The sequence below is a fragment of the Stutzerimonas azotifigens genome, from assembly GCF_013522725.1.
GTDB lineage: Bacteria > Pseudomonadota > Gammaproteobacteria > Pseudomonadales > Pseudomonadaceae > Stutzerimonas > Stutzerimonas azotifigens_A.
In genome coordinates this window covers 1-230,686 of sequence record NZ_JAAMRF010000005.1, presented here as the reverse complement: position 1 = coordinate 230,686, position 230,686 = coordinate 1, and the positions used below count along the sequence as shown (strand labels likewise).

Here is a 230,686-nt window from a genome sequence, read left to right as displayed (position 1 = left end):
GCCGACGTCTGGACGCTGCGAACCCTGCTGCCGCGCCTGGAAGAGCTGGGTGGGGATGATCCCTGGGCCGGGCTCGCCGAGGTGGACCAAGTGATCACCGACGACATGCGCGACCGGCTCGGCATGCGTCGCTGAGCACGTCAAGCGCAGCGGCCAGGCGTGCCTGCGGTTGGTGCCGGTGATATGCTCGCACACCCACATCCCGACGATGTGGCCCTCTGCCCGGTGAGCAGCAATCGTGTCCATCCGTTCCCGTCTGATTCTGCTTGTCCTGTCGGTTCTCGCACCGACGCTGCTGTTCTGCCTTGCGGTGATCTATTCGGTTTATAACGCGCAGCACGCCCATATCCAGCGGACCATGAGCGAAGCCATCCGGGCAGTCGCACTGGCGGTCGACAGGGATATTGCCAGGCGCGACGCGATCGTCTCGACCCTGGCTCATTCGCCATCGCTGGTTCGTGGCGACTTTCCGGTCTTTCGTTCGTATCTGATGAGCCTCCTGGAGTCGGACGAGAACGTCTTCGTCGTTGGCGACGAGGACGGCCACCAGTTGCTCAACACCCGGGTGCCCGAGGGCGAACCGCTGCCGGAAAACACCGCTGCCGCGTCCTATCCGCTCGGCGAGGGCATGAACGTGTCGGGCCTGTACATGTCGCGAATCGGCAAGCAGTACAGCTTCGCCGTCACCAGGCCGGTCTATCGCGACGGTGAATTGGTCTACCACATCTCAATGGGCTCGTTCGCCAGCCAGATCGACGACGTACTGGCCGAGCAGCGGCTGCCGGAAGGCTGGCTGGGGACCGTGGTGGATCGGGACATGACGATCGTATCGCGCTCGCGCAACCCGGAGAGCTACATCGGGCTGAAGCCCAGCGGCTACATGCAGGACGTATTACGCCAGTCGAATCGTGGCTCTACCGAGTCGGTCACCCTCGATGGTACGCCAGTGTATTCGTTCTTCAGCCGTGCACCGGTTTCGGGCTGGACGGTGGTCCTGGCACTTCCCAAGGCGGAGCTGCGCGGTAGTGCGCTGCGCGCGGTGACGGCGGTGTCCATCGGCAGCCTGCTGTTGCTCGGCGTCTCGCTGATCCTTGCGTTCTGGGTCTGCCGCAAGATTACCCATCCGCTCGACGTGCTGGACGATGCCGCCCAGGCGATGGGACGTGGCGAGCCGATCGAGGCACCGGTGACCGGCCTGGACGAGACGGACCGCACCGGCCGGGTGCTGGCCGGAGCCAGTCGGCGGATTCTCAACGGCAACGCGCTGATGCGCGATCAGGTGGCCGAGGCGGTGCGCCAGGCCGAGCAGTCGCAGCAGGCCATGCTCCAGGGTCAGAAGCTCGAAGCGCTCGGCCGGCTCACTGGCGGTATCGCCCATGACTTCAACAACCTCCTGCAGACCATGACCGTGGGCCTGCAACTGGCCGAGCGCATGACCGTCGACCCACGCGCGAAGATGGCGCTGGAAGCCTGCAGCCGCTCGGTCCAGCGCGGCACCAAATTGACCCGACAGCTGATGATCTTTGGCCGTCAGCGTGCGCACGAGTCGCAGGTCATCGACGTACGCGAGCTGCTCATCGGGATGGCTGATCTGCTCGAGGGCGCCTTGCCCAGCCGGATCAAGCTGCGAGTCGATCTGCCAGAGCGCCCCTGGCTGACGTGTGCCGATCCGCTGCAATGCGAACTGGCCATCCTCAACATGACGTTCAACGCCCGCGATGCAATGCCGGATGGCGGCGAGGTGCAGATCAGCCTCGACGAAATCCAGCTGCCGAGCGACAACCACCATGGCCTTCCGGGCGGGCCCTATATCAGCCTGAAGCTGCATGACAACGGGCAGGGCATGAGCGAGGAGGTGCTCGCCAAGGTGTTCGAGCCGTTCTTCACGACCAAGGCGGTGGGCGCCGGAACCGGCCTCGGTCTGGCTCAGGTTTATGGCTTCGCCACCCAGTCGGGGGGTACGGTCGGCATTCGCAGCCAGCTCGGAGAGGGCACCGAGGTCACCGTGCTGCTGCCGATGAGCCAGGCGAGCGAGGTCACGCCCGAGGCGGCCGCGCCAGGGGCGATCGACAGCCAGTTCAATGCCCGGGTGCTCCTGGTCGATGACAATGATCAGGTGCGCGACGTGGTCGCCTCGATGCTGCGCGAGCTGGGGTGCGAGGTCGAAGAAGCGGCCGACGCCGCCCAGGCTCTGGAGCGATTCGACGACCCCAGCAAGCCTGTCTTCGACGTCGTCTTCTCCGACATCGTGATGCCGGGCGAACTCGACGGTATCGGCCTGGCCCTGGCCCTGCGCGCCCGCTCGCCGGAGCTGCCGATCCTGCTGGCGACCGGCTACACCGAGCGGACACCGGCGGACTACGGCTTCCGCGTGCTGGCCAAGCCCTACGATATGCACGTGTTGGTCGATGCACTGCGGAGCGAGATCAGGCGCGACAGCGAGGAGGCCTGAAGGCCTCCTTCTTCACGGCCGGTTCAGCGCCGGCTCAAGCAGCCACTCGGCGCTGTCGTTCCAGACATCCATGCGTACGATCTTGCCGTCACGCACCTCGAACCGATCCATATAACGGTTGCCGCTGAAGCTGCTGCCGTCCGGCCACTCCCCGTAAAGCGTACCGTTGGAATACACCACCGTGTGATCGCCACGGTCCATCCAGTCGAACTGCCCCAGCTGTTTCTTCACCCAGGCATAGCGACCACCGTTGAAGGCGGTGATGGTCTGCGGGTCGGGCATTAGGCGCCCGCCGGTGAAGGTGATGCGCACATCGGGCGACATGAAGGTCGCGGCCTTTACCGGATCTGGCGTCATCGAGGCCGCCAGAAAATTGCTAACAATCTCTACCGCGCTGTTTTCATGATTCATATGCCATTTCCTTTTCTGATTCGTGTAGGCGAGCTTCTCGAGTGCCAGCAGCTGGTGCGCCATGCCCGATAGTTGTGCACCGAACGAGGCCAAGAGAGAGGCGAAGGCCCCAGGTCGGCGGTTCCAGCGACTGGCACCACACTTGCTAGCAAGTATTGTGCGAATGCTAGCAATCAGGAGAAAACAACTATGTTCGGTCTGCTCTCACCTCTGCGACGTCTGTTTCCCCGTTCCGCCGTTGCCCTTGCGTTCGGCTCCCTTCTGATCGGAGCGGCCCAGGCCGAAGAGCCGATCAAGGTTGGCCTGGTGGCCGCGCTATCGGGGCAATCGGCGAAATCCGGCGAGGCGCTCACCCGTGGTCTTACCGTCGCTATCGAAGAAATAAACGCCCAGGGCGGCGTGCTGGGTCGTCCACTGCAACTGATACGCCGGGACGATGAAAGCAATCCGTCCAAGGGCATGCTGGCGGCGCGCGAGCTGATCCAGCGGGAGAAGGTCAGCGTGCTCTTCGGCGGGCTCGATACGCCGGTCTCGCTGGCCATCGTCCCGCTGGCCAACCAGATGAAGGTGCCCTTCATGGGGGTGTGGGCCGCGGGTACCAAGATCACCGAGAACGGCGCGGCCGATAACTACGTGTTCCGAGTTTCGGCCGTCGACGAGCTGGTCGACGAGGCGCTGGTGGAATACGGCATCACCCGCATGGACATGAAGAAGCCCGGGATGATTCTGATCAACAACCCCTGGGGCGAATCCAACGAGGCAGGCTTCAAGCGCGCCCTGGAGAAGCGCGGCATGGCGTACGCCGGCGTCGAGCGCATCGAGGACAGCGATCTGGACGTGGTGCCTCAGCTGACGCGTCTGAAGAATGCCGGCACCGACACCCTGCTGATGGTGGGCAACGTCGGCCCCTCGGCCCAGGTGGTCAAGTCGCTCGACCGCATGGGCTGGGACGTGCCCGTCGTGTCCCATTGGGGACCGGCCGGTGGGCGTTTCGGCGAGTTGGCCGGGCCGAACGCCGAGCGCGTGCATTTCGTCCAGACCTACGTCTTCACCGATGACAGCGACGCGAAGGGCACCGCTTTGCTCGAAGCGCTCAAAAAGCGCTATCCAGAGATCAAATCCCTCGCCGACGTGACGCCCGCGGTGGGCATCGCCAACGCCTACGACGCGCTGCACCTCACGGCGCTGGCGATCGAGAAGGCGGGCAGCACCGAGGGCACCAAGGTGCGCGACGGGTTCTACGCCATCGAGAGCTACGACGGGCTGATCAAGCAGTACAGCCAGCCGTTCACCACCGACAAGCACGACGCCCTCGGCCCGGACGATTACCTGTTCACTCACTTCGTCGGTAACCAGATCGTACCGGTCAAGCCCTGAAGCAAGAGGCGATGCGCGCCCTGCGCGTCGCCCGAGGATCTTATCGATGTTCACCGCCGCGATCGTCACCGGGCTTGGCCTGGGAAGCATGTACGCGCTACTCGCGCTCGGGTTCCACATCACCTATGTGGTCTCGCGCACCGTCAACTTCGCCCAGGGCAGCGCCATGATGGTCGGCGCGGTGCTGGGCTATACGCTGCATGTTCGCTGGGGGCTGGCGTTCTGGCTGGCCGTGCCGCTGACCCTGGCCGCGGCGGCGCTGTACGGGCTGATCATCGAGCGCTTCCTGGTGCGGCCGTTCCACAGCCGGGGCTCGGAAGCCTGGCTGATGGCGACGGTGGCCGGCGGCATCCTGGTCGATAACCTGGTGCTGTTCACCTTCGGCAAGGAGCCACGCCAGTTCACCTCCGAACTGGGCAACCAGAACATCGAGCTGTTCGGCAGCAGCGTCGGCGTGTTGCAGCTGCTGATCCCGCTGGTGGGCGGCGCGATCGCGCTGGCGTTGTTTCTGGTGCGTCGCTACACCCGCCTGGGCAAGGTACTCGAAGCCAGCGTGCAGAACCCCAAGGCCGCGATGCTGATGGGCATCCGCGTCAGCCGGGTGGTGGCGGTGGCCTTCGCGGTCTCGACCGTTTTCGCCGCAATCGCCGGGCTGCTGATCGCACCGCTGTTCAGCGTCAACGCCGGGATGGGCACGCTGTTCGGACTCAAGGCATTTGCGGTCGCCATTCTCGGCGGCATCGGCAGCGCCGGCGGGGTGTTCGCCGCCGGCTTGTTGTTCGGCCTGGCCGAAGCACTGATCACGTTGAATTTCGGTTCGGCGTTCACCCAGATCTTCACCTTCGCGCTGGTCATCGTCGCGTTGGCGATTCGTCCCAACGGCCTGTTCGGCAGCAAGGCAATGGTGAAAGTATGAATGCCTGGATTTCCCGCGCTCCGCTCCTGGCCCTGGCGATCCTCGCCATCGGCGGGGTGGCGCTGGCCTTCACCCTCGATAGCTATTCGCTGCTGGTCTTCACACTGTGCGCGCTGGCGGCGGTGGTGGGCGTGGGCCTCAATATCCTAATCGGCCTGAGCGGACAGATTTCTTTCGGTCACATCGCGTTCTATGCGATCGGCGCCTATCTCTCGGCACTGCTGACCCTGGCGGGCGTGCCGCTGGTGGTCGCGATGCTCGTCGCCGGGCTTGTCTCGGGAGCGGTCGGTGGCTTGCTGGCGATCCCCGCATTGCGGGTCAGCGGGCCGTATCTCGCGATGATCACCATCGCGTTTTCCTTCGTCGTGCATCACAGCCTGATCGAATGGCGTCAGGTCACCGGCGGCTCCAACGGGCTGATGGGAATCCCGATGCCCGAGACCGGCTCGCTGGACCCCTCGATAGGCCTCGCGCTGATCGCCACCGCGCTGATGGTGGCGGCGTTCGCGCTGTTCCATCGGCTGCGTGACAGCGGCTGGGGCAAGGCGATGCGCGCGGTCAAATCCGCCGAGATCGCGGCGCGCTCGCTGGGCTTCAACCCGGTCCAGACCAAGACACTGGCGTTCGCCCTGTCGGCGGCGCTGACCGGGCTGGCCGGCTCGCTGGTGTCGCCCCTGCTGATGTTCATCAACCCCGAGTCGTTTCCCTTCTCGCAGTCGATCCTGTTCGTCCTGGCGGTGATCGTCGGCGGTGCCGGTACGCTGTTCGGCCCGCTGCTCGGCGCGCTGCTGATCGTGCTGCTGCCGGAAATGCTCTCGGATTTCGCCGAGTACCGTCTGCTGGTGTTCTCGGTGCTACTGCTCGCCGTGCTCTGGGCTGCACCCAGCGGTTTGCTCGGCGCGCTGGGCCGTCGCTGGATGCGCCCGGCGGTGGAAACCGCGCCACAGCAATACAATCGGCAGCGCCTGGCCGACTACCTGGGCGCAAGGGGGCAGCGCAGTGGGTTGCAGGTGAACGAAATCGGTATCCGCTTCGGCGGCGTGCAGGCGGCCCAGGGCGTAAGCCTCGATGCGCCTCCCGGCAGCATCACCAGCATCATCGGCCCCAACGGTGCCGGCAAGACCACGGTGCTCAACATGATCAGCGGGTTCTATGCGCCGGACAGCGGCAGCATCCTGCTGGACGGCCCGCTGCAGGGCTTGCCCGCCTGGCGGATCTCCCGCGCCGGCATCGCCCGTACCTACCAGACCACCCAGCTGTTCGGCGAGCTGTCGGTGCTGGAAAACCTGCTGGTCGCGATGCAGCAAGGCCGCCTCGGCCAACCGTTCCGGCTGCCCACGGACGAACAGCGCGAGCTGGCCCTGCAGCTGTTGGCCCTGGTCGGTTATCGCGGATCGGTGAACACGCCTGCCGAGGACCTGCCCCACGTCGACCGCCGCCTGGTGGAAATCGCCCGGGCATTGGCGAGTCAGCCAGCCGTGTTGCTGCTCGACGAGCCGGCCGCCGGCCTCGGTCGCCAGGACACCGATCAGCTTGCATCGCTGCTTCGCGTGCTGGCGGATTTCGGTATCGCAGTGATTCTGGTCGAGCACGACATGGCGCTGGTGATGGCGGTATCCGAACGGCTGCTGGTGCTCGACGCTGGCAAGCCGATCGCCTGGGGCGCGCCGGAGCAGGTGCGCCACGATCCGAAGGTGATCGCAGCCTACCTGGGCGGTACCCGTTACCAGGCGCCACCACGCGCCGAACCCTGGGCGGGCACTCGCGATGCGAGGCTGTACATCAAGGATCTGGTGATCGACTACGGCGCCGCGCCGGTGGTCGACAAGGTCAACCTGGTGGTCAATCCGGGCGAGCTGATCGCGATCCTCGGCGCCAACGGTGCCGGCAAGTCCAGCATCTTGCAGTGCCTGGCCGGGCTCCACCGTGCCTCGTCCGGCTCGGTGCTGCTCGATGACCAGAACATCGAACACGCGTCGGCCAGCGACATCGCCGCACGTGGCCTGGCGCTGGTACCCGAGGGACGGCAAATGTTTCCCCAGCTGAGCGTGCGCGACAACCTGCTGCTGGGCAGCTATTCGCGCACCGACCGCTTCGACTCCGAGGCCGAGATCGACGCCATCCTGCAGCGCTTCCCACGGCTGCGCGATCGCATCGACAGCCCGGCCGGGCTGCTCTCCGGCGGCGAACAGCAGATGGTCGCGGTGGGTCGCGGGCTGATGGCCAAGCCCAGCATCCTGCTGCTCGACGAGCCTTCGCTCGGCCTGTCACCGGCCATGATCGGCGAACTCTACGATGCGCTGGCGGCGCTGCGCGACGAAGGCGTGACGCTGTTGCTGGTGGATCAGATGGCCAACCTCGCGCTGCAGGTGGCCGACCGCGCCTACGTGTTGGAGACCGGGCGCATCGTCAAGAGCGCCACAGCGGCCGAGCTGCGGGACGATCCGGACCTGGCGGCGGCCTACCTCGGCGAAGGAGCGGTGGCATGAGCGATCTGCACATCCTCAATGCCAGACTGGGGCAGGGCGCCGAACTGTCCGAACTGTGGGTGGAAGCGGGGCGCTTCGTCAGCGAGCCCGGCAGGGCTGTCAGCCACCAGACCCTCGACCTGGCAGGCCGGCTGCTGCTGCCGGGGTTGATCGAAACCCATATCCATTTGGACAAGGCTTGCATCATGGAGCGCTGCCGCCTCGAGGCCGGCACCCTGGCCGAGGCGATCGAGCAGACCCGCGCGGCCAAGGCCGGCTTCACCGAAGATGACGTCTACCAGCGTGGCGCTCGGGTGCTGGAGATGGCCATCGTCCAGGGCACCACGCACATGCGCACCCATGTGGAACTCGACCCGCAGATTGGTCTCACTGGCTTCGCGGCCGTGCGGCGGCTGCAGGCCGATTACGCCTGGGCGCTGACCCTCGAGCTCTGCGTGTTTCCGCAGGAAGGGCTGCTCGACAACCCCGGTACCGAGGCTCTGCTGTGCCAGGCGCTGGAGCAGGGCGCCGAGGTGCTCGGCGGTTGCCCCTACATGGACGCCGACCCGGCAGCGCAGATCCGCCGCCTCTTCGAGCTGGCTGTGGAATACGACCGCGACCTGGATTTCCACCTGGATTTCGACCTCGACCCGGCCGGGATGACCGTGCACGAGGTGATCCGCTGCACCGAGACGCACGGTTGGGGCGGGCGGGTGACCATCGGCCACGTCACCAAGCTCTCGGCCATCGCGCTGCCGCAGTTGCAGGAGATCGGCCGCGCACTGGCGCATGCGGGTGTGCAGGTGACCTGCCTGCCCAGCACCGATCTGTTCCTGACCGGTCGCGAGCAGTTCCACAACAAACCGCGCGGGTTGGCGCCTTTGGCACAGCTGCATCGCTGCGGCGTCACCTGTTCGGTGTCGACCAACAACATCGGCAATCCCTTCACGCCCTATGGCGATGCCTCGCTGGTCCGGCAGGCGAACCTGTTCGCCAATGCGAGCCAACTGGGCACCGAAGCCGAACTGTTGCTGTGCCTGGGTTGGATATCGGCCGAGTCGGCACGTCTGCTGCGCCTGCCCGACTATGGCCTAACGCCGGGCTGTCGGGCTGATTTCGTCGTCTTCGATGCACCGTCGCCGGCTGCGGTGGTGGCACAGATCAGCCCGCCGTTGATGGGCTTCAAGGGCGGGCGGCAGACCTTCGAGCGCTCGCAGCCACGGCTGCTGTCTCCGGTCTGATTCAGAGGTCGGCGAGCGCCTGCTTGAGGTTGACCTCGGGCGGTGCGGGTTCTTCGAGGGCCAGCTGGCCCTCGAGCTCGTCCAGGTGCTCGATCATCACTGCGACCGCGCGGCCTTGGTCGCCTTCTTCGAGCGCCGTGACGATGTCCTGGTGCTCGTCCGAGGCGCAGGGCGGATGGTCGTTGCGCTGGTAGAGGGCGACGATCAGCGAGCTGCGTACCATAAGGTTGGCCAGCAGATCGGCGAGCACCGAGTTGCCGCAGATTTCACCGAGCATCAGGTGAAAGTCGCTCAGCTCACGGACGATGGCACGGCGATCGGTGGATCCGGTGGCCTTGCGCTCGCTCTCCATGTGCTGGGCGATGCGCTGGCGATGCTTGCGCATCGTTTGCGGCGTGATGGACTCGACGATGGCGCGCTCGATGGCGCGCCGCGCGGTGAAGATCTCCCGCGCTTCGCGGGCGCTGGGTTGGGCCACCATGGCGCCGCGGTTGGGTTCGATGCTGACGATCTTCTGCATCGCCAGGCGCTGCAACGCGACCTGCACATGGTTGCGGTTAGCCTGCAGCGCATCGACGATCTGCGCTTCGATCAGGCGCATGCCCGGCGGCAGGCGGTGCTGCGCGATGGCCTTGGACAGCGCATCGACGATGCGCTGGACTTCGATCTGTTTGGCGGTGACGGTCTTGACGCCCATCCGATCCTCTAGTGCGGCCTGAGTAGCTAGCAATCGGCCGGGATTATCCGCTAGCACCGCCTGGGCAGGCAACGCGCGCTCATCGTCGGCGTTCACTCGGATTGTCCCAGGCTGACACCCTGGCCGCGCGGGTCGTGCATGGCGCTGCGCTTGCCGTCCCGCTCGATGCTGATGGCCCCGGCATGACCGGTGAACGGGCTGAGCGGTTCGATGACCTCGACGTCATGGCCAAGCGCCGCCAGGCCGCCGATCACATCCTCGCCTATGTCGGCCTCGAGCTTGAGGTTGTCGGTGCTGTCGAAAAAGCTGCGTCCCAGCAGAAAGCGGGGCGTGCGCAAGGCCTCGTCGATGGGCCGGCCGAAGTCGATCAGCTGGGTCGCCAGGACCATCTGCGTCTGCGGCTGACCGTCGCCACCCTGGGTGCCGAAGAACAGCCGGCTGCCGTCGTCGCCCAGGTAGCAGGAAGGATTGAGGGTATGCGCGGGACGCTTGCCCGGTGCCCAGGCGTTGGGGTGGGCAGCGTCGGGGCTGAAGCCCGCCGCGCGGTTCTGCCAGAGCACGCCGGTGTCGCCGAGAATGCAGCCGGAGCCGAAATCATGGAACAGGCTCTGGATCAGGCAGGCGGTGCGGCCTTGCGCATCGGTGGCGGCCATCCAGATGGTGTCGGCCGGTTTGCCGGGCTCGGACCAGGGCGCCGCGCGTCCTTCATCGATGCGCTGGGCGCTGCGTTGCGCCTGCTCGAGCCCCAGGGTCGACGCGAAATTCCAACCGCTGTTGGCTGGGTCGTGGAGTTCGGCATTGCGCCGCAGCAGCCCTTGTTTTATCGCTTCGACCAGATAGTGGTAGTACAGCGCGCTGCCATTGCCGGCAGAGGCGACCGGCTTGTGCTGCAGCGCGGCCATCGCCTGCAGCGTATAGAGGCCCTGGCAGGGTGGCGCGACGTTGAACAGGGTGCCCTCGCGGTAGCGTACCGAGATCGGCTCGACCTCCGGTGCCCGCGTGGCGGCGAGATCCTCCGCGTCCAGGCCGCAGCCGAGCCGCTCGAATTCGGCGGCGAATGCCTGCGCCAGTTCGCCCTGGTAGAAGTCCTCGATACCACGCAGCGCCAGGTGATCGAGCGTATTGGCCAGACGCGGCTGTTGCAGCAGATCGCCCGGCTGGAGCCACCGCCCATCGCGTTTGCACAGGCTGTGAAGATCCGGCAGCGTTTCGATCAGGACCTTGCGCTGGCCTTGCCAGAACAGCTGGGAATCGGACACCGCTATTCCGGTGCGGGCCATGGTTGCCGCGTCGCCGAGCAGGTCCTGCCAGCCCATACGCGAGTCCCATTGATTGCGGCTAATGGCCTGGGCCGTCTGCCAGCTCGCCAACGCGCCGGCCGTGGTGGCGACCGCTGTCGGGCCACGCAATCCGATGCGACCGCCCTCGGGCAGGCGCTGGCCGGCCTGGCCGATCCCCATGATGGTGCGTACTTTGCCGTCGTGGATCATCCAGAGGGCATCGCCACCGATACCGGTCATGTGCGGAAACACGGCCGCGAGCATGGCGCTGGCGGCGAGCATCGCATCGATGGCGGTGCCGCCTGCGTCGAGTATCCGCATGCCGGCTGCGCTGGCGTCGGGGTGCGGCGTGCAGATCACGCCGCGGCGGGAATGGGCTTTCATGGTTAAGGCTCCGGTTGCTTAAATTGCTAGCAAATCTGCTAACCATCGAAGCAATAACCGTACCTTCGCCGCTCGGTGCTACAGGGAATAGTCGGCGAGCTGGCGGGCGATCAGCAGCCGCTGCACTTCGCTGGAGCCTTCGTAGATCTGGGTGATGCGTGCGTCGCGGTAATAGCGCTCCACCGGATAGTCTTCGAGAAAGCCGTAGCCGCCATGGATCTGGATGGCTTGCGAGCACACCTTTTCCGCCATTTCCGAGGCGAACAGTTTGGCCTGGGAAGCTTCGGAAAGGCAGGGAAGGCCGGCTGTCTTGAGCCTGGCGGCGTGCAGCACCATCAGCCGGGTGGCGTTGATCCGGGTGTGCATGTCGGCCAGCATGTTGGCGATGCTCTGGTGGCCGATGATCGGCGTGCCGAACTGCACCCGTTCGCGGGCATAGCCGAGCGCCGCCTCGAAGGCCGCCCGGGCGATACCCAGGGCCTGGGCGGCGATGCCGATGCGTCCATTCTCCAGGTTCGACAGGGCGATGGCCAAGCCTTTGCCCCGCGCGCCGAGCAGGTTCTGCTCTGCGATGCGGCAGTCGTTCAGGGTGATGGCGCAGGTGTCCGAAGCGCGGATGCCCATCTTGTGTTCGCTGCGCTCGACGTTGAAGCCCGCCGTGTCGGTCGGCACCAGAAATGCGGAAAGGCCTTTCTTGCCCAGCTCCGGATCGGTCACGGCGAACACGATGGCGAGCTTGGCGCGCTTGCCGTTGGTGACGAACTGCTTGGCGCCGTTGAGCACCCACTGGCCGTCTCGCAGCTCGGCACGGGTGCGCAGGTTGTGGGCTTCGGAACCGGCCTGCGGCTCGGTCAGGCAAAAGCAACCAATGGCGCGCCCGCTGGCGAGGTCCGGCAGCCAGGCCTGCTGTTGCTCGTCGCTGCCGTATTGCAGCAAGGGGCCGCAGCCCACCGAGTTGTGCACGCTCATCATCGTTCCGGTGGCGCCATCGGCCGCCGAGATTTCCTCCACCGCCAGGGCATAGGCGACGTAATCGGTGTAGCTGCCGCCCAGGTGGTCAGGCACCACCATGCCCAGCAGGCCGAGCTCGCCCATTTGCGCGATCAGCCGGTCGTCGATCCAGCCGGCTTTTTCCCAGGCCTGGGCATTGGGTGCGATCTCGCGGCGGGCGAAGTCGCGCGCCATGTCGCGGATCATGATTTGCTCTTCGGTCAGTTCCAGATCATGCATAGGGCTGTTCCTTGTTCTTGTAGGGCGCATGCCGGCGGCCACCTGGGCGGGGCCCCTAGGCGGCCCCACCGTCCACCTTCAGACATGCGAAGGCACGCAACCGTCAGAGGCCATCGAAAAAATGCTCGACCTGTTCGGCGGTGACCTGCTCGAGGCGTTGGTAACGCCAGCGTGGTTTCTGGTCCTTGTCCACCAGCATCGCACGCACGCCTTCGGCAATGTCGCCATGCTCGAACCAGAGTGCGCCGACGTGCTGTTCCATCTCGAAACAGGCTGCCAGGTCGAGTTCGGCGCCGCGCCGTTGCAGCTCGTGGGTCACTACCAGGGCCATCGGCGAGCGGCTGTGTAGCAGCTCGAGGGTTTCCCGAGCCCAGTCGTGGTATTCCGGGTGTTGCTCACCTTCCAGCGATTGCAGGATCGAGGCAACGTCCGGCCCGGCGAAATGCTCGTCGATGGCCGGTTGCAGGGTCGCCAAAGGCGGATTGGGCAATTCGCGCTGCAGGTGCTGCTCGAACAGCCGGACCATGCCGTCGGTTTCGTGCAGATGGAGCAGGGCGGAGTCCAGCGATGCGAGCGCGTCGCTGGTCACATAGCCGTCGGCCAGCCCGCAATGGAGTGCATCGGCCGCGCCGATACGGTTGCCCGTCAACGCCAGGTACAGCCCGAGGCAACCGGGCAGGCGCGGCAGGAAATAGCTCGCGCCGACATCGGGGAAGAAGCCGATGGCCGTCTCCGGCATGCCCAGCTGGCTGCGCTCGGTAACAAGACGCAGCCTGGCGCCCTGAGCCAGGCCCATGCCGCCGCCGAGGGTGAAGCCGTCCATGAACGCGACGATGGGCTTGGGGTAGCGGTGGATGTACTGGTCCAGGGCGTATTCGTCGCGGAAGAAGTGCTCGTGCATGTCGCTGCCGCTGCGGTGGCTCTCGTAAAGGGAGCGCACGTCTCCGCCGGCACAGAAGGCCTTGTCGCCGGTACCACGCAATACGATCACCCGCACCGAGGGGTCTGCCTCCCAGGCCTGCAGATGGGCGTGTAGCTGACATACCATGCCCAGCGTCAACGCGTTGAGCCCCTCCGGTCTGTCGAGGATCAGGTGTGCGACACCGTCGCGAACCTCGCTGCGTACCGGCGCTTCGGCTGTGTTCATGGCTGCTGCCTTAGGTAGGTCTGGATGATGGCGGAGAAGTCCAGACCGCCATGGCCATCGGCACTGAAACGCTGATAGAGCTGCTGGGCGAGAGCGCCGAGAATCACCGGCTGGCGAATCTGCTTGGCTGCCTCGGTTGCCAGGCCCAGGTCCTTGAGCATCAGGTCGGTGCCGAAGCCGCCGCTGTAGCCGCGCGAGGCCGGCGCGTTTTCCAGCACGCCGGGGTAGGGGTTGTAGGTGTCCGAACTCCAGCAGCGTCCGCTGGAGGTGTTGATCACACCCGCCAGCACGCTGGGGTCCATGCCCAGGGAAACGCCCAGGGACATCGCCTCGGCGACGCCGATCATCGAGATGCCCAACAGCATGTTGTTGGCCACCTTGGCGACCTGTCCGTTGCCCGAGTCTCCGCAGTGCACGATGTTCTTGCCCATCGTCGCGAGGATCGGCTGGGCGCGGTCGAAGTCGGCCGCCGAGCCGCCGACCATGAAGGTCAGGGTGCCGGCCGCCGCACCACCGGTGCCGCCGGACACCGGCGCATCGAGCATTGGATTGCCATGCTCCTGCGCGGCCTTGGCAACTTCCCGTGCGCTCATCGGGTCGATGGTCGACGAGTCGATGAGCATCACACCCGGCCTGACATGGTTGAGCAGGCCCTGGCTGCCCAGATAGACCTGACGCACGTGGATAGCGGCGGGCAGCATGGTGATGATGAGCTCGACCGGCGCACGCGCCACCGCGACCGGCGAGTCCGCTGCCGAGGCGCCCGCTTCGACGGCACGGGCCATCGCATCGGCCGACAGATCGAAAACAATGAGCTGATGGCCCGCCTTGAGCAGGTTGAGCGCCATCGGGCCACCCATGTTGCCCAGTCCCAGAAAGCCGATAAACATGGTCATTTTCTCCGTTTCGAACCGCCGGCAGCCAAGCCGCGAGCGGTCGGTAGTGGGGTTCAGCGGTGGCCGAACTGTGCGGCGCGCTTGTCGATGAAGGCCTGCATGCCCTCCTTCTGATCGGCCGTGGCGAACAGCGAATGGAACAGACGTCGCTCGAATCGAATCCCCTCGGCGAGGCCGATTTCCAGGGCGCGATTCACGCTTTCCTTGATCATCAGAACCGACTGGCGGGACCGGCCGGCGATCGCCCGCGCGACCTGCAGGGTTTCTTCCAGCAAGGCGTCGGCCGGTATGACGCGCGCCACCAGGCCCGCGCGTTCGGCTTCGAGGGCATCCATCTGGCGACCTGTCAGGCACATTTCCATGGCCTTGGATTTACCCAGCGCCCAGGTCAGGCGCTGGGTGCCGCCGATGCCGGGCATCACCCCGAGGGTGACTTCCGGCAGACCGAAACGGGCGGTGTCGGCGGCATAGATGAAGTCGCACATCAGGGCCAGCTCGCAACCGCCACCCAGGGCGTACCCGGCGACCGCGGCGATCAGTGGCTTGCGCCGCTGGGCGATGCGGTCGGCGGCGGCGAAAAAGTCACCGAGGTAGCTCTGCGGATAGCTCAGATCGACCATTTCCTTGATGTCCGCGCCCGCCGCGAACGCCCTCGCCGAACCGGTGATGACGATGCAGCCGACCGCAGGGTCCGCCTCCAGGCGGTCGAGCGCCTGATTCAGCTCGCCGATCAATTGGCTGTTCAGCGCATTGAGCGCCTTTGGCCGGTCGAGGGTGAGCAGGCCGACGCCGTCGCTTACTTCGACGCGCAGGGTACTGTCGTTCATGGTCGTCTCCGGCTCACTTGAGGGTGATGGTGGTGTTGACCGAGGTGCCGACGTCGTTTTCGTCGAACCAGCGCTGGGTCACGGTCTTGGTCTGGGTGTAGAACTGCACCACCTGCTTGCCGTAGGGGCCGAGGTCGCCGAGCTTCGAGCCCCGCGAGCCGGTGAAGGAGAACATCGGGACCGGCACCGGGATCGGCACGTTGATGCCCACCTGGCCGACGTCGATTTCCTCCTGAAAATGCCGCGCCGCCGCGCCAGAGCGGGTAAAGATCGCGGTGCCGTTACCGTTGGAGTTGGCATTGATCAGGGCGATGGCGTCATCCAGCGTTGCCGCGTGCATCACGCACAGCACCGGGCCGAAAATTTCCTCACGGTAGATGCTCATCTCGGTCGTTACGCCGGAGAAGATGGTCGGGCCGATGAAGTTGCCGCTCTCGTAACCAGCCACGCTCGGGTTGCGGCCATCCAGCTCCAGCGTCGCGCCTTCCTGCTGGCCACGCTCGATCAGACTGCTGACGCGGTCCAGCGCCGCGCAGGAGACCAGCGGGCCGACATCGGTGCCGGCCTCGACGCCTGCGTTGACCTTCAGCGTGCGCGCCTTGGCCACCAGATCGCCGATCCACTCCTGCGCCTGGCCCACCAGTACCACCACCGAAAGCGCCATGCAGCGCTGGCCGGCGGCGCCGAACGCGGCACCGGCGAGGTTGTTGAGCGTCTGTTCCTTGTGGGCATCGGGCAGCACGATGGCGTGGTTCTTCGCACCCATCATGCATTGCACGCGTTTACCAGCCGCGCTGGCACGGTTGTAGACGTGGGTGCCGACATGAGTCGAACCGACAAAGGACACCGCCTTGATGTGGGGGTGATCGCAGATGGCATTGACCACGTCGGCGCCACCGTGGACGACGTTGAGCACGCCCGCTGGGATACCGGCTTCGAGCGCGAGCTCGGCCAGGCGCATGGTCACCATCGGGTCCTGTTCGGAAGGCTTGAGCACGAAGGTGTTGCCGGTGGCGATGGCCATCGGGAACATCCACAGAGGGATCATCGCCGGAAAGTTGAACGGCGTGATGCCGGCGCACACGCCGATCGGTTGCAGCAGGGTGTAGGTGTCGACGCCGCTGGCGACGTTGTTGGCGAGTTCGCCCAGCTGCAGGTTGCCGATGCCCGCGGCGTGCTCGACCACCTCCAGCCCGCGGAACACATCGCCCTCGGCGTCGGCCAGGGTCTTGCCCTGTTCGGCGGTGAGGATCGCCGCGAGCTCCTTCATGTGCTCGCGGATCAGTTGCTGATACTTGAGGAAGATCCGCGAGCGCGCCCCTATCGGCGTCTTGCGCCAGGTCTGGAAGGCTCGCTTGGCGCTGCTCACCGCCGCTTCGATCTCATCGGCGGTGGCGAATGGGACCCGGGCCAGCACCTGCTGAGTTGCCGGGTTGACGATGTCGCGCCATTGCTCGGTGGTGGATTCGACGAACTCTCCGTCGATGAGGAGTTTGACGCGGGGTACCGCCTGGCTGTCGTTCATGGGTGAAGTCCTCGGGTATGTAGGGGGCTCGATTAGCGGGCGGCTCAGCAGGCCACGCCGACCTTGAGCGATGGGAAGTCCTCTTCGAAGTACTCGTGCGGCTGGCGCGTTTCGCCCTTGCGCCGCCGTGCTTCGAGCTGGCGCAGCTCGACCCGGCGGATCTTCCCCGACAGGGTCTTGGGCAGCTCGCTGACGAACTCCAGGCGCCGCACCCGCTTGTAGGGCGCCAGGTGCTCGCGGGCGAAAGTGAGAATGTCGGCCGCCAGCTCGGGGCAGGGCGCGTGGCCCTGGGCCAGGATCAGGAACGCCTTGGGCACGCACAGTCGAACGGGGTCGGGGCTGGGCACGATGGCCACTTCCATCACCGCGTCGTGCTCGATCAGGGCGCTTTCAAGCTCGAAGGGGCTGATGCGGTAGTCGGATGCCTTGAACACGTCGTCGGCGCGACCGACGAAGGTGATGTAGCCGTCGCTGTCGCGCACCGCGGTATCGCCGGTGCGGTAGTAACCGTTGCGCATCACCTCGGCGGTCTTTTCGGGGCTGTCCTCGTAGCTCGTCATCAGCCCGAGCGGGCGCGGATCGATCCGCAGCGCCACTTCGCCTTCGTCGCCCGGCTTGCCGTCGGCATCGAGCAGTACCACCTGGTAACCGGGCAGGGGCCGGCCCATGGAGCCCGGTTTGACCGGTTGGCCCGGCGTATTGCCGACCAGCGTGGTGGTTTCCGACTGGCCGTAGCCGTCGCGCAGGGTCAGGCCCCAGCTGTCCTGGATCTGCTCGATGATCTCCGGGTTGAGCGGCTCACCGGCGCCGATCACCTCGCGCAACTTGAGGCGGCCGCGGTAGGTGGCGAGGTCTTCCTGGATCAGCATGCGCCAGACCGTCGGCGGCGCGCACAGGCTCGTCACGCCGTAACGTTCGAGGGCGGCGAGCAGGCCCGGCGCGCTGAAACGCGCCACGTTATGGATGAACACGCAGGCGCCGGCGTTCCAGGGTGCGAAAAAGCAGCTCCAGGCATGCTTGGCCCAGCCCGGCGAGGAGATGTTCAGGTGCAGGTCGCCGGGCTGCAGGCCGATCCAGTACAGGGTGGACAGGTGCCCGACCGGGTAGCTCTGGTGGCTGTGCAACACCAGCTTGGGCTTGGAGGTGGTGCCGGAGGTGAAGTAGAGCAGCAGCGGGTCGCTGGCGAGCGTCGGCCCGTCCGGCTCGAACGTTTCGGGCATTTCATCCGCGGCGCGGTAGCCGGCCCAGCCCGCCGTCGATTGACCGATGCACAACCGCGTGTAGTCGCCGTCGAGCGCCTCGAACTTGGCGCAGTGATCGCTGCCCACCATGACATGGCGAACCTTGCCGCGCTCGAGCCGGTCGCGCAGATCCTCGCCGGTCAGCAGGCCGGTGGCGGGGATAACCACGGCGCCGAGCTTGAACGCGGCGAGCATGGTTTCCCACAGCGCCACTTCGTTGCCGAGCATCAGCAGGATCCGGTCACCGCGATTCACTCCCAGGCTGCGCAGGTGATTGGCGACCTGATTGGAGCGACGCGACAGCCGATCGAAGCTGTAGACCTCTTCGCTGCCTTGCTCGCAGACGATGCGCAGCGCCGGCGCACGGTTGTCGCGCGCCATCTCGTCGAAGTAGTCCAGCGCCCAGTTGAAATGGGAAAGCTCAGGCCAACGGAAGCCCTCGACGGCGCGGGCATAGTCGGTGCGATGGGCGAGCAGGAAGTCACGCGCAGCGACGAAGGAGCGGCTGTTCGGGTTCATCGGTGTTCTCCGTGAGGAGCCTTCCGTGGCGTTCTGGTCGGGGCGGCAAGCGGCCGCGCCCACGCGGCAACTTGGCAATCGTGGTGGTAGCCGATGATCAGACGGGAGGTGTTCGCCCCAGATCGGGGGCACGGAGGAGCATGGCGGGCAGGTGGCGCGGCACCCGGAGCGGGGCGCGGGCAGGGCTGTGGTTCATGGGTGGCCGTCTCGTTCTTGTTGTTGTGGTGGCAGGCAACACGCCCAACGGCGCATGGCCTTGCCCGGTTGGATCGAGTATAGGTGGGTGAACTTCACCTTAAAAATCACAAAAAAACCGAAGCCATATGCAAAAACATCACATGAGCCCCAACGAGCTGAACTGGGACGACCTCAAGTTCTTCCTCGAAGTGGCGCGCAGCCGCAAGGCCAACGCCGCAGCCAGACGCCTGGGGGTGGACTACACCACGGTTTCACGGCGCATCCGCACCCTGGAACAGGCCCTCGGCGCGCTGCTGTTCGAGAAGTCGCGCGGCAGCGGCTTCGTGGTGACGCCCGAAGGACAGCGCCTGCTCGGTTACGCCGAAGTGCTGGAAAGCACCCTGCAGACCGCCTGCGAGCAGGTCGCCGGCACCGGTTTGTCGCTGTCGGGCAACGTGCGAATCGGCTCGACCGAGGGCTTCGGCACCTACTTCGTCACGCCGCAGATCTGCGAATTCCAGCGTTTCTATCCGGCGATCACCTTCGATGTGCTGCCGGTGCCGCACTTCGTGAGTTTGTCCAAGCGCGAAGCGGACATCGCCATCGCCCTGGAGCGGCCCGAGCGCGGCCCCTACATCTGCTCGAAGCTGTGCGACTACCGACTCAAGCTCTACGCCACACCGGAGTACCTGGCCCGCCATGCGCCGATCCAGGGCCTCGCGGATCTGGCCGGGCATTGCTTCAACACCTATGTCGACGATCTGGCCTTCAGCTCCGAGCTGCTCTATCTGGAGCGGGTGGTGCCCGGTGCGATCAGCACGCTGCGCAGTACCAGCGTGATCGCTCAGTATCAGGCCACGCTACAGGGGCGGGCATTGGCGATCCTGCCGTGCTTCATGGCGGCCCTGGACCCCAGACTCGTGGAGGTACTGCCCGATGAGTTGGCCATCACCCGGCATTTCTGGATGTTCTATCGGGAAGACCTGGCCAGGCTCAAGCGCGTCACCCTGGTGGCGCGCTACCTGCGCGCCTGCGCCGAGCAGAATCGAGGCCTGTTGATGGGCGAAACCAATCGCATGATCTTCTGCGAGTCCGTGCCTGACTAGCGTTAGCCGCTCCCACAAGAGCCCCGTCGCTATCGGTGAGACCAGTGTGGGTGCTCACTCTGCCGTCTCGTGCGATCCGTGGGAGAGGTTGGGGACGGCTAGTCTTGACCGCGAGCCTTTCTCCGAAACCCGCCCCGACACGCCGTCTACGGCAGCCCATTACCGCCGGTGGCAGCGAACACCTGCCCGGTCACGTAACTCGCTTCGGTGGAGGCGAGGGTGACGAACAGCGGCGCGATTTCGGCGGGCTGTCCGGGGCGTTTGTAGGGCGTATCGCCGCCGAAGGTTTCCAGGTTTTCCTGGGTCTGGCCGCCGGACACCTGCAACGGCGTCCAGAACGGGCCGGGCGCCACCACGTTGACGCGGATGCCTTTTTCGATCAGCTGCTTGGCCAGGCTCTTGCTGAAGGTGGTGATGCCGGCCTTGGTCATCGAGTAGTCGAGCAGGTTGTCCGGCGCGCTGTAGGTGACTACCGACGAGGTATTGATGATCGCGGCGCCCTGGGGAAGATGCGGCAGGGCCGCCTTGGTGATCCAGAACATCGCATAAAGGTTGGTCTTCACCGTCCAGTCGAACTGTTCGGTGCTGATATCCATGATCGAGGCGTGGCTCTGCTGGCGCGCGGCGTTGTTGACCAGAATGTCCAGGCCGCCGAGCTCCTTCACCGTGTTTTCGACCATCTGCCGGCAGAACGCCTCGTCGCGAATGTCGCCCGGCACGGCGACGGCCTTGCGGCCCTCGGCGCGGATCAGTTCGAGCACTTCCTGGGCATCGGGCTCCTCGTCGGGCAGGTAGCCGATGGCGACGTCCGCACCTTCACGCGCATAAGCGATGGCCGCGGCACGTCCGATACCCGAATCGCCACCGGTGATCAGCGCCTTGCGCCCGGCGAGGCGGCCACTTCCGCGATAGCTCTGCTCGCCATGGTCGGGCTGCGGCTCCATCTTGCCGGCCAGACCCGGCCAGGGTTGCGACTGCTTCTGGAACGGCGGCTGCGGATAGAGCTTCTTGGGATCGGCCAGCGGTGCGGCGGTAGCCGTCCCGGCGGTGTTCGAGCCCGACGCGCTCTGGGCAAACACCGGCGCGGCGGCGGCAGCGGCGACGGTTACGGCTGCCCCTTGGAGCAGTTTTCGGCGGGACGAGGAGATATCGTTCGAGTTCATTGGCAGGCTCCTGCGTGGAGTGGGTCGGGCGCAACGGCGCTTGGAGGGCACCTTGCGACGCGGTGCCAGGTGGTAGACGGGCGCCGCGTTCCCTTCGTTCGGCGCGTTCATCCGAATCCCACGCCACGCTGATGCCGGCCGGGCGCGAGGCAACTTCCCGCAATCACGGGAGGTTCTGTCGCGCTGGCGCGGTACAGCAAATCACGAGGCTGGGCGCTGCCTTTCGCTTGTGTGGGAGCGGTCCGGACCGCCAGATCGACCGATTCGTGAGGGCGTGCCGGACCCTGGCGACAGGCACCTGCAACCAGCACCTGGCGTGGGTGTCGACTCATAGAGGCGCGTTTGGCGCTGTATGAGGCAGGAGCACCGCAATGACCCGTCCGTATCGTTCTTCCTTCGCCTGGCTCTGCACGCTGCTCGTCGCCGCGCTTTTGCTGACGGGCTGTGTCATCTCACCCCGGCTGAAACCGGGGGACACGGCTGTGGTGGCGGGCAAGACCTTCGTTGTCACCGGCGCGTCGAGCGGCTTTGGTCGAGGCGTAGCGCTCAGGCTCGCGTCGATGCAGGCGAATGTGGTGCTGGCCGCGCGGCGTACCGAAGTGCTCGAAGAGGTCGCGGCACAGGTCCGCTCCGCAGGCGGCAAGGCATTGGTGGTCACCACGGATGTCAGCGATCCTGAGCAGGTGCAACGTCTCGGGCAGCAGGCGCTGGACGCTTTTGGGGGCATCGACGTCTGGATCAACAACGCCGCCGTCGGCGCTCTGGGCCGGTTCGAGGAGATTCCCCTGCAGGACCATGCCCGCGTGGTTGACGTCAACCTGAAGGGAGTGATCTACGGCAGCCATGTGGCGATGCGCCAATTCCGCCAGCAGGGCTACGGAACGCTGGTGAATGTCGGCTCGGTGGAAAGCGAAGTGCCGCTGGCCTATCACGCGTCTTACGCGGCGACCAAGGGCGGCGTGATGAACCTCGGTGTTGCGCTGGCCGAGGAAATCCGCCTCAGTGGCAGCGATACCATCAGCGTCGCCACCGTGATGCCCTGGGCGGTCGATACACCGTTCTGGGAGCACGCCGCCAATTACACCGGTGGAACGGCGCGGATGGCGGCGATGGACGGTCCGGAACAGGTGGTCGAGGCGATCGCCTGGGTTTCGATCCATCCGAGAAAACGTCTGCCGGTGGGCTGGAAAGCACGTGGCGCGGTGATCTCCCATTCGCTGATGCCCGGACTCAGCGAACGGATCTCGGGAAACATCGCGCACCGCTGGCAGATCGAGAATGCGCCGTCGGCGCCTGCCACCACCGGCGCCCTCTATCAACCGATGCCCTCCGGCTCGGGCGTCGACGGCGGCGCCAGGCAGCGGATCGAACGGGAGGAGGCCGCCCGCAAGCAAGCGCGTTAGCGCTGCGGGCGGCGTCCGGGTCAGTCCAGCGACTGGTCGTCGCGCTGCAGCACGTAGATTCGGCTGCCGGCGTCGTCGCTGTAGTCCACGACGAAGTACATGACCACCTGCACACCCGGGATCGTCGCGACGAAATCGCCGACCTGGGTGACGAAAGCCTGCTTGGTGCCGGGCGCCGCCTCTGGCTCGATATAGGCGGTGAAGAACGAAGCGGGGTCGGCATCGCCATAGAACTCGTCGCGCTCCAGCGCATCCCAGTCGGCAGGCGGCTCGAAGGCCCCGCGGAACAGGATGCGTGCGTCGCCCAGATCGGTTTCGTCCGCATCGGGATCGCGTTCGTCGGGGCGGTAAAGGGTGCAATCAAGCGCGTCGGGATGTTCGAGAATGGCGTTACGGGACGGGTGCTGCGCGAAATCGACCAAGGAAACCTCCCAATGATGACGGTGCCGTCGTGCTTGACGGTGCGCGCAGTGTGGGAGAAGTCGCCGCGCCGCGGCAACCGGTTTGCAGCGGCAAGCCGTTGCCTGGGTATCCGCTCCCATGAGCTGACAACCGGCACCCGTTGCCTCGAACGTCGCGAGAAGAGGTGCCTCAAATGAGATGAGGCGTCCCACACCAACGACATGAGGTGAACCATGGGTGAAGAAATCAAAACCACGCACGAAGCAGAAGATCACGATCTGGCCAACAGTGCCGACGAGGTGGAAATCGGGACCACCGCTCACACCGATCATGTTCAACCGGTCGAGCACGATCTTCGGCCGACCGACACCAACATGAACGGGAGCGATGAGGACGACCCGAAGAACCACAGCAGTTGAGCCCAAGGCCCCGCCCCGAGCGGGGCTTTCTTCGCTTCGATCCGAACGGGCGCCAACGAATGTGGGCTGCCTCCGGAGGATTAGCGAACCGATCCATGCGCTTTGGGACTAAAGGGGTTTGCACCCGGAGGTAACGATCCATGCGCCTGGATAGCGAAACACGAAACATCGTGGTGATCGGTGCTTCCGCCGGTGGGGTCGAGGCTTTGACCGCTTTGTTCAAAGCCCTGCCCAGGGATCTGCCTGCCGCGTTTCTGGTGGTACTTCATGTGCCGTCCCATACCCCTAGCGTGTTGCACCGAGTGCTGGGTCTGGCGAGCTCGATGCCAGTGCTGCCTGCGAAGGATGGCCAACTGCTCGAGGCGGCCACCGTCTATGTGGCCAACGCTGACCGCCACCTGATGCTTGACGGGAACGGCATTCGCGTGACGCGCGGCCCGAAGGAGTGCCGTGTTCGCCCGGCGGTGGATGTGCTGTTTCGATCAGCCGCATTGACCCATGGCGCACGAACCATCGGGGTCCTGCTCACCGGAGCGCTGGACGACGGCACCGCCGGCTCATGGGTGATCAAGGATCGCGGCGGACTGCTCCTGGTTCAGGATCCATCCGACGCGATGCAGGGATCCATGCCACAGAGCGCCATCGAGCATGTCGAGGTGGATTTCGTCGGCACCATCGGGGCGCTTGCCCGTCGGCTGGGCGAGCTGATCGGTACGCCCGTCGCGATTCAACCGGAGCGTTCTGATTCGGGACGGCATGAAATCGAAAACGTCATTGCCATCAAGGGGAACGGCATCGAGGCCGGCGTGATGGGCCTGGGCAAGGTCTCGAAGTACACCTGCCCTGACTGCCATGGTGTGCTGGTGCAGATCGACGAAGGGCCCATTGTGCGGTTTCGCTGCCACACAGGCCATGCGTTCTCGATGAAGAGCCTGATCGCCGAGGTCAATGCGGCTATCGACAATGGGCTTTGGGACACCTTGCGGGCAGTGGAGGAGCGCGTTCTGCTGCTTCGGCAAATGGCCGATCTGGCGCAGCGTTCGGGGTTTCCCGAAGACGCAGCCAACTGCCGCGTTCAGGCTGCCGATGCGCAGAAGCGCCTCGAACCGTTGCGCGAGCTGGTGCTCGACTCGAATTTCTTCGGGCACGATCAGGCGCGTTGATTGCGCACGAACGGCAGGCGCTGCGGCCAGATGGATCTCCGCCTGCTCACCAGACGCCACGCTGCGGCGATATCGCCTCTACCTGACGGAATGTAATCGGAGCGGAGGAAACCTCCGGGTTCGATCGAGTCGTACGTATGGGCACGGTAACAGCCGAGGCTCGACCATTCGACTCCGAACGGAGCCCGATTGACCCGACACAGGAGACCCCCGATGACGACCGCTCAATACGACAGCTGTATCCAGGCGTGCAGCAACTGCGCCGTGGTGTGCGATACCTGCGCCGCCGCCTGTCTGCGTGAGGACGACGTGAAGATGATGGCCCGCTGCGTTCAACTGGACATGGACTGCGCCGACATGTGCCGAATGGCGGCCGCGCTGATGGCCAGGGAAAGCGACTTCGCCAAACAGTTCTGCAAGCTCTGCGCGCAGGTCTGCCGTGCCTGCGGAGAGGAATGCCAGAAGCACGACGCCGATCACTGCCAGAAATGCGCCCAGGCATGCATGGCCTGCGCCGAGGAGTGCGAGCGCATGGCGGCCTGATCCGCACCCGGAGCCCGCCTGATGCCTGTGGGCATCGGCGGGATTCTCAGCGCGTCAGCGATTCGCCTGCTTCACGCTCGATCGGGTCAGGAATGGACGGACCAGGAAACGGCGCCTACCGGCAGGTAGGCATCGTCCATCGCGTGGATAAGCCCGGTCGCCAGCGCTTCCTCCGGGTTGAGAATTCGCGGGGCCGCCATCAGGTACTTGGCGATGTCCAGCGACTGCTCGGCACCGCTGGTCCGCTCCTTGACGATATCGGCATAGAGCTGCAGGTCGTAATCGAGGCTCATGGCGTATTCGGACATGCGCGAATGATCGACCGAGCCATGGATACTCCAGTGGAACGGGTGAAAGAGAAACTTGCTGTGGCGACAGGCCGTTCTCTTGCGCCCGGCCAGGAATATGATGTTGCCCATCGACTCTACCGTGCCCAGGTTGTGGGTATGTACCGGAACGGGAAGAGACATCAGGAAGTTGTAGATGGAAAATCCGTAACTGCATTCACCGCCCATCGTTGCGATCTTCAGAATGATTTCTGATGCATCCTGCTGAACCGCTTGGGAGCATTTCTCGATAAGTTGCCCGCAAGTTGCAGAGTTTATAGGGCCGGTGAAGTTGACAATATGTGTGGTCATAATTACTACCTGACGATTATGCCGTTGGATATCTGGCTGTCGAGCCACGTTAAACACGTCGGCCTATCGCTACGTATCTTGAGCGTGCGATGGGCTTCTCCGGATTTGGGCGACGAGCGGTGAGCTACGAGCCGGGAGAGGGTGCATAGAGCGGGTTACGAAGATCCGTAGGGCCTTCGCACCGCGGGGGCGCACCGCGATGCGCACTGGGTCAGTGCAGCGACGGCTGGCCGACGTCGGCTGGCCATGAATGGCTCCGACTAGAGGTCTAGCTGGCGCTTCGAAAGTGTTCAACTCTCTAACCGCCTCGCGCATTATAGCGAACAGATAGCGGTATTAGTTCCCTATGGTCGTCCAATGTCCGACGAATGGAGTACGCGCCGTATCGCTTGTAGCGCATTGGCAATATGGTTGGGCGGTGCTTTTGGGCTCTGGAACAAGTGGCGATAGTGTTTGCTTCGCTATTGCCGTTGCGCTTAAAAGAGTATCGTTCGGATTCCATTGTCGACCTGGCCGCTTCGCTGCAGACCGATGCGTGATTTCCCAAGCCATTGATTGCCAAGTGGGCGATGTGCTCCACGGTTATGGGAAGAACATCAGGCCGTGCCTGCAACTGAACAGGCTGGCCGGGGAGGAGTCTTGCAAGTGACCGATCCCTTCGGCAATCGTTTGCGTATCCGTGATTTGTCCGGTCGAGGCTGACGGACACAGGCACTCGTTGGCCGGCGCCAATGTCCTGCGATGACAGGGCCAGGCGCCGGCTCCCGATCACTTTCTGCAAGGCGCTTCGATGAGTTCTGCCAGACCCGCGTCCAACGACACCTCGTTGATCCTCTCGCTCGTGCTTTTCAATTTCATCTCGTTCATTTCCATTGGCATCCCGCTGGCGTCTTTGCCGGGCTATATCCACCACGATCTGGCATTCAGCACGACCATCGCCGGCGTGGTGATCGGTGTGCAGTACCTCGCGACGCTGCTGTGCCGGCCAATGGCCGGGCGTCTGGTCGACGAACTGGGTGCGAAGAAGACGGTGATCCTGGGCATGGCCGTCAGCTTGGCCAGCGGCCTGCTGCTGACGGTCGCGGTGTGGCTGGACCACTGGCCCCTGGCGAGCCTTGGATTGATGATCGCCAGCCGATTGCTGTTGGGCCTGACCCAGAGTCTGGTCGGTATTTCCGGCATCAGCTGGGGCATCGCCCGGCTAGGCCCGGACAGTGCCGCGCGGATCATTTCCTGGAATGGCGTTGCCGCCTATGGCGGCGTCGGCATCGGTGCGCCGCTGGGCGTTCTGCTGAGCGACCAGCTCGGTGTATGGAGCCTCGGCGTGCTGACCATGGTGCTCGCGGCCCTTGGCCTGGCCCTCGCCTGGCGTAGGGAACCAGCACCGGTCAGCCGAGGCTCGCGCCTGCCGTTTGGCAAGGTGCTGGGGCGTGTGGCACCGCATGGCATGGGGCTTGCGCTCGCCACCATTGGCTATGGCGCCATTAGTTCGTTCATCGCCTTGTATTACTCCGCTCGCGGATGGGAAGGCGCGGCCTGGTGCCTGACGGCCTATGCGGCGACCTTCATCGGCACGCGCCTGTTGTTTCCCAACGCGATCAACCGTTTCGGCGGATATCCGGTGGCGGTCGCCTGCCTGGTGGTGGAGATTCTCGGCCTGCTGACGCTGTGGACCGCCAACTCGCCGGCTGCAGCGCTGGGCGGTGCGGCGTTGACCGGCTGCGGCCTGTCGCTCCTTTATCCCGCCATCGGGGTAGGCGTGATCGCCCGTGTCGGCAGTGCGAGCCGCAGCTCGGCGCTCAGCGTATTCGCCATGTTCTTCGATCTTGCGCTGGGCCTGGCCGGCGCGATCATGGGCATGCTCGCCGCCTGGACCGGACTACGCAGTATTTTCATGGCCTCGGCACTGGCGGGGCTTGCGGCGTTACTGATCGTCATCGTGCTGATGCGCCAGGAGCAGCGTAGGGCGGACACCGAGGAGGATACCGATGGCTGACGCTGCGACAGTCAAAGCAAGGTGATTTCCTGGGCCCGAACGACCATTTCCTCTTGGCGAAATCGGCGCTCCAGTGCCGCTCGATAATCAGCCCACCAGCCATGCTCCAGAGCAGGCGCCATGACTTCGTAGATGACCGACTCGTCATGTACGGGATGCTCGTCATCCTCGAGCCAGACGCCTGAAGCCGGAGCCTGCGTGTAGGCGGTCAGCCCTCCAAAGCGTTCGACGAGTTCATCACGCACCTCGGCGAACAGCGCCTTGGGCAGGGCTTGTCCGTCGTTGTCATAAAGTGGCAAAAGCAACTGGATCATGTACATGGCAGCCTCGATTGCAGCGGCAGAGCACATCTAGACCTCTGGAAAGACGCTTCCGCTGTTGCAAGCGCACGCTGAATCAGGCATGCGATAACGCGGCGCAATACGTCCGCAACCGGGGCGTGCCCATCCCCAGTCGCCGTCCATCCACCGAGTTCAGGGCTTCGGGAACGCTCTACCCGTAGAATGAATCAAGATATTGCCGGCGCGTTCTGCGTTGGCACCCTCTGTCCACTGAGCGAGACCCACGCCTTGGCTACCAGCCTGCTTGCCCTGATCGACGATATCGCGACCGTACTGGATGACGTGTCCCTCATGACCAAGGTCGCCGCGAAGAAAACCGCCGGCGTGCTCGGCGATGATCTGGCGCTCAATGCGCACCAGGTCACCGGCGTCAGCGCCGACCGCGAGCTACCGGTGGTCTGGGCGGTGGCCAAGGGTTCATTGCGCAACAAAGCGATTCTGGTGCCCGCGGCGTTGTTGATCAGTGCATTCCTTCCGTGGCTGATCACGCCGCTGCTGATGCTCGGCGGCGCGTTTCTCTGCTTCGAAGGGTTCGAAAAGCTCGCGCACCGCTTCTTTCCCCATGGCGACGACGGCCATGCCGAGCGGGTCGCGGCGCTCACCGATCCCTCGGTCGATCTGGTTGCCCTGGAAAAGCAGAAGATCGGCGGGGCAGTGCGGACCGACTTCATTCTCTCAGCGGAGATCATCGCCATCACCCTGGGTACGGTCTCCGGGGCCGCGTTCACCCAGCAGGTGGTGGTACTTGTCGGTATCGCCGTGATCATGACGATCGGGGTGTACGGCGTGGTCGCGGGCATCGTCAAACTCGACGACCTGGGCCTGGCGCTGAGCAAGACCGGCAGTGCGATGATGCAGTCGATCGGGCACGGCATCCTCACGGCCGCGCCCTGGTTGATGAAAACGCTGTCGGTGGTCGGCACGGCCGCCATGTTCATGGTGGGCGGCGGCATCCTCACCCACGGCTTGCGCATCATTCACCACCTGATCGAGAGCAGTGCGGACCAGGCCGAACACCTGCCCTATATCGGCGCCGTGCTCGGTGGTGTCCTACCGACACTGCTCGACGCCGCCTTTGGCATTTTCGCCGGCGGCGTCGTCTTCGCGGTGGTGACCCTGGTCAGCCGCCTGCGGCGCAAAGGCGATACGGCGGCGTCTTGATCCCCTCGAGCGGCAGGCTCAGCGGATCAGGTGTTTGGCAAGGCCTTGGTAGCAGGTCGCCAGGTGGTAGGGGCTGGTGGAGGGCATGTCCCGACGGCTGAGCTGGCCCTGGTCGTCCAGGCACTCGTTCCAGCCCTGCGGATGCAGGAAACGTTCGGCGAAAAGGCTCAGCCTTGCCTCGAGCATCTGGGGTTCGGCTCCGTGCAGGGCGAGGGCGCGCAGGTATTCGGCTTGGGCCCAGATGCGCTGGGTGCCGTCGATCAAGCTACCGTCCGCAGCGAGCATCGCACTGACGGCGCCGCTGTTCTCGTCGACTCCGTGGACGAAGGCGAACTCGAATGCGCGTTCGAGCGAATCGTGCAACGCCGTGGCGGCCAGCAGCGGCGAGCCGTGCAGCAGGTAGAACCATTCGAATTGATGGCCGGGTTCGAACCAGTTGTCCGCCGAACCGCGCGGCTTCTCCAGCACCACGCCGGTGGCCGGATCGACGAAGCGCGCCTGCATGGCATCCACCAGCGCGAGCAGGGCGTCACGGGTGAGGGCGTCGTCGCGAAGTGCCAGCGTGGCGAGAAAGGCCTCGGTCAGATGCATCAGGGGGTTCTGCAAAGGGCCGCTGCCGAGCGGCGACCAGTCTTCGCCCAGCTGGGCTTCGTACAGGCCCTGGCCATCGGTGAAGCGCTCGCGCACCAGGGTCAGCGCCGTCTTCAGCACGCTGTCCGCCTGCGGGTCCTCGACCCTGGCCCGGTAATGGGCACAGGCGAAGATCACGAACGCGTGGGTGTAAAGATCCTTGCGCCGGTCTAGCGGAGCCCCCTCCGCATCGATGCTGTAGAACCAGCCGCCGTTGCGCTCGTCGTGGAAATGCCGCTGCAGCGAGGCGAACAGGCGCGCCGCACGTTCACGTGCCTGGGGCACGCCCGGTTGGTCGATCAGGCTGGCGAACAGGAACAGCTGCCGCGCGCAGGCCATGGCGCGATAACGCTGCGCCGGCAGAGGTCGTTGCTCGGCATCCAGCGCTTCGTAGGGCAGGTCCAGCTGGGCGTTCCAGCCGGGGCCGAGCCACAGCGGCACGATGACCTGCTGGAAATGCCGCAGCAGAGCGTCGAGCGGGGAAGAGGGCGTTGCGTCAGAGGCGGAGCGGGGCAAGTCGGACATCGGCAGGCATCGCGGATTGAAGGTAGCGCGCATGGTAGCAAGCCGCGGCGCGGCCGGATAACCAGGCCGTCTCCGTTCTGCGCGGCTGCATTCGTCCGCTGCGCGGCGCGTTTCTGTGGGAGCGGTCAGGGACGCCTAGTCTTGACCGCGAAAAGGCCGGCATGGGTTTCATGCGGCAACCGCTGGCGATAGCGGTCAGTCCGCGTCACCCCTGACCACCGCTTCGGCCGCATCGATCAGGGCATCGAAGGAAACCGGCTTGCCCAGGTGGCGAGCGAAGCCTGCGCCGGTGGCGCGCTTGACGTCTTCCTGGCTGGCGAAACCAGTCAGGGCGATGCCGGGCGGCGGGTCGTCGAGACGCTTGCGTACCGCCTCGATCAGCTGGTGGCCGTCCATGCCCGGCATGCCGATATCGGAGATCAGGAGATCGAACGGCCCCTGGCCCAGGCACTCCAACGCCGCCTGGCCGCTGTTGGCGGTGAGCACGCTGGCGCCTTCGATCTCCAGCAGCAGCTGCAGCGTCTCCAGGACATCTGGCGAGTCGTCAACGAGCAAAATGCGGACGCCACTGAGCCGCCCATCCCGAGCATCGTCGACCTGAGGTGGTTCCTGTTCCGAAGTCTGCTTGAGCAAAGGCAGCCAGACACTGAAGCGTGAGCCCTTGCCACGCCCCTCCGAGGCCGCTTCGACCCGCCCGCCATGGGCCTCCGTCAGCTCCTTGACCAAGGCCAGACCGATCCCGAGCCCCTCTTTTGTACGTGCGGCAGGCCTGCCTTCGGCCTGATCGAACACATCGAAGATATAGGGCAGGCTTGCAGGGTCGATGCCACAGCCAGTGTCGGTCACGTCGACTCTGGCCATCTCCTCGTCGCGCTGCAGCTTCAACGCTATCTGCCCGCCACGTGGGGTGAATTTCAGCGCATTGCTGACCAGATTCCAGATGATCTGCTCGACGCGGGTATGGTCAGCCTCCAGGATGAACGGCTCGGTGCGGGGTTCGTAATCGAGTTCCAGCTTCGACTCGAGCAGTTCGTTGTGGATGCTGTTGATGATCTCGCCGATGAGCTGATTGAGATCGACAGGGGTCAGGGTCAGCTTGAGCTTTCCGGTATGGGCGCGGCTCAGCTCGAGCAGGTCGTCGATGATCAGCGCTTGGCTGCGCACGGCCTGGAGGATCGCTTTGCAGGATTTGCTCATCATCGTCGAGCGGCTGATAACCGGCAGCCGAGCGAGCAGTTCGGCGTTGAGCTGAACCAGGTTGAGCGGATGCTTGAGCTCGTGGGAAATCATCGCGAAGAACTGGTCCTTGCGCTGGCTGAGGCTCTGGCTGCGCTCGAGCTCGGTTTCCTGGGCCAGTTCCTGCTGCTTGCGGACGGTCAAGTCGCGGCAGATCTTCACGAAGCCTCGGGGTTCGTCTACTCCGAGCGGGGTCATGATGCCGCTGCAATAGAACCTGCCGCCGTCCTTGCGCTGGTGCCAGCGCTCGTCTTCGGCGCGGCCGCCTTGCAGAGCACGGTCGCGCTCGCCCTGGGCGGCACCAGCCTCCAGATCCTCCGGCAGAAAAATAATGTCGGCGGACCGCCCGAGCATTTCCGCCTGGCTGTAACCAAAGGTGAGCTCCGCCCCACGGTTCCAGCTCGTCACGGTTCCATCCAGGTCCATGGTGATGATCGCGTAATCGCAGGTACTCTCCGCGACCAGTCGCATCAGTTGCTCTTCCTCGTGCAGCTTGCGCTCGGCCTCGCGGCGTGCGGTGATGTCGATGAAGGTGAGCACGGCGCCATCGATACGGTCTTCGAGCGTGCGATAGGGCAGCAGGCGAGCGATGTAGCAGCGTCCTTCGTGGCCGGGCACCTCGCGCTCGACCGGGCTGAGCGACTCGAACACCTGGCCGATGTCGGCCGCCAGCTGCTCATAGTCGAGCCTGTGAGACACATCGAGGATCGGACGGCCGGCGTCGGTGGGAATCAGCTTGAACACCTCGGTGGCCCGTGGGGTGTACCACTTGATGCGCATGCCGCGGTCGATGAATACCGTGGCGACGGCAGCCGAGGCGATCAGGTTGCTCAAATCGTCGTTGGTCTTGGCGCTCTGCTCGATTTCGGCGCGCAAATCCTGGTTGACCATCTGCAGCTCTTCGTTGAGCCGTTGCAGGTCTTCGCGACTGGCTTCGAGCTCCTCGGTTGCCGAGCGCAGCTCCTCGTTGACGGCTTGCAGTTCCTCGTTGGACGCCATGAACTCCTCGGATGAGACCGAGGCGTGCTCGGCGCTGCTCTGCAACTCGTCGCGTGTCCCCTGCAGCTCACGTTCCAACTCGAGTGCCCGCTCGCCTTCGATACGAAGCCTTGCGGCCGTGGCTTCATCGTCGCCGGCCGCCTGGAACAGGATCGCCGCCAGCCCACGACCGTTCTCCTTGAAAGGTCGCACCAGAAGGCTGAGATCCAGCGGGCGATCGTCGAGCGTGACCTGCAGGGTATGGCTGATGCTGGTATCCGTTTCGAATGCCTGGAACAGGGCGTTGCGCAAGATGGTCTTGAGCGAGGGGTGGATGACCTTCAGCAGATCGTGGGAGGGCTCGCCTGGGACGTGGCGTAGATAAACGCCTGCGCCTTCGGACAGGTGCAGGATCGCGCCATCACGACTGACGATGATGCTCGGTGGCGCGAAGCGCTCGAGTAACCAGCGATGGATTTCACCGTAGACCGGCGATTCGCTCTGCCGGCGCGGCGCAGCGGCGGTCGACTCTTCACGGTGCGTTGGAGCGGTCCGGACCTCACGCCGCAGACCCGAATTTGCGCGGTAGATACGGTTCTTCTTGTCGACCACGCTGAACAGCTCGGGGCAGGCTTCTGCCGTTTCCGAGCCACCGAGGAACAGAAAGCCACCGGGGCGCAGCGCGAAGTGGAACATCTGCAGCACGACACGCTGGATATCCCGGTCCAGGTAGATCAGCAGGTTTCGGCAAACGATCAGGTCCAGACGCGAAAATGGCGGGTCGCGCAGCAGGTTGTGCTGGGCGAACAGGACTTTATCGCGAACCTCGGGGCGGATCTGATAATACTCGCGCTCCTTGCTGAAAAACTGGCGAAGCCGGGTAGGACTGACGTCTGCCACGATCGCCTCGGGATACAGGCCCCGGCGAGCACGGACGATGGCATCCCCGTCGATGTCGCTGGCGAACACCTGCAACCTTGCCGGTCGGCTTTCGACCGCCGCCTGGTCGCAGAGCAGCATTGCCAGGGAATAAGCCTCTTCGCCCGTGGAACAGGCCGCCGACCATACCCGGATTTCATCGCAGGATTTGTCCTCGAACAGCTGTGGAATGACGTCGCGCTCCAGCGCTTCGAACGCCTGCCGGTCGCGGAAGAAATTGGTGACCCCGATCAGCAGGTCGCTCAGCAACAGCCGAGCTTCGTCCGGCTCCTGAAGCAGATAGTCACCGTAAGCGCACAGGTCTGACTTCATGACTACCTGCATCCGCCGCTCGATGCGGCGCAGCACGGTTGCTTGTTTGTAGTGACGAAAATCGTGGCCGGTACGCAGATGCAACTCGGCGATGATCCGGCGCAGCGTCTGCTGGTCCGCCTCGACATCGTCGCGACTCGGTTCAGGCTCTGCGGTGATCTGTTCGCCCGCGGGCTGCGGCAGGTGGATGACGCGCGCGTTGGACCAGATATCCAGCAGTTTTCGCGGCATGTCGACGACCGGCAGCACGAGATCGACCTTGCCGGTATCGATGGCGCAGCGAGGCATGAACTCGTATTCCGCATCATTCGGACTTTGCGCCAGGGTGACGCCGCCCTGTTCCTTGATTCGCGCCAGACCGACCGAGCCGTCGGCACCGCTGCCCGAAAGGATGATGCCAAAGGCCCGATTCTGGTGTGCATCGGCCAGGGTGCGGAAAAAGGTGTCGATCTGTGCGCGGCGGCCGACGCTTCGCTCCAGATCGCTCAGGCGCAGATGGCCGTCGGACATGGTGATGTGCTTGCCGGGCGGGATGACGAAAACCTTGTCGGCTTCCAGCCGCGTGGTGCCGGTGACCTGGTTTACCGGCATCCGCGTGGCACGCTGCAGAATGCTCGAGGCGTGACTCTGGTGGTCGGGCGACAGGTGTATCACCACCACGAACGCCATCCCGCTGTTGGCAGGCATATGCTCGAGAAACCGAGATACCGCCTGCAGGCCGCCCGCTGAAGCACCGACGCCCACGACCGGGAAGCTCAGCGTGCTACGGGCGACCGCCTTCTGGTTTTTGGGAACCGAAGCAACCTTTTGCTGCACTTGTTCTTTCATCTGTGCTCACACATCCCCGGGCGCTTGGCTGCCTCTGCTAGGACTCATAGGCGATCGATGCCGTATGTCACTTCGGTTGACCACCGCGCAACCGGCATTACACCGCTATGTACGGGGTTGAGACTCCACAGCAATTGATGGAGCAGTCCTCGCAACGCTCACCACGCTGCAGCCAGTCATTGAATGCGCGCTCCAGCGCACCCAGGGCCTGTTCCCAGAGCCCACCGACTTCGGCCTAATGCAGCGTAATGGCTCGTGCCTGCTCCAGCGTGAGCGAGCCAGGAGGGTTCATCGCCGAATCTCCGCGCATATTTCCGATAACCATCGGACTCTGCCACGCACGGCAGAATTCGCGCCCACTGGTCAGCTAACCGCAGCTGCAGCCCTCGCGACGGCGGCCGCTGCCCGTCGCTTCGGTTGCTTGAGCGTGTTATTGGTGATCGCCCAAACCGCTCGTAGGCCTGCGATGCTCCCGACACTGACCACTCCGAGACTCAGCCTGCGACCCTTCACCGTAGCCGATGCAAACGCGCTGCAACAGTTGGCCAACGACCCGTTGGTCACCGACACCACCGCGACGCTGCCATATCCCTATGGCCTGCATCACGCCGAATCCTGGATCGCGATCCACGACGATCTCTACGCCTCGGGCCGTGCGATGCCGCTGGCGGTCACCACCCGGGAGGGCGAGCTGCTGGGGACCATGGGCTTCGCCGCGCTGTCATGGATGCACCAACGCGCGGCACTGGCCTACTGGATCGGTAGCGCGCATTGGGGCCGTGGCTATGCCACCGAAGCGGCTGGCGCGCTGGTCGCCTACGGTTTTGCAGACTTGAAGCTGCAGCGGATATGGGCGGAGTGCTTCACGCGTAACCCTGCATCGGCTCGGGTGTTGGAGAAAGTAGGCATGCGCTACGAAGGCTGCCTACGCAACGAGTTCCTGAAGCACGGCGTGTTCGAGGACATGCTGCGCTACGGGTTGCTGGCCGATGAATGGTACGCGCAGTTCGATGCCTGAAATGCCCGCATCAGGGCGTCCAGCCACCTCCGAGGGCTTGGTAGAGGTTGATCAGGGTGTTGAGCTGCGCTTCGCGCGCCTGCACCGCCGCCAGTTCGGTATTGAACAGGTTGCGCTGGGCGTCCAGCGCCGCCAGGTACGAGGAATAGCCTGAGCGATAGCGATCCTCGGCGATGGCCAGGGAGTGAGCCAGCGTCTCGCGCCGAGCAGTCAGCCGGCGAATCTGCTCCGCCGAGTTCTGGACACCGGAAAGGGCGTTTTCCACCTCTGCAAATGCGTTCAGTGCCGAGGCCCGGTAGGCGTAGGCCGCCTGGTCGCGCTGGGCGGTCGCGACCGCAACGCCTGCCTCCAGCCGACCACCGCTGAACAAGGGCGCCAGAACACTCGCACCAATGTCCCAGACCCGTACCGGGTCGAAATCCAGCGCATTGACATAGAGCCGGCCGACACTCGCCGACAGTTGAACCTGCGGCAGAAAGCGATCGCGTTGAGCATCGAGGTTCAGATCGCTCGCGGCCAGTACGAGCTCGGCCTGCCTGATGTCTGGCCGCCTGCGCAGCAGCTCTGAGGGCAGGGCGCCGGGCAGCGGGGGCAGGGAGATGGTGAGAAAGTCACCGCCACGCTCGATGGCGCCGGGAATTTGGCCCGTGAGCAGTCGCAGGGCATTTTCCTGCTCGGCTATCGCCTGCTCCATCTGCGGCAACAGTTGCGCGGCTGCCTCGTATTCGGATTGTGCCTGGGTCAGCTCCAGCTCGGAGCTGTAGCCCATCTCGGCGAGGTCCTCGGCCAGGCGCAACGATTGCAGTCGCGACTCGATGGTTTCCTGGGTGACGTAGCGCTGCATGTCCAGTGACAAAAGGGAGATATAGGCCCGCGCCGTGGTGCTGGCCACCGCCAGACGAACCGTATCGCGCTCGGCCTGGCTGGCCTGGTATTGCACATCGGCTGCCTCGCGTAGCCTTCGCAGGCGCCCCCACACGTCGACCTCATAGGACACCTGCAGCCCGGGCTGCACGGCGGTGCTGCGACTGATGCCGAGCACGCCGAGCTCCTGGGAGCGTCCCACGCCAAGCACGGCGTCCAGGCTCGGCAACAGCGAGGCCCTGGAGAGATTGATCTGCTCCCGAGCGATGTCCACGCGTGAGCTTGCCAGCAGCACGTCGGTGTTGTGCTGCAACGCGGCCTCGACCAGCCGGGTCAGTTGGGGGTCGTTGAACTGCTGCCACCAGTGCTCGGCGACAGGCGCGACGGCGCCGCTCTGCGCGCGCCAATTCGTAGGCGCCTCGACGTTCGCCTCCGGCGGAAGCGGGCGCTTGTCCGGCACACAGCCCGCCTGCAGGAACAGGGCGCCGACGATCCCCAGCGGGACGATGCGCGAGGGCCTCACCGTGTTTCACCCTCACGGTCCGTTGCGTCTGTATCGACATGGGTGACGACCGAGAGCCCGGGGCGCAAGCGCTCGGCCAAGGGCTGGTCAGGGTCGATGGCGATTCGCACCGGCAGGCGCTGCACCACCTTGGTGAAGTTGCCGGTGGCATTGTCCGGGCGCAGGACGCTGAATTCCGAGCCGGTGGCCGGCGCCAGCCGTTCGACCCGCCCTGTCAGACGCGCACCGTCGAGCGCATCGACCTGGAAACTCACCGGCTGTCCGGGACGCATTCGGTAGGTCTGCGTCTCCTTGTAGTTGGCGACGATCCACAGCTGGTCGGGCACCAGGTACAGCAGTTGCGTGCCGGCCACCACGTACTGACCCAGGCGCACCGAGACCTCGCTCACCTGACCTGCGCGTGGCGCCACGATCACGGTGTTGTCCAGGTCGATCTGCGCCTGGTGCAGTGTCGCCAGGGCCACCTCTACCTGCGCCTGCAGCCCGCCGCGGGACACCTCGGTCGCCTTGAGCGTCTGCTCGGCGATGCTGATCGCCGCGGCGGCCTGCTTGACGTTGGCGGCCGCAGCACGGGCGGTGGCACGGATCTGATCACGTTCACGAATGGAAACCGAGCCGCGCGCGGCCAGCTCGTTGACCCTGAGTTCGTCGGCCCGGGCGCGATCGCGTTCGGCCTCGGCAGCGAAATGCTCGGCCCGGCGCGACTCCAGCGTCGCCCGGTTCGACGCCAGGGTCTGTCCGACGTTCTCCAGTTCGAAGCGCCGCGCGGCGAGTTCTGCTCGGCGCTGTTCGACCCGTTGCCGATAGATGCGATCGTCGATGCGCAGCAGGGGACGGCCTTGCTCGACCTGCTCGAAATCCTTCACCAGCACCTCGGTGACATAGCCGTTCACCTGGGGCGACAGCACCGTGATCTGCCCGCGTACGTAGGCGTTCTCGGTAGTCATCACGCCGCTTGTGAATGGCCAGAGCCGCCATGCGTAGAGAATCGCCAGTACGCCGGCCAGCGCCACGAGCACCATCAGGATCACCGAGCGTCGGCTCGGCTTGATGGTTTTCGGTGGCGCGTCGGGCGTTGCACCGGCATCGGTGGTGGAAGCCGACATTTCTGCGGGCTCGGTCGCAGGCAAATCGCTCTGCTGCTCGTTCTTCTCGTCGGTCATGACGTTGGAGCCTTATTGCTGAGTCGCGCCAGGCGCACCGTATGGAACAGTGACCAGCCCAGGAGGCCGATCGATAGAAAGCCTATGAGCCGGAACACATCGTTGAAGGCGAGCACGTTGGCCTCGCGCGTGATCGTCTGGCTGAGCATTGCGGCGCCCTGCGCCTGGCGCAGCACCGGATCGGTCTGGGTCGCGGCGTAGCGCTGGCCCTGCAGCTGCAGCCGGGCGGCGACCTGCGGGTTGCTCGGATCGATCTGTTCGGTCAGGTGGCTCGAGTGATATTTCTCCCGCACGGTCTGATACGTCCCGAACACCGCCGGCCCGGCCAGCCCGCCAAGGCTCTGGGTGATGGAGAACAGCACGACGAAGCTGACCAGGTAGCTGGGGCCGGCGCTCAGCGCCCGGCCAATGCCGGTAATCATCAGCGGGCCCAGGAACATCCCACCGGCAAACGACAGCAGCGCCTGGCTCAGGTACATGTTCTGCGGTCGAGTCAGGTTGGTCGCGCCAATGTCGAGAAAACTGCCCACGCCGATCAGCAAAATGGAGACCACGACCTGGGGCAAGGCCGTTTTCGGGGAAAAGGTCATGGCACTGACCAGCACGCCAAGGGCGAGACCGAGCAGCATCACCGCATAGAGAGGCTGCAACTGGTCGGCGCCCATGCCCAGCGTCTGCAAGAGCCCAACCGCGCCATAAGTCTGCTCGGAGAGAATGAAGCGCAGGGCCAGGGCGCCAAAGGCGAAGCGCAACATCCCGGCGGTCCCCAGCCAACGGGTATGCAGCAGCGGATTGCGCCGATGGTGCTCGATCATCAGCGCCACGCAGATCAACAGCAGCGCGATCACCAGTGCGTACGCGATCCAGGGCTGCTCGAACCACCATTGCACGCGCCCCTGGGCGAGCACTGCGGCGAGCAAAGCCAACGCCGGAGCCAGCAAGGCGAAGGTCAGAAAGTCCAGCGGCTCGAAGACCTTGATGCGTTCTCCCAACGGCAACTTGAGAATCACCACGGCGGCCAGTGAACACAGCGCGAGTCCGCTCTCGAACACGTACAGCCGATGCCACTCATCCAGATCCAGCAAGGCGGGCGAAAGCAGCCAGGCAATCGGGGTGGCGAATTGCGTCAGGCCGAAACCGATGATCACCCCCTTGGGCAGATCGGCGCGGCGAAAGGCCTGCAGCATGTACAGCAGCGCCAGGCTGGTCGTGGTTCCGGCGGCGAGTCCGCTGGCGGCACGCACGAAAACGGCCATGGCGAAGCCTTCGACGAACACATGGGCGATCGTCAAGGCTGCGTAGATCGCCAGTCCGATCTCGGCGAAACGGCGCAAGCCGTACTGCTGGCGAAACTTGATCAGCAGCAGGTTCGTCGACACGTTGACCATGAAATAGGACGCCGGCAGCCAGGCGGCCTCCGACGGCGTAAGGCCAAGATCCCCCTGGATGTTCGGCAGGTTGGCGATGAACAGGGCGTTGCCGAGGCCGCCGGTCAGACCGACAAGGATCGAAACGCAGGCATAGGCCACGCGTACCGGATTGCTGTGCAGCAGAATCGCCGGAGAGCCCGGCATGGAGGGACGTTCATGGGGCTCCCAGTTAGGGACCGGTTTCAGGTATTGCGGCATCGTCAGAAAGACTCGATGAAGCGGGCGATGTGGTGGAACAGCAGCGCATGGCGCACCTGCGGCCTATCGTTTTCGAACATGCCAGGCGCCAGTGGTGCCGCGAAGAAGCTGAGAATCGATCGGTTGCACCGCAGCTGACCGGCTGATGCGAAGTCTGGCGGCGCGAATGGCAGCGCTACCAGGGCGCTGCCTTTGCAGTGCGAGGGAAATCCGGGACCCGCGTTGCGCGAGCCCGGCGAGTGTTAACGCGACAAACCGGCGTTGGAAAAGTCGACCCGCCCGAAGGGGCTCACTCGATAGCCCTGCACGTCGGCGCGCAACAGGGTGCTGGCGGTGGGGTGTGCCAGCGGCACCCAGAGGGCCTGCTCCTGGATGATCTGTTGCGCCTGATGGTAAAGCTCACTGCGTTTGGCCTGGTCGCTCGTGGCCTTGCCGCCGAGGATCAGGTTGTCGAGGCGCTCGTCGCAAAAGCGCGCGAAGTTCAGCCCGGACGTTTTCGACGCGCAAGCGAATTGCGGCGTCAGGAAGTTGTCCGGGTCACCGTTGTCGCCCGCCCAGCCCATGAACAGCAGGTCGTGCTCGCCGGCTTTCGCGCGGCGGATCAGCTCGCCCCATTCGATCACCTGGATCTCGCCCTGGATGCCGACCTTGGCGAGGTCCGCCTGCAGCAACTGCGCGCCGAGGCTGGGATTGGGGTTGAGCACGCTGCCGCTGGGTCGTGTCCAGATGCGCGTCTTGAAGCCTTCGGCAAACCCCGCTTCGGCCAGCAGCGCGCGGGCTTTTTCCGGGTCGTACGGATAGCCAGGCAACGCTTCGGCGTAGCTCCAGGTGTTGGGCGGGTACGGGCCGTTGGCCTCCGTCGCGCTGCCCTCGAACACCGCCTTTAGGTAGCTGGCCTTGTCGAACGCCAGGTTGATCGCCTGGCGCACCTTGGGCTGATCCAGCGGGGCGTGGTCGCTGTTGAGGGCGACGAAGGCGGTCATGAACGCCGGCGTCTGTTCGACCTTGAGTGTCTTGTCTTGCAGGGCGGCCTGAACATCCTGCGGCTTGGGGGAGAGCGCGACCTGGCACTCGCCACGGCGCAGCTTCTGCAGCCGGACGTTGGCGTCGGGGGTGATCGCATAGATCAGCGCATCGACCTTGGGCGCACCGGCGAAATAGTCGGCGTTGGCCGTATAGCGCACCACCGCGTCACGCTGAAAGCGGCGCAGCACGAAGGGCCCGGTGCCGATCGGCTCGCTGTTGAGCTTCTCCGGCGTGCCGGCACTCATCAGGCGCTCGGCGTATTCGGCCGAATAGATCGAGGCGAAGCCCATGCTCAGCGTCGCCAGGAAGGTCGCATCCGGTTTCGTCAGGGTGATCGTCAAGGTATGCGGATCGCTGGCTTCGACGCTTGCGATCAGCTCTGGCCACTGCATTGACTGCGCGTGGGGATAGCCGCTGGCCGCGGTGCCATGCCAGGGGTGGTCGGGATCGAGCATGCGGCGGAAGCTGAACACCACATCCTCGGCCTGGAGCGGCCGGCTGGGCGTGAAATAGTCGGTGCGGTGGAACTGAACATCGTCCCGCAGCGTGAAGCGATAGATCAGCCCGTCTTCCGATACGTCCCATCGCTGGGCCAGGCTGGGCTGCAGCTCGCCGCGCTCGGCATCGAACTCCACCAGACGATTCATCAGCACGTCGGCCGACGCGTTGGTGGTGGTCAGCGAGTTGTACTGCACCACGTCGAACCCGTCCGGACTGGCTTCGGTACAGACCGCAAGGCTCGCGGCCTGGGCGCAGAAGGGGGCAAACAGGAGGGCGAGGGCGGCTAGACGCATGGCGTGACACTCATTTGAAAGCGGAAGGATCCCCGCCGGCGAGAGTGGGCGGGGCGCAAGAGCTGGGCTTCAACCCTAAACCAGCGGGTCGAGCATCACAATCCAGCGCGGCGGGCTATCGCGCCGCGATCAGCCCGGCTGGTCCTCGATAAGCCGCTTACCGAGGCTGAACACATCATCGGCTCCATAGCCAAGCGAACGGTAGAACGCCAGCGTTCGCTCGTTGGACGTGCGCACCAGCAGGTTGAGCTTGGGGCAGCCCAGGGCGAGCAGGCGCTGCTCGACGGCCTCGAGCATCTGCCGACCGCGGCCTTGCGCCTGGTAAGCCGGCGCGACGGCGAGGTAATGGACCGAACCCCGATGTCCGTCGTATCCGGCCATGGCGCTGGCCATCAGCTCGCCGGCGCACTCGCCGACCAGGAACAGCTCTGGCTGCTGGGTCAGCTTGCGGGCGATGTCCTTGTGCGGACCGTTCCAGGGGCGCGTCAGGCCGCAGTCCTCCCAGAGCTGCACGACCGCGTCTTCGTCGGCCGGTTGGTACGGGCGAATGTTCATGGCGACTTCCAATGGCTGCAGATGCGGCTCAACGAACCAGCGCGGCGGATTTGATCTGCGCATACACGTCGAGGCCGGGCCTCAACTCTAACTGGTCGGCGGACCGGCGGGTAATGCGCGCGAGGATCGACGTACTGCCCAGATCCAGCCGCACCAGCAGGCGGCCTGGGTCGCGGTCGGGCGTCAGGTCCTGGATTCGCGCCGGCAGGCTGTTGAGGATGCTGCTCCGATGCGGTGGCGCCAGAGCGAGGCTTACGTCCCGGGCCAGTATGCGCAGGCGGGTCCGGGTGCCGAGGGGCAAGCCCGACAGCGCGACGGTGAGCGTACCGCCCGGCACGTTCAGCGTGCTCAGGTGGTAATGAGCATCATGTTCGGCGAGGGTCGCGGTAATCACGGCGGCCGCTTCGTCCAGCTGGGCGAGCGGAAGCCCAGGGTCGGTCAGCAGTTCGTTCAACGACCCGCAGGCACGCACCTGACCGGCGTCGAGCAAGACCAGGTGATCGGCAAGCCGGGTGACCTCATCGGGCGAATGGGTGACGTACACCACCGGTATCGAGAGTTCGGTATGCAAGCGCTCCAGGTACGGCAGGATCTCCGCCTTGCTGTCCAGATCCAGGCTGGCGAGCGGCTCGTCCATCAATAGCAACCTGGGGCTGGTCAATAGCGCTCGGGCGATGGCGACCCGCTGGCGTTGCCCTCCGGACAGCTGGTTGGCTCGCCGAGCCAGCAGCGGCTCCAGGCCGAGGAGAGCAGTCGCCTCGTCGAGGTCAATGTGGCGCTCGGCCCTCGTCACGCGCCGGTAGCCAAAGGTCAGGTTGTCGCGAACGTCCAGATGATCGAACAGGCTGGCTTCCTGAAACACATAGCCGAGCGGCCGGCGGTGGGTGGGCAGGCAATAAGTGCCGTCGAGCCAGCGCTCGCCGCAAAAACTGAGCTGGCCCTGGGCCCGATCGAGCCCGGCGATGGCGCGCAGCAAGGTCGTCTTGCCACAGCCGGAACGGCCGAACAGCACGCTGATCCCGGTGGAGGGCAGCTGCAACCGGGCGTCGAGACGAAAGTCGTCCCGCTGTACCTGCAGGTGCGCATCGATTCCCACGTCAGACATGAACGGCCTCCCTCCGCAAGCGCCCCAGTATCAGCAGCACCACAAAGCTGAATACCACCAGGCATGCCGACAGTATGTGGGCATTGCTGTACTGCATCGCCTCGACATGGTCATAGATCTGTACCGAGACGACACGGGTGCGGTCCGGAATGTTGCCGCCGATCATCAGCACCACGCCGAACTCGCCCACGGTATGGGCGAACCCCATCACCGCCGCGCTGATGAAGCCCGGACGTGCCAAGGGCAGTACGACGTGCCGAAAGCTGTCCCACGGCGAGGCGCGTAGCGTTGCGGCGACCTCCAGCGGGCGAGGCCCGATGGCAGCGAAAGCGTTGTGCAACGGCTGCACAACGAACGGCAGCGAGTAGACCATCGACGCGATGACCAGGCCCGCGAAGGTAAAGGGCAGCAGGCCGATGCCCGTCGCTTCGGTCAGGCGTCCGACAGGCCCTTGCGGCCCCATCAACAGGAGCAGGTAAAAGCCCATGACCGTCGGCGGCAGGATCAGCGGCATCGCGACCAGCGCGGAAACCGCCCCCTTGAGCCGGGAACGGGTACGCGCCAGCCACCAGGCCAGTGGGGTGCCAAATAGCAACAACAATATGGTGACCAGTGTCGCCAACTTGAGCGTGAGCCAGATCGCACCCCAGTCTTCTGGACTCATGGTTCGACGCCATACCCATAACGGGCCATCACCGCTCTGGCCTGTTCGGTATGCATGAAATCGAGCAACGCGTGAGCAGCCGGATTATCACGGCCTCGCTCGAGCACCACGGCGTCCTGGCGAATCGGCGAATAGCGCTCGGCTGGCACGGTCCAGGCCGAACCGCGGCTTATCTCGCCATCCAGATACACCTGCGACAGTGCGACGAAACCGACCTCGGCATTGCCCGTGGCAACGAACTGGAACGCCTGGGTGATGTTTTCACCCTGGACAAGTTTGCCTTTGAGGTCGGCTTCCAGCCCCATCCCGCGGATCACTTCCAGTGCAGCGGCGCCATAAGGCGCTGCCGTCGGGGTGGCAATGGCCAGATGGCGGAAGTCACCGCGCTCGAGCAGCGCCTCGCCATCGGTTGCATAGCCCTCACGCGCCGACCAGAGCACCAACTGCCCGAGCGCGTAGGTGAACTGGCTATCGCCCAAGGCCTTGCCTTCCTTGGCCAGGCGCGTCGGCGTAGCGCTATCGGCACTGAACAGCACCTCGAATGGCGCGCCATTGCTTATCTGTGCGTAGAACTTGCCTGTCGAGCCGTAGGCGAGCCGTGCCCGATGCCCTGTCGAGGCCTCGAACGCCTCGGCCAGCTCGCGCATCGGCGCGGTGAAATTCGCGGCCACGGCGACCTGCACTTCATCGGCAATGGCAAGGGCCGGAAACAGAATGCAGAAGGCAAGGGCAGAAAGGCGGGAGAAGAGGGCGCGCATAGGGTTCTCGCTCAGTCGACGGCAATGATGATGTGGGAGGCCTTTATCAGGGCGGTACAGGGGTGGCCGACCTGGATGCCCAGCTCGTCCACGCTGTGATTGGTGACCACCGCGACCAGTGTGCGGTGCTCGGTCAGTTGCAGTTTCACTTCGCTGTTGATGGCGCCCTGGGTAATGGAAAGCACCACACCGTGCAGGCGATTCTGAGTGCTGATGCGCACGTCGGGGTCCGGCGAGAGCAGCACGAAGCTCGATTTGATAAGGGCGATAGCAGGCACTTCTGGGGCCAGCTGCAACGCCTCTATGCTGTCGCGTGTGATGTTGGCCACCAGCGCCAGCCCGCCGCCCAAATCCAGCGTGACGCTGCCATTCACCGATCCCGGCCGGATTTCGGTGACTCGCCCCCTGAACTGGTTACGCGCACTGGTTTTCATCGCAATGGCCCTTAGGAGGTTGCCGGCTTCTTCGTGGCGCTCGGCGCCTGCCGCCAGCTGGGCCAGAAAACGTTCATACTCGCTCTGCATGCGCCGCCAGGTATGGATCATCTGCCTACCGAAGTCGGTCAGGCGTGTTCCGCCACCTCCGGAACCACCTGCTTCACGGACAACCAGCGGACGCTCCGAGAGGTTGTTCATCGCTTCGACAGCATCCCAGGCGCCTTTGTAGCTAAGCTGGACAGCCTTGGCTGCCTGGCTGATGGAGCCGGTTCGCTCGATCTGCTCCAGCAGCTCGACTCGCTTACCACCCAGATAGGCCTTGTCGTTGCGGTTGAACCAGAGGTGGCCATCAATCTTGAGCGCGTTTTCGGAGGGCTTGGCTGCGGTCATGAGAATCTCGAAGGGAGAGTAAGGGTGCCAGGCACCGCTGTATATAAAACTATATAACGGTCGCCCCGCCGTTGGAATGCAAAGGGCATGGCGAGGCGCCCGCAAGCGATGCATCGCCTCGAGGCTGCCTTGGGCCATAAGCAACAGGAATAAGCGCCCCGGCTGGTTCCAGAACAGCCGTGCGGCCGATAAAATCGAGGCACGTCAACTTATTGTCGACAACCGATGCCGTACGTGCTTCCCTGCGCAGAACCCACCAAACACAGCCATAATGCAGCCGTAACGGTAACCCGAGCGGTGCATAGCGCTACGATGCGGTCTAACTTCAGGTCTGCACGGCCAGTCGCCTGGCATCACGAGAGTCGATGAAATACCTAATGTCAAAGCGGGCGCGAGCATTGAGGCCTTGGAAGATCTCGAAAATGTTTTCCTTCAGCAACCTAACAGGTATGTCGTTTAGCCAGGGGCGATAAAGGATAACTAATGTCAAAGATACAAGATCTCCAAGAGCCGCTGAGCGAATATGACAGCTTGGTTTCTTCGAATTCACGCGCGCTTGATGCAATTCCTGCCGCTGTATACATCTGCGATTGCGAAGGCTGGATAGTCAGCTACAACGCCGAAGCCACGCGGCTATGGGGAAGGGCGCCGGTAATCGGAAAGGACGGTGATCGCTTTTGCGGCTCGCATCGGCTTCTTTCAACGGACGGTACGCCGCTTGGCTTCAAGGACTACCCGACAGCCGTGACCCTCAGTACGTGCGTCTCGCAAAGTAATGCCGAGATGATCATGCAACGTATGGATGGCACCCAGTTCGTAGCCCTTGTTAATACCCGGATTTTAAAGGACGGACGGGGAGTCACGCAGGGGGCGATAACCTGCTTTCATGACGTCTCGTCGTATCACGCTGTGGCACAGGAGTTCCGGCGAAAAACTGCTGACCTGGAAGACTTTTTCGAAAACAGCGCAGTGGGTCTTCATATTGTCAGTGCCGAGGGGCTCATTCTTCGCGCCAACAAAACTGAATTGGCTCTTTTGGGATATGCCCCTGACGAGTATATCGGGCGCCATATCGCGGAATTTCATGTGGATGCGCCCGTCATCAACGATATTCTTTACAAGCTGTCCAGCGGCAACAGTTTGCAAGAATATCCGGCGCGACTACGTGCCAAGGACGGCGCTATCAAGCATGTAGTCATTACCTCCAACGGCCGGTTCGAAGACGGCAAGCTCTTCAATACTCGCTGTTTCACAATCGACGTGACCGACGTCCACACGGCGGAGACAGCCCGCCGAGAAAGCGAAGACAGACTCTCGGCAACCTACGAGGCGGCCACGGTAGGAATTGCCGAGACCGACGCAGATGGACAGCTGCTCCGTGTGAACGACGCCATTTGCAACATTCTCGGTAGAACCCGCGAACAGCTATTGGCGATGACGTTTTCAGACTACACGCACCCCGACGACATCGAGGCGGATGCCACTTTGTACGCACGTCAAGTTGCCGGTGAGGTTGATAACTATGTGCTTCGAAAGCGCGCGTTCAACGCTGATGGAGAAGTCGTTTATCTTGATATCAATAGTTCGTCGGTACGGTCGGCTTCCGGCATGTTTCGCTATGGAGTGCGAGTAATTCAGGACGTCACGATCGCACAGCAAATGGAAACCAAAATCCGAGAAAGTGAACGGCACTTGCGGGATCTTCTCGAGGCATTGCCAGCTGCTGTTTATACAACCGATGCAGACGGCCGCATTACATTCTTCAATCACGCCGCTGTCGAACTCTCTGGTCGAACGCCTCAGTTAGGGGACATGTGGTGCGTCTCCTGGCGGCTATATAACGTCGACGAAACTCCACTTGCACATGATCAATGCCCGATGGCGATTGCATTGAAGGAAGACCGCCCAATACGGGGGGTCGAAGCTATTGCAGAGCGACCCGACGGCACTCGCGTGCCATTTATTCCTTATCCGACACCCTTGCATGACGCTGATGGGAAGTTGATTGGCGCGATCAACATGCTTGTAGACATAACCGAACGAAAGCAGGCGGAAAATCGACAGAAGATACTGATCGACGAACTCAACCATCGGGTCAAGAACACGCTTGCCACCGTTCAATCCCTGGCTAGCCAAACGGCTCGAAATGCAGGGTGCGCAAAAGAAGGGCATAAGCGCTTCGAAGCAAGGCTACTCGCATTGTCTCGGGCGCACGACCTGCTAACGAAGCGGCATTGGGGGAACACACCTTTGGATTCCCTTGCACGAGAGGTGCTCACCCCGGTAGTGGGGCATGAGCCCAGCCGTCTCGTAATCGATGGCGCTTATATCGAAGTCAGTTCGAGAGTAGCGCTCAATCTCACGATGACGCTCAATGAGCTTGCCATCAATGCGCTGAAATACGGGGCGATGTCAGCCGAGAGGGGTGCTGTGTCCGTTACCTGGAGCGTGCAACCAGAATCGACTGGCGCATTGCTCACTTTGGAATGGCGCGAGCAAGGAGGTCCGTCGGTGTATCGGCCCGAAACACGAGGCCTTGGTTTTCGTTTGATAGAGCGATGCATCGAGCGCGACCTGGGCGGAAAACTCGATATCACCTTTGCCCCTGAGGGAGTCGTCTGCCGCTTCTCGATCCTCATCGGAGCAGATAGGCCGTGACCGAGTTCGCAGGGATTAGAGTGCTCGTCGTAGAGGACGAGGGCGCGATCGCCATGATGATAGAGGACATGCTGGAGGAGCTCGGATGCGATGTCGTGGCTTCGGTCGCGCGTCTCGCTGCAGCATGCGATATGGCGAGGACAGTGGAGATCGATCTGGCGATGCTGGACGTGAACCTGGCCGGCCAGCTCGTTTTCCCTGTCGCCGAAATTCTTCGCGACCGCAATATTCCGTTTCTCTTCAGTACCGGTTACGGCGCTAGCGGAATACCGAGCGAGTTCGATGGGGGCCAGATTCTACGTAAGCCGTTTTCGGAGAGCGATTTGCGAGAAGGGATTGCTCTTACATTAAAGCGATGCAGCCGAGCGCCTGAAACGACCTAACGCTGGGATTGAAGCGCTTAGGGAGCAGGCTGATCGTTACCGGCATTCAGCAGTGATCGAATCCGGCGAAGCGGCAGCCCATCGGCTAGTCCATCAACGATGCATGTGACTTCGCATAATGTATATTATGTTAAATCATGTATTGGGTTCCCCAAGGCGAACCAGACACCGACCGAGCTAGCCGCCCTTTTTTCTCTCCATCCACCCTCTCCAGGCTGGTTATAAACATCATCCCTGTGCAGTGTGCCAGACGTTCACCCACTGCCAGCTGAGCGCAAAGCGACCCCCGACCTGGCTGAATGTGCGGCCGCCTCGGTACCGAACGTCACTCCCTTGCTGCAGCGGCGTAGATTCTGTTGTCACAGGCATATCCCGCACCGGACGTAGCGTTTGGTGACGCGGTATTCCATGACTGCCCGTTATCCGAGGTGCGCACGTTGCAATAGCCGCCGCTCACGCAGCGGCCCTGCGCCGCTGCCGCGAGACGCCCTCATCAACTACCGCTTCAGCCGGAGAGCTAACGATGAGTGATTCTGACGACAATGGCCTCTCGCGCCGACAGGTACTTGCCCTGGGCGGCGGCCTCGTGGTGCTGGGTTCGGCGCCTGTCTCGACGTTGGCTGCGCCCCATGACAAGGGTGCAGACGAATCCCCCGTACGCCGGACCGTAACGTCCACCGTTGCGTTCGTGGTCAACGGTCGGCGTCGGGAACTCGAATTGGATAACCGCACTTCACTGCTCGACGCGATGCGCGAGCACCTTCACCTAACCGGTAGCAAGAAAGGTTGTGACCAAGGCCAATGCGGCGCTTGCACCATGATCGTCGACGGTCAGCGGATCAATAGTTGCCTGACGCTCGCCATCATGCATCAGGACGCCGAAATCACGACCATCGAGGGGCTAGGCACAACAGAAAGCCTTCACCCGCTGCAGGCCGCATTCGTCAAGCACGACGGCTACCAGTGCGGCTATTGCACGCCAGGACAGATCTGCTCGGCGGTGTCGGTGCTCGACGAGATCAAGCGTGGCATTCCCAGCCACGTCAGTGGTGACATCACCGCCCCACCCCAGCTGACCAGCAACGAGTTGCGCGAACGCATGAGCGGCAATATCTGCCGCTGCGGCGCCTACTCCAACATCATCGAGGCCATCACCGAGGTGGCTGGGGAACGTGCATGAAATCCTTCACCTACGAGCGCGCTGAAACTCCGGTCGAAGCCGCGGCAAGCGCAGCCCGGTCGCCGGGCGCGAGATTCATCGCGGGCGGCACCAACCTGCTCGACCTGATGAAGCTCGAGATCGAAACGCCAATGCACCTGATCGATGTGAACGGCTTGAAGCTGGACAAGATCGAGGCGACACCGGACGGTGGCTTGCGCATCGGCGCGCTGGTCAGCAATACCGATCTGGCCGCCGACGCCAGGGTTCGGCAAGACTATGGCGTGCTGTCCCGCGCCCTACTCGCGGGTGCGTCCGGGCAGCTACGCAACAAGGCGAGCACCGCCGGCAATCTGCTTCAGCGGACCCGCTGCCCTTACTTCTATGACACCAACCAGCCGTGCAACAAGCGCATGCCTGGCAGTGGCTGCGGCGCGCTGGAAGGCTTCAGCCGCCAGCTCGCGGTGGTCGGTGTCAGCGATGCCTGCATCGCCACTCATCCTAGCGACATGGCGGTGGCCATGAGGGCGCTCGATGCGACCGTGGAAACGGTACGGCCCGATGGTGAAACTCGCCGCATTCCCATCGCCGACTTCCATCGCCTGCCTGGCGACACTCCGCACATCGAAAGCGCGCTCATGCCCGGCGAGCTCATCACGGCGGTGACGTTGCCAAAGCCGATCGGCGGAACGCACATCTATCACAAGGTTCGCGACCGGGCCTCGTACGCCTTTGCGCTGGTATCGGTCGCCGCCATAGTGCAGCCGGACGGCACCGGCCGGGTCGCTCTGGGCGGCGTTGCGCACAAGCCCTGGCGAGTGGAGTCGGCCGAAGCACAACTGCCTGACGGTGCACGCGCCGTCAGCGAAAGGCTGTTGGCCGACGCCCGGCCCACTCATCACAACGAATTCAAACTCACATTGGTCCAGCGCACGCTTGCCGCCGTGCTGGCGCAAGCGAGGGGCTAACCGATGAAATTCGAAACAGCCGCGGGAGAGAACCCGATCGATCGCCAACAGGTGGTCGGCAAAGGCGTCGATCGGATCGACGGTCCACTCAAGACTACCGGCACGGCGACCTACGCCTACGAGTGGCACGAGCCGGTCGCCAATGTTGCCTATGGTCATGTGATCGGTTCTGCAATCGCCAAAGGCCGCATCACCTCCATCGACCTGACTCTCGCACGGCGTGCCCCGGGTGTGCTCACTGTCGTCACTGCGGACAATGCAGGGCCGCTCGGCAAGGGCGAACGCAATAACGCGACGCTGCTCGGTGGGCCCGATATAGAGCATTACCACCAGGCGGTGGCGCTGGTGGTTGCCGAAAGCTTCGAGCAGGCTCGCGCCGCAGCGGAGCTGGTGCGCATCACCTACGAGCGCGTCCCTGGCAGCTTCGACTTGGCCGCCGCCAAAGACACTGCCAAAAACCCCGGCAAGATTACTGGCGGTGAAGCAGACACCGCCGTCGGCGACTTCGCTTCCGCCTTTGCTGACGCGCCATTACAGCTCGACGCCATCTACACAACCCCTGACCAGTCTCACGCCATGATGGAGCCACATGCGTCTATCGCGGCCTGGGAGGGTAATCGCCTGACCCTCTGGACCTCCAACCAGATGATCGAATGGGGCAAGCAGGACCTGGCGAAAACATTGAACATACCGGCCGAGAACGTCCGTCTCATCTCGCCGTACATCGGTGGCGGCTTCGGCGGCAAGCTGTTCTTGCGAGCCGATGCGCTATTGACCGCCCTCGCCGCACGCGCCATCGGCCGGCCGGTCAAGACCGCCCTGCCCCGCGCATTGATGATCAACAACACCACTCACCGCGCCGCCACCATCCAGCGCATCCGCATCGGTGCCGACCGGGACGGGAAGATCGTCGCCATTGGCCATGAGAACTGGTCCGGTGACCTGAACGGGGACAGTCCGGAGTCCGGGGTGCGCTATTCCCGGCCGCTGTACGCGGGAGCCAACCGTATGTCCGCCACGCGGCTGGCCAGCATCGATCTACCCGAAGCCAACGCTATGCGCGCGCCCAGCGACATGCCAGGTTCCATGACCGTGGAGGTCGCCATGGACGAGATGGCGGAAAAGCTCGGCATGGACCCGGTGGAATTTCGCATCATCAACGACACCCAGGTCCTTCCCGAGCAGCCGGAGCGCTCGTATTCTCAACGCCAGTTGAATGAATGCCTCATCCAAGGCGCCCAGCGCTTCGGCTGGAACCGGCGCGCCGCCACGCCCGCTACCCGGCGCGAAGGGGTATGGCTGATCGGCCTAGGCGTCGCCGGCGGGTTCAGGGACAGCCCGGTGACGACGTCGGCCGCGAGAGTACGGCTGGACGGCAACGGCATGGTCACGGTCGAAACCGACATGACCGACATCGGCACAGGCAGCTACACCATTATCGCCCAGACTGCTGCCGAGATGATGGGCGTGCCGCTGGAGCAGGTGGAGGTCCGTCTCGGCGACTCGAGCTTCCCGGTCTCGACCGGCTCGGGTGGCCAATGGGGGGCGAACAGCTCCACTTCCGGCGTCTATGCGGCCTGCGTGAAATTACGGCGAAGCGTGGCGCAGAAATTGGGCTTCGACGCCCAGCAGGCCGTGTTCGAAAACGGTGAAGTTCACCAAAGCGGCAGGCGCATCGCTCTGCGTGAAGCCGCTGCCGACGGTGATATTGTCGAAGAAGACACCATCGAGTTCGGCGACTTGGATGATCGTTACAAGCTCTCGACTTTCGCTTCCCATTTCGTCGAGGTCGCGGTCCACTCGGCTACGGCAGAGGTGCGCATCCGCAGAATGCTCGCGGTTTGTGCCGCCGGGCGCATCCTCAACCCCAAGACCGCCCGCAGTCAGGTGATCGGCGCCATGACCATGGGTGCCGGCGCCGCGCTGATGGAGGAACTGGCGGTGGACACGCGCTATGGGTTCTTCGTCAACCATGACCTGGCTACCTATGAGGTGCCGGTGCACGCGGACATCCCACATCAAGAAGTCGTCTTTCTCGACGAGACCGATCCGCTGTCGTCACCAATGAAGGCCAAGGGCGTCGGTGAGTTGGGTATCTGCGGCGTCAGCGCCGCGGTCGCCAACGCAATCTACAATGCCACCGGCGTACGCGTTCGCGATTACCCGATAACGCTGGACAAGCTGCTCGGAGGCATGCCGCAGGCTGTGTAGCCTATGCGCTCACCGTCGATGAATCGTAAAGTGCATCAGCCCCGCCTGCCCGAGCTTCTCGATACGACGATGGGATGGAGCCAAGCGCGCAGGCGCAGCTCAGCCTGACGAGAAGGTAGCGGAGTTTGGAGTAATAGGCGGTCACAGCCCGGCTCGATTGTTCGCCGGCATCCCTGCCGGCACTTCTTACGCGATGGCTTAACGCTGAGTCACGGTCGCCATGTTGCCGCTGTTGGACTGACTGATGTACGCGCTGTTGTTCATTCCGCTCTGGTTGATGATCGCTTCGTTGGCGGTGCCTGCCTGAGTGATATCGGCGAGGTTGCCGTTGCCGGTCTGCAGAACCGTCGCAAGGTTGTCGGCGCCGCTGAGCTGATTGACCGCTGCGGTGTTCAACTCGCCGTTCTGGATCACGTCTACGGTGTTATAGCTGCCGTTGCTCTGGCCGGTGATCAGGTTGTCGTTGCCGATCTGGTCGGCCAGCAACAGATTGTCGTTGCCCGACTGGTCGAAATACAGCTCGTTGAAGTTGCCCGACTGGGTCACGTAACCATCGTTGGTATCGCCGCTCTGGGCGAGTTCGGCGACCTGCCCGATACCGTTCTGGTCGATGAAGGCTGCGTTGTACTCACCGGTCTGCTCGGTCAGGGTGCGGTTGTCGGTGCCGTCCTGATAGGTGGTGACACGGTTTGCTGTGCCGTCCTGGAACACGACGGCCTGCTGGCCGATACCGCTCTGCTGGGTGTAGAGACGGTTGTCGCTGCCCGTCGTGGAGCTGTAGGCGTCATGGCCTTCGCCGTCCTGGGCGACCAGCGCGGTGTTGTAGTCGCCTTCCTGGATGATCCGCGCCGAGGAATCAGAGCTGTTGCTCTGGAAGATACTGGCCATGTTCAGGTCGCCGACCTGCTCGATCAAAGCGACATCGCCGTCGCTGTTTTCCTGGGTGACGACCGAGGTGTTTTCTGCCCCCTCCTGATACTGCGCGGCGCTGCTCCAACGCGAGTTGGTCTGCACCGACTCCGCGTAGTTGTATACACCGTTCTGCGAAATCACCGAGTCGGTATTCTCGGAGGCGGTCTGTTCGGTTTCGGCGGTATTCAGCGTACCGGCCTGAATCTGCTCGGCCATGTTTTCTTCGCCGCCGGTCTGCAGTACGTTCGCCTGGTTGTCGATACCGTCCTGGTCCTGGATCGAGGTATTTCCCGCTGCATAAGTCTGGACCGACACCACGGTCAGGATGGCTGCCACGAGGGGTTTGATCTTGAACATGCCTTTCTCCTTTCTTCTTCGAGTTCGCTGTGGGTAGCGCTTCCTTACCGCATCGGCAGTGGGGAACGCGCCAGACACCAGCCGGCCTACTGCATGCTGGCTCACCAGGTCCATCTCCAAGCTAGGACGGCTGTATGACGAACTTGCGAAAGCGCAGCGCTGCCCGACCGACGGCGCAGCTCTTCCCTGCTGCGTACCTACCGGCCTCACGTGCTAATGTTTTGGACTTTCGTCGAAAGGTGCCCATTTCCATGCTGAAAAGACTCTTTGCAGTGGTCTCGCTGACTCTTGCCTGCCAGCTGGCGTACGCCCATGATCACGCGCACGAGGCGGCCGGAAGCGGTCAGCCCGGGCACGAGACCATGAAGATCGAGCAGGTCTGGTCGCGGGCGGTGCCTCCGACGCCTCCGACCGGAGCGGTCTATTTCACGCTCCACAGCCATGCCGCAGAAGCGGACCGGCTGGTCGGCGCCCATACGCCGCGCGCGGAGAAGGCCGAGCTGCATACCCATGTGCATCAGGGCGACGTGATGCGCATGGAACGGGTCGAAGCGGTAGACATCCCGGCAGACGGGCACGTGGAGTTCAAGCCAGGCGGCAACCACGTGATGCTGTTCGGGGTGACCGAACCACTGGTGGCCGGTGAACACTTTCCGATCACCCTGGAGTTCGAAAAGGCCGGTGAGATCACGCTGGAGGTGACGATCACCGACCAGGCGCCGGCGTCGCACCAGCACTGATGCAACGCGCCCGGCCCGAAACCCGTACCCGGTTCGATGCCAGTTGCCTGTCCGTTCGAGGGTATGAATACGAATTACTGTTCTAGCCAGTGTGGGGGTGGGCAAAAGAATGGCGAGCCGGTGGGCGGCTCGCCGCAAGGATAGGTTCTATTTGGCGGGATGCGCCTTGAGCCACGCGCGGAGCTGATCGATTTCCTTTTCTTGCAGCGCAATCACCGCTTCGGCCAGCGCTCGCATCTCGGGATCCTTGCCGTACTGAAGCTGGATCCGCGCCATCTCGATAGCACCTTCGTGGTGAGCGAGCATTCCGAACGCGAACGCCACGTCAGGATCCTTCGCCATGATGCCGTCGTGCATATCGTCGTGCATTGTCTGCATCGACTTCATGTAAGCCTCGTTGGCAGGGCCGGTCGGGTGGCTGCCCGGAGCATGGTCTTGCGCGCGGGGCGTCTCGTTCGCCAGCGCAGCCGAGCACATGAGGCATGCCAGGGTACCCACCATGAACATCTTCATCATCAAAACCTTCATCCAAAGTTGTAGGTCGTCGACGCTAAGGCTTACCCCGGTGGCAAGGTCAATTCAGCGGCGGAGGCCGAATGTAACTGTCTGTGAGAACTCAGCCCTCGACCGATAATCACCGAGGGTGGTCATGAAATGGCCACGCTGATCCAATTCGACCCCGGGCTCGATTACCGCTTCGAGAAACCGCGCTTCGCCGGCTACAGGAGCGCCGGCGCTTGTCGGAAGCCGCCCGGAGCGCGGCGTCCCTAGCCAGGCCAGCGTCAGATGCCGGTGGGCGTACGCATGGTGACGAACTCTTCGGCCGCCGTCGGGTGGATGCCTATGGTTTCGTCGAACAGCTGCTTGGTGGCACCCGCCTTCAGCGCCACCGCCAGCCCTTGCATGATTTCTCCAGCATCCGGTCCGGCCATGTGGCAACCCAGCACGCGATCAGTTTTAGCGCAGACCACCAGCTTCATCAGGCTGCGCTCGAGGCTGTCGGTCATGGTCAGCTTCATCGGCCTGAACCGGCTTTCGTAGACTCTGACCTGCCCGACTTCCCTCCTCGCTTCCTCCTCGGTCAGGCCGACCGTGGCGAGGTTGGGCAGGCTGAACACGGCGGTCGGGATCAACCGGTAGTCCACGGGGCGATATTCCTCGGGCTTGAACAGGCGGCGCGCAACGGCCATCCCTTCGGCCAATGCGACCGGCGTGAGCTGAACGCCGCCAGTGACGTCGCCTATCGCCAGAATCGACGGTTCGGAGGTCTGGTAGCGGTCATCGACCTTCACGTAGCCCTTATCGTCGAGCTCGACCGTCACGGCGTCGAGCCCGAGGCCGTCCAACATGGGCCTTCGCCCGGTTGCATAGAGGATGCAGTCGGCTTCCATCGTACGGCCGTCTTCCAGAGTCGCGCGCAAGCTGCCATCGGGCAATTTATCGATGCGGGCGATATCGGCGTTGAACTGCAAGTCAATGCCCTTCTTGATCATCTCGTCCTTCAGATGATCGCGCAGCGAGCCGTCGAAGCCGCGCATGAACAGCTCACCGCGATAAAGCTGAGTGGTTTGCGCGCCGCAACCATTGAAAATGGAGGCGAACTCGACGGCGATATAGCCACCGCCCACGACGATTACCCGCCGCGGCAAGCGCTCCAGGTAAAACACTTCATTGGATGAGATGGCATGTTCGCGGCCCGGAATCTCCGGCACGAACGGCCAGCCACCGGTTGCGATGAGAATGTGCTTCGCGGTGTAGCGTTTGCCGTCGACTTCGACGCTATGCGCGTCGAAGATGCGGGCGTGCGCCTGCAGCAACGTTACGCCGCTGTCGACCAGCAGGTTCTGGTAGATGACGTTGAGACGCTTGATTTCCTTGTCCTTGTTGGCGATCAGAGTCGCCCAATCGAAGGTCGCCCCGTCCAGCGTCCAGCCGTAGCCCTGCGCCTGTCCGAAGTCTTCGGCATAGTGAGCGCCGTACACCAGCAGCTTTTTCGGCACACAACCGACGTTCACACAGGTCCCACCCAGATAACGGCTCTCGGCGATGGCAACCCGCGCACCGTAGCTGGCGGCGAAACGTGCGGCCCGCACGCCGCCTGAACCGGCGCCGATCACGAACAGGTCGAAGTCATAGGTCATGGGGTGTTGTCTCCTTCTAGAACCACGAAGCATAACCCAGGCCTTCGCCTGAGATCATTCCAGGAGTATCGCATGCGCCCTGCCCTGACCCACTTGGCCCTCCATGTTCCGGACCTGGAGGCATGCATCGAATTCTATGAACGCTTCTGCGGCATGCACGTATTCCACCAGCGCCCAGGCAAGGGTTCGCGCATCGTCTGGATGGCGGAACCCGGCAAGGAGCGTGAGTTCATCTTCGTGATCATGCCGGGCGGACAGGCACGCGCGCTTGCCGAGACCGACTACAGCCATTTCGGCTTCGCCCTGGGTAGTCGCGAAGCCGTGGACGAAATCGCAGCACGCGCCCGGGCGGCAGGCTGCCTCATCTGGGAGCCGCGCGAAGACGAGTATCCGGTCGGCTATTACTGCGGACTGCGCGACCCGGCCGGCAACTATGTCGAGTTCAGCTACGGCCAACCGCTGGGACCCGGAGCCGAGGCGTTGCCGATCCCCTGATGCGACAAAGCCGCCCGAAGGCGGCTTTGCCGTTGCAGCCGAAGCGCTTAGAACGCCTTGCCGGTCTGGTAGAAGTGCTCGTAGCAGAAGTTGGTGGCGGCGATATAACCCTCTGCACTGCCGCAGTCGAAGCGCTGGCCCTTGAACTTGTAGGCCAGCACGCAACCGTCCTTGGCCTGGCGCATCAGTGCATCGGTGATCTGGATTTCCCCGCCCTTGCCCGGCTCGGTCTGCTCGATCAGCTCGAAGATGTCCGGCGTCAGGATGTAGCGGCCGATGATCGCCATGTTCGACGGTGCGTCTTCAGGCTTGGGTTTTTCGACCATGTGGCTGACGCGGAAGATGTCGTCGCGGATCATCTCGCCGGCGATCACGCCGTACTTGCTGGTCTCTTCCGGTGGCACTTCCTGGATGGCGACGATGGAGCAGCGGAACTGGTTGTACAGTTTGACCATCTGCGCCAGGACGCTGTCACCCTCGAGATTGATGCAGAGGTCGTCAGCCAGCACCACGGCGAACGGCTCGTCGCCGATCAGCGGACGACCGCTGAGAATGGCATGCCCCAGACCTTTCATTTCAACTTGGCGGGTATAGGAGAAGCTGCATTCATCGATGAGCTTGCGGATACCGACCAGGTATTTTTCCTTGTCGGTATTGCGGATCTGGTGTTCCAGCTCGTAGCTGATGTCGAAGTGATCTTCCAGCGAACGCTTGCCCCGCCCGGTAACGATCGCGATCTGGTTCAGCCCTGCCTCCAGCGCTTCCTCGACCCCATATTGAATCAGGGGCTTGTTGACCACCGGCAGCATTTCCTTGGGCATTGCCTTGGTGGCTGGCAGGAAGCGGGTACCGTATCCGGCCGCGGGAAAAAGGCATTTCTTGATCATACTGAGTCCTTGATGGATATGGTTCCAATCGATGTGCCGCTTGAACGACAGGTACAGCTGCCTTGCGGTGACCGGCCGACGCCTTTCGAGATGAGCAAATCTGCGCAGGAGGCCGAATCTAGAGGCTACGACCACCGAACGCCCGGGGGGTTCGCAGCGCGCTAATAAACGGTACGCATCAGCTCGGATCTGTCGACCGCCACCTGGATCGGAGCCGGGTCTTCGCGGGCGCCATAGAGTGATCCGGGCGATGCCATCTGTCTACCGCGGCGACGCTGGCAGCACGTCGGCGCTGACCGGCTAACTGTCCGCTGGCGTTCGTGTTGCGAGTCGCCTCACCTTTACGTTTTCGGACGAACACGTGAAAGAGGCAGAGCCTTCGATCAAGACCGCTCAAGGGTCGGGGCTACGCCAGACGGGACCGGCCTTGACCGCCCTCGGCCCGGCAATGGCCCAGACGATCAGACCAATGATGGGAAACAGCGAGATACCGATGGCCCAAAGCGCCTTCGGACCAACGCCTCGGTCGCTGCGGAACACGCTGACGATGGCCCATAGATCCAGCAGGATGATGACGACGGCGGTGATGATGGCCACGTAGGAAAACGCATCGCTCATGAAACCAGCCTCCAAAGCGCACTCGTTATATCTGCTCTGGCCGCGTCTACAGGGATGCAGTTCCTTCCTATATGAATGCCAACGCTTGGCGTAACGATGGCTGGCACAGGCAGCCGCTCAGTCTATTCTCGCCAGTCTAAGCCAGTCCGCACCTCCGCTTCTGCCTAAACAAAACGGGCCTCACGGCCCGTTTTCTATGCCCATACAACGGAAAAAGCCGCCTCTGCTTGGACAGAGGCGGCTTCGATGTTGGTGCCCGAGGCCGGAATCGAACCGGCACGACGGTTAAGTCGGGGGATTTTCTTACCACTTCGGCTTTCGCCGCCAGCGTGGACGCTGTTCGTGGTCTGGAGCACGCCTTCACCTTAGCCTGACGCCTTAGGTGCCCGCCGTCTGCTCTCTACACCTTCCCAACGCTTTCGCATTCGGGCTTGGCTCGGCGTTGGCTCGGACGCGTTGAGCATCCAGGGCGTTCGCCGAATTTGACGGGCTTCACCTCTGGAGTTTCCTCCGGAGGGCTCAAATTGATTCAAGTCCCCTGTGTCTACCAGTTTCACCACTCGGGCATGCCGCGTCAGCAGCTCGCGGCGCGCAGGACTATAACCACCCTCTCCCACCCATGCAACCGCGTAGCGGTTTGGATACAACCCGGGACGGGAACAAAAAAGCCCTGAAGATCAATGATCTACAGGGCTTTAATGATGGAGGCCGATGTCGGAATCGAACCGGCGTACACGGATTTGCAATCCGCTGCATAACCACTCTGCCAACCGGCCTCAAAACGAAGACGCCGCATACTGCGGCGTCAGCGTCAACAAACTGGAGCGGGAAACGAGACTAGAGCCTAGCCCACAACCTTTTGATTTAAAAGGATTTTCCGCAACTGCTGCCTAAGCAACGGACACAATTATGGACTTGTTCGAACAGGCAGGCAAGCCCCCCGCCAATTTTCTTTCGAGATAGTCCTTCGCCTGGTTAACAACCCAGCCACCTGCAGCGGCTGTAGGGCGCTTCTCCGCTGAGCGTCACCTGCCTCCGCCGAGCACCTCATAATGGCCTTCATGTGAGACGCAGCACTCAATCCCGCCAGATAGCACGATCATTTAATGCTGAGCGTCGCAAATTCCCATTGCTTCGATGTCTGGTCTTTAGATCACAAAACGCGAAGCGGAATCCCCGACGAAAACCCGATCACGAATCGTCACGAGATGGTTTCCCGCCTCTACTGCGCCGGTTCATTGGTGAGAACCGCAACACCGTAAGGAGAAAACCAACATGAGGATGCGCCATCTTCATTACTTCTTGGTCGTCGCGGAGGAACTGAGCTATTCGCGTGCAGCTGCCAGAGTCCATATCGAACCCTCCCCTCTATCCCGGGCCATCAAGGAACTGGAAACGGACTTGGGGGTTCGCTTGTTCCAGCGCGCCAGAGGGCGCATTTGTTTGACGTGGGCGGGTGAGGTTTTCCGAGAGGAAGCCCGGAGAATGCTTACTTTCATGGAGGGCGCGCGGACTCGCGTGAGTGCGGCAGCGCGAGGCTACCGGGGCCGACTGCGCATAGGCCTGGCCGACGGGCTCGCCCAACCTCGATTGACACGATTGTTGGCCCGCTGCCGTGAGGAAGAACCTCTTACTGAGGTGAGAATCATCGAAATGACGGTCAAGGAGATGAACAATGCGCTAGGGCACGACCAGATTGACGCTGGATTCACTGTGCACACCGAACTCAACAATGGATACGTTAAAGAAGTCGTCTGGACAGACCGCCCTGCGATCGCAATTCCCAGGAACCATCCGCTCCTTGCTCTTGAAAAAATTCCTCTCCAAGAGGTTGCTCGACACGCGCTGGTTCTTTGCCATCCCGAGCTTTGCTCAGGCGGGCACGATGTCATTCGCCGCTGGTTCCACGAGTACACATTGCCTTTTCCTGCGGTGGCCGAATATGTCTCGGGGCATGAACCAATGATGATGCTCGTGGCTTCGGGTTACGGCATTGGCGTCGGATTGGCGTCGCAAATAACCTTGTATAGTCACCCAGACGTTATCGTTCGCCCCGTCACTGATGATGTTCCATGCACACCAACATTCATTACCATGCTTGATCAGCCGCCATCTGAAGAGCTGAGCAGGTTCATCAAACGTGCCCAGCAAATTGGTGAGCTGATTGCTATCTAAATAACTTCCGCAATTGAGACAGTCTGGCTACAGCGGTCATTGCTTGGGCCATGTTGTTTTCGTCACTTGCTTGACCACAAAAGTCACGCTATCGCGGAATAACTACCTGGACCACAAGGGGCCGACCGGACAATTTTCCTCCATGGACCTTTCCAGGGATGGTCTGAGAAGTTGTTCTCCGAGAAAGCAGCTCAGTAAGCATGCGCCTTACAAGCCTGTCACTTCGTAAAAACCGGCCTTTTCTCAGCTCTCTCAGCAGCATGTGAAAATCGGTCTTTCTTCGCATGACGTTTTCCGTCAGCTGAATAGCAACAGATATCAATCTATTAATCCGCTAACTCCGCCGAGCGGGTCCGCTAATTTTTTAATCTTGATTGGCACGGTCACGCTACCAATAGTGCATCGCCTGCGGGTTGCCTTGGTGGTGTTCACCATCACGTAGTAGGAAATCGGAACAGCCAAGCGCCATTTCGATGAATCCGGTGGTCAGCACAAACCGATTGTTTGATGCCCTAACGGGGTCACGCTCGCTTACTACGAGCCACGCCTTACGAGTGCTGCCAAGCATAAAGGAGTGACCACAATGTCTACTGAACACACAGCAGTTGCGGACCGCCGCATCCTCCGCCGCGCCGAAGTTGAAGCCAAAACCGGATTCAAGCGCGCGCATATCTATAACTTGATGAAGGAAGGCAAATTCCCCAAGGCCTTGCGCCTGGGAATTCGAGCTGTCGGCTGGGACTCTGCCGAAATCGACAGCTGGATCACCGAACGCATCAAAGAGCGCGTTTGACGCCACTCCACTACGGTCAAGGAGCGAGCCATGCAAGTGATAGCCATCATTTCGACGAAGGGCGGAGTAGGTAAAACGACCGTCGCGGCCAACCTGGGAGGCTTCATCGCTGACGCTGGTATGCGGGTGCTGCTGATCGACCTCGACATGCAGCCCACCTTATCGTCCTACTACGAACTCACCCACCGCGCCGCTGGCGGCATCTACGAACTGCTGGCATTTAATGAACAAGCACTACCGCAGTTGGTATCGCACACGACCATCAAAGGTCTGGATGTGGTGCTGTCCAATGACGAGCACCAACAGCTGGGAACGCTATTGCTGCACGCAGCGGATGGGCGCCTGCGCCTGCGCAACTTGCTGCAGCTATTCAGACAACACTACGACCTGGTGGTGATCGATACACAGGGCGCGCGCAGCATCATGCTAGAGATGGCCATGCTCGCGGCTGATCTAGCTGTCTCCCCTATCACCCCCGAAACTCTGGCAGCCCGGGAGCTGCAGCGAGGAACACTGCAGCTTGTCGATGCAATCGCACCCTACCGCCGCTTGGGTATCCAGCCTCCGCCACTGCGTTTGCTGCTCAACCGCGTACCGACCATCTCGTCGAACGCAAAGTTAGTTCAGCAGACTCTACGGCTGATTTTTCGCGAGAGTGACGAGGTACAGATACTGCACACCGAGATACCCGCCATCGAGGCGTTCCCCCGTGCCGCAACGTCGAGTCAACCCGTACACACGATCGAACACCGACGCCCGACCGGGCGCCAAGCACCGGCGGCCCTGGAGACCATGCGTGCGCTCGCACGCGAACTTTGCCCGCAGTGGCAAGAGCAGCTTGCCTGCGTGAGCGGCCGACTTAACAGGAGGCGTTCACATGTCGAGCGCTAATGAACTCTGCCACGGTCATAAGCGGTTACTGCTGCTGATTGAGTTCGCTTTGAGTGAGGGCTGGGAAGTCCACCGAACGCCGGAAGGACTGCTGAAGTTCGTGAAGCCGAGCTTACCGCCGATCTTCACCAGCTCAACAACAAGCGATATTCGAGCACGCCAAACGCTTAGAGGCGCCAGCGCCGGTCGCCACCAGCAGGGAGGCCGGAATGACTAATGTCTCTTTGCAAGAAATGGCCGGCAAACTGATGGCCGACGGGTTTTCCCACTCAGGTCCAGCAGCACGGGCATTGAGTGATCCTATCGCCGAGACGCCAATGGTTGTCACACTCGACGACCTGCATCCCTATGAACTTGATCCACGCCTGACACGCAACCCGCTCTACGACGAAATAAAAGCGTCCATCCGTGAGCGGGGCCTCGATGCCCCACCCCCGATAACCCGACGCCCCGGTGCCGACCACTTCATCATTCGTAACGGCGGCAATACCCGGCTCGCCGTCCTACGCGAACTATGGTCCGAGACCAAGAGTGAAAGTTTCTTCCGTATTCTGTGCCTGTTTCGTCCGTGGCCAGAGCGCGGCGAGATCATCGCGCTGACTGGGCACCTAGCGGAAAACGAGCTGCACGGCAGACTGACATTCATCGAGCGCGCGCTCGGTGTTGAAAAAGCCCGCGAGCTCTACGAGCAGGAAAGCGGCAAGTCGCTGTCCCAGTCGGAACTCGCCCGCCGCCTCAGCGCCGATGGATTCCCAGTTCCGCAGTCCCACATCAGCCGCATGCAAGACACCGTGCGCTACCTTCTGCCCTCCATTCCCAGCGTGCTTTACAACGGGCTCGGACGGCATCAAGTCGAACGGTTGGCCGTGCTGCGTAAAGCCTCCGAACTCACCTGGGAAAAATATGCGGGCGGGCAGTCGTTAAACATTGAATTCGAGACGCTATTCCATGATGTCCTGGCACCGTTCGACGAACAGCCAGGCACCTTTTCGGGCGACCGGGTCCAAGACGAACTTATCGGCCACATGTCGGAGCTGCTTGGTATCGACTACAACGTGCTCGAGCTTGACGTCGACAGCATCGAACATCGCCAGCGTGCGGTGAATAGCCCACCCCTGCTGCCAGTCGAAGCCACGACCGTCGACACCGTAATCAAAACCGACACTACGCCCATTCACCCGCCGACTTCGACTCGAAACGATAGCGCTGCAGCAGACGCTCCAGTTGCAACATCCAATGACACTATTGCCCAACCCTCGCCGATGCAGATAGCGGAGACAAATGCCGTCATTAATGAAGGGGATACCGAAGCGCGTCTACAGAGCCACATCATCTCCCCCGCCGACAGCACGGAGCGGCTACAGACCATCCAGCAGCTGGTTGCCAACCACACCGGCGAGCCTCTGCCGACCTTCACGGACAACGTGCTGCAGGCAATTCCCGTTCAAGCCGGTGGACTGTTCCCTATCAGCGACGTCTGGTACATCGAGCCTGGACTGGAGTCACCAGATCGGCTGCGCATCCACATTGCGCAATTCGCCCAAGAGATCGCTGAGGAAGCTGAGCTGGCCAATTACATCGAAGCGGACAAGGCTGGCATAGGTTTCACCTGCACTCCGCACGAACAGAGCGTTTCGCCGCCCTTGTTCGCCCGCATGGTGTTGGCGTTGTTGCATGCATTGAGTACCCCACACTCGGCCGAACCCGGTAAGGCTGTTCTGCACTTGGACGACAGCTTGGGAGCGCTTTTTCTGGGAACCGATGCCAGGGACACAAAAGTCCTCCCCCGCCTGAGCGACGACGGCTTGGTAAAGTTTTTCCGTCTGGTCCGGCTGGCACGCCGGCTTCTGGATCTGGAGGCCAATCCAGATAAGCCCGACCACTGAAACAGGCCGGAGAGAACCATGTCGACACCTCATCCGCTCAATCAAGCTGTCGTCGCTCAGGCTCTGCATGATCTGCGTAACGGCCAACTTCGCCGTTGCCTGTCGATGGGCTTCAGCGAGCGGGAACTGGACGTACTGAAACACCCCGCCCTGGTGAGTTTGTTGGCTAATGCCCAGGTGCCTTGGTGTTCTGTGACGGTGAATACGGACGTTCTCTGGCGCTTGGTCGGCCAGATGAACGACATAGAGCGTGAGATCGCCACGGTAGATCGTATGTTGCGCTTGGGGGCCAGCACCGAGATGGTCAGCAAATTCTACGGGCTGACCCACCAGGAAGTCGCCCTGCGCCGCGACATCATCGGGCTGCCCAAACGCCGAGGGCGACATCCGGTTCTGAATGAAGATCAGGAGATAATTCTATGGAAGCAGTGGAAGGCTGGTATTACAGAGCGCAACTTCGAGCTGAGTGACGACAGCACGATGCTGGAGCTGACGATGGATCTGGCCGAAGCCCTATCTTTGCCCATGTCCGTGATCTGGGCGGCAATAGGAAGCTGGATCGATCAAGGCCTGGTGTAAGGCCATGATCTCGCCGGCAGGCCCTGCCGCTCTTTCAACGCTGCTCGACGACGCCCTGCAGCACCTAGCTCCCACCAAGAACAGCAATCCAGCCAGCGATGGATTCATATACAGCGGCAATCGCCATGAAAGCGTACCCCGTAGACTGTTTCTCGACCGCCGTTTGACGCCGCTGGAACGCAACGCCTGGCAGGTATTTCGACTCCTGCTCAACGAAGATGGGGTCACGGCGTTCCCGACTTACGATCAGCTCCGCCCCTATCTGGCATCAACGCCCTGCTCCGAGCAGGCATCTCACGAAACAGTGGCACGCGCACTTACACTCCTGCGTCTTACACGCTGGCTCAGTCTCGTGCGCCGACGGCGCGATCCCAAGACCGGCCGCATAAAGGGCAACCTTTACGTCCTGCACGATGAGCCACTCACACCTTACGAGGCCATGCAGCTTGATCCCGAATACCTCGGGCTGTTGAGTCACGCACTCAACCACGCCAGCAAGGCGATCCAACGGGTTGGCTACCACACCATCCAGGAACTCACCGAAGACCCGATGCTCAGCGACCGTGTCCTACCGACGCGCCTGCAGGTGCTTGCGCAACGCATGGCCCAGGGCAACATGTCCGGACGAGAAAGTTACCCACAAGAGCAGACCTCCGTCGAATCCGAAGAAGGCTGCGATGTCCTTCTTCGGAATGAAAAACCGCCGTCTTCGGATTCCGCAGCAGGCTCGCATGTCAGCAAAACCGGCCCTCTTCGGCATCCGAAGCAAGACCGTACTGAAGTACTCAGTAATCGTATAAATCGTACTGTACCGCGCACACGCGAGCTCCAGGGCCTGCAACTGCCTGAGAGTTTCCTTGCGTTGAAGGATGAACAGCAGGCCGGCGCGCTGGTGGCGTTGCAGCAAGTGGAAGCCGAAATGCGGCAAGCCGTGCTCGACGAGTGGGCCGCGCGCTGCCGCAGTAGCGAGGTGCGCAAACCTGCGGGCTATCTGTTCGGCATTATCCAGGCCGCAATCCGCGGCGAATTCAAAGCGTGGGCAGGACAAGGTCAGAGCATTGCCGTTGCCACCGTCCCGCCCCCAGCGCCACTTGCTCAACCGGCGAACCCCGAAGTCGTCCAGGCACACCTCGCCCATCTGCACGCCCTGCTAAACAAAAAATAGCGGCTGGGTAACGTGCTTGGACCCCCTTGGCATTATCCCCAGGGGATAGTTGCAACAGGCAGCCTTCCGCTCGAATAACCCGCCTGCATCAGGTGCCGTTTGTTGACTGACCGCCTTCCGTGCGCAGCTCAAGCTGGCGACTCGTTCCTCTACCGCGAGTCGTCCTCATGTCCACCGACAAAACCTTGCAACTAAATCTGGGCTCGCTGCGCAGTGCAATGTCGCTGACGCTGCACACCCATCACGCCTCGCGCATCTGGCACGGTCGAGCGCCCAGCGAAGGAAAACCAGGCATCGTTGGTCTGAACGGTTTCATCGCCATCGCCAACAAGATCAAGCGCGGCTCCGAGCAGGACGACCCCTATTCGGACTGGTGGATGCTGAGGGTTGAGGAAAAGCTGACGCAGACAAAGGAGACGTTGCAGACGTTACGTGAACAGGTGGACCGGGCCTTGGCCGACGTGCCGCCATCACTATCGCTGGGCGAGAACATGAACGTGCAGCCGGTGAAGCTGCCGCTGTTCGTAAGCGCGCAGCTCGGCTTCCTCGCGGTCTACTTGCTGGCCGATTACGACGACCTGGCGCGCAAGCTGATCCTGGCCCACCACACCGCCCTGATTGATCGCAGCACGCTTGAGCGCTGGCTCAACGAAGGGGCTCACGCACTGCGTAGCCTGTTCTCGCTGGCACAGCAGCACCGCTACTCGGGTTGCACCAGGGATGACTTCGCTGCCAAGAATGCCGCAGCCAGAGCAGCCATTGAGAAACTTGGCGAACTGCCGCAGAACGTGCTCGAAGGCACTCTGCGTTCCCGCTACGCACCACCGATTATCCGTCGCTCGGCACTGGCCGCCTCCGCACACCAGGGAACAGAGGACGCCAGCGCCGACGACTTCCCGGTAGCGGACGCCGATCGCCCGACAGCTGCGGTAGATGAAAACGAGGACAACCCAGCATGACGACCTCCTCGACCTCTGCGGCCGCTCGTCGCTTTCACCCTTTGGAACAGGCGGACTTCCAGAAACTGGAACAGGCAGCCTCTCTAAAAGGCCTTTTACAGCCTTTTAAGGGTAAGGGGAGTATGGAGACCTGGGCCAGCCACTGCCACACGCTGCGCGACGACTTGATCGAGTTGGCACAGCGGCGTGTTCTTGCTCAGGCGAACGCGTACCCCTTCCGCTTGCTTCCCGTTGAACTGGCCCAGCAGACCACTGGCGCAGGCACCACATTTCTACGCTGGCGCAGGCCCGATCGCTCCGCCATGGGCGTGGCGCTATGGCAGGCGCTGATCACCAGCGTCGCCACACCCGGCCCTCTGATTGATGACCTCTACGCCATGGAGGTACAGCGCATCGTGTTGAACATGCAGATCAGCCTCCTACACACGCTCGGCCGACAGGCTCACGAGTGCGCCAGCAAGGTGGCCCAAGCCGAATCGATTTACCTGCAGCGTATCCCTGGAAGCGCTGCGTCCATCCGCACCACTTTCTCCAAGGAGTCACTATGAGCACGCACTTTGTCGGCGAAGGCAACATTGGTTCAGCGTCGGAGTTCAGGGAGTTTCCAAGCGGCAACGACGAGCCGCGACGGTTGTTGCGCTTGAACGTGTATTTCGACAATCCGGTTCCAACCAAGGATGGCTATGAAGATCGCGGTGGGTACTGGGCTCCCGTGGAACTGTGGCACCGCGATGCTGAGCACTGGAAAACGCTGTATCAGAAAGGCATGCGCGTACTGGTGGAAGGTCGCACGGTGCGCGATGAATGGGAGGACGCCGACGAGAACGAGCGCGTGACGTTCAAGATCGAAGCCCGTCGCATAGGCATCCTGCCGTACCGGCTTGAGGCGGTAACGCTGATCCAGAAACAGGCCAGCGATCCGTCCCACCCTGCGGAATAATGCCCGCAGCACACCTCGGTGGAACTATCCCCAGGGGATAGTTCCACCGAGTTCCACTGAGCTCCAGCGCGCCCGTGAACGAAGCTTCTGGCAATCAAACTCTCGACACTACAAGCGCGCTACTCCCCAACTGTTAAGTAACGCAGCTACAACCTGTGTTCCGTCCTTTCCGTGTTGTTTGCTGCCGCATGTGCGCCTGTCAGGAATGCTGAGGATCATTCGATGACCACGCTTGGAGGCTGCATGCGCGTGTTCTTGTGCGAAAAACCTTCCCAAGGCAAAGACATCGCCCGTGTGTTGAACGCTAGCCAACGCGGCAGCGGCTGCTACAGCGGAGCGGGCATCGTCGTGACCTGGTGCATTGGTCACCTGATCGAAGCGGCACCACCGGAAGCCTACGGTGAGCAGTACAAGAGCTGGTCTATTGAACAGCTGCCTATCATTCCCGAGCACTGGCGCGTCGAGCCGAAGGCCGCAACCGCAGCGCAACTCAAGATCGTCAAGCAGCTCGTCGGCCAGGCCAGCGAGCTGGTGATCGCAACCGATGCGGACCGCGAAGGCGAGATGATCGCCCGCGAGATCCTCGACCTGTGCGTCTACCGGGGACCGATCCGGCGGCTATGGCTGTCGGCGCTCAATGAGGCGAGCATTCGCAAGGCGCTGAGTGCGCTGAAACCATCGAACGAGACGCTGCCGCTGTACTACGCGGCACTCGCCCGGTCGAGGGCAGACTGGCTTATCGGCATGAACCTGAGCCGCCTGTTCACACTTCTCGGACGTCAGGCCGGCTACGACGGTGTACTGTCGGTCGGGCGGGTGCAGACACCGACACTGGCACTGGTGGTAACCCGCGACCGCGAGATTGCCTGCTTCGTCTCGGTGCCGTTCTGGACCGTCGAGGTCGCACTATCGGCTGGCGGGCACTGCTTCCTTGCCAACTGGATCGCGCCGGATGGCTGCACCGATGCCGCAGGCCGCTGCCTGCAGCAGGCGGCGGCACAACAAGCTGCCAATCGCATGCGCGCTGCTGGCAGCGCGGACGTGGTCTCGGCTGAAACAGAGCGTGTGCGCGAATGTCCACCGCTGCCGTTCGACCTCGGCACTCTGCAGGAAGTGTGTTCACGCCAGCTGGGCCTCGACGTGCAGGAGACGCTGGACATTGCCCAGGCTCTTTACGAAACGCACAAAGCGACGACCTATCCGCGTTCAGATTCTGGTTACCTGCCCGAAAGCATGTTCGCTGAGGTACCGACCGTGCTCGATGCGGTGCTCACCACCGATCCCACCCTTTGCCCTTTGCTCGACCAGCTTGACCCTACTCAACGCTCACGCGCTTGGAACGACAGCAAGGTATCGGCCCACCACGGCATCATTCCCACCCTGGAGCCGGCGAACCTGTCAGCAATGAGCGACAAGGAGATCGCGGTCTACAAGCTGATCCGCGCACACTACCTAGCGCAATTCCTGCCGCATCACGAGTTCGACCGCACGACCGCCCAGTTGCTGTGCGGCGATCAATATCTGCAAGCCATCGGCAAGCAGGTAATCATTCCCGGCTGGCACCAAGTGCTAGCCGTACCGGAAGCGGACGATACCGATCGTGAGTCGACACCGCGCAGCCAGGTATTGCCAGCCATGCACGAAGGGCTGCCCTGCCAGATTGGCCACATCGATCTGAAGTCACTCAAGACGCAGCCGCCAAAACCTTACACCCAGGGTGATTTGGTCAAGGCCATGAAAGGCGTCGCCAAGCTGGTCACCGACCCGCGGTTGAAGCAGAAGCTCAAAGAGACCACCCGCATCGGCACCGAGGCCACGCGTGCCAGCATTATCAAAGGTCTGCTCGACCGCGGTTACCTGATCAAGAAAGGCCGTGCCGTGCGCGCCTCCGAGGCGGCTTGCACACTCATCAATACGGTGCCCGCAGCTATTACAGACCCCGGCACCACCGCCGTCTGGGAACAGGCTCTGGACATGATCGAAGCCGGCAGCATGACGCTGGATACCTTCGTCGAAAAGCAATCGATGTGGATTACCCTGCTTGTTCAGCAGTATCGCGGTACCACACTGGCTATCAAGCTACCCGAGGGGCCTGTTTGCCCGCTGTGCGGCAGTCCGACCCGTCAACGCACAGGAAAGGCCGGCCCTTTCTGGTCCTGCCGCAACTATCCCGATTGCAAGGGCACCCTGCCCATCCAGAAAGCCAGCGCGACACGCAAGCCTCAACGGATCTAAAAATAGGTCGCGGCCCTTGTCCCCCACCGTATCGGCCATGGCCGATACGCATACCTCGCTCACGCGAGGAACCCAGCACGCACTATCCTTCTGCAACGTGTGCGCGTCGCCGGCGATTAGCTGGTTTGACGAGAAGGCGGATTCATTCGCAGCCCGTACCACATGGACTTTATGATCTGCTAGCTTTCACTTCGAAGGGTCCCCTGGCGCCTTGTCTCAACAGCAGGTCGAGCCCCCAGGAGACCCTTCGGGTCAAACGGTATTCAGCGCCGGAACCCACCGGCGAAACAACGGGTTCCTTTTGTACGCAGATGCGTGCCAAAGGATTTCGACCCCAGCCACGACAAGGGTCGAGTGTAATCGCTGCAACAGCGGATGGCTTTGACGACGGCCACTCCCTGCAGCAGCTCACAGGTGGTTTCTTCCTCAACAGCCGAAGGCCCAGGCCTTCGGCCCCTTTCTCCTGGCCACCCGAAACAGCCGAAGCTGGCCCGGGCATTCATGCAGTTGATCTTCGAGAGCAACGGCGAACTGCAGGTGGTCACAGCCTGACCTGTCCCATGAACGCCCGAACGCCTGCAAGGCGTCGGTGCCTTGTTCCATTCCAGCCAGGAGACATCTTCCATGTCCCATGCACCTCAGTCACGCTGCACTGAACCAATCGGTTATCTGGCCCTGACCTAAGCAGGTAAACGCCTGCCTCTGGAGGTACGCCGCAGTACCGCCGGCTACTTCATCGGCACTGCCGACGACAGCGGTCCGGCTTCGCGCGAGTCCTTCGAGTATTTTTGTTCGCACCAGGCTGCAAGCCACGCCCTAACAACAGGACGCCAGCACTAGCGTCTCTATCCCTAACCCATCGTAAAAGTGCTTGGAGACGTCAATACGGCGGCCACCGGTTTCGATTTGCCACGCGCAAGCCCGCCGACTGCGCACTATCGTTGCAGCATGTTCGCTGGCGTCGCCGGCAACATCCCAGGCAGTCGAAACCTTAAAGGCTGGGGTGCGGTTCACCGCACTGGTTGTTTTGTTATCCGGCGCATGTCGCGCCATCCACCCCTCAAGGGACACCCCCCTTGCGGGCAGGAGTCCCTTTTTCATTAAGGAGTCTCCAATGGATACCCAAGCCATCCGCGCCCAAATGCCCGTTCTGGTCGCCGGTCATGTCCCTCGTAATGTCCGTACGTTCAAGTTCAATATCTTCGACGGACAACCCAAGGTCTCAGCGTGGGGTTTCCACATCGACCCCAAACCCTTCGAGGGCAAGGTGATCGCCGACACCGGTGACGCCATCGTCGTCAAGATCGGCCGTGCCGAGTTCGCCGTGCTTGATCGCGCACTGCTGACCCAGGTGCCTGACGAGGGCACCAAGGTACAGGTCCAACCGTATGCCCGACGCCGTTTCGACGGTCTGCGAGCGGACACACCGGAAGAGCGCACTGAGCACACCGCAGACGGCACGCCTTATACGGTGCAAACGCACATTCTCGGCTCGGCACCGGCCAAGCTACCGCTCCCACAGCCACGCTGTCCGGAGTTGCAGGAACTCATCAATCAGCTTGAACAGCTACCTGCTCCCGATGGCTTTCGCCGCGTCACCCACTTACTAGTGGATGCCGGTGCACGGGATTTCTCCCTCGTCGATCCGCTGCCCGACGACATCATCAGGACGCCTCCGGCGATCAACTTCACCGTTGCTACAGCAAAGTTCCAGGGGCGGGTTACCGTGCTGTACGAACGTGCCGACGACCTCTACGCAATCGAGCTGAAACGCGACGGGGAACTGGTCAAACGCATCGATCAAGTGTTCTTCGACTCGCTCGGCGAAACGCTGGAGCAACTGATCGACGATGGCAGTTGGCGGCGCATCCTCGTGCAGTGCCTGCCGGGAAGCAAGCCCACCCGGCACTGACCGCACCGCTTCTCGCCTTGCGGCGAGAAGCTCTTCGTCCGCAAGGCAGAACGTCGTGCAGACGGGCCCTGCTACGCCGACCTGGCGCGCTTTATCGCGAACCAAGGTATTACGGTAAGTGAGTATGTTGGCAGGCAGCTGTTAGCTCACTTGGCCTTGGAAGAAACCTGGCTGATTGGCGAAGAACAATCCGAAACTGCCATTGTGGCAGGCAGCAACCGGCCCAGAGTGTGTAAAAACACTTTCTTATCTTGCGTGCTTCAGCCCATTGCTCCTGGGCGTGGCGATTTCCCGATTATTTACCACGATCAGCGCCGGTAACGCTTCAGAGCGCGTATGAAGCGCTTTGGCACCTCTTGGGGCAGTAAAAGCTGGGCTTTTACGCCGCCATCGCCTTCAACAAGCCTTCGGTGCCGATGATTTTCATCACCCGCTTCAAGTTGTAGGCGAGCACATTCAAGCTCATTTCTGCGCTCACCCCATTCAGTTTTCGAGTCAGGAAGTGCGTTGCTCCCATCCATTGTTTGAGCGTCCCGAAGGGATGCTCAACAGTCCGTTTTCGAACCCGCATCATCTCCGGTGCTTGGTTCAGCCGGCGTTGCATTTCCTCCAGCACCGCTTCATGTTCCCAGCGCCTTACTCGACGATTTGTGCTTGGCGTGCACTGGGTTTTCAGCGCGCAACTCTGGCACTTTGAACTCCAGTAACAGTGCATATTCATGCCTTTCTCAACGCTGGAGAATCGCCAAATCAGTGCCTCGCCAGCCGGGCATGTATATTTGTTTTTCGTCGCGTCATAAACGAAGGCATCTTTGTTGAACCGGCCATCAGCCTTGGCGCTTGAAGTCATCGGCTTTGGCACATAAGCGGTGATGTTTGCATCGTGACAGGCGAGGATTTCTTCACCCTTGAAGTAGCCTCGGTCGGCGACTACCGACAATGTTTCTGCGCCAATGGCTTCCCTAGCTTGCTTGGCCATCGAGCTGAGTTGGTCGCGGTCAGAACCTCTGTTGGTGACCTCATGAGCAACAATCAAATGGTGCTGCGTATCGACCGCCGTCTGCACGTTGTAGCCGACGATACCGCTGCCGCGCGTCATCATCGAACGGGCATCCGGGTCGGTCAGCGAAACCTGTTTGTCAGGGGAATCGTTGAGCTGAGTTTCGATCCCTTGAAGCTCTTTCATCTGCGATTTGAGCTTGGCGATTTTATCTTCCAGGCTGGCAATGTCTGGCGCGGAGGCGCTAGGAATCTGTCGATCAGCCGCATCGAGCGCAGCCAAATAACGGCCGATGCTCGCCTCGATTTCTTCCATGCGCCGCTTCAGTTTGGCGCTGGTGAAATTGCGGTCACGGTTGTTCACTGCCTTGAATTTGCTGCCGTCGATGGCAACCAGGTTTTCGTCAAACAACCCCAACTGCTGGCAGAGCAAAACGAACTGGCGGCAGACGCCGCGAATGGCCTTGCTGTTGTCTTTTCGGAAGTTGGCGATGGTCTTGAAATCGGGCATCAAACGCCCGGTTAGCCACATGAGTTCGACGTTGCGCTGGGCTTCTCGCTCCAGACGTCGGCTCGATTGAATTCGGTTTAGGTAACCGTAGATGTAGATCTTCAGCAGGATCGCCGGGTGGTAGGCAGGTCTGCCGGTTTCGGCTGGAATGACGCCATCAAAACCTAGATTGGCCAAATCGAGTTCATCGACGAAAACGTCAACCACCCGAACCGGATTGGTATCGCTGACGTAGTCGTCGAGGCTTTCGGGAAGTAAGGTGCTTTGACCTCGGTGTTCACCCTGGATAAACCGTTTCATGGGTTTCCCTTGCGATGAAGTTCTCAGAAATCATAGCAAAGGTTTGTACGGACGTTTTTACACACTCTGGGCCACAAGCGGACTGTCAACGCAATGTGAGGAAACTAGCGGCTGCCTGCTTCTCAGATCCCCTTCCCTAGCATCTTGCCGTTTACGATTTCCCCGTAAAGGTTCACGCCGTCATTGGCGTGGTACTTATCTCGGGTTTTCTCGACTGAGCCATCAATCAAGCGTGGGTCTTGCGGTCGCTCGTGACTGTTCATGAAGGCCGCCACGTTCCAGGCGTCTTCATCTGGCAGGGTGCCGCCTTTGCCCAGTGGCATGTTTTCCTTGATGAACGCCGCAGCCGTGTTGATTCGATGCATGCCTGCACCCCAGTTGAACGAGTCCGCGCCCCAGAGTGGCGGGAATACATAAAGGTCACCAGACTTCTGCCCTTCCCCGTTCGGCCCATGACAGACGGCGCACTGTGCGTCGTAGACCTGTTCTCCCTTCGCCAGGTCGTATCCGCCTTCGGGTTGTGGCACTTCCGGATAGGCCCGACCTGACAGCTCTTGACCTGTGGGTGCTCCGGTTGCAAGCCAGTAGGAATAGGCTGAAAGCGCGGCGATAACGGGGCCGTCAGCCTCGGGCGCCTTGCCGTTCATACTGAATTGGAAACAGCCCTGAAGGCGCTCGGCATAGCTGTTCACCTTGTCGTTTTTCTTCCGGTACGCCGGATACATGGTGTAGGCAGCCCAGAGCGGTGCAGAGTTGGCTTTCCGGCCTTGTTCGAGGTGGCAGTTCGCACAGGCCAGGCCGTTGCCGACATAGTCGGGCGCATGCGTCTTGGTATCGACGAATATGGCGCGCCCCTGCTGTACCAACTGCCCGTAGGTGTTGTCAGGCAGTTCGCTTTCCTTTGGCGGTTGGAAGTACTTGCTGCTGGCGGGATCACCTGCTCCGGTCAGGATCTGCGACTGATCTTCCATCGCGATGTCGTCCGCGAGCACCGGGAAGCCCAATGACATCAACAGCAGCGCGGTTGTATGGGTCTTCATTTGGCTGCTCCTTTGTCAGTCAGGCCTGCGAAGTACGTCGAGACCGCCGTTACCTCGTCCTCGGTCAAGCTACGTGCGATTTGGCCCATCAGGTCGTTGGGGTCGTTCTTGCGGGTGCCCTGACGCCACGCGGTCAACTGAGACGACAGATACTGTGCCGACTGCCCGGCCAGCGGTGGGAAGGCGTCGCCTACTCCCGTTCCGCTGGGGCCGTGGCAGGCGACGCACTCGGGGATGTTGCGATCCCAGGCGCCGCGCAGCGCAAGGCTTTCGCCAGGCCCGTCGACCAACGCGGTGCGGTCGATTCGCTCGACCTGCGGTTGCGGCTTGTCAGCCAGCATCGTCGAGACGGCGTCGGCTTCCTCATGGCTCAAGGCCGCGGCAATGGGCTGCATGATTGGATTCGCCCGCGCACCGGACGCGAAATCAGCCAGTTGCTTGCGCATGTAATTCGCCGACAAGCCGGCCAGGCGGGGGAATCCTGCAGCAGCCATGCCTTCACCCTCGGCGCCGTGGCAGGTAGCGCACGCCATCGCGGCGGGGTTGGTCCCGCCTTTGCTGTACACCGCAGCGGCATCCGCGGCGTGCGCGGACACGGAGATCGCAAGGAAGAGCCCGGCCAAGGGCCAGAGGGGGACGTTCATGTAGCCTCCAGATCGTTCTTGTTATAGGTGCCGGTGCTGACTGACCGTGTGGTGTTGCTAGCGTTTTGACAACGGCCCCATGATGCCATTCAACGCCTCGGGACGAGGCGCGCCCTGATGCTGCTGCAGACGCCCTTGCTCATCCAGGTAATAGATAGCCGGGGTCGCCGAGGCGCCCATTTCGCCCATCAGGATGAGGTTCGCCTCAAGCTGTTCATTCAACTCGGGCGCGATACGCTCGATGGGTTTGAGCGCGCTGGCCTTGCCCGCGGCCTCGTGCTCATTGAGAGCCGCTTCAGGGTCTTTCGCGGCCAACAGCGCAGCGGATTTGCCTGCGCTGTCCGGGCGCAACATGCCGACCATGACGTGACGGAGCTGAACGTCGCCTGCTTCGACCCAGGGCCGTGCCTGTTTCCAGAACATGTTGCAGAACGGGCAGTTCGGGTCGGAAAACATGTAGATCACCCGTGGCGCCTCAGCCGCGCCGTCAGCAATCCAGGTGCTGCTTTCGAGCCGCTGCCACATCTCGCTGCTCATCGGCTCATACACCAGCTTTTCCAGCGGTGCCTTGGTCAGGTCTTCGCCAGCGGCGTCCAGCAAACTGCCGATCACGACATGATCACCGTCCGGTGTCAGATACAGCGCAATGCCTTGTCCGTTGTAACGCGCCGCGTAGCCCTTTAATCCGCCCGGCGCGTCGAAACTGCCGACCACTTTGGCTCCGCGCGCTTCAATGGCCTGAACCGCGGGAGGCAGCGCTTCGGCCAGCGCCCAGGGCGTCGGCAGTAAGGCGAGCGTTGAGATAAAAAACGAAAGTGAACGTACCGGTTTCATGGCTGGGTTTTAACCTCTAGTTGCTCAAGGGCGCGCGCCAGGCTGGCACGGGACAGCTCGCCGAGGTGGCTGCCAACCTGGCGTCCCTCGGCGTCATAAAAAAGCGTGGTGGGCAGCGACGCAGACCCTACGTGCTGGCCCAGACGACCGCCGGTATCGAGCAGGACGTTTTCCAGGCCGAGCCCTTCGCCGTCGAGGAAGTCGGCAATCAATCGCTCGCCCTCGCCCTGGTTGACGAACAGAAAGGTCACGTCGGTGTTGTCTTGTTGCGCCTGCGCAAGGACTGGCATTTCTCGTCTGCAAGGAGGGCACCAGGTGGCCCACAGGTTGACTACTAGGGGCTTGCCAACGTAATCCTGCAAGGCGACGGGTTTACCCTGGTTGTCCCGCAGGCCCATCTCAGGCAGTCGCGTGCCCTGCTCGAACGCGTGCAACGCAAAGGTCCCGAACCCCCAGCTGAGCACACCCACCAGCACCGCTGCGCCCAGCGGTCGGCGCAGCCCGCTGTCGCGCCAGGCCAGCAAGGAACCCAACAGAACGGCCACCACCAAGCCCGGCCAGGCAATGAAACCGCCGTCACGTATGTCGATCACGCGCCAGGGCTCATCTCGGAAATGCTCGACGTACACCAGCACGAAGGCCAGCCGCGCGACCAGTAGCGCCACCAGCAGCAGCCTGAAGAGCTGTTGTTCCGGATTCCGCTCGCTGCGCCGCCCAACCCACCAGCCGGTCAGCATCGCTATAAACAGGCTCACCAGCATCAGCACATGTGGGACGGCAAGTGCCAGTGGCCCCAGGTTGATCGTCAGCATCAGCCACGCTCCATAGTCTGGTTCCATCTGTTCAGAAATTGATTCGCATCGACCTCGCCAGTGATGCGCTGGGTACGTCGCTCTTCCCCGTCCGGGCCGATGAAGAGCAGCGTCGGCGGCCCCATGACCTGATAGCGGTTCAGCAGCTCACGACTGGCGGGATCGGTCTGCGTCACGTCCGGCCGCAGAATCCGCACGCCAGTTAGCGCCGCCTGCACCTGCGCGTCGCCGAACACCTCCTTTTCCATGACCTTGCAGGACACGCACCAGTCGGCGTAGTAGTCCACCAGCACCCACTGGCCCGCGGCCCTGGCGGCAGCCAGCTCACGATCAAGGTCGGCCGGCTCGCTGAAGCCGACAAATCCGTGTGCAGGCTCTGCACCTTGCGAGGACGCAACGCTGCCCGTGAATACACCGAGCGGCCGCAAGACGTCCTGTGCGCCGCCAGCCGCTCCGAGCAGCAACGCTACGCCCCATATACCAGCCAGCGACGCCACCGCGCGGCTGAGCGCCTGATGCCGCACCAGTTCCCGCGACAGGTGCAACAGCCCGCTGGCGCCCACGACCAGAAGCGCGCCCCACAGCCCTACCCAGAGTGGGTCGGACAACAGCGGACGCAGCACGTAGAGGGCGGCGACCAGAAACAGGAAACCGAAGGACACCTTGACGCGATCCATCCACGGCCCAGGCTTGGGCAGGAAGCGATTGCCCACTGTCACCAGCAGCACCAACGGCGTACCGATCCCCAGGCCCAGCGCGAACAACACCAGGCCACCGTTCAGGGCGTCGCCGCTTTGGGCGATGTACAGCAGCGCCGCGGCCAGCGGTGCGGTCATGCAAGGGCCCACCAGCAGCCCGGACAACACACCCAACGCGCTGGCCCCGGCGAGGCTGCCGCCCCGGCGCTGGCGGCCGGCCTGCTCCAGCCGATCACGCAGGCCGGCCGGCAGTTGCAGCTCGAAGAAGCCGAACATGGGCAGCGACAGGAGCACGAACAGGCCAGCGAAGCTTGCGATCAGCCACGGCTGCATCAGCCATCCCTGCAGATTCGCACCCAGTAGCGCCGCCACCACCCCAAGGGCGGCGTAGACCAGCGCCATGCTGAATACATAGGCGCCAGCCAGGGCCATGCCGCGGCGAGGCCCGGCCTGGCTACCCACCACGATGCCGGCCAGGATAGGCAGCATCGGCAGCGAACAGGGCGCAAAGGCAAGCAGCAGGCCGAGTCCGAAGAAGATCAGCAGGCTCCAGCCCAGCGACTGCTGCTGTAGCCCGCTGGCCAAGGCCTGGTCGTCGGCCTGAACCGGCGTGGACGGAGGCGTGCTGCTGCCGCCCAGGTCTACCGTGCGGGTTTGCGGCGGATAGCACAGGCCGGCATCGGCGCAGCCTTGCCAGCCGAGTTCAAGCGACGCGATATTCGCATCGGGGAGCTGCACTTCCAGGCTGTCGCGATAGATTCGCGAATCACCAAAATACTCGTCATGGTAGGGCTCGCCAGGCGGCAACTGGGGCTCGGTCCCCGGTGCCAGCCCTGCGAATCGTAGGCGCTCCTGGTAGAGGTAATAGCCGGGCGCAATGTCCCAGCGCAGCACGACTCCGCCAGCGTCAGGCTGCTCGACGTGCAGCGTGAACGCTTCGTCCACGGGCAGAAAGTCCTGCTGCTTCTGACCGAAGGTGAACGGCGAAGCGTTCGCCAGCTGCACGGACCATAGGCAGCAGGCCAGAAAGATAAAAAGCGCTCGCATGCACAACACCCGATTACCCGATTCGACGGCGAGCTTGCCGACTCGGGATTAAGAGGCGATTAACGAGGCTTGCCCGGACACAACCTGTAAGGCTGAGCGGCGTTGAGGCACGAGCAACTCGGCGTACCATCTGCTAACGCGCCGTTAATCCAGGCGGACGATACTGACTGCTGCCTATCAAGCGATTCCCACATGCACGTACTGCTGACAGAAGACAACGCACTGATCGCCAGTGGCATCGTCGCCGGGCTCGAAGCCCAGGGCTTCAGCGTGGCCCATGCCGCTACGGCCGGGCAGGCCGACTCGCTGCTGCGCACAGCCAGCTTCGACCTGATGATTCTCGATCTGGGTCTGCCTGACGAAGACGGCCTGCGCTTTCTGCAGCGCCTGCGCCGCCGCGGCCTCGAGCTGCCTGTGCTGATCCTGACCGCCCGGGATGCGGTAACCGAGCGGGTCTCCGGGCTTCAGGCGGGCGCTGACGACTACCTCGTCAAACCCTTCGACCTGCGTGAGCTCGCCGCCCGCCTGCATGCCCTGCTGCGCCGCGCTGCCGGTCGGGCGACACAGATGATCGAACACGGCCCGCTGAGCTACGATCCCGCCGCCTGTGCGGCGTTCATGGCAGGCGAACCCGTGGACCTGTCGCGCCGTGAACAGGCGCTGCTCCAGGCGCTACTGCAGAATCCCGGCCGCGTGCTATCGGCCGAGCAGCTCAAGGACGCCGTGTACGGACTGGGCGATGACGTTGAAAGCAACGCCCTGAATGTCCATATCCACCATCTCAGGCGCAAGCTGGGTAACGGCATCGTCGAAACCGTCAGGGGGATCGGTTATCGCCTGGGCCCTGCCGGCCATGCGTCGGCTCCCACCGAGGCACCCGACCCATGAGCTTGCGCCTGCGCCTGACCCTCACCCTTGGCTCGGCCTTCGTGCTGCTTTGGGCGCTGGCCGCGACCTGGATGCTCTTCGATGTTCGCAATCAATTGATGCAGTCCCTCGATCAGCGCCTTGCTGCGTCGGCGCGGATGGTCGCGGGTCTGCTGGTGCAATTGCCGCAACCGCAACTGGGCGAAGGCACCCGTCTGAGCGCCGAACAACTGGGCATCGAGAACGGCCTGGCCTGCCAGATCAGCTCTCTACGGGGTGAAATCCTGGCGCGCAGCCATGCGACGCCAGACAGTGCCCTCGACGCTCAGCGCACCGGATTTCACGACCAGATGATCGGCGATACCGCCTGGCGTAGCTTCACCTTCATCCAGAACGGCATGCGCATCACCACGGCCGATCGCCTTGACGAGCGCAGCGCACTCCAGCGTTCGGTGCTCCTGGCCGCGGCGCTGCCGGTTTTCGTCGCGTTGCTGGGCAGCCTGATCGTGTTGTGGATCGGAATCGGCAACGGCCTAGCGCCGCTCAGACGAATCCGCACGGCCCTGGCGCAACGCAGCGCCGACTCGGTGGAGCCGTTGCACATCGAGCGGCTGCCGCGAGAGCTGACGCCCCTGGTCGAAACCCAGAACCAGCTGTTCGCGCGGATCGCGCACATGCTCGAACGCGAACGCCGGCTGACCGATGACGCCGCCCATGAACTGCGCAGCCCGCTGACCGCCATCAAGACCCACCTGCAGGTGGCGGCCATGACCGAGGGCGATACCGCGAAACGGGCATTGGCCCAGGCCGAGGTCGGCACGGATCGTCTGCACCGGATCCTCGAACAGCTGCTCATGCTGGCGCGAGTGGAAGGCCGCGTGTCCTTTGATGACGGGCTCAGTTGCACGGCGCTCGAAGTCGCGCAACTGGCGATCGCTGACGCCAGCCAGCAGCCTGGGCCGCACATCGAGCTGTGCGGGGCGCAAGAGGTCTCCCTTCGCCCACTGGCGATGCCGCCCACCCTGGCGGTCGCGGCATTGCGCAACCTGCTCGACAATGCCCGCCGCCATACCCAGGACGGCACGACCATCCGCTTGACGATCTCCCAGCTGGATGAAAGCCGGGTTCGCTTCAGCGTGCAGGATCACGGCTCGGCCATCCCGCCGGAAATGCTCGAGCGTCTGACGGAGCGCTTCTGGCGCAGCGGCGAAGGTGAAGGCAGTGGTCTGGGCCTGTCCATTGTCAAGGCGATCGCCGAGCGCTGTGCCTGCGATCTGCGTTTCGTACCGCAGGCGGATGGTCTCGTCGTCGAGCTGGTGGTCAGCCTGCAGGCTCCCGCTCCCTGATGACGGCATCTCGATAGCCTGAACGTCCAGCCACGCACACCGTCCGAATAGTTGACTGAGCAATCCGTTAACCATCGTCGGAGGTGGCAATGCTTGTTTTCGAACCTTTTTATACAGACGGCCTGGCGCAGATTTCCTATCTGATCGGCGACAGCAAGGCCGCGGTAGCCGCGGTCATCGACCCCCGCCGCGACATCGATATCTACCTGCAAATGGCCAAGGCGCGAGGCCTGCGAATCGCCTACGCCATCGAAACACATATCCATGCCGACTTCGTGTCCGGCGCCCAGGCGCTGGCGAAGCGCACCGGGGCACAGATCATCGGCGGTCGCGCGGATAACTACGAGTTCGAGCTTCGCCAGGTCAGCGGTGGCGAGACCATAGAGCTCGGGCAGGCCACGTTGCAAGTCATGCACACGCCCGGGCATACGCCAGAACACATCTCCCTGCAGCTGTTCGACGCCCAGCAGGGCGACCAGCCGATCGCGCTGTTTACCGGCGACACCCTGTTCAACCTGGACGTCGGGCGCCCCGACCTGCTGGGCGAAGGCAGTGAACGAAAACTCGCCGGCGCGCTGTACCACACACTTTTCGATCACTACCTGCCCCTTGGCGACCGGATCGAAATCTACCCCTGCCACGGCGCCGGCTCGGCCTGCGGCAAATCCATCGGCGACCGACGCCACTCCACGCTCGGCAGCGAGCGTCTCTTCAACCCCGCGTTGCGCGAGCAGCGGAGCGAGGACGAGTTTATCGATTGGCTACTGGCGGACATGCCGGAACCACCCCGTCACTACGCGCGCCTGAAACAGCTGAACGTGCGTTCGGCCGTACAGATGGAGGGCGCTTCCCTACCACCGCCACTCGCGCCGTCCGAGTTCGAGACACTGGCGGCGCGCGGCATGCAGGTCGTGGACGTCCGCTCGATCCTCGCGTTTGGCGGCGGGCACGTGCCCGGGGCGATCAACATTGCCCTGCGCAACGAGTTCGTGAACTGGGCTGGCTGGATGCTCGACGACGCTCGCCCGATCCTGCTGGTGGGCGAATCGGCCGACGATGTTCACCAGGCTGTCACCCAGCTCTACCGGATAGGCCTTGACGATATTCGCGGCTATCTACGCAACGGCATGACGGACTGGCAGAACGCGGCGCTACCGCTGAACAGGCTTCAGGAATGGACGGTTCATGAACTGAATGCACGTCGTGAAGCGCCCGATGTGCAGGTGCTGGATGTACGCAGCCCTCAAGAGGTCGCGGCGGGCCGGGTGCCTGGCGCTAGGCACATCTTCGTCGCGCACCTTGCTGACCGGCTCAACGAGCTGGATCCGGACAAGACCACCGCCACCTACTGCGGCTCCGGCTATCGCGCCTCCATCGCCGCCAGCATCCTCAAGAAGGCCGGCTTTCGTGATGTGGCCAATGTTCCGGGCTCCTGGATGGCCTGGAAGGCGGCAAACCTGCCGGTCCAGGAAGGCTAACGTCTTATCCGGTCGCGCGGCGCAGGTGTCTGGCTTGCTACCTGCGGGCGCGCGATCAGAAGGCGACTTGAAGCAACAAAGCCGACGCGGCAACAGCCGCTACCAACCCGAAGCCTCGCTGCAGCACGCGCCCGTCCAGGCGAGATGAAACCGTGCGGCCGGCAAACATCCCCAGCACCGCACCGGCCGAAAACGGCAGCGCCACTGCCCACTGAATGCCACCCGTCAGCGCGGCGGACAACACGCCGCTGACCGACACCAGGCCGATGACCGCTAACGACGTGGCGGCAATCGAACGCATCGGCAGATCACTGAAGCGACTGAGCGCCGGAACCAGCACGAACCCGCCGCCGACCCCCAGCAAGCCGGAGAGAAAACCCGCCAGGGTACCGGACGCGGCGACGGTCGCTGCACAGCGTGAGGTCCAGTGAAAACGGCCCGTCTGCGGGTTCAGCCGACAGGGCACGGCTCTCGGGTTCGAGTCATCGTTCGGCGGGCGCCTGAATGCCCTGAAGGCAACCCAGAACATCACCAGCGCAAACACCACGGCAAGCACATCGTGCTCTACCCGCGCGGCCAGCCAGACGCCGACGGGCGCGAGCAGCACACCGCAGCAGGCCATCAGGGCCGCCGCCTTGTACCGGACAATGCCGTCCCTCAAACCAATCACCGCCCCGACCCAGGCCGCGAGCCCGACCGCCATCAACCCGATGGGCGCGGCCTGATGCAGCTCGAGCCCGACCACGAAGATCAGCAACGGTACGGTGAGAATGCCGCCGCCGGCACCGGTCAGCGCCAGGACGAGGCCGACCAATAGCCCGAGCCCGACCTCAACCATCGTTGCGCTCCGGAAGCCTTAGATCTTTCGATTTACAGCGACCGCAACCTTTCACTGCGGCTTCCCTGAAAAGCGTGTCTGCATCTCGTAGAGCGCCATACCCGCCAACATGGCGAGGACAAAGATCAGCGGTTCGCTCCGACCACTCAAAAGCGTCGCGACCGCCGGACCCGGACAGTAGCCGGCCAGCCCCCATCCCGCTCCGAATGCCAGGCTGCCCAGCACAAGAGGGCGATCGATCCGGGTGGCGGTGGGCATTCGCATGACATCTCCCAGCACCGCCCGGGACCGTTTGGAGGCGAAATAGAACCCGACACTGCCGACCGCAATCGCACCGCCCATAACGAACGCGAGCGAGGGGTCCCACGGACCGGCCAGATCGAGAAAGGCGATCACTTTGGACGGATTGGCCATCCCTGACAGGATCAGGCCGAGGCCGAAAATCAGCCCCGCTACAAAGGCGCTCAGCAATTTCATGGCAACTCCTCAGCCCAGCAGGTGGCGGATGACGAACACGGTCAGAAAGCCGCTGGCCATGAAGGCGGCCGTCGCGACCAGCGAGCGCGGCGACCGTCGCGACAACCCGCAGACGCCATGCCCGCTCGTACAACCGGAGCCATACCGCGTGCCGATCCCGACCAACACACCAGCCGCGATTAGCGTCAAGGTGCTCGCCTCTACGTCGATGTCTGGTTGCTCGAACGCGGCCTGAAACAGCACCGGCGCGATCACCAGCCCGGTAATGAAGGCAACACGCCAGAGCACATCGCCTTTGCCTGGCCGCATCAAGCCGCCGATCACGCCGCTAATGCCCGCGATTCTTCCGCTCAACAGAATAAACAAGGTCGCAGCAAGACCGATCAGCGCGCCCCCGGCGAGCGAGGACCACGGTGTGAAATGTACCCAGTCAATCGTCATGTCGAGGGTTCCTCGCGTTCGGGATGCTGACAGTAAAGCCGGTAGAGCACCTGCATAACCTCCATCGCTTGTTGGCTGGCGATGCTGTAATGCACTTGCTTGCCCTCGCGTCGGGTGCTGACCAAGCCGTTATGGCGCAGCACCGTGAGCTGCTGCGACAGGGTCGGCTGCACAATGCCCGTCGCATTGGCGAGGTCACCCACGCAGTGCTCACCCTGGGTCAGCTGGCAGAGCAACAGCAGGCGGTCAGGGTTGCCGAGCACTTTCAGCAAGCCGCAGGCGTCCGCAGCACTGCGACGAAGCGTTTCGATATCGAGATCTGCCATGTGGGCCATTTTGTTCAGGTGGGTCAGGTGGATTTGACAATACGATTTATCAATATATATTTCAATAGATCGTATAGACGCTACAGCGGACGCCCGGTCGGAACTCGACGTCCCGCACTCGTCCTAAAAATATGCGGCATCGCTGTGACTTTTCACCTCGCCGCGCCCACCCCGCCGGCGCGAACCAGGAGATCAACATGTCATCGATACAGCAAAACAGTACCAATCATGACCAGGCGGACCGGGTTCGCCGCTCAACGTCCCAACCTGTGAATCAGGAAATCGATCGGCAAACGGACGAGAACATTCGTCGATTCAGCGGGATGGGACGAAGCGCAATCCTTCAGCGTATCGACGCCCTGGATCGCGAGTGGGACGTGGAGCGCGTGCTTGAGGTCAATGCCTCCTCGCTCGCGCTGTCTGGCTTGCTACTTGGCCTGACAGCAAACCGAAAGTGGTTTCTGCTGCCTGGCGTCGTGCTGCCGTTTCTTCTGCAACACGGCTTGCAGGGCTGGTGCCCGCCGCTGGCGATCTTGCGCCGGCTGGGTATCCGCACGCGGGGCGAGATCGATCAGGAAAAGTATGCACTGCTCAGTGCGCTGGAACAGGCACCGCTGAACACTCACCACTAGCCGAGACCATCATGATATTTCGCCAGCTGTTCGAGCCCGTGTCGTCCACTTATACCTACGTACTCGGGTGCGAGGACACCGGCCAGGCCGTGCTCATCGACCCGGTCATTTCCGCAACGGACCGCGACCTGGCCGAGCTGGCCAGGCTGGACCTGCAGCTGGCGTTCACCTTGGATACCCACATACATGCCGACCACATCACCGCCGCGCTGGAGCTGAAGAAGCAGACCGGCTGCCGTATCGCGGGGCCGGCTATCGACAAGTTGCCCTGCACGGATGTGGGCATCGAAGAAGGTGTCCCTTTCATCGTCGGCAGCCTGCAGTTCACACCCTTGCATACCCCCGGGCACACAGACGGGCACTTTGCCTATCTCCTCGCTGATCGCCTGTTCAGCGGTGATGCATTGCTCATCGACGGCTGCGGTAGGACTGACTTTCAGAACGGCAGCGCCGACGACCTGTTTCACAGCGTTAGAAACAAGCTGTTCACGCTGCCAGACGACACCCTGGTCTATCCCAGCCATGACTACAGCGGTCGACGAGTCTCGACCATCGCCCAGGAAAAGCAGCGCAATCCCCGACTCGGTGAAGCGATAACGTTGGAGCGCTTCCGCGACATCATGGCGGAACTGAACTTGCCCTATCCCGCGTTCATCGATCACGCCGTGCCGGGGAATCGCCAGTGCGGCGTATGCCCACCCGACCTGACGGATAATTTCCGTCGCTATTGCGAACAGGTTGAGCACAGTCCTGAGGGTTGAGCACGTCATGCCAGCCCCCTTGAGGCCCGGGGAATCCATCACCGTTCGCAGCCTCCAGGCGACGTTACCAAGCATCCATTTCGCTACGTGAGGGATTGAATATGAAGACCCCTGATCGACCCCGTTTCCGCGTGAGCGCAAACCGGCAATCGGGAAGCCGCCGCGTTCGCTATGTCGAAACTAATCATCCAGATAGCCAGAACTGCACGATTTGCCAGCTGGATGAGGAAAACCCATCGTCTATCGAGGCGTCTTCCAGCGCGCAAAACTCCGACGAGCAAAAACCTGGTGCCAAACCGGAGCTATCCGGATAGATCGTTCAAACCACCAAACCCTCGGTATCTGATGGGCGGGGCTTGGCGCTCATACCCTGCGATATGAGTTTCGGTCTCGCCGATTCGCCCATCTACCACTTCGTCAGGACAAAAAAACGAGCTCCGCTAACGCGCCCTTATCTACTTTTAGCTGAAACCTGCCCTTCGCGACAGGCCGCTTTTGGCCCAGAGTGTGTAAAAACACTTTCTTATCTTGCGTGCTTCAGCCCATTGCTCCTGGGCGTGGCGATTTCCCGATTATTTACCACGATCAGCGCCGGTAACGCTTCAGAGCGCGTATGAAGCGCTTTGGCACCTCTTGGGGCAGTAAAAGCTGGGCTTTTACGCCGCCATCGCCTTCAACAAGCCTTCGGTGCCGATGATTTTCATCACCCGCTTCAAGTTGTAGGCGAGCACATTCAAGCTCATTTCTGCGCTCACCCCATTCAGTTTTCGAGTCAGGAAGTGCGTTGCTCCCATCCATTGTTTGAGCGTCCCGAAGGGATGCTCAACAGTCCGTTTTCGAACCCGCATCATCTCCGGTGCTTGGTTCAGCCGGCGTTGCATTTCCTCCAGCACCGCTTCATGTTCCCAGCGCCTTACTCGACGATTTGTGCTTGGCGTGCACTGGGTTTTCAGCGCGCAACTCTGGCACTTTGAACTCCAGTAACAGTGCATATTCATGCCTTTCTCAACGCTGGAGAATCGCCAAATCAGTGCCTCGCCAGCCGGGCATGTATATTTGTTTTTCGTCGCGTCATAAACGAAGGCATCTTTGTTGAACCGGCCATCAGCCTTGGCGCTTGAAGTCATCGGCTTTGGCACATAAGCGGTGATGTTTGCATCGTGACAGGCGAGGATTTCTTCACCCTTGAAGTAGCCTCGGTCGGCGACTACCGACAATGTTTCTGCGCCAATGGCTTCCCTAGCTTGCTTGGCCATCGAGCTGAGTTGGTCGCGGTCAGAACCTCTGTTGGTGACCTCATGAGCAACAATCAAATGGTGCTGCGTATCGACCGCCGTCTGCACGTTGTAGCCGACGATACCGCTGCCGCGCGTCATCATCGAACGGGCATCCGGGTCGGTCAGCGAAACCTGTTTGTCAGGGGAATCGTTGAGCTGAGTTTCGATCCCTTGAAGCTCTTTCATCTGCGATTTGAGCTTGGCGATTTTATCTTCCAGGCTGGCAATGTCTGGCGCGGAGGCGCTAGGAATCTGTCGATCAGCCGCATCGAGCGCAGCCAAATAACGGCCGATGCTCGCCTCGATTTCTTCCATGCGCCGCTTCAGTTTGGCGCTGGTGAAATTGCGGTCACGGTTGTTCACTGCCTTGAATTTGCTGCCGTCGATGGCAACCAGGTTTTCGTCAAACAACCCCAACTGCTGGCAGAGCAAAACGAACTGGCGGCAGACGCCGCGAATGGCCTTGCTGTTGTCTTTTCGGAAGTTGGCGATGGTCTTGAAATCGGGCATCAAACGCCCGGTTAGCCACATGAGTTCGACGTTGCGCTGGGCTTCTCGCTCCAGACGTCGGCTCGATTGAATTCGGTTTAGGTAACCGTAGATGTAGATCTTCAGCAGGATCGCCGGGTGGTAGGCAGGTCTGCCGGTTTCGGCTGGAATGACGCCATCAAAACCTAGATTGGCCAAATCGAGTTCATCGACGAAAACGTCAACCACCCGAACCGGATTGGTATCGCTGACGTAGTCGTCGAGGCTTTCGGGAAGTAAGGTGCTTTGACCTCGGTGTTCACCCTGGATAAACCGTTTCATGGGTTTCCCTTGCGATGAAGTTCTCAGAAATCATAGCAAAGGTTTGTACGGACGTTTTTACACACTCTGGGCCGGTTAGCGACCACTGCTCTGGCTAGCCATCCTTGTCCTCCTACACGTGGAGAACTTGCCATGAACATCATCGCTACCTGCAGCCGTCAGCCCTGGAACAAAGGAAGCATGACCAGTACGATCACGAGCAACCAAACAGTAAGCGGGGCTTTTGAGGCGAGCGCTGGCACAAACATGTCTATTCGGCCGATGGCACGCATAAAGTCGTACAACGTAAGCATGCTCAGCGTCGTGCTCATAGACGCCAGCGCTACGGTGATCGCCGTCCAGTGACGAAATACCTGCTTTAAGAGTTGCTTGAAAACGACTTCAAACGTCGGTGTCGGCACGCTGGTTGGTCATGGGAAAGCTAGTCCTTGTCCGCTCGAGGCCTATGGCGATCATGAAATGTAGGCGCCCCACTCCAGGCCTTGAAGCTGCCACGGTGGGTGAATGGCACGAATCGCTATCGTTCGCGGTTACTCGCCCTCAGCCTCAATAAACTGTCCCGAGAGGCAGGCCGGTAGCACGCGGAGGTAGGTTTCGGCATCTTGGGCAATCTGTTCCTGGGTCTCAGGGCGCTCAACGAGGCGCATCGCCCACTCTCTTCCCGGGTGCAAAACGTCCCAGCGCGGACGCATGCCGGCGTGTCGGCCCTTGCCAGGGTTGTGGTTTCCGAACCCATCTATCAGCGAGTTCCAAACCGGAGTGAAGCGGGCGATGATCAGCGACTCCCCAAGAGGAATCCAGATATCGTCGACCACCAGAAAGCGGCAATAGAAGTCCTCGATATTCAAGTTCTCGGCCGCCCTGATGCTATCGGCGTGTTCCTTTAATCGCCTTGAAAGCACCTTGCCAGCCGGCACTTCCAGGTTGGCTCCCATCCGAGCTCCCGGGGGAACGGCCTTGCCCACGTAAAGCGGGAGCATAAATCTCCCGTCACGGTTGAGCCTGGCCACTTGTCCATAAGGCGCAAAATCACCCGTGTAATAGATCGCGTAGATGCCCGCGCCTTCGAACGCGGGCAGAGCGCCCAAGGGGTGGACTTCCTTCGTTAACAACGCCTCGGCAACGCTCGCGCCTAAATTCTTCTTATCCAGCGGATTGAATGGAATTACCTTTCCCATTACGCGATCGCCCTTCCCTTGCTCATGCTTGATTTTTTCAGTTTGTTCAGTTCTGCCATGGCCAGTTTTTCAGCCACGCTGGACGCGACCCGCTGAGCCAGCAGCACCGGCACGGCGTTGCCCAGCTGGCGCATCGTTTCGGTCCAACTGCCGTGAAATCTGTAGCCATCCGGAAAGGTCTGAATGCGCGCACTCTCACGAACGGTGAAATAGCGGACGCTGCCATCCCGGCGAACCAACATGTTTTCACCACCCGGAACGCCATGATCACCGGCTTTTAGTGTCTTAGCGGGGAGGTCCAGCGGGCTGCCTGTGTGACCGGGATAAACGCGGGCGCCGTCTTGGAACTGGTGATTGGGCACAGCCGCTGCCGCTGGCGATCTTGGGTCTGGCAAGTCGTGAATTGCGTCCCTGACGGTGCGCCAGGGCAGCGTCGTCAAAGGGGTTTTCGCGCGCCTAAGCTTTTCGATCCGGGCGGCGAGTTTGGTTGGCACTTTTGGCATGGATAATCCATGGCGCTCCCAATAAGTGCCCGTCACCCACTGATCATAAAGCAAGGCCTCGTAGCTGTGCGTGGGCTCTGGGAACGACCATTCCACGCCAAGGTCGTCCCTGAATCCTACCAGGAACACGCGCTCGCGCTTTTGCGGGACACCGTAGTTAGCGGCGTTGGCCAGGGTGGGTACGACGTTGTACGTCAGCCCCACTCCCTTGCTCTTGCCTGAGGTACGCTCTTCCTGCAGGCGTTTGAGGTGCGCGCTCCAGTCCTCGTCGCCGATGGGCGGCAGCTCCGGAAACTCAAGCTGAAGCTGGATGTAGTGGAAGTAATTGGCAAAGGTCGCGCGAGTAAGTCCCTTCACGTTCTCGACGATGAACGCCTTTGGCCTCAGTTGGCGTATCACCTCAACGGTGGCAGGAAACATATCCCGCTTGTCCGCCTGGGCGCTGTGCTTACCGCCGATCGAGAATGGCTGGCACGGGGGGCCGCCCGAGAGGAGCTCGATGCCCTTGGGAATGGAGCTCCAATCAAAATTGCGGACATCACCTTCGTGAAGATTCCAGCTCGCCAACAGCGGGTACCCTCGCCGCTTGTTTTCCCTCACGGTATCGCAGGCCCATTTGTCCCATTCCACCACAGCAAGGTGTTCGAAGCCCGCGATCTCGCAACCCATTGCCAGGCCACCCGCACCGGCGAACAGTTCAACTGATCTCATCGCTCCGCCCTCAAAATTTGACCCGCAAATGCGCTTGATCTTATCAAAGCGGGGCGTATTGGGCACGGCAGAATCTGGGCTCTGCTCAAAGCGAGGACGGGACGTGAACAGCCCATCCCTGCCCAATAAGGTACAAGGACGATAAAGCTGACGTGCTGCGCCTTAAGTTGGCGGGCCGTCTCGCTCCAAAAGCTTTCACTTGACTTTGATCGACTGGAAAGACCGCGTCCGGCCAAAGGTAGCCCATCAAAAGTGTCAACGAAACCAGGGACAATCAATGCAGTCGGGTGAAGCCAGCACCCCTGACGACCTGCTCGCTGACCTGAAAACCACCTTGAAAGCCATTCACACCTGATGCACTAGCTGGACACTAAATCACGCAGATTGCTGATGATCTGCGCGGTTGCTTGCTCTAGTGATTGCTCTCGAAGCATTGCCAAGGCTTGTACAGTTTTCGGAATATCTGTAGCAGGCCTGGCTGGCCTCCCTTCGCTCTGCACGAACGGGCCATCGGTCTCTGTGAGGATTCGATCAGGAGGCAGTGAGACAATTAGATTGCGATGTTTAGCTGAGGTCAGCATCTGCGAATTGATCGAAAAATAGCACCCAAGCTCTACAGCCCTCCTGGCTTCGCTGGGGGAGCCAGTGAACCAGTGGAGCACCACCGTTCCCCGGTCAGTCGGAAGCAGGCGCTCGATATAGGACAGCACCTTTCCCACACTGCGTACGCTGTGGACAGTGAGGATCTTCCCGCCCTGCTCCGAGCAAGCCTCGAGCACCCTTTTGAACACCCGCTCCTGGGCCTCAAAGCTTCGATAGAACTGGGGCCCGGCATCTAGCCCCACCTCTCCAACGTATCGAGTCTCCTCAAGCAGGTGCTCCAGAAGCGGCAGCTCCGATTCACGCTCTGCCACCAGTTGGGGATGTAACCCCAATGCCACCCGGACATGTCGAGAGGATGCCGCAAGTTCACGATTGCGCCGCCATGCTTTCGGTGTCGTGGTCACGGCCAAGGTGGCAACCTCTGCCTGATCGCACTCCAAGATAAGGTGCTCATGATCGGGATAAAGGTCGAGATGGCAGTGAAAATCCACCCACTTCGGAATCGGGCTTTTTTGCGGTTTCATAGAGGTACGGCTGTGACACCCTCGAGATAGTCGTCGACCTCCAGCAGCCCATTTCGATAGACCTGTTCGAAGTCACCTAAACGGTCAGGATGGTCGATCAACGGCCCCGGCTCATGAATTGCGAACTTGGCTCGGTGAGGCGCACGCTTGAGACGAGCGATGGCGAGCTGGAAGGAACGTACATGTTCGCCGTCAGACTTGTTAGTGTCCAGCGCTTGCGCATGCAGATCTGGGATGACATATCGGGTCTGATCGGGGCCACACCCACGGAGAATCGCTGCCCGCCTGATGATGCAGGGGACGCAGAACCCACAGTGCTTGGGTGATCGATTAGAGGGATCGGGATGGTACCTGGCCTTTCCAGGCGAGGAGCATGACATCGTCAGATGCACATAATCCGCGAGGAATACAGGGTCAGAGCACTGCTCTGCCATTTGACCTTTTGTGAGATGGCTGAACATGTTGAACAGCCTCGTGCTCAGGCCCAAACGCTCAAAGAGCTCATTCACCCGCGCCATGTAGTATGGATGCGTCGTGCGCGTGCTACATGCACCCAGGCGGCGTGGGTCTAAGGGGACGTTCAGAGAGATCAGGCCATTTTCAGGCACATGGATGGTGACCGAGTCGCCGATCGCTTCCGCAGCCATGGTCGCCAGCGCGAAGAACAAGAATGAGCGCGCTCGAAGTGTATCTTCACTACCTCCACACTCCACGAGATCGTGTGGGAACCCCACGCGGGCCTGGACGTGGTTGATCGACGTCTCGGAAAACCTCTCCTGCAGCGCTGCCCGGCAGTCGTTCTGGTAGGTGCTGGTGCTGTTGGTGTCCCAGTAATGGCTCACAAGCAATGGCTTGCCGCCGCCACTGAGTAGATCGATCGCCCCAATGAAGCTGTCCATCCCCCCTGAGAACAGGCAGACGCTGTCCGACTCATCTGTTCTCAAGCTCTCCGGAGCGGGAGATAGCTCATCGATATCTGTGGGCCGCTCGCGGAAGACCAGACGCCAGCGATCACCAGTGAGGAATTTCAATGTCGAGGCCAACATGTCGGACGTTGCTGTCCACAGTGCGGGATCTGCGACGGGGACGTAGAGGTCGATCTCTCTCGTCCAGGCGTTTTCCGACTCGGTGTCCCGTGAGATTCTGGTATCCGCCGCTGTAAGGGTCGCTGCCAAAAGTGCTAGGTCGACGGCAGTTTCTCCTGGGCTCAGACCCAGATCAGCCAGCTGCCCAATGGCTTGACCAATCCCAAACTGCAGTCGCCCAAGTCTGTTCAGAAACTGGATTTCGGTGATAACACTGCCTGGCTCCAGCAGAGCCAGATCCTGGTCATCCGTCTGGCCAAGCCGGCAAATAATGCTGTGGTGCCTCATTCCATCCCCTCCGCTGCAGTGGCGATAAGATCGAACGCCGCTTCATAGATCGCAGAGGTGACCTGATTGACCTCCTGGTCTGTGGGCGCCGGCCATTGCTCCAGCCGATTGGCGAGCTGGCCCCGTGTACAGCCCGTGATGAAGGAACTCAGCTGAGATTGGATGCGCTCAACTGCGTCCACATCATCCGGCATGGTGATTCCCCGGCCGCCCAAGTCCGCCATGATCATGCTCTCAATCGAGTTCGCTACGAAGTCGAGGAAGAAGTTCTGCCGATCAGCTTGAGTCATGTCCTCGAAGCTACCGCTGCCTGCCTCGTCCAGTTCGGCGATCGTATTCAGCGCAGCCTGGCGAGCAACACCTTCGTCAATCGCGCCGCCAGGCGGGCAAATGAACTCAAGCAGCGTGAGCAGCACCTGGGAGGCCGGTTGCCCTGGCGCCACGGTGAGCTGCAACCGCCGCAGTATTTCTGCGGCCCCGTTGCGCTGAACATCTCCGAAGATACTGAGCAACTTTGCTGCGGTAGCGCGGGATGTCCCCATGCGGCGTGCGCCTCTCGACGATCCCCCTACGCCTTTACGCACATATGAAGACAGGGCTTTCCCCAAATCGCTGGGGCTTCCAGTGCGGGCGAACCGGGTGAAGCTGCTGCGAGCCCCCCGAAGTGAGCCAGTGCCGTTATTGTTTACCGGCCCTGACGGAGCTGAGCCAGGCTGAGATGGCGTAGAGCCGGGCTGAGATGGATTAGCTTGGCCTGGCCCGTTCGGTTGGGCAGCCGGAGCGGCTGGCTGCGCCACATCATCAATCCAGGAGGGCACCAAGCCGGAGCTCGGGCCTCCATATCCTTTGGAGGTACCCATATCAATCCTTATGATTTCCCGCTGAGCGCAAGTACGCGCTTGGCTGCCTTCTGAAGATTCTCGTTCTCGATCTGCTGACTCCAACCTCTCAGAATTGCATCGAGACCCTGGATAGCATTTGTATCCTTGAGGCACTCATGCCATGGGGCCGGAGCCCACATCCCGAGTTTTGACGTGGGCAGAGATCGGATAAATTCGATCAGGCGCTTTTGCAGCGCGGGGCGTTGTTTGACAAGCTCAATCAACCCCGCGACACCTTTGGGTTGATCCGAAAAACCGTCCGCCTGGATTATCTGATCGCGGAGTGCGTCAAAAACATTCTCGGCATCAACCTCAGCCAATCCCACAATTTCTTTCATCGTGGTCGCTTGCCGGATCTGTAATGGTGGGCCCATGAGCTTGTCGACAAGCGCCTCGAGATGACTCACCGCGACCTGCCCCATCAAGGAGCTGCGTTTGTCGCGAGTCACGAAGATGTAGGGGCGCAGATCAACGCTGGTCAGCGCGGGATCGATCGCCGCCCATTTGCTGATCCAATCGCTCTTCTCCCAATCGTTCACATCGCCAGAGTTGGCCACTGCCTTGAGCTTCCCTGAGCCCTTCCCCTCATTCAGCTCTGAATCGGTTCCCCTGGACTTCTTGGCCCGTTTTTCCAGTTCGGCGATGGCAGGCACCATACCGCCCGCATCTAGGCTCGCGATCCGGGCCAACTGCTCGTAAAAGTCAGGGTGAAAACGCTCCGCCAGCATGATTTTCGCAAGTATTGGACGCCGGATGTCCTCAGCAAATCCACGAGCTTCAGCGATGGCGTAACGCAGCATCATGGAGTTCAGGAAGCGTTTGATCTGCCGGGGGTTGCCCCGGGTACCCTCGCTCAAGACTCGGGCCAACAAGGCACTGGTATCCAATGCTTCCTGGGCATAGTCGGGAAGCGGGTTGCCGAAAGCGCCAGCTACGGCTTTGCGGTCGAGGCCGGCGCTCTTCCAGGGACGGAGCATGTCCTGCTGGGCGGTATTCAAGAGCGCTTTGAATCGATCGTCATCCGTTTTGACGAAGCTCTCCAACTGCAGCAGCGTGATGTAACTACGGGTTTCCGCCAGCCCCAGGGCCGGGATGCGGAACGGTACCTGAATGAGCTTTTCGAGGTAGTTACGCGCATACGTCACAGGCCCCGCGCCTTGAGGGAGGTCTGGAAAGTGCTCGCGTACCGCGTACTCGATCATGGCCTCATCAGCACCGACTACGAATGCTGTTCGATTTACGAAGAGGAAAAGGCGAATGGCCTCAAGCGTGGCGATTGCTGTCTTCGGCAAGCATCGATCAAGGTCATCAACGATGACCACCAACTGGTCAATGTCGGCAGCCGTTAAGAGCTCTTCGAACTCGGCCCTGAACTCATGCATGTGCTCGGGAAGCTGCTCAGACTCGGTATCAGCATCTTTGATGAAACCTCCAACCTCCTTAGCAAGGTTATTGAGCCTTTCAAGGCTCAGATGGTCACCGGGGTTCTGCACGAACGCAGAAATCGATTCCACAGCTCCTCTTAACTGATCGAGGCTGGGGATGCCTGTGAACGCGGTAAGGCCTAATCCACCTGCTTGCTTGGCCAACTTGAACCAATCAACTCGACGTAAGACCTTCTTCGCAGCCTCAGCAACCTTCGCTGAGCCAGGGCGCGCACGCCTTAATTCATCGACAATCGTCTGGATGACGACAGTTTTCGCGTCCTCAAAACCTTCGAATGCCCATCCGTTGAACCAGATGCAGCAGACGCGATCATCAGACTTGAGGATCTGCTGTGTCATCTTCAGAACGCTGGATTTACCGGCACCCCAGTCGCCGTGAACGCCAATGGTGACCGGTGCCCCCCGTGATTCGCGAAGTAGACGCTCAACTGTTTTAGCGATGGGAGTGTAATACAGCAGGTCAGTAGCCGTTTCCTGGTCGTTCAGGAACATGCAAAGAACTCCTTTCCTAGCATTTGAGATCTACCCATTGAAGTGAATTCAACGCTAGAAGACGGCTGTTTTCACGTCATGCACAGATGTCACGAGTAGGCCAAAGCCGGCACGCTGATGTCAATGCGCCATTCTGATGAATCCGCGCTCGCTGTCTCTCGTACTGTGAGGCCAGCTGAATGCCTCCTGCTTTTATAGACACTCAATGACTTCTTTGGCCGACTGCAGCCGGTCACGACTGCCGATTGACTGAAAAGACACAATCAACAAGCACCAAGCCCACCACCTGCTGCTGCGGCGACTGACTAATAAGGTCACCGGCAGTAGCCGATTCCTCCTGGCCGCGAGATCCGCATAGCGCCAGGCTCACCCCATGTTCCGCTGACGTTGTCAGCGACATGCCAGGCCGCTTCGGTCTTCAAGGCTGCCCACGATTTTCCCGTGTGACCGACCCTGTTCGCACCGCATCCCTCGCGCGAACAACTACCGGATCTCCGGTGATGGATGCAGATGCTCCTCAACCCACTGCGGGGTTACGCACCTCCCGCATTGGGTCGGTGTGTCTTCGCTTTCTTGTTCCCAAGTCAATGGAGATTCACCATGGCCAGCACTACTTCCAACCCAAAGTCGTACTTCGACATCCACACCTCGGGTATCGGCTACATCCATCGTGTCCGCGAAGTACCGGTAAAGGGCGGCCGCAAGGCTATGCCATTTCTCGCATGCACTGTGGCGGCGCTCGTCGGGCCTGCCACTAACCCAACCCGGCGTTACTTTGATGTGCGGGTTTCTGGCGCTGAAGCCAAGCAACTCGTCCAGTCCTACATCGGTATTGATGATCCCCAGCAGCGGCCGCTGGTCAGCTTTCGTCTAGGAGATCTATGGATCGATCCATTCCGTCGGCTTTCGGGCGATCCAGCAGCCAGCATGAAGGCCCGGCTACTCAAGGCCGAGTTACTGGAGCGCAACGCCTTGGACAAAATGAAGTATTACGAGCTGCATACCCGCGGTATCGGATACTTGAACAATCCCAGGATGATTCCAAACGGCGGTGCTCCATTCATCTCGTGCTCAATCGCAGCCTTGGCCGGCCCGGTTGGCGATCCTGAGTATCGCTATATCGAGACCACCGTCGCCGACGACAGCGCCCAGCACCTGGTGCAGCGCTGCATTCAGGCCGTTGAATCGAAGAAGAAGGTGCTGCTTGCCTTCACGCTCAACGACATGAAGGCCGAGGCCTACGTCCGTACCAAAGGCGAGCGCGCCGGTGAAGTGGGCGGCAGTCTGAAGTCGAAGCTGGTTCGGGTCAGCCTGATCAAAATCGACGGCGAAAAGGTCTATCCGCTGGAACTCGAAGCCCCCGCTCCCGAAGACGTTCAAACGTCCGAAAAGACGGTTCTTGCCGAGGACGACAGCGGTGCCCCACTACCCACTGCCGCCATTCAGGCCTCTGTCGAGGAGCCCGCGCGGGTGGCTTCGTTCTGAACCGCTGGGCCTAACTCACCCTGCCTTCGTCCCTCACCTCCATAGCCCCGACACCTCGGCGTCGGCGGCATGCGCAACTCACCTCCCGTTATCGCCCAGCCTCTTGGGGCTTTCTTTAATCCCATGCAATCAAACGTGCCGGCCTTCCAGCCCCGCACGTAACTGCCGCATTTCTCAAGGAGAACGGCCATGCAACTCGCCTCTCGTTTCGCTTCACGCTCGCCAATACTGCGATCTGACCATCCGCTGTCCGATGACCAGATTCGCGCAGTGGTACCGTCGATCTTCGCGGAAAACCCGCATGAAAGCCGGTCCGAGCGATACAGCTATATTCCCACCGCCTCGGTGCTCGCCGAACTGCGCGGAGAAGGATTCCAACCTTTCATGGTGTGCCAGACCCGCGTGCGTAACGAGGACCGCCGCGAATTCACCAAGCATATGATCCGCCTTCGTCACGCCAGCCAGATTAACGGCAACGAAGCGAATGAAATCATCCTCCTAAACTCACACGACGGCACCAGCAGTTACCAGATGCTGGCCGGTATGTTCAGGTTCGTCTGCCACAACGGCTTGGTCTGCGGCAACACCCTCGCCGATGTCCGTGTGCATCACAAAGGCAATGTCGCCGAGCACGTAATCGAAGGTGCCTATGAGGTCTTACACAGCTTCGAACAAGTGCAGGAGTCTCGCGACGCGATGCGCCTCATCACCCTGGACGAGGGCGAGCAGGAACTACTGGCCCGCTCTGCACTGGCGCTCAAGTACGACGGGCCGCAGAAGGTGACACCGGTCACCGAGACTCAGGTACTGATGCCCCGCCGCTTCGGCGACGGTGGCAGTGACCTGTGGTCCACGTTTAATCGCATTCAGGAAAACCTCCTCAAAGGGGGTTTGAATGGACGCAGCGCACATGGACGACGCCAGAGCACCCGACCAGTCCAAGGCATCGACCAGAACCTGCGGCTCAACCGCGCACTGTGGATGTTGGCCGAATGCATGCAACAGCTGAAGGCCTGAGTGCCGCACGGACCTCGCCCCTTGTGGGCGTGGTCCGCTCTTCTCTTCATAAGGCCTTGAGGCCTCCCTCGTTCGCTCAGGCGATATAGCGGGTCAAGCTCTCAACCGTTGCGGTGGAGCCGCCACACACGATTACGAGTACGTTGTCGAGCTTACTGAGCGACAGCTTTCTACCGTACAGAAGCGCAAGCGAGGCTCCGCAAGCCGGCTCAACTAGCGTTCTATGATCGTCCAGGTAGGCAAGGCAGGCTTCGACCGCCTCGCGATCGGTGACCTGCATAGGCACAACGGGCCGCTCCCTCGCCAGTTCGAAGGCGCGCTGGCAGACTTGCGGTGCTCCCAGCGAGGTTGCCACGCCAGAGAGCTTGGGCAATTGGACCAAGCGACCGGCCTTGATCGAGGCGTTGAGCGACGCCATCCCCTCGGTTTCAGCTGCATAGATCGGAACGTCATTAAGACCGTTCCGCTGCATGCCTTCGGCTACTCCAGCGAGCAAGCCGCCGCCTCCGACAGAAACGATAACGGCGTCGGGGCAAAGCCCGTCGGTTACGACCTCGTCGATCATCGAGGCATGGCCATACCACAGCAGCGGATCATCGAATGGGTGCAGATAGGCATCGTCGGACGTCTTGAGCGAAAGCGCGAGCTCGTTGGCCTCGAACCATGATTTGCCATGAACGATAACCTCTGCCCCCTCCTGGCCTAGCAGATGTCGGGCCCGCTCGGACGTCGTTTCGGGCACGATCACGACCACAGGTACGTCCAGCCGCCTTCCGGCATACGCCACAGCCAGCCCGGCGTTCCCACCGGACGACGAAATGAAGCGTTTCGCCCCGCGCGAAACATGATGTTCACAGGCGTGGCCTATCCCGCGGATTTTGAATGATCCTGAGGGCTGCATGGCTTCCACTTTCAACCACACCTTGGTGCCGTTGATCCAGCTCAGGGGGGTGGACTCAAGAAGCGGGGTCTTGATACTCAGCGACATGTTTTCAACTCCGTGAATGCACAACCCGCCGAGACTAGGGCCGGTATTGCACATAAAATCCAGACCAAAGCCAATGGGCCAAAGAGCCGGACAAAATTGTTATCCGGCCGGTACGACTGATCCGCCTGTCTTACTGATCGGTCGGCCGGAAAATCACGCTGACTGATCGTCCTTCAGGCTCTTCGGCCGTTCCATGTGGCGATATATTTCCCCAACAGGCCGCGACGCCGCTGATCAAAGCAACTGCAAATGGCGGCCCTATCCTTTGTTCGTATGCCTTTCGTCCGGTCTTAGGGTGAGGACCTGTACCCCGCTGCCTGTGACCGCAACGGTATGCTCGAATTGAGCCGACAACGTGCTGTCACGAGTAACGACAGTCCATCCATCCGCCAGCGTTTTCACTGCAGCCCGGCCTGCGTTCAGCATAGGTTCAATGGTAAAGACCATCCCTTCCCTGAGTGCCAGACCGGTTCGGGGCCTGCCGAAATGCAGTACCTGAGGCGGTTCATGCATCTCCCTGCCTATCCCATGCCCGCAATAATCTCGAACCACGGAATAGCCGTTCTTCTTGGCATGTTTTTCGATCGCATGTCCTATATCGCCGAGAGACGCACTAGGCTTTACCGCTCGGATCCCTTTCCACATGGCCTCGTAAGTAACCTGAACAAGACGTTGGGCGGCCGGCGCGACATTGCCGACCATGTAGGTCTTGCTCGAATCAGCGATATAGCCATTCTTCTCAAGAGTAACGTCGAAGTTGACGATATCCCCGCCATCGAGCCGCTCCGATGCAGAAGGCACCCCATGGCATACCACCTGGTTCCTTGAGGCGTTAAGCGCATAGGCGAAACCGTACTGACCTTTGCTGGCAGGCCTGGCGCCTAGCTCGAGCACAATGAACTGCTCGACCCGATCATTCACCTCAAGCGTTGTCATCCCTTCCAAGGTCAGCGAATCGATTAGCTCGAAGACGCGGGCCAGCAGCCTGCCCGACTCGGCCATAAGCGCAACTTCCCCTGGACTTTTGATCACTTTGCCGCTCCCGCAGAAGGGTATTTCACCCCAGCCTCCTGGAGCTCTCGCCCGATTAGTTCGTTGTAGCTTAGGGTTGGGTTGAGTTCGCAAAGCATCCCAATCCTTATCCAAAAGGCTGCCTGCGCATTGATCGAGCGGCAGGTCACGGAACTCGCGCGCCTTAGCTGATCGTGTATCTCATCTTCCAGGTTGATTATTCCCATCTCGACACCCATACGTAATATAACAAAACATATATGTACCGTATTCCCCGATCTCGGCCAACGCAACTAAATCGTCCGTAGCCGACGCGATCAGCATTTCCAGGTAAGCCGGTGCCCTGCTCGATGGAGCTAGCGAGACGGTGCGCGTCGGCAACGGCTTCGTTTGTGTTGCGTGCATGTGGCGAATGCACGGATTGTGCACCCTGCTCGCGACACTGGGTTTGGGCAATCCCGCCCGAGCAACCGCAGCACCGACAGGTCGATTCACTCTTTTTCCATGGGCCCTACTCGGGCTGGCTCATGATGGGACAAGACGCAGCGTTCTGGCACGGTTTACTAGATTCGCGTGTTCAAGGTAGGGAATTATTTAATGAGCGATCGCTCCGAAATTCCATCGTCTACTGAACGCGCCAATCGACGCTGGCGCATTACCCAAAACCCACTTTCATCAAATATTGTTGCTGGTTGTCACCCTTCTCTGCGAAGGGCGCTATATACAATGATTTTAAGAATCGACCTTCAAATGCTGCCGTAGCCAGCCCTCAGTATCGACGGTATCTATACCCTTTTTATAATTGTAGGTATCGGACTTATCCCACCACATGCCAGTACCATTGGCAAAACCAACCCGATATCGGAGCATCAGGTTTTCAGGATCTCGGGCGAGGCTCGCTTTCAGTTCTTCCAAGGTCCACTCAACGCGCTTAACACTCTTTCTCGTAACAGCCTCAACAATATCTGCCAGTTTTCCATAGGAAATGGTGTCCCCCGCCACGAATACGACTTCATTCGCGATGCACGGCTCTTCTAGCAAAATCTCTGTCGTCAAACGCCCAATGTCTTCCGGCGTAGTAACAGTTACGCATGTATCCCAACTTCCAAGCGCGTGAACGGTACGAGTTTGCAAGTTAACAACATCAAAATCTGGCTCGAACAGGAAGCTGGTGAACATCCCAGTGGAAACAATGACCCATTCAGTTTTGCCTTGGGAGCGTAACAGCGTCCTAACGTCATACTGCTCATCAAAAACGGGCTGGCCGCTGCCTTTTCCAACAACGTCGTAATCAACACCGAACTGCCAAGGAAAATACCTCGGCACCCCAGCCTGCAATATCGCCCTGGTCACCCTCAATTGAGTGCCAGGCCCGACGACGAAGCCGGTACAATTGATAACGGTGCGGAACCTACCAAACAGTTCAGCGAGATCGGCCTCCCCAGCAGCTGCTAGATCTAAGGGTATGAATTGAACGCCTAGGGCTTCGAGCTCCGTATAGTGTTGTCGCCCGGAGTCGCGTGGACTTTCGAGGAACTTTGGCGATACGAGAACGCTCACCGGAGTGGTCGCCGATTTCACTCGTGGCACCAAGGCTCGAAGCACCGCCATGCCAAGCTGACCTGCTCCTATAATCAGCATCTTTTCAATATCGACACGATTGCTTGTAGCCATATCCTCACCTACTTATGTTTGAATGAGTTTCATCGATCGGTACAAATATTGGCATACCTCGAGATGAAGATAATCGGCGAATTCTGGTATAGAATATTCGCGCATGTGGAATAGTCTCCGGCTGTTCGCTAGCACCTTCACTCAAGAATCGACCCTCCATATTGCTTTTTCGGCCAACCGCATTTCCTTGCATTAGGAAATCAAAGGAGATTTCATGGATAGGCTTCAAGCAATGCATATTTTCGCGAGAATAGTTGAAGTCCAGAGTTTCAGGAAGGCGGCCGAAAGCCTGGCGCTCCCGGCTTCGACGATCACCCGAACGATAAAAGATCTTGAAGCCCATCTTGGTGTGCAGTTGTTGCAGCGAACCACCAGACGACTCAGCCTAACCCCGCAAGGCAGCCATTACTTCGAGCATTGCCGGCAAATACTTTCGGAAATCGAAGCTGTCGAATCCGAAATCAAGGGAACGGAGAAAGTAAAAGGAAAGTTACGGGTCGATATCATCCCGTCGCTGGCTCGCCTTTACGTTTTGCCAAACATCGAAGACTTTCAAAACAAGTACCCTGGCATCGATCTGACCCTGACGCTCAGTGATCGAACAGTTGACCTCATCAAGGAGGGGGTGGATTGTGTAATACGGGCCGGCGTCCCACAGGATTCGACCAGTTTGGTCGCCGTCAAGGTTGCCAGTTTCGACTGGACAATGTGCGCCTCACCCTCCTACCTCTTGAAGCATGGTGAACCGAGGACGATAGAAGGCCTTAAGGACCATCAGGCAGTCGGTTACCTCTTGAGCCGAACGGGTCGAACCATGGAGTGGGACTTCCTCGTCCAAGGCCAACGACATGCCATTCGCATCCCTGAACAGATTGTCGTAGACGACACCGATGCCTACGTCATGTGCGGCCTGAAGGGCCTGGGGCTGATTAGGGCAGCGAGCTACCTGGTATCGCCACATATTCGCGCAGGTAACCTGCAGCGAATATTGCCCGGTTCAAGCGGACCCAGTGTTCCGCTTTCGGTCATGTATCCCCAATCACGGCATCTGTCACAAACCGTGAGGGCGTTCGTGGAATGGACGAAGTCTATTTTCCCGGTCATCAGCACCGAATGGACAGTATTGGAATCGTAGTCAACCGGCCTCGCAATAATCAGGACACGGTACGGGTCTCGTGCGCCTCAAGGTAGTTGGCGATATCGTCATACCCATAGAGCAGCGCCAGCTGCCGTGGTGTCTGGCCGGCGTGCGTCTCGATATCCAGCCGCGCACCTGCATCGACCAACACCTTCGCCGCTTCGACATGACCGTGCCAGACGGCATCGTGCAGTGCCGAGAGACCGTTATAGGGCCCTTGCGCATCGAGCTCTGGCTCGGACTGGCCGGGACGTGCACGAGCTCCCACGAGCATCCTGAGAATGGCGGCATGGCCGAAGTAACTGGCCTCGTGGACCGGGGTTCCCCGCATCAGGCCGATAGTGCGACGGATATCGGCTCCGGCGTCGAGCAGCACTCGAACAACTTCCTCATGGCCCTCTCGGACGCTGATGCCAAGTGGCGTGTAATCGTCATCCAAACTCCCGATGACAGGGCTGCGTTGATTAACCGAAGCGCCTTCCTGGATGAGGCGCCTGACTTCGTCAACATTACCAGCCTTGGCCGCTGCGATAAGAGTTAGCGCACGGACACGCTCAGCGTCGGCCTGGTTTCGCGTCTCGATCAAACGCACTATCGGCGGAAGGCCTACTTGGTTGGCAAGCTCTAGCGCCGACTGCTGCCAGTGATTCCTGATCGTGGTTCGCGCCCCACGCTCTAACAGCTCGCGAACAGCCTCCTCGTGCTTATGCAGCACGGCGTCCATCAGAGCCGTGTTGCCGAGAATGGGAGATTGTTGATCAACAAAGGCACCGTGCTTGATCAGCAACTCGATGACATCCGCGTTGCCGGATTGCGCAGCCTTGTGAAGTGCGGTGGCGCCCATTCGGGGCTCAATCGCGAGCACATTCGCACCAGCGGTGAGCAACAGCTCCACCATCTGGGACTGCCCGAGAGCCGATGCAATCATCAGGGGCGTCAGGCCATCTGGACCGGGACGGCTCGGATCTGCACCGAAGCGCAAAAGACCGGCGGTGGCCGCGAGATCGCCTGCTCGAACTGATGCTTCAAGTCTCATGTCTTTTCCTTCACGTTGAGTAAACCGGCCAGATCAGCGGACTTGCAAGTCCAGGCTTCCGAGGAATTTGATCAGCTCAGCATTTACAAGGCTTGCAGCCTCGTGCTGTATCCAATGGCCTGCGTTTTCCATTCGGATAACGTCGACCAGCCCCGGTGCAAGACGCCGAAGCTCCGCAACCGTAGGTGGCGTCGGATGGAAAAACTGGCAAAGCCCGTCTTCAGCACCCCAGATGTAGAGTGAAGGTTGATCAATGGTCGCGTTCTTGAACGCTGGCATGAGATCAAAGGTCTCCTGCGCAGCACGGTAATAATTAAGGCCGGTTTGGAATCCGGACTTGGTGAACGAACGGATGGTGTGTGTGACGTAAGCCGGATCGGCCCACGCAGTTATGCCCACCGGCGCGGGCCTTAGCATATGGCGCGCAGGGTCGACAGGGTCCCATCCGGTTCCGGAGGGCGGGCTACCCGACAGCCAGTAGAGAATGCTGGGTATCGTTTTTTCGGCGGGCTCGAAATCCCGATCAGCCTCCGGCTTCATCATTGCGAAGGCATAGTAGCGTTCGCCAAAGCCTTGCCCTCTGAGCTGGTCCCATGTGCTGACCTCACCCCGAGGCAGGAACGGAATGCTCAAGCTAACCATCGCGCGAAAGCGGTCCGGCCGCATTACCATCGCGCGCTGGGCGACATCCGCGCCCCAATCGTGCCCCACCACAACGACCGATGAGATCTGCAGTGCGTCCAGCAGCCCTACCAGATCGCCTACGGTATGTATCGCGCTGTATAGGCTTGCATCGGCCGGCGCGTAACTCTCGCCGAAGCCGCGCATATCAAGGGCAACTGCCCGGTACCCCGCTTGTGCTAGCGCGAGCATCTGGCTGCGCCAGGTTTGGGCCGTGTCCGGGAAACCATGGCAAAAGAGGACCACCGGCCCCTTGCCCTGCTCGATGACGTGAAACGTTTCACCGTTCACTTGCACGCGTTTTTCCTGCAGCGCAAATGCGTCCGTCTGCGTCGTGCCGGTAGGACCACGATGAACATGCATTACGCTACCTCCAGCGCAAGGATCTCTCCGCCCGCTTGTTTCAGCCGGGCGACGTAGGTGGCGGGATCAAGCAGTTGCAGGGGGAAGTAGAGACCTGCCTGCACCGCAGCGCTGCCGTCCAGCCCGGTAACTCGTTCAAGCAACAGGGCTACCCCAAGCCCCGTCAGCGGCATCTGCCCCTCAGGGTGTACAACCGCATGACGAGTCCTCAACGGTCGGCCCGCATGATCCGAGCCCCGAAGCTCAATCAGTATTTCGGTCGACATGGACTCGCCATTGCGTCGAGTGGAGCTCTCGCCAAGTGCCAGATTGAACTGGACGTTCTGAGCACCAAGCGCAGTCGCCAGCCCCACGACGTCATATGGCGAAAAGGCCATTGCCACCATCCTGGTTCCGTCCACAGCGGCAAAAGAGGTCTTCGCATCGTCGCCAGCAAGCCAGGTGTAAACACCGTCACGGCGAACAAGCGCTGCGGGCATGGTCTTGGTCTGTCGTTCCAGGTCGGCAAGTGCCGCCGGGCCGAAAGCGTCCTGTTCATCCAGTAAGGCGCCGATTGCTATCGTGTCGACACGACCGAACGCTTTGGCGAATCCGAGCGTCATCATGCTCGTAGCCCCCACCAACCATTCGGTACCCAGGATCACTGGCGCAGCGCTTGGGTTGTGGATATAAGCCGCGACCTCGGGGGCCATCTCGTTTATTCCTGGCGAAATGCTGATATGCGGCACGCCGCGAGCCTGGGCGAAACGCAAGCCGGCAATCCGTTCGTCCATAAATAGAACGGCGACGGCACTGACCGGAACATCGCCGAGCCCCAGGTCATCGGCTCTTAGGTCGATCGCAACGCCTGTCGCATTGGTAATCTCAGCAGCCGCCTGCTCTGCCTTGGCAAGGTTGCGGCCACCAACCAGTATCGGTATCTCCGGATGGGCGGCGCGCAGATACTGCGCAGCCCAACGACCGACAACGCCTGCTCCGCCCATGAGTAGAATAGGACCTATCAAGCAATCACTCCCCTATATATAAGAAGGAATAACCTGCAAACCACTACAAGTTACTTAAGCCGGCGGTCGCCAATATACTATTGCACACAATAATCATGACAATGAAGCTAGCTGATCTTGCTCATCAACAGCATCGATAGCTGCATCAGGCTTGCTTTTAATAACTGCTTAAACAGCTGAGGCGCAGATTTAGCGAGACGCAGATAATCACCCTTGATAGGGTGAGTAATCGATATAGCCTTGCGCCCCACCCGCGTAGAAAGTTTCGCGTTTCGCCTCCGCCAAGGGCAGTTTATGCTTCAGACGCTCCACCAGATCAGGGTTGCTGATATACGGAGTGCCAAATGCCGCAAGATCGATAACACCGTCATTTATCAGTTGTTCTGCACGCGCACGGTTCATGCCGCCGGCCAAGATGACTGCTGTGTCAGGTAATTCTGACTTCATGCGTGACAGCAAATTGATGAATGCCGCTTTTTGATCATTGCCACCGACTTCAGCACCCGGCGGAGGGAATCCGGATTGATCCATTATATGGATATACGCCAGTTGACGACGTCTTATCTCAGCGGCCAGCACGGAGTAGGTTTCATCGACTTCTTCATACAGCGGCATATCAAAAAGCTGCCCATATGGCGAAAGGCGTATACCAACACGGTGTGCCCCGACCCTTGAAACTACGGCGTCAATGACTTCCAAAGTGAATCGAAGGCGATCTTCCATTAAGCCCGCGGAATACTGGTCATTGCGGTCATTGACCAAGGGGTTCATGAACTGCTCGAACAGATAGCCGTTGGCTCCATGAATCTCCACGCCATCAAAGCCCGCTTGGATCGCATTTTCAGCCGCCTGTGCGAACTCCCCAACGATTCGGGCGACCTCCTCGGTTGTCAGCTGACGGGGAGCCGGGGGCTCCAACAGTGCCGGGGTGCCATTGGCGTCGTATCCGAACGCCGTCGCACCTACAGCCTGCTTGGTCGTAGCGCTAACAGGCAGTTTTCCTTCCGACTGGATGGAGGGATGAGAAACCCGACCAACGTGCCATATCTGGGCAAACATCTTTCCGCCCACGGCGTGCACCGAATCGGTGGTCAGCCGCCACCCGGCGATTTGCTCGGCATTGAAGAGATACCCTTGCCCTTCACGGGAGATTGGCGTGCCTTCACTAATAATCAAACCTGCGGTGGCACGCTGTGTGTAGTACAAAGCAATACGCTCATCAGCGACGTCGTTAGGCGCTCGAGAACGAGTCAATGGCGCCATGACCACACGGTTTTTGAGCGTGAGGCCGCTCAAGTTGAATGTTTCAAAGAGTATAGGCATTTTAGTATTAAGACCTTCTGGGTAATGGTTATATGCAAGGCGTGGCGCCTTGATGTTCTGCGTTTCCGGTTTTTATAGTCAGGCTGAAAGTGCTTCACTTTTTGCCGCGCGTCTCCGCTCATCGATGGCGGGCCAGCAGGCCCGCACTCACTGGCATGCTGCCGTCGCCGCAACGACTCTGGATCGCCAGGCGAAAGCCAACACCATCAACAGCCCCACACCTGCTATTGCCGCTCCGGCCAGGGAGACCGCCGGATAGCCCAGCCCGGCCTTGATCACCGCACCACCCACCGCCGCGCCGATTGCGTTGCCCAGGTTAAAGGCGCCGATGTTCACCGCCGAAGCCAAGTTAGGCGCGTCCTTGGCGGCCTCCATTACGCGCATTTGCAGCGGCGGAACCAGAGCGAAGCTGGCGATACCCCAGATCAGGATGGCCACGGCAGCCGGCAGCGGCCAGCGCATCAGCACGGTAAACGCCAGTAGCACCACAATCAGCACGCTTAACGAAACGATCAGGGTACGATCGATCGAGCGATCCGCAGCCTTTCCGCCCCACATATTGCCCAGGGTCAGGCCCACGCCGAATAGCACCAGCATGGCGGTAATGAAGGTGGCGGAGGCATGAGTCTCGCTGCTGAGGATTGGCACGATGTAAGTGAACACCGTAAACATCGCACCGGATCCCACCACGGTCAGGGCCAGCGCCCCCAGCACCGGGCCACGGCCCAATACTCGGATTTCATTCAGTACGCCCACGCTTTTCGGCAACGGTACGTTGGGCAAGGCGAACCACAGCGCGACCATGGTAATCACGCCAAGGCCGGTAATGCCCCAGAACGCGGTGCGCCAGCCGAGCAGTTCGGCAAACCACGCAGCTAATGGAACGCCGCCAATGGTCGCCAGCGTCAGCCCCATAAACATGGCCGCGACTGCTCCTGCACGTTTGTCCGGGGCCACCACACTGGCGGCGACGATGGAGCCTACGCCGAAGAAGGCGCCGTGGTTCAGCGAGGTCACCACTCGGGCGATCAGCAGACTGTAGTAATCCGTCGCCAACGCCGACATGAGGTTCCCCAGGGTGAAAATGGCCATAAGTCCAATCAGTAGATAGCGCCGAGGAATCTTGCCGGTGGTCAGCGTCATCAGTGGAGCGCCGAGCAGCACGCCCAGGGCGTAGGCACTGACCAACAGGCCGGCGGCAGGAATGGAAACGCCGAGGTCGGCAGCAATGCCTGGCAACATGCCCATGGGGGCGAACTCGGTAACGCCAATACCGAACGCACCGATGGCGAGTGCAATTAGGGGTGGATTGATACGCATGGAAGGCTCCTCATTTATGCTGAGAATGCTACGATCCAGCCCTTACCGGCGGTAGATCGCATTTCGGGCAAGCACCTTTGCTTACGGAGCACAGATGAACGTCAGCGGAAGATCAGGTGAAATGGTTGTATTCGCCACGGTGGCTGAGGAAGGCAGCCTCTCGGCCGCTGCACGTGCGTTGGGGCTGACGCCCTCCGCCGTCAGCCGGATCATCTCGCGGACCGAGCAGCGCCTCGGCACCCGGCTGCTGCTACGAACCACCCGAGCAATCACTTTCACTGCCGAGGGTGATGCTTATCTGCGAGGCGCCCGACGCATCTGGCCGACATGTCCGAAGTCGAAGAAGCCATCGCCGATCAGGGCGTACCCAGAGGCCGTCTGCGGGTCAGCGCTGCCCTGGGCCATGGACGGCTGGCCATCGTGCCGCTGGTGGCGGCATTCAGCGCCCGATACCCGAACATCACTGTCGACCTCACACTGGGCGACGAAGTGGTCGACATCCTTGGCGGCCAAGCTGACGTGGCAGTACGCTTCGGCCACCTGCCCGACAGCCCGCTGACCGCCCGCCGGATCGGCGAAACCGGCCAGGTCGTGGTGGCGTCCCCTGACTACCTGCAACGCCATGGCACGCCCCAGAGGCCCGAAGACCTGCTCCAACACAACTGCCTACGCTTCAACTTCCGACGCGCAGAGCCCAACTGGCCGTTTATCCACGATGGAAACGAGTTCTCTCTGAAGATCAGCGGCAATATCGAATGCAGCAGCGGCGAAGCGCTGGCACAACTGGCGCGGGTAGGCGCAGGCATTGCGCGCATCGGCGAATTCAGCGTGACCGAGGATCTGCAGCGCGGCGATCTGGTGCCGCTGCTGCAAGCCTGGAACCCCGGCGACCGGGAACCGATCCATGCCGTGTTCGTTGGCGGCTCGGCAATGCCGGCGCGGGTGCGGGTGTTTGTTGATTTCCTGTTGGAACACCACCGAATATAAAAGACCGGTTGCCTTGGGAGATGTGGGACGGGTATCGGTCCAGAGTGTATAAAAACACTTTCGTAGCTTGGGTGCCGCAGCCCAGCGCTGCTGGACGAGTCGATTACCTAGGCATTTCCACGATCAACACCGATAACGTTCCAGTGCGCTTATAAAGCGCTGTAGCGCCTCTTGGAGCAGCGAAAGGCGGGGCCTTTTACGCGCCATCGCCGCTACTGGTCGATTTCTGCCAAGTGCGATCCCGCTGCCAGTATCGACCTCAAGACTGTCCAGGCTCTTGCAAAACTCCGACTGCATCGATCCTCAATGCTCGACGCCCAACCCCGCAAAGCCCGCTTCGAGTTATCCACAAAACCTGTGAATAACCCTTTCGATAAGCTCTGTGACGCTCGTAACCAAGGGCGCCTCATTCATCTGACGTTTTTTTGATCACCCCCGAGATTGATTCGGCTTAGGCGCCCATAGAAATCGGCTACACAGCAGTTCCCTTTGTTTGCTGACCCGGTTCCGCAGAATGGCGATGGTCTCGCCTCGACCTTGCCGAGAGCTGAGCCATGCACGCCGCCCTTCCCTACTGCAGTTGCCTGCTGCTGGCTGTTCTGGCAACCGGCTGCGCAACGCCTCCACCACTCTCTACGCTGCCCGATGAGGCGGCGGCTCCGGCACCGGAGTACATCCCGGTCGTCCGCTACGGCCGATACACCCTTGTCGAGATAACCCCGACGGTCGCCCAGCAGGATCTGCTGTCGCAGGTAGTCGACGTGTCCATTCCGGACACCCTCAACGCCAACGTCGCTGACGCGCTACGCCATGTGTTGCAACGCTCTGGCTACCAGCTCTGCAGTGGACGTGAAACCGCTGCGTTGGGCAGCCTCCCGCTGCCGGCGGCGCACTACCAACTCGGCCCGCTGCAACTGCGAGACGCCCTGCTGACCCTGGCCGGGCCAGCGCGGACGCTGCACGTCGAACACACCGCACGCCGCGTCTGCTTCACTCAGCCCGTCAACACGCCTGCCGAAGCCCCGTCCACCCCTGCTAATACCGCTCCCGATTCCGCGACGGAGCCACAGTCATGATGACGATGCCAGGCAGTGGGCAACCACGACACGTCGCACTTATGCGCGTCGCCACCATCACCTGGCTGTTGCTCATCAGCGCCGCTGTTGTGATCGATCACGTCGCGCTGTCGGGCCTGACGGCACAGGTCGAAACCAGCGCACCCGGCCAGCAGGTCGCTATGCTGGAAAAGCGTTTGGCCGAACTGGTCCAGCAGGTTGAGCAAGCCCAGCAGCAACCCGACGCACTGCCCCGAGCGCACTACAAAACCGAGCGCCAGGCGCTGGAGCAGCGGCTGAACGCCATCGAGCAAGCGCTCGCCAGCCGCCCAAGCGCAGAGAATCTGCCGCTGCTGTCTCGCATCGAGCAGCTGGAATCACGATTCAACGCACCCCGTCCAGCACCACCGACGGTGCCGCGCCCGCGAGCTGCCATCCCTGCAAAACCAAAGGCCATCGAGCCACCATTTCGGGTGATCGGCGCCGAGCTACGTGCCGGGGAGCGATTCCTTTCGATTCTGCCAGCCGTCTCCGGCACGCTTTCGCAGGTTCGCCTGCTGCGCGCCGGCGAGGCGGAAGCCGGTTGGCATCTCGAAACAATCGAAGGGAGCGATGCCGTGTTCCGACACGGCGACGGCACTCGTCGCCTGCGCATTCCTGCGCAGTAGGAGGGGCAGATGAAGCAGCGCCATATCGTCCCCGCACTGATCGCAGTGCTGACCAGCAGCGTTGCCCAAGGAGCGGAAACCCTCGCCGCCGACAACATGCCCAGCCGCGAGCAGCCGTTAGCCACCGTACGCGCCGACGAACAGCACGCGCACGACTGGGGGCTGAGCACCGAGGAATGGGCGCGCTACCAGACGCTGATGCAGGGGCCGCTGGGCATCTATTCGCCAAACCTTGATCCGCTCACCGCGCTGGGTATCGAGGCACGCTCCGACCAGGAGCGGTACCGCTACGCAGAACTTCAGGTCGAGGCAGAAGCCCAGCGCGTCGAGAAGCTGCTCGCCTACCAACGAGCTTACGACTACGTCTGGCAACGGCTCCACGCTGATATACCGCGCGTCATGCTCCCCGATGCCGGCCCGGCATTCTCACCGGTTGCGCCAGCGGCGAGCGGACGGCTCGCCGTGTTTGTCCAGTACGCCTGCCCAGCATGCGATCAAGCCGCGCTGCAGCTGCAGGCCGCCGGTATGGAGTTCGACATTTACGTCGTCGACACCCGCGTCGACGACGCGCGTATCCGCGCCTGGGCACAACGCATTGGCATTGATCCGGCCAAGGTGCGCAGCGGCCAGATCACACTCAATCACGACTCGGGCCGCAGGCTTTCGTGGGGCTTGCAAGGCGAACTGCCGGCAGTCGTGCGCCAGGTTGGCGGCCAATGGCAGCGACAGCCGTAATGGCGCGCCGCACCGCGTTTCTGCTGCTGGTCGGTGCGATGGCAGGGGGCGCCCAAGCACGGGAAATTCCGCCGCCGGCCTACCAGGTCGCCGCACAGCGCGCCGGCATTCCCTCAACCGTCCTGTACGCCGTGGCCCTGCAAGAAAGCGGCTTCCGCCTACGCGGACGTCTGGTGCCCTGGCCGTGGACGCTCAACGTTGCGGGAAAGCCGCAGCGCTACGCCACCCGCACCGAGGCCTGCGCAGGGCTGCGCCAGGCACTCAATCGTACACCGGCCAAACGTATTGATGCGGGGCTCGGCCAGATCAATCTCGGCTATCACCCGCAGCGTTACGCACAGCCCTGCGATCTGCTCGATCCGTACCGCAACCTCGCTATCGCCGCCGAAATACTGCGCGAGCAACACACCCCAGGCGATGACTGGCTGCTCGCCATCGGTCGTTACCACCGCCCCGCCGGCGGGGCGCCGGCCGCGCGCTACCGTCTCAGCGTCGGCCAGCACCTGGCCCGCCTGCAGAGCGACCTCAGACTGGAAATCACCTCCGGGAGGAGCCTGCCATGAAAGCCATGCCCATCATTGCCGTCTGTTTCTGTCTGCCGTGGCTGTCGCTGAGCGCCCAGGCCGACGCGCTGATCATCGTGGCAGACCATGGCGGCACGTCTGCATTGCCTTACTACGAAGCCCTGAACCTCCAACAGCACGCCGGTATGACATCGCCACGCATCGAGCTTCCGCGTCCGCCAGCCAAGCCGTTCAATGAAGCTGACATGCTGCCAGTGCGCTCGATGCGGCTATCACCGGGCGATGTAGCGCGTCGAGTGATCGAAGCGCCAGGGCTGCCGTCATTCTTTCTGGTCGGCGACGACGAGCGCTCGCGTGCCTGGCTGCGTCAGCATGCACTGCGGCTACACGAGCTCAATGCCGTGGGCCTGGTGGTTAACGTCGCATCGGCTGAGGCCCTCGCTGCGCTGCGTGCACTAGTGCCGCAACTGCCGTTATCACCGGTTACCGGCGACGACCTCGCCGAGCGTCTTGGCTTGCGTCACTACCCCGTGCTGATCACGGCAACCGGCATCGAGCAGTGAAGCGCCGGCCATGGCCCAAAGCCACGCGATCGAGGTGCTTTTGCGGCCAGCCGTGGAGCTGTACACCGTGGCGGTCTGCGCCGCCGCCGCGTTTCTGTCCCTGGTGGCACCGTGGTCACTCGCGCTGAGCCCAACGATTGGCCTGGGCAGCGCCCTGGCCTTCCTCGCGTTCGGCACGATCCGCCTGCGTGATGCGCTGGTCATCCTGCGCTATCGCCGCAACATCCGGCGCCTGCCGCGCTATGTGATGACCAGCCGTGATGTGCCTGTCAGCCAGCAACGGCTGTTCATTGGCAGAGGCTTTCGCTGGGAGCAACGACACACGCACCGCCTGACGCAGACATTCAGACCCGAGTTCCGCCACTACGTCGAACCAACGCCCGCTTACCAGTTGGCACGCCGCCTGGAAGAGCGGCTGGAGTTCGCCCCGTTTCCACTGTCACAGCTGGCCAGGCTCACCGCCTGGGACGCTCCTATCAATCCGGTACGCCCGTTGCCACCGGTCGGCGGCCTACCGCGGCTGCACGGCATCGAGCCAAACGAAGTCGATGTAAGCCTGCCGCTCGGCGAACGAGTCGGACACTCCCTTGTGCTGGGCGCGACACGAGTCGGTAAGACCAGACTGGCCGAGCTGTTCGTGACTCAGGACATTCGGCGGCGCAACGCCGCCGGAGAGCATGAGGTGGTGATCGTGTTCGATCCTAAAGGGGATGCGGACCTGCTCAAGCGGATGTACGTGGAAGCCAAACGCGCCGGGCGCGAACGCGAGTTCTATGTGTTCCACCTGGGCTGGCATGATTTCAGCGCACGCTATAACGCCGTGGGCCGATTCGGGCGGATCAGCGAGGTAGCCACGCGCATTGCCGGACAACTGTCAGGTGAAGGCAATAGCGCAGCTTTCAGGGAGTTTGCCTGGCGGTTCGTCAACATCATCGCCCGTGCCCTAGTCGAGCTGGGCCAGCGACCTGACTACCTTCTGATTCAGCGGCATGTCGTAAACATCGATGCGCTCTTTATCGAGTACGCGCAGCACTATTTTGCACAGCACGAACCCAAGGCTTGGGAAATCATCGTCCAGCTCGAAAGCCGGCTGAACGACAAAAACATCCCGCGCAATATGATCGGGCGCGAAAAACGGGTCGTAGCCTTGGAGCAATACCTTTCACAGGTACGCACCTATGACCCGGTGCTCGACGGCCTGCGCAGTGCCGTGCGCTATGACCGGACGTATTTCGACAAGATCGTTGCCAGCCTTTTGCCGTTGCTGGAGAAACTCACCACCGGCAAAACCGCGCAACTACTCGCACCTAACTACTCCGACCTGAACGACCCCAGGCCAATCTTCGACTGGATGCAGGTCGTCCGCAAACGCGCGGTAGTCTATGTCGGCCTCGATGCCCTGTCGGATGCGGAAGTTGCGGCCGCTGTCGGCAACTCGATGTTCGCTGACCTGGTATCGGTCGCCGGCCATATTTACAAATTTGGCATCGACGACGGGCTACCCGATGCGACACCTGGAGCACGAGTCCCTATCAACGTCCATGCGGACGAGTTCAATGAGCTGATGGGCGATGAGTTCGTGCCACTCGTCAACAAGGGCGGCGGTGCGGGATTACAGATCACCGCCTACACGCAGACGCTTTCTGATATTGAAGCCCGTCTCGGCAACCGCGCGAAAGCGGGCCAGGTCATCGGCAACTTCAACAATCTGTTCATGCTGAGGGTGCGCGAAACCGCAACCGCCGAGCTGCTCACCCGGCAGCTTCCAAAAGTGGACGTCTACACGACGACGCTGGTCAGCGGCGCCACTGACAGCTCCGATGTTCGAGGGCCAACAGATTTCACCTCCAACGCGCAGGATCGCATCAGCACTGCCAGCGTGCCGATGATCGAACCCGCACACGTGGTGGGCTTGCCAAAAGGTCAGGCCTTTGCCCTATTGCAAGGCGGCCAGCTCTGGAAAATCCGCATGCCGCTGCCGTTACCCGACCCTGACGAAATCATGCCCGAGGACCTCCAGCAGCTTGCGGGCCACATGCGCCAGCACTATGCCGAGGCCAGCGACTGGTGGGAAAACCAAGGCATTCCCGGCTTACAGGATCAACCACTGCCCGACGACCTGCTCGATGGCTTCCGCCACCTCGCCACCACCGAGACAAGCAACGTCAAGGCAAGGCCATGAAGGACCCAGCCAACACTACACAACGCCAACAAGCCCACCAGCAAGGTTTGCTCACCAGCATCGTCAGCCTGCCGCTACGTATGCTCGGCGTGCTGATCGGCTCGCTGCTGCTGTCGATCATTATCGAGTGCGTCGGCATGCATCTGTTCTGGCCTGACTTGGGCTGGCGTCACGCCCAAGCCATGCTCGACTACGAGCTGAACCACCTTTCCAGCCACTTCACCCGTAGCGCGGTAGTACAGGAGCCCGGCCGCACTGCACACCAGCTTGTCGAGGGTGCTTACGAATGGATCTTCGAGAAGACCGGCCTGCTCGACTGGATGAGCCAGGCATCGGCGCGCTCCCGTGCACCCAGCCAAGCAGATGCCCGAGACCTTCGTTTCTACATCAGCCAGGTCTATGTCTGGTCGGAGAGATACCTGATCGCCGCCGCATTCACGACATTGACGTTCATGGTTCGCCTATTGGTCCTAGTACTGACGCTGCCGCTATTTCTGCTGGCTGCCTTCGTCGGCATGGTTGATGGTCTGGTGCGGCGCGACATCCGCAAATTCGGCGCGGGCCGAGAGTCGGGTTTCATCTACCACCGCGCCAAGGCGAGCCTGATGCCACTGGCGGTCCTGCCCTGGATCATCTACCTCACCCTACCCGTCAGCGTACATCCGCTACTGGTGCTGCTGCCGAGCGCAGCACTGCTCGGCCTGGCGGTGAACATCACCGCAGCCAGCTTCAAGAAATACTTGTGAGTCGCTAACCATTGGGTGGTGGCGCTTGCCCCTGCAATAGGGGTACACCCAGGTTCCCATTGTTTAAGGCATCGCCCCAGGCATACCGAGAGCATTTCGGCATTCCTCGCAAATCGCGGACTGGCCGATGTCGATGCAACTTCTCCCACCAGCCGACAGGCATCACGCGCACGGTCTGATCCTGGCGCTGCTGCTCGGTCTGTGTTCTTCCGGCCACGCCAGCGCCGACGATGCCACGCCCGAGTACGCTCGCCTCGCGGCCGCGCTGCGCCAACTCGACAACATCGAACGGCTCGTCGCACAACAAGCCGCGCAGCAATGGGACGAACGCGCCCGCTACCACTTCGACTACGCCCGTCTTACCGCTGACCTTGAGCGCGTGCGCGCCGGCATCCAGGACTACCTCACCCCAACACGTGCGCAACCGCGCGACCCCGCCCTGCTGCTGGGGGATTACCGCCAGCCCACTGCGGACTTCGAATCGAAGGTTGCGCCATGAATGCCGCTCAAACCGCCGCATTCCAGGCCAACAGCGGCATTACAGCTCCTGACATGGCAACCGTGCTGCTAGGTGCGGTGTTCGCCACCCTGCTCGTGTGGGGTGCCTGGGCAATGCGCAGCGCCTACGTCGGCTGGGCAGAAGAACAGCTTTCCCAGCGTCAGTTCCTGGTCGTCGTGGTGCGCTTCGCCGTGCTGTACCTGGTACTGACTTTTTTCCTGCTCTCGTAAGAGGTCGCCATGATGAAGCCGCCCACCCGCATTTTCCGCCCCATGCACTTCGCTAGCTTGGCTGCACTGCCGATGTTCAGCGTGCTGCCCCCTCTCGCCCACGCCGATCTACCCACCCTGGAAAATCCTTCGCGCGGCACAGGCGGCGGCATCATGGAAACGCTACAGAATTACGGCTACGACATCGTGATGCTGATTGCACTGCTCGTGGTCGCCTCAATGTTCGTAGGCGTCTGCTATCACGCCTACACCCGCTATGCGGAAATCCACATTGGCCGCTCAACCTGGGGCCAGTTCGGTCTGACCGTGGCGGTCGGTGCGATCCTGCTCGTGGTTGGCATCTGGCTGCTGACCGAAGCCATCGGCGTTCTCTGACCAAGGAATGCCAACATGGCTGAAGACATTCATCCGGACGGGACGGTGGCGTTCCTACCCCACCGTCTTAATCGTCACCCCGTGGTGGTGCGAGGGCTGACGGCGAATGAGCTGTGGGTCTGCGCTGGGTCATCAGGCGTGATCGGTCTTGCGAGTGGCATCCCACTGGCCTTCATGTTCGCGACGATTGCCATCGTCCCCACAGCCATGCTGCTGGCGGTCACCGCTGGTATTTTCATCGGTGGCGGTATGCTGCGCCGGCTCAAGCGCGGCCGCCCCGAAACCTGGTTGTACCGGCAGTTGCAGTGGTGGATCGCGGTCAATCTGCCGCAGCTCACGCCATTCACCGACGGTCACGCACTGGTAATACGCTCCGGTTACTGGACGACACGCCGGAGCAAGGCGCTGTGAGCCGGTTCAAGAACGAAGTGCTGCGGCTCGAAGCCCACATCAAGACCCTGCGTATCGGGGCCAGCGCACTGGTCGTGCTCGCGCTGGTCATGGGCTTTGGCTGGTGGAGCGCGCCACGCGACCTGACCATCCATGTGCCGCCAGACCTGCGTTCAGGCAGTACGCGCCAATGGTGGGACGTGCCGCCTGAGAGCGTTTACGCCTTCACCTTTTACGTCTGGCAGCAACTCCAGCGCTGGCCCACCAATGGCGACGAGGACTACCCGCGCAACCTGCACGCACTTTCGCCCTACCTCACGCCCGCCTGCCAGGCGTTTCTGCAACAGGACTACGAGTACCGCCGCAATGCCGGTGAGCTGCGGCGGCGCGTACGCGGCATCTACGAGATTCCAGGCCGCGGCTACGGCGACAACCCAACGCTGCGCGTGCGCACAATCTCCACCCGCGAGTGGGTCGTGAACCTCGACGTCACGGCAGATGAATACTACGCCTCGGAGCAAGTAAAACGCGCCCTGGTGCGGTACCCGCTCAAAGTCCTGCGGATCGACGTAGACCCTCAGCGCAACCCATTCGGGCTTGCCATCGACTGCTACGAGGGTGCGCCGCAGCGCATTGCCGCTCCTGTCGATCCGGCGGCAGCGCCCGCCCCTTCCCCGGAAAAAATGCCATGAAACGCTTATTGCCACTGGCTCTTGCGGCGCTCGCACTGCTCCTGTTCAGCGCCGCCCATGCCACCGAACTCATGCGTTGGGAACGGCTGCCGCTGGCCGTACCGCTCGTGGTCGGCCAGGAGCGCATCGTCTTTGTCGAGCGCAATGTCCGCGTCGGGCTACCCGCATCGATCGGCAGCCGCCTGCGGGTACAGAGCGCCGCCGGGGCCATCTATCTGCTGGCGAGCGAGCCCATCGAACCGACCAGGCTGCAACTGCAGGACGCCGATACCGGTACCGTCATTCTACTCGACATCGCCGCCGAACCCGAGCGGGAGGGCCAGCCACCCTTGGAGCCAGTGCGCATCATCGAGACCGCACCATCCGCTGCTCAGACGGATGCAGATGACAGGGCTACAGCTGCCCCACCCGTGCGAGCGACACCGCAGCCCGTCATCCTTACCCGTTACGCGGCACAAAACCTCTACGCACCGCTGCGAACCATCGAACCCGCGCCGGGCGTTACACGCGCAGCCCTGCGCCGCGACCTGGCGCTGGACAGCCTGCTACCGACGTTGCCCATACATGCCCAGGCGCTCGCAGCGTGGCGTTTGGACAACCTGTGGGTGAGTGCTGTGCGCCTGCGCAACAGCGCCTCGCACTGGCTTGATTTGGATCCGCGCGCGCTGCAGGGCCACTTCCTCACCGCGACCTTCCAGCATTCGACGCTGGGGCCTAGCGGCACGCCGGACGACACCACTGTCGTTTACCTGATCACCCGTGGACATGGGCTGGCGCAGGCCCTGCTGCCAACCATCGCGCCTGTCGATGCCTCCCTCAACCTGCCTGTTCGGCAAGATGAAGGAGGCCGCTGATGCACAGCAATGGCCTGCTCAAATGGCTGATGATTCCCCTGGCGCTGCTGCTAGTGTTCGTCGGCATCAAGCTGTTCTCCAGCGACAACGACATTCCCGGCACACTGGAAGAAGCTACCCGGCTCACGCCCGATGAAGCCAAAGCGCTCGGTATTGAGGGCGACACCCCACGTGACACCGTTGCAACGTTAGTCGCCCAGGTTCGTCAACTACGCACCGAGCTGCAGACCGCACTGGGCGACAACAAGGTTCAGCGCGAAGAGAACCTACGGCTGCGGCAACGCGAAAGTACCGTCGACCGTCGCATCCAAAGCGCGCTCGACAGCGAACGCAATCAGCTGCATCAGGACCGGCAGCAGGTCAGCAGCGAACGGCAGAAAACCCAGGGCCTGCTGCAACAACTGCAGCAGCGGCTCGATGGCATTGGTAAGGATAACCGCACCGATCTACCGGTCGGCCTAGGCCTTGAGCCAGACGACGACCTGGCTGGCGATACCCTGCTCTGGATCGAACCAGAGGACCGGCGCGACGATGGCAAGCAGCGCAACACCGGCAATGCCAGTGACCATGGTTTCCCGACCCGCTTCGGGCCGGCGCAGAAGACGCTGGAAACCGCTGCCAGCTCCGCCGTTGACGCTGGACGCCGCGCGGCGGGAGTGCCCGAGACGACAGCCGTCTACACCGTGCCTACCAATTCGACCCTGATGGGATCGATCTCCATGACAGCACTGATCGGTCGCGTACCGATCGACGGCACAGTCAGCGACCCGTATCCATTCAAAGTCCTGATCGGACGGGACAACCTCACCGCGAACGGTATTGATATTCCGGATGTTGCCGGCGCCGTGGTCAGCGGCACCGCCTCAGGCGACTGGACCCTCTCCTGCGTGCGCGGGCAGGTCCGCTCGGTCACGTTTGTCTTCGAGGACGGCACAATCCGCACCCTCCCGAAAGACGACGAGCGCGGCGGCAACCGCCAACAAAGCAACAACGGTAACGACACACAGGATGGCATGGGCTGGATCAGCGACCCGCACGGCATTCCCTGCGTCAGTGGCCAACGCCGCAGCAACGCGCAGCAGTACTTGGGCACGCAAGCCCTGATAACCGCGGCCGGTGCGGGCGTCGCCTCGCTGATCGACTCTGACAGCGGTCAGGCCTCCTACATGAGCAGCGACGGTTCCATCGGCACCGTAGGCATCGGCGCGAACGAGGCCATGGGTCGCATCCTCGCCGGCGGCGTGCAGGACATGTCTGCCTGGGTCAACAAGCTCTACGGCCAGGCGTTCGCAGCGGTCTACGTCAAGCCCGGCGCACGCGTCGCGGTGCATCTCGAAGAACCCCTGACCATCGACTACGACCCTAAAGGTCGCCGCGTCGATCACCGTCTTGGAGGAAGCTCACATGCGCAAGATCTGGACTAACAGCCTGACGCTGTTGGCCGTCGTGCTCACACTAGGCGGCTGCGCGACAAGCAAGGACGAACTACTGCCGCACGACGACAGCACCATGCTCGATATCTGGAACGTCGAGACTGGCGGCGGAACCGCCCGGCAGTTGTTCGATGCACGCCAGGCCCTGCGCCGGCCTTTGACCGAGGCCGATGTACACGCTGTACCCATCGTGCAGGCCCGCTATACACGCACGGCCGCCAACGAAATTTACCGTCAGTTCCATCGGCTGCCGAACCCCGACCTGCTGATGTACGTGTTCCCGCACCTGGCTGGCAGCGACCCGGTACCGGTGCCCGGCTACACTACGCTGTTCCCTCTGTACCAGCGCGTGCAGTACGCACTGCCTGGCGAACGGGTCGAGGACTACTGATGGTCTGGTCCCTGCTCAAGCACCGGCGCCAGGCCGAGAAACCCGCACCACCTTCGGACGCCTGGGCTCGCCACGTCGCCGAGTTACGCACCCACGGCATTGCCGAACCTGGCACCGCACACGTCTCGCGTCAGCCGGCCACTCAGGCCGACGAGAAAGCACTCTACGGTGTTGCGCCCTCGTTCACCGACCTGCTGCCCTGGGCCGAGTACCTGCACCAGTCACAGTGCATGCTGCTTGATGACGGCACCTCGGTGGCGGCCTTCTACGAGCTGCTCCCGGTCGGCACGGAGGGGCGCGAACCCGCCTGGCTGCTGCAGGTCCGCGACACGCTGGAAAACGTGCTGCAGGATGCTTTCGACGAATTAGAGGACAACCCCTGGGTCGTGCAGCTCTACGCCCAAGACGACCCCAACTGGGATCGTTATCTCGACGAGTTGCGCGCATACATCCAGCCCCGCGCGCAAGGCACCGCCTTCACCGAGTTCTACCTGCGGTTCTTTGGCCACCATCTGCAGTCCATCGCCAAGCCCGGCGGTCTGTTCAAGGACAACACCGTCACGCGCCTGCCTTGGCGCGGGCAGACCCGGCGCACGCGCATGATCGTCTATCGCCGTGTCGGCAACGCGCCGCAGCGCCGTGGGCAAACGCCCGAGCAGGCCCTCAACCGAGTCTGCGACCGCCTTGTCGGCGGCTTGGCCCATGCTGGTGTACGCGCCAGACGTCTAGGCGCGGCGGACATCCACGCCTGGTTGTTACGCTGGTTCAATCCCCATCCAACCCAGGTAGGTAACACCGCAGAAGACCGGGAGCAGTTCTATGCCCTGACCGGCTACCCGGACGAACAGGAGCCCGGCGAGATCGAGCTGGCCAGCGGCACGGATTTCAGCCAGCGGCTTTTCTTCAGTCAGCCACGCTCGGATGTCGCTCAGGGCCAATGGCACTTCGATGGAATGCCACACCGCGCCATCGCCGTCGACCGTCTCCGCACACCGCCATCGCCTGGGCACGTCACCGGCGAAACCCGTAAGGGCGACGCGATAAATGCGCTGTTCGACCAGTTGCCGGAAGACACGATCCAATGTCTGACGCTCGTCATCACGCCGCAGGATGTGCTTGAAGCGCACCTCAACCACCTTGGTCGCAAATCCGTGGGCGACACCCTGGCCTCGGAACAGGCACGTGCCGATGTACAACTGGCCCGCAGCCTGATCGGCAGCGCTCACAAGCTGTACCGGAGCGCACTCACCTTTTACCTGCGAGGTCGCGACCAGTCCGAGCTGGACGCACGCGGCCTGCAACTCGGCAACGTGCTGCTCGGTGCCGGGCTGCAACCGGTACGCGAAGAAGATGAGGTCGCACCGCTCAATACCTATCTGCGTTGGCTGCCCTGCGTCTACAACCCTGCGCTGGACAAGCGCCAGTGGTACACCCAGCTGATGTTCGCCCAGCACGCCGCCAACCTAGCCCCGCTGTGGGGCCGCAGCCAGGGCACCGGTCACCCCGGTCTCACACTGTTCAACCGCGGCGGCGGCACCATCACCTTTGATCCGCTCAATCGCCTCGACCGGCAAATGAATGCGCACCTATTCCTTGCGGGCCCTACCGGCTCCGGCAAGTCGGCGACGCTCAACAATCTGCTCAACCAAGTTACCGCGATCTACCGACCACGGCTGTTCATCGTCGAAGCCGGCAACTCCTTTGGCCTGTACGGCGATTTCGCCGCGCGACTGGGCCTCACCGTACATCGTGTAAAGCTCGCGCCTGGCGCGGGCGTCAGCCTCGCCCCGTTCGCCGATGCGCACCGGCTGGTGGAAACGCCCAGCCAGGTGCAGACGCTCGACACTGATGCGCTGGACGAAGACGACGCGGCTGCCGATGGCGATGGCGATGAACAGCGCGACGTGCTGGGCGAGCTGGAGATCACCGCCCGCCTGATGATCACCGGAGGAGAAGAACGCGAGGAAGCGCGCATGACGCGTGCGGATCGAAGCCTAATTCGCCAATGCATCCTCGACGCGGCAGAGCGCTGTGTCGCCGAGCAACGTACGGTGCTCACGCGGGACGTTCGCGATGCCCTGCGCGAGCGCGGCCGCGACACAACCCTGCCCGAGGTCCGCCGTGCCCGGCTGCTGGAAATGGCCGATGCCATGGACATGTTCACCCAGGGCAGCGATGGCGAGATGTTCGACCGCCCCGGCACACCGTGGCCGGAGGCCGACATCACCATCGTCGACCTGGCTACCTATGCCAAGGAGGGCTACAACGCTCAGCTTTCTATCGCGTATATCTCGCTGATCAACACCGTCAACAACATTGCCGAGCGCGACCAGTTCCTGGGCCGTCCGATCATCAACGTCACCGACGAGGGGCATATCATCACCAAGAACCCTTTGCTCGCGCCCTATATCGTCAAGATCACCAAGATGTGGCGCAAACTTGGGGCCTGGTTCTGGCTGGCGACGCAGAACCTGGACGACCTGCCCAAAGCCGCCGAGCCAATGTTGAACATGATGGAATGGTGGCTGTGCATGGGCATGCCACCAGACGAGGTAGAGAAGATTGCCAAGTTCCGCGAACTCACTCCGGCGCAGAAAGCTCTGATGCTCTCTGCCAGAAAGGAGACCGGCAAGTTCTCGGAAGGCGTAATTCTGTCGCGCAGCATGGAGCTATTGTTCCGCGCGGTGCCCCCCAGCCTCTATCTCGCACTCGCCCAAACCGAGCCGGAGGAAAAGGCCGAGCGCTACCAGCTCATGCAGCAGCATGCCATCAGCGAACTCGACGCCGCGCTCAAGATCGCTGAGAGCATTGATCAGGAACGTGGCATCACCCCGCTTCCGCTGGACTGGACCAGGCAGTAACGGAGCTGCACATTGACCTCACGTTCAACACCACACCGCCATCTATAATTTACGCACTCAAGCCGGCCCGAACCAGCCGGATAATACCGGTCGCTCACCTCTATATTTGCGCTCCAATGTGTTCGCTGTGGTCAGCTTATGGCGGGCTGCAACCACAAAATTGCACCCATGCGGGCGCACAAAAGAAAGGCCGCCCGAAGGCGGCCTTGGTAAAAATTACGGGTATCCGGATTTTTTGGTTGATTGGCTCATATCATGATGACGGAACCAACCATCAGCTCAGCGGATTACCTGGTTGATGACGACTCTTCTTCACGGCCCCTGCAAGTTTGCAGCAACGCCCAGGTTCGCATGCCGAGATACGCAGTGAGGCTTCGCGATCAACACACCATGCATTCACAATGTCACTGCAAGGTCCGGCATGTCTCTGCTCAGTCCTTACGGCCTGAGCTAGCCCTATACAGCTGTTGTTTGCTCTCCTCGCTGATCCCCGTCAGGATGCCGCAGGCATTGATCTCCCGACCCTCGTTGCAACTCGCCCTCAGTGAAACGAGTTGTTGCTCAAGCGCTTGCAGAGCAGTTATCTGCGACCGCACATGAGAGATGTGGTCATCGAGCATGGCGTTGACGGCGGTACAGGGCTGGCGAGGGTCGTCCTGATAGCTCTGTAGCTCGCGAATCTCTGTCAGTGACAGGTCCAGAATTCGGCAGCGGCGGATAAAGGCAAGCCACTCGCCATGCTTCTCGGTATAGACACGGTAACCATTCTCCTGCCGTTCTGGCGGCGGCAACAGGCCCTGCTGCTCATAGAAGCGGATCGTCTGCGTGTCGATACCCGCTATCTGGGCTAACTGACCAATGCGCATCAGGCTTACTCCTCAACGGATCATCTGTCCCATTGACCTTATAGTAGCTATATAGTTTTTAATACTAGCAATCTATGTTGGTTAACTGGAGCCGTATCGTGAGTAAAGCCTGTGGTGGCCCATGTAGCTGCGATGCAACGCCTGCAGCGGATACCGATATGCCGGTCTCCTCCGAAGCGTCAGGGGAATGGGTCAGCGTGTATGCTGTGCCGAAGATGGATTGTCCCTCAGAAGAACGGATGATCCGCTTGGCGCTGAACGGCTTTGATGAGATTCGAACGCTGTCCTTCGACTTGTCGAACCGCCGATTGGAGGTCGTGCATGACGGCGAGGCTGAGCCCATTACCGCGAAACTGGCGACCTTGGGGCTAGGCGCCTCTCTTCAGGAAACCGTCATTGCCGACCCAGAGACGATCAAGGCCGCTGAGAGCTCGGCAGTCTCTGCTACGCAGGAGTCAGGCACTCTGCGCGTGTTGCTCGGTATCAATGCGATCATGTTCGTGGTGGAAATGACTGCTGGCCTGATCGCCCAGTCTACCGGCCTGATCGCTGATTCCCTGGATATGTTTGCCGATGCAGCCGTCTATGGCCTGGCTCTCTATGCCGTAGGGCGCAGTGCGAAAATGCAGGTACGTGCCGCGCATCTGGCAGGGGTACTGCAACTGATTTTGGCTATCGGCGTACTCGTCGAGGTGGTGCGACGCTTTGTTTTCGGTAGTGAGCCTGAATCGCTGATGATGATGGCGATCGCCTTCGTCGCGTTGATCGCCAATACCGGTTGCCTGCTGTTGATATCCAAGCACCGCGAAGGCGGCGCGCATATGAAGGCAAGCTGGATATTCTCGGCCAATGATGTGGTGATCAACATGGGCGTCATCGCCGCCGGTGCCTTGGTCGCCTGGACGGGGTCCAGCTACCCTGACCTGATTATCGGTACCATCGTGGGCCTGATCGTCCTCAACGGCGCTCGGCGCATCCTGGCGCTCAAGGGGTGAGGCTGCACGGTACGCAGCTATCGATGCCTGGGACACTTGATCGAAGTGGCTGTACAAGCGCGCTAGGCCTGAACGACAGCATATAGCGCGAAGGCTCGGAGCCAGCAAGGTAGCGTATCTAGGAATCAACCAAGGAAGGAAGATGATGGATAGTATCTGGCTGGTACTCGGCCTGGCGCTGTTGCCCGCCTTAGGCAATTTTAGTGGTGGGCTCGCTGCGGAGGCCTCCCGAACTACCGGGCGCCGTCTCAATTACGCCCTTCACGGCGCTGCCGGCCTCGTCATTGCGGTGGTGGCGGTTGAAATCATGCCGCGCGTGCTAGAGAACCTCTCAGCCTGGGTAATCGCCCTCGCTTTCGCGCTGGGCGGCATTGCTTACGTAGGTATCGAGAAGCTCGTTGAGAGTCTCCAGAAGCGACAAGGCCAGCAGGGAGAAGGCGGTCAGACGAGTGTCTGGATGATCTATATCGCCGTATCCATCGACCTGTTCAGCGATGGCCTCCTGATCGGGGCGGGGTCGGCGGTCTCACCGTCGGTCGCGATAATCCTGGCGGCGGGTCAGGTTCTCGCCGATGTTCCTGAGGGCTTTGCGACGATCGCCACCATGAAAGATAAAGGAATCCCTCGTAGCAAGCGGATACTGCTCTCTGCTTCCTTCGCGATTCCTGTGCTCTCGGCAGCCGTCTTTGCTTACTTCGTACTCAGGAACCAGCCGGAGGCATTTAAGCTAGCGGCACTGACGTTCACGGCAGGCCTTCTCACGGTCGCTGCCATCGAAGATATGGTCTCCGAGGCTCACGAGAGCGGTGACGATACGCACATCTCACCGCTGGCTTTCATAGGCGGCTTCGTCCTGTTCGTTCTGGTATCAGCGGGCTTGGAAGGGGTGGTATCGCAAAGCTAACGTACTGCTCCCCAACACAGCCACTGTCGTGCTGGCCGAATACGAAGCAGCTCCCAGCTTACGGCGCACCTAGTCGAGTCCAGAAACATTCACTTTGCCACCCTGGCCAGCCGGCCGAATGAATTGACGCAGCTTGATTAAGCGGAGCAAGAAAGCATGAGCCACAGGGTTGATCCTGGATTCGGAGGCGAGAGAGCATTGGGTGATAAGTGCGCGCTACCCTCTAGCCTATACACGGGCGTGCGCTATAAGCCGCTTCTGACAGGGGGGATGGCTCTACTTGCTGGAGGCGCCATGCCGCTTGCCTTTGCCCCTGTGGGCTGGGCATGGCTTGCGGTGATCGCTCTGGCAACATTTTTTGTCCTGACCGCGCAGTCTTCAAGGCGTCAGGCGCTGTGGTCGGCCTACCTCTTTGGCCTTGGCTACTTCGGCGTGGGTGTCTCCTGGGTCTTTATCAGCATTAGCCAGTACGGCAATGGCCCCGTGGTGGCGGTGTTAGTCACGGCGGCCTTTGTCTCGCTGCTCGCCCTCTTTCCATGGGGCGTCGCGTACCTCGTGCGCTGCCTGCGCCCTGAGATGGATGCAATGGCACTCTGGCTAGGGCTACCTGCGGCATGGGTGCTGAGTGAATGGATGCGCACCTGGTTCTTGACCGGCTTTCCCTGGCTCTTCATTGGCTACAGCCAGACCGACACCACACTTGCCACTATCGCTCCCGTCTTTGGCGTGCTTGGCGTGAGTTTACTGGTGGCACTTCTCGCTGGCGGGCTTGCCTGGGTTGTCCAGGGGCCAAGCCTGCGCCGTGCTGCGGTAGTCGGTGCCGTGTTAGTCGCTACCCTCGCCGGCTTGCAACTGCTGGATCGTGAATGGACGCAGCCAGCCGCTGACCCGATCGATGTCGTCCTCTTGCAAGGAAACATCGCGCAAGACAAGAAATGGGACCCGAGATACCGGGACATCACACTTGAGCGCTATCAGGCGCTTACCGCGCAGCATCTCGGAGCCGATATCGTGATCTGGCCAGAAGCGGCAATCCCGATGTGGCATGACCAGGCCAAAGCATATCTTGCTGAGCTTGAGGCGTTAGCCGATCAGGCAGGCACATCGTTAATGATTGGCGTCCCGGTACGCGAGGCGGAGGGCCGTACCTACAACGCCGTGGTAAGCCTCTCCGATCCCTCAGGCTTCTACTACAAACGCCACCTGGTGCCCTTCGGTGAATATGTTCCGTTTCGGGATCTTTTGGGGTCGGCCCTCGACGTGCTCGGGGCGCCCATGTCCGACTTCACACCGGGACGGGAAGCGCACGTCCTGAATGCAGCAGGGGTGCCCGTAGGGGCACTCATCTGCTACGAGGCGGTCTTTGGTGCCGAAGTCACTGAGCTTCTGCCCGAAGCGCAGTTACTGGTGAATGTCAGCAACGATGCCTGGTTCGGCAGCTCGCTCGGCCCCCTCCAGCATTTCCAGATGGCACGCATGCGTGCCATCGAAACCGGACGTGACCTTCTTCGAGCCACGAACACCGGTATCACAGCAGCCATCAATCATGAGGGCAAAGTGCTCAAGCGTGCTCCGCAGTTCGAAGTGGCCACCCTCAGCGCCGAAGTGACACCGCGAACTGGCGCGCCCCCTTATGTGCGCTGGCGGGATTGGCCTGTCCTTGGCCTGACCGCACTCGGACTCGGCCTGCTCCTGCTCCGTCGAATTCGTCGGCATCATCGGTTGGGTACATGACGCTTGTTATTTAGCAGCGAGCAAATTCTAGATTGGGTCAGGAGGAAGGGGATATGTCTACTTATGGCAGTCGGCTCGCAGAGAAAGCCCACGAGCCGGGAAAGGCGATGCGCTGGCTGTGGCTCTCGCTCCTGTTACTGTTTGTCGATCAGGCGAGCAAGTACCTTGCCAGCACCATGCTAGCGCATGGTGAAAGCGTGCCTGCCGCACCCTTCTTCAATTGGGTCCACCGCCACAATACGGGGGCGGCCTTCAGCTTTCTCGCGGATGTCGGCGGTTGGCAGCAGCCGCTTTTCATCGGACTGGCCCTGGTTATCTCGATATTACTGGTGTACTGGCTTTGGCGTTCACCACGCGTACTGAGTTATCGGCTCGCCCTCAGTGCGATCCTCGGCGGCGCGTTGGGCAATGTCGCAGATCGCTTGCGGTTAGGCTACGTAGAGGATTTTCTCGATTTTCACTATGCCCAGTGGCACTGGCCATCGTTCAACCTAGCGGACGTATGGATCTTCCTCGGTGTCGCCCTCTTTATTTGGGCGGAAATACGACATCAACCAGGCAGCCGCCGCCGCTGAATCGCCTAGCGTCTTCGCTATCGCATGCTTGACTTCCGGAATAGGCGCGTCCTGGGCCTTGATAAGGCGGCACGCCTTCATGAGCCAGCTGTACGTTCCTGATGCACGACTGCTGCCAAGGGCTCTGCTGCATCCTAACCAATCTGGAAGAGCACCCTGCTGGACCTGCTACCCGGTCGTCAGCAAGAGAGGGTGACAAGACGCCTCATGAGCATGGCCAACCGCCACCAGGTCGAGATCGTCAGCATGGACATGTGGAAGCCCTACCGCCGCGCCTTCCAGACGGTGCTGCCACAGGCCCGTATCGTGGTCGATAAGTTCCACGTCGTGCGCATGGCCAACGAGGCCTTAGAGAAGATCCGCAAAGGCCTAAGGAAGGAGTTGAAGCCCAATCAGCGCCGGACCCTCAAAGGTGACCGGAAAATCCTGCTGAAGCGCGCTCACGACGTTTCAGACCGCGAACGGCTCATCATGGAGACCTGGACAGGAGCATTCCCCCCAGCTCTTGGCGGCTTACGAGCACAAGGAGCGCTTCTACCATATCTGGGACTGTACCAATCGGCGTGGTGCCGAACAGGCTCTCGCCACCTGGATTGACAACATCCCTCAGGGGCAGAAGGAGGTTTGGAAGGATCTCGTCAGCGCCGTCAGTGGCTGGCGTGAAGAGATGCTGACCTACTTTGAGACCGACTCCCGATCACCAACGCTTTCACGTAGTCGATAAACCGCCTAGCCAAGGACAAAAACCGTGATGGCCGGGGCTATTCGTTCGAGGTAATGCGAGCCCGGATGCTCTATACCACCAAGCACAAGAAGAAGGCGCCACAAGTCAAGGAATCCCCGTTTCTGGGCAGAGCCACCATGACCTACAACATGGGACTCCCCGAGCCTGAGAAGAACTTCGGTGTCGATCTATCAACCTTCTGGAAGGACTAAGGGTTGGATGGGGCTGGAAGGCCCATCAACCACTTAATCCGGATACCCAAAATTACTTCTTCAGCGTTTCCAAGTAGGCCTTGAGACTCTTCTCATCGGCCGCCTTGACGGTCATGCCGTTAGGGCCGGTGCCGATGTCGGTGAACTGCTTGGCCGGCTCACCGGTGGCTTCGAAGTCCTTCAGCTCCTGGGAGCCCTCGCGGAACACCCACAGTCGGCCGTCTTCGACTTCGGTGACGAAACCAGGTTTGTCGAACTCACCGGCTACGGCGGTGCCGGCGAATAGGGAGGCCAGCATTAGCGCGGACAGGGTCAGTTTTTTCATCGTAGATTCCTGCATTGGGTTGAGGTGGGACGCAACCTAAATCCGTACCGATGACGCTTTCATTACAAAATTCATATATGCGAATTTACAGATGTAATAAAACGTTTCAGAGGTTAGCGAGAACGTGAACCGGCTAAAGCGAGCTGCTATACGACGGGTTGACAGCACCAATGGTGATTGAGGCAAGCGTAGGTTTACCTTTTATGTGAAAAACCATATATTCGGTTTTCCGAATTTGTCAGAGACATTTCCCATGGCTCACAAGTCTCGCGTGCTCTTTGTTTGCGTTGCCAATGCCGCCCGTTCACAGCTGGCCGAAGCACTCCTGCGGCACACCGACGCCAAACACTTCGAAGCATTCAGTGCTGGTACTGCCCCGACAGGCGTTGATCAGCGTACCGTCGCCGCGCTCCAGAACTTGGGGGTAAATGCCGATGGCTTGCGCAGCAAATCCATTGATGAGTTCGCCGGTCAGCAATTCGATTACGTCATAACCCTGTGCGATAAATCGGCATTGGAATGCCAGGCGCTGCCGGGCTCCGCTGAGGCTCTCGCATGGAATTTTGAAGACCCAGTCAGCAGCGACCAGCCCGACGCCTTCCGTCATGCTCTTCACGAGATTCATGAAAGGATCAAAATGTTCGTTCTAGTAAAAACCAAGCGCTAATACTTCCATGGCCGACCACCTGACTCCTACCACCGTATTCAAATGCCTGGCTGACGAAACCCGCGCCCGCGCGATGTTACTGATCGCCGAAGAAAGCGAGCTGTGCGTGTGCGAACTCACCTTTGCTCTCAACGAGAGCCAGCCAAAGATCTCCCGCCATCTGGCGCAACTGCGCACCTGTGGACTACTGGAAGATCGCCGGCAGGGGCAATGGGTGTACTACCGGTTGCACCCGAACCTGCCGGATTGGGTGGCTCGCATCATCGAACTCACCCTTTCTTCAAACCGCCACTGGCTCAGTCCAGATGCGAAGCGCTTGAGCCAGATGGGTGACCGCCCTGCGCGTACCGCCTCCTGCTGCTGAAGCTCACCTGGGCTCATCCAACCCAAGGGATACCTGATTGATGAAGATTCTGTTCCTCTGCACCGCCAACAGCTGCCGAAGCATCCTTTCAGAGGCCGCGTTCAACGCGATGGCGCCGGCCGGCATGAAAGCCTATAGCGCCGGAAGCCACCCCAAGGGAATTGTTCACCCGCTCAGCCTGAAGGCGCTGCAAAAGGAGGGTATTTCGACCGAAGGGCTGTCGAGCAAGTCGATCGACTCGCATGAATCGCTGAATCCTGACTTCGTAATCACCGTATGCGACAAGGCGGCGGGCGACGCTTGCCCGGTGTTCTTTGGGCCGGCGGTGAAGGCTCACTGGGGGTTGGCTGATCCTTCAGAGCTGCAAGGCACTGAGGCGGAAGTCGACGCCGCTTTTGATCGTACGCTCGCAATCATTCGCGCTCGGGTGCAAGCCTTTCTCGATTTGCCGCTGCAACAACTCAGCCCCGACCAGCTGAAAGCCGAGCTAGCGCGCATAGCTGCACTTGAGGTAGCCGCATGAGCAAGAGTCGTCTCTCCTTTCTGGATCGTTACCTGACGTTCTGGATTTTCCTTGCGATGGCACTGGGCGTAGGCCTGGGAAGCGTGTTCGAGGGTCTGCCAGCCTGGTTGAACAGCCTGTCCGTAGGCTCCACCAATATCCCGATTGCCATCGGCTTGATCGTGATGATGTATCCGCCCCTGGCCAAGGTGAAATACGAAGAGTTGCCTGAGGTGTTCAAGGACAAGCGCATCCTGGTGCTCTCGCTTGTTCAGAACTGGGTCATCGGGCCGGTGCTGATGTTTGCCCTGGCTGTCATCTTTCTGCGCGACTATCCGGAGTACATGACAGGTCTGATCCTGATTGGCCTCGCTCGCTGTATAGCCATGGTGTTGGTGTGGAACCAGATCGCCGGTGGCAACAACCAGTACGTGGCGGGCCTGGTGGCCTTCAACAGCATCTTCCAGATCCTGTTCTTCAGCGTGTACGCGTGGATTTTTCTGGGGCTGCTGCCGCCGCTGTTTGGCCTGCAGGGTAGCGTCATCGAGACCAACTTCTTTGACATAGCCGAATCGGTGCTGATCTACCTCGGCATCCCGTTTCTGGCCGGATTTCTGACCCGCAAAGTGCTGATCGGGCAGAAGGGAGAAGCGTGGTACGCCGAGCATTTCATTCCACGAATCAGCCCTCTGACACTGGTGGCCCTGCTGCTCACCATCGTCGCGATGTTCAGTCTCAAAGGCGACATGGTGCTGCAGCTACCGCTCGACGTGGTTCGAATCGCCATCCCGCTGACCATTTACTTCATCGTGATGTTTTTTGTCAGCTTCTGGATGGGCAAGGTGCTGAAGGCCGATTACCCCCGTACTACTGCTCTGGCGTTTACCTCAGCGAGCAATAACTTCGAGCTGGCCATCGCGGTAGCCATTGCCACCTTTGGTCTGGCGTCTCCGGTGGCCTTCGCCACGGTGATCGGTCCGCTGGTCGAGGTGCCGGTCTTGATTTCGCTAGTTGGCGTTGCCCTGTGGCTCAAGCGTCGCTGGTTCGATAACGCTGCCACCCCCGTACAACAGGAGTGACCATGAAAGACGATCTGCTCCCGAATCTCGATTTCGGTCTGGCCAACCCTCCGAGCCTGGAGAAGCTCGGCATCGCGGGCACGCCAACTCACCCGCCACGCATCCTGCTGCTCTACGGTTCGAATCGGGAGCGCTCGTTCAGTCGATTGATGGTCGAGGAAGCTGCACGGCTGCTCCAACGATTCGGCGCTGAAACCCGCATCTTCGACCCGTCCGGCCTGCCCTTGCCGGATGACGTTCCCGACACCCATCCCAAGGTGCATGAACTTCGCGAGCTGATGAAATGGTCCGAAGGCCAGGTCTGGTGCTCGCCTGAGCGTCACGGCTCGATGAGCGCGGTGTTTAAGGCGCAGATCGACTTGGTGCCGTTAGCCATGGGCGCTGTTCGTCCGACTCAGGGTAAGACACTTGCGGTTATGCAGGTCTGCGGAGGGTCGCAGTCGTTCAACGTGGTCAACCAACTGCGGGTACTCGGTCGCTGGATGCGCATGTTCACCATCCCCAACCAGTCCTCGGTGCCGAAGGCCTTTATGGAGTTCGATGCGGACGGTCGTATGAAACCCTCGGCGTTCTACGACCGGCTGGTCGACGTGATGGAAGAGCTGGTGAAGTTCACCCTGCTGCTACGCGACCGGTCTGACTACCTGGTCGATCGCTATTCCGAACGCAAGGAGTCGGCCGAGGAGCTCTCCCGCCGAGTCAATCAGCGCGCTATCTGACTAAGGAAACACCACAGATGAGTCACCCTTACGATGTGCTCAGCATTTCCGAAATACCGGGAAAGCTGATTTTCACCCCGTGCCCCGGCACAAAAGGAACGTCACTGGCCGACGCGTTGACTGCGCTCAAGCTAGCCGGCGCCGCCGGGGTGATCAGTCTGATGCCGCAGACCGAGCTGGACGCTAACGATGCGGGCCAGATATCCAAGCAATGTGAGGCGCTGGGTCTCGCCTGGTATCACCTGCCGGTTGCGGACGAGCAGGTCCCGCTCGAAGACTTCGGTCGCCAGTGGAAGCAGGCCAGACAGCCCATTCTCACCCAATTGAAGGCTGGCGACTCTTTAGCCATTCACTGTAAAGGCGGCTCTGGGCGTACAGGCCTGATCGCAGCTCGCATTCTGATCGAAGCCGGCATTGCCCGAGAGGCTGCTGTCGCTCAGGTACAGGCGCTGCGACCAAAAGCCATCCAGCATCCCGCCCACGTTAACTGGATCAATCAGTTCGGTTGATCCCCGCTCTTCATCTTCTGCGAGATACCACCATGACAATCAAAGTTGGCATCAATGGTTTTGGCCGTATCGGTCGACTGGCACTGCGTGCGGCCTGGGATTGGCCCGAGATGGAGTTCATACGGATCAACGACCCGGCGGGAGATGCCGCTACCCACGCCCATTTGCTCAACTTCGACTCGGTACATGGTCGCTGGGGTCACGAAGCAGGCAGCGACGGCGATTGCGTGGTGATCGATGGAAAGCGCATCCAGGTTACGGCGAACAAGTCGATCGTCGAGTCCGACTGGAGCGATTGCGATCTCGTCATTGAGGCGAGCGGAAAGATGAAAACTGTAGCCGTATTGCAGGCCTACCTGGACCAGGGCGTGAAGCGGGTTGTGGTGTGTGCTCCGGTCAAGGAGAAGGGCGCGCTGAATGTGGTCATGGGTGTCAATCAGCAACTGTTCGACCCCGCTCAGCATCGCATCGTCACCGCGGCCTCTTGCACCACGAACTGCCTGGCGCCGGTGGTCAAGGTCATTCATGAAAACTTGGGCATCCGTCACGGATCGATCACCACCATTCACGACTTGACCAACACCCAGAGCATCCTCGACACGCCGCACAAGGATCTGCGCCGTGCCCGCGCCTCGGGAATGAGCCTGATTCCAACCACAACCGGCTCGGCCACAGCCATTGCCGAGATATTTCCGGAGCTGCGCGGCAAGCTGAACGGCCATGCGGTACGTGTCCCGCTGGCAAATGCTTCGCTGACCGATTGCGTATTTGAAGTCGAGCGAGACACCACCGCAGATGAAGTCAACGCGTTGTTCAAGGCCGCCGCCGAGGGCCCGCTGGAAAACATCCTCGGCTACGAGGAGCGGCCGCTGGTCTCCATCGACTACCGCACCGACCCCCGCTCCTCCATCATTGATGCGCTGTCCACGATGGTAGTCAACGGTACCCAGGTGAAAATCTACGCTTGGTACGACAACGAGTGGGGATATGCCAATCGTGCCGTCGAACTGGCCCGGCTGGTCGGCGCCGCAGGATAATCGGGAGCACCCATGAAAGCGTTGTCGACCCTGTCCGTGGAAGTACGCCAGTACCTGGTGGTCACCGGTAATTACTGGGCCTTTACCCTCACCGATGGCGCATTGCGCATGTTGGTGGTGCTGCACTTCCACTCGCTGGGCTATACGCCCCTGCAGATCGCAGCGCTGTTCCTGTTCTACGAAATCTTCGGTGTCATAACCAACCTGGTGGGCGGCTACCTTGGCGCTCGCCTCGGCCTCAATCGGACCATGAACATTGGGCTGGGCTTGCAAGTACTCGCATTGCTGATGCTAACCGTACCGGCGGCTTGGCTAACCGTGCCTTGGGTGATGGGCGCACAAGCGCTTTCCGGTATTGCCAAGGATCTCAACAAAATGAGTGCCAAGAGCTCGATCAAGCTCTTGGTACCGGATAGCCAGCAGGGCACGCTATACAAGTGGGTGGCGATCCTGACCGGCTCGAAGAACGCCCTTAAGGGGGTGGGGTTTTTCCTCGGCGGTGCGCTGCTCGCGCTGCTCGGCTTTGCCGGCGCGGTGCTGGCCATGGCCGCGGTGCTGGCTCTTGTCTTCATAGGCAGCCTGGTATTCCTGAAGAAGGATCTCGGCAAGGCCAAGGCGAAGCCCAAGTTCCGCGACATGCTTTCCAAGAGTCGGGCAATCAACATCCTCTCCGCTGCACGGATGTTTCTGTTCGCCGCTCGTGACGTATGGTTCGTGATCGCCCTTCCGGTGTACCTCAGCACGGTATTCGGTTGGGACTTCTGGCTGGTCGGAGGCTTCCTTGCGGCGTGGGTCATCGGTTACGGCATCGTGCAGTCCCTCGCGCCTAACATCACAGGGAAGACACGAGGGCATGTGCCGGACGGGCGTGCGGCGTTCGCCTGGGCGCTTGCCCTGGCGGGGTTGCCTGCCCTAATTGCGTTAGGCCTTTCCACCAACCTGTCGGCGCCAATGGTACTGCTCGGCGGCCTCATGATTTTCGGCGTGCTGTTTGCCGTTAATTCCTCGCTGCACAGCTACCTGATCGTCAGCTACGCCAAGGAAGACGGCGTCTCGCTGGACGTGGGGTTTTACTACATGTCCAACGCCATGGGACGCTTGATCGGCACACTGCTGTCCGGCTGGGTGTTCCAGGCCTATGGGCTGCAGGCATGCCTGTGGGTATCGAGCGGATTCGTTCTGCTGGCTGCCTTGATTTCCATGTTCCTGCCCAGGCATGTCGTGGCTCGCGCGTGAGTCTGTAGGCCGGGCAAGAGTGTCAGGAGTGATGAGATGCAGGCAGGTACTGGGGATCTTGACGTAATCATCATTGGCGGTGGGCAGTCAGCCCTGGCCACCGCTTACTTCCTGCGTCGCGCGAAGCTGTCCTTTCTTATCCTGGATGCAGGTGAAAAGCCGGGCGGTGCATGGCGACATGGTTGGAATTCGCTGCGCCTGTTCTCGCCGGCCCAATGGAGCTCCATTGCCGGCTGGATGATGCCGCCAGTCCATAACGAGTATCCCTCTCGCGACCATGTAATTGACTACCTGACCCAGTACGAGGCGCGCTACCAGTTCCCCATCGAACGTCCTATCAAGGTGACCTCAGTGGAACGCATCAAGGATGGGCTGCGAGTGCATGCCGGTGATCGGCATTGGGACGCGAGGGTCATCGTGAGCGCCACCGGTACTTGGAGCAACCCATACATCCCTGACTATCCCGGAGCTGAGCTTTTCAGCGGCCAGCAGATTCATTCAGCACACTACGTCGAGGCACAGCCTTTCGAAGGCAAGCGGGTCCTGGTAGTTGGAGCGGGAAACTCTGCGGCCCAGATCCTTGCTGAGGTCTCCAAGGTTGCAGACACCGTCTGGGTGACGCCGACTGAGCCAATGTTTCTACCAGATGACGTCGATGGCCGGGTGCTTTTCGAGCGCGCCACAGAACGTTGGAAGGCTCAGCAAGAAGGTCGGGGGGTTGATCAGCCTGCAGGTGGGTTTGGAGACATCGTCATGGTGCCACCCGTCATCGAGGCTCGTGATAGAGACATATTGAAGGCGGTGCTCCCGTTCCGGCGATTCACCTCAACCGGCGTCATATGGTCCGATGGCACCGAAACGCAGGTCGATGCAGTGATCTGGTGCACTGGCTTCAAGCCAGCTTTGAACCATCTGGCTGATCTCGGCGTACTGAACGATGAAAGTCGAGTCGACGTACAAGGCACCCGCTCACTGGCCGAACCTCGTCTTTGGCTGGTCGGTTACGGCGAGTGGACAGGCTTGGCCTCAGCCACCCTGATTGGCGTGACTCGAACCGCCCGAAGCACGGCTGCGGAAATAGAGGCCATGATCCGAGCCTGAGCCAGGCTCAACAACGGTAGTCATCACGCGCGAGGACGGTAAGCGACTGGTGTAAACGGGACAAGGGTGAAGGGCATTAGCCGGTCGTAACGACCGGCTTTTTTGCAGTCGATGAATCGTCCCGTTGCGCCCTAGCTGAACGACACGAGCGCCCAATGCTGCAGCTTTACGAATAACGCCGTCGCTTGAACGATACCGAATGCTTGTAGGCTTCGTTTTCACCTATCTTCCGAATGTCTGCCCACGCACCCTTGTAATAAGGGATTACGTTGCGATCGGTCCATTCGCTGACTGTATCGCCCTGTACCCCGTTCGGATATCCGAACATCATGAATACCTGTCCCCGCTTTATGTCTGGTTCCGGGTAGGCCATTGCATACGTCGCGCCGTAGTTGTTATAGACCTCCACGATATCTCCAGCCTCGATCCCAAGTAGCGCAGCGTCCTCAGGGTTGATCTCCAAGGGCGCCATAGGGAAACGACCTTTACGGAAGCTCAAATGCTGATCGTGATAGGCCGATTGCCAGATGTGATTCGTACGGCCGTTATTGATCCAGAATGCATATTTTTTCTGTTGCGCTTCGATCACTGCAGGAAAGCCGTTCCATGGTGACGGCTGAAAAAGAGCCTTCCCGTCATCCGTGTCGAACTTGTTGTCGCTGTAAAGCATTTCGGTACCGATCAACTTACCGTCGCGGTATTCCTTGATGGGGAGCTGAACGCCATTTGTTCCTGCTGCTCGAAGCCGTTCGTAGGTGGCAAGGTGTCCAGTAGGTCCACCTTGGCTATCTATCTCCTTCTCATGAGCCATGCGGAAACCGTCATTGAATGCATCCTCTTCGCTCTGCCAGTCGAAGCCGGAGAATCTCCGCGCCATCTCAGCGTTGCCTGCACCTTCGTACAGGCGCTTCAGCGCATTGGCCATATCTGCAGCGATCATACAGTCTGCTTTAGCAACCCCTGGTGGATCCATGAATCGCTCCGACAATCGCAGCCGCCTCTCGCCATTCATCGATGTGAGATTCATTTCTCCTGGGTGTGCGGCCGGAAGGACCATATGGGAACTTTCCGCAAACTTCGTGCGATAGAGATCGATATCAACGAGATACAGGCCTCCTTGATTTTTGACCGCGTCATAGATGATGTCGATCAACTGCTCTGTTGATGCGCCTCTTGCCTTGGCCAGCGCTTGGTTAACAATATTCGCTCGACGCTTTACAGCCTCGCGATACGCCTCTGCGTTGACGGTCGTCTGAAACGCATTGCAGGCCCAGACGGTGAGCATCATCCCTTTGTTTTTGATGATTTCCTGGTCGATGTAAGGGGCGGGCCGGCCGCCCGGGTAGGGAGGTCGTACATAACCCTCCTGGTGTCCGCCCATACGAACTACGCCAGTTCCCCGGCGGCCAACGTTATGTGTAGCCAAAACAAGGTTTACGATGGACGACTGGATTCGGTAATTGTCGTTGCCCCAGATCACTCCTTTTTCGTAAGCATGCATTGTGCGGGGCGCATGCCCTGACTCTTTGGGCTGGTAAGCCCATTGTGCTGCCTTTCTCAAATCCTCGACGGTGATGCCTGTTATATGGCTACATTCGCTCAAGCTGAGTTTATTGGAAGCAAGGGTTTTATCGAAATCGGTGGTGTGGTTCTGGATGAATTTATTGTCGTGCCACCCTTGTTCCACTACATATGTAAGGAGTCCATTGAACAGAGCAGTATCCGTGCCGGGATTAATAGCCAAGTGTAAGACATTATCTTTACCAGCAACTGCTTCGGATATATCAACTGAAATCGTGCGACGAGGATCGACATAAATTATCTTGGCTTTGCTAAAACTTTCGCCCTGATAGCGCTCTTTCTTTTTGCCTACTGTGGCGCCCTGTAGGTTTGGTATCCAGTGAGCAAGAAAGTAATTTGTTTGAGCCTCGTACGGGTTGTTGCCGATGGAGATCAAGACATCGGCAAGCTCGGCATCTTCATAACTGTTGTTTAACTCGCCGACACCCATGTCGCGGGTGGCGTGGCATTCAGAGTTGTAGGCTGGCCTGTTGTGTATTCTCACCATCGAAGTGCCGATACCGGTGAAAATCAGCTTACCGGTCGCCCAAGTATTTTCGAAGCCTCCTCCAGCTCCGCCATGGTCAAAAAGATTGAATAGAAGTTGCTCGGGTCCGTCTTCGTCTAAAATCCTCTTCGTTAAACCAGCGTAGATGTCCATTGACTGTTGCCAAGTTGTCTCTATCCAGTCATCACCCGTATAGAGCATTGGAACCTTTAGGCGGCGCTCTCCTATGGGTGTATTTTCCGAATACATAATACTGGCCATCTGGCCACCGCGAGTAGAGGAGAGTCCTTTGTTTACTTGGCACTCTTTATCAGGAACAATCATTATATTGTATTCACTGCCATCGTTATCCTTGATGCGGTTAACCATGGCGGGAGTCATGGTTATCTGCATGGGAGGCACTTGGCGGGTGAAATCTACATTTAGCGCATTTTGCTCCGGAGACCTGCCACCTTCTTTGTTTGCGGGCCACTTATATGCGTGATAGCCACAGCCAACTATGCAGAAATGGCAGGTCATGTTAGTTTTTTGAGCATCTGTCGGCGGCAGGGGGATTCGATCTTTAAACTGGCTCATCAGATTATCCTCGCAGCTAAATTATATTTGCTTGCCTTCCATAGATCAGTCCTTGAACTGCGATGGCGTAAACGGATTTCTCTTCATCGTTATAAGCCAGCACAATTTGGGGGAGATTTTCGGTTGCTTGACCAGTTACCATTTGCCCGGCCTTATCTGGATCGAATATAGAGTAATGGCAAGGGCACTTAAATGTTTCAGCTGCTTGGTCGTAGAGCACAGGGCAGCCCATATGGGTGCATAAGGTGCTATAAGCAACAATATCGTTATCAGGCCCGACGCCGCCCGAAACAGGTTTTCCTTTTTTTATTAGAGCACATGGTGATGCTCCATCCGGATAAGAAAAGGAAACTGGATTATTGATCTTAAGATCACCTAGTTTCGCGATTGCCTGCTGGGGATAGGGAAGTGTTGTCGCGCCAGGCGGGAAACTTTTTGTGGGTTGTTGGGCAAAGGCAGCGCTTGAAAGAGCAAGCGTGCTGACCGCTGCTCCGCTACCTGTAAACTTCAAGAATATACGGCGTGTTAATTTACCCATTGCGCCCTCCATTTTTATAGGTTGTTTGCTGGGCTTATGTTCATATTTGGACACGGAGGCTTTTTTCCGTTCGAGCGAGAGCAGATGCTAGCCGTGAGGCCGCGGATTTAGCCGCACGGAGTAGTTATAGCCTAGTTTTAGAAAGCCGAACAAGTCCGGCGACGCTTCTAGCACAGCCTGTTAAGTTTCATTTTTATTACAATAGGACCAACAGGTTCATTCGTGTTAGCGCGTATGGGCGGCTAACACCAGGTTGAAACTGCTCCTGCTTCGCTCCGCCGGCCTGATTAATGGCAGGTCAACGGAGCGAGCCTCGGCAACGAGTTCTTATGCGCGACTCGTAGGGTTACAGCAACGTGATTCAGAAGCCTGAGGTGCAGCAAGGAGCGCCTGAGTTTCACAGCATGGGGGTTGCGCAGCAGACGTAGGGGCACCGCAGCTCGGCACCCCTTTCGGCTGTTCAGGCCGGAGGCTACAGACTCCGGTTTCTGGCAGCTCAAGCTCAACACGACGCGCAGCTTCCCAGTCGCCAGCAAGACCCGCTACCACCGAGCGCACTTGCTCGTAGCCCGTAAGCATCAGGAATGTGGGCGCGCGGCCGTAGCTTTTCATGCCGACAATGAAAACGCCCTCGTCGGGGTGGGACAGTTCGTCAATGCCATGGGGCCGAACGGTACCGCAGCTGTGCTCATTGGGATCGATAAGGGGGGCCAGTTGAACGGGACTCTGGGTCGCCGGGTCGATCGCCAGGCGCAGCTCTCCTAGCAATTGAAGATTGGGGCGGAAGCCTGTGGCAACGATGATCTCATCCACTGCCGGCAGCGTTTCACCGTTGCTGTGGACGATGAGCCCTGCTTCAGTGGAGTCGACATGGCTGATCGAAACGCCTTTGCTGGCTGTCCCCAGAACGTGCATACGCGATGCTGGAAGGGCCTCTGCAAGCGAAGAGCGAACCCCGCCATTACCTGATCGCTCCAGCCGTCGACTCTTCATGTTGGTCGCGGGCCTGCTGGCCGTTATGGCATTTGTCATGGCAAGTTTTTCCGTACACCTGTTGTCGGCGCTCGAACAGCTGGGGCTCCCGACCGTCACAATACTCGCGATTGGTATGGTGATCGGGCCCGCGCAGGTGGTGGCAAGGTTGCTGGAGTTTTCCATCGCCAGGCATCTTCACCCCACTTGGTCCGCGCGCATCGGCATTCTTCTGAGCCTTGCCGGCGTGCTCCTGTTCGCACCTGGCATACCCTGGCTGGCATTTGTCGCCGCCGCTCTCTACGGAGCCGGCAATGGAATCATGACCATTGCAAGAGGGACGCTACCATTAACGCTATTTGGGGCGGAGGGGTTTGGCACAAGGATGGGAATATTGGCGCGCCCTATGCTTCTGGCTCAGGCTGCCGGTCCGTTTGTGGCTGCGCTTGTGCTGAGCGGCCAAGGCGCAACTACGATGATTTTGCTGATGGCGCTGCTGGTCGCTGCCGCTTTGGGCGCGAGTCTTAGGTTGCCATCGAACCCTAAGGCGGAACAAAGCTGCTCCCTGGACTCCTGATGACAGCCCCTTGGTCCCCAACTGGCTGAGTGGTCTGTCCCACCGGCTGCAACAGCCATGCACCACCTAAGCCATCGGCTAGAAGTGCGCAGCGCCGTAACACACAGCGCCATTTCCCTGTAAAAACGGAGATCACTGGTTCCCGTTTGTTTGTCGTTACCCACACCGTTTTGAAGTGGACTACCGCCATTGCCAACTCTGCGGTGGTTCAACATGCTGGCTCGACCGACTCTCCTTTCTCATTCATCGTGGCGGTCGCTCGTCGCCGGATTATGCGTTGCGCTGCTAAGCACACAGGCGCAGGCCAAGGACATTCTCGTCATTACCGATAGCCAGCACCCGGTACCGGCTACCAGCAGCGTTCGGGTTATCGAACTGGATCAGCCGACCCGAATCAAGGGCGAGCTGGGTGCCCATCTGCCTGCCGATCCCACTCGCAGTACAGCAGTCGTGCAGCAGCGGCTGAAGGACGGCGGTAACGCTCTACAGGCACGCCTTGGTGCAGCTTACCAAGACGTGGTGGATGCCTGGAGCCTGGGCATTACTACGATCCCTGCTGTAGTGGTTGATCAACGCTATGTGGTTTATGGCGAGCCGGACGTCGCCAAGGCGGTTGCGCTCATCGAAGCACATCAGAGAACGCAGCCATAATGTGTTCTCGCCGCCTGCGCGCCGGCATCGCCGCCATTCTGCTGACGATGGGAGTCCCGTCTTTCGCGCTCGACACCTCGACCATCGCTTCCTCGACGCTCTCACCGGACTGTCTGGAATATCGCGTTGCCGGGATCTGTTTCTGGCTGCTCTGCACGTATTTCAGTTGCTCCGTGGAGACCTCGGTGAAGGTCAGGCATTACGTGCCCGACGCGGTTGTGTCCAGCTACTCGAACACTGGCGAGAATCCATGGGTGGATGTGCAATCGATGAGCCAACCCAACGCCATGGCACAAGCCGGCGGCGACGGTACGACCAACGAGAACCACGAAAACAACCTGGCGAAGTTCAAGAACGCTGATGTGATCGGCCACCCCGGCGGCTATGTGTTGAGCCAGTTCGCCTCCGGCTTCGGCTATATCTGCGAGGGTGCCGGCACCGCCTTCATGCCTTACCTGTTGAGCACTCTCGACACCATCGCGTGGCGCTACAACATTCCTGAGATGGTGTACCCGGAAGCGCTGACTCCGGGCGAACGCGAGATCGGCACCCGCACTGACCGGAACCTCTGGGGCAACGTCTATCCACGCGGCGGCTTCCTGCACCAAAGCGATGACTATATGGCCGGTGCGGTAGTAGCCCAACGTGCCGGGGATGTCGTCACACGCCGCGGCCAGATCCACGTCTACCAACCTCTGCTCGCCGATGCCGAGGACGGCTACTGGCCAGCCGGTGAACTGGTTGAGAGCGACGCCACGACAGGCAAATGGCAGGAACTGACACCGACGCTCTCTCCCACGTGCGCGGTCTTCCCTCACACCGAAAACCGCATACAGGCGCAGCAGGGTGATTATGCCTGGGCGCTGTGGAGACCCTATAGCTGCTGCGAACGCGAAGGTCAGGTGTTTCTAGGCAGCGTCGATTTCAACTGAGGCAGGCCATGATGACCCGTTGCATATCCTCTCCCGTTGCAATGCCGCGCCCTCTCCTTCTAACCGCCTTTTTGATGATGGCGTGCACAAGCACCTTCGCTCAGACCAGCGTCAACCAACATGGTGTGCAACACCAGGGCTCCGTGATCGGCGACGACGTGCTGTATTCGATTGGCGGCGGCCAGGCCGTGTCGATGACACCCGCCTCCAATATGCGCGCCATTGGCGTCGGCGTTGGATGGGACAGCAATCTGATCTGCGGCGACATGTCTATTTCGACCACGATCCAGAACCAGTTGAACGGGGCGACCAACGGCTTCCAGACCATCATGTCGTCAGTCATTCAGAACGCCACGGCCGCCGTGGCGTCGCTGCCAGCACTGATCATCCAGAGGGCGGACCCAGGGCTCTATAACCTGCTCACCAACGGCGTATTACAGGCTCGGCTGGACTTTGACCGCTCCAAACTGACCTGTCGCGCAATGGCGGAGAAGATGGGCGACATGGCTGGCGGCCAGATCGGATGGAGCCAGCTCGCCGATGGGATGGTACTTAAGCAAGCCGTATCCAGCACCGACGCCGTATCTGCCATTGAGCAGACCGAAGCGAGCCGCGGCAATGAAGGGGTGACCTGGGTCGGTGGCGAAAATGCGGGAGGCACAGGGCAGCGCCCGATTCGCGTCGTCAGTGATGTTACCCGCGCCGGTTACAACCTGGTTAACGGGCGCGATGTCGACGACACCAGCACGATCGATCCGAGCAGTTGCGGTGGCAACCTGACCTGCCAGACCTGGAACTCGCCCACCGCAGCCTCAGCCTGGGCCGTACGGGTGCTGGGCGAGCAAGAGCAGCGCACGTGCGAAGCATGCACCAAGACTATGACGATGCCCGGAGTCGGCCTGACGCCGTTGATCCAGGAGGAATACGAGGAGAAGCTCGAAGTACTCCAGGGGCTGATCGCAGGCAGCCAGCCCCTAAGCTTCGACAATTTACAAACGGCCGGCAGCGCCTCGCTGCCAATCACGCGCGGCGTGATTGAAGCACTGCGCGACGAACCCGACCAAGACATCCTGGCGCGGCGCCTCGCTTCGGAAATCGCCTTGTCCAGCGTGCTCGAAAAAGCACTGCTGCTGCAACGTACCCTGCTGACTGGACGCAAAGAACCGAACGTTGCAGCCAACGAATTGGCGCAAAAAGCAGTTTCACACGAAAGCGACCTACTCGACCGCGAAATCCATAACCTGAAAACCGAGCTGGAGCTGCGCCGCGAGCTGGCAAGCAATTCGCCCACTGCCATCATCCAGCGTCACAGCGCACGCTCTGCGGGCTCGCGAGGCATCTATCAAGGTGATCCGGCCCGCGACCGGCTCGATCAGTTGCAGCGCCCACCAAGCAGCGGGAGCACTCCATGAGTATGGCGTGGCGGCGCCACTGGCTACGTCGCGCAGGTTTTACGCTGCTGTGGGTCCTTCTGCTACTGGTCGCGACAATCACTGCCAATGTCGTCGGCATCCACTTGGCCGGCGGCATCGAGGGTTGGCAGCGATGGCTGGATGATCATAGCGGCCATTTCCTGGCTTGGCGGCTACTGCTCTATGCCGGCACTACTTGGGGCTGGTGCTGGATGCGGCGCCGTGTACTGGCACGCGAGGCGGAGCCCGGCACTCACCGGCGCCTGCGGACGGCCGAAATCGCTGCCGTCATCGCAGTAGCGGCACTGGAGATCAGCCAGTTCGTACAAGGCGGATAACCGGAGGCTGCAATGACCCTCTACACCACCGATTACCTTGAGTATTACTTGACGCTGGTCTCCTGGATCGTCCACAACGGCATTTGGGCAGTTCTCGTCGCCAGTGGCGTATTCGCCATACCCTTTTTGGCCATCATCATTCAGGAATGGCTCAAGGCCCGCGCGGAAGGTGCCGACGAAGGAAACAAGGGCGCGCTGTCGGCCGTGCGTATCGAGAACCGCATCTATGTGTCCATCGTGGTTATCCTGTTCGCGGGCATGCCGTTTATCGACGTGGATTTCAACACGCTCCAGTTCGATCGCACCCGCTCAGCTCAATGCCAAGTGAGTGTCCCGGCGCCTGCTGAGACAGGCTGGTCACAGTCTTTCAGTACCCTCAACAACCAATCAGCCAAAGTGCCGGTGTGGTGGGCTTTCATGCACACCGTCTCGCGGGCGCTCACCGGCGCTGCGGTGGCGGCGATCCCCTGCGGCACCGATCTGCGGCAGATGCGCATGGAGGTCGACGCCACTCGCATCGATGATCCAGTACTTGCCCAAGAAGTGAGCGATTTCACCCATGACTGCTATGGGCCAGCACGCGCCAAGCTTTTCATGAATCGCCCGGCGCTGAACGAGGAACAGATGCATGATGTGAGCTGGATCGGCTCGCGCTTCTTCCTCAACACTGCGGGTTACTACGACATCTATCGCGCAATGACACCACGCGAGGGCTGGGCCTATGACAGCAGCCGAGATGAAGGGCTGACGGAGGTGCCCAGCGGTGCGGGTTATCCAACCTGCAGTCAATGGTGGTCCGACAGCACGAACGGACTGCGTGCACGCCTGCTCGGCCAGGTCGACCCCAGCTTGCTGACGCGAATCGGCGGCTGGGCCGGTTTCCTGTCACAGGATCAGGTCGACGATTCGGTGATTCGAGCCATCGCGTCGCCGCGGCAGCAGAAGCTCAACCAGGGTGCGGTCTACAGCGACTACGGCGGCCAGATCGAAATGACCATTCCCAATGTCGCCACCCGTGCCGTCAGCGACGCCGGGCTGACCATCGGCTCCATCGGGTTTTTCCCGGCAATGGATGCGATGCGACAGGCGCTGCCGATGGTTCTGGCACTGCTAAAGATGGCGCTGGTGATCTGCATCCCGCTGGTACTGGTTATCGGCACCTACGATCTCAAAACCGTAGTCACAATCAGCATCGTGCAGTTCGCGTTGTTTTTTGTCGATTTCTGGTTCCAGCTCGCACGCTGGATCGACTCGACGATCCTCGACGCTCTCTATGGCTGGGGCTGGGGGTGGAACCGGCCGCATGCGAACTTCGATCCGCTGATCGGCTTGAACAACACTTTCGGCGATATGGTCGTCAACTTCGTGATGGCCACGATGTTTATCACGCTGCCCGCGTTTTGGGTTGCTGCCTTATCTTGGGTCGGTGTACGCACCGGCGGACTGCTCCAAGGGCTCTCGGATGGCACACGACCGGTAAGTCAAGCAGGAGGAAAAGCGCCGGGAATGCTCTCAGGCAAACTCAAGTAGGCAGCGAACCCGACACCTAACGATGGCGTTAGTCATCATGCTGCGGGTCTGCATAACGCGAATCGGGAGCGTCGTTGTAAAGAGCCGGATGGTAGCCAGGATTGATCTTGTGTTCAGCTTGCTCACCGACCGCCCACTCTTCTGACGCACCATCATCGGAGTCGCGGGCCATCCATGCCGCAACCACTGCCACAAGAAGCACAGGCACCAACCAGAAGGCGGCGTATAGCAGCACGCCAACCACCATCAGCTTGGCAATCCAGAGTAAGGCAGTAGCTCCACCAGCAGGTAAACCGTGCTCTACGAGCCAACCACTCATCTTCCGCTCTAGACGCAGGCATCCACACCACATCCGGCCGAATACTTGGCCAAGGTGCTCTGCGAATGAAGTCTGCGCAAAAGTTTTCATGGTGGTTACCTCATGGTCGTCCCGCTATGTCCTCTCAACATTGGGTCTGCCGTGCCTTTGATCGAAGCTCACGTGGTTATTCAAGCGTAACGGGCATTTCTGCACGTCATCCATCAGACACCGTGGCGCGACCAAAACTCCGCAGGCGTTACGATGGGATACCGATTTGCCAGCGCTAGCAAGTCCTTGTCGCCGGTAATCAGATAATCGGCGTGCGCCGCCACCAGTGTGAGCAATACGGGTTGGTCAGCCGGATCGCGCAGGTCAGCCGCATGTTCGCCCTCAGGCTCGACAATATCGACCAGGAACATAAGGCTGTCGACCAGATCGCGGATCTCCTCTGGGGTCATGCCGATCCTGGGCAAGCGCGGCAACACTCGGGCCAGCTCGTCCAAAATGTAGTGCGATAGCGCGACATCCAGACCGCCTTGACGCCAGGCCGCCACAATACGCCCCGGCACGCTGCCCGGATACGCCAGGCCCGACACCAGCACATTGGTATCGAGCACGACGCGCAGCCCTGCCATCAGCCCCGCTTCCGCTCAGCCGCAACCGCAGCCTCGATCTCGGCCAGACCGTCTTCGACCGGTACGCTGGCATAGGCTTCGCCGATCCTGCTGCTTAAGGCATCGAAGCGCTCCTGCATGCGTCGAATGCGAGCGAACAGCTCGGCATCTACAAGGGCCGCAACCGGTTTACCGTCCTTCTTGATGACGATGCTGTCGTTACGGTACTGGACTTGGTTAAGCATCTCGCCCAGGTTTTGCCGGAAGCTAACAGCGCTGACTTCGGTAATCATCGCGCACCTCGGACCATATCGGTCAATATGATTGATATGGTCAGTATGGTATAGGTTCGGCATGGTGTCTACCCGGCTGGTCTATGTGAGGTCGCCACGGTAGGGCCTGAACAGCCTGCCTTCTCTAAAAAATCCGGCTTAGATCATCACCGCATTGTCTGCGGCCAGCAAAGGAGCAACTGCCCGCACCAACAGTCTGGAAAAAGGCAAGAGACTAAAAATCACGGGGGCTGACACGCCCTTCTAGATTGAGCCCTAAAGGGGAATCACCCACCCCGCATAGACGCTCGCGGATTTCCGCCCGTACCGGCTATATCAAAGGATTCCGCAAAGGGCGTAAGGGAACGGGACTGAAGGGAAACGGGCCTACCCGGAAAGGGAAAAGGCCCTCGCCTGCCTCGACTCCAGGTGCCATCAATGCTCTCGCTTTTCCAACGAAAACTCCAACTACCAACGGACTCGCCCCCCTCCAGCGGAGACAAGGAAAAAGGACTGATGCGGCCGGAGTCGGTCGCGTCGCTGCTGTCCACAACGCGCCGGCAGAAACTGCTGGAGCACATCTGGCAACGTACCTCGCTCTCACGCAAACATTTCGCCTCGCTCTACCTGGCTCCGCTGCAACGCTATGCCGCGCTGGTCCAGCAGTTTCCTGCTTCGGAAGCACATCACCATGCGTATCCAGGGGGGATGCTGGACCACGGCCTGGAAATCGTCGCGTATGCGCTCAAGCTGCGTCAGTCGTATCTCCTACCCAGCGGCACCACACCCGAGGACCAAGTAGTACAGGCAGAAGCCTGGACCGCCGCCATCGCCTACGCCGCGTTGCTGCATGACATCGGCAAGATCGCCGTCGATCTGCACGTCGAACATGCCGACGGCAGCACTTGGCACCCCTGGCACGGCCCGCTAGCCCGCCCCTACCGATTCCGCTACCGGCCGGATCGCGAATACCGCCTACACAGCGCGGCGACGGGCTTGCTGTATCGACAGGTGCTCGATGGCGAGACTCTCGACTGGCTCAGCACCTTTCCACCACTCTGGTCCGCACTGCTGTACGTCCTGGCCGGCCAGTACGAACACGCTGGTGTCCTCGGCGAACTGGTCATTCAGGCAGACCGTGCCTCAGTTGCCCAAGCGCTGGGCGGCGATCCTGTACGTGCGATGGCAGCCCCGAAGCACGCGCTGCAGCGCAAGCTACTCGATGGCCTGCGCTATCTGCTAAAGGAGGAGCTGAAACTCAACCAGGCCCAGGCGTCGGACGGCTGGCTGACGCAGGATTCTCTGTGGTTGGTCAGCAAGACTGTTTCTGACAAGTTGCGCGCGCACTTGCTGGCACAGGGCATCGAAGGTATCCCCGCGAATAACACTGCCGTGTTCAACGTGCTGCAGAATCACGGCCTGCTCCAGCCCGCCACTAATGGCAAGGCAATCTGGCGAGCGACGGTCACGAGCGACGTGGGTTGGTCGCACACGTTCACACTGCTGCGATTGGCGCCGGCCCTGATCTGGGAGGGAGATGATCGGCCAGAGCCATTCACGGGCACCGTCGAGATTGAGGTAGAGCGCAACGATGCGGCCACAGAGTCATCCATCGATAGCGGTGAAACCTCACCCGTGGCGGCCGCAGCACCTGCGCCCTCTGCTGCACCCGCTGCCGATAGCGTCGACGCCCTGCTGGCATTGCTCGGCACCTCAGATACCGAACCGCCCCCGCAGAGGGCAGAGATTAAAGCACCACCAGAAACGAGCACCAATGACCCGCCAGCAACTTCCCAGGCGAACGATGCAATGCTGGCGCCTGCCGCTGTGCCTATGTCCACCAAGAACAGTGGAAATACACAAGAGCCACCTTCCGGCGAACACTTCATGGCTTGGCTGCGAAATCGTGTACAGAGTCGCAAGCTCATCATCAATGACGCCAAGGCCCTGGTGCACACTGTGGCTGGTACGGCATTTCTGGTTAGCCCCGGTGTGTTTCAGCGCTACGCAAAGGAGCACCCGCACACGGCCGCGCTCGCCAAGCAGGATCAGATTGCAGATTGGCAGTGGGTGCAAAAGCGCTTCGAGAAGCTGCAGCTGCACCGCAAACAGGTCAATGGTCTGAACATCTGGACATGCGAGGTGACGGGACCACGCAGGTCAAGACGATTACACGGTTATCTGCTGGCAGAACCGCAGCACCTGTTCGATGAGGTGCCACCCAACAACCCGCATCTAAAACTTCGCACTGATGGCATTTGTACTGACTTGACCAGAAGTTAAGTACGTATTAACCGCTGAACCAATATCCAACGAGGGTACGATCGAGGTCAGCAACCTCCCAGCCGTATCCTTAATTTACTCGTAGGGCTCTCGCACTGTACCGACCACGCCTTCGCTCGGAGAGCGCCCGCCGACGCCTGCGGTGTTGTCGATTAAACTGGCGGTGGCGGTCTGTACAAACGCCTTCATTTGCTCAAGTAAAATTGCATCTGCCGAGGTGGTTTCGGTCCGAGTACTTTGCGGCTGCGCCCCAAGTTGGTAGTTATAAATTCGTGGTTCCATACCTTTTGGCTGCACCACGATCCGATCGCCGCTCACCATAGCGACCGTCTGGTCGCCGCCAGAGGGTTTTATGATGCCAAAGCCCGGATCGTCCGACGCCAGGCTCAGCAGATCACGGCCCCAGCACTGTTGGCGCACCGCACCATCCAGCCGGCCCATGATCGTAGGCACCACGTCCACCTGAGTGCCCACCACATCCATTGTGCTACCGAACCGTTCCTGTATGCCTGGCGCAATCAACAGCAGGGGAACGTGAAAACGATACAGGTCCATCTCGGTCAGCTGTTCTTCCGCGCCGAAACCATGATCACCAACGAGGACGAACAACGTGTTTTTATAATAAGGCGCCTTCTTGGCCTTCTCGAAAAACTGACCCAGTGCCCAATCGGAGTAGCGCATGGCTGTCAGATGCGGATCGAGCGAGCCGTGACCGCTGGCAGGCTCGACCGGAAGTGGATCGGGAAGTGCATAGGGCGTATGGTTTGAAAGCGTCTGAAGCAAGGCGTAGAACGGCTTGCTCCCGTCTTGCTTGAGCAACTCTTCGGCGGCACGGTCGAACATGTCCTGATCGGAAACGCCCCAAGTCGGATCAGAGACGACCGGATTGGTATAGTCATTGCGGCCGATGAACCGGGTCATGCCCTGGTTGCTGAAAAAACCCGACTGATTATCCCAGGCGAAATCCCCGTTGTAGACGTAGAGATCATCATAACCTCGGGCGCTTAGCAGCTGTGGGAGGCCGGAGAACTGGTGGCCGCCCTCAGGCGCCTGCATCAGATATTCGAACCCGGGGAGGTTGGGAAAGCAGGCCATGGTAGCGAACATGCCCTGATGGGTATGAGTGCCGTTGGAAAAAATCCGGCGAAGCAACAGGCCATCCTGTGCCAGGCGGTCGAAGTTCGGGGTTATCCCGGCTTGGCTCCCGAGCGCCCCAACGAAATGGCCGGCAAAGCTTTCCATCAGGATCACCACCACGTTTTGAATCGGCAACCGGGTATCGGCAGGTGCCTGATAGTCACGGCGAATGGCTGCCGTTTCCGAGTCGACCAGGCGATCATTCGGGCCCAGCAGCAGGTCGCGGGTGATGGCGACGGCCTGGTCGGACGGCATCGAAGGCTTCCAGACGTTGTCCCGTTCGGCGGAGAGACGGCTTTTCCCGGCGGCATACAGACTCAGCATGCCATTCAGGCCAAGCTGGTTCGCGAACATCGATTCGGTCGTGAACGCATCGCCCCAGCGCAGGGGCGGGCCCTGGCGAAGGGTGCCGCGTGCGGCGATGACGGAAACCAGCACGCAGAGCAGCAATGTCACACCTCGGACAGGCCACGAACGCACGGATCGATCGCTGCGCTGCCCGTTCGGTTGGCGGCCGGCCGACTTCCAACGCCTATTCAGCCAGGCAAACATTGCGAATGCTGCCCCGCTCAGTACCGCCCAGGCCATCAGCAGACGGACCACCGGAAATCCATGCCAGAGCATGCTCAGCACTGTTGCCGGATCTTCCTGGATGTACTGGAAAACCAGCCCGTTGAGGCGCTGGTGGAATTCCTGGTAGAAGTTCAGCTCGACCATGCCGAGAAATATCGCCAGGCCCGCTGCGAAGTTCAGCCAGTAGCGTTGCCAGCGGCGCGCAGCCACTAGTCGCATGCTGAATAACGCCAGGATCAGCGGAGCACAGATGAACACAACGACACGCAAGTCGAAGCGCAAGCCATTGAAAAAAGCCTCGACAAAGCTGGCCGCAGGCGTGTCGCCGATCAGTTCGTGGTTATAGACCAGCAGCCCGAGTCGCAGCAGTGAAAAAAGAAGAAGAAGGACGATTGCGCTCGTCAGAATGAAACCGAGGTGTTCAAGGGTGCCTGGCGATGTTCCACGCGCAGCCACACGACCCGAGGGCCGCTGGTTTGAATTCATGGGAAGACCTTTAGGAGCGATTCAGCTCGAGGATGCGATCGCGGCCCTGCTCGGCGAGCAGATAATGGCGCGGTGCGACACGTAGCAGCGTTTGTGGAGAGCGCAGATGGCCGAGGACGACATGCTCGGTGCCGGTGTTATCCAGCAAAAGCAGACGTGCCATGTGTGTGGCGTCCTCGCTGGCCCAGAGTCCCTCTTCGGTACAGAGCAGATAACCGGGTTCGTTTAGCCCGGACCAAACGGTCTCGTCCACGCCGTCCTCGTTCAGGCGCTTGACCCAGCCGCGTTTCTTCTCGGCATAGAAAAGCCGCCCATCGGGGCAGGCGGTGATCGCCTCCGCTTCGTTTAATCCGTCACGCAAGACAACGGTTTTGCCGTTCTGCGGGTCGAAGCGCAGCAGCCGACCGCTGGCCTGATCCTCGATGGCATAGAGATAACGACCATCGCTGGCGAGCTGCTCCACGCCTTGGCCGATCAGCAGGCTGGTGGTTTTGTCTGCGTGCATCCACAGGACCGGTAAATTTCCACCTTCCTGACTGATGGCGATCCCGCCTCGATAAGCCAGTAACCCGTCCGGTTTGGACAACCCTTGCATCACCTGAAGAACGCTGCCATCGGCAGGCAGCTTCAACAGCGTCCCGTTTCCGTTTCGGTATTCCTGCGTCACATAGAGATTGCTTCGGTCGTCCTTGGCCAGGGCGCTGACCCTCTCGATATCGTCGTAGTAGACTTGGTAACCCCAGCCGGATGCGGCGGTTACTGCTGCCAGGTGACGCCATGCAGGCAATGCCAGCGCCAATGCCGAAACGGCAAGCCCGCAGGCAACGATTTTTAGGGCATTGAGTAGCGGCCAATGATCGGCCTTTAGAACGCTAGCTAGAGGACGCCGAGTCATAGCAAGATTGCTCCCCAGACAACCACAATCAGAATCAGCGCGAGAAATTGGGCAGCACTGCCCATGTCCTTGGCTTGCTTTGAAAGCGGGTGGATAGCCAGGGATATCCGGTCGATGGCGGCCTCGATCGCTGAGTTGAGCAGTTCCACGATCAGCGCCATTAGAGCCACCAGGATCATCACGGCCCGTTCGGTTCTGCTCACATCGAGCAGGCAGGCAACGGGGATCAGCATGAAGTTCAGCAACAGCAACTGGCGGAACGCCGCTTCTCCTAGGTAAGCGGCCTTGAGTCCGGCCAGCGAATAGCCTGTCGCATCGATGATTCGGCGCAGGCCCGAGCGCCCCTTCAAAGCCTGTGCATCGGTTTGGCAATCGTTTAGTTCGCTCATGCCGCACGCGTCCCGAGTGCCTGTAGGTAGGCCTGCTGAAAGAGCACCCAGTCTTCCAGCGGCATATGCTCGCGATGGCGGAGCAACTGGCGCAGGTCGTGCCGGGAGGCTGCGGAGGTCCGCCAGCGCCGTCGGCTCTTTTCAAGGTCGAGCAGGGCAATCACCACATCTGTCTCGGCGTCTCGCGTACCTACCTTGACGAAGATGTGTTTGGGGTAGCAGCAACCGTGCTGCCAGCCGGCCCGGTGCAGGCGTGCCAGGGTGAAGGCCAGTTGCTTGAGCATCTTGTCGTTCAGCGCGCCGTCATGTCGGTGCGGGCCATTGGGCGCGTACCATTCCTGCAGGCTGATAAAGCCTTCCAGCGCCTCGGTGACCAGCAGCGCCTGCCATTGGCCCGCTTCTTTTTGCGCGGCACAGTAAATGAGACTCGGGACGCGAATTCCCAACCGCTCAAGCGCAAGTAAAGCCTGCCGCTCGCGTAACACGGTCGGACGTCCGAACGGGTACCGCAGCGAGCGGTAGAGGTGGCCGACCTGGCGCTTGCAGTAAAGGATGGGCTGGTCAGGATCGCGCGACACCAAGCGTTGTACACCGCTGTGTCCACCGCGCCGCTGGTTGGGCAGCTCGACCCACTCGCCTTCGCTGTTCCACCAGCGCTCGAAGCGCGTATCGCCGCCCGGCGCCGGCTGTAGCCCTATCAAGGCGTCCATGGTCAGGCTTCCTTGCGCAACGTATAGACGCGCCACATGGCATAACCCGGCAAGAAGTCCTGCTGACCGATGATCTTGAACCCGGCTCTACGGAACTCCGCTTCGATCACATGGCGCGGCACGACAAACCGGTTCTGATTGTCCGCAGCCCGGCCCTGCCTGACACGCTTGGCCTCCAGGCGCTTGCGCTTCCAGGCTTTGTAGTTGCCATCTACCCAAAGCGAGACGATGACCGTATCCCGCGTGACCCGATGGAACTCGCGGAGTATGGCCAGGCGGTGATCCGCTTCGGCGATGTGGTGGAGCAGACGTATACAGAAAATGCAATCGACCGCATTGGGGCCCAGGTCGATCTGGAAGGCCGATGTCTGGAAGGTTTTGACCCGCGCGACGATACCGGCGGGCTGCGCCGCTTGCGCAGTGGCTAGCATGTGCGCCGAGTTGTCGGCCGCGAGTATCACCCGATTGGGATGCTCCGCCAGCAGGGGCCAGAAACGCCCCGCACCGCAGGGTAGATCAAGTACCAGAGCTGGCTCGTCGGCTTGCTGAAGTGCCCGCCGGGCCAGCTGTTCATCACGCCAGTGGGAGAGCCTGCGGGCCAGACCATCATGGTGCTTGTGCAGGTACTGCACTGCATGCTCCTGGTCGTATTTGCGCGAGAACTCAAGTTCGATCGGATGATTTTTTGACATGTCTGGCCTTCCACAAAGGGGTACGCCAGACAATCTAGGGATGAGGGGGTCAAGCGGTTGTCAAAACCCTGTGAAAAAAATGTCAAAGCTGCTGATTCGGGCTCTGCCCCAGAACGACCCGGAAGCAGCTGCCGCCTGGCGCAAGGTCGCTGACACCAATGCTCCAGCCCTGGTGCGTGCAGATGCGCTTGACCAGCGATAGTCCCAGCCCCAGGCCTTCCCCACGGGCACGCTCGCCCCGCACGAAGGGTTCGAAGATGCGTTCCTGCTGGCCGGAAGGAATGCCCATGCCGCTGTCCTCGACGCGAAAACCGTCCGGCTCCAGCGTCAGGTGCACCCAGCCTGCATCGGTGTAGTGCAGCGCGTTGCGCAACAGGTTGGACATGACGGTAGACAGGAGGGTGTGGTTGTAGCGCTGAGCATCAGTGCCCTCCTCCAGCAGCTCGAACCCAAGGCCCTTTTCAGCCATTGCCGGGCCCCAGCGCCTGTATTGTTCCGCTGCAACGCTCGCCAGGGTGGTTGCCCCCGCCAGTGACGCTTCTTCCGGCTGGCTGCGGGCCAGGGTGAGAAAGGTTTGCACCAGATCGCGCATTTCCGCGGCAGCGCGGGCAATGCGGGCTACCTGCTCTTTTTCGCGTGCGCCCAGCGGAGCGGCGTCCAGCAGCTCGCATGAAGTGCCGATGATCATCAGCGGCGTACGCAATTCATGGCTGACATCACTGGTGAACAGCTGCTCGCGTTCCAGCGAGCGCCTCAACTGCCCGAGCGTGCTGTCGAATGCCGAGGCCAGGTGGCCAATCTCATCATCCGCGTATTCGGGCGCCAGAGCCGGCGCGCTGGAATGCAGCTGATCGCGGTGCTGAACCTGCTGGGCGAGCCGGCTCACGGGCGCCATGACCTTTTGCGCCATCATGCGGCCCAGCAGCCAGGCGCCTGCGATGGTGAGCAGAAAACCCGCCAGCACCACATTGAACAGCGCCTGCTCCCGCGCCTCGAACTCGTGTTGTTCCTGCACCAGCAGATAACGCTCGTTGCCCACGTTGCGCGTGTAGACATAGAAGGCTTCGTCGCCGTTTACCACCTCGGTAAAACCCGGCTGCGTTTTCGAAAACTGCAGGGGAATGGCAAATTCCGGCGCGGTCGTGGCAAAGAATTGCGTGCTCGAATCAAGACGCGGACGCAGCCCCTGCCCGATGTCCTGAAGGATGGTATTCAACTCACGATCAAGCTCTTCGGAAACCAGATGCTCCTCGATGGAGTGAACGATACCGACGATGCCGAGGGAAAAAAGCCCGCTCACGATCAGCGTCATCAATGTAAAGGCGATGACGATTCGACGGGCGAAAGGCTGTTTAGACGGCATCGGGCGTCTCCGACAAGCGATAGCCAACGCTGTGAATGGTATGCAGCAAGGGTTTCTCGAACGGTTTGTCGAGGATCTGCCGCAACTGATGGATGTGGCTACGCAGGCTGTCGCTGTCAGGCAGGTTTTCGCCCCATAGCGCCTCCTCAAGCGCGTCCCGGCGAACGACTGCGGGGCTTCTGCGCATCAGGATTTCAAGCAGCTTCAAACCAATCGGGTTGAGCTTCAAGGTGCGCCCGGCACGCACGACCTGCAGCGTATCCAGGTCGAGGCTCAACTCGGCAACCTGCAGCACCCGCTTGCGGCTGCCCTGGCTACGGCGCAGGACCGCCTCGATGCGCGCCACCAGCTCCGACAACGCAAAGGGCTTGATCAGATAGTCGTCCGCGCCTGCGTTGAGACCCTGCAAGCGATCGTTCAGGGCATCGCGCGCGGTGAGCATGATGATCGGCGTCTCGCGCCCGGCATCTTCGCGAAGACGCCGGCAGACCTGATAGCCATCGATTCCCGGCAGCATGATGTCCAGCACGATGAGGTCATAAGGTTCCGTGGCGGCCAGGTGCAGGCCACTCAAACCGTCGCTGGCGCAGTCGACGGTGTAACCCTTGAGCTGCAGGTAGTCGAGCACGTTGGCGAGGATGTCACGGTTATCTTCGATCACCAGAATACGCATGGGGAAGGCTCACAGACGTTGACGTTATTTTCACAAGGTTTTTACGAAGGGCTCACGGGCTGATCGGCACAGTGCGACACGTTCATCCACAAGGATCATACGATGTCGTCACTCCGATACGCTCAGCTTCGCTACCTCTCCCTGATTCTAACGATATGGCTTGCGGTGTTCTTTCTGACCCGCAGCACGCTTTTGATCAGCCACCTGGGTGACGCCAACGTCAGCATTGGCCAATTGCTCGGCGTCTATGGAACCGGCATGGTCTATGACCTGGCCCTGCTGCTTTATGCAGCCTTGCCGCTGGCGTTCTACTTGCTGCTCTGCCCAAGAAGTATCTGGGAGAAGCCCTGGCACCGGCGATTGCTGCATGCGCTGCTGGCGATCAGCCTTTTCGTGATGCTGTTCACCGCCGTGGCCGAGTGGCTGTTCTGGGACGAGTTCGGCGTACGCTTCAACTTCATCGCGGTGGATTACCTTGTGTATTCCGACGAGGTGATCAACAACATCCTGGAGTCCTATCCCATCTATCCGCTGCTGGCATTGCTGGCAATCATGGCGATAGCCGCTGCGATGCTGTTGCGCAAGGTCACCGAAGCAGCGTTGCGCGCACCGCTGCTGGGCTGGCGTTCCGGCGGGGCTGTCCTGGGAGCGCTACTGATGGGTGCCATGGCCAGCGCTTATGGCGTGGGCCAGGACTTTCCGCGCAGCATCGGCGGCAACGCCTACCAGCGCGAGCTGGCAAGCAACGGTCCATTCCAGTTTTTCGCGGCCTTTCGCAATAACGAGCTGGAATACCCCCAATTCTATGCCTCACTGCCGACGCGGGAAGTGGCTGAGCAGCTACGGCAGGAAGTGAGCGAGCCCAACGCCCGCTTCCTCGGCGCTGATCCGCTGGATATCCGCCGGACGATCGACAACCCGGGCGAACCCCGGCGACTCAACGTGGTGCTGGTGACGATTGAAAGCCTCAGCGCCAAGTATCTGGGAAGTTTCGGTGATGCCCGCGGCCTCACCCCAAACCTGGATGAGCTTCGCCAACAAAGCCTGTTCTTCAACAACTTCTACGCCACCGGCACCCGGACTGATCGCGGCCTGGAGGCCATCACCCTGTCGGTGCCGCCAACTCCCGGACGCTCCATCGTCAAGCGCATCGGCCGCGAAAGCGGCTTCGCCAGCCTGGGGCAACAATTCAAGGCACAGGGCTACGACAGCGTGTTCATCTATGGCGGGCGTGGCTACTTCGACAACATGAACGCCTTCTTCGGCGGCAACGGTTATCGCATCGTCGATCAGAGCAGCGTTGCCGAAGCCGACATCGCGTTCAAGAATGCCTGGGGCATGGCCGACGAGGACCTGTATGCCCAGGCGATCAAGCAGGCAGATGCGAATTACGCGACCGGCAAGCCGTTCTTCCTGCAACTGATGACAACCTCCAACCACCGGCCTTACACCTACCCCGCGGGGCGCATCGACATTCCTTCAGGCGAGGGGCGCGAGGGTTCGGTGAAGTACACCGACTATGCCATCGGCCAGTTTCTCGAACAGGCGCGCAGGAAAGCCTGGTTTGAGCAGACGGTCTTTATCTTTGTCGCCGACCACACGGCCGGCAGCGCCGGAACCGAAGACCTGCCCGTCGCCAACTACCACATTCCGCTGTTCATCTACGCACCAACGCTCATCGAGCCACGCGAGTTCTCCGGCCTGACCAGCCAGATCGACCTGGCGCCGACCCTGCTCGGCCTTCTCAACATGGATTACGTGTCCACCTTCTTCGGGCGCAATGTGCTCCGCGCAGATGCGACACCCGGGCGAGCTCTGATCGGCAATTACCAGCACTTGGGGCTGTTCGACGGCAAGGATCTAGCGATCCTGAGCCCTCGTCGTGCCATGCGCCGGCATGACGATGCGTTGCGCCTGAGCCGAGAATCCAATGCCCGAATCGATGATCTGCTGATCAGGCGAAACATCAGCTATTACCAGAGCGCCAGCCATGACTACACCGAGGGCCTGCTGGGCTGGCAGCCCGACCTGAAGCAATCCGAACTCAGTCAGCGCTGAATCATCCCACCTTGCCCCTGCGATTTCGGGGGCATTGCCGGAATATCGAAATGTCTTGCTCCACCTCAAAATGCTCCAGGCCATTCAACTTCCATGTGGGCATGGGTATTCCGCTCGCCTTGATGCTGCTGCTCCTGGTCAACGACCCGACGCGAATCGATTTTGCCATCGCCAATTTCTTCTACAGCCCTGAGACGGGCTTCATTGGTCGCCATAGCTGGTTTCTCGAAGACGTACTGCATGACCGTGCCAAGCAGGCGGTCATCGCCATTGGTGTCCTGGCTATCCTGGGCTTTGGGCTCAGCTTGCTGCCGACAAAGCTGAAAGTCTGGCGCCGTTCACTGGGCTATCTGGTGCTGGCTCTGGCCTTGTCAACCAGCATCGTGACACCGTTGAAGGCGCTGACGGCGGTCCATTGCCCCTGGAGCCTGAGCGAATTCGGCGGTTCAGAAATCCATACGCCGCTGCTGAGCGAGCGGGAGCCAACCTTGAAACCCGGTCGCTGCTGGCCGGGTGGGCATGCGTCTGCCGGCTTCTCGCTGATTGCGCTTTACTTCTTCCTGCGTGACCGCAGACCACGTGCAGCAGCCTGGGCACTTGGGTTGGCCCTGGGGTTGGGAACCGTTTTTTCCATCGGCCGCATGATGCAGGGCGCCCATTTTCTGTCTCACAACCTCTGGACGCTGCTGTTTGATTGGGTGATCTGTCTGGCAACCTACCGCCTGGTGCTGTATCGACCAGCGGTTAAGCCTGCCGGAACGGATATTCCGGTTTCGGGCGCGGCTCAGGAGCTAGTCGAATGAGCAACGGCCAACATGCGCTCAGGCCTTCAAGCCGGACGGAAAAGGCCACACCGATGTTGGCCAGAAGGGATGCCGATGTCCCCTACCCGCGTGGCGCGGTTCACTTGCGTCGCATGGCCTGCCCCTTGGCCTGGTCGACATGGTGTTGCCATTCGCGGTCACGGTCGCGCCAGTTTCGGTCCCACGCCTCACGGTCTGCCGAACGCTCCGCCATCGCCTGACACTGACGGAAACCATTGCTCCAGCCCAAGCAGTTGCTCGCGTGTACTCTGGCAGCCTGCTAGCAATACGGTGGTAAGCAAGTAGGCGATGAACGCGCGGTGGGGTTGGATGCCTGAACGCATAGCTATCCGCACCCCGCATAGTGAAGGCTAAAAACATAGGCCAAGAATTAGCATCAAGGTGTGCTACAGCTATTCAGGCCACTACCGTGCAGCCCGGCTGGGCGCTCTTTCGGTTGTCTACTTGCAATCACCAGACCCACAATGAGGATCTGCATCGCAAGTTAGACGGATAGCGGCATTCTCCGGTTGTAATGTGCTGTGCCCAATATCGAAGCGCTCCCGCAAGATCGTTTGCAGTTGCGGCAGTATCTCTTCCCACTGCCCCATCGCTTCCACATCGACATGCGCTGCTAGCGCCTGGCTACTTGATGACAAGCTCCAGATATGCAGGTCATGGATAGAACAGACGCCGTCGACACGGGTTAGAGCGCAGCTGACTTCATGCGCATCGATTCCCATTGGCACACCTTCCATCAATACATGCGTCACCTCACGCAGCAGTCGAATGGCTGACACCAGAATCAATAGGCTGACGAAAAGAGACAGTATCGGGTCCGCAATGGACGGCCCGCCCAGATAGATGATTGCGCCTGCAATCAGCGCAGCGACCGAGCCCAGCAAGTCTCCCATCACGTGCAGGAGTGCTCCGCGAACATTTATGGTCTGCTCTCCGCGCATCAGCACCCAAGCCACCATGATGTTCACCAGCAAACCGACCCCGCCGATAACCAATACCATGCCACCCGCGACGGTTGGAGTATCTGCCATCCGACGGATCGCCTCGTAGGTGATGAATACAATCACGCCGAACATAAACAGAACGTTGAACAGAGCGCCGAGAATTTCTGCGCGCTTGAATCCAAAGGAATGCCGCCGCGATGCAGGCTTGTTGGCCAACAAGGCGGCAAAAGCACCGATTCCAAGAGACAATGAATCGGTAATCATGTGACCTGCGTCCGACAGCAGTGCAAGCGAATCGGCCATCAGGCCACCGAACACTTCGACAATTGCGAAACCTGTCGTGAAGATCAGCGCGAGCAATAATGTCTTGCCGCCACCATGGTTATGATTGTGGTCTGGCATTTTTGCGTCTTTCATCATTGATCCTCGAAAACTCACTGATGCACTTGGCTGGCTCGACGGCCTTGGCCGGATTGAGCAACCTTGGAGCGATGGGCTATCTCACCCTCCGATAACCAACGCTTCCAAAGAAGACCTTGTGGTTTAAATCACTCGTTTGACGCTCAGGTACTCGCCCTTGGTCTTGAGCGTGATCGTCACGTCACTGTTGCTACGGTTACGCCAGAACCAACCGTGGGTGCCGTCGAATATCGCAGTTAGTTCGCCTTTGTCGCCTTTGACCTGCTTGGCCTTGCTGTAGCTGTGGTAGTAGCCCTTCGGGCCGTTGTAGGGCTCGCCGTGTGTGTCGTGGTTAACCGGAGCGCCATTGGCTGTCCACTCGTAGCTGACCGTGGACTTGTCCAGCATTTCAAGCTTGATTTCACTCGCCTCGCCCGGTTTCAGCGTGACAGTCACTTCATCGGACTTCAGGGCCGGCTGTGGCTCTGCTACCGGCTCAGCCACAGGTGCCGCTGCAACTTGTTCTTGAGGTGCCAGCTGAGCGGGCGCGGGGGCTTGTACGACCGGGGCCGCCACTGGCTGAACAGCTGCATCCGCCGCCGCTTCTTCGGCCAGAATTTCCTTCATCTCACCCATCTGGGTCAGACCGAGTACCCGGCCAACACCCGTTGGGTCGATGGCGTATTCAGAGGGCATCACCACGGTAACCAGCAAGGCAGCGGCAACAGCTACTGCGATCACAGTGGAGCGCAGCAGCTGGCGGCTGGTTGGCAATTCGTTGAGCGTTGGTAGCTTGGTATTGAACATGCTGAAAATTCCTTATTAAGACACGATCAGGCCGGTGAGCTGGTAACCCATCAAGAGGAAACCGGCGCTCATCATGGCGACGTTGGCGGTGTAGGCATGACGCCAAAAGCTGGCGGTGCGCCGCCAATAGCCCATGACAATCAGGATGGCGCTCAGGGCCAGGACCTGGCCGATTTCGACGCCGACGTTGAAGGCAATCAGGTTGGCGATAAGACCGTCCGCCGAGATCTCGTATTCCTGAATCTTGGTCGCCAGGCCAAAGCCATGCAGCAAGCCGAAGATCAGTGTGGCCGCTTTGGTATTCGGCTGGTGGCCGAACCAACGCTGGAACGCGCCCAGGTTATCCAGCGCCTTGTACACCACCGAGAAGCCGATGATGGCGTCGATCACATAGGAGCTGATGCTGATTTCCGCCAACACGCCGATCAGCAGCGTCACGGTGTGGCCCACGGCGAACAGGGTGACGTAAAGGCCCACGTCTTTCAGGCGATAGAGAAAGAAGATCACCCCGAACAGGAACATCAGGTGGTCGTAGCCGGTGATCATGTGCTTTGCGCCCATGTAGATGAACGGCAGCACCATCACCCCCGAGCTTTCCTGAATAAAGCCCTTGTCGCCCTCGGCAACAGCGTGGGCCAACGCGTCAGGCATGCCGAGAAACAGCAATGCTGTGAACAGCAGCAACAGTAGTAGCGAGCGATTCGGACGCACGACAGATGCGCCCCTTGCGCCCATAGATAGCGAATGCATGGTTAAAGTCCTGAATTACTGTGGTCTTGGGCCGCACAGCGGCCTGTGTCAGAGCACGAATGCAGGACGGGGTGGCCGCTCAATCAGGAAGATCGGGCCGGGAGGAAGGGAATAACGAGGGGCGTCTATCGGCTTTGCACGCTCTGGCAGCGTATTGATACTCAGCAGCGTGGTCAGGTGCGGTGTTTCGTGCACATGGTCGGCTGTCAGCGAGGAGTGGTAATGATCCGCGCATGCCGCGCAAATAAATGCGCGCTCGCCATACGCATGCGAAGAAGCACCGTCACTGCCACCCCAGGCTGGCTGACTCGCCCCCATAAACAGCGCAGAGGTGTGCCCAACCCAGGCCATCAAGATGGCAAGAGCAACGGCGAATATCACCTTGGCACTGATGGATTGGCTAAGCATGTTGTGGTTTTTTTTGCCTGAGCGGTTGGCTTTCTGATGGCGTGGGTGGTTTGACCACATCCCCCCCAGGGGGATAGCATGCGAGAGTAATTCATCGACGCATGAGACTCAAGGCATGAGCGATAACGAACACGGCCACCAGCACCAAAGTCATGGCGATATCGTCAAAAGGTTGAAGCGCGCAGAGGGCCACCTGCGCAGCATCGTAGCTATGATTGAAGGCAGTCGATCCTGCGTCGACATCGCTCAGCAGCTGCATGCAGTGGAAAAAGCCGTCTGCCAAGCCAAGCGTGTCCTTATCCAAGATCATATCGACCACTGCCTGGAACACACGGTCGAAGCACTCGCTTCTGGGGAGCGAGCTTCACTCGAAGATTTCAAGCAAATCACCAAGTACCTTTAAGGGCGACTCAGTCTAAAAGGCTCCATCAATAGCGCTCTGGGAGATACGAATGGCTTGGGTTATCAGCAAATATTTTCTGACCGCGATGGTGGTGGTCGTGGTGTCGGAGGTTGCGAAGCGTAGTGACAAGTTTGGTGGACTAATTGCGGCGCTGCCTCTGATTACTGTACTGACACTGATCTGGCTAAACGTTGAAAAACAGCCAGCAGAGAAGATCGCAAATCATGCCTGGTATACCTTCTGGTATGTAATACCCACTCTTCCAACGCTACTCGCGTTTCCGGCGCTTCTGCCCCGGTTCGGCTTTTGGCCAACTCTGATGATCTACATCGTTGCTACTGCGGGCTGTTTCGGCTTGTTTGCGCTAGGTGCCCGTCGTTTTGGTATCGAACTGCTCTGAGAAACTCTATGGAGCGCTCGTCAAACCGTACTCAACTACCCGCTCAGTTTACGTCGCGTTCAACCACCCGACCTCCACGGGCGGATGGTACTTTTTAGATGCTTTGTGGATTCACTTGTACTTCGAAAGCAGTCGCCAAGTTGCGCAGCTACCATTCCGCGCTCCAGCATGTCTCTAATGTGACTTGTAGGCAGTGCGAGGCCTCGCTCGCTGCTGCCCACATCCAGTTCTGAACCCAGCTGCACTCCTCGGGAATATCTTGTCTGCTCATTCGGCGCCCCAAAGGCCTGGGTGCTGCCTCCAAGCCTTCGGGTAAGCTGCGAATGAACGGTCTACCGAGAGGTCACAGCCAGCCTACGCTGCTTGACCAGCATGTAGATCGCCGGAATGACCACAAGCGTCAATACGGTGGAAGAAATCATCCCACCCACCATCGGCGCGGCAATGCGTCGCATCACCTCCGAGCCGGTACCGGTGCCCCACATGATCGGCAGCAGGCCGGCCATGATGGCCACTACCGTCATCATCTTCGGCCGTACTCGCTCGACTGCACCAGTTATGACTGCCTGGTAGAGATCAGCCACCGTTAACTGCTCGCCGGCTGCTTCCCGTTCGGCTCGGCGCTCGGCGAGCGCATGGTCAAGGTAGATGAGCATGATCACACCGGTCTCGGCAGCCACGCCAGCCAGGGCGATGAAGCCCACCACCACGGCCACCGAGAAGTTGTAGCCCAGCGCCCACATGAGCCAGATACCACCCACCAGCGAGAACGGCACCGAGAGCATGACGATCAGCGTCTCGGTAAGCCGGCGGAAATTCAGGTACAGCAGCAGGAAGATCAACACCAGGGTCAGCGGCACGACGATTTTTAGCCTCTCCGCCGCCCGCTCCATGTATTCGAACTGGCCGCTCCAGGTCACGTAGTAACCGGGTGGAAAGGTCACCTGATCATTGACCGCCTGCTGTGCCTCTCGCACATAGCTGCCGATGTCGCGGCCGCGAATATCGACATAGATATATGCTGAGAGCAGCGCGTTTTCGGTACGAATGCTGGGCGCGCCCTTGGAAACGCTGATATCGGTGAGCTGCCCGAGCGGAATTTGTGCGCCGCCCGGCGTGGGCACCAGCACCTCGGTGGCAATACGCTGCGGGTCGGAGCGCAGCTCCCGTGGGTAGCGAACGCTGACGCCGAATCGCTCGCGCCCTTCCACGGTCGTGGTCACAAGCTCGCCGCCCAACGCAGTGGCTATGACCATCTGCACCTCCCCCACCGTCAGGCCGTAGCGGGCCAGGGCATCGTAGTCGGGGGCAATATCAAGATAGAAGCCACCCGTGATGCGCTCGGCAAACGCGCTGGTTGTCCCGGGCACCGCCTGCACAACCGTCTCGATCTGGGTGGCCAGCCGCTCGATCCCGGCGAGGTCCATGCCAAACACCTTGATGCCAATGGGCGTTCGTATGCCGGTAGATAGCATGTCCAGGCGCCCCTGAATGGGCATGGTCCAGCTGTTGGCCACACCCGGAAACCGGAGCGCTTCATCCATCTCGGCGATGAGCTTATCCATCGTCATTCCCGGCCGCCAGTGCTCTTCCGGCTTGAGGTTGACCACCGTCTCGAACATTTCGATCGGGGCCGGGTCGGTGGCCGTGGCCGCGCGGCCCGCCTTGCCGAATACCGAGGCTACCTCGGGAAAGCTCTTGATGATCCGGTCCTGCACCTGCATGAGTTCCGCAGCCTTGGTGATGGACATGCCCGGGAGCGAGGCCGGCATGTACAGCAGCGTGCCTTCGTTGAGGCGCGGCATGAATTCGCTGCCAAGCTGGCGCGCCGGCAGGATGCTCACGCCCAAAACCACGAGCGCCACCACGATGGTTGTCACCTTCCATCGCAGCACGATATGGATGATCGGGCGATAAATCCAGATCAGGAAACGGTTCACCGGGTTCTTGTGCTCGGGGATGATCCGCCCGCGCACGAACAACAGCATCAGCACCGGCACCAGCGTCACCGAGAGTAACGCCGCACCCGCCATGGCGAAGGTCTTGGTGAAGGCGAGCGGCGAGAACATCCGTCCTTCCTGGGACTCCAGCGTGAACACCGGTAGGAAGGAAACGGTAATGATCAGCAGCGAGAAGAACAGCGCCGGCCCCACCTCGCGGCAGGCCTCGATGATGACCTGCGCCCTCGGCTTGTCCGCTGGCGCCCGCTCCAGGTGCTTGTGCGCGTTCTCGATCATCACGATGGCCGCGTCCACCATTGCGCCGATAGCGATGGCGATGCCGCCCAGGCTCATGATGTTGGAATTGAGCCCCAGCCAGCGCATGACGATGAAGGCGATCAGGATGCCCACCGGCAGCATGAGGATGGCCACCAGCGCACTGCGTACATGCAGAAGAAACACAATGCACACCAGCGCGACGATGATCGACTCTTCCAGCAGCGTGACCTTGAGATTGTCCACGGCGCGCTGGATAAGATCCGAACGGTCGTATACCGGCTCGATCTCGACACCTTCCGGCAGGCCGGGACGAATCTCCTCTATCTTGGCCTTCAGGTTGTCGATCACGTTCATGGCATTTTCGCCGTAGCGGGCGACGGCGATGCCGCCGACCACCTCGCCCTCCCCGTTGAGCTCGACCACGCCGCGACGCTCATCAGGGCCGAGCTCGACGCGCGCCACATCGCGCAGCAGAACCGGCACCCCGCCCGCGGCCTTGAGCACCAGTTTCTCGATGTCCGCTGCACCACGCAAATAGCCGCGACCGCGCACCATGTACTCGGTCTCGCTCATTTCCACGATGCGACCGCCCACGTCGGCATTGCTGGTGCGAATGACGTCGGAAATGCGGCTCAACGGGATGTCGTAGGCCTGCAGCTTCTGCGGATCGACGGTGACCTGGTACTGCTGGACGAAGCCGCCGATGCTGGCGATTTCGGACACACCCTCGGCCTTGGTGAGTTGATAGCGCACGAACCAGTCCTGCAGCGTGCGCAGCTCCGCAAGGGTATGCCGCGCACTGGTCAGCGCGTACTGGTAGACCCAGCCAACGCCGGTGGCGTCCGGCCCCAGCGCGGGGGTTACGCCGGCTGGAAGGCTCTTGGAGGCGAAATTCAGGTACTCAAGCACCCGCGAGCGCGCCCAGTAGATATCGGTGCCGTCCTCGAAAATCACATAAACGAAGGAGGCGCCAAAGAACGAGAAGCCCCGTACCACCTTGGAATTGGGTACCGAGAGCAGTGCGGTGGTGAGCGGGTAGGTAACCTGATCCTCTACCACCTGCGGCGCTTGCCCTGGAAACTCGGTGTAGACAATCACCTGCACGTCGGACAGATCCGGCAACGCGTCCAGCGGGGTTTTCACCACGGCGTAGACGCCGGCGCCGATAATGATCAACGTGGCGAGCAACACCAGGAACACGTTGCGAACCGACCATTCAATGATTCTGGAGAGCATGTTCAATGCCCTCCATGGGAATTGCTGTGGCTATCCGGCATGACGTGGCCGGAATGCGCGTCTGGCGTGGCGTGGTTTTCGTGGTCATGCACATCATCCGGCGAAGCATGAGTCTCGCTGCTCCCGTGACTGCCCCCATGATTGTCGTCGCTGCTTTCAGTGTGGCCAGCATGGCCGCTGTGTGCGTCGTCATCGGTCGGGGTGGCGGCATGGCCAGGACTTTCGTGGCTCCCATGATCATGGGCATCGGCTGCCGCCGACTTCGGGCTCATGCCGCTCAGCGCTGCCTTGAGGTTGCTCTCGGCATCGATCAGGAAGTTGGCCCGCGTGACCACGGACTCTCCCTCGCCCAGCCCTTCAAGCACTTCAAGAAAGCCGTCTGCCAGTCTGCCGGTAAGCAGTTCGCGCGGCTCGAAGCGACCCTCACCCAGGGCGACCAGTGCGACCTGCCGAGTGCCGCTGTCGATCACCGCCGAGTCGGGAACCGCGAGCACGGGTGTGCGCTCCCCAGCAGCCAGCTGGGCAGTGCCAAACATGGCCGGCTTGAGCAGGCCGTCGGGATTGGACAGCTCGATACGAACCTTTACAGTGCGGGTCTGCGGCGAGAGATCGGGGTAGATGAAGGTCACCTCGCCAGTGAAATGGCGGCCTGGATAGGCGCTGACCGTGAGCTGTACCGCTTGCCCCGGTTTTACCAACGCCAGGTCCTGCTCGAATACCTCAGCGATAAGCCAGACGGTATCGAGGTCCGCAATTCGGTAGAGAGCGTCCCCGGCCTGGAAGCGCATGCCTTCCAACGCCGGTTTGTCCAGTACGACCCCATCCACCGGAGCGGTGATCGTCAAGGTACGGCTGGTTTTGCCGGTACGGCGCAAGCGCTCAAGCTGTGCTTCGCCAATATCCCAGTTGCGTAGCCGCTGCATGGCAGATTCTGAGAGTGAGGCGACCCCCTGCCTGGCATTCGCACTGCCAGCCGCTAGGCGCTGTCGTCCAGCATTGGCGATCAAGAACTCCTGCTGCGCCGAGACCAACTCGGGGCTATAGACGTCTATCAACGGCTGGCCCTTACGGACCGGCTCACCGGTGGTGTTCACATGGAGCTTCTCAATCCATCCGTCGAACTTCGGCGCCAGGGTGTACTGGCCACGCTCGTCCACCTGCACCGTACCGACGGCACGCACCGTGCGCGTGAGCACGCGGCGCTCGACCGGCGAGGTCAACACACCCAGTAGCTGGATCTTCTCGGGACTGATGGTTACGGTACTTCCGGATTCCTCACCCTCGTAGACGGCGATGTAGTCCATGCCCATGGAGTCCTTCTTCGGCACTGGCGAGGTGTCCGGCAGGCCCATGGGATTACGGTAGTAGAGAACCTTGCGCTCGCCCCGCGCGCCAGCGGGCGCCTCGTTGGCATACACCGGGATGTAGTCCATCCCCATCGGGTCCTTCTTCGGCACCGGCGAGGTATCGGCCAGGCCCATGGGATTGCGGTAGTAGAGAGCCTTGCGCTCCTGTGGCGCGCTGCTACCGACGGCCGCTGAAGGTGCGGGCTTTTGCGCCATCATGTAACCGCCTGCAAACCCGGCGATTGCGGTGGCGAGGGCAAATGCGCCGGCGCCCAGAATCATGCTGCGTTTCATAGCTCTGCTCCGACAAGACGCTCCAGTTCCACCACCCGTACGCGCTGCTCCAGTTCATCCGAAAGGAGCGACAGCCGCAGTTGACGGATCTGTCGCTGGGCATCGAGCAAGGTGGCGAAATCGACGTTGCCGGTCTGATAGCTGGCGAGCGCCGATTGATAGGTGAGTTCCGCCTGCGGCAAGAGCGTTCTTTCGGTTAGCGCGTGCTGCCGAAAGGCTGTCTCCAACGCCGACCATGCTTCACCGACGCTACCGGCGAGGCGACTGTTGACCGCTTCGCGCCGCGCCTCTGCGGCATAGCGCATTGAGACGGCCTCGCGCTGCTCGGCGCTGCGGCGCCTGCCCCACAGTGGAACGTTCATCTCCAGCATCAATTCGAATTCTTCTGCGCGGTTGCCCATCTGCACAACGGCGGTGCCGACGGTGATATCCGGAATCCAGTTTCGATTCGCGAGCTCCTCGGCGCGCCGGGCTTCCTGAATCCGTGCATTGAGCTCGGCCACTTGAGGATTGCCGCCAAGGATTCTCGCCTGCAGCTCCGCCAGGGTAGGCACCGCGGCAGGCAGCGCGGACCAACCGGCAGGCGTCGCCAGCGGCGCGTTCGCCGGGCGGGCCAGAATACCGTTGAGCCGCGCCGCAGTACCGCGCCGGTCACGCTCCAGCGTTAGCAGCTCGCTCTGCAGGCTGCTGTGCTCGGTCTGCGCCTTGATCACGTCTTGTTGCGGTGCAAGCCCGACCCGGTAGCGCGCCTCGGCGATGCTCTCAAGCTCATCCACCAGGCTCCGCAACTCCTCGGTCACCTGGGTGGCGGCATGGGCGTACTGGTATTCGTTGAAGGCGAGTTTGACCAGGCTTCTGAGCTCGACCCGGCTCAGGCGCTCGCGCGCCACCGCCTGCTCTGCGCCCGCCTCGGCGATCTCGCGGGCAAGCCCTCGCTTGCCGCCCAGCGGAAAGGTCTGACGGAACGCGTAGCGTGTGCTGCCGACGCCGCTCGGCGAGAGGCTCGGGTCGTCACGGGCGATACCCATTTCTTCGAACGTGAGCATCGGATCAGGAAGCGAGCCGGCCACGTCGGGCCGCTCCCAGGCGGCCTGTCTCTCATACCCTGCAGCCCGCAGCTCAGGGCTCTGGCGTTCGAGCAGGTCGAGCAGCGGAGGCAAGGTGGCGCCAAATTCGGCTGACTCTGGTGCGGCTTGAACACTGCCGCTCAGAACAAGGCCCAGGGTGACAGCAGCCAGCAGCACTCGTTGGCTGCCAGGCAACGGTTGAACGATCCAGTTCATAGCTTCCCCTTTCTGCTATGCCGGCCCCTTTGATCGCAGCGCCGAAAGCCAAAACCTTTCCCAGCTTCGGCTAGGTCCACCAGGCTCTCTCTCATCGCGCAGAGCGAAAGGTGCACCAATGAGCCACTTCCTTTTCTCAAAATATTCATCAGATCTAGCTCCGTAGCACGCGGAGTCGGCACAAGGAAAAGCATGGGCTCGTTAGTGATCCGAGCCTCGAATTAAGAAGCGTTTTTTATTGCCTGGCTTTATTGCAGATCAGGCCTGTCATGCAGATGACCTGGACATTACATCGATGTCAGCTTTTTCAAAGCAATACTGATATGCCGAAAATCCAACACGGAGATCTGGCGCAACGAGACTTGCGTTCTTAAATATTAACTTTTTAAAAAACATTAGCCGGACAAACCAATCAATTACAACAATGTAATCCTGAAGTCATCCACCTGAAATCCCGCCGGACTTATAGTGCCAGCGACATTTTAATCAGGAGTTGAACATGAACACTGGCAGAATCATGGCCGCATTATCATTGATGACGGTAACTTCGCTGACCATGGCTGGAGGTAGTTCGGATAGCACTTATGGAGAAATGATTCGCGCAAACGAAAAGGCGATGCAGGAATACGCCATCTCCACCGGAAAGAATCCACCGAAAGTAGTGCACTATCGTTATGGAATGGAGCTAGACATTGCCAAAGTTATCCAAACCACACCAACTGACATAACTTGCAATGAGGTGATACCGGCACAGATGACTTACGAGGACTCCAAGGGCAACTTAAACACTCTTGAATATGATGTAATGGGAACTAACTGCCCGGGATAACACAAGGAGCGTTCAACTGTCGAGCGGCATGAAGGCCGCTCGCATATGATTACGCTATATACCTGAGAGATAACCCACCTATCGCTGAACTTTCAGCCGACTTTATGTATCGCATCCAACAATGCGGGGCGGGGCGTTGAAAGCTTTGATACCACTACCGGCGAGTGGTATCACGGCGGCTACCTGACCAGCGTCCCGCTGTATACATGCCAATCACCTTGTAGACATGCAAAACGCCGCCTACATCCATATCTAGCGTGCCAGACAGCGGCGATCCCGATGAAGTCAGTGCGCTTGGTGAGCCAGTGACCGATAACGGTAGAGCCTGATCTTGCTCAGCGCCCATTTCGGCAGCTTGCAGGAAAGCAACCATGCCTCAAATTTACTCGTCACTCATGCCTCAAACAGACATACCGGTGGCTTTGATCTGGTCAAGGCTGCCGGGTATAGCGTTTGGCACAGTTCAGTATCGACGAGCCTTGGTGCTAAGCGGCATCTAACGCATCTGAAGATGCGTTTACCAATGCGAACACGGATAAGCGATTTACTACTCAACTCCGGCACGTGGATGTTCCATGGGGGGCATCAATGGAACATTCGTGCGCCTTCGCGGGCGAAGCATGCACTACGGGGAATGGGCATCAAGAGCACCGACGTCGCCTCCGGCTAAAACTTCAGCGTTACCGACAGTGCCCTCTGCCTCCTAGCTTATAACTGTCTTCGTCCTCTCTGACTCAAAACCATACCCGGATGCCAGCGACAAAGCGCGCCTCTGAAACATCCCCGTCCTCCTCACGCACCAGGTCTGCAGTGTTGCCATAGGAGCGGCTCCAGGAAACACCGATATAGGGCGCGAACTGCCGGACGATTTCATAGCGCAGACGCAAACCAAGTTCGGTATTGGCCAGCCCCGACCCTACGCCTCGTTCTGGGTCGTTCTTACCGTAGAAGTTCACCTCGGCTGTCGGCTGAAGAATCAGCCGGTTGGTAAGCAAAATATCGTACTCACCCTCGAGGCGAGCTGCGGTCTGGCCATTCTCACCAATAAATGCGGTAGCTTCTGCTTCGAAAGCATAGAGCGCCAACCCCTGCGCGCCAAACGCCGCCCACGTCTGTGGTGAGTCCGGCTTAAAATCCTGGCGGACGCCAGCAACCACATCCCACCAGGGTCCGATCGAGCGCCCGTAAAGTAGCTGCAGTTCGGCATCCTCAGTAACGCCGTTGGTGCGCTCCCCCTCCGAGCGAAACCAGACCCGGTTGATATCGCCGCCAAGCCAGCCGGAGGCGTCCCAAGCAAGGGCGCTACCGTCATTCGCATCCTGATACTCAAGCTGATCAAGAAGAAAAAAGCCATTGATGGCGCTGTCATGTACCTGATGGCCGGGCAGCGGCGGAAACGCCGCCTTCCGGTCGGCGTCCGTAAGAACCGGAATGGGCGTACGACTGGTCGCTCTCGCAACGTCAGCGGAGCCATGGTTCATCTTGGAATGATCCATGGCGCTATGATCCATCTCACCCATTTGCCCTTGCATGGCGCCGTGATCCATCTTGCTGTGATCAGCCGCAGGAGTCTGGTTCTGCGACGTTCGCACCCTGGTTGGCTGGCTATGATCCATGCCTCCCATTGCGCTCGGTGCAGAGCCATGATTCATCTGGCTATGGTCCATGGGCATGGAGCCATGGACCATCGCGGAATGGTCCATTTCAGCAGCTGCGGTGAAACCACCGCTGAGGGCGCTCAGCGATACAGCCAGCGCTATGAACGAAGGACGCGTGATCCTAGTGGTCATGGTTCGAACCTGCCTCGGCTTTGCCGCCATGCCCACCCATCATTTTTTTATGATCCATCCCATCATGATTCATGGAACCGTGATCCATAGCGCCATGGTCCATTTGCTTCATCTGGGATGTCTTTTCTTGCGACGCAGGAGCCGCTTTGCCACCAGCACCCTTGTGCGTTTCAGCCGAGTGCTGGACATGCTCGTTGTGATCTTGATTTGCCATCGAGGTAGGGACGTACAAGGTGGCTATCAGGCTCAGCACGGCGACACCACCAAACAGCGCTTTTCGTTTCAGCAAATTGCTCATTGAATCTCTCCTCTACTCGTCCACACGAACTTCACGGAACATGCCCATTTCCATGTGAAGCAACAGGTGGCAGTGGTAAGCCCAACGCCCCAATGCATCGGCCGTCACGCGATAACTACGTTTCGAGCCCGGCGGGATGTCGATGGTGTGTTTGCGCACCAGAAAGTTGCCGTTCTCGTCTTCAAGATCACTCCACATGCCATGCAGGTGAATTGGGTGGGTCATCATCGTGTCGTTGACCAAAGTGATACGAACACGCTCGCCATACTTGAGTCGCAGCGGTTCAGCATCAGAGAACTTGATACCGTCGAACGACCAAGAAAACTTCTCCATGTGCCCGGTGAGGTGCAGTTCAATGGTGCGGCTCGGATCGCGGCCGTCCGGATCGAGGAAGGTGCTGCGAAGATCAGAGTAAGTGAGGACTTGACGCCCGTTGTCACGCAGGCCGATTCCCGGGTCGCTCAGATTTGGCGCCGGCGTCATGGTCTGCATGTCAACTAAAGGGTTATTGGTTTCGGAAGCCGGGTGCGACTGCATCGTGCCATGGTCCATCCCCGCCATTTGGCTGTGATCCATACCGGACATGCTGCCATGGCTCATGCCTGCCATTTGGCTGTGGTCCATGCCTGCCATCTTGCTGTGATCCATACCGGCCATAGAGGCCATCCCGCTCTGCATAGAGCCATGCTCCATGCCATCCATGCTGCCGTGATCCATGCCCATGTCGGCCATTGAGATAAGCGGACGAGGGTCGACCTCTGGGACAGGCGCGCTCAGCCCTTCGCGAACCGCCAAGGTGCCCCTGGAATAGCCGGTACGATCCATGGATTGCGCGAAGATGGTGTAAGCCTGCTCGTTTTCGGGTTCGACGATGACGTCGTAGGTTTCGGCCACGGCGATGCGGAACTCATCGACACTGACCGGTTTGACGTACTGTCCATCAGCCGCAACCACCGTCATCTTCAGACCAGGAATACGAACATCGAAGTAGGTCATGGCTGCAGCATTAATGAAACGCAGCCGAATTTTTTCGCCCGGCTTGAAGATGCCCGTCCAGTTGCCGTCCGGCGCCTGGCCGTTCATGAGGTAGGTGTATGTGTAGCCACTGACGTCGGCGAGATCCGTAGGGCTCATCTTCATCTCGGCCCACATCTTGCGGTCGGCAATAGCAGCGGACCATCCCATCTCGCTCACGTCATCAATGAAGTCACCGACGGTGCGTTTGTGATAGTTGTAATAGTCCGATTGCTTCTTCAACTTTGCCAGGACCCGATCCGGATTCTCGTCGGTCCAGTCGCTCAACAGCACCACGTAGTCACGATCGTAGCTGAAAGGTTCGGGATCTTTCGCATCGATCACCAAGGCACCATAGACTCCGGCCTGCTCTTGGAGGCCCGAATGGCTGTGGTACCAATAGGTACCATTCTGGTTGACATCAAATTTGTACTCGTACATGCCGTCCGGAGCGATGCCATGGAAGCTCAAGCCAGGCACACCGTCCATGTTGGCCGGCAGGATAATGCCGTGCCAGTGAATGGACGTATCCTCATGCAAACGATTGCGAACCCGAAGAGTGACCGTATCTCCTTCCCGCCAGCGCAGGATCGGCCCTGGAAGTGAACCATTGATAGTCATTGCGGTGCGGGCCGCGCCCGTTATGTTTACTGGAATCTCACCAATGAACAGATCAAAGTCGTTACCGGTCAGCACGTTAGCTTGTCCTGGGCTAGTGACCGCCCAAACCGGCACGCGCCACATGCCCAGGCCACCAAGTATTCCAGTTGCGGCTAACCCTTTGATGAAAGTTCGCCTTGTGGGTTTTCTATGCATATTTCTTCATCCAATTATTAGATGAGCTGGTAGTTCATAATCCAGCCTCGGGCTTGTAGCGCCCTGATGGACATTTAAAGCACGCAGTAACTCAAACAACTTGCTGATCAGTCCTGATAAGCGAACTTACAAGATAGCAACCATGCTCCACTCATTAAGCGGGGCAGTACTTTTACGTTAGGCGCTTAACGTATCTCTACCTTGCCGACCATTCCCGCTTGATAGTGTCCCGGAATATTGCAAGCAAACTCCAGATTCTTGGTTTTCGAGAACGTCCAGATCAACTCTTCGCGGGCGCCGGGTTCGATCAGAACACTGTTCGGATCATCGTGTGTCATCCCGCCATCCATTTCACCTTCCATATGGCTCATATCATGAGCACCAGTCGGGGTAAGCATGCCGCTGCGAAACATCGCAATCATTTCTTGCTCGTGCGCGGCATGGGTGGCCGAGTAGCCGAGGTTGAATTCATGAAGCAGGGCTCCATCGTTATGCAACACAAAACGGACAGTCTCACCTGCCTTTACTTCAATCGTCTCAAGCGCAAAGACGTTATCGCTCATTCGTACCTCAATGGTGCGATCTACCGCCTGCGCGTCTCCTGGTTGCCCAAAGTCGAGCGCATGACTATGGCCGGGGGCGGCCATTGCAGCAGTAGCGCTGAAGACCAAACCAAGTGCGGAAAAAAGGGAAAGAGAATAAATTTTCATTGGCTGGAGCTCATTCAAGTTATTGAGGAGTACCCAAGAGTAGGACGACTGACCTGCCGGCTGGCTTACCCTGAAATTACATTTGTGTAACCTTCAGCATGCCTCTTCGCCAAAAGCCGCAGGCAGAAAAAAGGCGCCCGAAGGCGCCAATAGGCCAAGGAGCAATGTGGAGGCCTGGAAAAATTTACTCGCCATAACGCCGTTCGGAGCCTCACTGCATCGTGAGCACAACAGATACCCTGCAAACTCTAGACACCCTGTTCTGTCAGCCACCTGAAGCGGACGTTACATTTTTGTAAGCTTCTGGTTGAGGGCCCTAATTGCCTGCACACTCAAGCTGTCGAGTTTCGGAGTCTGTACGCATGAAATTACTGGTAGCTGAAGACGAACCCAAAACCGGGGCGTATCTGCAACAAGGCCTGACTGAAGCCGGATTCAACGTTGACCGGGTCATGACGGGTACAGATGCGCTTCAGTACGCGCTGAGTGAAACCTACGACCTTCTGATCCTGGACGTCATGATGCCAGGGCTGGATGGGTGGGAGGTGCTGCGTATGGTCAGAGCAGCAGGGAAAGACGTACCGGTATTGTTCCTGACAGCACGTGATGGTGTAGAAGACCGCGTCAAGGGTCTTGAGCTCGGCGCGGACGACTACTTGATCAAGCCGTTTGCTTTCTCCGAGCTTCTAGCAAGAGTCAGGACCTTGCTTCGCAGGGGCAGTGGCTCCCCTGCCCAGACCACCCTAAAAATTTCGGATCTCGAAGTGGATCTGCTGAAGCGCCGAGCCATTCGTGCCGGAAAGCGTATCGATCTGACCGCAAAGGAATTTGCGCTGCTGGAATTATTGATGCGCCGGCGCGGCGAAGTACTGCCGAAATCCCTGATTGCCTCTCAGGTATGGGATATGAACTTCGACAGCGACACCAATGTCATCGAGGTCGCGGTACGCCGTCTGCGCGCAAAAATAGACGACGACTTCGAGCCCAAGCTGATTCAGACCGTGCGCGGCATGGGATATATGATGGATGCGCCGGAATGAGCGTGCGCCACCTTTCGCTGACGGCCCGCATGAGCCTGATGTTCATGTCTGTAGTGGTCGTGGTTCTGACGATGGCCGGCCTGAGTTTTAACGTGCTCAGCCAGCATCACTTCGAAGTGCTGGATCGACAGGCCCTGGTCGAGAAGCTCGAATCGACCCGGCACATCCTCAATAACGCACGCAGCGATGCAAGCCTCACCGAGGAACTGCCGCAGTTACGAGCCCTGCTCGGTGCCCATCATGATCTGGCGGCCACCATCCTGAGCGGTGATGGCAGGGTACTTTTTTCCGACCCCAAGGCTGCCGATGTCCCGGAAAGCTTCAGGCATGCGGAAGAGCAAAGCATGTGGGAATGGCAGAATGCAGGACACCTGTATCGAGGGATGACTGCGCAAATTTCCGTGGCAGACAAGTCCGAACCCCTCACAGCTCTGTTGATTCTCGATGTCACGAGCCATGCGCACTTCTTCGAGACCTTGCAGCGATGGTTCATTGCCGGGCTAGTAATCAGCGCCCTGATCAGTGCCGCTCTAGGCTGGGTCGTTGTTCGAAGCGGGTTAAGACCTCTTCGGCAAGTGACCCACCTCGCAACATCAATGTCAGCCCGGTCGTTACAGGAGCGAATTCCGCTAGAGCCAGTACCACTAGAGCTGCAGCAGCTCGTTCTGTCCTTCAATGCGATGCTGGGCCGCCTGGAAGATGCCTTCGTACGGCTGTCCAATTTCTCGGCTGACATCGCCCATGAACTGCGAACCCCTGTCAGCAATCTGATGACCCACACCGAGGTAGTGCTCACCCGAAAGCGGGACCTCGATGCTTACGAGGATAACCTCTACTCCAATCTGGAAGAATTTAAGCGAATGTCACGCATGATTGATGACATGCTTTTTCTAGCAAAATCTGACAACGGATTGATAATTCCAGAACAAAGCACTATCGAACTTTCGAGATTAGTTTCCAAGCTGCTTGAGTATTACCACCTATTGGCCGAAGAGCGCGGTATACACCTCTCAGCTTCAGGTAGAGGCGAGGTGCTGGGAGATAAGTTGATGCTCAATAGAGCGCTCTCCAACTTGTTATCCAATGCGCTGCGCTATACCCCGACCGGGGAAAACATCTCTGTAACGATTCGTGAGACGGAAGAGACGGTCATTCTTAGCGTCGAGAATCCCGGCGGGACGATCAAACCAGAACATCTGGAAAAACTTTTCCATCGTTTCTATCGGGTCGATCCAGCACGGCGTGAGGGCAACCCAAGCAACGCTGGCCTCGGTTTGGCAATCACTAGATCCATCGTTGAAGCCCATAACGGGAGAATCTGGTGTACCTCTGCAGGTGGCGTAACGGCCTTTTATATGGAGTTCCCCGGCAAGCCGCATAGCAGCAAAGGCAATCACCTTTGATATCAAGCAGCTACAGCGAACCAATAGCCTTACAATATTGTAATGTAAGTCATCGAAACAGAAGGACTCTAAGCCTGTCGTATTGAATGGACCTAGCTGATGATTGCCGCGACCGGCGTAAGGTTCAAAGCTAACCATGAACTTCAGGAGGACATATGGACAACAAAATATTCGATAACTGTATTCAAGCTTGCTCTAACTGCGCCCTCGTGTGCGAAAAATGCGCATCTGCCTGTCTACGTGAAGAAAACGTCCAGGCGATGGCTCGTTGCATTGAACTCGACAGGGATTGTGCTGACGTGTGCGCTCTGGCAGCCAGACTTATGAGTCGCCAGAGCCAGCTATCCAAAGAATTATGCGCACTGTGTGCAAAGATCTGCCGGGCCTGCGGCGAAGAGTGCGCCAAGCATCAGATGGATCATTGCCAGGAATGCGCAAAGGCTTGCATGAAGTGTGCTGAAGAATGTGAACGCATGGCTGCGTAGTCGAACTTGCTGCCTTTGCCAGGGCAATCTCAAGCCTTGGCAAAGACAGCAATTAGCCCTTAAAAAATCAGCCGTTATTGATGCCAACCGGCACGCCTCGGTATTCTACAGTATGAATGACGCCATCGGGGGTGCGAATCTTTATTTCATATGGCCGTACACGACCATCAGAGCGACCCATAACTCTCTTGCCCTTATAATCCACGCTTAAAACCTTACCATCCTTAAGAAGTTTATTTAGAACCTGCTTGCCATCAGCCGCCGAATAATCATGTCGCATCTGCGATTCATGGCCACCTTCAGTCGCTATCGCCAAAGAGGCAGCCATAGTTAGAGCGAGAACAGTGAGTGTTTTTTGCAGGCCTTGCATGATTAATACCTCTAGGTAGTTGATGCCTGTAGCTTAAAGGCACCACCCTTACGGCATGATGATTCGATTATTACAACTTCGTAATTCAACTAATTACTTATATAGGGCCATGTGCTGGCGGCATGCACGGATACCCGAGAGCGAAAACCCGCTATAGCTTACATAAATGTAATGTTTAGGTCAGGCCACTGTCAGCCGCTCGCGGGTACTCTATATAAAATATCTTCGAGTGCGCGCAGGGTTTAACAGGAGCGGTAATGTCTCAGGCCAATCAGCCACATCCCACACTTCAGACCCCATCGGATCGTGACCCTGTTTGTGGCATGACGGTCAAATCCGACAGTCCGCACCAGACCAGCCACGCCGGCCAACAACTGCTCTTCTGCAGCCAACGCTGTCTGGAAAAATTCAATGCCGAGCCAAGCAGATATTTGGATGCTGGGGATGCTCACGGCGAGACGCCGACCGTCGATCACGGCGCCGAATACACCTGCCCGATGCACCCGGAAATACTGCAGATCGGCCCAGGCACATGCCCCAAATGCGGCATGGCCCTGGAGCCGGTCATGCCCGAACTGGAAGAAGAGGACAACCCGGAGCTCAGAGACTTTTCTCGACGCTTCTGGTGGACGTTGCCGTTGACCGTGATTGTCACTGTATTGGCAATGGGTGAGCACGCTATCTCGCTGTTTCACGGCGCCACGCAGAACTGGGTCGAACTGGCGCTAGCCACCCCGGTGGCGCTCTGGGCCGGCTGGCCCTTCTACGTGCGCTGCGTGCAATCGTTCATCAACCGCAGCCCGAACATGTGGACGCTGATCGGCCTCGGAACCTCCGCCGCCTACCTGTACAGCCTGATCGCCACCCTGGCGCCCGGCGTATTCCCCGACCACTTCATGCAGGGTGAACGCATCGGCGTGTACTTCGAGGCGGCAGCGGTAATCATCTCGCTGACTCTGCTCGGCCAAATCCTGGAACTCAAGGCGCGCTCGCAGACCTCGGCGGCAATCAGATCGCTGCTCGGTCTGGCGCCCAAGACCGCCCGGCGTATCAACGCCGATGGCAGCGAAGAGGACATACCCCTCACCCACGTGCACAGCGGCGACAAGCTGCGGGTGCGCCCAGGCGAAAAAGTGCCGGTTGATGGCATGGTGGTGGAAGGCGAAAGCGCGGTGGACGAGTCGATGCTGACCGGCGAGCCGGTGCCGATCATGAAACGCGTCGGTGATAGCCTGATCGGCGCTACCCTCAACAGCCACGGCAGCTTGGTGATGCAGGCACAAAAGGTCGGCAGCTCGACCGTGCTTGCGCAGATCGTGCAGATGGTAGCCCAAGCGCAGCGCTCCAAGGCGCCAATGCAGCGGCTGGCCGACGTCATTGCCGGGCGTTTCGTGCTGGCGGTCATCGCCATCGCTGCTCTGACCTTTGTCGTATGGGGCCTGTGGGGGCCGGAACCGAGCTGGGTGTTCGGTCTGATCAACGCAGTCGCGGTACTGATCATTGCCTGCCCCTGCGCCCTGGGCCTGGCCACGCCGATGTCGGTGATGGTCGCCACCGGCAAAGCGGCCGGCAGCGGCGTGCTGTTCCGCGATGCTGCCGCGATAGAAAACCTGCGCAAGATCGACACTCTGATCGTCGATAAGACCGGCACCCTCACCGAAGGCCGCCCTGCTTTCCACAGCGTCGAGGCGGCGCCCGGCTTCACGCGGGACGAGGTGCTGCGACTGGCCGCCAGCCTGGATCAGGGCAGCGAACATCCCCTGGCACACGCCATCGTCGATCATGCCCGTGCCCAGGGCCTTGCGCTGAGCACGCCTGAAACCTTCGAATCGGCCTCCGGCATCGGCGTGCGTGGCAAGGTTGACGGCCGCGACTTGCAGTTGGGCAACACCGCGCTGATGAATGATGCCGGCGTGGATGCCAGCCCGCTCAAGGGGCATGCCGAACAGCTGCGCGGCGAAGGCGTGAGCATCATGTTCCTGGCCGTGGACAACGTACTGGCCGGTCTGCTGGCGGTTTCCGACCCGATCAAACCGACCTCAAAACTGGCGATCCAGCGCCTGCAGGCAGACGGCATACGGGTGATCATGGCCACCGGCGATGGCCTGACGACTGCCCGTGCCGTAGCCCGCGAACTGGGTATCGAGGAGGTGCACGGCGAGGTCAAGCCGCAGGACAAGGAACGCCTGACCGCCTCGCTGCAACAGCAAGGGCACCGCGTGGCCATGGCCGGCGACGGCATCAACGACGCCCCGGCCCTGGCGCGCGCCGATATCGGCATTGCCATGGGCACCGGCACCGATGTGGCGATGAACAGCGCCCAGGTCACGCTGGTCAAGGGCGACCTGCTCGGCATCCTGCGCGCGCGCAGCCTGTCGGTGGCCACCGTGCGCAACATGCACCAGAACCTGACCTTCGCCTTTCTTTACAACGCTCTGGGCATTCCTTTGGCAGCCGGCCTGCTCTACCCGCTGACCGGCCTCCTGCTGTCACCAATAATCGCAGCGCTGGCGATGAGCATGAGCTCCGCTTCGGTGGTGTTCAACGCCTTGAGACTGCGCAAGGTATCAATCGACTGAAACTCTTGACCTTGCCACCTTGGCAAGGTTGAGAATTGCCTCAACCCCAGCAGCAACCTCGCAAGGAGATTGTCATGAGCACCGTTGAATTGAGTGTCAAAGGCATGAGCTGCGGCTCATGCGTCCTGCATGTCACCGAGGCGCTCAACGCAGTTGAAGGCGTCACCGAGGTCGACGTCGATCTGCAAGCGGCCAGTGTGCGGGTCAGCGCTGAGTGCGACAGCGATGTGCTTGTCGCCGCCCTGGGTGATGCTGGATACCCCGCCCAACTGAGCAGTCCGGCGGCCTCATCGAGCCCCGCCAGGAAAACCGGATGCGGTGGCAGCGGTGGCTGCTGTTGCAAGTGAGCAAACCATTGGAAACAGGTTTTTTATGTCCAGAACACTGACTACCGCGGCGCTCGCCGCCCTGCTGCTAAGTGGCGCCGCCCAGGCCGCGCAACCCCTGATCATTGATGTGCACCGCGACGCCAACTGTGGATGCTGCAAGGACTGGATTACCTACCTGGAGAACAACGGCTTCGAAGTCCGCGACCACGTCGAACGCAACATGAACACAGTCAAGCAAGACCTCGGCGTGAAACCGCGTCTGGCTTCCTGCCATACAGGCGTGATCGATGGAAAGTTCGTTGAAGGTCACGTGCCCGTGGCGCAGATCCTGGAGCTTCGCAAGCGCCCTGACCTGCTGGGCATCGCCGTGCCAGGCATGCCGGCTGGCTCACCAGGCATGGAGTATGGCGACGTCAAACACCCGTACCAGGTGATCGGGATAACCCGCACTGGCCGAGAAAAGGTCATTGCCAATTATCCGCTGGAACAAGCCCCGCATTAATAGCGACTCGCCGGGCGGGCTGGTACTGGCTGGCATCCTGCGATGCACTGAATCGCAGCGGAGGCCATCCCCCCCAGCCCGCACTTCAAAAATCCCGGCTCCGTTAACAAGCTGAAATAGACCTCCTTTTCGTTATTAGCCCGCGAGATGGTCATGTCCCGCCTCCTGCCGTATCTGCTGCTGCTACTGCTTGCCTTGCCAGCCAACGCCGAGATATTTGATTCTTCGCGTCCTCAGTCGGCTCTGTTCGGCACTCCGCTGAACAACAGCCAGGATTTCCTTCCGGTAGACAAAGCCTTCCGCCTCGACCTGTTGGAAACCGGTAAGGACAGTGTCCGCCTGCGCTTCATAAATGCCGAGGGTTATTACCTCTATAAACATCGCTTCGCATTCACCAGTGACCACCCGCAAGTGTCAATCGGCACGCCGCAATGGCCCGCGGCCGAACCGAAAACCGATGAATTTTTCGGCGATGTCGAGGTGTTCTACGGCGTTACCGACTTGCTGCTACCCGTTAATAACCTCCTGAACACACCGTTCACCTTACAAGTGAGCTATCAGGGCTGCGCTGATCTGGGGCTGTGCTATCCGCCAGAGATTCGCAGCTTCGAGGTAGGTGATCCCTCCCTCATTGCAGCCGTGCAACAAGGGGTCGCCATTGACTGGCGTAGTCTGGCGCTGTTCTTCCTGGCTGGCTTGGGCCTGACTTTCACACCCTGCGTGCTGCCGATGCTGCCAATTCTGTCTGGCGTGGTATTACGCGGACAACTCGGCGGAATGCGTGGATTACGCCTATCGCTTGCCTACGTACTCCCCATGGCTGCCAGCTTCGCCCTGCTTGGTGCGCTAATGGGCATGTTCGGCGCTGGCCTCAACCTACAAGCGCGCCTGCAGTCACCGTGGCTGTTGGTGCCCTTTGCGATGTTCTTCACTGTTTTCGCCCTGGCCATGTTCGGCGTATTCGAGTTGCGCATGCCGCGCTTGATCACCGAACGACTGGATCGCCTGGCCGGCCAAACCCGCGGGGGTTCAATGTTGGGCGCCGCCACGCTCGGCGTACTGTCGAGCCTGCTGGTTTCGCCCTGTGTGACTGCCCCTCTGGTCGGCGCACTGCTCTACATCAGCACCACCGGCGACGCACTGGGTGGCGGCCTTAAGCTGTTTGCCCTCGGGTTGGGCATGGGCGCGCCGCTGGTATTGTTCGCCATCGGCGGCGGAGCATTGCTACCCAAGTCTGGTACCTGGATGGTCGGTGTGCGCAAAGCCTTCGGCGTGATGCTGCTGGCTGTCTCTGTATGGCTGCTGGAACGCGTGCTACCCGCTCCAGTGACTTTGGCCTTGTGGGGCCTTTTGGCAGTTGGCAGCGCGATTTGGCTCGGTGCATTGGAGTTCACCCTCAAGTCCGGCCGGCAAAGGCTCGCCCAACTACTCGGTGTGGCACTACTGGTCTACGGTGTCAGCGCCTGGCTCGGCGCTTTGCAAGGTCAATCCGATCCGCTGCGACCGCTGGGTCAGCTGGACGCCAATGCCGTACTTCCGACCGGCGCTAACGCCGGCTGGCAGACTGTGGATACACCAGCAGCTCTGGATGCCGCTCTGCTGTCAGCGAAAGATGCCGACCAACCACTGCTATTGGACTGGTACGCCGACTGGTGCATCAGTTGCAAGGTAATTGAACGAGAAGTGCTGGCAGCGCCCGCCGTGCGTGAGCAACTAACCGGTTACCGACTGGTGCGCTTCGACATAACGCGTAGCGATGCCGAGCAACGCACCCTGCTTGACCGCTACCAGCTGTTCGGCCCACCGGCACTGCAGTTATTCGCTCCCAATGGCGAAGAATGGCAAGATCTCCGCACTGTTGGCGAAACCGACGCTGAGAGTTTCGTCAAACGCCTGCGCCAAGCCAACGGCCGAAACTAGATTAGCCCCCTCCACTTCTGGAGGGGCGTGTTCTACCCCTGGCTAGCCAGCAAGCTAACGGAAATGCAATCGCCGCTACAGCCTACTGTCATCAGAGCAGCCGGCGGTGCCGGCCCAACATTCCTTTCAGGCCAAGCACATCGCAACAACTGAAATCTAAGCTCTAGCCACCATCGACAGGCGCTCAATAGGCCCACCAACTGACGAGACCAGAACTAGCGACTTACCATCATCAACAGGCTCGACGGACATTTCCGCACCTTGGTCCAGCAGCCGCATACCATCGAAGCGGATAGTAAGGTACGTACTGGCCGCTTCTATCTTGTTCTGCTCCAACAAATCGAGCCGATCGGCCCAGTCTTGCATCATTTTCCGGCGGGGCTCCACATACAAGGCGTGATTGTAAGTGGCGCTGACCTTGTTGGGGTCCGTGTGCGAGAGCTGGGCATCCACCCAGTTCTTGGGGTAACCAAACTCGTTGAGCGCCGTGGAGAGCGTGGCACGGATGCCGTGACCTGTAAGCAAATCCTTATAGCCCATGCGCGTGATCGCACCGTTCAGTGTGTTCTCGCTAATGCGCATTCTCAGCTCGCTTCGATGCGCAAATAGATAGCGCTGGGCTGGCTTGAGCTGCTCCAGCAGATAGCGAACGATCTCGATGGCTTGGACCGATAACGGCACGACATAGGGCGGAATATCCTGCGGCCTCTGTCCACGCTTGCGCATACCATCCTGCAGTTGCTTGACCACCTCAGGGGGAATGATCCATAAGCCGCGCTCAAGATCGAACTGATCCGGAGTCGCCAGGCGGAGCTCCCCAGTACGCACACCCGTCAGCAACAGCAAACGAATACCGAGTTGCGTAGTGATCCTGCCCCTATAACGGCGCAGCTTGTTCAGCAGATTGGGCAGCTCAGGTAGCCGCAGGAATGGATTGTGGGCCACAGGCGGTTTGGGGACGGCCACGACGCTCAGGTCCGATGCCGGGTTGCCATCCAACCCTTCGACTTTCACCATGGCAAAGCGGAACAACTGTCTGAACCAGGTACGCACCTTCTCCGCAGTCGTGAATGCCCTACGCTGCTCGATGAAAGCAAGCACGGCCAGCAGGTCGGGACGACGGACGTCATAGACGGAGACGCTGCCCAAGGCAGGAAGCACATCTTTATCAAAGATACGCTGTATCTGCGAGAGGGTACTCTGCCTGCCCTCCTTTAGTTCCAGCTTGCGGTGGGCAAGCCACTGCAGATACACAACCTTGAAGCTGTTCTCCGTCGCGAAACGGACAGCTCGAAGTTTTTGCTTACGATCAATCTTGGGATTGATGCCTTTCGCTACTAGGGCGCGGGCCTCATCGCGTAATGCACGTGCTTCCCGGAGGCTAACCTCCGGATAGGTGCCCAGCGACATTCGTTTCTGTTTGGTAGCCCAATAATATCTGAAGTGCCAAGACTTTCCGCCAGAGGCAGATACCGCCAGAGACAGGCCATCGAAGTCGGTGAGGGTATAGTCTTTGCCAGCCGCCCGAGCCTGCCGGACAGTGACGTCTGTGAGCGCCATGGTTCAGCTCCTGAACATAGGTCAGGGCTAGATCCTTGCCTCGCAGGCCACGCTCCTCCAGCAACAATCCGGAAACCACGCACCCCGTAAAGATGGACTTAAAAGTGGACTTAAACGTCCTGGCTGGGGGTGGTTTACAGTGGATTTCGCTGGAACGAAAAAAGGGCCGTAAGGCCCTTTTTTCAATGACTTATAGACTTCAGTGGACGTCTATAGATCATAATTTGGAGCGGGAAACGAGACTCGAACTCGCGACCCCGACCTTGGCAAGGTCGTGCTCTACCAACTGAGCTATTCCCGCGTCGTGGTGACGGGCGCCATTCTATAGTTTCGGAGCGGCGCGTCAACCCCTTGATTAAAAAAGTTTTTATTTCTTTTCCGTAGCACTCAGGTGGGGCCATGCAGCCATCAGGTAATTAGCCATCGACCACAGGGTCAGCGCCGCCGCCACGATGAGCAAACCGTAACCAAGGGCGACCCATGCCGTGAATACTGGCGGGTTGGCCAGCAGGATGACCAGCGCCACCATCTGAGCCGCGGTTTTCCATTTGCCTAGACTCGAAACCGCAACCCGCGCGCGCGCGCCCAGCTCGGCCATCCACTCGCGTAGTGCCGAGACCACGATCTCGCGCCCGATGATGATCACTGCGGGCAAGGTCAGCCAGAGATTGGCGTGGTGCTCCACCAGCAGCACGAGTGCCACCGCGACCATCAGTTTGTCTGCCACGGGATCGAGGAAGGCGCCGAACGGCGTGCTCTGCTGAAGTCGGCGCGCCAGATAACCGTCCAGCCAGTCCGTCACTGCGGCGATGGTGAACACGGTGCTTGCGGCCAGATAACTCCAGTGAAACGGCAAGTAAAACAGAAGAACGAAGAAGGGAATCAGCAGGACGCGCAGGACGGTAAGCAGGTTTGGGATGTTCATCAGTACCAGTGTTCCGCCGATTTGAAGGGCATTCTACTCACTGTGGAGGGCGGCATAAATCGACTCTGCCAGCTTTTTACTCACGCCCGGCGCTTTAGCGATCTCATCCACACTAGCCCTGCACAGTTCTTGAAGACCACCAAAGTGCTTGAGCAGTTCGCGCCTGCGCTTGGGACCGACGCCTGCAATATCCTCGAGTGTGGAGGTGCGGCGCGCTTTTCCGCGGCGCGCCCGATGCCCCGTGATAGCGAAACGGTGAGCCTCGTCGCGCACCTGCTGGATCAGGTGCAATGCAGGAGAGTCGGCCGGCAGCGTGAACTCGTGTTCGGCATCGTTCAGGTAAAGCGTTTCGAGCCCAGGTTTGCGCGTCACGCCCTTGGCCACGCCCAGCAGAATCAAATCTGGTACCGCCAGCTCTTCCAGCACCTCGCGCGCCATGTTCAGCTGGCCCTTGCCGCCATCGACGAGCAGCACGTCCGGCAGCTTGCCCTCGCCTTCGGCCGCCTTGCGAAAACGCCGCGTCAGCGCCTGGTGCATGGCAGCGTAGTCGTCGCCCGCCGTGACATCCTCGATGTTGTAGCGCCGATAATCCGACTTCAACGGCCCCTCCGGTCCGAAGACCACACAGGAAGCCACCGTTGCCTCGCCACTGGAATGACTGATGTCGAAGCATTCGAGCCGCATCGGCACCTCGTCCATTTCCAGCGCTTCGGCGAGCGCTTCGAAACGCGCAGCCAGGTGTTGGCGGTTTGCCAACCGGGCGCCCAGCGCCTGCTCGGCGTTGGTCAACGCTAGCTGCTGCCAGCGCGCACGCGTTCCGCGAACCCTATGGCTGATCGCGACCTCACGACCCTTGAGTTCGGCGATGGCGCTGATCAGGGTCGGAAAGTCCTCATGCACGGCATTGACGATCAACTCGCCCGGCAGGTCGCGCTCCATGGAGGCAAGGTAGTACTGCTCCAGAAACGCTTGAAGGACTTCGGCGACGCTCTCTTCGATGGCCACCTGGGGGAAGAAATTCTTGCTGCCCAGCACCCGCCCGGAACGCACCGTGATGAGGTGAACGCATGCACCGCCCGGGCTCACCGTCGCGGCAATGATGTCCACGTCGCCAGTGCCGCCTTCCATGCTTTGCTGATCCTGAACGCGACGCAGGATACCGATCTGGTCGCGGATTTCGGCGGCGCGCTCAAAATCCAGCGCCATGGCTGCTTTTTCCATGTTTGCCGAAAGCTCGGCGGAGAGCGTGTTGCTGCGCCCTTCCAGGAACATGATCGAATGGCGCACGTCTTCGGCGTATTCGGTCGGATCCACCAGGCTGACGCACGGCGCCTTGCAGCGTTTGATCTGGTATTGCAGGCACGGCCGGGTTCGATTGCGAAAATAACTGTCCTCGCACTGGCGCACGTGAAACGCCTTCTGCAGCAGCCCCAGGCTCTCACGGATCGCGCCCGCACTCGGATAGGGCCCGAAATACCGTCCCGGTTCCTTCTTGGCGCCGCGATGAATACTCAAGCGCGGATAGTCGCCGCTCGACAGAAACACGTACGGATAGGATTTATCGTCGCGCAGCAGAATGTTGTACGGCGGGCGCAACTGTTTGATGAGCGTCTGCTCAAGCAGCAATGCCTCGGTCTCGTTGGCCGTGATGGTCGTTTCGACCTGGACGATCTTGCTGACCAGAGCAGCGGTCTTGGGCGCCTGCCCTACTTTCCGAAAATAGCTTGCCAGGCGCTTCTTGAGATTCTTGGCCTTGCCAACGTAGAGAATCTTGCCGTCCACGTCGAACATCCGGTAAACACCGGGCCGCCCGCTGCAGGAAGCAAGAAACGCAGAAGAATCGAACGTGCTAGACATCAGTTTATGGCGTCGACCATGCCATGACGAACCGCGAGCAATGCCAGCTCGACGTCGCTGGTGATCGAAAGCTTTTCGAAGATCCGGTAGCGGTAAGTGTTCACCGTCTTGGGTGAGAGGCAGAGCTTGTCAGAGATGACCTGGACCTTCTGACAATTGGCGATCATCAGGGCGATCTGAATCTCTCGCTCGGACAACAAGTCGAACGGCGAGCCGTTTACTTGCGGCTGGAAGGATTTCAGTGCGAGCTGTTGAGCGATCTGCGGGCTTATATAACGCTGGCCAGCGAATACCAGCCGGATCGCCTGGATCATTTCGTTGAGCCCTGCACCCTTGGTCATGTACCCGGCAGCGCCAGCCTGCAACAGCCGCGTAGGGAATGGATCTTCCTCGCAGACGGTTACAGCGATGACCTTCATGTCGGGGTAGCTACGGAGCAGCTTGCGGGTAGCTTCGAGGCCACCGATGCCCGGCATCTTGACGTCCATCAGGACAACATCGGGCCTTAATTCGCGCGCTTTCTTGATCGCTTCTTCGCCGGACTCCGCCTGGCCGACCACTTGCAGCCCATCGATGTCGGCGAGCATTCGGGAAATGCCCGTGCGAACCAGATCATGGTCATCGACCACAAGCACCCTAATCAAGCGGACACCTCGTTGTACATGGATAAGTAGCAGGTCGTCGTCAGATCGCACCAAGAGTGGCCGAACTCTAACAAAAAAACCATGACCTAACTCAGCACATGCGACTTGCGTACAGGACCGAACGACATCGCTGCACAAAGTAGATGGCGGAGCCGGTGAGATTCGATCATCGACCCTGCCGTTGGGGCCGGCATTTTACGGCGCCTCGCGAACTTCGCAACCTGGGACGGGAACGTATTGGGAACACTTCGGAAATACCCGACAGCCGGAAGCCCCGAAATTCGGGGCCTTCAGCGGTAACGCCGGCGGGAATTCAGAGGCCGAGCTGCCGCTCGACCAGAGAAGTCATGTCGGCTGCGTCGTTGCGGAACCACTTGCCGGAGTGACGGTAGATCATCGCCGTGAACGTGCCCCATCTGCCCGGCCACGGCATCCTCCACTTTGAATGCCGGCCAAGCGCACGTCTGTTATCGGGTCGGCTGGTAAATGGCGTTAGACTTTGAAGCGCATGACCAAGCTATTCAGATCAATCGCCAAACGGGATAGATCTTGACTAGCCGCGTTGGTCTGATGTGCACCGGCAGAGGTCTGCACAGCAAGATCACGGATATTGACCAAATTACGATCGACCTCTCGCGCCACCTGGGCCTGCTCTTCAGAGGCGCTGGCGATGACCAGGTTACGCTCGGTAATGTGGCTGATCGCCTGGGTTATTTCTTCCAGCGCCTGGCCTGCGGCGCGGGCGACGTCAAGGGTACCGTGAGCCAGTTCGTTGCTGTTGCGCATCGCGGACATTGCGTCATTGGTGCCCGCTTGCACGCCACCAATCATGCTTTCGATTTCTCGGGTGGATTGCTGTGTCCGGTGCGCCAAGGCACGGACCTCGTCGGCCACCACGGCGAAACCACGGCCGGCCTCGCCGGCCCGAGCCGCCTCGATCGCGGCGTTGAGCGCCAACAGGTTCGTCTGTTCAGCAATGGAACGGATTACGTCCAGCACGCTGCTGATGCTACGTACTTTGTCGGCAAGCTGCTCGACCTGGGTTGCCGTCCCGGTCACATTCTCGGCCAAACTGGTAATCGATTCGACGGTTTTGATGACCTGGCGCTGACCCTCACGAGCTGTTTTATCAGAATCGCGGGAGGCTTCGGATGTGGCAACCGCGTTTCGCGCGACTTCATCGACTGCGGCGGTCATTTCATTGACGGCAGTCGCAGCTTGCTCTAGCTCGTTATTCTGCTGATGCAAACCTTTGCTCGAATCCTCGGTGACAGCATTTAGCTCTTCGGCTGCCGAGGCCAGTTGATCCGACGAACTGGAGATGCTCTGGATGGTACTCTTCAGGTTCTGTTGCATCGTCTGCATGGAGCGAAGCAGAGTGGCTGGCTCATCCGATCCAGCAACAATAATAGTCTCAGTTAGATCGCCGGCCGCGATCGTCTCCGCCACCCGTACGGCTTCAGACAACGGTTTGACGATACTGCGTGTCAGCATCAGCGCCAGCGCCGCGGTAAGTAAGGCCGCGAATATGACGAGGCCGATTACGGACGTGACAGAGCGGTCATACACTTGATCGGCCAATGCCGTGGACGCGTCCGCCGCCTCTGCGTTGATCTTCATAAGCGCGCCGAATTGCGCCCCGAGGTTATCCGAAAGTGCTTTGTATTCAGTACCAAGTAGAGACCTAAGCTCATCCAGGCGGCCTTCGTTCGATAGCCGGATCAGCTTGTCGTTAACGGTATAGTAGGCATCGAGTGCTTGTTCCAGACGCAGGAATTGTTGGCGCTCGCGTTCATTGGAGAGCAGCGTCTCATACCGATCCTTGGCCTTTTTTAACAACTCCGTGAGTTCCGCTGCGCGAGCAATACTGATCGCCAGCTCCTCTGGCTTACGGTCGACCAGTATGCGGAAGGAGACAATTCGAATTCGAAGAATATTCTCGTTGATTCGCCCCAGCGCGGCGTAGCTGGGCATGCTGTTTTCCCTCAATTCGACAGCCGTACCCCGGATTGTCTTCATTTCACTAAGAGAAAAGACGCCCAGCAATGTTACAAGCAGTGCGACCAGTGAAAAGCTGAGAAACGCGCGCGGAGCGATTTTGATGCGTCGAAGAAACATGTCGATTTGTCCAAGGTTTGGAGCTTAGTGAAATTAAGCGTTCCGGATATTCCTCTTCCGTTATCGGCGTATGACCAATTCGCTAGAGCGTGATTGACAAAAAAAAACAAACATGAGGCGGAGGCACCATGCACCCGGACAAGCTGGCCGCTCTGCCCGACGGGGATATGTGGAAAAAGCTGTGCCGTCCCACCAAACTGAGATGAACCGTTGTCTTTTGGTGAGTGATTTGTTGATAACGCCGTGCCTATTTATCGACCGGCCCATGAGGCCTGTTCGTTTTGGACGGGTGAACGATTCAACAAGGCAAGCTGGAGGCGCAGCGGATCAGCATCGGGGAACGCGACGTGAACTCGAGAGATAATTTTGGGTAAGGAGGGAGGTGATTTTTTCGTAAAGGCTTGATTTAAAGTGATTGTAAATCGAACCATTAGCTGAGACAGAGGTAAGTTGGTCGCCGTCACTTACCCTTAAAATACCCATCTACATCATTGATTCTTAAAGAATTAAGTCTGAAAACATCGAGTCCTTTTTAAAATCACCTTTGGGCAGGAGACATCTCAGCCACCCTACTCTGCCGCTTCCCTGGTTGCGCGCGTGCAGTCGCTGGGGACGATACGGGAACGCGCACAGCCGCATTCCACTCTCCAGAAACGCTGAAGGCCCCGGAATTCGGGGCCTTCAGTCTTCAAGGTGGCGGAGGCGGTGAGATTCGAACTCACGGAAGAGTTTCCCCTTCGGCGGTTTTCAAGACCGCTGCCTTAAACCACTCGGCCACACCTCCGCATAAAGCGGGCGGCAATATTACCGAATCGAAACACACTGTCAAACTCTGCCTCTGGCACGGCCTCCCGCCTCTGTTATGATCCGGGCAGATCGTCACAGGTTTGTCTGCATCCTTAGGAGTGTCGTCATGCACGAACAGAACTACGCAGTAAACAGCGCGCAGGTCGAGGAACGGGAAGTCAGCAAGGTGCTGCGCAACACCTATGGCCTGCTGGCCATGGCCCTGGGCTTCAGCGGCCTGGTTGCCTACCTTGCGATGCAGGCCAATGCGGCCTACCCGAACATTTTTGTCGTACTGGTCGGCTTCTACGGCCTGTTCTTTCTTACCGCGAAGCTTCGCAACTCGGCGTGGGGTCTGCTTTCCACCTTCGCCCTGACCGGCTTCATGGGTTACACGCTCGGGCCGATCCTTAACATGTACCTGGGTCTGGCCAACGGCGGCGAGCTGATCGCCTCGGCCCTGTCGATGACGGCACTGGTGTTCTTCGGGCTCTCCGCCTTCGTGCTGACCACCCGCAAGGACATGAGCTTCCTAAGCGGCTTCATCACCGCCGGGTTCTTCGTACTGATCGGGGCCATGCTGGCGAGCTTCTTCTTCCAGATCAGCGGTCTGCAGTTGGCCATCAGCGCAGGCTTCGTCCTGTTCTCCTCGGCCTGCATCCTGTTCCAGACCAGCGCCATCATCCATGGTGGTGAGCGCAACTACATCATGGCTACCATCAGCCTGTTCGTCTCGATCTACAACCTGTTCATCAGCCTGCTGCAGTTGCTCGGCATCTTCAGCAGCAACGACTGATCCAACAGCTTCGGACAAGCCCGCTTCGGCGGGCTTTTTCGTTTCTGCAGCTGGCGTATCATTGCGCTCATGCTCTGCCATGGTGAACCATGAAATTCGCGATCGCCCTCTTCTCCGCACCCCACAGCCCCGCCTCACGCCGGGCCTTGCGCTTTGCCGAGGCGGCATTGGCCGGTGGCCACGAGATCGTTCGGCTGTTCTTCTACCAGGACGGCGTCCATAGCGCTTCGGCCAATATCGTCGCCCCCCAGGATGAACTGGACACCGCCGCCGAATGGTCGCACTTCATCGCGTCCGCACAGCTGGACGGCGTGGTCTGTATCGCCGCTGCACTGCGTCGCGGCGTGCTGGATGCACGGGAAGCCGAGCGTCATGGTCGCCCTGCCGCCAACCTGGCCCAGGGCTGGGAGCTTTCGGGGCTGGGGCAATTGCACGAAGCCGCCCAGCAGGCGGATCGGCTGATCTGCTTCGGAGGTCATTGATGGCTCGTTCGATGCTGATTGTCAGCCGGCAATCGCCCTGGTCCGGCCCCGGCGCCCGCGAAGCGCTGGATATCGCCCTGGCCGGCGGTGCTTATGACCTTCCCATCGGCCTGCTTTTCCTGGACGACGGCGTATTGCAGTTGGCGCCAGGACAGCACGGGGCGACCTTGCAGCAGAAGGATCTCACCGCCAATCTCAAAGCACTCTCGCTGTTTGGTGTGGACAAGCTTTACGCCTGCGCCCGCAGCCTTGCTGACCGAGGGCTGGCAAATACTGCATTGGCGCCTGCGGTGGAAATCCTCGATGCGCAGGGACTCGCCGAACTCATCAACCGTTATGACCAGGTGATCACGCTCTGATGGGAACCCTGCACATGCTCTCCCACTCCCCCTTCAGCGACGGCCGCCTCGCGAGCTGCCTGCGCCTGCTCGCGGCGGGCGATGCGCTGCTGCTCACAGGCGATGCGGTGTACGCGCTGGCGGCGGATACCGTCCAGCGGCAGGCACTGGAGCTGATGCCCGATAGCGTGGCGCTGTTCGCCCTGGAGGAAGACCTGCAGGCCCGCGCACTGGTCTCGCTGCCGGCGCGCCTGACGGCTGTGGACTACAGCGGCTTCGTCGATCTTTGCACACGCTACGCCCGGGTCAACAGCTGGCTATGAACGAACGTTTGATTGTCGGCGAACACCCCGTCGCCCTGGACAAGGAAGGCTACCTGGTAGATCTCGACGACTGGAGCGAGGCGGTCGCCCTCCAACTCGCCACAGCCGAAGGCATCGAACTCGAAGCTGATCACTGGGAAATCATCGGTCTGCTGCGCGCTTTCTATAGCGAGTTCCAGTTGTCTCCGGCGACCCGCCCGCTGGTCAAATACGTGGCCCGGGAGCTGGGCCCTGAAAAGGGCAACAGCCAGCACCTCAACCGTCTTTTCAACGGCACACCGGCAAAGCTTGCCGCCAAGCTGGCCGGTCTGCCCAAGCCGAGCAATTGCCTATGATGGTTACGCCTGCCGAACACCCCTTCGCCCCCTTCGTTCGCATTCTGGGTAAAGGAAAGCGAGGAGCGCGAGACCTGACTCGTGAGGAAGCCAGGCAAGCCATGGGCATGCTGCTCGATGGCGAGGCCGAAGACGCTCAGCTAGGAGCCTTCCTAATGCTGCTGCGGCACAAGGAAGAAAGCGCTCAAGAGCTGGCGGGCTTCACCGAGGCGGTCCGGGAACGACTGGAGGCACCTCCGATTGCCGTCGATCTCGACTGGCCGAGCTATGCCGGAAAGAAGCGCCATCTGCCTTGGTATCTGCTGGCCTGCAAATGCCTGGCGCAAAATGGGGTGCGCATCCTGTTGCACGGCGGCGGCGCCCACACGGCCGGACGCCTCTATACCGAACAGCAACTCGAGCTGCTCGGAATTCCGCTGTGCAACGACTGGCAGGAGGTTGCTCTCGCGCTCGACAGTGGCACACCGGCCTTCATACCGCTGGGCGCCTGGATGCCCGTGCTGCAGCGCATGATCGATCTGCGCAACGTACTCGGCTTGCGCTCGCCGATCCATTCTCTGGCCCGCATTCTCAATCCACTGGGCGCCCGCTGCGCACTGCAGAGCATTTTTCACCCTGGTTACCAGGAGAATCACCGCGAAGCCAGCCGACTGCTCGGTGATACCGCCATCGTGATCAAAGGTGAAGGCGGCGAAATCGAGATCAACCCGGATGCTCGCTCGCACCTTTACGGCACACAGGCTGGCGAAGCCTGGGACGAAGAATGGCCGCCCTTATCGCCGTTGCGCCATGTGAAGCCGGCTACGCTCGATCCACAGCAGATGCTCGCGGTGTGGAACGGCACCGTCGAAGACGACTATGCGCAGCTGGCGGTCGTGGCAACCATGGCACTGGCTCTGCGAGCGCTTGGCCGTAGCCGAGAAGAAGCTTTCGCTGTAGCGAATAGCTATTGGGCGGCCCGCAATCTATCGAATCCGGCGATGGGTTTGAGCGGCGTTTAGCGCGTTACGATCGAACCAACCACCCTAGACTGCCTCCTATTTGAAGCGAGAGGAGGCAGCCATGGGACTTTTAGTCGACGGCCAGTGGCAAGACCGCTGGTATGAAAACAGCAAAGATGGACAGTTTCAGCGCGAGCAGGCTCAGCGCAGAAACTGGCTCAGCGCCGACGGCAAGCCTGGCCCACAAGGGCAGCCGGCTTCCATTGCCGAGCCGGGGCGCTACCATCTCTACGTGTCCCTGGCCTGCCCCTGGGCTCACCGCACGCTCATCTACCGCAAGCTCAAGCAGCTCGACGCGCTGATCGACGTTTCGGTGGTCAGTTTTCTGATGGCCGAACATGGCTGGACCTTCGATCGCAGCACCGGCTCGAGCGGCGATGCGCTGGACGGCTTCGACTACCTGCACCAGCGCTACACCGCCGATGACCCGAACTACACCGGCCGGGTAACGGTACCGGTGCTGTGGGATCGCAAGGAGCAGCGCATCGTCAACAACGAGTCCGCTGAAATCATCCGGATCTTCAATAGCGCGTTCGATGGGCTTACCGGCTCGACCTTCGACCTCTACCCAGAACCGTTGCGCGAACAGATAGATGCGCTCAACGAGCGTATCTATCCTGCCGTCAACAACGGCGTTTATCGGGCAGGCTTCGCCACTGCCCAGCCGGCCTACGAGCAGGCGTTCGACGAGCTGTTCGCGGAACTGGATCGACTGGAAGGCTTACTCACCGGTCAGCGCTACCTCACCGGCAGCTTCCTTACTGAAGCGGACTGGCGTTTGTTCACCACGCTGGTGCGCTTCGACGCCGTCTATCACGGGCACTTCAAGTGCAACCTCAGGCGTATCGAGGATTACCCCAACCTGTCGAACTGGTTGCGTGAGCTGTACCAGTGGCCCGGTATCGCCGAGACGGTTAATTTCGAGCACATCAAAGGGCACTATTACCGCAGCCATCGAAACATCAATGCCAACGGCCTGGTGCCCAAGGGCCCCGCGCTGACCCTGGACCGCCCTCACGACCGTGGCCGATTGCCGGGCCAGGGAATCTGGATGCGAAGCTGACAATCAGTCGGCCGGATGGCTGGCCTGGGCGCCTTCGAACCAGGCCAGCTTATCGCGCAGGGAGACGACGTCGCCGACGATGATCAGCGTCGGTGCCTGGACCTGATGGCGAGCCACTTGTAGCGGTAGATCAGCAAGTGTGCCGGTGAATACCCGCTGGTTTACCGTAGTGCCCTGCTGCACCAGCGCTGCTGGCGTTTCCGGTCGTCGACCATGGGCGATCAACTGCTCGCAGATGACCGGCAGCCCAACCAGCCCCATGTAGAACACCAGGGTTTCGCTGGGCGTGACCATGTCTTTCCAGGGCAGGTCGCAGCTGTCGTTCTTCAGGTGCCCGGTGATGAAGCGCACCGATTGCGCATAGTCGCGGTGAGTCAGCGGGATGCCAGCATAGGCCGCGCAGCCGCTCGCCGCAGTGATGCCGGGCACCACCTGGAACGGAATGCCATGGGCTGCGAGCTGCTCGATCTCCTCGCCGCCGCGCCCGAAGATGAAAGGGTCGCCACCCTTGAGACGCACCACCCGCTTGCCTTGCCGGGCCAGCTCGACCAGTTGCTGGTTGATCTGATCCTGTGGCAAGGCATGGTTGGCCCGTTGCTTACCGACATAGATGCGATCGGCGTCGCGGCGGCACAGCTCCAGAATCGCTGGCGCCACCAGGCGGTCGTAGAGCACTACATCGGCTTGCTGCATCAGGCGCAGCGCGCGGAACGTTAGCAGATCCGGATCACCGGGCCCGGCCCCCACCAGATAGACTTCGCCCAGCGCGCGAGGCGCCACGCCAGCGAGCTTTTCACTGAGTAACGCCTGCGCCTGCTCTTCCTGCCCGGCCAGGGAGCGTTCGGCGATGGGCCCCTGGAACACGTCCTCCCAGAACACTCGGCGTTGCTGAAGATCAGGCAGCGTCGCCTTGACCTCGCGACGAAAGCGCTTGGCCAGACCAGCCAAGCGCCCGTACGCCGCCGGAATCCAACTTTCCAGCCGAGCACGGATGAGGCGCGCCAACACCGGCGCATCGCCGCCGCTGGAAACCGCAATGACCAGCGGCGAGCGATCGACGATGGCGGGGAAAATGACGCTGCACAGCGCCGGCGCATCGACCACGTTGACCGGCATGCCGAGGCGGTTGGCGTCTTCGGATACCTGGGCGTTGAGGGCTTCGTCATCGGTCGCGGCGATCGCCAGAACACATCCCCCCATATCGCCTGCAGCGTAAACCCGCTCAAGGCATTCGCCGTCGCCCTCTTCCACCAGCGCACGCAGCGAAGCCTCGATATCCGGCGCGACGATTCGCAGCCTGGCTCCGGCATCAGCAAGCAACCGTGCCTTGCGCAGCGCGATTTCGCCCCCACCGACCACCAGAACGGTGCGCCCGCGAAGCATATGGAACAGCGGAAGGTAATCCATCGAAACGGTCCTGCAGACGGTAGCGGGGCGAGGGCTGCGGGCGACATGGATCGCCCGCAGCTCAGCCTATGAGTTCGATGCCACCCATATACGGCTTGAGCACCTCGGGCACACGGATGCTGCCATCGGCCTGCTGGCAGTTCTCAAGTACCGCCACCAGCGTGCGTCCGACCGCCAGGCCCGAACCGTTGAGGGTGTGCACCAATTCCGGCTTTCCGGTCTCGGGGTTGCGATAACGCGCTTGCATCCGGCGCGCCTGGAAATCCCCGCAATTGGAGCACGAGGAAATTTCGCGGTATTTGTCCTGGCTCGGCACCCAGACTTCTAGATCGTAGGTCTTGGTTGCCCCGAAGCCCATGTCGCCAGTGCACAGGGCCAGTACCCGGTACGGCAGCTCGAGCAGCTGCAGCACACGCTCGGCATTGCCGGTGAGGCTTTCAAGGGCTTCGAACGAGCGGCTCGGCTCGACGATCTGCACCATCTCGACCTTGTCGAACTGATGCTGGCGGATCATCCCGCGGGTATCGCGGCCGGAGGCGCCCGCCTCGCTGCGAAAGCACGGCGTATGGGCGACGAACTTCAAGGGCAGTTGCTTGGCGTCGAGCATCTCGCCAGCGACGATGTTGGTCAGCGACACTTCGGCCGTCGGGATCAGGTACAGGTCGGCCTGCCCTTCGCGACTGATCTTGAACAGATCTTCCTCGAATTTCGGCAGCTGCCCGGTGCCCTGCAGCGCCGGCGCCTGCACCAGATAGGGCGTATAGGCTTCTTCGTAGCCGTGCTCGCGGGTGTGCAGGTCGATCATGAACTGCGCCAGTGCACGGTGCAGCCGGGCGATCGGACCGCGCATCAACGCAAAACGCGCGCCCGAGAGCTTTGCCGCCGTTTCAAAGTCCAGCCACCCATGCCGCTCACCAAGCGCGACATGATCCTGGACCGGGAAATCGAAAGCAGTCGGCGTGCCCCAGCGACGCACCTCGACGTTCTCGTCTTCGTCCTTGCCTACCGGGACCGACTCGTGCGGCAGGTTCGGCAGGCTGAGCATCAGCTGATCCAGTTCGCCCTGGATACCCTCGAGCTCGGCTTCGGCCGCCTTGAGCTCAGAGCCCATGCGGTCGACATCGGCCAGCAGCGGCGCAATGTCCTCACCGCGCTGCTTGGCCTGCCCGATGGACTTGGAGCGGGCGTTGCGTTCGGCCTGCAGCTGCTCGGTGCGTGTCTGCACCGTCTTGCGCTGGGCTTCGAGCGCCTCGATACGCGCCACGTCGAGCTGATACCCCCGGGTGGCCAGACGGGCTGCGACGTCCTGCAGCTGGTTGCGTACGAGTTTGGAATCAAGCATGGCGAGTCTCGTTCTGTTGAGGCTTTGGATTAGGGCAAGAGCAGGCGAAGTTTACTGTGAAGCATGCGCGCTTCATAACCTGGCGAGTGATATCCCCAGCCAGGCGGCCAGTAACCCACCGCCAACGCTGAGCGCGAGATAGGCCAGCGCGACACCGACCTGTCCGGACTCGAGCAGGCGAAGAGTGTCGAGGGAAAAGGTCGAGAAGGTGGTCAGCGCGCCAAGAAAGCCCACCACCAACCCTACTCGGAGTTCCACCGGGATTTCCGGGCGCTCCAGGAAGGTCATGTACAGGTAACCGATCAGCAGACAGCCGAGCAGGTTCACCACGAGGGTTGCACCATAGAAATAGCGCGGCCAGTTGGCGTTGATCCAGTTGGCCACACCGAAGCGAATCAGCGTTCCGGCGACGCCGCCGGCGGCCGCCGCAAGCACCATGCGGATCATGGCTTTCTCCTCTGCCGGGAGCTTTCCCGGTCAAGCCTGGCCAGGTACTCGAGCTTTTCGCGGATCTTGCCTTCCAGGCCCCGCGATACGGGCTGGTAGTACTGGCGTGGCGGCAGGGCTTCGGGAAAATAGTCCTCCCCAGCGGCGTAAGCATCCGGCTCGTCATGGGCGTAGCGATACTCTTCGCCGTAACCCAGATCTTTCATCAGCCGCGTGGGCGCGTTGCGAAGGTGCAACGGGACTTCCTGCGAGCCGTTTTCCGCGGCATCGCGCATGGCCGCCTTGAAAGCCGTATAGACCGCATTGCTCTTAGGCGCGCAGGCCAAGTAGACGATTGCCTGGGCGACGGCCAACTCGCCTTCGGGACTACCCAGGCGCTCCTGCACATCCCAGGCGTTGAGGCAGAGGCCCAGCGCACGCGGGTCGGCATTACCGATCTCCTCGCTCGCCATTCGCACGACGCGCCGCGCGATGTAGAGCGGGTCGCAGCCCCCGTCGAGCATGCGGGCAAACCAGTAAAGCGCCGCGTCGGGATTGGATCCGCGCACCGACTTGTGCAGCGCCGATATCTGGTCGTAGAACGCCTCGCCGCCCTTGTCGAACCGGCGCCTGCTGTCGCCTAGCAGGTCCTGCAGCAGCGCGGTACCGATAGGTTCGCCTGGTTCGGCCAGATCCGAAGCGTTTTCAAGCAGGTTGAGCAACCGGCGACCGTCGCCATCGGCGGCTGCCAGCAACATGCGAAAGCTTTCCTCCGGCAGGCTCAGGTGTAGGTCACCCAGCCCCTTGGGTTCGGTCAGCGCGCGCTCGACCAGGCGGCGCATAGCCTGCTCGTCCAAGCTCTTGAGCACATAGACGCGGGCGCGGGAAAGCAATGCGTTATTCAGCTCGAACGATGGGTTCTCGGTGGTCGCGCCGATGAAAATCAGCGTGCCATCCTCGACATAGGGCAGGAAGGCATCCTGCTGGGACTTGTTGAAACGATGCACCTCATCGACGAAGAGTATCGTCCGGCGGCCGTACTGAGCCCCTTGCTGCTTAGCGACCTCGACCGCCTGGCGGATCTCCTTGACCCCGGCGAGCACCGCGGAAACCGTTTCGAAGTGGGCGTCGGAAACCTTCGCCAGCAACCGCGCCAGCGTAGTCTTACCGACGCCGGGCGGCCCCCAGAAGATCATCGAGTGCAGCGCACCCTGCTCCAGAGCCTCACGCAGGGGCTTGCCCCGCGCCAGGAGGTGTTCCTGTCCCACGTACTCATCCAGCGTGGTCGCACGCAAGCGCGCGGCCAACGGCTGGGATACGGGTTCACGACTGAACAGGTCCATCGAGCCTAAGGCCTCAAGCGGCCACGCGGGCCGCACCAGTGATCATGCGCCGGTGAGTCACTCGGATATGACATCCGCGCCAGCGGGAATTTCGAATGTGAACTGATCAGCCTGGATCGGCTCGTTCATCTTTACGCCCATGAAGAGGATGTTGGTGCGCTGACCAACGCTATCGATCAACTGCATGTCATTGATCACCCCGCCCCGGAAGGACAGCCGCAGGCTGTCGAACAGCGTGTCGCTGGCCTTGGGCTTGAGTACGAAGTCCACCACGTCACCGGCTTCCTTGTGGGAAATCTCGAAGTTCTGGCTGATTTCGGAAACATCGCCGGAAAGCAGCAGCGCCGGCGTATGGGTCAGGCGCTGGTCGAGCGTCTGGATGGTGACCTGCTCCAAATCCGGGTCATATAACCAGACCTTGCTACCGTCGGAAACCAGCAGTTGCTCCATCGGTGCATCGGTATGCCAGCGGAACTGCCCGGGACGCTTGAGCGATAACTCACCCGAGGCCTCCTGGAGCTGGGTGCCGGTGCCGTCGAGCGACAATTGGGAGAAACGCCCGCTGAGCGTTTCGGCCTTGCTCAACAAGGCAGTCAGACGTTCGGTGGAAGCGGCCTGATCGGCCTGGGCCGAGCCCACGGCGAACAGCAGAGCGGAGGCGAACAGCACGCGTATCAGATGCATTTAAGCCCTCGACGATCAATCGCGAATCGGAGCCGGCGCAATCACTTCGCGCGAGCCGTTGGTATTCATGGAGGTCACGACTCCAGCCATTTCCATGGCTTCGATCATGCGCGCGGCGCGGTTGTAGCCAATCTTCAATTTGCGCTGGACGGCGGAAATCGAGGCGCGTCGGCTTTCGAGTACGAAACGTACCGCTTCGTCATACAGCGGATCTTCTTCGCTGCCTTCGCCACCGCCACCTTCACCGCCGCCCTCGAAACCGCTGCCGCTTTCTTCGACGCCAGCGAGGATTTCCTCGATGTAGTCCGGCGCGCCACGGGCCTTCCAGGCTTCTACCACCCGATGAACTTCATCGTCGGAAACGAACGCGCCGTGCACTCGGATCGGCAAGCCAGTGCCGGGCGGCAGGTACAGCATGTCGCCATGACCGAGCAATTGCTCCGCGCCGCCCTGGTCGAGGATGGTTCGCGAGTCGATCTTGCTCGATACCTGGAACGCCATGCGAGTCGGGATGTTCGCCTTGATCAGACCGGTGATGACGTCCACCGAAGGGCGCTGGGTCGCAAGGATCAGGTGAATGCCTGCCGCCCGCGCCTTCTGCGCGATGCGTGCGATCAGCTCTTCGACCTTCTTGCCGACGATCATCATCATGTCAGCAAACTCGTCGACGATCACCACGATGGTGGGCAAGGGTTTCAGCAGAGGCGCTTCGTCTTCCATGCTTTCGCGCCGATAGAGCGGATCGGTCAGCGGTGTGCCCGCCTCTTCGGCATCCTTCACCTTGCGGTTAAAACCGGCGAGGTTCCTCACGCCCATCGCAGCCATCAGCTTGTAGCGCCGTTCCATCTCCGCGACGCTCCAGCGCAGGGCGTTGGCGGCCTCCTTCATGTCGGTAACCACCGGGCAGAGCAGATGCGGGATGCCTTCGTAGATCGACAGCTCCAGCATCTTCGGGTCGATCATGATCAGGCGCGCCTCTTCAGGCGTCGACTTGAACAGGATCGACAGAATCATGGCGTTGACCCCGACGGATTTACCGGAGCCGGTGGTGCCGGCCACCAGCAGGTGGGGCATCTTTGCCAGATCCGCCGTTACCGGCTTACCGCCGATGTCGTGGCCGAGCGCGATGGTGACTGGCGATTTGGCGTCGTCATACTGTGTCGACGAGAGCACCTCGGAGAAACGGACGATCTGCCGGTCCTCGTTGGGGATCTCGATACCGACGGTGGTCTTGCCGGGAATCACTTCCACGACCCGCACGCTGATCACCGCCAGCGAACGCGCCAGATCCTTTGCGAGGTTGGAGATGCGGCTGACCTTCACGCCCGCCGCGGGCTGAATTTCGAAACGCGTGATCACCGGCCCCGGATGCACCGACTCGACGATGACCTCGACACCGAATTCCTTGAGCTTGATTTCCAGCAGCCGCGACATCGCTTCGAGCGATTCGGGCGAATATTGCTTCTGCTGCTTTTCGGCGACATCGAGCAGCGAGATCGGCGGCAAGCTGCCTTCGACGGCGGTGTCGACGAACAGGTTGGCCTGCTTTTCCTTCAGTACACGCTTGCTGGGCTCCACCGGCTTGGCGGGAGCCGGCGGCGTAATCACCGGAGCGGCACGCTTTTCACGCTCGCTCATGTGCTTGGCCAGCGCTTCTTCGCGCTCGATGACGCGTTCCTTGACCCTCGCACGCTCACGTTTGTCCGCAACCATCGGCGCTGCGACTTCGTTGACCAGATCATCGGCGTCACGCAGGCGTGCGACCTTCTGCTGGCGCTCAGTGCGGCTGGCCCACCAGCGGCTGAAGAAGCTCTGGATCAGCTCGCCGAGATCCAGCGTGATCTTGCCGGTGACATCCATCACCTTGAACCAGGACAGATCGGTGAACACCGTCAGGCCGAACAGGAACAACGCCAGGAAAACCAGCGTACTGCCCTGCACGTTCAGTGACATCACCGCCAGCTGCCCGAGGCTTTCGCCCAGTGCGCCACCTGCGGATGCCGGCAGATGATTGGCCGAATCGAAGTGGATATAAGCCAATGCCGAGCCTGACAGCACGAGGAACACCAATCCGATCAGACGCCAGGAAAACAGCCAGCCGCTCCACGACCAGGGCTGATGGCGGGCACGGAATACTTGCCAGGTCTTGATACCGAGCAGTAGCGGAAACAGGTAGGCGAAATAGCCGAGCGCCATGAACAGCACATCGGCAAACCAGGCGCCGGCACGCCCCGCGGCGTTCTGCACCTGCTGGACGTTACTGGTATGGGTCCAGCCCGGGTCACCCGCATCGTAGGTGAGCAAGGCCATCCACAAGTAGGCACACAAGGCGCCAAGCGCAATGAGAGCGCCTTCCTTGAGACGGTAATGCAATTGCTGACGCCAGACGGCGGCAAGTGAAGGTACGGAGGTATTCTTCAAAACGCGTTCTTTCCTGCGCCGTTGGGCGCGCTCTGTTTAGCCGTGGCCGGCCGGAACCTGGCCATTGTACGGGTTTGTCGACGCGATGCCATGTCGGTTCCCTGGCCGCTTGGGCTTTTACCCAAGCTTCGGTGTAGCATAACCGGCAACTTTTCCTCTGCGGCTCGATTCGAGCACGCTTCTCTATTCGCAACAAAGGGTTATGAGGGCTTTTTATGAGTGAAGTCAAGCATTCGCGTCTTATCATCCTCGGCTCCGGCCCGGCCGGATATACCGCGGCGGTGTACGCAGCGCGCGCCAACCTCAAGCCTGTCGTCATCACTGGCATCCAGCCTGGCGGACAACTGACCACCACCACCGAAGTGGACAACTGGCCAGGCGACCCCGAAGGGTTGACAGGCCCCGGCCTGATGGATCGCATGCAGCAGCATGCCGAGCGCTTCGAGACGCAAATCGTGCACGACCATATTCACACTGTCGACCTGCAGAATCGCCCGTTCACATTGTCCGGCGACAGCGGTACCTATACCTGCGACGCACTGATCATCGCCACCGGCGCATCCGCGCAGTACCTTGGCCTGCCTTCGGAAGAAGCCTTCGCCGGCCGCGGAGTCTCCGCTTGCGCGACCTGCGACGGATTCTTCTATCGCAACCAAGTGGTTGCCGTGATCGGCGGCGGCAACACGGCTGTCGAGGAAGCGCTATACCTGTCAAACATCGCCAAGGAAGTCCACCTGGTGCATCGGCGCGACAAGCTTCGCTCCGAGAAAATCCTCCAGGACAAGATCATGGAGAAGGCCGCCACCGGCAATATCCGACTGCACTGGAACCACACACTCGAAGAAGTCTTGGGCGATGCTTCCGGTGTTACCGGGATGCGCCTGAAGAGCGCCCTCGACGGCACGGAAAGCACGCTGGAACTCGCAGGCGTGTTCATCGCCATTGGGCATAAACCCAATACCGATCTGTTCCAGGGCCAGCTCGACATGCGTGACGGCTACCTGAAGGTACGCGGCGGTAGCGAAGGCGATGCCACCAGCACCAACATTCCTGGCGTGTTCGCTGCCGGGGACGTGGCCGACCACGTCTATCGCCAGGCGATTACCTCTGCCGGCGCCGGGTGCATGGCCGCGCTGGACGCCGAGAAGTTCCTCGACAACTGACCCCCTCCCCCGCCGGCCGTATTGCCTATGTTGACCTGGTTGCAGCGCGACGACCTAAGCTTTCCACCTCTGGAAAAGGCACTGCACCAGCCCAACGGATTACTGGCTGCCGGCGGGGATCTTTCGCCCGCACGACTGATCGCCGCCTATCGCCACGGCTGCTTCCCCTGGTATCAGGACGGCCAGCCGATTCTCTGGTGGTCCCCGAATCCGCGCACAGTGCTCTACCCCGACGAACTCCACGTGTCCCGTAGCCTGCGCAAGCGCATCCGCCAGGGCGACTACCAGGTGACGCTCGATCGAGCCTTCGCGCAGGTCATCCAAGGATGCGCGTCACCGCGCGACTACACGGATGGAACCTGGATTACTTCGCCGATGCAGGCAGCCTATATAGCGCTGCACGCCCGAGGGGTCGCACACTCGGTCGAGGTATGGCGTGACGACTATTTGGTGGGCGGACTGTATGGCCTTGCCATGGGACGCCTGTTCTTTGGAGAGTCGATGTTCAGCCGTGCCAGCGACGCGTCCAAGGTGGGCTTCGTCTGCCTGGTGGAACGTCTCCAGCACTGGGGATTCGAACTCATAGATTGCCAGATGCCAACGCAGCATCTGGCCAGTTTCGGCGCCCGCCCCATTGCCCGCGAGCGATTTGCGGAGGCCCTGGCAAGGTGCCTGGATCAGGACAGCTCTGCCGACTGGATCATCTAGTCGACGACGCGAGGCTGACCTACACTGAGATCAAGATCACTGAGAGTTGACCATGACCTCACTGGCTCGCCTCAAGTTTTACGCAACCCAGCCCCATCCCTGCAGCTACCTGCCGGACGAGCAAGCGACCACGCTGTTTCTCGACCCCAGTCAGCCAATGGATGTGCAGGTGTATGCCGAGCTTTCGGAAATGGGCTTTCGACGCAGTGGTGACCATCTTTACCGCCCACACTGCCAGCGCTGCACCGCGTGCATCCCCGCCCGCATACCGGCGACCGGCATCACACTGAACCGCCAACAAAAACGCATCCTGAAACGCAACGCTGACCTTCAGGTCAGGGAAGTCCGGCCTGTTTTCACCGAGGAATATTATTTCCTGTACGCGCGCTACATCGAACAGCGCCACGCCGATGGCGATATGTATCCGCCTAGCCGCGACCAGTTTCATACGTTTCTGGTACGCGATCTTCCATTCTGCCGCTTCTATGAATTTCGCCTCGATGGCCGCTTGCTCGCCGTGGCGGTGACGGACGTTTTGCCCAACGGTCTCTCGGCGGTTTATACCTTCTATGATCCATGCGAGGAGCGCCGCAGCCTGGGCCGTTACGCCATTCTCTGGCAGATCGGCGAAGCCTCGCGCCTGGGCCTGAAGGCGGTTTATCTGGGTTACTGGATCAAGAATTGCCGCAAGATGAATTACAAGACCGAATACCGCCCTATTGAACTCCTGGTGAATCAGCGCTGGGTCAGCCTTAGCTGAAGCCCCTTGGCGCACAGGTGCGTTTCAGGCACAATGCTTGCCGCTTTTGCCTGGGCACAACTTGCGCCGGGCCACCACTGAACACCGAGGGCTTTACTGCATGTCGAAAGAAGACAGCTTCGAAATGGAAGGTACTGTCGTCGACACCCTGCCTAACACCATGTTTCGTGTGGAGTTGGAAAACGGGCACGTCGTTACTGCGCACATCTCCGGAAAGATGCGCAAGAACTACATCCGGATTCTCACCGGGGACAAGGTTCGCGTCGAACTGACCCCGTATGACCTGAGCAAGGGTCGCATCACCTACCGCGCGCGCTAACGCAAACGCAAAAAAAACCCGGCCTGAGCCGGGTTTTTTGTAGCCGCCTGGAATGTCGGCGAACCTGACAGCTCGTCAGGTCCGACTAGACACCTGGCTCAACGCTTCAGGCCATTTCTGCAGTGGTCTCGAACTCGAAGAACACCTCACCATCCCTGACGTCCACGCGCACGATGCCTCCGTGCTCAGCCAATTCACCGAACAGGATTTCCTCAGCCAGCGGCCGCTTGATCTTGTCCTGGATGAGTCGAGCCATCGGGCGAGCACCCATCTGCACGTCATAGCCTCGCTCAGCCAGCCAGCCACGCGCCGCATCGGTAACCTCGAGCGTGACATGCTTGTCTTCGAGCTGGGCCTGCAGCTCGATGAGAAACTTGTCGACGATGCTCTTGATGACCTCATGACTCAGGCGGCCGAACTGGATAATGGTGTCCAGGCGGTTGCGGAACTCCGGCGTGAAGCTCTTCTTGATCACTTCCATCGCGTCAGATGCGTGATCCTGATGAGTGAACCCAATCGAGGCGCGCGCCGCGGTTTCCGCACCAGCATTGGTGGTCATGATCAGAATGACGTTACGGAAATCGGCCTTGCGCCCGTTGTTGTCAGTCAGCGTGCCGTGATCCATCACTTGCAGCAGTAGATTGAACACCTCGGGGTGCGCCTTTTCGATTTCATCGAGCAGCAGCACACAATGCGGCATCTTGGTGATCGCCTCGGTTAGCAGGCCGCCCTGATCGAAACCGACATAACCCGGTGGAGCACCGATCAGTCGCGAAACCGTGTGGCGCTCCATGTATTCCGACATGTCGAAACGCACCAACTCGATCCCCATCGCCTTGGCCAGCTGTCGTGCCGCCTCGGTCTTGCCGACGCCTGTCGGGCCTGCGAACAGGAACGAACCGACAGGCTTGTCCGGCGCCTTCAGCCCCGCACGCGACAGCTTGATCGCCGTTGCCAGCGAGTCGATCGCGTCATCCTGGCCGAACACGGTGAGCTTGAGATCACGCTCAAGATTGCGCAGCAGCTCCTTGTCCGAGCTGCTGACATGCTTGGGCGGAATCCGCGCGATCTTCGCCACAATGTCCTCGACCTCAGGCACATCGATACGCTTGGCGCGTTTGTCTTCCGGCTGCAGCCGCTGATAGGCGCCCGCCTCGTCGATCACGTCAATCGCTTTGTCCGGCATGTGCCGATCGTTGATGTAGCGCGACGCCAGCTCGGCGGCCGCACGCAACGCCTCATCACTGTATTCGATGTGGTGATGCTGTTCGAAGCGAGACTTGAGGCCTTTCAGGATGCCAACGGTATCCTCGACGGAAGGCTCGACCACATCCACTTTCTGGAAGCGGCGAGCAAGCGCGCGATCCTTCTCGAAGATGCCGCGGAACTCTTGGAATGTCGTCGAACCGATACAGCGGATCTCGCCCGACGACAGCAGCGGCTTGAGCAGATTGGACGCATCCATCACTCCCCCGGAAGCTGCACCGGCTCCGATGATCGTGTGGATCTCATCAATGAACAGGATCGCCTGCGGACGCTTGCGAAGCTCACCGAGCAGCGCCTTGAAACGCTTCTCGAAGTCACCCCGGTATTTGGTGCCGGCCAGCAGTGCACCCAGGTCGAGCGAATAGACCACGCTGTCGGTCAGCAACTCGGGTACCTGGTTGTCGACGATTCGCTTGGCAAGACCCTCGGCGATCGCGGTCTTGCCGACGCCCGCCTCGCCCACCAGCAAAGGGTTGTTCTTACGGCGTCGCGCGAGTATCTGGGCTACCCGCTCGACCTCGTGCTCGCGCCCGACCAGAGGATCGATCCGCCCCTGCCTGGCCAACTCGTTGAGGTTGCTGGCATAGGCGTCGAGCGGATGACCGGAAGATGCGGACTCGCCACCTTCCTCATCCTGCATTTCGGATTCATTTTCCGGAGCGGAAGAATTGCCCGGTACTTTCGAAATCCCGTGAGCGATGTAGTTGACGACATCGATGCGGGCCACATTCTGCTGCTTGAGCAGAAATACGGCCTGACTTTCCTGCTCACTGAAGATCGCAACCAGCACGTTGGCACCGGTGACCTCGCGCTTGCCGGAGCTTTGAACATGGAAAACGGCTCTCTGGAGCACCCGCTGAAAGCCTAACGTTGGCTGGGTTTCGCGCTCTTCGTCATGCTGCGGGATCAGTGGCGTGGTGGAATCGATGAACTCCTGCAGGTCATGTCGCAATTTGTCGAGACTGGCACCGCATGCACGCAGTACGGTTGCGGCGGCCTCGTTATCGAGTAGCGCCAACAAGAGGTGCTCAACCGTCATGAATTCATGGCGCTTGGTACGTGCCTCTTTGAAAGCCAGGTTCAGAGTGACTTCGAGCTCACGGTTCAACATAACTTTTACCTCTTACCCAAGCAGTCGGGGTTTAACCGTCCTTCTCGATCTCACAGAGCAGTGGATGCTGACATTCCCTTGCATATTGGTTGGCCTGCATTGCCTTAGTTTCAGCAACGTCTCGCGTATAGACACCGCACACTGCCCGCCCCTCTGTATGGACGGTCAGCATGATTTTGGTCGCCAATTCCCGGTTGTGATTGAAGATACCTTCCAGCACCTCTACGACGAAATCCATCGGCGTGTAGTCATCATTAAACATGACAACTTTAAACATCGGAGGTGCCTTGAGTTCCGGCTTCGCCTCCTCAAGAGCCAGTCCGGAGGCGTCGTCATCGTCCTGCGACGGACGGTCCTGATTGAATGTTAGTCGAATCTGCGGATTTGCACGCATGCGGATAACGGTTCTTCGTTCGGGGCTCTGGGGCCGGTGGAATTTGACGAGCTTCGCAGCCACCCGATGAGCTGGCTTGACTATCTGCAAAACGGTGATACAAACAATTAAGTGCCTAACGGCACTAGGGTCACGCGCTTTCGCTCACAAGGTTCATCAGCGCGTCATCGAGTGGATGTTACTCCAGTGATGGAGTCCTTTGCAGAGGGATAACAGCATGCTAAGCGGTAAGGTCAAGTGGTTCAACAACGCCAAAGGCTACGGGTTCATCGTAGCAGACGGCGGCGATGAGGACCTGTTCGCCCACTATTCGGCCATCCAGATGGATGGATACCGGACGCTCAAAGCTGGGCAGGCAGTCATGTTCGACATCCTGCAGGGCCCCAAGGGCCTGCACGCCACCAATATCCGAGCGCTGACGACTTCGGCGGAAGTCCTGGAGCCGGCCGCAGAGAACGCCTCCGCTGTAGGCGCCTGAGCGGTATTCAAAAGAAGAGGCCGGTCAGCAATGACCGGCCTTCTTCCGATTGGCCGTAATTACATGTGGCTGATCATGGCGTCGCCGAACTGCGAGCAGGACATCAGCTGCGCGCCTTCCATCAGGCGCTCGAAGTCGTAGGTGACGGTCTTCGCAGCGATCGCACCTTCGGTGCCTTTGATGATGAGGTCGGCCGCCTCATACCAGCCCATGTGACGCAACATCATCTCGGCGGAGAGGATCAGCGAACCGGGATTTACCTTGTCCTGCCCGGCATACTTCGGCGCGGTGCCGTGCGTGGCTTCGAACATGGCAACGGTATCGGACAGGTTGGCACCCGGCGCGATACCGATACCGCCCACTTCCGCCGCCAGGGCGTCGGAGAGGTAGTCGCCGTTCAGGTTAAGCGTGGCGATTACATCGTATTCGGCCGGCCGCAGCAGGATCTGCTGGAGCATGGCGTCCGCGATCACATCCTTGACCACGATGTTCTTGCCGGTCCTGGGATTTTTGAACTGCATCCACGGACCGCCATCGAGCAACTCGGCGCCGAACTCGTCACGCGCGACCTCATAGCCCCACTCCTTGAAGGCACCTTCGGTGAACTTCATGATGTTGCCTTTGTGGACGATGGTCATGGAGCTACGATCATTATCCACGGCATATTGCAGGGCCTTGCGAACCAGGCGCTTGGTGCCCTGCTCGGATACCGGCTTGATACCAATGCCGCAACCTTCGGTGAAGCGAATCTTCTTCACGCCCATTTCTTCGGTAAGGAACTTGATGACCTTGTCCGCCTCCGCGGATCCGGCCTTCCACTCCACACCGGCGTAGATGTCTTCGGAGTTCTCGCGAAAGATGACCATATCGACATCGCCAGGCTTCTTGACCGGGCTTGGCACACCGGTGAACCAGCGCACAGGACGCTGACAGACGTACAGATCCAGCTCCTGGCGCAGCGCAACGTTCAACGAGCGGATGCCGCCACCGACTGGCGTGGTCAGCGGACCCTTGATGGATACGACGTAGTCGCGGACGACCTCCAGGGTTTCCTTGGGCAGCCAGGTATCCTGGTCATACACCTGAGTAGCCTTCTCGCCGGCATAGATTTCCATCCACGCGATTTTGCGCTCGCCGCCGTAGGCTTTCTGCACAGCGGCATCGACGACCTTGATCATTACCGGACTGATGTCCACACCGATACCATCACCTTCGATGTAAGGGATGATTGGGTTATTCGGCACGTTCAGGGAATGATCGGCATTGACGGTGATCTTGTCGCCGCCTGCTGGAACCTGGATCTTTTCGTATCCCATACTGGACTCCGTTTAGTTGATTTAAACGATGTGTACCCTCTTCGAGGGTAGCGCAGTTAACCCGGGCCGAACCACCGGGCATTCGTCTTATGAGCCATACATTCTGCTGCGCACCGGCGCAGTGATATACTTTGACCGATGACTGCCGAGTCATCGGGGCGAGCCAGTTCGACGAACACCTCGCCCTTTGGGACGTCCTGCTATTGCGTTTCGATATCCCACCTGGTGCATCCACATCACCGCGGCGAATTTCGATAACTGCGCCCTCCCCGGGGCCCGGAGCGCCTACCCGCGCCAATCGCGATTCCGTGCACGCTCAGCAAAGAGAGAGTCAACGCTAATGTCCACCCGTTCGAAGATTACCTACACCTTCACCGACGAAGCCCCCGCCCTCGCTACCTACTCGCTTTTGCCCATCGTCCAAGCCTTCGCAGCTTCGGCCGATATCGAAGTCGAGACGCGCGACATCTCTCTTGCTGGCCGCATCCTCGCGAGCTTCGCCGATCAACTGGGCGACAAGCGTGTCGAAGACGACCTGGCCAAGCTCGCCGAGCTGACCGTCTCCCCAGACGCGAACATCGTCAAGCTGCCGAACATCAGCGCCTCCGTTCCGCAGCTCAAGGCCGCCATCACCGAACTGCAGGCCCAGGGTTACAACATTCCGGATTACGTCGAAGATGCCCAGACCGACGCCGAGAAAGACGCCCGCGCCCGCTACAGCAAGGTGCTCGGCAGTGCCGTGAATCCGGTCCTGCGCGAGGGCAACTCGGACCGCCGTGCCCCGGCAGCCGTCAAGGCCTACGCCCGCAAGCACCCGCACTCGATGGGCAAGTGGAGCAAGGCCTCCCAGTCCCATGCCGACTACATGCGCGGCGGCGACTTCTTCTCCAGCGAACAGTCGATCACCATGACCGCAGCCGGTGACGTACGCATCGAGTTCGTTGGCAAGGACGGCCAGGTCGAAGTGAAGAAACAGCTCGCCCTGAAGGAAGGCGAAGTACTCGACAGCATGTTCATGAGCTGCAATAAGCTGCGGGAATTCTTCGAGTACACCCTGCAGGATTGCAAAGAGACCGGCGTGATGTGGTCGCTGCACGTCAAGGCGACCATGATGAAGATTTCGCACCCGATCGTCTTCGGCCATGCGGTTACCGTCTACTACAAGGACGTGTTCGACAAATGGGGCACGCTCTTCGATGAAATCGGCGTCAACCCGAACAACGGGCTTTCCAGCGTCTACGACAAGATCAAGACCCTGCCCGCATCCCAGCAGGAAGAAATCCTGCACGACATCCACGAGGTATACAGCCACCGCCCGGAAATGGCGATGGTCGACTCGGTCAAGGGCATTACCAACCTGCACATCCCGAGCGACGTGATCGTCGACGCCTCGATGCCGGCGATGATCCGTAACTCCGGCCAGATGTGGGGCCGCGATGGCAAGCAGAAGGACACTAAGGCGGTGATGCCGGAAAGCACCTACGCCCGCATCTACCAGGAAATGATCAACTTCTGCAAAACCAACGGCGCCTTCGATCCGCGCACCATGGGCAGCGTGCCGAACGTCGGCCTGATGGCGCAGAAGGCCGAGGAATACGGCTCGCATGACAAGACCTTCGAAATGAAGGCCGACGGCACCATGCGCGTTGTCCTGGCGGACGGCACCGTGCTGATGCAGCACCAGGTCGAAAAAGGCGATATCTGGCGCGCCTGCCAGACTAAGGACGCCCCGATTCGTGATTGGGTCAAGCTGGCCGTGACCCGTGCCCGCCAGTCCGACACCCCGGCGGTGTTCTGGCTCGACCCGGAGCGCGCCCACGACCGCGAGCTGAAGAAAAAGGTGGAAACCTGCCTGAAGGATCACGACCTGAGCGGCCTGGAGATCCACATCATGGGCTACAACGAAGCCATCCGCTTCTCCATGGAGCGCATGATTCGAGGCCAGGACACCATCTCGGTGACCGGTAACGTGCTGCGTGACTACCTCACCGATCTGTTCCCGATCATGGAGCTGGGCACTTCGGCCAAGATGCTGTCGATCGTTCCGCTGATGGCTGGCGGCGGCATGTACGAGACCGGCGCTGGCGGCTCGGCTCCCAAGCACGTGCAACAGCTGACCGAAGAGAACTACCTGCGCTGGGATTCGCTCGGCGAATTCCTGGCACTGGCCGTCTCGCTGGAAGAAATGGGCATCAAGAGCGGCAACGCCAAAGCCAAGCTGCTCGGCAAATGCCTGGATGCTGCGACCGGCAAGCTGCTGGACAACAACAAGTCGCCGTCGCGCAAGATCGGTGAGCTGGACAACCGCGGCAGCCACTTCTATCTGGCGCTGTACTGGTCGCAGGAACTGGCCTCGCAGACTGAAGACGCAGCACTGGCCGCTCACTTCGCACCGCTGGCCAAGCGCCTGACCGAAAGCGAAGCCAAGATCGTTGCCGAGCTCAACGCAGTCCAGGGCCAGCCGGCAGATATCGGGGGGTACTACCGCACGAACCCCGAGCTGACCAGCAAGGTCATGCGGCCGAGCGAGACGTTCAACACGGCGCTAGCGGCCTTCGCCTAACCGTCACTCGCGTCACCGAAAGCCCCGGCCCCGGCCGGGGCTTTCTTTTTTTGGGCAGGGCAGCAGGCCAGACGAGCCTGCTATGCTCGATCCTTTCGTTTCAGGAGCATGCCTATGCGCTGGCAACCCCACGTTACCGTCGCTACCATCGTCGAAGATCAGGGCCGTTTTCTGCTGGTCGAGGAGCTGATCGCCGGCCAGTTGGTGTTCAACCAGCCCGCCGGCCACCTGGAAGCCAACGAAACGTTGCGCGAGGCCGCCATTCGCGAAACCCTGGAGGAAACAGGCTGGGACGTTGCGCTGACCGGAGTGGTAGGCATCTACCTCTACACCGCCCCCAGCAACGGCGTTACCTACCAGCGGATCTGCTTCAGCGCCGACCCCATACGTCATCATCCGGAGCGCTCGCTGGACACCGGCATCCACGCCGCGAGCTGGCTGAGCCGCGACGAGCTGGCGGCTCAATCGGAGCGCTGGCGCAGCCATCTGGTAATGCGCTGCATCGATGATTACCTGGCTGGATCGCCCTACCCGCTGGCAGTCATCCGTGAGTGACCGTCGCTTCTGGTAGAATTCGCCTCTTTCGAACGTTTTGCTGAACCGCCATGCCTGCCCAGACCCACCCCGCACCTCAATCGCAACGCGTCATCGTCGGCATGTCCGGCGGCGTCGACTCGTCCGTATCGGCACTGCTGTTGCTCGAACAGGGCTATCAGGTCGAAGGCCTGTTCATGAAGAACTGGGAAGAAGACGACGGCACGGAATACTGCACGGCGATGGATGATCTGGCCGACGCCCAGGCGGTTTGCGACCGGATCGGCATCAAGCTGCACACCGCCAACTTCGCCGCTGAATACTGGGACAACGTCTTCGAGCACTTCCTGGCGGAGTACAAGGCCGGCCGTACGCCGAATCCTGACATCCTCTGCAACCGCGAGATCAAGTTCAAAGCCTTTCTCGACTATGCCCTGTCGCTGGGCGCGGACCTTATCGCCACCGGTCATTACGTCCGTCGGCGTGACGTCGACGGACGCAGCGAATTGCTCAAGGGGCTGGACCCGAACAAGGACCAGAGCTATTTCCTGCATGCCGTGGGCGGCGAGCAGATCGGTCGCACCTTGTTTCCGGTAGGCGAACTGGAAAAACCGCAGGTGCGCGCCATCGCGGAGCAACATGGCCTGGCGACCGCGAAGAAGAAGGATTCCACCGGTATCTGCTTCATCGGCGAACGCCGTTTCAGCGACTTCCTCAAGCAATACCTGCCGGCGCAGCCCGGTGATATCGAAACGACCGAAGGCGCAGTGATCGGCCGTCATCATGGGCTGATGTACCACACCATTGGCCAGCGCCAAGGGCTGGGCATCGGCGGGCTCAAGGATGCCGGCGACGATCCCTGGTACGTGCTGGGCAAGGATCTTGGGCGCAACGTGCTGATCGTTGGCCAGGGCAACGACCATCCCTGGCTGTTCTCCAGCGCCCTGCAGGCCTCGGAGATCTATTGGGTCAACCCGATCGATACCACAGCGCCGCGCCGACTCACCGCCAAGGTGCGCTATCGCCAGTCCGACCAGACCTGCACCCTGGAGCGACACGGCTCGGGATACCGCGTCCTGTTCGACGAACCTCAGCGGGCCGTAACACCCGGTCAGTCGGTGGTGTTCTACGAGGGTGATATCTGTCTGGGCGGTGGCGTCATCGAGCAGGCCGAACGCAGCGTCGAGGGCGCGCGCCCATGACCCCGACCCAAGAGCAACTGGTCGCGCTAGGCGCAGTCTTCGAGGCTGCAGTGCTGGTGGACCGCATCGCCCGCACCGGCCAGATCCCCCAAGCTTCGCTGGCCTGCATGCTCGGCAGCCTGTTGGTACGCGACCCGCCATCGACTCTGGACGTTTACGGCGGCGACGACCTGAACCTGCGCGATGGTTACCGTGCCCTTTGCAGCGCGCTTGAGCGCGACGCCAACGCCCTACAGAGAGAACCCCTGCGCTATGCCCTTGCGCTGATGGCACTGGAGCGCCAGCTCGACAAGCGAGGCGACATGCTGCAGGTGATCGGTAGCCGGCTGGATCAGATTCAGCAGCAAGTCGAGCACTTCGGCCTGACCCACGAAAATGTCGTGGCCGCCTGCGGAGGCCTCTATGAGGACACCCTAAGCACCTTCCGCCAGCGAATCCAGGTACATGGCGATATGCGCTATCTACAGCAGAGCGACAATGCCGCCAAGATTCGCGCGCTGCTGCTGTGCGGCATCCGCTCGGCGCGGCTCTGGCGGCAGCTCGGCGGCCATCGCTGGCAGCTCGTTTTTGGCCGCCGCAAGCTGCTGGACGCGCTGTATCCGATGCTGCGTGGTCACGACTGACACGCGCGCCTTAGCCGAACGTCACGCGGCTGCCGAACGCACAGTCCGGCAGCCGCCCTTGCCTTTCGTGTATCATGTGCGCCCCATTTATGACCCGTCCGTCGAGAACCCCCATGCAGCTTTCCTCGCTCACAGCGGTTTCCCCCGTCGATGGCCGCTACGCCGGCAAAACAAGCGCACTGCGCCCCATCTTCAGCGAGTACGGCCTGATTCGCTGCCGCGTCCTCGTCGAGGTACGCTGGCTGCAGCGCCTTGCGGCGCATCCGGGCATTCCGGAAGTGGCAGCCTTTTCCAGCGAAGCCAACGCCCTGCTCGACCAGCTGGCCGACAACTTCAAGGTCGAGCATGCCGAGCGTGTGAAAGAGTTCGAGCGCACCACCAATCACGACGTGAAAGCGGTCGAATACCTGCTCAAGGAACAGGCCAAACAGCTGCCGGAACTGGCCAAGGTCAACGAATTCATCCACTTCGCCTGCACCAGCGAGGACATCAACAACCTCTCCCACGCGCTGATGCTGCGTGAAGGCCGCGATCAGGTCCTGCTGCCGCTGATGCGCCAGATCGCCGATGCGATCCGCCAGTTGGCGGTACAGCATGCCGAAGTGCCGATGCTGTCGCGCACCCATGGCCAGCCGGCGTCTCCGACGACCCTGGGCAAGGAACTGGCGAACGTGGTCTATCGTCTGGAGCGGCAGATCGCTCAGGTTCAGGCCGTTCCGCTGCTAGGCAAGATCAACGGTGCGGTCGGCAACTACAACGCGCATCTGTCGGCCTATCCGGACGTGGATTGGGAAGCCAACGCCAAGGCGTTCATCGAGGACGACCTGGGTCTGCAGTGGAATCCCTACACCACCCAGATCGAACCGCACGACTACATCGCCGAGCTGTTCGACGCGATTGCGCGTTTCAACACCATCCTCATCGACTTCGACCGCGACGTGTGGGGCTATATCTCGCTGGGCTACTTCAAGCAGAAGACGGTTGCCGGCGAAATCGGCTCCTCGACCATGCCGCACAAGGTCAATCCCATCGACTTCGAGAACTCCGAAGGCAACCTCGGCATCGCCAATGCGCTGTTCCAGCACCTGGCGAGCAAGCTTCCGATCTCTCGCTGGCAGCGCGACCTGACGGATTCCACCGTACTGCGCAACCTCGGCGTCGGGTTCGCTCACAGCGTGATTGCCTATGAAGCTTCTCTTAAAGGAATCAGTAAGTTAGAGCTCAATTCTCAACGCATTGCTGAAGACCTGAACAATTGCTGGGAGGTGCTGGCCGAGCCTATCCAGACCGTCATGCGTCGTTATGGCATCGAAAACCCCTACGAGAAGCTAAAGGAACTCACCCGCGGCAAGGGCATCAGCCCGGAGGCATTGCAGACGTTCATCGATGGCCTCGACATGCCGGCACAAGCCAAGGAAGAGCTGCGCGCCCTGACGCCGGCGAACTACATCGGCAACGCGACGGCCCAGGCCAAGCGCATCTAACTGATTTTTTGCGACTCACCACGCCCGGCTGAGCCGGGCGTTTTTTATTGCTGCGTATATGCAGCAAGGACTTACCTATGACTTCTGATAAAGCACTAGAAATTCTTGGCGGTATCAGCGCACGCGTTTTCCTGCGTGACTACTGGCAGAAAAAGCCCCTGCTCATCCGTCAGGCGCTGCCAGGTTTCGAAAGCCCGATCAGTGCCGACGAACTGGCTGGGCTTTCCCTCGAAGAAGACGTCGAGTCGCGTCTGGTGCTCGAGCACGGCGAGCGCCCCTGGGAGCTGCGCCGCGGCCCCTTTACCGAGCAAACCTACCAGGAGCTGCCCGAGCGGGATTGGACCCTTCTGGTGCAGGCCGTCGATCAGGCTGTCCCCGAGGTGGCCGAGCTGGTCGAACACTTCCGCTTCCTGCCCAACTGGCGCATCGACGACATCATGATCAGCTTCGCCACGCCAGGCGGCGGTGTCGGCCCGCATTTCGATAACTACGACGTGTTCCTGCTCCAGGCACAGGGCAAGCGCCGCTGGCGCATCGGCCAGATGTGCGACAGCGAAAGCCCCCTGCTCGATCACGCCGACCTTCGTATCCTCGCGGACTTCGAAGGGATCGATGAATGGGTTCTCGAGCCGGGCGACATGCTCTACCTGCCGCCACGACTGGCACACTACGGCACCGCCGAAGACGATTGCATGACCTACTCGCTGGGCTTCCGTGCACCGAGTGCCGCAGAGGTGCTGACCCACTTCACCGACTTCCTCGCTCAGTTTCTGCCGGATGAGGAACGCTACAGCGATGCCGACCTCGAGCCGACGGACGATCCCTTCCAGATCCAGCACGACGCGCTCGATCGGCTGAAGAAGCTGTTGGCCGAGCACATGAGTGACGAGCGCCTGCTGCTGACCTGGTTCGGCCAATTCATGACCGAGCCGCGTTATCCGGAGCGTGTTGCCGAAACGGATATCGATGAGGCTGAGTTCATGGCGGCCATCGGTGATGGCGCCGTCCTGCTGCGCAATCCTGCCGCGCGCCTGGCCTGGAGTGAAGTGGACATCGGCGTACTGCTCTTCGCCAGCGGCCAGAGCCGTCTATTGCCCGGGCACCTGCGTGAGCTGCTCAAGCTGATCTGCTCGGCCGACGCGTTACATGCCGACAACCTCGGCCAATGGCTCGACGACGAGGATGGGCGTAATCTAGTCCGGCAACTGGTCATACAGGGAAGTCTGGAGTTTGCTGATGAATGACATCCACGTGCGCATCGCCGACTGGCAGAAGGACTACACCGAGCTGCGGCGAATTCGTGAAACGGTCTTCATTGCCGAACAGTCGGTGCCGCCGGAGCTGGAATGGGATGCCGACGATGCCGAGGCGATTCATTTTCTGGCGCAAGAAGGTGATTACCCTGTCGGCACCGCGCGCCTGCTGCGCGACGGCCACATCGGTCGCGTCGCCGTACTCAAGGATTGGCGCGGAATGAACGTCGGCAACGCCCTGCTTCACGCGGTAATCGCCGAAGCCGAGCGGCGCGGGCTGTCCCAGCAGAAACTCACCGCCCAGGTGCATGCGACCCCCTTCTACGAGCGACTGGGATTCTCGGTGGTCAGCGAGGAATACCTCGACGCCGGTATTCCCCATGTCGACATGATCCGCCAGAGCCAGTGAGGCAAGCATGAGCGAGCACGTCCAGGAAGGCATGGAGCAGCTCGATGAGCTACCCGCCATCGAGTTCCACTCACCGGGACGCTTCGCCATCAACAATCCCGCACCTGACGTACCCGAACCGGAACGCTTGGAGCCCGCGCCTTTCGTGCTGGGTACGACCGAGGCACTGCAGCGTTTCAGCATGCCCGAGCAGATTCGCCCCCATGCCTTGGCGATGCTGCAACAGGCACGCCGCAGTCTTTGCCTGTATACCCCCGATCTCGAGCCCTGGCTTTATCACCACAGCAGCATGCAGCAGGCCTGTAGTCAGTTCCTCCTGGCGCACCCGCGCAATCGCTTGCGCATTCTCGTCGGCGACTCCAGCCGCGCTGTGAAGGAAGGACACCGCCTCCTCACGCTGGCCCGGCGCCTAACCAGCAACCTGCACATTCGCAAGATCAACCCCGACTACCCGGCTAGCGACGCGGCCTTCCTGATCGCCGATGCAAATGGCTTGTTGACACGCCCGGAATCCGACAGCTACGCCGGTTACGCCCTTTATCGTGACCCCGGCAGGGTCCGTCTGCGGCAGGCCGAGTTCGATCGCGCCTGGGACAGCAGCCTCTCAGATCCTGACCTGCGGAGCTTTTTGCTATGAAGCGCCATCTGCTTGCTGCCCTGATATTGCTTGCCAGCCTCCCCCTGCATGCAGCCACCGAGGTCATCACGCTGGATTTTCGGATGGCGGAAGACGTCATGCCGATCGCCCAGTCCGTGGTCGGCGACCAGGGCAAGGTCAGCGCCTATGGCAATCAGCTGATCGTCAACGCGCCCGATGCGATCATTGCCGAGCTGCGCACGGTGCTCGCCCAGCTCGACAATGCACCCAAGCGCCTGTTGATCAGTGTCGATACCCAAGACGCCGGGAGCCTCAACCAGCGCGGTTACGGTGTCGACGGCTCGATCAGTGCCGGTAACGTGGAAATCGAAGCGGGCCGTGGCGAGGTTCGCGGCCGCGATCAGGTGCGCATCATTCGCCATAGCACCCAGACGCGCGACGCCGGTGTGCAGCAAGTGCAGGCCACTGAAGGTTACCCCGCGCTGATCCAGGTCGGTCAGAGCGTACCGCTCACCTCAACCGGTACGGATGGCTACGGCCAGGTCTACCAGAACACCCAGTACCGCAACGTGATGCGCGGTTTCTATGCCACCGCGACCCTGTCGGGTGATCGCGTGCAGGTCACCATCAGCAACAACCGCGATCGGCTGAACCAGCATCAACCGGGTGTAATCGATGTACAGACCACCGAAACCCGGGTGACCGGGCGTGTCGGCGAATGGCTGACGCTCGGTGGCGTTTCGGAAAGCCAGAACAGCACTCAGAATGGCAACTTGCGCCGCTATTCCACCCAGGGCCAGCAGGACCTGTCGTTGCGTTTGAAGGTGGATGTTCTCGACTGAACAGTCACTTTTTCACAGCTCTTCGAAAATGTAGTGCCTTTAAAAAAACACTACAAAACGTTTGACGAGCGCTTTTCCCCAGAGCATGATGGCCTCGCTCCCGCTAACCAGAGACCTGAAAAGGCCTCCGGAGCGCGCTCCAGCCAACCAGCCGAGCCGTTCCGTGACTGCATCGCCCACAAGGCGGACTGACGAGGTTGCGACTGGAACGAGTCGTCCTGAGGGACGGGGAAGCGATTTGCGTACAGCCTGATGACAGTCACGACAGCAAGCTGAATCGCCCAACGGTATCCACGAACCGGTAAGCGTCCCGATGGTTTCCATCGTCAGCGGCTGAGTCACCGGGTAGTCGTCTTCGGCGAACCCCTCCTCAAGATCAATCCTCGTCCCGGTCGATATTTCGACGCTCTGCCTTGTGTGCACTCCATCAGCGCTAGCACGCAGGTTCCAGTGGGAAAAGTCGGTGCTCTAACAACCCAAACTTTTGAAGGATTGACCCATGTCCGCTTATCAAAACGACATCAAGACCGTTGCCGCTCTGAAAGAACAAGCTGGCAATAGCTGGAGCGCTATCAACCCGGAATCCGTCGCTCGCATGCGGGCTCAGAACCGCTTCAAGACCGGCCTCGACATCGCCAAGTACACCGCCGCCATCATGCGCAAGGACATGGCCGAATACGACGCCGATTCTTCGCTCTACACCCAGTCGCTGGGTTGCTGGCACGGTTTCATCGGCCAGCAAAAGCTGATTTCCATCAAGAAGCACCTGAAAACCACCAACAAGCGCTACCTCTACCTCTCCGGCTGGATGGTCGCCGCCCTGCGCTCCGACTTCGGCCCGCTGCCCGATCAGTCGATGCACGAGAAGACTGCCGTCTCCGGCCTGATCGAAGAGCTTTACACCTTCCTGCGCCAGGCCGACGCCCGTGAGCTGGACCTGTTGTTCACCGCACTGGATGCCGCCCGCGCCGCCGATGACCAGGCCAAGGCCAGCGAAATCCAGTCGCAGATCGATAACTTCGAAACCCACGTAGTGCCGATCATCGCCGACATCGACGCCGGCTTCGGCAACCCAGAGGCCACCTACCTGCTGGCCAAGAAAATGATCGAAGCAGGCGCCTGCTGCATCCAGATCGAAAACCAGGTGTCCGACGAAAAGCAGTGCGGCCACCAGGACGGCAAGGTCACCGTGCCGCACGCCGACTTCCTCGCCAAGATCAACGCCGTGCGCTACGCCTTCCTTGAGCTGGGTGTGGACGACGGCGTGATTGTCGCCCGTACCGACTCCCTTGGTGCCGGCCTGACCAAGCAGATCGCTGTGACCAACCAGCCGGGTGATCTGGGCGACCTGTACAACTCCTTCCTCGATTGCGAAGAGATCTCCGAAGCCCAGCTCGGCAACGGTGATGTCGTCATCAAGCGTGAAGGCAAGTTGCTGCGCCCCAAGCGTCTGCCGAGCAACCTGTTCCAGTTCCGCAAGGGCACAGGTGAAGACCGTTGCGTCCTGGACTGCATCACCTCGCTGCAGAACGGCGCGGACCTGCTGTGGATCGAGACCGAGAAGCCGCACGTCGGCCAGATCAAAGCCATGGTCGACCGCATCCGTGAGGTCGTCCCCAACGCCAAGCTGGTCTACAACAACAGCCCGTCCTTCAACTGGACGCTGAACTTCCGTCAGCAAGTGTTCGACGCCTTCGTGGCCGAAGGCAAGGACATGTCCACCTACGACCGCGCCAAGCTGATGAGCGTGGAGTATGACGAGACCGAACTTGCACAGGTTGCCGACGAGAAAATCCGCACCTTCCAGCGCGACGGCTCGGCCCACGCCGGCATCTTCCATCACCTGATCACGCTGCCGACCTACCACACCGCCGCGCTGTCCACCGACAACCTGGCCAAGGGGTACTTCGCCGACGAAGGCATGCTGGCCTATGTCAAAGGCGTACAGCGTCAGGAGCTGCGCCAGGGCATCGCCTGTGTGAAGCACCAGAACATGGCGGGCTCCGACATTGGCGACAACCACAAGGAATACTTCGCCGGCGAGGCAGCGCTCAAGGCCAGCGGCAAAGACAACACCATGAACCAGTTCCACTAAGCGCCCCGAAACGAAAAAGCCCTGGCCAATGCCGGGGCTTTTTCGTTCAGGCGGTTACCCATGAATGCAGCTCGTCGAGCGAAGCGGCAGTGTCATGCATTTGTCGCATGAGCACACTAGCGTCAAGGTTCCGTTGATTACCCCCTTCATGGAGCCGCGTCGTGACTATAGAAAAAGAGAATGTCCTGTTCGGTAATGGCGATGAGTTGCCCAGCAATCACTCATCCAACCCGCACATCAACGAAGTCATTGCCCTGGGCCGGCGCAAGGTCCTGACAGGAGGCGCCACACTCGGTGCGCTGGCATTTCTGGGCGTCACCATGCCTGGCGCCGCTTCGGCCGCTGAAGCATTGGCGAAAGCCGCAAACACGCCGCCGTTCAAATTGCGTACACGCCTGCCCTTCGAACCGGTAATGGTCACCCGCGCCGACACCATTACGGTACCTGCCGGCTACACCGCCAAGGCCTTCATTCCATGGGGTACGCCCATTTGCGGCAGTTACCCGGCCTTCCTCGAGAATGCTAGCAATAGTGCCCAGGATCAAGCCCAGCAGACCGGCATGCACCACGATGGTATGCATTTCTTCCCAATGGATTCGAAAAACGGCATCGGCCGTCAGAGCGACCACGGCATGCTCTGCCTGAACCATGAATACATCGACGCGCCGTTGCTGCACCCAAATGGCCCGACCGTCGTTAACGGCCGCCGAGTAAACGTCGATGAGGTCCGTAAGGAAATCAATGCCCACGGCGTCTCGGTGGTGGAAGTACGCCGTGGACCGCGCGGCGATTGGGATGTGTTGCCTACCGCTCGCAACCGCCGCATCACAGGCGCAACACCGATGCAGATCGCTGGTCCCGCCCGAGGTCATGCGCTGATGAAAACGCGCTACAGTCCGAGCGGCACCTCTGCTCGCGGCACGCTGAACAACTGCGCCAACGGTTTCACACCCTGGGCGACTTATCTGACCTGCGAAGAGAACTGGGCCGGCTATTTCGCCAGCACCGACGAAACCCTGCCACGCGAGCTGTCCCGCTATGGCATCGGCAAGGCCGGCCGCTACGGCTGGGAAACAGTGCCGGGAGACGAATTTCAGCGATTCAACTGCACTCGTATCAGCCGGGACGGCACTGGTGATTACCGCAACGAGCCGAACACCTTTGGTTGGATCGTCGAGATCGACCCCTTCGATCCCGATGCCGTGCCGGTCAAGCACACTGCGCTGGGCCGCTTCGCCCATGAAGGCCTAGTGTTCGCACCGGTCAGGCCCGGACGCCCGGTCGTCTGCTACTCGGGCGACGATTCGCAGAACGAGTACATCTACAAGTACGTGAGCCGCGACCAGTATCGTCCGCAGCGCAGCGACGGTCGCCTGCTCGATGACGGCACACTCTACGTGGCCCGCTACAATCCGGACGGCAGCGGCGACTGGCTGGCGCTGGATATCAACGATGCGAACTTCCAGAGCGCCTGCGCAGCAGCGGGCGTCACCTTCGCCGACCAGGGAGATGTACTGATCAACACCCGCCTGGCTGCGGATGTCGTTGGAGCAACCAAAATGGATCGCCCTGAATGGGGCGCGGTCAATCCTGACAATGGCGACGTCTATTTCACCCTCACCAACAACGGCTCGCGTCGCGAGGCGGACGCCCCGAACCCGCGCGCACCGAACCCCTACGGGCACATCATCCGCTGGCGTGAAGCGAGCAATGACTTCGCTGGCACGCGCTTCACCTGGGATCTTTACCTGCTTGCAGGCCCGAAGAACGACAGCCGTGACCCCACCGGCAAGCCGCTGGACGAGAGCAATATCCTCGCGAGCCCCGACGGCTTGTGGTTCGACGACGAGGGGCGTCTCTGGATTCAGACCGACATGAGCGGAAGCCAGCAAACCGCAGGGCCGTTCGGCAACAACCAGATGCTGGTTTCCGATCCGAAGACTGGCGAGGTCAAGCGCTTCCTGGTCGGACCCTACGGCTGCGAGGTCACCGGCATCACCGCGACGCCGGACTTCCGCACGCTGTTCGTCAACATTCAGCACCCGGGCGAAGGCTCGACGCCTACCAACTTCAACAGCATCTGGCCAGACGGCCCGGGCCGCCGCCCGCGCTCGGCGACGGTCATCGTCACCCGTGACGACGGGCGACGCTTGATGTGACGCCCTCTGGAAGAAGCCCGGCAAATGCCGGGCTTCTTTTATCGAGGCAGCTCTTCTTGCGGTCCTGTGAAAAGGCCCCAGGTCGAAATGAACAAGGCGGCAATCAAAGGTCCGATTACGAAGCCATTCAAACCGAACAGTGCAAGGCCGCCGAGGGTGGAGATCAGCACCACGTAGTCGGGCATCTTGGTGTCTTTGCCCACCAGGATCGGGCGCAGGATATTGTCGACCAGTCCGATGACCAGCACGCCGTACAACGTCAGGATGATCCCCTGCCAGACCGACCCACTCATCAGAAAGTAGATGGCCACCGGCGTCCAGATCAGCCCCGCCCCTACGGCGGGCAGCAATGATAGCAAAGCCATCAATACGCCCCAGAGCGATGCGCTGGGTATGCCCAGCACAGCGAAAATGACTCCGCCGAGAACCCCCTGGATTACCGCCACCACGATATTGCCCTTGACGGTCGCCCGCACGACACGGGTGAACTTACTGAATAGCCGGCGTTTTTGCGTTTCACTCAGCGGAATCGCCTTGCGAATCCGGGCCACGAGCTCTTTACCGTCCCTGATCAGGAAGAACAACAGATAGATCATCACGAAAAAGCTGACGAAGAACTGGAAGGTGCCCTGACCAAAACTGAACGCCTTCGTCGCCAGGTACTGGCTACCCTCAAGCGCTCCGCTGGCCAGCCGGGCCCGCAGGCTGTCCATGTCACCCCCGAGTCCGAACCGGTCCAGCTGGTTCTGCAGCGGGCCGGGAAGCATTTCCCTGGCATAGGTGACATAGCTCCCTATGTCCAGATCCCCGCTTTGGATCCTTCTATAGAGCGATGCGCCCTCCTGGACCAGCAGGCCAGTGATGAAGATCACCGGCAATACCGCAACGACCAGACATACCAGTAGCGTGATCAGGGCTGAAAGGTTCCGCCGATTGTGCAGCCGTTTGTATAGCCACCGCTGCAGGGGGGCGAAAATGATAGCCAGGATCACCGCCCAGAACACCGCACCGTAGAAAGGCAGCAGAATCCAGCCGAACGCCACGGACACCACGATCAGCAGGATGAGGAAAACCTTGTATTCAAGCGTCGGATTGAACATTGCGGAACCATCATGGCGATTGTTCCAATTAGTCAACGCACGGCTTCGTGAGTGCTGTGCTACACGATAAAGGGCGCCATCCGGCGCTCTTTTCAGCTAGATGCGGAACGGGGGAGCGCATGCAACGCGGATGAGGATGCTGCTGACTACGGTGATCGATACGCGAACTCGGCAGGCTGCATTTCGAGCCGGCCCAGGCGCAGTTGACCCTGGCAGGCTCCGCAATCCTCAACAAACCGCCTGTCGCCTTGTTCCATGCCATCGAAGGCGTTCGAATACTGCTAAAAACCGATGATTACGTAGTGCTTGAGGCCCTGCCGGCTGTTTGAACCAACCGCCCACGCCTGGGGCGAGTTCGCTCTCGGCTGGTCCTGCAGCACACTCTTGCTTGCCCCAGCAACCCCAGCAACCCCAGCACCACGAAAAAAAACGGGACACCGCTTTGACGACATCCCGCTGTGAAGCTTGGTATAACCGACTACAGAGTCATTGCAGCGAACCAGCCGAACGCGATAAGCGGCAGGTTGTAGTGCAGGAAGGATGGCACCACCGTATCCCAAATATGGCTGTGCTGACCGTCGACGTTGAGCCCGGAAGTCGGACCGAGGGTCGAGTCTGATGCCGGAGACCCCGCATCGCCCAGCGCGCCCGCGGTACCGATGATGCTGACGATGGCTAACGGGCTGAAACCAAGCTGCATTCCGAGGGGAACGAAGATCGCTGCGATGATAGGTACGGTCGAAAAAGATGAACCGATGCCCATGGTGACCAGCAGACCGACCAGCAACATCAGCAGCGCGGCGACCCCCTTGCTGTTGCCGATCCAGGCTGCGGACGCATCCACCAGATTCTTGATATCGCCGGTGGCTTTCATTACCTCGGCAAAGCCTGCGGCAGCGATCATGATGAAGCCGATCATCGCCATCATCTTCATGCCTTCGGTAAACAGATCGTCCGCCTCCTTCCAGCGCACGACGCCCGAGACGGAGAAGATCACAAAGCCGGCCAGGGCACCGATGATCATCGAATCCAGCCACAGCTGAATGACGAACGCGGCCGCTACCGCGACCAGGGCCATCAGCAGGCTCCAAGGGCTGAACGACGTCGAGTGACGTGCGCCTTGGTCGATACGGTCGAGATCATAGTCGCGCGGCTTGCGGTAACTGATCAGAATAGCCACCAACAGGCCAAACACCATGCCCAGAGCGGGAATGAACATGGCGTGTGTAACGCTGATATCCGAAACGTCCAACCCAGCCGACGAGATGTTCGCGAGCAGGATTTCCTTCAGAAAGATGGCACCGAACCCGACAGGCAGAAACATGTATGGCGTGATCAGCCCGAAGGTAATCACGCAGGCGATCAGACGGCGATCGAGCCGAAGCTTGGCCAATACATACAGAAGAGGCGGAACCAACAGCGGAATGAACGCAATGTGAATGGGCAGGATGTTCTGCGAGGACACCGCCACGGCCAAGAGCAGACCGATGAGCGCCCATTTCACACCTCGATCTGCAGTCGTTGGGCTCTTGTCCCCGACCAGCTTCAGTACCCGGTCGGCTAGCGCATGGGCCAGCCCGGATTTAGCGAGGGCGACGGCAAAAGCGCCCAAGAGAGCATAAGACAGCGCAACCGTCGCGCCGCCGCCAAGCCCTTTGTTAAAGGCTTCAAGGCTGCCGTGTATGCCCAGTCCGCCAAGCAGCCCGCCCACCAGCGCACCGACGATCAATGCGACCACCACGTGAACGCGTATCAGACTGAGGATCAGCATGACCCCCACCGCGGCTATTACAGAATTCATCTCTCCCCCCATCAGCAGTGGCAAGCGCCTGAAAAAAGGGCGGTAGTCTGCGTTGCGCATCCTCAGCTGTCAAAACATTCGCAGCGTAAGCAGGCATGTGCTCGAAGTGAGCCAGATGCACGGTAGGTTCGTCACAGGTGATCGCCACGCCCGCATGTCCCAGGTGCGGTAAAATTGGTTTTTAGCAGCGCAAAACAGAGAGCTCGCGTGGAAATTTTCAAGGAATTCACTTTCGAATCGGCCCATCGCCTTCCGCATGTGCCGGAGGGACATAAATGTGGGCGTCTGCACGGGCATTCGTTTCGCGTCGCCCTCCATATAGAAGGTGATGTCGACCCGAAGACTGGTTGGATACGCGATTTTGGTGAACTGAAGGCGATTTTCAAACCGCTTTACGAGCAGCTCGACCACAACTATCTGAATGATTTGCCGGGCCTCGAAAACCCCACAAGCGAAAACCTGGCACGCTGGATCTGGCTCAAACTCAAGCCCGAGCTACCGGAACTGTCGCGTATCCGTATTCACGAAACCTGTACCAGCGGCTGCGAATACCGCGGCGATTGATCCGCCGCTCGATCGCCAGTCTACGTGCCCGACTCCGACGTACCGATGAGCGATTGCAGGTTGGCCTCTGCGCGGATGTACTGAGGAACCGGCGGGCAGCCGTAATCCGGTGCACCGTTGGTAAGTAGATGGTTTCCGACCCGCCTACGCGCGTCCCGCCCCATGTTATCGCAGGCAAAGCTTCGACCAGCAGAGCGCAAGCCGACTGCCATTACCTGCATCCTGGATGCAGAATTGGCCCAAACGAGATCGAGCGATCACTGCGGACACCGGAGCGAGGCCGCCCCGCTGCACGGCAGCGGATGCCGGCGAGCCGGAGATTATCGCGCGCAAAGACAAACCCCCCACCCGATTGCTCGGATTGGGGGTTTGGGATAGAAGCTTGACGATGACCTACTCTCACATGGGGAAACCCCACACTACCATCGGCGATGCGTCGTTTCACTACTGAGTTCGGGATGGGATCAGGTGGT

General features: G+C 60.6%; 210 protein-coding genes, 3 tRNA genes, 1 rRNA gene and 3 pseudogenes (1 of these 217 cut by a window edge). 115 read left to right on the top strand and 102 right to left on the bottom strand.

What is annotated here, in order from left to right:
• Both ligD and G7026_RS11835 read left to right on the top strand, forming a co-directional pair.
• Positions 1-135, top strand: partial view of a DNA ligase D gene (gene ligD, locus G7026_RS11840; RefSeq protein ID WP_181070998.1) — the 3' portion only. 2,448 nt of this gene lie to the left of the window's left edge; the window shows 135 of its 2,583 coding nt (coding positions 2,449-2,583); its start codon lies off the left edge, out of view; the stop codon is at positions 133-135.
• Between the two features lie 103 nt (positions 136-238).
• Complete coding sequence (locus tag G7026_RS11835) at positions 239-2,452, top strand: hybrid sensor histidine kinase/response regulator (protein ID WP_181070996.1); 2,214 nt, start codon at positions 239-241, stop codon at positions 2,450-2,452.
• Between the two features lie 12 nt (positions 2,453-2,464).
• Here G7026_RS11835 and G7026_RS11830 read toward each other — a convergent pair whose 3' ends face one another.
• Positions 2,465-2,863, bottom strand: a complete 399-nt coding sequence (locus G7026_RS11830; RefSeq protein WP_181070994.1) for a nuclear transport factor 2 family protein — start codon at positions 2,861-2,863, stop codon at positions 2,465-2,467.
• A gap of 189 nt (positions 2,864-3,052) precedes the next feature.
• Between G7026_RS11830 and G7026_RS11825 the strand changes: the two genes are divergently transcribed.
• From G7026_RS11825 to G7026_RS11810, 4 genes are read left to right on the top strand one after another with little or no spacing between them, the layout of a single operon-like run.
• A complete protein-coding gene (locus tag G7026_RS11825) occupies positions 3,053-4,240 on the top strand; it encodes an ABC transporter substrate-binding protein (protein WP_181070986.1) in 1,188 nt (395 codons plus the stop codon).
• Between the two features lie 46 nt (positions 4,241-4,286).
• On the top strand, positions 4,287-5,156 hold the full coding sequence (locus G7026_RS11820) for a branched-chain amino acid ABC transporter permease (protein WP_181070984.1): 870 nt from the start codon (positions 4,287-4,289) through the stop codon (positions 5,154-5,156).
• The gene (locus G7026_RS11815; RefSeq protein ID WP_181070982.1) at positions 5,153-7,645 is read left to right on the top strand and encodes a branched-chain amino acid ABC transporter ATP-binding protein/permease; all 2,493 of its coding nucleotides are present in this window, start codon (positions 5,153-5,155) and stop codon (positions 7,643-7,645) included. Before G7026_RS11820 ends, G7026_RS11815 begins: the two co-directional genes overlap by 4 nt.
• Positions 7,642-8,865, top strand: a complete 1,224-nt coding sequence (locus tag G7026_RS11810; protein ID WP_181070980.1) for an amidohydrolase family protein — start codon at positions 7,642-7,644, stop codon at positions 8,863-8,865. The genes G7026_RS11815 and G7026_RS11810 overlap by 4 nt, the downstream gene beginning before the upstream one ends.
• A 1-nt stretch (position 8,866) precedes the next feature.
• On the opposite strand, the gene G7026_RS11805 is transcribed toward G7026_RS11810, so the two are convergent.
• The 8 genes from G7026_RS11805 to G7026_RS11770 form a co-directional block, all read right to left on the bottom strand.
• Positions 8,867-9,562, bottom strand: a complete 696-nt coding sequence (locus tag G7026_RS11805; protein ID WP_181071215.1) for a GntR family transcriptional regulator — start codon at positions 9,560-9,562, stop codon at positions 8,867-8,869.
• A gap of 92 nt (positions 9,563-9,654) precedes the next feature.
• Entirely contained in the window at positions 9,655-11,226 is a 1,572-nt protein-coding gene (locus G7026_RS11800) for a gamma-glutamyltransferase family protein (protein ID WP_181070978.1), read from the bottom strand.
• Between the two features lie 78 nt (positions 11,227-11,304).
• Positions 11,305-12,456, bottom strand: coding sequence for an acyl-CoA dehydrogenase family protein (locus G7026_RS11795; protein WP_181070976.1), 1,152 nt, complete (start codon positions 12,454-12,456; stop codon positions 11,305-11,307).
• 103 nt (positions 12,457-12,559) lie between these two features.
• On the bottom strand, positions 12,560-13,603 hold the full coding sequence (locus G7026_RS11790; RefSeq protein ID WP_181070974.1) for an enoyl-CoA hydratase/isomerase family protein: 1,044 nt from the start codon (positions 13,601-13,603) through the stop codon (positions 12,560-12,562).
• On the bottom strand, positions 13,600-14,493 hold the full coding sequence (gene mmsB, locus G7026_RS11785) for a 3-hydroxyisobutyrate dehydrogenase (RefSeq protein WP_181071214.1): 894 nt from the start codon (positions 14,491-14,493) through the stop codon (positions 13,600-13,602). Before mmsB ends, G7026_RS11790 begins: the two co-directional genes overlap by 4 nt.
• Before the next feature lie 59 nt (positions 14,494-14,552).
• A complete protein-coding gene (locus tag G7026_RS11780; protein WP_181070972.1) occupies positions 14,553-15,326 on the bottom strand; it encodes an enoyl-CoA hydratase in 774 nt (257 codons plus the stop codon).
• A gap of 13 nt (positions 15,327-15,339) precedes the next feature.
• Complete coding sequence (locus G7026_RS11775) at positions 15,340-16,851, bottom strand: CoA-acylating methylmalonate-semialdehyde dehydrogenase (protein WP_181070970.1); 1,512 nt, start codon at positions 16,849-16,851, stop codon at positions 15,340-15,342.
• A gap of 44 nt (positions 16,852-16,895) precedes the next feature.
• A complete protein-coding gene (locus G7026_RS11770; protein WP_181070968.1) occupies positions 16,896-18,611 on the bottom strand; it encodes an AMP-binding protein in 1,716 nt (571 codons plus the stop codon).
• A 323-nt stretch (positions 18,612-18,934) separates the two neighbouring features.
• Here G7026_RS11770 and G7026_RS11765 point away from each other — a divergent pair, with 323 nt between their 5' ends.
• Complete coding sequence (locus G7026_RS11765) at positions 18,935-19,894, top strand: LysR family transcriptional regulator (RefSeq protein WP_181070966.1); 960 nt, start codon at positions 18,935-18,937, stop codon at positions 19,892-19,894.
• A 146-nt stretch (positions 19,895-20,040) separates the two neighbouring features.
• On the opposite strand, the gene G7026_RS11760 is transcribed toward G7026_RS11765, so the two are convergent.
• On the bottom strand, positions 20,041-21,057 hold the full coding sequence (locus tag G7026_RS11760; RefSeq protein ID WP_181070964.1) for an SDR family oxidoreductase: 1,017 nt from the start codon (positions 21,055-21,057) through the stop codon (positions 20,041-20,043).
• A gap of 371 nt (positions 21,058-21,428) precedes the next feature.
• On the opposite strand from G7026_RS11760, the gene G7026_RS11755 reads away from it, so the two are divergent.
• Positions 21,429-22,460, top strand: a complete 1,032-nt coding sequence (locus G7026_RS11755; protein ID WP_181070962.1) for an SDR family NAD(P)-dependent oxidoreductase — start codon at positions 21,429-21,431, stop codon at positions 22,458-22,460.
• Between the two features lie 20 nt (positions 22,461-22,480).
• Here the strand turns inward: G7026_RS11755 and G7026_RS11750 are convergent, their stop codons facing one another.
• Complete coding sequence (locus tag G7026_RS11750) at positions 22,481-22,882, bottom strand: hypothetical protein (protein WP_181070960.1); 402 nt, start codon at positions 22,880-22,882, stop codon at positions 22,481-22,483.
• Positions 22,883-23,095: 213 nt separating this feature from the next.
• Between G7026_RS11750 and G7026_RS11745 the strand changes: the two genes are divergently transcribed.
• From G7026_RS11745 to G7026_RS11735, 3 genes are all read left to right on the top strand, one after another.
• Positions 23,096-23,281, top strand: a complete 186-nt coding sequence (locus G7026_RS11745; protein WP_181070958.1) for a hypothetical protein — start codon at positions 23,096-23,098, stop codon at positions 23,279-23,281.
• A 140-nt stretch (positions 23,282-23,421) separates the two neighbouring features.
• Entirely contained in the window at positions 23,422-24,444 is a 1,023-nt protein-coding gene (locus G7026_RS11740) for a chemotaxis protein CheB (RefSeq protein WP_181070956.1), read from the top strand.
• 213 nt (positions 24,445-24,657) lie between these two features.
• On the top strand, positions 24,658-24,987 hold the full coding sequence (locus G7026_RS11735; protein ID WP_181070954.1) for a four-helix bundle copper-binding protein: 330 nt from the start codon (positions 24,658-24,660) through the stop codon (positions 24,985-24,987).
• A gap of 86 nt (positions 24,988-25,073) precedes the next feature.
• Here the strand turns inward: G7026_RS11735 and G7026_RS11730 are convergent, their stop codons facing one another.
• Positions 25,074-25,625: an ATP-dependent Clp protease proteolytic subunit gene (locus G7026_RS11730; protein WP_181070952.1), complete on the bottom strand. Its 552-nt coding sequence runs from the start codon at positions 25,623-25,625 to the stop codon at positions 25,074-25,076.
• Positions 25,626-26,415: 790 nt separating this feature from the next.
• Between G7026_RS11730 and G7026_RS11725 the strand changes: the two genes are divergently transcribed.
• Positions 26,416-27,621, top strand: a complete 1,206-nt coding sequence (locus G7026_RS11725; RefSeq protein ID WP_181070950.1) for an MFS transporter — start codon at positions 26,416-26,418, stop codon at positions 27,619-27,621.
• Between the two features lie 11 nt (positions 27,622-27,632).
• Here G7026_RS11725 and G7026_RS11720 read toward each other — a convergent pair whose 3' ends face one another.
• Positions 27,633-27,941, bottom strand: a complete 309-nt coding sequence (locus G7026_RS11720) for a hypothetical protein (RefSeq protein WP_181070949.1) — start codon at positions 27,939-27,941, stop codon at positions 27,633-27,635.
• Between the two features lie 249 nt (positions 27,942-28,190).
• Between G7026_RS11720 and G7026_RS11715 the strand changes: the two genes are divergently transcribed.
• Positions 28,191-29,123, top strand: coding sequence for a DUF808 domain-containing protein (locus G7026_RS11715; RefSeq protein WP_181071213.1), 933 nt, complete (start codon positions 28,191-28,193; stop codon positions 29,121-29,123).
• Between the two features lie 18 nt (positions 29,124-29,141).
• Here G7026_RS11715 and G7026_RS11710 read toward each other — a convergent pair whose 3' ends face one another.
• Together G7026_RS11710 and G7026_RS11705 are read right to left on the bottom strand one after the other, a co-directional pair.
• Positions 29,142-30,311, bottom strand: coding sequence for an AGE family epimerase/isomerase (locus tag G7026_RS11710; protein WP_181070947.1), 1,170 nt, complete (start codon positions 30,309-30,311; stop codon positions 29,142-29,144).
• A gap of 162 nt (positions 30,312-30,473) precedes the next feature.
• The gene (locus G7026_RS11705; protein ID WP_181070945.1) at positions 30,474-34,571 is read right to left on the bottom strand and encodes a CheR family methyltransferase; all 4,098 of its coding nucleotides are present in this window, start codon (positions 34,569-34,571) and stop codon (positions 30,474-30,476) included.
• A 466-nt stretch (positions 34,572-35,037) separates the two neighbouring features.
• On the opposite strand from G7026_RS11705, the gene G7026_RS11700 reads away from it, so the two are divergent.
• A complete protein-coding gene (locus tag G7026_RS11700; protein WP_181070943.1) occupies positions 35,038-35,589 on the top strand; it encodes a GNAT family N-acetyltransferase in 552 nt (183 codons plus the stop codon).
• A 10-nt stretch (positions 35,590-35,599) separates the two neighbouring features.
• On the opposite strand, the gene G7026_RS11695 is transcribed toward G7026_RS11700, so the two are convergent.
• The 9 genes from G7026_RS11695 to G7026_RS11655 form a co-directional block, all read right to left on the bottom strand.
• Positions 35,600-36,976 (bottom strand): efflux transporter outer membrane subunit, encoded by a 1,377-nt coding sequence (locus G7026_RS11695; protein WP_375138202.1) that lies wholly within the window; start codon positions 36,974-36,976, stop codon positions 35,600-35,602.
• Complete coding sequence (locus G7026_RS11690; protein WP_258190259.1) at positions 36,973-38,082, bottom strand: HlyD family secretion protein; 1,110 nt, start codon at positions 38,080-38,082, stop codon at positions 36,973-36,975. The genes G7026_RS11695 and G7026_RS11690 overlap by 4 nt, the downstream gene beginning before the upstream one ends.
• A gap of 53 nt (positions 38,083-38,135) precedes the next feature.
• On the bottom strand, positions 38,136-39,713 hold the full coding sequence (locus G7026_RS11685; RefSeq protein WP_181070939.1) for an MFS transporter: 1,578 nt from the start codon (positions 39,711-39,713) through the stop codon (positions 38,136-38,138).
• A 296-nt stretch (positions 39,714-40,009) separates the two neighbouring features.
• The gene (locus tag G7026_RS11680; RefSeq protein ID WP_181070937.1) at positions 40,010-41,587 is read right to left on the bottom strand and encodes an ABC transporter substrate-binding protein; all 1,578 of its coding nucleotides are present in this window, start codon (positions 41,585-41,587) and stop codon (positions 40,010-40,012) included.
• A gap of 129 nt (positions 41,588-41,716) precedes the next feature.
• Positions 41,717-42,142, bottom strand: coding sequence for a GNAT family acetyltransferase (locus tag G7026_RS11675; RefSeq protein ID WP_181070936.1), 426 nt, complete (start codon positions 42,140-42,142; stop codon positions 41,717-41,719).
• Between the two features lie 28 nt (positions 42,143-42,170).
• Entirely contained in the window at positions 42,171-43,247 is a 1,077-nt protein-coding gene (gene modC, locus G7026_RS11670) for a molybdenum ABC transporter ATP-binding protein (RefSeq protein WP_181070934.1), read from the bottom strand.
• Entirely contained in the window at positions 43,240-43,911 is a 672-nt protein-coding gene (modB, locus tag G7026_RS11665; RefSeq protein WP_181070932.1) for a molybdate ABC transporter permease subunit, read from the bottom strand. Before modB ends, modC begins: the two co-directional genes overlap by 8 nt.
• On the bottom strand, positions 43,908-44,669 hold the full coding sequence (gene modA, locus G7026_RS11660) for a molybdate ABC transporter substrate-binding protein (RefSeq protein WP_181070930.1): 762 nt from the start codon (positions 44,667-44,669) through the stop codon (positions 43,908-43,910). The genes modB and modA overlap by 4 nt, the downstream gene beginning before the upstream one ends.
• A gap of 11 nt (positions 44,670-44,680) precedes the next feature.
• Positions 44,681-45,496 (bottom strand): TOBE domain-containing protein, encoded by an 816-nt coding sequence (locus tag G7026_RS11655; RefSeq protein ID WP_181070927.1) that lies wholly within the window; start codon positions 45,494-45,496, stop codon positions 44,681-44,683.
• A 483-nt stretch (positions 45,497-45,979) separates the two neighbouring features.
• Between G7026_RS11655 and G7026_RS11650 the strand changes: the two genes are divergently transcribed.
• From G7026_RS11650 to paoC, 5 genes are all read left to right on the top strand, one after another.
• On the top strand, positions 45,980-48,154 hold the full coding sequence (locus G7026_RS11650) for a PAS domain-containing sensor histidine kinase (RefSeq protein WP_181070925.1): 2,175 nt from the start codon (positions 45,980-45,982) through the stop codon (positions 48,152-48,154).
• Positions 48,151-48,537: a response regulator gene (locus tag G7026_RS11645; RefSeq protein ID WP_181070923.1), complete on the top strand. Its 387-nt coding sequence runs from the start codon at positions 48,151-48,153 to the stop codon at positions 48,535-48,537. The genes G7026_RS11650 and G7026_RS11645 overlap by 4 nt, the downstream gene beginning before the upstream one ends.
• Positions 48,538-49,060: 523 nt before the next feature.
• The gene (gene paoA / locus G7026_RS11640) at positions 49,061-49,717 is read left to right on the top strand and encodes an aldehyde dehydrogenase iron-sulfur subunit PaoA (protein ID WP_181070921.1); all 657 of its coding nucleotides are present in this window, start codon (positions 49,061-49,063) and stop codon (positions 49,715-49,717) included.
• Positions 49,714-50,664, top strand: coding sequence for an FAD binding domain-containing protein (locus G7026_RS11635; protein WP_181070919.1), 951 nt, complete (start codon positions 49,714-49,716; stop codon positions 50,662-50,664). Before paoA ends, G7026_RS11635 begins: the two co-directional genes overlap by 4 nt.
• 3 nt (positions 50,665-50,667) lie before the next feature.
• On the top strand, positions 50,668-52,875 hold the full coding sequence (paoC, locus tag G7026_RS11630) for an aldehyde oxidoreductase molybdenum-binding subunit PaoC (protein WP_181070917.1): 2,208 nt from the start codon (positions 50,668-50,670) through the stop codon (positions 52,873-52,875).
• 198 nt (positions 52,876-53,073) lie between these two features.
• Here paoC and G7026_RS11625 read toward each other — a convergent pair whose 3' ends face one another.
• Positions 53,074-54,144 (bottom strand): hypothetical protein, encoded by a 1,071-nt coding sequence (locus G7026_RS11625; protein ID WP_181070915.1) that lies wholly within the window; start codon positions 54,142-54,144, stop codon positions 53,074-53,076.
• Positions 54,145-54,395: 251 nt separating this feature from the next.
• Here G7026_RS11625 and G7026_RS11620 point away from each other — a divergent pair, with 251 nt between their 5' ends.
• Positions 54,396-54,884, top strand: coding sequence for a copper chaperone PCu(A)C (locus G7026_RS11620; protein WP_181070914.1), 489 nt, complete (start codon positions 54,396-54,398; stop codon positions 54,882-54,884).
• Between the two features lie 147 nt (positions 54,885-55,031).
• On the opposite strand, the gene copM is transcribed toward G7026_RS11620, so the two are convergent.
• Positions 55,032-55,400 carry a CopM family metallochaperone gene (copM, locus tag G7026_RS11615; RefSeq protein WP_181070912.1) on the bottom strand — a complete coding sequence of 123 codons (369 nt, stop codon included), beginning with the start codon at positions 55,398-55,400 and terminating at the stop codon, positions 55,032-55,034.
• 266 nt (positions 55,401-55,666) lie between these two features.
• Complete coding sequence (gorA, locus tag G7026_RS11610) at positions 55,667-57,025, bottom strand: glutathione-disulfide reductase (protein ID WP_181070910.1); 1,359 nt, start codon at positions 57,023-57,025, stop codon at positions 55,667-55,669.
• Between the two features lie 72 nt (positions 57,026-57,097).
• Here gorA and G7026_RS11605 point away from each other — a divergent pair, with 72 nt between their 5' ends.
• Positions 57,098-57,520 (top strand): VOC family protein, encoded by a 423-nt coding sequence (locus G7026_RS11605; RefSeq protein WP_181070908.1) that lies wholly within the window; start codon positions 57,098-57,100, stop codon positions 57,518-57,520.
• Positions 57,521-57,567: 47 nt separating this feature from the next.
• Here the strand turns inward: G7026_RS11605 and galU are convergent, their stop codons facing one another.
• From galU to G7026_RS11590, 3 genes are all read right to left on the bottom strand, one after another.
• Positions 57,568-58,407, bottom strand: coding sequence for a UTP--glucose-1-phosphate uridylyltransferase GalU (gene galU, locus G7026_RS11600; RefSeq protein ID WP_181070907.1), 840 nt, complete (start codon positions 58,405-58,407; stop codon positions 57,568-57,570).
• 393 nt (positions 58,408-58,800) lie between these two features.
• Complete coding sequence (locus G7026_RS11595) at positions 58,801-59,025, bottom strand: PLD nuclease N-terminal domain-containing protein (protein ID WP_181070905.1); 225 nt, start codon at positions 59,023-59,025, stop codon at positions 58,801-58,803.
• Between the two features lie 702 nt (positions 59,026-59,727).
• Positions 59,728-59,801, bottom strand: a tRNA-Cys gene (locus G7026_RS11590).
• A 499-nt stretch (positions 59,802-60,300) separates the two neighbouring features.
• Between G7026_RS11590 and G7026_RS11585 the strand changes: the two genes are divergently transcribed.
• From G7026_RS11585 to G7026_RS11535, 11 genes are all read left to right on the top strand, one after another.
• Positions 60,301-61,200: a LysR family transcriptional regulator gene (locus G7026_RS11585; protein ID WP_181070903.1), complete on the top strand. Its 900-nt coding sequence runs from the start codon at positions 60,301-60,303 to the stop codon at positions 61,198-61,200.
• 583 nt (positions 61,201-61,783) lie between these two features.
• Positions 61,784-61,993: an AlpA family transcriptional regulator gene (locus G7026_RS11580; RefSeq protein WP_181070901.1), complete on the top strand. Its 210-nt coding sequence runs from the start codon at positions 61,784-61,786 to the stop codon at positions 61,991-61,993.
• A gap of 30 nt (positions 61,994-62,023) precedes the next feature.
• Positions 62,024-62,884: a ParA family protein gene (locus G7026_RS11575; RefSeq protein WP_181070899.1), complete on the top strand. Its 861-nt coding sequence runs from the start codon at positions 62,024-62,026 to the stop codon at positions 62,882-62,884.
• A gap of 209 nt (positions 62,885-63,093) precedes the next feature.
• Complete coding sequence (locus G7026_RS11570; RefSeq protein WP_181070897.1) at positions 63,094-64,770, top strand: ParB family protein; 1,677 nt, start codon at positions 63,094-63,096, stop codon at positions 64,768-64,770.
• 18 nt (positions 64,771-64,788) lie between these two features.
• Complete coding sequence (locus G7026_RS11565; RefSeq protein WP_181070895.1) at positions 64,789-65,349, top strand: DUF2857 domain-containing protein; 561 nt, start codon at positions 64,789-64,791, stop codon at positions 65,347-65,349.
• A 4-nt stretch (positions 65,350-65,353) separates the two neighbouring features.
• Positions 65,354-66,514, top strand: a complete 1,161-nt coding sequence (locus G7026_RS11560; RefSeq protein ID WP_181070893.1) for an STY4528 family pathogenicity island replication protein — start codon at positions 65,354-65,356, stop codon at positions 66,512-66,514.
• Positions 66,515-66,681: 167 nt separating this feature from the next.
• A complete protein-coding gene (locus G7026_RS11555; RefSeq protein WP_219858406.1) occupies positions 66,682-67,473 on the top strand; it encodes a PFL_4669 family integrating conjugative element protein in 792 nt (263 codons plus the stop codon).
• Entirely contained in the window at positions 67,470-68,021 is a 552-nt protein-coding gene (locus G7026_RS11550; RefSeq protein ID WP_181070892.1) for a DUF3158 family protein, read from the top strand. Before G7026_RS11555 ends, G7026_RS11550 begins: the two co-directional genes overlap by 4 nt.
• Positions 68,018-68,413, top strand: coding sequence for a single-stranded DNA-binding protein (locus tag G7026_RS11545; protein WP_181070891.1), 396 nt, complete (start codon positions 68,018-68,020; stop codon positions 68,411-68,413). The genes G7026_RS11550 and G7026_RS11545 overlap by 4 nt, the downstream gene beginning before the upstream one ends.
• Before the next feature lie 243 nt (positions 68,414-68,656).
• The gene (locus tag G7026_RS11540; RefSeq protein ID WP_181071211.1) at positions 68,657-70,648 is read left to right on the top strand and encodes a DNA topoisomerase III; all 1,992 of its coding nucleotides are present in this window, start codon (positions 68,657-68,659) and stop codon (positions 70,646-70,648) included.
• Between the two features lie 1,114 nt (positions 70,649-71,762).
• Positions 71,763-72,560 carry a GTPase gene (locus G7026_RS11535; RefSeq protein WP_181070890.1) on the top strand — a complete coding sequence of 266 codons (798 nt, stop codon included), beginning with the start codon at positions 71,763-71,765 and terminating at the stop codon, positions 72,558-72,560.
• Between the two features lie 379 nt (positions 72,561-72,939).
• Here the strand turns inward: G7026_RS11535 and G7026_RS11530 are convergent, their stop codons facing one another.
• From G7026_RS11530 to dsbD, 6 genes are all read right to left on the bottom strand, one after another.
• Entirely contained in the window at positions 72,940-74,370 is a 1,431-nt protein-coding gene (locus G7026_RS11530) for an IS1182-like element ISPmo1 family transposase (RefSeq protein ID WP_168423114.1), read from the bottom strand.
• A gap of 122 nt (positions 74,371-74,492) precedes the next feature.
• The gene (locus tag G7026_RS11525) at positions 74,493-75,410 is read right to left on the bottom strand and encodes a c-type cytochrome (RefSeq protein ID WP_017940153.1); all 918 of its coding nucleotides are present in this window, start codon (positions 75,408-75,410) and stop codon (positions 74,493-74,495) included.
• Positions 75,407-76,054, bottom strand: a complete 648-nt coding sequence (locus G7026_RS11520; RefSeq protein ID WP_045431035.1) for a c-type cytochrome — start codon at positions 76,052-76,054, stop codon at positions 75,407-75,409. Before G7026_RS11520 ends, G7026_RS11525 begins: the two co-directional genes overlap by 4 nt.
• 57 nt (positions 76,055-76,111) lie before the next feature.
• Positions 76,112-76,888 carry a thiol:disulfide interchange protein DsbG gene (gene dsbG, locus G7026_RS11515; protein WP_028238027.1) on the bottom strand — a complete coding sequence of 259 codons (777 nt, stop codon included), beginning with the start codon at positions 76,886-76,888 and terminating at the stop codon, positions 76,112-76,114.
• Positions 76,885-77,700 carry a TlpA family protein disulfide reductase gene (locus G7026_RS11510; RefSeq protein WP_017940150.1) on the bottom strand — a complete coding sequence of 272 codons (816 nt, stop codon included), beginning with the start codon at positions 77,698-77,700 and terminating at the stop codon, positions 76,885-76,887. Before G7026_RS11510 ends, dsbG begins: the two co-directional genes overlap by 4 nt.
• Positions 77,700-79,445, bottom strand: coding sequence for a protein-disulfide reductase DsbD (gene dsbD, locus G7026_RS11505; RefSeq protein ID WP_075750112.1), 1,746 nt, complete (start codon positions 79,443-79,445; stop codon positions 77,700-77,702). The genes G7026_RS11510 and dsbD overlap by 1 nt, the downstream gene beginning before the upstream one ends.
• A 192-nt stretch (positions 79,446-79,637) precedes the next feature.
• Between dsbD and G7026_RS11500 the strand changes: the two genes are divergently transcribed.
• The 3 genes from G7026_RS11500 (at position 79,638) to G7026_RS11490 (ending at position 83,136) form a co-directional block, all read left to right on the top strand.
• Positions 79,638-80,333: a response regulator gene (locus G7026_RS11500; RefSeq protein WP_034008185.1), complete on the top strand. Its 696-nt coding sequence runs from the start codon at positions 79,638-79,640 to the stop codon at positions 80,331-80,333.
• On the top strand, positions 80,330-81,658 hold the full coding sequence (locus G7026_RS11495; RefSeq protein ID WP_034008186.1) for a sensor histidine kinase: 1,329 nt from the start codon (positions 80,330-80,332) through the stop codon (positions 81,656-81,658). Before G7026_RS11500 ends, G7026_RS11495 begins: the two co-directional genes overlap by 4 nt.
• A gap of 89 nt (positions 81,659-81,747) precedes the next feature.
• Positions 81,748-83,136, top strand: coding sequence for an MBL fold metallo-hydrolase (locus G7026_RS11490; protein WP_028238031.1), 1,389 nt, complete (start codon positions 81,748-81,750; stop codon positions 83,134-83,136).
• A 55-nt stretch (positions 83,137-83,191) separates the two neighbouring features.
• Here G7026_RS11490 and G7026_RS11485 read toward each other — a convergent pair whose 3' ends face one another.
• Genes G7026_RS11485 through G7026_RS11470 form a run of 4 tightly spaced genes read right to left on the bottom strand, consistent with a single transcriptional unit; the run spans position 83,192 to position 85,227 of the window.
• Positions 83,192-83,974, bottom strand: coding sequence for a sulfite exporter TauE/SafE family protein (locus G7026_RS11485; RefSeq protein WP_028238032.1), 783 nt, complete (start codon positions 83,972-83,974; stop codon positions 83,192-83,194).
• A 51-nt stretch (positions 83,975-84,025) separates the two neighbouring features.
• Positions 84,026-84,451, bottom strand: a complete 426-nt coding sequence (locus G7026_RS11480; RefSeq protein WP_028238033.1) for a YeeE/YedE family protein — start codon at positions 84,449-84,451, stop codon at positions 84,026-84,028.
• 9 nt (positions 84,452-84,460) lie between these two features.
• Positions 84,461-84,892 (bottom strand): YeeE/YedE family protein, encoded by a 432-nt coding sequence (locus tag G7026_RS11475; protein WP_028238034.1) that lies wholly within the window; start codon positions 84,890-84,892, stop codon positions 84,461-84,463.
• Positions 84,889-85,227 (bottom strand): ArsR/SmtB family transcription factor, encoded by a 339-nt coding sequence (locus G7026_RS11470; protein WP_028238035.1) that lies wholly within the window; start codon positions 85,225-85,227, stop codon positions 84,889-84,891. The genes G7026_RS11475 and G7026_RS11470 overlap by 4 nt, the downstream gene beginning before the upstream one ends.
• Positions 85,228-85,415: 188 nt before the next feature.
• Between G7026_RS11470 and G7026_RS11465 the strand changes: the two genes are divergently transcribed.
• Positions 85,416-85,850, top strand: a complete 435-nt coding sequence (locus G7026_RS11465; protein ID WP_021207410.1) for a hypothetical protein — start codon at positions 85,416-85,418, stop codon at positions 85,848-85,850.
• Between the two features lie 11 nt (positions 85,851-85,861).
• Positions 85,862-86,611 (top strand): MBL fold metallo-hydrolase, encoded by a 750-nt coding sequence (locus G7026_RS11460; protein WP_028238036.1) that lies wholly within the window; start codon positions 85,862-85,864, stop codon positions 86,609-86,611.
• Between the two features lie 656 nt (positions 86,612-87,267).
• On the opposite strand, the gene G7026_RS11455 is transcribed toward G7026_RS11460, so the two are convergent.
• Complete coding sequence (locus G7026_RS11455) at positions 87,268-88,698, bottom strand: IS1182-like element ISPmo1 family transposase (protein WP_168423114.1); 1,431 nt, start codon at positions 88,696-88,698, stop codon at positions 87,268-87,270.
• Positions 88,699-88,830: 132 nt separating this feature from the next.
• Here G7026_RS11455 and G7026_RS11450 point away from each other — a divergent pair, with 132 nt between their 5' ends.
• The gene (locus tag G7026_RS11450; RefSeq protein WP_181070889.1) at positions 88,831-89,043 is read left to right on the top strand and encodes a hypothetical protein; all 213 of its coding nucleotides are present in this window, start codon (positions 88,831-88,833) and stop codon (positions 89,041-89,043) included.
• Positions 89,044-89,228: 185 nt separating this feature from the next.
• On the opposite strand, the gene G7026_RS11445 is transcribed toward G7026_RS11450, so the two are convergent.
• The 6 genes from G7026_RS11445 to qatA form a co-directional block, all read right to left on the bottom strand.
• Positions 89,229-89,876: an Eco29kI family restriction endonuclease gene (locus G7026_RS11445; RefSeq protein ID WP_181070888.1), complete on the bottom strand. Its 648-nt coding sequence runs from the start codon at positions 89,874-89,876 to the stop codon at positions 89,229-89,231.
• Positions 89,876-91,156, bottom strand: a complete 1,281-nt coding sequence (locus G7026_RS11440; RefSeq protein ID WP_308811788.1) for a DNA cytosine methyltransferase — start codon at positions 91,154-91,156, stop codon at positions 89,876-89,878. The genes G7026_RS11445 and G7026_RS11440 overlap by 1 nt, the downstream gene beginning before the upstream one ends.
• Before the next feature lie 293 nt (positions 91,157-91,449).
• The gene (qatD, locus tag G7026_RS11435) at positions 91,450-92,217 is read right to left on the bottom strand and encodes a Qat anti-phage system TatD family nuclease QatD (protein ID WP_181070887.1); all 768 of its coding nucleotides are present in this window, start codon (positions 92,215-92,217) and stop codon (positions 91,450-91,452) included.
• Positions 92,214-93,590: a Qat anti-phage system QueC-like protein QatC gene (qatC, locus tag G7026_RS11430; RefSeq protein WP_181070886.1), complete on the bottom strand. Its 1,377-nt coding sequence runs from the start codon at positions 93,588-93,590 to the stop codon at positions 92,214-92,216. Before qatC ends, qatD begins: the two co-directional genes overlap by 4 nt.
• Positions 93,587-94,450, bottom strand: a complete 864-nt coding sequence (gene qatB, locus G7026_RS22740) for a Qat anti-phage system associated protein QatB (RefSeq protein ID WP_308811787.1) — start codon at positions 94,448-94,450, stop codon at positions 93,587-93,589. The genes qatC and qatB overlap by 4 nt, the downstream gene beginning before the upstream one ends.
• An 8-nt stretch (positions 94,451-94,458) precedes the next feature.
• Complete coding sequence (qatA, locus tag G7026_RS11420) at positions 94,459-96,408, bottom strand: Qat anti-phage system ATPase QatA (RefSeq protein ID WP_181070884.1); 1,950 nt, start codon at positions 96,406-96,408, stop codon at positions 94,459-94,461.
• Positions 96,409-97,008: 600 nt separating this feature from the next.
• Between qatA and G7026_RS11415 the strand changes: the two genes are divergently transcribed.
• Both G7026_RS11415 and G7026_RS11410 read left to right on the top strand, forming a co-directional pair.
• Positions 97,009-97,893, top strand: coding sequence for a DUF3577 domain-containing protein (locus tag G7026_RS11415; RefSeq protein WP_181070883.1), 885 nt, complete (start codon positions 97,009-97,011; stop codon positions 97,891-97,893).
• A gap of 189 nt (positions 97,894-98,082) precedes the next feature.
• Complete coding sequence (locus tag G7026_RS11410; RefSeq protein ID WP_181070882.1) at positions 98,083-98,910, top strand: DUF932 domain-containing protein; 828 nt, start codon at positions 98,083-98,085, stop codon at positions 98,908-98,910.
• A 76-nt stretch (positions 98,911-98,986) separates the two neighbouring features.
• Here G7026_RS11410 and G7026_RS11405 read toward each other — a convergent pair whose 3' ends face one another.
• The 4 genes from G7026_RS11405 to G7026_RS11390 all read right to left on the bottom strand — a co-directional run bounded on the left by G7026_RS11405 (position 98,987) and on the right by G7026_RS11390 (position 102,583).
• Positions 98,987-99,898, bottom strand: coding sequence for a pyridoxal-phosphate dependent enzyme (locus G7026_RS11405; protein ID WP_181070881.1), 912 nt, complete (start codon positions 99,896-99,898; stop codon positions 98,987-98,989).
• A gap of 258 nt (positions 99,899-100,156) precedes the next feature.
• The gene (gene map, locus G7026_RS11400; RefSeq protein ID WP_181070880.1) at positions 100,157-100,930 is read right to left on the bottom strand and encodes a type I methionyl aminopeptidase; all 774 of its coding nucleotides are present in this window, start codon (positions 100,928-100,930) and stop codon (positions 100,157-100,159) included.
• A complete protein-coding gene (locus G7026_RS11395) occupies positions 100,927-101,136 on the bottom strand; it encodes a ParD-like family protein (protein WP_181070879.1) in 210 nt (69 codons plus the stop codon). Before G7026_RS11395 ends, map begins: the two co-directional genes overlap by 4 nt.
• 505 nt (positions 101,137-101,641) lie before the next feature.
• A complete protein-coding gene (locus tag G7026_RS11390) occupies positions 101,642-102,583 on the bottom strand; it encodes an aromatic alcohol reductase (protein WP_181070878.1) in 942 nt (313 codons plus the stop codon).
• Positions 102,584-102,797: 214 nt separating this feature from the next.
• Between G7026_RS11390 and G7026_RS11385 the strand changes: the two genes are divergently transcribed.
• Complete coding sequence (locus G7026_RS11385) at positions 102,798-103,718, top strand: LysR family transcriptional regulator (protein WP_219858405.1); 921 nt, start codon at positions 102,798-102,800, stop codon at positions 103,716-103,718.
• A gap of 19 nt (positions 103,719-103,737) precedes the next feature.
• Here the strand turns inward: G7026_RS11385 and G7026_RS11380 are convergent, their stop codons facing one another.
• The 5 genes from G7026_RS11380 to G7026_RS11360 all read right to left on the bottom strand — a co-directional run bounded on the left by G7026_RS11380 (position 103,738) and on the right by G7026_RS11360 (position 109,448).
• Positions 103,738-104,757: an ankyrin repeat domain-containing protein gene (locus tag G7026_RS11380; protein WP_181070877.1), complete on the bottom strand. Its 1,020-nt coding sequence runs from the start codon at positions 104,755-104,757 to the stop codon at positions 103,738-103,740.
• Positions 104,758-104,790: 33 nt separating this feature from the next.
• A complete protein-coding gene (locus G7026_RS11375; RefSeq protein ID WP_181070876.1) occupies positions 104,791-105,801 on the bottom strand; it encodes an alpha/beta fold hydrolase in 1,011 nt (336 codons plus the stop codon).
• A complete protein-coding gene (locus tag G7026_RS11370; RefSeq protein WP_258190245.1) occupies positions 105,801-106,805 on the bottom strand; it encodes an NAD(P)-dependent oxidoreductase in 1,005 nt (334 codons plus the stop codon). The genes G7026_RS11375 and G7026_RS11370 overlap by 1 nt, the downstream gene beginning before the upstream one ends.
• A 207-nt stretch (positions 106,806-107,012) precedes the next feature.
• A complete protein-coding gene (locus tag G7026_RS11365) occupies positions 107,013-108,128 on the bottom strand; it encodes an alkene reductase (protein ID WP_181070875.1) in 1,116 nt (371 codons plus the stop codon).
• 147 nt (positions 108,129-108,275) lie between these two features.
• On the bottom strand, positions 108,276-109,448 hold the full coding sequence (locus tag G7026_RS11360) for an MFS transporter (protein WP_181070874.1): 1,173 nt from the start codon (positions 109,446-109,448) through the stop codon (positions 108,276-108,278).
• 94 nt (positions 109,449-109,542) lie between these two features.
• Here G7026_RS11360 and G7026_RS11355 point away from each other — a divergent pair.
• From G7026_RS11355 to G7026_RS11275, 17 genes and pseudogenes are all read left to right on the top strand, one after another.
• Positions 109,543-110,435, top strand: a pseudogene (locus tag G7026_RS11355) (LysR family transcriptional regulator).
• A 554-nt stretch (positions 110,436-110,989) separates the two neighbouring features.
• A complete protein-coding gene (pilL2, locus tag G7026_RS11350) occupies positions 110,990-111,511 on the top strand; it encodes a PFGI-1 class ICE element type IV pilus protein PilL2 (protein ID WP_181070873.1) in 522 nt (173 codons plus the stop codon).
• Complete coding sequence (locus G7026_RS11345; RefSeq protein WP_181070872.1) at positions 111,508-112,158, top strand: hypothetical protein; 651 nt, start codon at positions 111,508-111,510, stop codon at positions 112,156-112,158. Before pilL2 ends, G7026_RS11345 begins: the two co-directional genes overlap by 4 nt.
• A gap of 9 nt (positions 112,159-112,167) precedes the next feature.
• Positions 112,168-112,893, top strand: coding sequence for a TIGR03759 family integrating conjugative element protein (locus tag G7026_RS11340; protein WP_181070871.1), 726 nt, complete (start codon positions 112,168-112,170; stop codon positions 112,891-112,893).
• Positions 112,875-113,456, top strand: coding sequence for a lytic transglycosylase domain-containing protein (locus G7026_RS11335; protein WP_375138201.1), 582 nt, complete (start codon positions 112,875-112,877; stop codon positions 113,454-113,456). The genes G7026_RS11340 and G7026_RS11335 overlap by 19 nt, the downstream gene beginning before the upstream one ends.
• On the top strand, positions 113,453-113,980 hold the full coding sequence (locus G7026_RS11330) for an integrating conjugative element protein (RefSeq protein WP_181070870.1): 528 nt from the start codon (positions 113,453-113,455) through the stop codon (positions 113,978-113,980). The genes G7026_RS11335 and G7026_RS11330 overlap by 4 nt, the downstream gene beginning before the upstream one ends.
• A 10-nt stretch (positions 113,981-113,990) precedes the next feature.
• Positions 113,991-116,162: a type IV conjugative transfer system coupling protein TraD gene (gene traD, locus G7026_RS11325; protein WP_181070869.1), complete on the top strand. Its 2,172-nt coding sequence runs from the start codon at positions 113,991-113,993 to the stop codon at positions 116,160-116,162.
• On the top strand, positions 116,159-116,908 hold the full coding sequence (locus G7026_RS11320) for a TIGR03747 family integrating conjugative element membrane protein (RefSeq protein ID WP_181070868.1): 750 nt from the start codon (positions 116,159-116,161) through the stop codon (positions 116,906-116,908). Before traD ends, G7026_RS11320 begins: the two co-directional genes overlap by 4 nt.
• Positions 116,909-117,035: 127 nt before the next feature.
• Positions 117,036-117,407 (top strand): integrative conjugative element protein, RAQPRD family, encoded by a 372-nt coding sequence (locus G7026_RS11315; RefSeq protein WP_181070867.1) that lies wholly within the window; start codon positions 117,036-117,038, stop codon positions 117,405-117,407.
• Complete coding sequence (locus G7026_RS11310) at positions 117,404-117,637, top strand: TIGR03758 family integrating conjugative element protein (RefSeq protein ID WP_181070866.1); 234 nt, start codon at positions 117,404-117,406, stop codon at positions 117,635-117,637. Before G7026_RS11315 ends, G7026_RS11310 begins: the two co-directional genes overlap by 4 nt.
• 42 nt (positions 117,638-117,679) lie before the next feature.
• On the top strand, positions 117,680-118,012 hold the full coding sequence (locus G7026_RS11305) for a TIGR03745 family integrating conjugative element membrane protein (RefSeq protein ID WP_375138203.1): 333 nt from the start codon (positions 117,680-117,682) through the stop codon (positions 118,010-118,012).
• 15 nt (positions 118,013-118,027) lie between these two features.
• The gene (locus G7026_RS11300) at positions 118,028-118,423 is read left to right on the top strand and encodes a TIGR03750 family conjugal transfer protein (protein WP_181070865.1); all 396 of its coding nucleotides are present in this window, start codon (positions 118,028-118,030) and stop codon (positions 118,421-118,423) included.
• Positions 118,420-119,094 (top strand): PFL_4703 family integrating conjugative element protein, encoded by a 675-nt coding sequence (locus tag G7026_RS11295; protein WP_181070864.1) that lies wholly within the window; start codon positions 118,420-118,422, stop codon positions 119,092-119,094. The genes G7026_RS11300 and G7026_RS11295 overlap by 4 nt, the downstream gene beginning before the upstream one ends.
• A complete protein-coding gene (locus G7026_RS11290; RefSeq protein ID WP_181070863.1) occupies positions 119,091-119,948 on the top strand; it encodes a TIGR03749 family integrating conjugative element protein in 858 nt (285 codons plus the stop codon). The genes G7026_RS11295 and G7026_RS11290 overlap by 4 nt, the downstream gene beginning before the upstream one ends.
• Positions 119,948-121,372 carry a TIGR03752 family integrating conjugative element protein gene (locus G7026_RS11285; RefSeq protein ID WP_181070862.1) on the top strand — a complete coding sequence of 475 codons (1,425 nt, stop codon included), beginning with the start codon at positions 119,948-119,950 and terminating at the stop codon, positions 121,370-121,372. Before G7026_RS11290 ends, G7026_RS11285 begins: the two co-directional genes overlap by 1 nt.
• Entirely contained in the window at positions 121,353-121,772 is a 420-nt protein-coding gene (locus G7026_RS11280) for a TIGR03751 family conjugal transfer lipoprotein (protein WP_181070861.1), read from the top strand. Before G7026_RS11285 ends, G7026_RS11280 begins: the two co-directional genes overlap by 20 nt.
• Positions 121,772-124,633: a conjugative transfer ATPase gene (locus G7026_RS11275; RefSeq protein ID WP_181070860.1), complete on the top strand. Its 2,862-nt coding sequence runs from the start codon at positions 121,772-121,774 to the stop codon at positions 124,631-124,633. The genes G7026_RS11280 and G7026_RS11275 overlap by 1 nt, the downstream gene beginning before the upstream one ends.
• Before the next feature lie 431 nt (positions 124,634-125,064).
• On the opposite strand, the gene cadR is transcribed toward G7026_RS11275, so the two are convergent.
• Positions 125,065-125,499 carry a Cd(II)/Pb(II)-responsive transcriptional regulator gene (gene cadR, locus G7026_RS11270; protein WP_008175821.1) on the bottom strand — a complete coding sequence of 145 codons (435 nt, stop codon included), beginning with the start codon at positions 125,497-125,499 and terminating at the stop codon, positions 125,065-125,067.
• Between the two features lie 98 nt (positions 125,500-125,597).
• On the opposite strand from cadR, the gene G7026_RS11265 reads away from it, so the two are divergent.
• The 5 genes and pseudogenes from G7026_RS11265 to G7026_RS11245 all read left to right on the top strand — a co-directional run.
• On the top strand, positions 125,598-126,494 hold the full coding sequence (locus G7026_RS11265; RefSeq protein ID WP_008928737.1) for a cation transporter: 897 nt from the start codon (positions 125,598-125,600) through the stop codon (positions 126,492-126,494).
• 142 nt (positions 126,495-126,636) lie between these two features.
• Entirely contained in the window at positions 126,637-127,398 is a 762-nt protein-coding gene (locus tag G7026_RS11260; protein ID WP_009686175.1) for a ZIP family metal transporter, read from the top strand.
• 294 nt (positions 127,399-127,692) lie between these two features.
• On the top strand, positions 127,693-129,132 hold the full coding sequence (gene lnt / locus G7026_RS11255) for an apolipoprotein N-acyltransferase (protein ID WP_009686176.1): 1,440 nt from the start codon (positions 127,693-127,695) through the stop codon (positions 129,130-129,132).
• 53 nt (positions 129,133-129,185) lie between these two features.
• Positions 129,186-129,707 carry a signal peptidase II gene (lspA, locus tag G7026_RS11250; protein WP_008930575.1) on the top strand — a complete coding sequence of 174 codons (522 nt, stop codon included), beginning with the start codon at positions 129,186-129,188 and terminating at the stop codon, positions 129,705-129,707.
• Positions 129,708-129,835: 128 nt separating this feature from the next.
• A pseudogene (locus G7026_RS11245) lies at positions 129,836-130,643 on the top strand (ISL3 family transposase); the annotation flags it as partial.
• 52 nt (positions 130,644-130,695) lie between these two features.
• Here the strand turns inward: G7026_RS11245 and G7026_RS11240 are convergent.
• Complete coding sequence (locus tag G7026_RS11240) at positions 130,696-130,968, bottom strand: hypothetical protein (RefSeq protein WP_181070859.1); 273 nt, start codon at positions 130,966-130,968, stop codon at positions 130,696-130,698.
• 253 nt (positions 130,969-131,221) lie between these two features.
• Here G7026_RS11240 and G7026_RS11235 point away from each other — a divergent pair, with 253 nt between their 5' ends.
• Genes G7026_RS11235 through G7026_RS11195 form a run of 9 tightly spaced genes read left to right on the top strand, consistent with a single transcriptional unit; the run spans position 131,222 to position 138,182 of the window.
• On the top strand, positions 131,222-131,635 hold the full coding sequence (locus tag G7026_RS11235; RefSeq protein WP_082041284.1) for an arsenate reductase ArsC: 414 nt from the start codon (positions 131,222-131,224) through the stop codon (positions 131,633-131,635).
• Between the two features lie 7 nt (positions 131,636-131,642).
• Positions 131,643-131,999 (top strand): metalloregulator ArsR/SmtB family transcription factor, encoded by a 357-nt coding sequence (locus tag G7026_RS11230; RefSeq protein ID WP_003291040.1) that lies wholly within the window; start codon positions 131,643-131,645, stop codon positions 131,997-131,999.
• A 40-nt stretch (positions 132,000-132,039) separates the two neighbouring features.
• Positions 132,040-132,522, top strand: coding sequence for an arsenate reductase ArsC (locus G7026_RS11225; RefSeq protein WP_003291041.1), 483 nt, complete (start codon positions 132,040-132,042; stop codon positions 132,520-132,522).
• Positions 132,519-133,580 (top strand): ACR3 family arsenite efflux transporter, encoded by a 1,062-nt coding sequence (arsB, locus tag G7026_RS11220; RefSeq protein ID WP_041015810.1) that lies wholly within the window; start codon positions 132,519-132,521, stop codon positions 133,578-133,580. The genes G7026_RS11225 and arsB overlap by 4 nt, the downstream gene beginning before the upstream one ends.
• Before the next feature lie 2 nt (positions 133,581-133,582).
• The gene (arsH, locus tag G7026_RS11215) at positions 133,583-134,299 is read left to right on the top strand and encodes an arsenical resistance protein ArsH (RefSeq protein WP_258190244.1); all 717 of its coding nucleotides are present in this window, start codon (positions 133,583-133,585) and stop codon (positions 134,297-134,299) included.
• 17 nt (positions 134,300-134,316) lie between these two features.
• Complete coding sequence (locus G7026_RS11210; protein ID WP_181070858.1) at positions 134,317-134,808, top strand: cyclin-dependent kinase inhibitor 3 family protein; 492 nt, start codon at positions 134,317-134,319, stop codon at positions 134,806-134,808.
• Between the two features lie 32 nt (positions 134,809-134,840).
• Positions 134,841-135,845 (top strand): ArsJ-associated glyceraldehyde-3-phosphate dehydrogenase, encoded by a 1,005-nt coding sequence (locus G7026_RS11205; protein ID WP_181070857.1) that lies wholly within the window; start codon positions 134,841-134,843, stop codon positions 135,843-135,845.
• Between the two features lie 12 nt (positions 135,846-135,857).
• Complete coding sequence (gene arsJ, locus G7026_RS11200; protein ID WP_181070856.1) at positions 135,858-137,081, top strand: organoarsenical effux MFS transporter ArsJ; 1,224 nt, start codon at positions 135,858-135,860, stop codon at positions 137,079-137,081.
• Between the two features lie 36 nt (positions 137,082-137,117).
• Positions 137,118-138,182, top strand: coding sequence for an ArsO family NAD(P)H-dependent flavin-containing monooxygenase (locus G7026_RS11195; protein WP_181070855.1), 1,065 nt, complete (start codon positions 137,118-137,120; stop codon positions 138,180-138,182).
• Positions 138,183-138,348: 166 nt separating this feature from the next.
• On the opposite strand, the gene G7026_RS11190 is transcribed toward G7026_RS11195, so the two are convergent.
• From G7026_RS11190 to G7026_RS22545, 3 genes are all read right to left on the bottom strand, one after another.
• Positions 138,349-140,826 (bottom strand): arsenate reductase (azurin) large subunit, encoded by a 2,478-nt coding sequence (locus tag G7026_RS11190; protein WP_181070854.1) that lies wholly within the window; start codon positions 140,824-140,826, stop codon positions 138,349-138,351.
• Between the two features lie 16 nt (positions 140,827-140,842).
• Complete coding sequence (locus G7026_RS11185) at positions 140,843-141,418, bottom strand: arsenate reductase (azurin) small subunit (RefSeq protein WP_308811785.1); 576 nt, start codon at positions 141,416-141,418, stop codon at positions 140,843-140,845.
• Positions 141,419-141,691: 273 nt separating this feature from the next.
• Positions 141,692-142,396 carry a hypothetical protein gene (locus tag G7026_RS22545; RefSeq protein ID WP_258190243.1) on the bottom strand — a complete coding sequence of 235 codons (705 nt, stop codon included), beginning with the start codon at positions 142,394-142,396 and terminating at the stop codon, positions 141,692-141,694.
• Here G7026_RS22545 and G7026_RS11180 point away from each other — a divergent pair.
• The 6 genes from G7026_RS11180 to G7026_RS11155 all read left to right on the top strand — a co-directional run bounded on the left by G7026_RS11180 (position 142,395) and on the right by G7026_RS11155 (position 147,776).
• Positions 142,395-142,913, top strand: coding sequence for a hypothetical protein (locus G7026_RS11180; protein WP_258190242.1), 519 nt, complete (start codon positions 142,395-142,397; stop codon positions 142,911-142,913). The genes G7026_RS22545 and G7026_RS11180 overlap by 2 nt on opposite strands.
• 213 nt (positions 142,914-143,126) lie before the next feature.
• On the top strand, positions 143,127-143,564 hold the full coding sequence (locus G7026_RS11175; protein ID WP_181070853.1) for a TIGR03757 family integrating conjugative element protein: 438 nt from the start codon (positions 143,127-143,129) through the stop codon (positions 143,562-143,564).
• Positions 143,564-144,496 carry a TIGR03756 family integrating conjugative element protein gene (locus G7026_RS11170; protein ID WP_181070852.1) on the top strand — a complete coding sequence of 311 codons (933 nt, stop codon included), beginning with the start codon at positions 143,564-143,566 and terminating at the stop codon, positions 144,494-144,496. The genes G7026_RS11175 and G7026_RS11170 overlap by 1 nt, the downstream gene beginning before the upstream one ends.
• An 8-nt stretch (positions 144,497-144,504) precedes the next feature.
• Positions 144,505-145,908, top strand: a complete 1,404-nt coding sequence (locus G7026_RS11165) for an integrating conjugative element protein (RefSeq protein ID WP_376749968.1) — start codon at positions 144,505-144,507, stop codon at positions 145,906-145,908.
• Positions 145,905-146,246 carry a hypothetical protein gene (locus G7026_RS11160; RefSeq protein ID WP_181070851.1) on the top strand — a complete coding sequence of 114 codons (342 nt, stop codon included), beginning with the start codon at positions 145,905-145,907 and terminating at the stop codon, positions 146,244-146,246. Before G7026_RS11165 ends, G7026_RS11160 begins: the two co-directional genes overlap by 4 nt.
• A 12-nt stretch (positions 146,247-146,258) precedes the next feature.
• Positions 146,259-147,776 carry a conjugal transfer protein TraG N-terminal domain-containing protein gene (locus G7026_RS11155; RefSeq protein ID WP_181070850.1) on the top strand — a complete coding sequence of 506 codons (1,518 nt, stop codon included), beginning with the start codon at positions 146,259-146,261 and terminating at the stop codon, positions 147,774-147,776.
• Between the two features lie 28 nt (positions 147,777-147,804).
• On the opposite strand, the gene G7026_RS11150 is transcribed toward G7026_RS11155, so the two are convergent.
• From G7026_RS11150 to G7026_RS11140, 3 genes are all read right to left on the bottom strand, one after another.
• Positions 147,805-148,185 (bottom strand): DUF3742 family protein, encoded by a 381-nt coding sequence (locus tag G7026_RS11150; protein ID WP_181070849.1) that lies wholly within the window; start codon positions 148,183-148,185, stop codon positions 147,805-147,807.
• A gap of 113 nt (positions 148,186-148,298) precedes the next feature.
• Positions 148,299-148,712 carry a putative toxin-antitoxin system toxin component, PIN family gene (locus G7026_RS11145; RefSeq protein ID WP_003291071.1) on the bottom strand — a complete coding sequence of 138 codons (414 nt, stop codon included), beginning with the start codon at positions 148,710-148,712 and terminating at the stop codon, positions 148,299-148,301.
• The gene (locus tag G7026_RS11140) at positions 148,712-148,984 is read right to left on the bottom strand and encodes a type II toxin-antitoxin system Phd/YefM family antitoxin (protein WP_003291072.1); all 273 of its coding nucleotides are present in this window, start codon (positions 148,982-148,984) and stop codon (positions 148,712-148,714) included. Before G7026_RS11140 ends, G7026_RS11145 begins: the two co-directional genes overlap by 1 nt.
• A gap of 417 nt (positions 148,985-149,401) precedes the next feature.
• Between G7026_RS11140 and mobH the strand changes: the two genes are divergently transcribed.
• Complete coding sequence (gene mobH, locus G7026_RS11135) at positions 149,402-151,246, top strand: MobH family relaxase (RefSeq protein ID WP_181070848.1); 1,845 nt, start codon at positions 149,402-149,404, stop codon at positions 151,244-151,246.
• A 75-nt stretch (positions 151,247-151,321) separates the two neighbouring features.
• Here the strand turns inward: mobH and G7026_RS11130 are convergent, their stop codons facing one another.
• From G7026_RS11130 to G7026_RS11100, 7 genes are all read right to left on the bottom strand, one after another.
• A complete protein-coding gene (locus G7026_RS11130) occupies positions 151,322-153,442 on the bottom strand; it encodes an LTA synthase family protein (protein ID WP_181070847.1) in 2,121 nt (706 codons plus the stop codon).
• A gap of 10 nt (positions 153,443-153,452) precedes the next feature.
• Positions 153,453-154,241: a hypothetical protein gene (locus tag G7026_RS11125; RefSeq protein ID WP_258190241.1), complete on the bottom strand. Its 789-nt coding sequence runs from the start codon at positions 154,239-154,241 to the stop codon at positions 153,453-153,455.
• A gap of 92 nt (positions 154,242-154,333) precedes the next feature.
• On the bottom strand, positions 154,334-154,726 hold the full coding sequence (locus tag G7026_RS11120) for a diacylglycerol kinase (RefSeq protein WP_181070845.1): 393 nt from the start codon (positions 154,724-154,726) through the stop codon (positions 154,334-154,336).
• On the bottom strand, positions 154,723-155,436 hold the full coding sequence (locus tag G7026_RS11115) for a lipopolysaccharide kinase InaA family protein (RefSeq protein WP_181070844.1): 714 nt from the start codon (positions 155,434-155,436) through the stop codon (positions 154,723-154,725). Before G7026_RS11115 ends, G7026_RS11120 begins: the two co-directional genes overlap by 4 nt.
• A 2-nt stretch (positions 155,437-155,438) precedes the next feature.
• Positions 155,439-156,128 (bottom strand): class I SAM-dependent methyltransferase, encoded by a 690-nt coding sequence (locus G7026_RS11110; protein ID WP_181070843.1) that lies wholly within the window; start codon positions 156,126-156,128, stop codon positions 155,439-155,441.
• Between the two features lie 82 nt (positions 156,129-156,210).
• Positions 156,211-157,491 carry a sensor histidine kinase gene (locus G7026_RS11105; RefSeq protein WP_181070842.1) on the bottom strand — a complete coding sequence of 427 codons (1,281 nt, stop codon included), beginning with the start codon at positions 157,489-157,491 and terminating at the stop codon, positions 156,211-156,213.
• Positions 157,481-158,164: a response regulator transcription factor gene (locus tag G7026_RS11100; RefSeq protein ID WP_181070841.1), complete on the bottom strand. Its 684-nt coding sequence runs from the start codon at positions 158,162-158,164 to the stop codon at positions 157,481-157,483. The genes G7026_RS11105 and G7026_RS11100 overlap by 11 nt, the downstream gene beginning before the upstream one ends.
• Positions 158,165-158,266: 102 nt before the next feature.
• Between G7026_RS11100 and G7026_RS11095 the strand changes: the two genes are divergently transcribed.
• Positions 158,267-160,222, top strand: a complete 1,956-nt coding sequence (locus G7026_RS11095) for an LTA synthase family protein (RefSeq protein ID WP_181070840.1) — start codon at positions 158,267-158,269, stop codon at positions 160,220-160,222.
• Positions 160,223-160,323: 101 nt separating this feature from the next.
• The gene (locus G7026_RS11090; protein ID WP_258190240.1) at positions 160,324-161,025 is read left to right on the top strand and encodes a phosphatase PAP2 family protein; all 702 of its coding nucleotides are present in this window, start codon (positions 160,324-160,326) and stop codon (positions 161,023-161,025) included.
• Between the two features lie 461 nt (positions 161,026-161,486).
• On the opposite strand, the gene G7026_RS11085 is transcribed toward G7026_RS11090, so the two are convergent.
• The 4 genes from G7026_RS11085 to G7026_RS11070 all read right to left on the bottom strand — a co-directional run bounded on the left by G7026_RS11085 (position 161,487) and on the right by G7026_RS11070 (position 164,354).
• Entirely contained in the window at positions 161,487-162,407 is a 921-nt protein-coding gene (locus tag G7026_RS11085; RefSeq protein WP_219858404.1) for a cation diffusion facilitator family transporter, read from the bottom strand.
• Between the two features lie 126 nt (positions 162,408-162,533).
• Positions 162,534-163,196 carry a transmembrane anchor protein gene (locus tag G7026_RS11080; protein ID WP_181070838.1) on the bottom strand — a complete coding sequence of 221 codons (663 nt, stop codon included), beginning with the start codon at positions 163,194-163,196 and terminating at the stop codon, positions 162,534-162,536.
• A 15-nt stretch (positions 163,197-163,211) separates the two neighbouring features.
• On the bottom strand, positions 163,212-163,946 hold the full coding sequence (locus G7026_RS11075) for a HupE/UreJ family protein (RefSeq protein WP_181070837.1): 735 nt from the start codon (positions 163,944-163,946) through the stop codon (positions 163,212-163,214).
• Between the two features lie 48 nt (positions 163,947-163,994).
• Positions 163,995-164,354: a hypothetical protein gene (locus tag G7026_RS11070; RefSeq protein ID WP_181070836.1), complete on the bottom strand. Its 360-nt coding sequence runs from the start codon at positions 164,352-164,354 to the stop codon at positions 163,995-163,997.
• Between the two features lie 115 nt (positions 164,355-164,469).
• On the opposite strand from G7026_RS11070, the gene G7026_RS11065 reads away from it, so the two are divergent.
• Both G7026_RS11065 and G7026_RS11060 read left to right on the top strand, forming a co-directional pair.
• A complete protein-coding gene (locus G7026_RS11065; RefSeq protein WP_181070835.1) occupies positions 164,470-164,757 on the top strand; it encodes a metal-sensing transcriptional repressor in 288 nt (95 codons plus the stop codon).
• Between the two features lie 49 nt (positions 164,758-164,806).
• Complete coding sequence (locus tag G7026_RS11060; RefSeq protein ID WP_028238071.1) at positions 164,807-165,157, top strand: DUF3147 family protein; 351 nt, start codon at positions 164,807-164,809, stop codon at positions 165,155-165,157.
• A 332-nt stretch (positions 165,158-165,489) separates the two neighbouring features.
• Here the strand turns inward: G7026_RS11060 and G7026_RS11055 are convergent, their stop codons facing one another.
• Genes G7026_RS11055 through G7026_RS11045 form a run of 3 tightly spaced genes read right to left on the bottom strand, consistent with a single transcriptional unit; the run spans position 165,490 to position 171,535 of the window.
• Entirely contained in the window at positions 165,490-168,612 is a 3,123-nt protein-coding gene (locus G7026_RS11055) for an efflux RND transporter permease subunit (RefSeq protein WP_181070834.1), read from the bottom strand.
• Positions 168,613-168,614: 2 nt separating this feature from the next.
• Positions 168,615-170,252 carry an efflux RND transporter periplasmic adaptor subunit gene (locus tag G7026_RS11050; protein ID WP_181070833.1) on the bottom strand — a complete coding sequence of 546 codons (1,638 nt, stop codon included), beginning with the start codon at positions 170,250-170,252 and terminating at the stop codon, positions 168,615-168,617.
• Positions 170,249-171,535, bottom strand: a complete 1,287-nt coding sequence (locus G7026_RS11045; protein WP_181070832.1) for a TolC family protein — start codon at positions 171,533-171,535, stop codon at positions 170,249-170,251. Before G7026_RS11045 ends, G7026_RS11050 begins: the two co-directional genes overlap by 4 nt.
• A gap of 499 nt (positions 171,536-172,034) precedes the next feature.
• Here G7026_RS11045 and G7026_RS11040 point away from each other — a divergent pair, with 499 nt between their 5' ends.
• Entirely contained in the window at positions 172,035-172,364 is a 330-nt protein-coding gene (locus tag G7026_RS11040) for a DUF2790 domain-containing protein (RefSeq protein ID WP_181070831.1), read from the top strand.
• 734 nt (positions 172,365-173,098) lie between these two features.
• On the opposite strand, the gene G7026_RS11035 is transcribed toward G7026_RS11040, so the two are convergent.
• From G7026_RS11035 to G7026_RS11020, 4 genes are all read right to left on the bottom strand, one after another.
• Positions 173,099-174,154 carry a copper resistance protein B gene (locus G7026_RS11035; RefSeq protein ID WP_003280467.1) on the bottom strand — a complete coding sequence of 352 codons (1,056 nt, stop codon included), beginning with the start codon at positions 174,152-174,154 and terminating at the stop codon, positions 173,099-173,101.
• Positions 174,144-174,452, bottom strand: a complete 309-nt coding sequence (locus G7026_RS11030) for a hypothetical protein (protein WP_181070830.1) — start codon at positions 174,450-174,452, stop codon at positions 174,144-174,146. The genes G7026_RS11035 and G7026_RS11030 overlap by 11 nt, the downstream gene beginning before the upstream one ends.
• Positions 174,453-174,464: 12 nt before the next feature.
• Positions 174,465-176,282 (bottom strand): copper resistance system multicopper oxidase, encoded by a 1,818-nt coding sequence (locus tag G7026_RS11025; protein ID WP_003280464.1) that lies wholly within the window; start codon positions 176,280-176,282, stop codon positions 174,465-174,467.
• 185 nt (positions 176,283-176,467) lie between these two features.
• The gene (locus G7026_RS11020; protein WP_003280462.1) at positions 176,468-176,992 is read right to left on the bottom strand and encodes a cupredoxin domain-containing protein; all 525 of its coding nucleotides are present in this window, start codon (positions 176,990-176,992) and stop codon (positions 176,468-176,470) included.
• 362 nt (positions 176,993-177,354) lie between these two features.
• Here G7026_RS11020 and G7026_RS11015 point away from each other — a divergent pair, with 362 nt between their 5' ends.
• From G7026_RS11015 to G7026_RS11005, 3 genes are all read left to right on the top strand, one after another.
• Positions 177,355-178,032 carry a heavy metal response regulator transcription factor gene (locus G7026_RS11015; RefSeq protein ID WP_102819553.1) on the top strand — a complete coding sequence of 226 codons (678 nt, stop codon included), beginning with the start codon at positions 177,355-177,357 and terminating at the stop codon, positions 178,030-178,032.
• Positions 178,029-179,435, top strand: coding sequence for a heavy metal sensor histidine kinase (locus G7026_RS11010; RefSeq protein WP_219858403.1), 1,407 nt, complete (start codon positions 178,029-178,031; stop codon positions 179,433-179,435). The genes G7026_RS11015 and G7026_RS11010 overlap by 4 nt, the downstream gene beginning before the upstream one ends.
• A gap of 155 nt (positions 179,436-179,590) precedes the next feature.
• The gene (locus tag G7026_RS11005) at positions 179,591-179,920 is read left to right on the top strand and encodes a four-helix bundle copper-binding protein (RefSeq protein ID WP_003280456.1); all 330 of its coding nucleotides are present in this window, start codon (positions 179,591-179,593) and stop codon (positions 179,918-179,920) included.
• A gap of 67 nt (positions 179,921-179,987) precedes the next feature.
• Here the strand turns inward: G7026_RS11005 and G7026_RS11000 are convergent, their stop codons facing one another.
• Positions 179,988-180,290 (bottom strand): hypothetical protein, encoded by a 303-nt coding sequence (locus G7026_RS11000; protein WP_181070829.1) that lies wholly within the window; start codon positions 180,288-180,290, stop codon positions 179,988-179,990.
• 257 nt (positions 180,291-180,547) lie between these two features.
• Between G7026_RS11000 and G7026_RS10995 the strand changes: the two genes are divergently transcribed.
• From G7026_RS10995 to G7026_RS10980, 4 genes are all read left to right on the top strand, one after another.
• Positions 180,548-182,869 carry a heavy metal translocating P-type ATPase gene (locus G7026_RS10995; protein ID WP_181070828.1) on the top strand — a complete coding sequence of 774 codons (2,322 nt, stop codon included), beginning with the start codon at positions 180,548-180,550 and terminating at the stop codon, positions 182,867-182,869.
• Positions 182,870-182,943: 74 nt separating this feature from the next.
• Entirely contained in the window at positions 182,944-183,216 is a 273-nt protein-coding gene (locus tag G7026_RS10990; RefSeq protein ID WP_003280450.1) for a heavy-metal-associated domain-containing protein, read from the top strand.
• A 25-nt stretch (positions 183,217-183,241) separates the two neighbouring features.
• Entirely contained in the window at positions 183,242-183,700 is a 459-nt protein-coding gene (locus G7026_RS10985; RefSeq protein ID WP_181070827.1) for a DUF411 domain-containing protein, read from the top strand.
• A 153-nt stretch (positions 183,701-183,853) separates the two neighbouring features.
• The gene (locus G7026_RS10980) at positions 183,854-185,620 is read left to right on the top strand and encodes a protein-disulfide reductase DsbD (protein ID WP_177431828.1); all 1,767 of its coding nucleotides are present in this window, start codon (positions 183,854-183,856) and stop codon (positions 185,618-185,620) included.
• Positions 185,621-185,913: 293 nt separating this feature from the next.
• Here G7026_RS10980 and G7026_RS10975 read toward each other — a convergent pair.
• The 7 genes and pseudogenes from G7026_RS10975 to G7026_RS10945 all read right to left on the bottom strand — a co-directional run.
• A pseudogene (locus G7026_RS10975) lies at positions 185,914-187,180 on the bottom strand (tyrosine-type recombinase/integrase); the annotation flags it as partial.
• A 225-nt stretch (positions 187,181-187,405) separates the two neighbouring features.
• Positions 187,406-187,481 (bottom strand) — tRNA-Gly (locus G7026_RS10970).
• A gap of 66 nt (positions 187,482-187,547) precedes the next feature.
• A complete protein-coding gene (pgsA, locus tag G7026_RS10965; RefSeq protein ID WP_181070825.1) occupies positions 187,548-188,105 on the bottom strand; it encodes a CDP-diacylglycerol--glycerol-3-phosphate 3-phosphatidyltransferase in 558 nt (185 codons plus the stop codon).
• A 33-nt stretch (positions 188,106-188,138) separates the two neighbouring features.
• Positions 188,139-189,962 carry an excinuclease ABC subunit UvrC gene (gene uvrC, locus G7026_RS10960; RefSeq protein WP_181070824.1) on the bottom strand — a complete coding sequence of 608 codons (1,824 nt, stop codon included), beginning with the start codon at positions 189,960-189,962 and terminating at the stop codon, positions 188,139-188,141.
• Positions 189,962-190,606, bottom strand: a complete 645-nt coding sequence (gacA, locus tag G7026_RS10955; protein WP_181070823.1) for a response regulator transcription factor GacA — start codon at positions 190,604-190,606, stop codon at positions 189,962-189,964. Before gacA ends, uvrC begins: the two co-directional genes overlap by 1 nt.
• A gap of 492 nt (positions 190,607-191,098) precedes the next feature.
• On the bottom strand, positions 191,099-192,724 hold the full coding sequence (locus tag G7026_RS10950) for a methyl-accepting chemotaxis protein (RefSeq protein ID WP_181070822.1): 1,626 nt from the start codon (positions 192,722-192,724) through the stop codon (positions 191,099-191,101).
• A gap of 694 nt (positions 192,725-193,418) precedes the next feature.
• Positions 193,419-193,508, bottom strand: a tRNA-Ser gene (locus G7026_RS10945).
• A gap of 129 nt (positions 193,509-193,637) precedes the next feature.
• Between G7026_RS10945 and G7026_RS10940 the strand changes: the two genes are divergently transcribed.
• The 7 genes from G7026_RS10940 (at position 193,638) to G7026_RS10910 (ending at position 197,848) form a co-directional block, all read left to right on the top strand.
• Positions 193,638-194,306, top strand: coding sequence for a Bax inhibitor-1/YccA family protein (locus G7026_RS10940; protein ID WP_181070821.1), 669 nt, complete (start codon positions 193,638-193,640; stop codon positions 194,304-194,306).
• Positions 194,307-194,395: 89 nt separating this feature from the next.
• Positions 194,396-194,788 carry a sulfurtransferase complex subunit TusD gene (gene tusD, locus G7026_RS10935; RefSeq protein ID WP_181070820.1) on the top strand — a complete coding sequence of 131 codons (393 nt, stop codon included), beginning with the start codon at positions 194,396-194,398 and terminating at the stop codon, positions 194,786-194,788.
• Positions 194,788-195,147: a sulfurtransferase complex subunit TusC gene (tusC, locus tag G7026_RS10930; protein ID WP_181070819.1), complete on the top strand. Its 360-nt coding sequence runs from the start codon at positions 194,788-194,790 to the stop codon at positions 195,145-195,147. The genes tusD and tusC overlap by 1 nt, the downstream gene beginning before the upstream one ends.
• Complete coding sequence (tusB, locus tag G7026_RS10925) at positions 195,147-195,449, top strand: sulfurtransferase complex subunit TusB (protein WP_181070818.1); 303 nt, start codon at positions 195,147-195,149, stop codon at positions 195,447-195,449. The genes tusC and tusB overlap by 1 nt, the downstream gene beginning before the upstream one ends.
• On the top strand, positions 195,446-195,784 hold the full coding sequence (locus G7026_RS10920; protein ID WP_181070817.1) for a TusE/DsrC/DsvC family sulfur relay protein: 339 nt from the start codon (positions 195,446-195,448) through the stop codon (positions 195,782-195,784). The genes tusB and G7026_RS10920 overlap by 4 nt, the downstream gene beginning before the upstream one ends.
• Positions 195,781-196,785, top strand: a complete 1,005-nt coding sequence (locus G7026_RS10915; protein ID WP_181070816.1) for a glycosyl transferase family protein — start codon at positions 195,781-195,783, stop codon at positions 196,783-196,785. Before G7026_RS10920 ends, G7026_RS10915 begins: the two co-directional genes overlap by 4 nt.
• 61 nt (positions 196,786-196,846) lie before the next feature.
• Positions 196,847-197,848: a glutathione S-transferase family protein gene (locus tag G7026_RS10910; RefSeq protein WP_181070815.1), complete on the top strand. Its 1,002-nt coding sequence runs from the start codon at positions 196,847-196,849 to the stop codon at positions 197,846-197,848.
• Between the two features lie 3 nt (positions 197,849-197,851).
• Here the strand turns inward: G7026_RS10910 and cysG are convergent, their stop codons facing one another.
• From cysG to ftsK, 6 genes are all read right to left on the bottom strand, one after another.
• Positions 197,852-199,255, bottom strand: coding sequence for a siroheme synthase CysG (gene cysG / locus G7026_RS10905; RefSeq protein ID WP_181070814.1), 1,404 nt, complete (start codon positions 199,253-199,255; stop codon positions 197,852-197,854).
• Positions 199,256-199,316: 61 nt separating this feature from the next.
• Positions 199,317-200,597: a serine--tRNA ligase gene (serS, locus tag G7026_RS10900; protein ID WP_181070813.1), complete on the bottom strand. Its 1,281-nt coding sequence runs from the start codon at positions 200,595-200,597 to the stop codon at positions 199,317-199,319.
• Positions 200,598-200,669: 72 nt separating this feature from the next.
• Positions 200,670-201,044 carry a fluoride efflux transporter CrcB gene (gene crcB / locus G7026_RS10895; RefSeq protein WP_181070812.1) on the bottom strand — a complete coding sequence of 125 codons (375 nt, stop codon included), beginning with the start codon at positions 201,042-201,044 and terminating at the stop codon, positions 200,670-200,672.
• Complete coding sequence (locus G7026_RS10890; RefSeq protein ID WP_181070811.1) at positions 201,041-202,366, bottom strand: replication-associated recombination protein A; 1,326 nt, start codon at positions 202,364-202,366, stop codon at positions 201,041-201,043. The genes crcB and G7026_RS10890 overlap by 4 nt, the downstream gene beginning before the upstream one ends.
• 57 nt (positions 202,367-202,423) lie before the next feature.
• Complete coding sequence (gene lolA, locus G7026_RS10885) at positions 202,424-203,050, bottom strand: outer membrane lipoprotein chaperone LolA (RefSeq protein WP_181070810.1); 627 nt, start codon at positions 203,048-203,050, stop codon at positions 202,424-202,426.
• A gap of 15 nt (positions 203,051-203,065) precedes the next feature.
• Positions 203,066-205,471: a DNA translocase FtsK gene (ftsK, locus tag G7026_RS10880; protein ID WP_181070809.1), complete on the bottom strand. Its 2,406-nt coding sequence runs from the start codon at positions 205,469-205,471 to the stop codon at positions 203,066-203,068.
• Between the two features lie 215 nt (positions 205,472-205,686).
• On the opposite strand from ftsK, the gene trxB reads away from it, so the two are divergent.
• From trxB to infA, 4 genes are all read left to right on the top strand, one after another.
• The gene (gene trxB, locus G7026_RS10875; protein ID WP_181070808.1) at positions 205,687-206,634 is read left to right on the top strand and encodes a thioredoxin-disulfide reductase; all 948 of its coding nucleotides are present in this window, start codon (positions 205,687-205,689) and stop codon (positions 206,632-206,634) included.
• 27 nt (positions 206,635-206,661) lie between these two features.
• Positions 206,662-207,342 (top strand): leucyl/phenylalanyl-tRNA--protein transferase, encoded by a 681-nt coding sequence (aat, locus tag G7026_RS10870; RefSeq protein ID WP_181070807.1) that lies wholly within the window; start codon positions 206,662-206,664, stop codon positions 207,340-207,342.
• 52 nt (positions 207,343-207,394) lie between these two features.
• Positions 207,395-208,102, top strand: coding sequence for an arginyltransferase (locus G7026_RS10865; protein WP_181070806.1), 708 nt, complete (start codon positions 207,395-207,397; stop codon positions 208,100-208,102).
• Between the two features lie 100 nt (positions 208,103-208,202).
• Positions 208,203-208,421: a translation initiation factor IF-1 gene (gene infA, locus G7026_RS10860; RefSeq protein ID WP_002553999.1), complete on the top strand. Its 219-nt coding sequence runs from the start codon at positions 208,203-208,205 to the stop codon at positions 208,419-208,421.
• A gap of 106 nt (positions 208,422-208,527) precedes the next feature.
• Here infA and clpA read toward each other — a convergent pair whose 3' ends face one another.
• A complete protein-coding gene (gene clpA, locus G7026_RS10855) occupies positions 208,528-210,798 on the bottom strand; it encodes an ATP-dependent Clp protease ATP-binding subunit ClpA (RefSeq protein WP_181070805.1) in 2,271 nt (756 codons plus the stop codon).
• Between the two features lie 31 nt (positions 210,799-210,829).
• On the bottom strand, positions 210,830-211,192 hold the full coding sequence (gene clpS, locus G7026_RS10850) for an ATP-dependent Clp protease adapter ClpS (protein ID WP_181070804.1): 363 nt from the start codon (positions 211,190-211,192) through the stop codon (positions 210,830-210,832).
• 217 nt (positions 211,193-211,409) lie between these two features.
• Between clpS and cspD the strand changes: the two genes are divergently transcribed.
• Positions 211,410-211,670, top strand: a complete 261-nt coding sequence (gene cspD, locus G7026_RS10845) for a cold shock domain-containing protein CspD (protein ID WP_138408394.1) — start codon at positions 211,410-211,412, stop codon at positions 211,668-211,670.
• Between the two features lie 59 nt (positions 211,671-211,729).
• Here the strand turns inward: cspD and icd are convergent, their stop codons facing one another.
• Positions 211,730-212,986, bottom strand: coding sequence for an NADP-dependent isocitrate dehydrogenase (gene icd / locus G7026_RS10840; RefSeq protein ID WP_181070803.1), 1,257 nt, complete (start codon positions 212,984-212,986; stop codon positions 211,730-211,732).
• A gap of 340 nt (positions 212,987-213,326) precedes the next feature.
• On the opposite strand from icd, the gene G7026_RS10835 reads away from it, so the two are divergent.
• The 11 genes from G7026_RS10835 to G7026_RS10785 all read left to right on the top strand — a co-directional run bounded on the left by G7026_RS10835 (position 213,327) and on the right by G7026_RS10785 (position 226,748).
• A complete protein-coding gene (locus G7026_RS10835; RefSeq protein ID WP_181070802.1) occupies positions 213,327-215,549 on the top strand; it encodes an NADP-dependent isocitrate dehydrogenase in 2,223 nt (740 codons plus the stop codon).
• A 114-nt stretch (positions 215,550-215,663) separates the two neighbouring features.
• A complete protein-coding gene (locus G7026_RS10830) occupies positions 215,664-216,104 on the top strand; it encodes an NUDIX hydrolase (RefSeq protein ID WP_181070801.1) in 441 nt (146 codons plus the stop codon).
• Positions 216,105-216,154: 50 nt separating this feature from the next.
• Positions 216,155-217,285, top strand: coding sequence for a tRNA 2-thiouridine(34) synthase MnmA (mnmA, locus tag G7026_RS10825; protein WP_181070800.1), 1,131 nt, complete (start codon positions 216,155-216,157; stop codon positions 217,283-217,285).
• A complete protein-coding gene (hflD, locus tag G7026_RS10820; protein WP_181070799.1) occupies positions 217,282-217,908 on the top strand; it encodes a high frequency lysogenization protein HflD in 627 nt (208 codons plus the stop codon). Before mnmA ends, hflD begins: the two co-directional genes overlap by 4 nt.
• A 113-nt stretch (positions 217,909-218,021) precedes the next feature.
• Entirely contained in the window at positions 218,022-219,392 is a 1,371-nt protein-coding gene (purB, locus tag G7026_RS10815; protein ID WP_181070798.1) for an adenylosuccinate lyase, read from the top strand.
• A 77-nt stretch (positions 219,393-219,469) separates the two neighbouring features.
• Complete coding sequence (locus tag G7026_RS10810; RefSeq protein ID WP_181070797.1) at positions 219,470-220,636, top strand: ribosomal protein uL16 3-hydroxylase; 1,167 nt, start codon at positions 219,470-219,472, stop codon at positions 220,634-220,636.
• Positions 220,629-221,054, top strand: a complete 426-nt coding sequence (locus G7026_RS10805) for a GNAT family N-acetyltransferase (RefSeq protein ID WP_181070796.1) — start codon at positions 220,629-220,631, stop codon at positions 221,052-221,054. Before G7026_RS10810 ends, G7026_RS10805 begins: the two co-directional genes overlap by 8 nt.
• A gap of 7 nt (positions 221,055-221,061) precedes the next feature.
• Complete coding sequence (locus G7026_RS10800) at positions 221,062-221,691, top strand: DUF7931 domain-containing protein (protein ID WP_181070795.1); 630 nt, start codon at positions 221,062-221,064, stop codon at positions 221,689-221,691.
• Positions 221,688-222,494 carry a secretin N-terminal domain-containing protein gene (locus tag G7026_RS10795; protein ID WP_181070794.1) on the top strand — a complete coding sequence of 269 codons (807 nt, stop codon included), beginning with the start codon at positions 221,688-221,690 and terminating at the stop codon, positions 222,492-222,494. Before G7026_RS10800 ends, G7026_RS10795 begins: the two co-directional genes overlap by 4 nt.
• Before the next feature lie 499 nt (positions 222,495-222,993).
• Positions 222,994-224,589 carry an isocitrate lyase gene (locus tag G7026_RS10790; protein WP_181070793.1) on the top strand — a complete coding sequence of 532 codons (1,596 nt, stop codon included), beginning with the start codon at positions 222,994-222,996 and terminating at the stop codon, positions 224,587-224,589.
• 161 nt (positions 224,590-224,750) lie between these two features.
• Positions 224,751-226,748 (top strand): PhoX family protein, encoded by a 1,998-nt coding sequence (locus G7026_RS10785; RefSeq protein ID WP_181070792.1) that lies wholly within the window; start codon positions 224,751-224,753, stop codon positions 226,746-226,748.
• A 38-nt stretch (positions 226,749-226,786) separates the two neighbouring features.
• Here the strand turns inward: G7026_RS10785 and G7026_RS10780 are convergent, their stop codons facing one another.
• Complete coding sequence (locus G7026_RS10780) at positions 226,787-227,848, bottom strand: AI-2E family transporter (protein ID WP_181070791.1); 1,062 nt, start codon at positions 227,846-227,848, stop codon at positions 226,787-226,789.
• Positions 227,849-228,326: 478 nt separating this feature from the next.
• Positions 228,327-229,649 carry a Na+/H+ antiporter family protein gene (locus G7026_RS10775; RefSeq protein WP_181071198.1) on the bottom strand — a complete coding sequence of 441 codons (1,323 nt, stop codon included), beginning with the start codon at positions 229,647-229,649 and terminating at the stop codon, positions 228,327-228,329.
• A gap of 207 nt (positions 229,650-229,856) precedes the next feature.
• Here G7026_RS10775 and queD point away from each other — a divergent pair, with 207 nt between their 5' ends.
• Positions 229,857-230,213, top strand: a complete 357-nt coding sequence (queD, locus tag G7026_RS10770) for a 6-carboxytetrahydropterin synthase QueD (protein ID WP_181070790.1) — start codon at positions 229,857-229,859, stop codon at positions 230,211-230,213.
• Positions 230,214-230,593: 380 nt separating this feature from the next.
• Here the strand turns inward: queD and rrf are convergent.
• Positions 230,594-230,686, bottom strand: a 5S ribosomal RNA gene (gene rrf, locus G7026_RS10765); the annotation flags it as partial.

Bases quoted from the DNA above. Each gene is read 5' to 3' on its own strand.
- G7026_RS11830 (WP_181070994.1), bottom strand. From the start codon at position 2,863: ATGAATCATGAAAACAGCGCGGTAGAGATTGTTAGCAATTTTCTGGCG.
- G7026_RS11825 (WP_181070986.1), top strand. From the start codon at position 3,053: ATGTTCGGTCTGCTCTCACCTCTGCGACGTCTGTTTCCCCGTTCCGCC.
- G7026_RS11820 (WP_181070984.1), top strand. From the start codon at position 4,287: ATGTTCACCGCCGCGATCGTCACCGGGCTTGGCCTGGGAAGCATGTAC.
- G7026_RS11815 (WP_181070982.1), top strand. From the start codon at position 5,153: ATGAATGCCTGGATTTCCCGCGCTCCGCTCCTGGCCCTGGCGATCCTC.
- G7026_RS11810 (WP_181070980.1), top strand. From the start codon at position 7,642: ATGAGCGATCTGCACATCCTCAATGCCAGACTGGGGCAGGGCGCCGAA.
- G7026_RS11805 (WP_181071215.1), bottom strand. From the start codon at position 9,562: ATGGGCGTCAAGACCGTCACCGCCAAACAGATCGAAGTCCAGCGCATC.
- G7026_RS11800 (WP_181070978.1), bottom strand. From the start codon at position 11,226: ATGAAAGCCCATTCCCGCCGCGGCGTGATCTGCACGCCGCACCCCGAC.
- G7026_RS11795 (WP_181070976.1), bottom strand. From the start codon at position 12,456: ATGCATGATCTGGAACTGACCGAAGAGCAAATCATGATCCGCGACATG.
- G7026_RS11790 (WP_181070974.1), bottom strand. From the start codon at position 13,603: ATGAACACAGCCGAAGCGCCGGTACGCAGCGAGGTTCGCGACGGTGTC.
- mmsB (WP_181071214.1), bottom strand. From the start codon at position 14,493: ATGTTTATCGGCTTTCTGGGACTGGGCAACATGGGTGGCCCGATGGCG.
- G7026_RS11780 (WP_181070972.1), bottom strand. From the start codon at position 15,326: ATGAACGACAGTACCCTGCGCGTCGAAGTAAGCGACGGCGTCGGCCTG.
- G7026_RS11775 (WP_181070970.1), bottom strand. From the start codon at position 16,851: ATGAACGACAGCCAGGCGGTACCCCGCGTCAAACTCCTCATCGACGGA.
- G7026_RS11770 (WP_181070968.1), bottom strand. From the start codon at position 18,611: ATGAACCCGAACAGCCGCTCCTTCGTCGCTGCGCGTGACTTCCTGCTC.
- G7026_RS11765 (WP_181070966.1), top strand. From the start codon at position 18,935: ATGCAAAAACATCACATGAGCCCCAACGAGCTGAACTGGGACGACCTC.
- G7026_RS11760 (WP_181070964.1), bottom strand. From the start codon at position 21,057: ATGAACTCGAACGATATCTCCTCGTCCCGCCGAAAACTGCTCCAAGGG.
- G7026_RS11755 (WP_181070962.1), top strand. From the start codon at position 21,429: ATGACCCGTCCGTATCGTTCTTCCTTCGCCTGGCTCTGCACGCTGCTC.
- G7026_RS11745 (WP_181070958.1), top strand. From the start codon at position 23,096: ATGGGTGAAGAAATCAAAACCACGCACGAAGCAGAAGATCACGATCTG.
- G7026_RS11740 (WP_181070956.1), top strand. From the start codon at position 23,422: ATGCGCCTGGATAGCGAAACACGAAACATCGTGGTGATCGGTGCTTCC.
- G7026_RS11735 (WP_181070954.1), top strand. From the start codon at position 24,658: ATGACGACCGCTCAATACGACAGCTGTATCCAGGCGTGCAGCAACTGC.
- G7026_RS11730 (WP_181070952.1), bottom strand. From the start codon at position 25,625: ATGACCACACATATTGTCAACTTCACCGGCCCTATAAACTCTGCAACT.
- G7026_RS11725 (WP_181070950.1), top strand. From the start codon at position 26,416: ATGAGTTCTGCCAGACCCGCGTCCAACGACACCTCGTTGATCCTCTCG.
- G7026_RS11720 (WP_181070949.1), bottom strand. From the start codon at position 27,941: ATGTACATGATCCAGTTGCTTTTGCCACTTTATGACAACGACGGACAA.
- G7026_RS11710 (WP_181070947.1), bottom strand. From the start codon at position 30,311: ATGCGCGCTACCTTCAATCCGCGATGCCTGCCGATGTCCGACTTGCCC.
- G7026_RS11705 (WP_181070945.1), bottom strand. From the start codon at position 34,571: ATGAAAGAACAAGTGCAGCAAAAGGTTGCTTCGGTTCCCAAAAACCAG.
- G7026_RS11700 (WP_181070943.1), top strand. From the start codon at position 35,038: ATGCTCCCGACACTGACCACTCCGAGACTCAGCCTGCGACCCTTCACC.
- G7026_RS11690 (WP_258190259.1), bottom strand. From the start codon at position 38,082: ATGTCGGCTTCCACCACCGATGCCGGTGCAACGCCCGACGCGCCACCG.
- G7026_RS11685 (WP_181070939.1), bottom strand. From the start codon at position 39,713: ATGCCGGGCTCTCCGGCGATTCTGCTGCACAGCAATCCGGTACGCGTG.
- G7026_RS11680 (WP_181070937.1), bottom strand. From the start codon at position 41,587: ATGCGTCTAGCCGCCCTCGCCCTCCTGTTTGCCCCCTTCTGCGCCCAG.
- G7026_RS11675 (WP_181070936.1), bottom strand. From the start codon at position 42,142: ATGAACATTCGCCCGTACCAACCGGCCGACGAAGACGCGGTCGTGCAG.
- modC (WP_181070934.1), bottom strand. From the start codon at position 43,247: ATGTCTGACGTGGGAATCGATGCGCACCTGCAGGTACAGCGGGACGAC.
- modB (WP_181070932.1), bottom strand. From the start codon at position 43,911: ATGAGTCCAGAAGACTGGGGTGCGATCTGGCTCACGCTCAAGTTGGCG.
- modA (WP_181070930.1), bottom strand. From the start codon at position 44,669: ATGCGCGCCCTCTTCTCCCGCCTTTCTGCCCTTGCCTTCTGCATTCTG.
- G7026_RS11655 (WP_181070927.1), bottom strand. From the start codon at position 45,496: ATGACCGCAGCCAAGCCCTCCGAAAACGCGCTCAAGATTGATGGCCAC.
- G7026_RS11650 (WP_181070925.1), top strand. From the start codon at position 45,980: ATGTCAAAGATACAAGATCTCCAAGAGCCGCTGAGCGAATATGACAGC.
- paoA (WP_181070921.1), top strand. From the start codon at position 49,061: ATGAGTGATTCTGACGACAATGGCCTCTCGCGCCGACAGGTACTTGCC.
- G7026_RS11635 (WP_181070919.1), top strand. From the start codon at position 49,714: ATGAAATCCTTCACCTACGAGCGCGCTGAAACTCCGGTCGAAGCCGCG.
- paoC (WP_181070917.1), top strand. From the start codon at position 50,668: ATGAAATTCGAAACAGCCGCGGGAGAGAACCCGATCGATCGCCAACAG.
- G7026_RS11625 (WP_181070915.1), bottom strand. From the start codon at position 54,144: ATGTTCAAGATCAAACCCCTCGTGGCAGCCATCCTGACCGTGGTGTCG.
- G7026_RS11620 (WP_181070914.1), top strand. From the start codon at position 54,396: ATGCTGAAAAGACTCTTTGCAGTGGTCTCGCTGACTCTTGCCTGCCAG.
- copM (WP_181070912.1), bottom strand. From the start codon at position 55,400: ATGATGAAGATGTTCATGGTGGGTACCCTGGCATGCCTCATGTGCTCG.
- gorA (WP_181070910.1), bottom strand. From the start codon at position 57,025: ATGACCTATGACTTCGACCTGTTCGTGATCGGCGCCGGTTCAGGCGGC.
- G7026_RS11605 (WP_181070908.1), top strand. From the start codon at position 57,098: ATGCGCCCTGCCCTGACCCACTTGGCCCTCCATGTTCCGGACCTGGAG.
- galU (WP_181070907.1), bottom strand. From the start codon at position 58,407: ATGATCAAGAAATGCCTTTTTCCCGCGGCCGGATACGGTACCCGCTTC.
- G7026_RS11595 (WP_181070905.1), bottom strand. From the start codon at position 59,025: ATGAGCGATGCGTTTTCCTACGTGGCCATCATCACCGCCGTCGTCATC.
- G7026_RS11585 (WP_181070903.1), top strand. From the start codon at position 60,301: ATGAGGATGCGCCATCTTCATTACTTCTTGGTCGTCGCGGAGGAACTG.
- G7026_RS11580 (WP_181070901.1), top strand. From the start codon at position 61,784: ATGTCTACTGAACACACAGCAGTTGCGGACCGCCGCATCCTCCGCCGC.
- G7026_RS11575 (WP_181070899.1), top strand. From the start codon at position 62,024: ATGCAAGTGATAGCCATCATTTCGACGAAGGGCGGAGTAGGTAAAACG.
- G7026_RS11570 (WP_181070897.1), top strand. From the start codon at position 63,094: ATGACTAATGTCTCTTTGCAAGAAATGGCCGGCAAACTGATGGCCGAC.
- G7026_RS11565 (WP_181070895.1), top strand. From the start codon at position 64,789: ATGTCGACACCTCATCCGCTCAATCAAGCTGTCGTCGCTCAGGCTCTG.
- G7026_RS11560 (WP_181070893.1), top strand. From the start codon at position 65,354: ATGATCTCGCCGGCAGGCCCTGCCGCTCTTTCAACGCTGCTCGACGAC.
- G7026_RS11555 (WP_219858406.1), top strand. From the start codon at position 66,682: ATGTCCACCGACAAAACCTTGCAACTAAATCTGGGCTCGCTGCGCAGT.
- G7026_RS11550 (WP_181070892.1), top strand. From the start codon at position 67,470: ATGACGACCTCCTCGACCTCTGCGGCCGCTCGTCGCTTTCACCCTTTG.
- G7026_RS11545 (WP_181070891.1), top strand. From the start codon at position 68,018: ATGAGCACGCACTTTGTCGGCGAAGGCAACATTGGTTCAGCGTCGGAG.
- G7026_RS11540 (WP_181071211.1), top strand. From the start codon at position 68,657: ATGCGCGTGTTCTTGTGCGAAAAACCTTCCCAAGGCAAAGACATCGCC.
- G7026_RS11535 (WP_181070890.1), top strand. From the start codon at position 71,763: ATGGATACCCAAGCCATCCGCGCCCAAATGCCCGTTCTGGTCGCCGGT.
- G7026_RS11530 (WP_168423114.1), bottom strand. From the start codon at position 74,370: ATGAAACGGTTTATCCAGGGTGAACACCGAGGTCAAAGCACCTTACTT.
- G7026_RS11525 (WP_017940153.1), bottom strand. From the start codon at position 75,410: ATGAAGACCCATACAACCGCGCTGCTGTTGATGTCATTGGGCTTCCCG.
- G7026_RS11520 (WP_045431035.1), bottom strand. From the start codon at position 76,054: ATGAACGTCCCCCTCTGGCCCTTGGCCGGGCTCTTCCTTGCGATCTCC.
- dsbG (WP_028238027.1), bottom strand. From the start codon at position 76,888: ATGAAACCGGTACGTTCACTTTCGTTTTTTATCTCAACGCTCGCCTTA.
- G7026_RS11510 (WP_017940150.1), bottom strand. From the start codon at position 77,700: ATGCTGACGATCAACCTGGGGCCACTGGCACTTGCCGTCCCACATGTG.
- dsbD (WP_075750112.1), bottom strand. From the start codon at position 79,445: ATGCGAGCGCTTTTTATCTTTCTGGCCTGCTGCCTATGGTCCGTGCAG.
- G7026_RS11500 (WP_034008185.1), top strand. From the start codon at position 79,638: ATGCACGTACTGCTGACAGAAGACAACGCACTGATCGCCAGTGGCATC.
- G7026_RS11495 (WP_034008186.1), top strand. From the start codon at position 80,330: ATGAGCTTGCGCCTGCGCCTGACCCTCACCCTTGGCTCGGCCTTCGTG.
- G7026_RS11490 (WP_028238031.1), top strand. From the start codon at position 81,748: ATGCTTGTTTTCGAACCTTTTTATACAGACGGCCTGGCGCAGATTTCC.
- G7026_RS11485 (WP_028238032.1), bottom strand. From the start codon at position 83,974: ATGGTTGAGGTCGGGCTCGGGCTATTGGTCGGCCTCGTCCTGGCGCTG.
- G7026_RS11480 (WP_028238033.1), bottom strand. From the start codon at position 84,451: ATGAAATTGCTGAGCGCCTTTGTAGCGGGGCTGATTTTCGGCCTCGGC.
- G7026_RS11475 (WP_028238034.1), bottom strand. From the start codon at position 84,892: ATGACGATTGACTGGGTACATTTCACACCGTGGTCCTCGCTCGCCGGG.
- G7026_RS11470 (WP_028238035.1), bottom strand. From the start codon at position 85,227: ATGGCCCACATGGCAGATCTCGATATCGAAACGCTTCGTCGCAGTGCT.
- G7026_RS11465 (WP_021207410.1), top strand. From the start codon at position 85,416: ATGTCATCGATACAGCAAAACAGTACCAATCATGACCAGGCGGACCGG.
- G7026_RS11460 (WP_028238036.1), top strand. From the start codon at position 85,862: ATGATATTTCGCCAGCTGTTCGAGCCCGTGTCGTCCACTTATACCTAC.
- G7026_RS11455 (WP_168423114.1), bottom strand. From the start codon at position 88,698: ATGAAACGGTTTATCCAGGGTGAACACCGAGGTCAAAGCACCTTACTT.
- G7026_RS11450 (WP_181070889.1), top strand. From the start codon at position 88,831: ATGAACATCATCGCTACCTGCAGCCGTCAGCCCTGGAACAAAGGAAGC.
- G7026_RS11445 (WP_181070888.1), bottom strand. From the start codon at position 89,876: ATGGGAAAGGTAATTCCATTCAATCCGCTGGATAAGAAGAATTTAGGC.
- qatD (WP_181070887.1), bottom strand. From the start codon at position 92,217: ATGAAACCGCAAAAAAGCCCGATTCCGAAGTGGGTGGATTTTCACTGC.
- qatC (WP_181070886.1), bottom strand. From the start codon at position 93,590: ATGAGGCACCACAGCATTATTTGCCGGCTTGGCCAGACGGATGACCAG.
- qatB (WP_308811787.1), bottom strand. From the start codon at position 94,450: ATGGGTACCTCCAAAGGATATGGAGGCCCGAGCTCCGGCTTGGTGCCC.
- qatA (WP_181070884.1), bottom strand. From the start codon at position 96,408: ATGTTCCTGAACGACCAGGAAACGGCTACTGACCTGCTGTATTACACT.
- G7026_RS11415 (WP_181070883.1), top strand. From the start codon at position 97,009: ATGGCCAGCACTACTTCCAACCCAAAGTCGTACTTCGACATCCACACC.
- G7026_RS11410 (WP_181070882.1), top strand. From the start codon at position 98,083: ATGCAACTCGCCTCTCGTTTCGCTTCACGCTCGCCAATACTGCGATCT.
- G7026_RS11405 (WP_181070881.1), bottom strand. From the start codon at position 99,898: ATGTCGCTGAGTATCAAGACCCCGCTTCTTGAGTCCACCCCCCTGAGC.
- G7026_RS11395 (WP_181070879.1), bottom strand. From the start codon at position 101,136: ATGGGAATAATCAACCTGGAAGATGAGATACACGATCAGCTAAGGCGC.
- G7026_RS11390 (WP_181070878.1), bottom strand. From the start codon at position 102,583: ATGGCTACAAGCAATCGTGTCGATATTGAAAAGATGCTGATTATAGGA.
- G7026_RS11385 (WP_219858405.1), top strand. From the start codon at position 102,798: ATGGATAGGCTTCAAGCAATGCATATTTTCGCGAGAATAGTTGAAGTC.
- G7026_RS11380 (WP_181070877.1), bottom strand. From the start codon at position 104,757: ATGAGACTTGAAGCATCAGTTCGAGCAGGCGATCTCGCGGCCACCGCC.
- G7026_RS11375 (WP_181070876.1), bottom strand. From the start codon at position 105,801: ATGCATGTTCATCGTGGTCCTACCGGCACGACGCAGACGGACGCATTT.
- G7026_RS11365 (WP_181070875.1), bottom strand. From the start codon at position 108,128: ATGCCTATACTCTTTGAAACATTCAACTTGAGCGGCCTCACGCTCAAA.
- G7026_RS11360 (WP_181070874.1), bottom strand. From the start codon at position 109,448: ATGCGTATCAATCCACCCCTAATTGCACTCGCCATCGGTGCGTTCGGT.
- pilL2 (WP_181070873.1), top strand. From the start codon at position 110,990: ATGCACGCCGCCCTTCCCTACTGCAGTTGCCTGCTGCTGGCTGTTCTG.
- G7026_RS11345 (WP_181070872.1), top strand. From the start codon at position 111,508: ATGATGACGATGCCAGGCAGTGGGCAACCACGACACGTCGCACTTATG.
- G7026_RS11340 (WP_181070871.1), top strand. From the start codon at position 112,168: ATGAAGCAGCGCCATATCGTCCCCGCACTGATCGCAGTGCTGACCAGC.
- G7026_RS11335 (WP_375138201.1), top strand. From the start codon at position 112,875: ATGGCAGCGACAGCCGTAATGGCGCGCCGCACCGCGTTTCTGCTGCTG.
- G7026_RS11330 (WP_181070870.1), top strand. From the start codon at position 113,453: ATGAAAGCCATGCCCATCATTGCCGTCTGTTTCTGTCTGCCGTGGCTG.
- traD (WP_181070869.1), top strand. From the start codon at position 113,991: ATGGCCCAAAGCCACGCGATCGAGGTGCTTTTGCGGCCAGCCGTGGAG.
- G7026_RS11320 (WP_181070868.1), top strand. From the start codon at position 116,159: ATGAAGGACCCAGCCAACACTACACAACGCCAACAAGCCCACCAGCAA.
- G7026_RS11315 (WP_181070867.1), top strand. From the start codon at position 117,036: ATGTCGATGCAACTTCTCCCACCAGCCGACAGGCATCACGCGCACGGT.
- G7026_RS11310 (WP_181070866.1), top strand. From the start codon at position 117,404: ATGAATGCCGCTCAAACCGCCGCATTCCAGGCCAACAGCGGCATTACA.
- G7026_RS11305 (WP_375138203.1), top strand. From the start codon at position 117,680: ATGCACTTCGCTAGCTTGGCTGCACTGCCGATGTTCAGCGTGCTGCCC.
- G7026_RS11300 (WP_181070865.1), top strand. From the start codon at position 118,028: ATGGCTGAAGACATTCATCCGGACGGGACGGTGGCGTTCCTACCCCAC.
- G7026_RS11290 (WP_181070863.1), top strand. From the start codon at position 119,091: ATGAAACGCTTATTGCCACTGGCTCTTGCGGCGCTCGCACTGCTCCTG.
- G7026_RS11285 (WP_181070862.1), top strand. From the start codon at position 119,948: ATGCACAGCAATGGCCTGCTCAAATGGCTGATGATTCCCCTGGCGCTG.
- G7026_RS11280 (WP_181070861.1), top strand. From the start codon at position 121,353: ATGCGCAAGATCTGGACTAACAGCCTGACGCTGTTGGCCGTCGTGCTC.
- G7026_RS11275 (WP_181070860.1), top strand. From the start codon at position 121,772: ATGGTCTGGTCCCTGCTCAAGCACCGGCGCCAGGCCGAGAAACCCGCA.
- cadR (WP_008175821.1), bottom strand. From the start codon at position 125,499: ATGCGCATTGGTCAGTTAGCCCAGATAGCGGGTATCGACACGCAGACG.
- G7026_RS11260 (WP_009686175.1), top strand. From the start codon at position 126,637: ATGATGGATAGTATCTGGCTGGTACTCGGCCTGGCGCTGTTGCCCGCC.
- lnt (WP_009686176.1), top strand. From the start codon at position 127,693: ATGCCGCTTGCCTTTGCCCCTGTGGGCTGGGCATGGCTTGCGGTGATC.
- lspA (WP_008930575.1), top strand. From the start codon at position 129,186: ATGTCTACTTATGGCAGTCGGCTCGCAGAGAAAGCCCACGAGCCGGGA.
- G7026_RS11240 (WP_181070859.1), bottom strand. From the start codon at position 130,968: ATGAAAAAACTGACCCTGTCCGCGCTAATGCTGGCCTCCCTATTCGCC.
- G7026_RS11235 (WP_082041284.1), top strand. From the start codon at position 131,222: ATGGCTCACAAGTCTCGCGTGCTCTTTGTTTGCGTTGCCAATGCCGCC.
- G7026_RS11230 (WP_003291040.1), top strand. From the start codon at position 131,643: ATGGCCGACCACCTGACTCCTACCACCGTATTCAAATGCCTGGCTGAC.
- G7026_RS11225 (WP_003291041.1), top strand. From the start codon at position 132,040: ATGAAGATTCTGTTCCTCTGCACCGCCAACAGCTGCCGAAGCATCCTT.
- arsB (WP_041015810.1), top strand. From the start codon at position 132,519: ATGAGCAAGAGTCGTCTCTCCTTTCTGGATCGTTACCTGACGTTCTGG.
- arsH (WP_258190244.1), top strand. From the start codon at position 133,583: ATGAAAGACGATCTGCTCCCGAATCTCGATTTCGGTCTGGCCAACCCT.
- G7026_RS11210 (WP_181070858.1), top strand. From the start codon at position 134,317: ATGAGTCACCCTTACGATGTGCTCAGCATTTCCGAAATACCGGGAAAG.
- G7026_RS11205 (WP_181070857.1), top strand. From the start codon at position 134,841: ATGACAATCAAAGTTGGCATCAATGGTTTTGGCCGTATCGGTCGACTG.
- arsJ (WP_181070856.1), top strand. From the start codon at position 135,858: ATGAAAGCGTTGTCGACCCTGTCCGTGGAAGTACGCCAGTACCTGGTG.
- G7026_RS11195 (WP_181070855.1), top strand. From the start codon at position 137,118: ATGCAGGCAGGTACTGGGGATCTTGACGTAATCATCATTGGCGGTGGG.
- G7026_RS11190 (WP_181070854.1), bottom strand. From the start codon at position 140,826: ATGAGCCAGTTTAAAGATCGAATCCCCCTGCCGCCGACAGATGCTCAA.
- G7026_RS11180 (WP_258190242.1), top strand. From the start codon at position 142,395: ATGGCAAGTTTTTCCGTACACCTGTTGTCGGCGCTCGAACAGCTGGGG.
- G7026_RS22545 (WP_258190243.1), bottom strand. From the start codon at position 142,396: ATGACAAATGCCATAACGGCCAGCAGGCCCGCGACCAACATGAAGAGT.
- G7026_RS11175 (WP_181070853.1), top strand. From the start codon at position 143,127: ATGCTGGCTCGACCGACTCTCCTTTCTCATTCATCGTGGCGGTCGCTC.
- G7026_RS11170 (WP_181070852.1), top strand. From the start codon at position 143,564: ATGTGTTCTCGCCGCCTGCGCGCCGGCATCGCCGCCATTCTGCTGACG.
- G7026_RS11165 (WP_376749968.1), top strand. From the start codon at position 144,505: ATGATGACCCGTTGCATATCCTCTCCCGTTGCAATGCCGCGCCCTCTC.
- G7026_RS11160 (WP_181070851.1), top strand. From the start codon at position 145,905: ATGAGTATGGCGTGGCGGCGCCACTGGCTACGTCGCGCAGGTTTTACG.
- G7026_RS11155 (WP_181070850.1), top strand. From the start codon at position 146,259: ATGACCCTCTACACCACCGATTACCTTGAGTATTACTTGACGCTGGTC.
- G7026_RS11150 (WP_181070849.1), bottom strand. From the start codon at position 148,185: ATGAAAACTTTTGCGCAGACTTCATTCGCAGAGCACCTTGGCCAAGTA.
- G7026_RS11145 (WP_003291071.1), bottom strand. From the start codon at position 148,712: ATGGCAGGGCTGCGCGTCGTGCTCGATACCAATGTGCTGGTGTCGGGC.
- G7026_RS11140 (WP_003291072.1), bottom strand. From the start codon at position 148,984: ATGATTACCGAAGTCAGCGCTGTTAGCTTCCGGCAAAACCTGGGCGAG.
- mobH (WP_181070848.1), top strand. From the start codon at position 149,402: ATGCTCTCGCTTTTCCAACGAAAACTCCAACTACCAACGGACTCGCCC.
- G7026_RS11130 (WP_181070847.1), bottom strand. From the start codon at position 153,442: ATGAATTCAAACCAGCGGCCCTCGGGTCGTGTGGCTGCGCGTGGAACA.
- G7026_RS11120 (WP_181070845.1), bottom strand. From the start codon at position 154,726: ATGAGCGAACTAAACGATTGCCAAACCGATGCACAGGCTTTGAAGGGG.
- G7026_RS11115 (WP_181070844.1), bottom strand. From the start codon at position 155,436: ATGGACGCCTTGATAGGGCTACAGCCGGCGCCGGGCGGCGATACGCGC.
- G7026_RS11110 (WP_181070843.1), bottom strand. From the start codon at position 156,128: ATGTCAAAAAATCATCCGATCGAACTTGAGTTCTCGCGCAAATACGAC.
- G7026_RS11105 (WP_181070842.1), bottom strand. From the start codon at position 157,491: ATGCCGTCTAAACAGCCTTTCGCCCGTCGAATCGTCATCGCCTTTACA.
- G7026_RS11100 (WP_181070841.1), bottom strand. From the start codon at position 158,164: ATGCGTATTCTGGTGATCGAAGATAACCGTGACATCCTCGCCAACGTG.
- G7026_RS11095 (WP_181070840.1), top strand. From the start codon at position 158,267: ATGTCGTCACTCCGATACGCTCAGCTTCGCTACCTCTCCCTGATTCTA.
- G7026_RS11090 (WP_258190240.1), top strand. From the start codon at position 160,324: ATGGGTATTCCGCTCGCCTTGATGCTGCTGCTCCTGGTCAACGACCCG.
- G7026_RS11085 (WP_219858404.1), bottom strand. From the start codon at position 162,407: ATGAAAGACGCAAAAATGCCAGACCACAATCATAACCATGGTGGCGGC.
- G7026_RS11080 (WP_181070838.1), bottom strand. From the start codon at position 163,196: ATGTTCAATACCAAGCTACCAACGCTCAACGAATTGCCAACCAGCCGC.
- G7026_RS11075 (WP_181070837.1), bottom strand. From the start codon at position 163,946: ATGCATTCGCTATCTATGGGCGCAAGGGGCGCATCTGTCGTGCGTCCG.
- G7026_RS11070 (WP_181070836.1), bottom strand. From the start codon at position 164,354: ATGCTTAGCCAATCCATCAGTGCCAAGGTGATATTCGCCGTTGCTCTT.
- G7026_RS11065 (WP_181070835.1), top strand. From the start codon at position 164,470: ATGAGCGATAACGAACACGGCCACCAGCACCAAAGTCATGGCGATATC.
- G7026_RS11060 (WP_028238071.1), top strand. From the start codon at position 164,807: ATGGCTTGGGTTATCAGCAAATATTTTCTGACCGCGATGGTGGTGGTC.
- G7026_RS11055 (WP_181070834.1), bottom strand. From the start codon at position 168,612: ATGCTCTCCAGAATCATTGAATGGTCGGTTCGCAACGTGTTCCTGGTG.
- G7026_RS11050 (WP_181070833.1), bottom strand. From the start codon at position 170,252: ATGAAACGCAGCATGATTCTGGGCGCCGGCGCATTTGCCCTCGCCACC.
- G7026_RS11045 (WP_181070832.1), bottom strand. From the start codon at position 171,535: ATGAACTGGATCGTTCAACCGTTGCCTGGCAGCCAACGAGTGCTGCTG.
- G7026_RS11040 (WP_181070831.1), top strand. From the start codon at position 172,035: ATGAACACTGGCAGAATCATGGCCGCATTATCATTGATGACGGTAACT.
- G7026_RS11035 (WP_003280467.1), bottom strand. From the start codon at position 174,154: ATGACCACTAGGATCACGCGTCCTTCGTTCATAGCGCTGGCTGTATCG.
- G7026_RS11030 (WP_181070830.1), bottom strand. From the start codon at position 174,452: ATGAGCAATTTGCTGAAACGAAAAGCGCTGTTTGGTGGTGTCGCCGTG.
- G7026_RS11025 (WP_003280464.1), bottom strand. From the start codon at position 176,282: ATGCATAGAAAACCCACAAGGCGAACTTTCATCAAAGGGTTAGCCGCA.
- G7026_RS11020 (WP_003280462.1), bottom strand. From the start codon at position 176,992: ATGAAAATTTATTCTCTTTCCCTTTTTTCCGCACTTGGTTTGGTCTTC.
- G7026_RS11015 (WP_102819553.1), top strand. From the start codon at position 177,355: ATGAAATTACTGGTAGCTGAAGACGAACCCAAAACCGGGGCGTATCTG.
- G7026_RS11010 (WP_219858403.1), top strand. From the start codon at position 178,029: ATGAGCGTGCGCCACCTTTCGCTGACGGCCCGCATGAGCCTGATGTTC.
- G7026_RS11005 (WP_003280456.1), top strand. From the start codon at position 179,591: ATGGACAACAAAATATTCGATAACTGTATTCAAGCTTGCTCTAACTGC.
- G7026_RS11000 (WP_181070829.1), bottom strand. From the start codon at position 180,290: ATGCAAGGCCTGCAAAAAACACTCACTGTTCTCGCTCTAACTATGGCT.
- G7026_RS10995 (WP_181070828.1), top strand. From the start codon at position 180,548: ATGTCTCAGGCCAATCAGCCACATCCCACACTTCAGACCCCATCGGAT.
- G7026_RS10990 (WP_003280450.1), top strand. From the start codon at position 182,944: ATGAGCACCGTTGAATTGAGTGTCAAAGGCATGAGCTGCGGCTCATGC.
- G7026_RS10985 (WP_181070827.1), top strand. From the start codon at position 183,242: ATGTCCAGAACACTGACTACCGCGGCGCTCGCCGCCCTGCTGCTAAGT.
- G7026_RS10980 (WP_177431828.1), top strand. From the start codon at position 183,854: ATGTCCCGCCTCCTGCCGTATCTGCTGCTGCTACTGCTTGCCTTGCCA.
- pgsA (WP_181070825.1), bottom strand. From the start codon at position 188,105: ATGAACATCCCAAACCTGCTTACCGTCCTGCGCGTCCTGCTGATTCCC.
- uvrC (WP_181070824.1), bottom strand. From the start codon at position 189,962: ATGTCTAGCACGTTCGATTCTTCTGCGTTTCTTGCTTCCTGCAGCGGG.
- G7026_RS10950 (WP_181070822.1), bottom strand. From the start codon at position 192,724: ATGTTTCTTCGACGCATCAAAATCGCTCCGCGCGCGTTTCTCAGCTTT.
- G7026_RS10940 (WP_181070821.1), top strand. From the start codon at position 193,638: ATGCACGAACAGAACTACGCAGTAAACAGCGCGCAGGTCGAGGAACGG.
- tusD (WP_181070820.1), top strand. From the start codon at position 194,396: ATGAAATTCGCGATCGCCCTCTTCTCCGCACCCCACAGCCCCGCCTCA.
- tusC (WP_181070819.1), top strand. From the start codon at position 194,788: ATGGCTCGTTCGATGCTGATTGTCAGCCGGCAATCGCCCTGGTCCGGC.
- tusB (WP_181070818.1), top strand. From the start codon at position 195,147: ATGGGAACCCTGCACATGCTCTCCCACTCCCCCTTCAGCGACGGCCGC.
- G7026_RS10920 (WP_181070817.1), top strand. From the start codon at position 195,446: ATGAACGAACGTTTGATTGTCGGCGAACACCCCGTCGCCCTGGACAAG.
- G7026_RS10915 (WP_181070816.1), top strand. From the start codon at position 195,781: ATGATGGTTACGCCTGCCGAACACCCCTTCGCCCCCTTCGTTCGCATT.
- G7026_RS10910 (WP_181070815.1), top strand. From the start codon at position 196,847: ATGGGACTTTTAGTCGACGGCCAGTGGCAAGACCGCTGGTATGAAAAC.
- cysG (WP_181070814.1), bottom strand. From the start codon at position 199,255: ATGGATTACCTTCCGCTGTTCCATATGCTTCGCGGGCGCACCGTTCTG.
- serS (WP_181070813.1), bottom strand. From the start codon at position 200,597: ATGCTTGATTCCAAACTCGTACGCAACCAGCTGCAGGACGTCGCAGCC.
- crcB (WP_181070812.1), bottom strand. From the start codon at position 201,044: ATGATCCGCATGGTGCTTGCGGCGGCCGCCGGCGGCGTCGCCGGAACG.
- G7026_RS10890 (WP_181070811.1), bottom strand. From the start codon at position 202,366: ATGGACCTGTTCAGTCGTGAACCCGTATCCCAGCCGTTGGCCGCGCGC.
- lolA (WP_181070810.1), bottom strand. From the start codon at position 203,050: ATGCATCTGATACGCGTGCTGTTCGCCTCCGCTCTGCTGTTCGCCGTG.
- trxB (WP_181070808.1), top strand. From the start codon at position 205,687: ATGAGTGAAGTCAAGCATTCGCGTCTTATCATCCTCGGCTCCGGCCCG.
- aat (WP_181070807.1), top strand. From the start codon at position 206,662: ATGTTGACCTGGTTGCAGCGCGACGACCTAAGCTTTCCACCTCTGGAA.
- G7026_RS10865 (WP_181070806.1), top strand. From the start codon at position 207,395: ATGACCTCACTGGCTCGCCTCAAGTTTTACGCAACCCAGCCCCATCCC.
- infA (WP_002553999.1), top strand. From the start codon at position 208,203: ATGTCGAAAGAAGACAGCTTCGAAATGGAAGGTACTGTCGTCGACACC.
- clpA (WP_181070805.1), bottom strand. From the start codon at position 210,798: ATGTTGAACCGTGAGCTCGAAGTCACTCTGAACCTGGCTTTCAAAGAG.
- clpS (WP_181070804.1), bottom strand. From the start codon at position 211,192: ATGCGTGCAAATCCGCAGATTCGACTAACATTCAATCAGGACCGTCCG.
- cspD (WP_138408394.1), top strand. From the start codon at position 211,410: ATGCTAAGCGGTAAGGTCAAGTGGTTCAACAACGCCAAAGGCTACGGG.
- icd (WP_181070803.1), bottom strand. From the start codon at position 212,986: ATGGGATACGAAAAGATCCAGGTTCCAGCAGGCGGCGACAAGATCACC.
- G7026_RS10835 (WP_181070802.1), top strand. From the start codon at position 213,327: ATGTCCACCCGTTCGAAGATTACCTACACCTTCACCGACGAAGCCCCC.
- G7026_RS10830 (WP_181070801.1), top strand. From the start codon at position 215,664: ATGCGCTGGCAACCCCACGTTACCGTCGCTACCATCGTCGAAGATCAG.
- mnmA (WP_181070800.1), top strand. From the start codon at position 216,155: ATGCCTGCCCAGACCCACCCCGCACCTCAATCGCAACGCGTCATCGTC.
- hflD (WP_181070799.1), top strand. From the start codon at position 217,282: ATGACCCCGACCCAAGAGCAACTGGTCGCGCTAGGCGCAGTCTTCGAG.
- purB (WP_181070798.1), top strand. From the start codon at position 218,022: ATGCAGCTTTCCTCGCTCACAGCGGTTTCCCCCGTCGATGGCCGCTAC.
- G7026_RS10810 (WP_181070797.1), top strand. From the start codon at position 219,470: ATGACTTCTGATAAAGCACTAGAAATTCTTGGCGGTATCAGCGCACGC.
- G7026_RS10805 (WP_181070796.1), top strand. From the start codon at position 220,629: ATGAATGACATCCACGTGCGCATCGCCGACTGGCAGAAGGACTACACC.
- G7026_RS10800 (WP_181070795.1), top strand. From the start codon at position 221,062: ATGAGCGAGCACGTCCAGGAAGGCATGGAGCAGCTCGATGAGCTACCC.
- G7026_RS10795 (WP_181070794.1), top strand. From the start codon at position 221,688: ATGAAGCGCCATCTGCTTGCTGCCCTGATATTGCTTGCCAGCCTCCCC.
- G7026_RS10790 (WP_181070793.1), top strand. From the start codon at position 222,994: ATGTCCGCTTATCAAAACGACATCAAGACCGTTGCCGCTCTGAAAGAA.
- G7026_RS10780 (WP_181070791.1), bottom strand. From the start codon at position 227,848: ATGTTCAATCCGACGCTTGAATACAAGGTTTTCCTCATCCTGCTGATC.
- G7026_RS10775 (WP_181071198.1), bottom strand. From the start codon at position 229,649: ATGAATTCTGTAATAGCCGCGGTGGGGGTCATGCTGATCCTCAGTCTG.